This is a genomic window from Bradyrhizobium sp. CCGUVB1N3 (assembly GCF_024199925.1).
GTDB lineage: Bacteria > Pseudomonadota > Alphaproteobacteria > Rhizobiales > Xanthobacteraceae > Bradyrhizobium.
In genome coordinates, this window is the sequence record NZ_JANADR010000001.1 from 4,545,701 (window position 1) to 4,772,500 (window position 226,800).

Below are 226,800 nucleotides of genomic sequence, written 5' to 3' on the forward strand. Positions count from 1 at the left end.
CACGGTCGGCCGGGTTCTGGAACGAGGCAAGGCCCCAGCGGCCGACGATCTCGTCGGCGCGGATCGAGGCCGGCATTTCCGGCCCGGTGCCGGGCTCGGCCTCCGGCGGCGGCGAGGACGACGAGAACGACGGCAGGCTCATGCCGCCGCCACATGCACCCAGCAGCAGCGCCAAGGCTGCGGCGGCGCCCAGATTGGCAACCGTCCGCGCGTGAGCTGAACTGATCATGGCATTCCCCCGAGCAAAGCGCCCCCCAAACACGAGCCTGGCAGCCCCCTCCTGCAGCCAAGCGCAAAACCGCTGTCGGGGCAATGACGTCGTGGACGACGCCAGCGTCCCCAATTCGTTTCGATCGTCAACATCCTATATCCGTCTCACCAATGGCTTAACCACCTTTGCTTGACAGGATCGCGGCCAAGCCATATTTCCGGGCGCACTATTAGCACTCGGTAAGCCCGATTGCTAAGGCGCGCCGTTCGATCCTGACAGAGGTCGGACGGGGGCGCAGGCCCCTCACCTACTTCCGCTGCTTCCGAAGCGAGCTTCCAAAGGGAAACGTCATGGCTAAGTCCAAATTTCGTCCGCTGCATGACCGTGTCGTGGTCAAACGTATCGATGCCGAGGAAAAGACCAAGGGCGGCATCATCATTCCCGACACCGCCAAGGAGAAGCCGTCCCAGGGTGAAATCGTCGCCGTTGGCCCCGGCGGCCGCGACGAGGCGGGCAAGCTGATCCCGATCGACCTCAAGGTCGGCGACCGCGTGCTGTTTGGCAAGTGGTCGGGCACCGAGGTCAAGATCGACAATGAAGATCTCCTGATCATGAAGGAGTCGGACATCATGGGCGTCCTGGCCTAAGGCCGACCGCCTGAACCGCCGCTGAATATCGTGCCCGGATCGAAGATCCGGGCATCGTTCATGATCTCGCGACGGATTGCCGAGCCTTGCCCGGCGATGATCGGCGAGCACATCACCAAACATCAAGGATTGCAGAAATGGCTGCCAAAGACGTCAAGTTTTCCGGAGACGCGCGCGATCGCATGCTGCGCGGCGTCGACATTCTCGCCAACGCCGTCAAGGTGACGCTCGGCCCGAAGGGCCGCAACGTCGTCATCGAGAAGAGCTTCGGCGCGCCCCGCATCACCAAGGACGGCGTCACCGTCGCCAAGGAGATCGAGCTCGAGGACAAGTTCGAGAACATGGGCGCCCAGATGGTCCGTGAGGTCGCCTCCAAGACCAACGACCTCGCCGGCGACGGCACCACCACCGCGACCGTGCTGGCCCAGGCCATCGTGCGCGAAGGCGCCAAGGCAGTTGCCGCCGGCATGAACCCGATGGACCTCAAGCGCGGCATCGACACCGCGGTCCAGGCCGTGATCAAGGACATCGAGAAGCGCGCCAAGCCGGTCGCCGCCTCCTCCGAGGTCGCCCAGGTCGGCACCATCTCTGCCAATGGCGATGCCGCCATCGGCAAGATGATCGCGCAGGCGATGCAGAAGGTCGGCAACGAGGGCGTCATCACCGTCGAGGAGAACAAGTCGCTCGACACCGAAGTCGACATCGTCGAGGGCATGAAGTTCGACCGCGGCTATCTGTCGCCCTATTTCGTCACCAACGCCGAGAAGATGACCGCCGAGCTCGAGGACGCCTACATCCTCCTGCACGAGAAGAAGCTGTCCGGCCTGCAGGCCATGCTGCCGGTGCTGGAAGCCGTGGTGCAGTCCGGCAAGCCGCTCGTCATCGTCGCGGAGGACGTCGAGGGTGAGGCGCTGGCCACCCTGGTCGTCAACCGCCTGCGTGGCGGTCTCAAGGTCGCTGCCGTCAAGGCGCCGGGCTTCGGCGATCGCCGCAAGGCCATGCTCGAGGACCTCGCGATCCTCACCGGCGGTCAGCTCATCTCCGAAGAGCTCGGCATCAAGCTCGAGAACGTCACGGTGAAGATGCTGGGACGTGCCGGCAAGGTCGTGATCGACAAGGAGAACACCACGATCGTCAAGGGCGCCGGCAAGAAGCCGGACATCGAGGCTCGCGTCGGCCAGATCAAGGCCCAGATCGAGGAGACCACCTCAGACTACGACCGTGAGAAGCTCCAGGAGCGTCTGGCCAAGCTCGCCGGCGGCGTCGCGGTGATCCGCGTCGGCGGCGCGACCGAGATCGAGGTCAAGGAGAAGAAGGACCGCGTCGAGGACGCGCTCAACGCCACCCGCGCAGCCGTGCAGGAAGGCATCGTCCCCGGCGGCGGCGTCGCGCTGCTCCGCGCCAAGAAGGCGGTCGGCCGTCTCACCAACGCCAATCCCGACGTCCAGGCCGGCATCAACATCGTGCTGAAGGCGCTGGAAGCTCCGGTCCGCCAGATCTCCGAGAACGCGGGCCTCGAAGGCTCCATCGTCGTCGGCAAGATCCTGGAGAACAAGTCCGAGACCTTCGGCTTCGACGCCCAGACCGAGCAGTATGTCGACATGGTCGAGAAGGGCATCATCGACCCGGCCAAGGTGGTGCGCACCGCGCTTCAGGACGCCTCCTCGGTGGCCGGCCTGCTGGTGACCACCGAAGCCATGGTCGCCGAGCTGCCGAAGAAGGAAGCAGCGCCGGCGATGCCGGCCGGCGGCGGCGGCATGGGCTTCTGAGCCCGCCTGCAACCAGCCAAAATCACGCGAAGGCCGCCTCCGGGCGGCCTTCTTTTTTGCCGACCATGCCCGGCGCTTTCCGATTCAACCGCCGGCCAAAACCCACTACGGTGGCGCCGATTCTGTTCCTCCGAGGATCTCGTCGATGCGCGCGCTTTCGTTCTACTCGATAGGCCTTTTCGCGATTTTGGTTGCGGTTGCGCCTGACGTCGCCTCCGCCCAGATGAAGCTATCGCCAAAGGCCGCAGCGCCCGGCGGAACCGAGACGCGCTATTTCACCTCGATCGACGGGCTGATGGATGGCAATGCCGATGTCATCCTGAAGGAGACCCGCCAGGGCAAGACGGTCACCTCAGCCGTGCTCGACGTCTGCTATCCGGCTGCGAAGAATTCCGACCGCAAGGACCGCTTCGTCGTCAACCTCACGGTCGCCGGCCAGCTGCTGTCGGGCACGACGCAGAGCCTCGGCGACAAGTCGCCGGTCACCGTCAAGCTGACGCGCAAGCCGACCAGCGACACCTTCGAATTCCGCGGCCAGATCTCGATCGGCGGCAACGTGACCGAGGTCGCCTCCCCCGACAATTCCGACCTCAGCGAGAAGGAGTTTCTGGACAACCAGACCTCGGACGACGGCATCACGCCGCAGCCGAAGGATTTCACCGAGGTCTCGCCGGAGGCGATCGCGGTCAAGGTCAAGTTAGAGGCGGCAACCGATTTCCTGAAAAGCCTGAAGGGCCAGGATGTCGAGGTGACGCTGGCAAGTCTGTCGGTCGGCTGCGACGCGCTACGCGCCGGCGAGCAGACCATCAACATGTCGGTCGACCCGGAGCGGGCAGCTGCGCTGCTCGCCAAGTTCAAGGCGATGCCGGGCGTCACCGCGGCGGGCTGGACCGCCGGCATGATGGAGATGGATCGGACCATCCGCTTCTCCGCCGCCGACTGGCGCGACGGCGACAAGATCAGCCGGGACCGGCTCGCCGGCACCGTCGCGAACGTGCTGGCGCGGACGCTGGCGGCGAAAACCGTCTCGCAGAGCTTCAACCCCGTCACCGGCAAGCTCAAGGTCCTCTTGAAGCGGCCGAACCAGGATTTCCCGGCGCTCGAGCTCACCGACACGATCGAGGTCGCTGGCCTCGTCTCGACCGACAAGCCCGGCAGCAGCGACCGTCTCCTGCTCTGGGTCGGCAGCCCCGCCATCACCACGGCCGACGAGAGCACCGGCGCCAAGCTCAATCTGTCGGATGAAGCGAGCACCGATGAAGAGGGCGATCAGACCGACGACAACGGCGCGATCGAGGCACTGACGAAGGAGTTGAAGGGGCAGCGCTGGGACGCCGACAAGTCGGTGTGGAAATAAGCCGCGCGGCCTCAGTGGTTCTCTTGATCGTTAAGATTCGATTCAGTTTGAGCGGCCATCATCGGGTAGCCGAACGTGGGTCGCATCATGCAAGACCACGAGCCGAGTACCCTTGGAAACATCTGGTTGGGGAATGTGGCTGGCGGCCGGTTGCCGAGGCAGCCGGTCAGGCTGCGCGATTTCCTAAGCCATGATCGCGAAGACGTGCTGGTGCTCCGGGACCCCTATGGTGTTCGAGCGCGCAACTTTCTGCTGTTCACGATTGCGCTGACGGCAAGCTTTGGACTGGGATGGGCCGGGGGCCTGAATTGGCCTGAGTTGGCAAGCATGATCAGCCTCAGTCCTATCGCCCAGAAACAAGCAGCTTCATCGCAAACGTCTGAAACGAAATCCGCCGGCAAGGCCGAAGGCGCTCGAAAGGCCGCATCTCACTCGGATCCGCAAACAGCGGCACCCGCCTTTGTCGGCAGCATTCCCAAGCCGTCCGCCACATCGCCCGCCCGCTTGCCTGCTGGCGTGGCCTCTCAGGCGAATACGAGCTTCTCCGGGCCAGCAGTCGCCATGAGGCAGCCTCTGGCGCCGGCCCCGGAGACGAGACCGACAACCATTCCCGGGTGGACCGTTGTCGACGTTCGGGACGGAACTGCCGTTCTCGACGGCCCCGACGGAATTCGGATGGCCGCACGCGGCGACATCATTCCCGGACTTGGGCGAATAGACTCCATCGTGCGCTGGGGCAGCCGCTGGATCGTTGCCACAGCCAACGGGTTGATCGCGACGCCGTAACCGCCAAAAGCACGGAGCCGGTCGCACCGGCTGCCGCGAGGCTCAATTCCCGTTCATCCGGAAGCGCAGCGGCTTCGGGCCGATCAGCGTGAGAAATTCACCCTGGCGCTTCCAGGTCTCGACGCTGGCGAGCGACGCGACGAGGTCGTCATCGGCCTGGGCCTTGGCCGGCGGGCAGGAACGGTCCTGGATCTGGCCGGGGACGAAGATCACGGTGTTGCCGGCGACCGAGAACTGGCCCTTGCCGCCCTTGCACCAGAGCTCCAGCACCACCTCGCCATTGTCTCCGATCTCGATGTTGGGAATGCGCTTCGAGCCGGGCTGCGGCAAGGCTTCGAGCGTCATCTCGGTCCCGAAGGGAAAGCCGTCCTCGGCATGGGCTGCGCCCGCCATCAGCACCACCGCGGCAGCCGCGCGCACCATCTGCTTGACCGAAACCATGTGACCTCTCGACGTCCTTGAACCGCCGCACCTTCTATAAGACCGCGACGACGTTGAGAAGGTTCGCCAGGCACGCAAAATCCCCGCGGGATCGCTCCCGCGGGGATTTTCGTTGCAGTGAGATGCGTCGCGCTACTTCAGCACCAGGGCCGTGAACGGCCAGACATAGGCCTGGAGCGTCACGAGCACGCCGACCAAGCAGGCCAGCACGATCGAGTGCCAGAACACGAAGCGCAGGATCGTGCCCTCATGGCCGTACCACCGCGTGGCGGTGGAGGCGACCACGATCGATTGCGCGTCGATCATCTTGCCCATCACGCCGCCAGAGGAGTTCGCCGCCGCCATCAGGATAGGCGACAGTCCGAGCTGCTGGGACGTGATCTTCTGGAGGTTGCCGAACAGGATGTTCGATGACGTGTCCGATCCCGTCAGCGCCACGCCCAACCAGCCGAGCAAGGTGCCGAAGAAGGGATAGAGCACGCCGGTTGCCGCAAAGGCGAGACCGAGCGTCGCGTCCACACCGGAGAGCCGGGTGAGCGTGCCGATCGCGAGCATCGCCGAGATCGTGATCAGCGAGATCGCGCAGAGCCGGATCGTGCGGCCATATTCGGCCAGCAGCCGGCCCGGCCCGACCCCCATCAGGAAGCCGGAGATGATCGCCGCGATCAGCATACCCGTACCGGTGAACGACAGATAGGTGAAGCCGAACACCGCGCCTTCCGGCGTCGGCTTCGCCGCCACGGGCGGCATCTTGTTGATCATCTGGTGCAGTTCGGGAACGGCGTAGTTCCAGGTGAAGATCGAGTTCGCCCAGCTCTTGAACGCACCGTTGCCCCAGATCAGCATCACGATGCAGACGATGATCCACGGCAACAGCGCGCTCCACAATTCGGCTTGCGTAAGCGGGGTTTTGTCGAGCGGCCTCGTCGCGGCCATGGTGGCAGCCGATTCGTCGCGACCGCGCAGCGCCGGCGACAGCCAGAGCTGCCTCGGCTGCCAGATCCTCAGGAACAGGATCAGGCAGCCCATCGAGACGAGCGAGGCGCCGATGTCGACGATCCACGGATTGATGTAGTTGGAAATGACGAATTGCGGGATCGCGAACGATACGCCGGTGACGAGGATCGCCGGCCAGACGTCCTTCATGCCCTTCCAGCCCGCGAACGCCCACACCACCCAGAAGGGCACGATGAGGGAGAAGAACGGCAATTGCCGTCCGACCATCGCGCCCAGGAGGTAGGGATCAAGCCCAGTGACCGAAGCGAGCCCCTGGATCGGAGTGCCGAGCGCGCCATAGGCGACCGGCGCGGTGTTGGCGATCAGCGACAGGCCGGACGCCGCGAGCGGCGAGAAGCCGAGCCCGATCAGCACCGAGCCCGTGATGGCGACCGGCGTTCCGAAACCGGAGGCGCCTTCGAAGAATGCTCCGAAGGAGAATGCTACCAGAAGCAGTTGCAGGCGCCGGTCCTCGGTGACGCCGCCGACCGCACGTTTCAACAGCTCGAAGCGGCCGGTCACCACCGTGACCTGGTAGAGGAACATGACGTTGAGAACGATCCAGCCGATCGGGAAGAAGCCGGTGACGATGCCGAGCACCGAGGCGCGGATCGACATGTTCGCCGGCATGGTGAAGACGACGATCGTGATCAGGTTGGTGATGATCACCGCGATCACGGCCGCGATGTGCGCCTTGACGCGGCCGCTGGCGATCAGGATCAGCAGCGTGACGACGGGTACCGCCGCAGCGATGGTCGACAGCACCACGTTATTGAGTGGGTCATAGATTTGATTCCACATGCTATTCCTCCCCCACGCGTTGGTGCGGCAGGGCGGCCAGCGTGGACAGCCGAACCTGCTTGACGTGGGTCGCGATAGTCCTTGAGCCTGAAGCGGTCATGTCGCGAAATGCGGCGGTTCCCACCCGCTCACAAGCTCGCGAAGTCCCGGAGGCCCCCCACCCCGCGCCGTTGTGCCCATGCTAGGGTCGCCGGCCCGGACAAGGCAAATCGCCGGATTTGCAACTTTAGTCTAAGCGCGCTTATTTGCGCCATTGCATCAGGCGTTTGCGCCTACCCCGCAGGAGATCCCGATCTGTGAAGAACATCCGCGCCACGCTCGCGACCGTTTGGCGAATCGCCATGCCCTATTTCCGGTCCGAAGACAAATGGGCCGGCCGCGGCCTACTCGCTGTCGTCATAGCGATGGAGCTGGCGCTCGTCGCGATCAATGTCCTCATCAATCAGTGGCAGAACCGGTTCTACAGCGCGCTCCAGGCCTACGATCTGGATGAGTTCGTCAGGGAGGTCTGGATCTTCCTTGGTCTTGCTTTCACCTACGTCGCGCTGGCCGTCTACAAGCTCTACCTGAACCAGTGGCTGCAGATCCGCTGGCGGCAGTGGCTGACGCAGCACTATCTCGGCGAATGGCTCGACGGCGCCGTGCATTATCGCATGCAGCTCAAGGGCGATGCTGCCGACAACCCGGACCAGCGCATCACTGATGACGTCAAGAATTTCGTCGAGCAGACGCTGGGCATCGGCCTGCAGTTACTGTCGTCGATCGTGACGCTGGCCTCGTTCATCGTCATCCTCTGGGGCTTGTCCAACAAGGCGCCGCTGCACATTTACGGCACCGATATCGTCATCCCCGGTTTTCTGGTCTGGTGCGCGGTGGCTTACGCGATCCTGGGCACGGGACTGGCGCACTGGATCGGCGTGCCACTCGTCAACCTCAATTTCGAGCAGCAGCGCTTCGAGGCCGATTTCCGCTTCAACCTCGTCCGCGTTCGCGAGAATTCCGAGCAGATCGCGCTGCTGAAAGGCGAAGGCGCCGAGCGCGGCCACCTTTTGCGCCGCTTCGGTTTCGTCATCGCCAACTGGTACGCGATCATGAGCCGGACCAAGCGTCTCACCATGTTCACGGCGAGCTTTGGGCAGGCCGCGGTGATCTTCCCCTATGTGGTGGTGGCGCCGGCCTTTTTCGCCAAGCGGATCCAGCTCGGCGACATGATGCAGACCGGCTCGGCGTTCGGCAGCGTGCAGGATGCGCTGTCGTTCTTCGTGACGACGTACCGCCAACTCGCCGAATGGCGCGCGGTGGTCGCCCGTCTCGACGGTTTCGAGATGTCGGTCAGCTCGGCCGCCAACCTCCCCGCGCACGAGCCGACCATCGGCGTCACGTCGTCCGCGGGCAGCGAGGCCATCGCGCTCGAGCAGCTGCTGGTGAAGCTTCCCAACGGCAAGCCGCTGGTCGCAGCCAACGCCTTTGCGATCCAGCACCCCGAGCGCGTGCTGGTGACCGGCCCGTCGGGCTCGGGCAAGTCGACGCTGTTCCGCGCCATCGCCGGGATCTGGCCGTTCGGCACCGGCAAGATCGCCATCCCTGGGAAGTCCAGCCTGATGATGCTGCCGCAGCGACCGTATTTCCCGATTGGCCCGCTCGGCGACGCCGTGATCTACCCGGCCGAGCACGGCACGATCGCGCCCGACAAGATCAAGGAGGCGCTGAGAGCGGTCGGCATGCCGAGGCTTGCCGAGCAGCTCGACGAGGAAGCGCACTGGAACAGGACGCTGTCGCTCGGCGAGCAACAGCGCCTAGGGGTGGCGCGGGCGCTGCTGCATGCGCCGGACTATCTGTTCCTCGATGAGGCGACCGCCTCGCTCGACGAGCCGTCCGAGGCCCTGCTCTACCGGCTCATGGAGGAGAAGCTGCCGTCGACCACGATCGTGTCGATTGGCCACCGCTCGACGCTGGATGCCTTCCACACCCGCAATGTCAGGCTGGTCCCGGACGGCGAGATCCACGTACTCGGCGGTGTCGGCGCAGCGGCCCGGGCGGAGCCGAGCGAAGCGCGCTGAATGCTTCCGCGATGGTGTGCGCCCCCTCTCCCGCTTGCGGGGCGGGGCAGGACAGAACATCCGTCATCCCGGGGCGCGCGTCAGCGCGAGCCCGGGACCCATAGCCACAGGGCGCAGCTTGGCGAAGAATCGTAACCACCATCTCGCGCCACAATCTCTCCCTGGGGTCATGGGTCCCGGCCTTCGCCGGGACGACACCGAACTTTGTTGAAGCGGCGATAGCCCGTCTCTCCCAGCGCGTTGGTCTCCCCCCAAAACAAAAGGGCGGCAGGTTGCCCTGCCGCCCCTTCAGTCAGTCTCGGGATGAAACTTACTTCAGGTTCGTCATCGCCGTCAGGTCGAACGACAGCTTGGCGATACCGGCCGCGCCGCACCAGTTGGAGCCGACGCCCGACGGGTTGATCGGGGTCACGAAGGTACCGGAGGAGGCGGTGATGTTGCCGCGGGCCGACCAGTCGCTGGTGAAGGCGTTACAGTCACCCTTGGAGAGGTTGGTGTCGGAGTAGCGCAGGTCCAGCGTGAACACCTTGTAGGTGAAGCCGATACCGACGTTCCAGGTGTTGTAGTCGGCATATTTGATGCCGTTCGGGAATGCAGCCGTGCCGTAGAAGCTGTCGGAGGTGCCAAGCCACTGACGGCCGAACTCACCCGACACGTACATGCCGACGCCGCTCGAGCCGAAGAGCGTGCTGGGCGCGGTATACTTGCCGGTGATCGAGGCGTAGTTGCCCCACGCGCCCGAGTTCAGGTAGCTCGGGGTGTAGTACTCGGTGAAGCCGAACGCCCAGTTGTCGTTCACCGTGTACGTGCCCTTGCCGTAGACTTCGAAGAAGCTCAGGTCCTTCTTGATGACGTTGGCATTGAGCAGCGCCTTCTCGGCGCACTCGGCGCCCTGGAAGTTGCCGGCGAAGTCGATGCCCGGCGCGCCGAAGTAGCAGGTGCCGCCCGGATACAGGTAACCCCAGACGCCGATGTCCAAGGCGAACGCGCCGAAGGTGGGGCGGATACCGCCGTAGATGTCGACTTCAGCCGCGGCGCGGTTCGGGAAGGAGATGCTCTCGGCCGAGACACCAACGTAGAGCTGGAGGTCCTTGGTGACGTTGTAGCGCGGCTCGAAATAGGCCGTGACCGACGGCTTGTGGTTCGACTGCGTGATGCCGCGGAAGATGTAGTCGCTCATGATGCCGCCGCCGAAGGCGATATCCCAGGGGTCAAAGGCGGGCGGCGGAGGCGCTTTCACAGCCTTCACCGGCATATCTGCCGCCAGAGCCGAACCCGTCACCATTGCCAGCGCCGTTGCCAACAAAGCCAGTTTTTTCATTTCGTTCCCCAATTACCCGTTCTTAAGGCCAGTCCGATCCCGGCGCCCCCCGGGGCATGCGAACCCTGACTGAAAAGCTCTTAACCGCTGCAATCTGGAGTGAGGCCCTCATTCAGTGAAGCAAAAAACACATGCATCTGCCGACTTTTTAGGCGTTATGGCAATTCCGCGAAAGGTTGTCGGGACGTGTTGCATCTTGACAACATTATTTGCATTCCGAGGGCACTCCGGCCCCCGGATTGTTACGGACGTGCAGCAAGGCCGAGCGCGGCGACGCGAATCAGCACACAGCCCAAGAAGAGCCAATGAGGGGAAGCCAATGACGCCTGCGCCCTGATGCAATCAGTCGATGCAAAAAGGCCGCAGCGTCGCCGCCGCGGCCTTCCGGATCGCTGATGATCGCGTGGAGGACGAAGTTGGAGCTAGCCCTGCCCTTCGGCCGAAGCCGACGAGCTGTCGCCGCTGGACGGGGTCGCCCAGCTCGCCTCCGGTGCGGGCTCGGGAGCGGGAGCTGCCACGGGGGTCGGCGCCGCCTTCCTCGCGCTCTTCTTGGGAGCCGCCTTCTTCGCGGATTTCTTCGCAGCCTTCTTCGGTGCAGCCTTCTTTGCCGACTTCTTCGCTGCCTTCTTGGCGGATTTCTTCGCCGACTTCTTGGCCGACTTCTTCTTGCCGGCCTTCTTCGCGGTCTTCTTCTTCGCCGCTACGGCTTTCTTGGCCTTTTTGGCCTTCTTGCTTTTCTTCTTCTTCGCTTTCGCCATCGTGATCCTCCTGTTGCCGTCGAACAATGTCGATCGGGCCTTCAGTCGTCCACCTCCGGGCGCGGCGCAGTCGGCTAGCTTGATTCGACTAGTTCAATGCCGGCTGCGCTCCGCCCGTCGCCCAATCGAGAAGCTCAATCGTGTGCACGACCGGCACTGACGTGCCGCTGGCAATCTGCACCATGCAGCCGATATTGCCTGCGGCAATCATGTCCGGCTTGACGCTCGCGATGTTGGCGACCTTGCGATCGCGCAACCTGCCCGCAAGGTCGGGCTGGAGAATGTTGTAGGTCCCCGCCGAACCGCAACACAAATGGCTCTCGGGGATATCTTTCACCACGAATCCGTTCTTGGAAAGCAATTCTTTCGGAAGCCCAGTGATTTTCTGCCCGTGCTGCAGTGAACAAGCCGAATGATAGGCGACGACGATGTCGTCGTGTCGCCTCAACGGCTGCAGCGAGAGGCCCGCGACATACTCCGTGATGTCCTTGGCGAGTGCGGAAACGTTGGCCGCATCGCTCGCGAAGTCGCGGTCCTCGCGCAGGAGATAGCCGTAGTCCTTGATCACCGTGCCGCAGCCGGACGTCGTCACCAGGATGGCATCGAGACCATCCTTTGCCGCCTCGCGACGCCAGGCCGCGACGTTCGCCCGCGCCCGCGCGAGCGCATCGTCGTCACGGCCGAGGTGATGGGTCAGGGCGCCGCAGCATTGCTCGTCCCGGACCAACACGACCTCGATGCCGTGGCGGGTCAAAAGGTTGATGGCGGCCTGGTTGATCCGCGGTGCCAGCACCTGCTGGGCGCAGCCCTGGAGCAGCGCGACCCGCCCCCGCCGCTTGCCGAGCGCCGCAAAGACGCTGCCCGCGGCCGGCCCTGGAGCCGGCAACCGGTCTGGCGCGAGCGCCAGCATCGCCTTGATCCGCTGCGTGAGGCCGGGGGTGGCCGACGGCCGCGGCGTCGGCAGCAAAGCCGCCAGCGGCCGGGCAAGCCGCGCCAGCGACATGCTGATGCGAAAGCGCCGCGGGTCGGGCAGGACGAACGCCAGCACGGTGCGCAGCAACCGCTCGGCAAGCGGCCGCTCGTAACGCTCTTCGATCCGGACCCGGGCCTGGTCGACCAGGTGCATGTAGTTCACCCCGGACGGACACGTGGTCATGCAGGCAAGGCACGACAGGCAGCGGTCGACATGCTTGACGACATCTGATGTCGGCGCCTGGTCCTTCTCCAGCATCTCCTTGATCAGGTAGATGCGGCCGCGCGGGCTATCGAGCTCGTCGCCGAGCAGCACATAGGTCGGACAGGTCGCGGTGCAGAAGCCGCAGTGCACGCAGGCACGCAGGATCTTGTCGGCTTCCGCGATGTCGGGATTAGCGAGCTGGGTGAGCGAAAATTCGGTCTTCATGCCGCGCTCCGCCTCAGCCGCCCGCGATTGAGGATGGTGTTCGGATCGAAGCTGACGCGAACCCGCTCGCTGAGGGCGGCGACACCCGGGGCCTGGGGATGGAACACGTCCACATCCCGCCGCATCTCCTCAGATGCCCGGACCAGCATGGCGTGCCCGCCGACGGCTTCCGCGCGCTGGCGCACGATGGCGGCTTGCGCATCGCCCTTCGGCGGCACGGCCGCCCAGATCAGCCCGCCGCCCCAGTCGTAGATCACGTCGCCGCCGGTTTCCCGCGCGACCTGCCGGCCAACCGCGGCGCCAGAGGCCGGCGGACAGACGATCCGCCACACCGGCCAGGCGCCAAGCGCGCCATCGGCCGCGAACGGCAGCACGTCCCGGATCGCGGTCCACAATGCGGCCGAGGCGGCATCCTCGACGATGGTCGCGGTTCCAAATGGCGCGAGCGCCTCACGCAGCGAGACGGCGCGGTGGGCGGCCGAGGCGGTGATGCCCTCCAGCCGCAGCACGGTGAGCGGCTCGCCTTGAGCGGCGATGTCGCCGAGCCCTTCGGCTCTCTCCCGGAAAGCGGATTTCGGCAGATGCGCCGCGCCCGATACGTCGAAGGGCGAGCCGAGCGCCGCGGTCATGGCCTTGTTGGCGGCTGCATCGTCAAGCCCCCTGAGCAGCAGCGTCCGCTCGCTCTCCGGTTTCGGCATGACCTTCAGCGTCACCTCGGTCATGACCGACAGCGTGCCCCAGGAACCGGCGAGCAGCTTGCAGAGGTCGTAGCCGGTGACGTTCTTCACCACCTTGCCACCGGTCTTGAAACTGTCGCCGAAGCCCGAAACGGCGTGCGCGCCGAGCAGATGGTCGCGCACCGCCCCGACCTTGATGCGACGCGGCCCGGCGAGGCCCGCCGCGATCATGCCGCCGATGGTACCGAGCCCGGGCGTCCCGAGCAGGGGCGCGGTATTCATCGGCTCGAAGGCGAATTGCTGGCTCTTGGCATCGATCAGCGAGAGCACGTCGGCGAGCGGCGCGCCGGCCTGGAGCGTGACGATCAGCTCGTTGGGCTCATAGGAGGTAACCGCGTTCAGCGCGGAGACGTCGAGCACGGCGTTGGTCGCCATCACATGGCCGATGCCGCGCTTGCTGCCATGACCGATGATCTCGAGCGGCTGCTCGTTGGCAATCGCCGCGCGCACCACCTCTTCGACGTCTTTGGCGTCTCTGACCTTGAGCGTATCCACGGGAAGAGGCGGTAGCGAAATTCGCGTCGGAAATCAACGCGGCTGGGGTTTGCCCGCCCCTCATCCTGAGGAGCTTGCGGAGCAAGCGTCTCGAAGGATGAAGGCCGAGTTGCGGCGGCCGGGCCTGCATGGTTCGAGACGACCGCTGCGCGGTCTCCTCACCATGAGGGCTCATTCAGGCCGTATCCGCATGCCACCCAACATCCGAACTTCGACCACCATCGAAACATTATCGTACAAACTTCGCTACTGATCGAACAGTTCTCTCCCCCAAACGGAGTTCCACCATGGACGAACAGGCGATGAACCAACAAGCCATCCATCAGGCGATCAGCGGCAGCGGTCTTCTAGTGGTGGCGCAATGGGAAGCCAGGCTGGAGGAGGCCGACCGCGTTGCCGAGATCCTGCGCGGCTTCCTCCCGCAAGCGCAGAGCGAGCCGGGCGTAAAACTGTTCCTGATCAGCCGCGCCAAGGACAATCCGGCGCAGTTCCTGTTCTACGAGCTGTTCCGCGACGAGGCCGCCTTCACGGCGCATCAGGACAGCGCGCATTTCAAGAGCCATATCGCAGGGCAGGCTCTGCCCTTGCTGGCGAAGCGCGAGCGCACGCAATATGCGCTGATGTAGAAACATGCTCGCACGGCTGCGCGCAACTAGATGATCGCGCGCAGCGGCGATTTTCGCAGGATCAACGCCGAAACGGCGAAGCTGCCGATCGCTGCCAGCGTCGTCAGCAGGATCGCCTTCGTGAGTGCGAAGAGCGGTAGTCCATGCAACAGCATGGCGAAGCCGATCAGGATCGGCGGGTGGATCAGGTAGACACCGAACGCATTGTCAGAGAGCCATTTGGCGACCGGTCCCTGCACGTCGAAATGACGGCGATAGACGGCCAGCATGAGGAGGCCCATGCCCACGCAGACCAGCGCCTCCCACAGGCACTTCCCGGCACTGACGAGATGAAGCCGCCTGAATAGAGCGCCGTCTCGCCCTCGAGGCCGCCGCCAAACAGCACCAGCGCTGCGAACAGCGGAACGGAGAGCGTGAGCGCCAGCGCTCCCCAGCGCAGACAGGAGCGCTCAGCAAGTCCCGCCATCCAGTTACCGCGATAGCCATAGGCTCCGGCCGCGAACATCAGGAGATATTGCGGCAGGTCGCCGGGATGAACATTGAGCACCGAGGTGCCGGCCTGCACGACGATGCGCACGGCAACGGTGGCCCCCGCCATGACCATCACGAAGGCGACGACCATCGGCCAACGCAGAACGACCGTCCGCTCTCGCCGGCCCGACAGGCGGATCAGGCCGTAGGCAAGCGAGAACAGGAGCAGGACGGCACAGAACCACATCGGACCGGTCTCGGACAGCCACTCGCCATCCCCGAGATGGGTTAGCCATTGATGGCCGAAGCCGCCACGCCCCCAGGTCCGTGACAGGAAATACTGCGTGAGCGGGCCGATCGCGAACATGTAGAGCAGGGTCGGCACGCCAAGCCGGACCAGCCGGTCGCGGGCGAAGGTCGCAAATCCCTTCCGGTCGCAGGATGCGGCGGCGAAATAACCGGCGATGAAGAACAGCACCGCCATGAAGAAGGCCTGGAGGAAGCTCTGGTAGATGCCGAAGAACAGCGCCGTGCCAAAGCCGGTCGCCTGCCGGTCGACATAGTACCAATTGCCGAACGGGCTGTAGGTGTCGGCTGCGTGCATGCTCAGCACCAGCAGGATCATCGACCAGCGGATGTTGTCGATGAACAGAAGTCGCGGCGCGCGCGGGCCACCGGTAACAGACTCGGCCGTTGCGCCCGACGCAATGTCGGCCATTTCAACTCCCTCCGCGCTGCACCAATTGCCATCGTCCAAGTGCAGATGCTGGCGGTTTGAGTGTGGTGCCGCATCCGTATCGCAACTAATCGGGGATGGCTCAAGTCAACCCACTCGCCGCCTCTCACGCGCAGCAACTGCGTCGGCCTTGATCCCAGCTCCGTTATAGGCACGTCACCCCGGCGTAGGATGGCCATCGACCCTAAGCTGGAAGAGGAAATATGGAGGTATGCAGGCTCCCCGTCCCTGAGGCGTCCGCGCGCAGATGAAATCGTCGCGGCAGGGCTCGGCCTGGCTACAGGCCTTCAGCGCTGCGGGTCGGACATTGTCGCGCAGGCAACTGGCAAACGGCTTTCGCGCCGCAAGGCACCGATTGAAGCCTTGTAGAATTGCAATGGTGCCGCAGGTCTCTCCTGGCCGCAGATCGGAGCACCCGCCCGAGCACATGCCGGCGGGGAAGCCAACGCTCACGCTTTCGCAAACCGCAGAGGAGCCGCAACCCATTTCTCTCTGGTCGATCAGCTTGTCCTTATGTGGATCGCGATTCCGAACCACGCGCGCCGGCTGGCAGACCGATCCCGCGATCGGCGCCTCGCGTTGGCAAACGCCGGTCCGACGGACCGTGTCATCGAGCGTAACCGCCTCGCAGCGAAAACCGGGACCGCAGGTCCATGACGCAAATGACGGATCGCCGAGCCCGCAATGGGATCCGAAACCGCCCTCGCCCTGATCAGCGTGAACCGATAGCGGGCGCGCGACGGGCGGGCGGGCACCAATTGCGAGCGCGCCCACATAGGCCACCCTCCGCGGCTGGTCGAGCAGGAAATGTGGGGATGCCCCGACAGCGATGGCATTGACGGCGTCGGTCTCGGCGCGATCGCTGCCGACGAAGTGGAACCCTGCTACCGTCCGTCCGGCATGGCAGCCACTGCACGACATATCATTCAACCTCGCCAATAGGCCGTGGGGCGAGCGGACCATGCGCGCATTCCCATAGGGCAGTTCGGTGAGCTCGTCTTCGGAGAAGATCTGGGTGAAAGGCATATTGGCGAGCCGATGTGTACCGTCGAGTGCGACTGACATCGTCTTACGAGCGAGGAACTTCTCAGGAAGCTTTGCGATGCCGTCGTCGATCGCCTGGAAATGGTCCGGCTGCCTGATCCATTCGAGCAGCTGTTCCTTGAGCGACGGGCTCGCCAATAGTCTCTGCACGTCGGGCGTATTCTCAAGCCCGGCCAGCACGAAGCGATCGTCCTCGCGCCGAAACACGCGCAAGAAATATTCGGCATAGCCCCCCATGTCGGGCCTGATCGTCGAGGGCCACCGCACGGCTTGCAGATTGAACTCGACCGACTTCAGGTGCTGCGGGTTCAGGATTCCCTCGCCGAATGCCTTGAGATCGACATTGGTGCTCCATTGGCGCGCAAGCGCGCCACACCGAGCTGAATCGCCCGGCAGGAGGAACACCACATTCGAGGTCATCGGCAAGCGCGAATAGACGTCGCCGCTCGCCTCGACCATTTTATAAGCCAGGCGATAGATCAGGCGAATCTCGCCACAGCTCCCCGGCTCGAAGACATCTCGATCCATGCGATTGATGACACCGACAAGTTCAAACCTCGCGTCAGGCGAACTGAGCCACGCCACATTAAATAACCGGTGCGGGGTCTTGATAGTCACGCCAAGCTGCGGATCAGTCGTCCTCAACTGCTCCAGATCCGCAGTGAGACTGTTGACGATCGAGCGATAGGCGAAGTTCCGATAGAGCGCCGCATTGTCGCCGCCCGCATTCGATCGGCCGAGCACGACTTCGCCGAATGTGAAACCGGCCCGCTCAACCTCCTGTAGTCGCTGTGGCTCCTCGAGGTTAAGACCTGATGCCGCGGCGGCCGAGGACGCATACAGACAAAGCGGAAATAGAGCACGCGCAATGATTGCCATGACCGCCATCAAGTCTCCCCTCAATCTACCGATCGAGATGTCGAGATTGATTGGCGTGATCGGAGCCGTCAACTCGGAGCCTCAAGCTTCAACGTTTGGGTGGTTGTGTCTCGGATTGCTCGGCCTCCATCCCAAGGCGCTAATGACTTGGAACGACCAAATGAGCTTAACGCGTAGTCGAGCACCGAAGCGGAGGTCCCTTCGCGGGCCTGCCGCACACTCGATACAAAGGTTATTCGCCGCAGTATGCTGATGTATTCTAGAACCGCGGGATATCCGGAAACGCCAGCTTGCCGGCATGCACATGCATGCGGCCGAGCTCGGCGCAGCGGTGCAGGGTCGGGAAAACCTTTCCGGGGTTGAGCAGGCCCTGCGAATCGAAGGCGCATTTCAGGCGCTGCTGCTGGTTGAGGTCGATCTCGCTGAACATGTCGCCCATCAGATCGCGCTTCTCGATGCCGACGCCGTGCTCGCCGGTGAGCACGCCGCCGAACTCGACGCAGGCGCGCAGGATGTCCGCGCCGAACGCTTCGGCGCGCTCGATCTCGCCGGGCTTGTTGGCATCGTAGAGAATGAGGGGATGCAGATTGCCGTCGCCGGCGTGGAACACGTTGGCGCAGCCGAGCTGGTATTTCTTCGACAGCTCACGGATGCGCGCCAGCGCCTTCGGCAGTGCGCCGCGCGGAATCGTACCGTCCATGCAGAGATAGTCAGGCGAGATGCGGCCCACGGCAGGGAACGCAGCTTTCCGGCCCGCCCAGAACAGATTGCGCTCGGCTTCCGAAGTCGAGATCTGGCAGGTGGTCGAGCCGCAGCCTTGCGCGATCGCCTCGACGCGCTTGATCAGCTCGTCGACCTCGACGCCGGGACCGTCGAGCTCGATGATCAGGAGCGCCTCCACATCGAGCGGATAGCCGGCATGAACGAAGGCTTCCGCGGCGTGGATCGCGGGCTTGTCCATCATCTCCATGCCGCCGGGAATGATGCCGGCGCCGATGATCCGCGCAACGCATTCGCCGGCCGCCTCGACCTCCGCAAAGCCGACCATCAATGCGCGCGCCGTCTCGGGCTTTTGCAGGATGCGCACCGTGATCTCGGTGATGACGCCGAGCAGGCCTTCGGAGCCCGTGATCACGCCCATCAAATCGTAGCCCGGGTTCTCCGCCGCTTTGCCGCCGATGCGCAGGATCTCGCCGCTCATCAGCACGATCTCGCAGCCGAGCACGTTGTTGGTGGTCATGCCGTATTTCAGGCAGTGCACGCCGCCGGAATTTTCCGCGACATTGCCGCCGATCGAGCAGGCGATCTGCGACGACGGATCGGGTGCGTAGTAGAAGCCGGCATGCGCGACCGCCTGGCTGATCGCGAGGTTGGTGACGCCGGGCTCGGTGACGACGACGCGGTTGTCGAAATCGATCTCGCGGATGCGCTTGAACTTGCCGAGGCCCAAGAGCACGCCGTCTTCCAGCGGCAGCGCGCCGCCCGAGAGCGAGGTGCCGGAGCCGCGCGGCACCACCTTGATGCCGTGTTCGGCACAATATTTCAGGACGAGCGAGACCTGCTCAGTCGTATCCGGCAGCACCACGACCATCGGCGGCTGCCGATAGGCGGTCAGCCCGTCGGACTCATAGACCCGCATCTCGGCGGCGCTGTCGATCACCCCTTCGCCGGGAACGATCGCGCGCAGGGCCGCGACGATTTCGCTGCGACGCGCCAACACGGCCTGGTCGGCTGCGGGCATCATGATGGCCATGTTACGAAACCTTCGTCCGACGGAGGAAATTGTCCCAGCAAATCAATCATGTCTTGCTGTCCTTGGGTAGGGTCCTCCGAAGGTCGCATTGCTTTGTTGCAGCGCAAGTTCTCTCTGGGGCAAGTCTGCTATCGCGAAACCTGTCAAGGTTTCGCGGCTTGTCCACCTATACCGGACCTGCCAAAACCGAGACACTCAATCTGACCCCGGGAAGAGACGAAGAGCATCCTATGACAAAACTGACTTTCGGCGCGCTGGTTGCCCTCGCCATGACTGCCGCAGCATCCACCGCCATATCAAGTGCCATGGCGCAGGACGCCGCAGCCGGCAAGACGTCGTTCAACAAGTGCCTGGCCTGCCACGCGATCGGCGAAGGCGCGAAGAACAAGGTCGGACCGGAGCTCAACGGCCTCGACGGCCGCAAGTCCGGCACCGCGCCGGACTACAATTATTCGGACGCCAACAAGAATTCCGGCATCACCTGGAACGAGGCGCTGTTCAAGGAATACATCAAGGATCCCAAGGCCAAGATCCCCGGCACCAAGATGGCGTTCGCCGGCATCAAGAACGAAAAGGAAGTCAACGATCTCTGGGCCTTCGTCTCCCAGTTCGACAAGGACGGGAAGATCAAGCAGTAACGGACCAAGCGTAGCGCAGCGAGATTTGGCGGCCGCTAATCGGCGGCCGCCTTCTCGGTCATGATCGCGGCGATCAGCGCCTCGATCTCGGACTTCACCAGGTCCGGCACCGTGTTCTGCACCATGTGGCCGAGATCGGGCAGCACGATCAGCTTCGCATTCGGCACTGTCGCGGCGAACGGGCGGGCGTGGATATTGGTGGATACCGTCTTGTCGGGCTCGCCGGCGATGACCACGGTCGGCGCAGAAATCTCGCCATAGCGCGGAGCTTGCGCGGCCACCGACGCCTTCAGCGTCACCAGATCATAGGCATTGGCGATGAACTCGCGCGGGCGCAGCAACAGCGGCGTCGCGGAGTCCTGCACGAAGCCGTCCGGCATCACCTGCGGCAGGAAGACGTTCCGCGCGCCGGGCGTTGCAAGCAGATAGCCGAGCGGCAGCGTGATGGTGTAGGCGAGCAGCGGACCGATCACCGGCGTTGCGATGATCTCATTGTAGCGCCCGACGCCGCCGCGCCAGGGATGGGTGACCGGCGCCAGCATGACCAGACCTGCGACACGATCGGCATGATCGAGCGCAAGCCGCGCACCGAGCGCCCCGCTCCAGGAATGCACCACGAAGACGGCGCGATCGATGCCGAGCTTGGCCAAGGCCTCGTCGACCATCCGCGCTTGCACCTCGGCCGTCGAATCCTTGAGCCGCGCCCGCGTGCTCCAGCCATGGCCGGGGCGATCGATCAGGATCACGCGATGCTTTTCGGCAAGGAGATCGCCGAGCGGACGCCGCATCACCTCCAGATTCGAGCTTGCGCCGTGCAGCATGACGATCGGCAAGGGCGCATCGCGCGGACCGAGATCGACGACGTGCAGCGTTGCACCGGCGACCTCGATCATCTCGCCCTGCGGCGGGAAGGCGCGCTCGACGGCCCAAACGCCGGCCAGCGTGACGACGACAAGCGCAACGAGCGCCGTCACGACGAAAAATACGATCATGGAGATGGTCCGGGCGATCCAGGGCACATGGCAGTTACGATCTCAACGTCCGGCAGTTTCTTTTCGGTGCGCGGGGCCCAGCGCCCCGCCAGTTCTGCCTGTGGATATCAATAGAATTCAACTTGGGAAAATATCAACAAAATCAATGGTCGCCGGAAAGCATGCGGCCAACCGCGCCAGTTCATGCGGCCGTCATCGCCGCGTCCATATAATCGCCACGGTCGGTTCCGCCTCTTAGGCGCGGGTGGGCGCCGATCCTCCACGCAATCCATAGGAACGCGGGAAAGACCGGCAGATTGTTCTGTTTTGGATTGGAGGGTTGTCGATGGGTTTGCGATCAAAAGATACTGCGATCGACGAGATCGTGGCGAGCTGCAGTGGTGATCTGCGCGGCGCGGTACGCGCGCTGCTCCTGATCAACGAGCATCTCGAAGCCGAGCTTGCAAAACTATATGCCGCTGCCGCGGACCGGAGCCTCGTCGAGCGCGGCGACCACATCCTGCACTAGGCGAACCTAGTCCGCGTTGTCGCCGTTCTTGTCTTCGTCGGGATCCGGTCTCGGACAGGCACGGATCGTCGATCGTGCAAGCTTGGCGTCGGCCTTGGACCTGTAGGGACCGTCGCCGAACCAGATGTCGCCGATGATGACGGGATTGCTGGTCACGATCTGGCATTTGCCGGTGGCACGGTTGCCCACCACCCAGAACAGCCCATCGGCGAGACAGGCTGTTGCGGACGCCAGCAACAACGCCCCCGCAAGGATCACGCGTTTCATTGCACGGCTCCCATTTGTGGCAGTCATGCAGCTAACCCCGGAGGCGCGGGAAAAACATCCCCTCGCCGCGAGGCTGCTCGGCGCGTGGTTAATGGCCGCGCTCCGCAGTCGCTCAAAACAACATCGAGTTGGGGGTTAGATATCCCGTCCTTCGACCTTCTCGGTCAGAGACTTGACCTGATCGGGGATCTTGTCGAGGTGCGGGTTGATGGCGAGTGCCTTGCGGTAGGCATCGAGCGCACGCTTCTCGTCGCCGATCTCCTGCATGATCATGCCGAGACCTGCGAGTGCGCCGAAATGGCGCGGCTCCCGGATCAGCACCTCCCGAATGTCGGCGAGCGACCGGCCATAATCGTTCTGCATGTAGTACAGCGTGGCGCGCCGGTTCCAAGCCTCGACATAGTCGGGGCGGAGCTTGATGACGGCATCGAGAAGCTTGATCGCGACCTCGACCTTCTGCGCATCCACGGCCGCCTTGGCCCGTGTCATCAGCAGCGCCGCCGTATCGCTGGGAGTCTGGAGCCAGATCGCCCAGATCCGCGCCTCGACATGCTTGGCGCTGGCGTCATCCGGAGCGGCCTTCAGCGCGCCGAACAGGAAATCGAGATTCTTGGTGCGATCGACCTTGGGCAGTTTGGCCGGCGCCTCGGGAAGCTTCTTCTGCTTCACAGGCGGACCCGGGGGATCATCCTGCGCGAAAGCGGGTGCGACGACCGTCAGCGCAGCCAGCAGGGCGGCCAGACGGAGAGGATGCGCGGACAAGAATCTCACTGCCATGGTGAAAGTGTAAACGCGCAAAGCCGCCCTTGCATAGCAAGGACGGCGTCAAAGTCGTGTGAGACCGTGGTCTTGCGGGGGCGCGCAGGCCCTCGGCAGGGAACTCAGCCCTGACGAGCCTTGAAGCGGCGCTGCACCTTGTTGATCACATAAACCCGGCCCTTGCGGCGGACCAGGCGGTTGGCACGGTGGCGACCGCGCAGCGATTTCAGCGAGTTACGGACCTTCATGGCAGAATCCTGAACGTTCGAAAGGCCGTGTTCGGCACTACCGTTTCGGCACGCGCGAATGTGGCAAAATGAGATCTTTCCCGCTGGCGGACCGACCGCCCGGGACGGGGCGGTTCTTAAGGCATGGCGGGAGGTGATGTCAATGTTAACTGCCCGGTTCCGAACCGGCAAATTCGTGAAAACAACCCCATGCACAGTAGAAACGGCCGGATCGGTCCAATCTGTCCATTCGCGGCCAAGCACAGGAAAGACTTTTGCAGGCTGCGGTTTTGCCTCACGCAACGCCTTGCCAAATTCGTTATATCATATAATCAATTTGGCAACCCGTCGGGAGGAAACCAATGCCGAAGCTGAAGCTGCCGAACATCGACGATGTCGTCGCAATCGACATCCACACCCATGCCGAGGAGCCCTGCGGCTGCCACCCCGACGACGGTTACGACGATTTCCAGGCGCAGATGGCGGAATACTTCAAGTCGCCGAACAAGCATCCGCCGACCGTGCCGGAGACGGCGGCCTACTACCGCTCCAAGAACATTGCCGCCGTGATCTTCCCGGTCGATGCCGAGCGCGAGACCGGCTTCCGCCGCTACAACAATTACGAGATGATCGAGGCCGCCTCCGATCATCTCGACGTCCTCATCCCCTTCGTCTCGATCGATCCGCACAAGGGCAAGCTCGGCGCGCGCGAGGCGCGCAAGCTGATCGAGGAATACGGCGTTCGCGGCTTCAAATTCCACCCGACCATGCAGGGCTTCTATGCCAACGACCGCATGGCCTACCCGCTCTACGAAGAGATCAACAATGGCGGCGCGATCGCGCTGTTCCACACCGGCCAGACCGGCGTCGGCTCGGGCATGCCCGGCGGCATGGGGATGCGGCTGAAATACTCCAACCCGATGTACATGGATGACGTCGCGGCTGACTTCCCAGACCTCAAGATCATCCTCGCCCACCCCTCCTTCCCCTGGCAGGAGGAGGCGCTGTCGGTCGCGACCCACAAGCCGAACGTCTATATCGACCTGTCCGGCTGGTCGCCGAAATATTTCCCGCCGATCCTGGTGCGCTATATCAACTCGATCCTGCAGGATAAGATGCTGTTCGGCTCGGACTGGCCGGTGATCACACCGGACCGATGGCTCGCCGATTTCGCCAAGATCGACATCCGCGACGAGATCCGGCCGAAGGTGCTCAAGGCCAACGCACGCAAGCTGCTGGGAATCTAACGAAGAGGTCAGCGTGACCATCAAAGCCGTCGTCTTCGACGCCTACGGAACGCTCTACGACATCCAGTCGGTCGCTGAGATCACCGAGGATGCGTTCCCGGGCTACGGCGAGATCATCACGCAGGTGTGGCGGATCAAGCAGCTCGAATACACCTGGTTGCGCTCGCTGATGCAGCGCTACCAGGATTTTTCCACCGTCACGCGCGACTCGCTTGCCTATACGCTGCGCGTGCTCGGGCTCGCCTATGAGAGCGACGCGTTCGATCGTGTGATCGAGAAATATCTGCATCTCGATCTCTATCCGGACGCGGCCGACGCGCTTGCAGCGCTGAAGCCGCGCAAGCTCGCCATCCTCTCCAACGGCAGCCCGGACATGCTCGACGCGCTGGTGCACAATTCCGGTCTCGACAAGCTGCTCGATGCCACGATCAGCGTCGATGCGAAGAAGGTCTTCAAGCCGAGCCCGCAGGCCTATGCGTTGATCGGCGAGGTGCTCGGTACCAGGCCTGACGAGGTGCTGTTCATCTCCTCAAACCCGTGGGACGTGGCGGGCGCCAAGGCGTTCGGACTGAACGTCGCCTGGATCGAGCGGGTGACACCGGAAGCCATGGCGCTGGCTTGCGTCGAGAGCGATCTCGTGGCACCGCTGACGATGTTCAAGGCGATCCGGACCCAGATGGACGAGCTGGGCCTTGCGCCGGATCATCGTGTCCACTCACTTTCCGAACTGCCCGAGATTGCCGCCCGCCTATGAGCATTCAATCCGTTCGCGACTTCTTCGCCGAGAAAGCCCCCGACATCACCGTGATCGAATCGTCGATCAGCTCGGCGACGGTGCCGCTTGCGGCCGAGGCCTATGGCGTCGAGCCCGGTCGCATCGCCAAGACGCTGTCCTTGCGGATCGGCGAGCGCGTCATCCTGATCGTCGCGAGCGGCACCTCGCGTATGGACAACAAGAAGGTGAAGGCGCAGTTCGGCGGCAAGCCGAAGATGCTGGGGCTCGAAGAGGTCGCCGACATCACCGGCCACGAGGTCGGCGGCGTCTGCCCGTTCGGGCTGAGGGCGCCGCTGCCGATCTATTGCGATGTGTCGCTGAAGGCATTCGACATCGTGGTGCCGGCCGCGGGCTCGACCCACAGCGCGGTGCGTATCGCACCCGACCGCATGGCCGAGCTGGTCGGCGCCGAATGGGTCGACGTCTGCGAGCACAGACCTTAGGTCGCGTCAGTCGTCGTCATCGTAATAAGGCCGCGGCGGGAGCGGCGCAGGAGGCGGCGGCATATTGTTGTAGCGCGGCGGCGCGGTCCTGCCGCGCGGCGGCGGTTGCGCCTGGTTATTGGTCTCGAACACCGCGCGGCATCCGCTCGAAAGCTGCGGCGTATTCTGCCGCAGGCAGGCAACGATGCGATTCACGTCGGGAATCTGGTCGCTGCACAGGCGCCAGACATCCGGCGTGCAGGCCATCTGTTGTTCCATGGTGCCGCGATATTCCTCGGCAGAGACGGCGCTCGTAGCGACCGTGCCGCCGATCGCAAGCGCCACACCGAGCGCAATCGGCCCTGTTCGCATGTCCCGATCCTTCTCGTTTTCTCTCAAACGCTCCTCAATCAATGAGGCGCGCGAAGGTTCTGGACCAACAACAAAATGTGAAAGCAGGGACGGAACCTATTCCACCCTGCCGATCTTCTTGACCGCCGCGATCAGCCGCGCGCTGTCGGCTGCGACGAACTGCGAAAACTCCGGCGCATCCTGATAGGCGACGAGACTGCCCGAGGCTTCGAACGTCTTGAGGACATCCGGGCTCTTCATCACCTGTCCCATCGCCTCGCGCAAACGGCCGACGATCGGCGCCGGCAGCGCGCTCTGCCCGAACAGGCCGGCCCAGATATACATCTCGACATCCTCGTAGCCGAGCTCCCGCAAGGTCGGGATGTCAGGGAAGCTCGCGATGCGCTGCGCGCCCCAGTTCGCCAGCACGCGCAGCCTGCCGTCGTCGACCTGCGGCTTCAGCGTGCCGGGCGCCGCTGCGATCGCCTGCACGGTGCCGCTGAGGATCGCGGTCAGCGCGGGACCCGCGCCGCGGAACGGCACATGCAGCAGCTTGATGTCGGCGCTGACGGCAAACATCTCCATCGCGACGTGCAGCGTGCCGTACGGACCCGATGAGCCGTAGGTGATCTGCCCGGGACGCTTCTTCGCGTCGTCGACGAACTCCTGCACCGTCTTCCAGGGTGCCGACGCCGGCACTGCAAGCAGCGTTGGATCGGCAAGCACGCGCGCGATCGGCGTGAATTGCGAGACCTCGTAGGCGGCGGGCCGGTTGAACAGCCGGTCGGCTTCCGGCAGCACCGCGAGCGAGGACAATGTCATCAGCAGCGTGTGACCATCCGGCTCGGCGCGCGCGGCCGCCGCATTGCCGACCGATCCACCGGCGCCACCGGCACGATTGTCGACGATGACGGACTTGCCGAGGATGCGCTCCAGCGCCATCGCGACGGGACGCGCGGCGAGATCGGCCTGGCCGCCGGCCGGAAACGGCACGATCATGGTGATGTTGCGCGTGGGATAGCTTTGCGCGAAGGCGGCGCGCATCAGCGCTGCTTGTGCAAGCGGCGCAAGCGCCGCGGCGCGCAAGAGATCGCGTCGGTTCATGGGCACCCCTCCCCGGTCTTTGTTGTTTCCGGCAGAGTAGCGCGACGATGCGGACGAACAAAGGTACCTCGTGCCGCATCTGTGCATTTGGTGCCAAGCGACGGCAACATTTACGAACGGTTATCCCTGCGCCTTGCCGCGCAGGAACGGATCCCGCGACGCGGTGTTGGCCTTCCGGGAGACAACGCGATGAGCGACGTTGGCCGGATCGATGGCGCGCTGGACGAGATGCTGGTGAATCTCGCCGGCATCGTGCTGCGGCTGGCAAAGCCGGATCTGACGCGAACGCCGGAAGCGCGGCGCGCGCTGGTGCTATCAGTCAATCAATACTCAGTCTGTGCCGCGCGCTCGAGCGATCCGCGGGTGCACGAGCTGAAGGTGCAGCTGGAAGAGACGCTGAAGCCGAATCTGCGCGTGATCGTGCGCGACGGAGCCATGTCCAAGGTGCCGTAGGGTGGGCAAAGCGAAGCGTGCCCACCACTTCATTCGCCGAATTGTCCCGCAAAATCCCGCATGTCCCCGCCCCAGTCAGCAGGGAGTACGCCTTGCGCGACGTAGCGATGGAAGCTGCTGGGCAACCAATCGGCTACTCGCGCAACTAATCCATGTTTCACTGGATTGAAGTGGATGTAGTCAATATGCCGTTCCAAGTCCGCGTCGTCTCGAATCGCGTGCTCCCAATAGCGGCGTTGCCAGATGCCCTTTTCTCGCTTGGTCAATTTGCTGACCGAACGGGCTCGCGCCTCCAGACCTCGCGAAAAGCCCCCCTTGATCAGATTCCATCGTGACGAAAAATCAGCGTCAACCTCCGGAAGAGCCCAAATCGCATGCAGATGGTCGGGCAAAATGCAGATTGCCACGGTCTCAAATGGGCGACGCTGCTGGACCGTTTGGTAGATTCGTCTCAAGCGATCAATCTGATCCACGAGCAACGTGCTTGAACGGTCGGCAACCACGACGGTGAAGAAGAACATGCTGCCTTCTGCTCGGCGGGACTGAGGCATTGCAATCTTCTCGGATAAAGTGGTGGGCACGGCGCAAGAGCGCCTTAGCCCACCCTACGAAAATCATTGCTCTCTCGCCAGAGAGCTACTTCTCACCGAAAGTGGTGGGCACGCTTCGCTTTGCCCACCCTACGAAACCTACTTCGCTTTGATACCTTTCTTCTTCGTTTGCCGCTTGCATGTGCCCGGCAATTTCGCCGCGAGAAACTCGGCAAGCACCTCGACGCGCGCCGGGCGCGGGCCGCCGGGCGGGGTGACGAGATGCACGGCGCCTTCGGCCTGCTTCCAGTCCTTCAGGATCACCTCGACCTCGCCGGAGGCGATGGCGTCGCCGACGATGAATTCGGGCAGATCGGCAATGCCGAGCCCCGCGAGCAGCGCCGGCATCACCGCCTCGCCATTGTTGACGCGCAACTGCCCGGCCGGGCGCACGCTCGCCTGCTCGCCTGCCGCATTGGCGTAGTGCCAGATGTTGGGCGTGGAGAGATAGGCGTAGCTGAAGCATTTGTGCTCGGCCAGATGCATCGGATGCGTCGGCCGGCCGTGACGCTTGAGATAGGACGGCGCGGCGACCGTGTAGCGCGGCATGGTGAAGAGCCGCCGCGCGATCAGCGAGGAATCCGGCAGCCGCGCGATGCGCAGCGCGGCATCAAAGCCTTCGCCGATCAGATCGACGGTAGCATCGCTCAAATGCAGATCAACCGAGACCTCCGGATAGGTCTGGAAAAACTCCGGCAGCAAAGGCGCAACCGCTTTCACGCCGAAGGTCATGGGCACAGCGAGCCGCACCAGCCCGCGCGGCGCGACGGATTGCGCGAGCGCCTCGTTCTCCGCCGCCTCGCCATCGGCCAGCAGGCGCGTTGCCCGTTCGGCGAGCTTGTGTCCAGCGTCGGTCAGCGCGAGCCGCCGCGAAGTGCGGTTGAACAGCCGCGCGCCAAGCCGCTCCTCCAGCCGCGTCACCGCCTTGGAGACGGTCGCCTTCGACATCGCAAGCTCGCCGGCGGCGGCCGCAAACGACCGCAATTCCACGACTTTTGCGAAGATCGCGAGCGCCTCGAAATCCGGGAGTTTTGCCATGGGTGCCGCCCCGTAAGTGACGTTTATGGAAACAATATGTTTCGACAGTTTCTATTTCTATACCACAGGCGGAGGCATATCCAGGGGGTCATCAGACATTTAGGGAATGGAGAAATCCAATGACCAAGAAGCTCTCAGGCAAGGTTGCCCTCGTCACCGGCGGCTCGCGCGGCATCGGCGCGGCCTCCGCCCGCGCTCTCGCCGACGAAGGTGCCGACGTCGCCATCAGCTACGTCGCGTCGCCCGACAAGGCCGAAGCCGTCGTCGCCGAACTGAAGACCAGGGGCGTGAAGGCGCGTGCCTTCAAGGCCGACCAGGCCTCGGTCGCTGACGTCGAACAGCTCGTGAAGGACGTCGCCACGGAATTCGGCCGTCTCGACATTCTCGTCAACAATGCCGGCGTCGCCGCCGGCGGCGCCATCGACGATCCCAAGGCCGACACCGCCGCACTGGCGCGCCTCGACGCCGTCAACGTGCATGGCGTGATTGCGGCGATCCGCACCGCTTCGCAGGTCATGGGTGAAGGCGGCCGCATCGTCACCGTCGGCTCGATGCTCGCCGACCGCGCCTCGTTCCCCGGTCTAGCCGACTACGTCGCTACCAAGGCCGCGGTGGTCGGCTACACCAAGGGCGCAGCCCGCGATCTCGGTCCGCGCGGCATCACCGTCAACGTGGTGCAGCCCGGCTCGATCGATACCGACATGAATCCGAAGGATGGCGGCGAGTTCGCCGAGACCCAGCGCAGGCAGCACGCGCTGCAGCGCTTCGGCCGCCCGGAGGAAGTCGCAGCCGGCGTCGTCTTCCTGGCGAGCCCGGAAGCCTCCTTCGTCACCGGCACCGTGCTCAACGTCGACGGCGGCTTTGGCGCCTGATCGCGACGTCAACCATTCAAGCAAGGAACCACGCACATGATCGAACTCAGACCTTTCGCAAAGCTCGGCAGCGCCGACCACGGCTGGCTCAAGGCCAAACATCATTTCTCCTTCGCCAGCCACTACGATCCCGACAACATGGGACACGGCGCCTTGCGCGTCTGGAACGATGACGAGATCGCCCCGAACACCGGCTTTCCCGCCCATCCCCACGCCAACATGGAAATCATCACCTATGTGCGCGAGGGCGCGATCACCCATCAGGACAGCCTCGGCAACAAGGGCCGCACCGAAGCGGGCGACGTGCAGGTGATGAGCGCCGGAAGCGGCATCCGCCACTCCGAGTACAATCTCGAGCCGACGAAGACCAAGATCTTCCAGATCTGGATCGAGCCGGTCGGGCGCGGCGGCCAGCCGACCTGGGGGTCAAAACCGTTTCCGAAGGCAAGCCGCAACGGCAAGCTCGTCACCATCGCGAGCGGCTTTCAGGCCGACAAGGAGGCGCTGCCGATCCGCGCCAATGCGCGCGTGCTCGCGACCACGCTGAAGGCCGGCGAGAGCGCTAAGTATGAACCGCAGGCATCGCGTCACCTCTACCTGGTGCCGGCCGCCGGCGCAGTCGAGGTCAACGGCGTGCGCGTCAATGCCCGCGACGGTGCTGCGATCAGCGACGAGGCCAGCCTGAAGATCACCGCGCTGGAAGATTCCGAGCTGGTGCTGGTCGACGCGGCGTAAGGCAGCCACATCATCCGCCATCATTCCGGTCCGATGCTTCGCATCGCCCCGGAACGACGGAGCAATCACGAACACTCACTGATCCCCAACCGGAGACCACCCATGGCTAAAGTTCTCGTCCTCTATTACTCCGCCTACGGTCACATCGAAGCAATGGCCAACGCCGTCGCCGAAGGCGTGCGCGAGGCCGGCGCGACCGTCGACATCAAGCGCGTGCCGGAGCTCGTGCCGGCCGAAATCGCCAAGGCCTCGTATTACAAGGTCGACCAGGCCGCGCCCGTCGCCAAGATCGAGGAGCTTGCGAATTATGACGCGATCATCGTCGGCACCGGCACCCGCTTCGGCCGCATGTCGTCGCAGATGGCAAACTTCCTCGACCAGGCCGGCGGGCTCTGGATGAAGGGCGCGCTGCACGGCAAGGTCGGCGGCGCCTTCACCTCGACCGCAACCCAGCATGGCGGCCAGGAGACGACGCTGTTCTCGATCATCACCAACCTCCTGCATTTCGGCATGGTGGTTGTCGGCCTGAATTACGGGTTTGCCGGCCAGATGAAGCTGGACGAAGTGACCGGCGGTGCACCCTACGGCGCCACCACGATCACCGGCGGCGACGGCAGCCGCCAGCCCAGCGCCAACGAGCTCGCCGGCGCGCGCTATCAGGGACGCGTGATCGCGGAAACCGCGACCAAGCTGCATGGCTGATGCGTTCGGGGCGGCATTCTCTTTTGCGAGATGCCGCCCCATATCGGCGTGCAGGAACAACGCATGGCTTTCGAAATTCTCCTGATGGCGCAGATGATCCGCAAGCCCGTGCAGGCGCTGGCGCGGCGCTGGTATTGCCGCAGCCTGTTCCGCGCCTCGCGCGGCCGGCTGCATTGCGCCGAATTCACGGGGCAGTGAAGCGCGCGTGACTAGCGGGGCGGCTTGCCCATCGCGCGGTTCGCAAGCGCGGCGAGCCGCGGGTGGCGGCGCAGCCCCTGGGCTGCATGATCGCGCAGTACATGGGGCACGCCGCGCCAGGACAGCGCGACGCTGACGTCGGTCAGCGGGAGCGGCACGGCGCCGAAGCGGCGCTTGTAGTCGTGATTGCCGATGCTGAGGTCGAAGCGGCGTACGCCCTGCTGGTGCAAGGCCGCCATCGTCCGCTCGGTCACGAGCAGACCCGGCGAGCAGGCTGACCACGGCCTGCCGGCGTTGCTGATGCGCAGCAGACAATAGGTCGCGCCGAATCTCAGGCCCAGCGACGTCGCGATGATGCCCTCGTCGCACACCAGCGCAGAGACGATCGCATAGCCTTCTGCAACGCCCTGCCGGACCACCTCGCGATAGAATTTCGCGTGGTTCTCATCGCTGAGGACGAACTTGAGCCCGAGCTGCTTCATGCGCTGCTGCTGCTGGATGTCCATCGCATCGAGCAGCCTCAGCGCGTGGTCGACATCGGTCGCGATCTCGAATCGCGCGCCGGCGTGACGGTTGAAGACGCGCCAGCAGCGTGGCAATTGCATGCGCTTGATCGAGGTGCGGTAGTCCGAATAATCGTCGCCCGTCAGCACCAGATTGCCGTTGAGCGAACAGGATCCGACGCGGCCGAGCGACACCAGCGGGTTCGGCTTGCCGCCCACATAGGCCGGCATCTTCTGCAGGCGCAACAGATCGAAGCGATCCGGCAAGGCGCGCAAGCCATTGACCAGCGCATCGCCGATGGCGCGCGCGCCGGCCGCATCGCATGCGGCATCGGGCGCCAGGATCGGCGCGTTGTTGTCGGACACGCCGAGATCGGCGAACTCGACGATGCGCACGCCGCCCTTGCTGCGGCTGATCATCGGCACTAGCGCGATGCCGCTGCCATTCGCGGCATCCGAGATCACGGCGATCAGCGGCGTCGCGTCGCGGAATGCGTCGTACCAGGCGGCGAGCCAGTCGCCTTGCTGGAATGCCGTGCGATGGCCTGCACCCAGGCGCAACGCGGCCTGCTTCCAGTCGCGCACGAAATCGATCGCGATCCCGGACGCGCTGGTCACCCGACCGTCTAGTTGCTCGACGCTGAGAAACGCCATCCGCCCTGGGCACATAGTTGCTGAACGTTTCCAGATGAATAACGTTTTGTCGCCAACCACAAGTTACGTCGCTGCTTATCGTTAAGCCGATACCGTTGCGCGCCGGCGCAGGATCGCCTGTGTCCCGATCTGAGACGTGCGGAACCTCGCCGTCTGCGACGAGCTGTCGTCGGCTCAGGACTCCGGCCTGTCCACGCATTGGAACCTGGCGAGAAAATGCAGGCCGGCCACCGCGAGCGCAAACATGAACCAGGTCGGATTGATGCGATCGAACAGGAAGGTTTCAGTCGTCCCATAGTACAGACCGAACAGCCAGATCGTGAGGAACAGTTTTGCCAGGGGACGGCTGCGGCTCTCGTCCTGCACCACCTGAAAATTCCTGAGCGGTGCGATGACAAAGATGAAGATGCAGAGCAGAAGGCCGGGCAAGCCGATGGTGACCGCGAGATCGAGGTAACTATTATGACTGTGCGCAGCGGTCACGGCCCACTCGGCACCCTTGGCGGTCTCGCGCTGGCTGACATCGTCCCAGAATGCCGCGTAGCCATGGCCCAGGATGGGCTTTTCCGCCACCGCCGTCAGCGCGAACTCCCAGATGTCGCTGCGGCCGGTAAAGGTCGGATCGACCGGAAGCTGCCTGGTGACAGCCGCAAGCGTGGGGCTCGCGACGCTGCCGATCGTCAGCAGATTCATCACGATGAGCGGCGCAAAGCAGATCACCCGCTTCAGCCAGAGGCTGCGGGTGACATAGACCATCGATGCCAGGAGATAGATGACGAGGCAGAGGGCCGACGAGGTTTTGCCGCCGGTGAAGATCAGGAAGATGCCGGCAAGAACGCCGATCACTGGCCCCATGACGAGCGACCCCACCCCGGCAAGATAGATGCCGAGATAGACCAAAATGGACATCACGGGCGATGCGACGTTCTTGTGCCCGAAACTTCCGCGCCAGTCGCCGGCAAGATGCGGCTCCGCGAAGTCGGCGGCCGTATGCATCGCGAGCTGCGGCGCCAGCAGAACGCCGAGATAGCACAGGGCGAGCAGCACGAGGGCCGCCCCGCCGAGGCACTGGTTGAAGCTCCTCGGCGTCGGCGGCAGCAGCGGGAGCAGGACGGCGAGCGTGGTCGCGCTCGCCGTCAGCACCAGCCGCTGCAGCGACAGATCGCGGTTCTCGGAGAACGCGACGTTGATCAGCATCCAGCCTGCAAAGCAGAGATGGAGCGGCGTCAGCAATGTGCGAAGCGACGGCGCATCGCCGGAAATCGCGAGCAACAGCGCCACCGCGGCCAGCGAGGCAAAGGAGATATAGTACAGCGCCAGCCGTCCCGAGGCCGCACTGGCAAGGCCAGCATCGCGCAGGTCCGGGAACGGCCCCAGGGTCACAAGGACCAGGAGCAGCGCTGCGATCATGACCAGGCAGCGCAGGGCCTGAAGCGCGTTCAGCCCAGTGAGCAGGCCCCCCAAAGCCTGACCGAGCGGCCGGGCCCCCACGCCAGTCATGTCAGCGGCACTGCGATCCATCGGTCACCCTTAGCCGACCCGTGCTAACCTTTCGTCAACCAGCAGGCTTGCCGAACCCGCCGCCGATCGGGTGTTTAACGCTAATATGCGAAAGCCGGCCTCGAGCCGCCTTTGCTGCAAAGCTTTGACCCATATCTGGCTATCATCGGAGGCGACCCAAGCCGCCATCATGCGACTCCGGGCCGGATATGCGGCCTGGTTAACGAACCATTAAAACGCAGCTCCCGACGACGAGGCGTCAATTGACCACTGCCGGCGCCATCCTTGATCCCCCGCTGGGCGAGCCGTCGTCCGCCGAGGAGCGCGCTCATCGGACTGCGCGTTCGGCCAGCTTCGTCTCCATCATCATTCCCGCCAAGAACGCTGCCGCCTATATCCGCGAGACCATCGACAGCGCGCTCGCGCAAGGCGCAGATGTCGGAGAAGTCATCGTCATCGACGACGGCTCGAGCGACGAAACCGTGGCGATCGTCCGGTCCATCGGCGACAGCCGGCTGCACCTGATCGCGAACGAGCTCACGGGCGTCTCGGCGGCGCGAAATCTCGGCGCGCGCAAGGCGCGCGGAGAATGGCTGCTGTTCCTCGACGCCGATGATCGTCTGCGCTCCGGCGCGGTGGCCATGCTGGTCGCGGCTACGAAGGCCACGCCCGCCGCCGTTCTCGTCTATGGCGACTACGATCTGATCGACAGTGACGGACGGCCCATCGGCCGCCGTGGCCTCCTGCAAGGACGCAAGAAGCCGTCTGGCGATGTGCTCGCGCGACTCGCGCGCGGCAACTTCATCGTCAATGGCGGCATCATGCTCGTGCGCACTGACGCGTTCCTGACGGCCGGCGGTTTCGACGAGCGACTGAGCTTGTGCGAAGACTGGCATTGCTGGTGCCGCCTGGCCGCGATCGGCGAATTCCGGTTCGTGCCCGCGCTGCTCCTCGACTATCGCCTCCACACCGCGAACACGATGAATGCAGCCGTGCGCTCGCCGCGCGACTTCTTTCCGGCGGTGGAGCGCGTCTTTGCCGACGAGCTGATCCTCGGCAGGCTTGCGCCGGAGAGCCGGCCCGCCCTGCGGCAGGCCGCCGAGATCCATCTCATCACGTATGCGGCAACCCAGGCAGTCCGCTTCGGCCGCTATGGCGACGCGCTGAGCTATATGCGCATGGTCGGGCAGCGGTCGCTCACGGCACTGCCGCGATCCCTCGCGAAGCTCGTTCTCGCCAGCTTCGGTATCTAAGCTTCAGGAGACGATCTTCGAGGCCTCATATGGCCGCTGCTCGATGCCGAAGGCGGCGAGCGCGCTGCCGAACGCGACCATCACGGGATGCATCGCGACGACGGCTTTGCTCCTGAACGACAAACGCGCCGCGCGGACCAGCGACAGCGGCAATCTTGCCAGCATCGTTGCGAAGACGCGCGCGCGCGCCGCCGCAGTCCTTGCCGCCTTCGACTGCACCCGATAGTTGATCGCTCCGATGCGCAGGCCACGTTTTGCGATCCACCCCAGGCTCGTGCGGCTATGCGGCACCGTCTCGGTGATCACGGCTTCCGCGGTCCAGTGGAACGTCATGCCGGCGTTCCGGCATCGCACGAAGAAATCGCAATCGCCGCCGCCGAGGAAATTGAACCGGAGATCGAAGGCCGGACTGCCGAGCCGGTCGAATACCGAACGCGTGATCAGGCAGTTGCCGCAGCCATAGATCTGCGGCACGGCGCCGCTGTAATCATAGGCCGGACAGAAGGCAGGATGGCGCGCGAGCCAGGGTTTGCTGTCGTCGTCGAAAATCGGCAGCACCGGACCGCCGACCACGTCCGCGCCGGTCGCTTCCGCGGTACGCACCATCAGCTCGAGCCAGTCGGGCGAGGCGATCTCGTCGTCGTCGATCATCAGGAAACGGGTAGCTGCGGGAAACAACGCCTGGGCGGTCTCGAACGCAGCGTTGATCGCCTGACAATTGCCCTGCCGCTTCTCGACCAGGCAGACGCCCTGAAGTTTTCCGGCAGAGAGGTACTCGGCGGCGACCGGCGCGCTCTCGCGCCGCGCGGCGTCGTTCTCCACCATGACCACCGCGAAGGAGCGCGGGGTGCGCTGGCTCGCCAGCGACTCCAGCGTCAGCCGCAGATGCTGCGGCCGGCGAAAGCAGGGAATGCAGACGACGATTCCGACCGACAGGTCGAGCACGTGCGAACTCGCGGCGATCTCCCGGTTGGGGTCGCGCACGGCATCGGTGATGCGGCTCATGGACAGGTCGGTCGGGATCAGCGTCATGATATCGTTGAATGGCCCAGATGTGTTGAAAAAGCCCTGCTCCAGGACGGCACAGCAAGCTTGCTGCGAACCAAAGATGTCCCAATATGGCGCCGTCCCGCGGGACGTTGCCTCATGCCAGAGGACGCCATCACGCGCGGTACGGCTGCGCAAGCCGCTGAATCCAGCCTCCCCTGCAAGCCAGTCGTCATCACCGCTTTCACGCGCTTTACCTTGCGAATTTGCGTCGAAGTGCTCTGCAATTTCCGATCCAACACGCAGCCGCAGGCAAATGCGGACGATGCCGTAGTTAACGGGCCTTCGCATTAACCCAACCGTAAGCACCGCAACCATTGGCGGCCCGGCGGCATCGAATTTGCTCTTCGAGCGTGCGAGAGATTCCCTGTAATTTGAAACGAACCCGCGCGATTGAAGAACATGAATAAACAAGCCACGATCGATTTCGCGACTGCGACCCGCATTGATGCGAACGCCATCACTCCGCCGGCACACACCCAGGCACTGCTTGACCTCGTCTCGGGCGAAGCGCGCGACAGCCTGCTCGCCGTTCACGACGTCCTGCGGCGCGAGCTGCCGCCGGGCGAGCTCGCAATCTACGAGGCCGGCGGCGGCTCCAGCAGCTTCCTGCCGCTGGAAATCCTCAACCGCAGCCACGTCACCGTCGTCGACATCGACGAAGACCAGATCCGCAACAACGACTACGCCCAGGAAGCGATCCTCGGCGACGTCCAGACCTACCGCTTCAAGCCGGAGAGTGTCGATCTCGTCATCTGCTACAACGTGATCGAGCATCTGCCCGACGTCGAGGCCGCGCTGAAGAATTTCTGCGAGGCGTTGAGGCGCGGTGGAATGATCCTGATCGGCGCGCCCAATCCGCGCTCGCTGTCCGGCGTCGTCACCAAATATTCGCCGCACTGGTTCCACGTCTGGTTCTACCGCCAGGTCCGCGGCATCAAGAACGCCGGCGAGCCGGGCGAGCCGCCGTTCCCGACCTTCTTCCATCCGCTGGTGACGCTTTCAAATCTCGAGGCGTTTGCCGCCGCGCACGGCCTCGAAACGATCTACCGCCGCGAGGTCGAGAGCCCGCGCTATCCCGAGATGCGCAAGCGCAAGCCGCTGTTCGCCGCTCTCGTCGATGCCGGCGCCGCGGCGCTGAATTTCATGCTGCCGCGCGGCACCGACATGCGACGGGGCGACTACCACGTCATCCTGCGGAAACGCTGACAACCATGGCGGCGGCGCACCCGGAATTCCGACATGCGGGCCCTGCCCGCGACGCGCCGTCGGACGCGTGCGCGCTGACTCTCGTGCGCGGTAACGAACCGTTAATCCCTGGGGAACTGCGGCGGTTGAAGCGTCACAACGACGCGCCGCGCGCTCGCATGCGCTTAAACGCTTTGTTTGCCATTTCGGTGAATAGTCCCTCAATGAGTATGGTTAATTTTCCCTGGTGCGTTTGTTCAGCGCCTATATCAGGGGCGCAGCGCGTAACCCGAAGAGTAACCCCTCAGCCTGCGGCAGTTGGAGTGAAAGCTGGGGATCATGCTTGACTATGACCAGCCGATAGAGCGATCGAAGCGAGAGGTCAGGCAGCCCGCGCCGTCGGCCGGCTTCAACGTGCTCGAGCTCGTCCATCTGCTCTGGCAGCGCAAGGCCGCGATCGCGGCCGCCGGCCTGATCGGCGCGAGCCTTGCGGTCGCCGTCGGCAAGAGCCTGACGCCGCGCTACACCGCAACCGCTCAGCTCTATGTCGATCCGCGCGAGCTGCAACTCGTCGATCGCGAGCTGACGCCGCGCGCGCAAGACGTTTCCGGCATGTCCATGGTGGTGGAGAGCCAGGCGCGCCTGATCACCTCCAACAGCGTCCTCCTCCAAGTCATCCAGCAGGCCAATCTCGGGAAGGATCCCGAGTTCGGCGGCGGCGACGGCAGGAGCCTGATGTCGTCGCTGCTTGGCCTGATCGGTCTCCAGGGCCGCGCTCCCTCGGCTGCCGACAACAGGGAAGTTCAGCTTGGCGCCCTGGAAGCGCTGAACCGGCGCATCACGATTCGCAAGACCGAGAAGAGCTTCATCGTCGACGTCGAGGTCTGGTCGACCGATCCGGCGAAGGCGGCGATGCTCGCCAACACGCTGACCAACGTCTATCTCGCCGAGTCACGCAACTCGCAGGCTTTGGCGGCGCGGCGCGCCACCAACGACCTGTCCGGCCGGCTGAAGGAACTGCGCGAGCGGCTGCGTACGGCCGAGACCACGCTTGCGACCTACAAGGCGCAGAACAATTTCGTCGGCACTCAGGACACGCTGATCAGCGACCAGCAGCTTTCGGCCAGCAACCAGCGGCTTGCCGCGGCACGCGCCGCGACGCTGGACGCGCAGGCGCGCTACGACCAGATCGAGGCGAGCCGGCGCACCGCGACCGATGCCGGCGCCATTCCGGAAGCCCTGCAATCTCCAACCATCGCGAATTTGCGCGCGCAATATGCCGATGCGCGCAAGAAATACGCGGAGCAGACCGCCGAGCTCGGGCCGCGGCATCCGGCGTTGCGCCAGACCGAGAAGCAGGTCGAGGATCTCAAGCGCACCATCAACGAGGAGATTGACCGCTTCGCCCAGGCCGCCAAGAACGACCTGACGCGCGCTCGGGATTATGAGGCATCGCTCAACCGCGCGCTGGAGACGCAGAAGCGCCAGAGCGTGCAGCTCAGCCAGGCCGCGGTGCGCCTGCGCGAGCTCGAGCGCGAGGCGGAGGCCAGCCGCGACGTCTATCAATCCTTCCTGAAGCGCTCGCGCGAGACGGAGGAGCAGGAAAGCCTGAACACGTCGGCGGCGCGCGTGATCGGCGAGGCCACCGTGCCGCAGCGGCGCTCGTTCCCGCCGGCGATGAGCCTGTTCGCCATGATCGGCTTCTTGTTCGGTTCACTCGCCGCCGCCGGCTGGTTCGTCGCCGTCAGGCAATTGTCCGCCGGCGCAATGGAGCCGGAGCCGTCGCGCCGCGAGCGCACGGCCACCCCGGAGGCTCCCAAGGCATCGGTCGACGATGCCGCGGCGCCACAGGCGCCGCCGCTGACGCTGGTCGAAAAGCCGCTGATCGCACGCCTCCAGGAGGCCGACGTCATGCGTACGCTCGGCGCCATCCTCGCCGTCGACAATACAGTCGACCTCACCCGGCTGGGCTGGCCGACGCTCCGTCCCGGATTCCCGCTGACGACGCTGATCAACGCGATGCGCGATATGCGCGCCGCGGCGACGCGGCATGCGGCAGGCAAAGCCATGCCGGTGATTGCGATCGTCGGCGCCGGTGCCACGGACGGCCGCAGCATCGCCGCGTTGAACTTCGCGCTCGCCGCCGCGCGCGACGGCACGCGCTTGCTGATGATCGACACCGACCACCAGGCCCACCAGCTCTCCAGCAAGATCAACCGCCCCGGCAGGAGCGAGCCGGGCCGCTTCGGCTGGCTCTCGATCGGCAACAAGGCCTCTCGCGAGATCAAGACCGCGAACGGCATTTCGGTGCTGCCCGTCACCGACGGCGATGCCGGCAAGGCCACCGAGGCCATCCGCAAGGCGGTGACGCAGGCGCGTTCCGCGGGCGGCACCGATCTCGTGATTCTCGACGGCCCGGCGATGCCGCTCACCGCCGCCGACCGCAAGCTGCTGGACGCAGCCGACGCGCTGGTGGCCGTGCTGCCCACCCACCTCGACATCAACGAAGCCATGGAAGACATCCTCACCGCGCTCGGCGGTGCCGAGCGCAAGCTCGTCGGCGTCATCCTCAACGAGCTCAATCCCGCGACCCAATCGCGCCAGCGAGGCAAACAATATGCTTGAGCGCCGCGTCAATCTGGTCGGACGTGCCGCGACTGCCGAGGTCCCACGGACCACCGTCGGTGGTCTTCGCATGGCAGCGCTCGACCTGGAAGCGACCGCCGACTTCATGATCGAGGCGACCGACCCACGTCATCGCATCGGCCGGCCGCTTTATCTGACCTCCGCCAATGGTGAAGTGCTGGCGCGCTGCTCGACCGAGCCGCAAACCGAGCGTCTGTTCCGCGCTGCCGACCTGATCAATGCCGACGGCCAGCCGCTGGTCGCGGCCTCCAAGCTGCAATCATGGTTCCCGCTGCCGGAACGTGTCGCGACCACCGACCTCTTCCATGTCGTTGCCCGCAAGGCCGAAGCCGCCGGCCGGACGTTCTACATGCTCGGCGCCAGCGAAGCCGAGAACGCTGCTGCCGTGGCCCGGGTTCAGAAGATGTACCCGAACCTGAAGATCGTCGGACACAGCCATGGCTATCTGCGCGGCGACGCGTTGCGGGCCAAGGTCAACGAGATCAACGCGCTCGCGCCCGATTATCTCTGGGTCGCGCTCGGCGTGCCCTTCGAGCAGGCCTTCGTCGAGGAGTACACGCCACATCTCGCCAATGTCGGCGTCATCAAGACCGCCGGCGGCCTGTTCAATTTCCTGTCCGGCAGCCGGAGCCGCGCGCCGAGATGGATGCAGACGATCGGGCTGGAATGGGCCTGGCGCACCCTGCTCGAGCCGCGGCGCCTGTTGTGGCGCTATCTGACCACCAATCCCCGCGCGCTCTATCTCTTGTTCAGCCGCAAGCGGCCGTTCAATCGCTAGCGTGGCGGCACGGCGAGGCTTCTGCTAAACTCACGTTAGGCATCCGTAGACCCCATGCCTTGCCGGGCGGTAGCCTTGGCGGCTAGAACACACCAACGCGGTCGGCGCCGGCAAAAGCCCCAGTCGCCTGTTACCCGTGCGGCCGACGATGAGGTCGGCCTGAATGGCTCGCCAGGATTTGCGCGAGCGGATTTTCTCACCGCGTCAAGGCCGTCACCGAGTCCTTAACTGATCGGCTTGTTTTCAGGCGCGGGACAGGGAGCACCGAAGCAATGCATCAGGCTCAACGCCTGGAGTTCGAGCGCGTGATGGACGAGTTCGCCCGCTGGCACGCCGTGCCCGAGAACGAGCGCTCGCCGGCGCCGGCGTGGTGGTGGGGGCCCGCCATGGCGGTGTTCGACGATCACGAGCCGATGAGCGGTACGTGGTGTTGCGCGCTTGGCTTGACCGAAAGCGCGAGCTTCGCTGAAGGCGCACGCACGATCCTCGCACTGTTCGTCGAGCAGACGTCGCTGACGGGACCGCAGGATTTTCCGAGCAAATCGGAGGGCGATGATCCCGCAATTCGCGAGTTGCACCCGCTACCGTCAGACGACAGCGCGTTTCAGCCGTGATGCGGTCTCCGCCTCGCTGCCTGCGTCCTGCTCGGGCTGGAGTGGCGGCGCCGTGGGTCGCAGCAGCTCGGCCATCTGCCGCGCCGGCAGCGGCCTGGCAATCAGGTAGCCCTGCATCTCGTCGCAGCCATGGGTACGCAGGAACGTCTCCTGTTCGACATTCTCGACGCCCTCGGCGACCACCGTCATGCCGAGCGCCTTGCCCATGCTGATGATCGCCTGCGCGATCGCCTGGTCCTCGCTGTCATGCGGCAGGTCGCGCACGAACGAGCGGTCGATCTTGATGGTGTCGATCGGGAAATGCTTCATCAGCGACATCGACGAATAGCCGGTGCCGAAGTCGTCGATGGCGAGGCGAATGCCGCGGCTCTGGATGGCGTCGAGCACCTTCAACGCGCGACCGACGTTGCGCATCATCATGCTTTCGGTGACTTCGAGCTGGAGCAGCACCGGCGACATGCCGCTCGCCGCGAGCGCCTCGTCGACATCCTGCAACAGGTGCTCGTCGGCGAACTGCCGCGGCGACAAATTGACCGCCATCGATAGCGGCAAGAGGCCGCGGCGCTGCCAGGCCATGGCCTGCGCGCAGGCCTCCTTCAACACCCAACGGCCGATCGGAACGATCAGGCCGGTCTCCTCGGCGAGCGGAATGAACTGCGCAGGCGATATGCTGCCGAGCTCGGGATGCGTCCAGCGGAGCAGCGCCTCGACGCCGGTGATCTGGCCGGTCGCCATGTCCACCTTGGGCTGGTAGTTCAGCGCGAACTGCTCGCGCTCCAGCGCCCGGCGCAGCGCGCTTTCCAGCGACAGCCGCTCGATCGACTGCGTCTTCACCTCGTTGGAGAAGAAACGGTAGCCGTTCTTGCCGTCCTCCTTGGCGAGATACATCGCCATGTCGGCATTCTTGGTCAGCGTCTGCGCGTCGGCGCCGTTGGCCGGATACATCGCGATGCCGATCGAGGCCGTGGTGTGACACTCGTGACCGGCAAGCTCCATCGGCTGCGCGAGGGCCGTCAGAAGCCCCGTTGCGATGCGCTGGACGTCGTCGATCTCGCCGCACTGGTCGAGGATGACCACGAACTCGTCGCCGCCGAGCCGCGCCATCACGTCGCTCGTCCGCAGCGCGCTGCGCAGCCGATCAGCGACTTCGAGCAGGAGCAGGTCGCCCGCCTCATGGCCGAGCGAATCGTTGATGACCTTGAACCGGTCGAGGTCGATGAACAGCAGGGCAAACCGGTGTTCGTGGCGCTGCGCCGTATCGATCGCCGCGCGCAAGAGTCCGTTGAACATTTCGCGGTTCGGCAGGTTGGTCAGGCTGTCATGGGACGCGAGATATTCGATGCGCTCGTCGGCCTTGTTCTTCTCGTCGGCACGGTCGAAATTCTCCATCGCGAAGGAGACGTTGTCGGCGAGGCGCTGGAGCAGCTCGACGAACTCGCCGGTGAAGGCAGCTTGCTCGGTCGACATGTAAATCATGACGCCGACGGCCTGATCGTGCGCAATCAACGGGAATGCGGCGCCCGACCGTGCCCGGTCGCTGCGAACGATGGCATGGAACGCGGCGACCCGGTTGTCGTTCAGATAGTCGTTACTGATGCAGGGTTGCCGGGTGCGGAACGCCGTTCCGCTCATGCCACGACCTTCGGGGCGCGCAGCGTCGATGGACAGCCTGACGTTCCGTGTCGTCTCCGAGGACGGACCGGCAGTAGCGACAATCTCGAGCTGGTCGCTGTCGGCACTGGCGAGCGCGATGGTGGTCGAGGTGAACTTGCCGCCGAGCACCGCCGCTTGGCAGACCAGCTCGTACAATTCGGCACGGGACTTCGCCCGCATGATCGCCTCGTTGGTCGCGCTCAGCGCCGCGAACATCAGCGTCAGGCGCTCCTTCTGATCCTCGGTACGAGCCTTCTCTTCGGCGCGGTCGAAATTGTCGAGCGCGAAGGAGACGTTTTCCGCGAGGCGCTCCAGCAACTCGACGAGGTCGGGCGTGAAGGTATTTTCCTCGGGCGCGAGGAACAGCAGGATGCCGATCGGCTCGCGACCTGCGCGCAGCAACGGGAAGCTCGCCGCCGCACGGGTGCCGTCCTCGTTCGCCTTGGTGCGCCAATGCTCGGAGCGCGGATCGTTCAGATAATCGTTCATCACGCAGGGCCGGCGGGTCCGTATCGACGCGCCGATCAGGCCGCTGCCTTCGGGATGATCGGCGGAGACGACGCAGGTGCGACCGAGCATCCGCTCGTGTTTGCGGCCCTTGGCCGCGACGACGCGAACGAATTCGCCCTTCGGATCCATGAGGCCGATGGTGGTCGAGGCGAACATCCCGCCGAGAACGGCGGCCTGGCAGGCCACCTCGAACAGCTCCTCGCGCGTCTTGGCGCGCATGATGGCTTCATTGGTCGCGCACAGCGCCTCGAACATGCCGCTCAGCCTGTCGCGCTGCCTGTCGGCCCGAGCCTTCTCCTCCGCGCGGTCGAAGTTCTCCAGCGCAAATGCGACGTTCGCCTGCAACCGCCGGAGCAACTCGACGAACTCCGGAGTAAACGTGTCGCGCTCCACGGCATTGAAGAGGAAGACACCTTCGACCCGACCGCCGTTGAACAGCGGCAAGGCCGCTGAAGAATGTATGCCGGCGCGACGCGCGCTTTCGTGCCACGGCTTGATGCGCTCGTCGGCAAGGATGTCGTTGCTGATATAGGTCTGGCGGGTCCGGAAGGCGGTTCCGGTCAACCCTCGTCCCTCCGGCACTGCGTCGGTGAGGGCGAACCTCTGGTTGCGTAAATCTTCCGCATGCGGCCCATAGCTCGACACGACACGGAGCAGTTCGGCGTCAAGATCGGCCAGAAAGATCGTGGTCGAGGCGAATTTTGCACCTTGTACCGTGGCCTCGCAGACCAGATCGAACAGTTCGGCACGCGATCGCGCGCGCAGAATCGCCTCATTGGTGGCGCCGAGCGCGGCATACATCCGCGCCAGCCGCTCCTCCTCGGCAGCGATCCGTGCCTTGTCCTCGTCGCGCGCGAAGTTGTCGAGGGCGAAGGAGACGTTCTCCGCCATGCGCAGCAGCAGGCCGACGATCTCCTGGTCCTTCGCCCAGGACCGACTGATGAAGAACAGCAGCACGCCGACGCTGTCGCCACACTTGATCAGCGGCGCGGCCACGCAAGCCGCGACGCCGGTATCGACGGTGACCTGCTCCCAGGGCGTTCCCTTGGTGCGGCTGGAGAGATCGTCCTCGACGATCGGTTCCTGCGTCCGGAACACCTGGCCGGAAATGCCGCGGCCGAACGGGTTCTCCGGATCGATCGAATAGCGCGCCTGGGTGACCAGCTCGAGATTCTCGCCCGTTCCGGCCACCGGCTTCAACCAGTGTGAACCCTGCTCGCGGAGCAGGACGATGGTCGCAATCGACTTGGCGCTGTGCACGGAGGCGTCGCAGACGAGCTGGTACAGCTCGAGCTCGGTCTTGGCGCGCAGGATGGCTTCATTGGTCGCGCTGATGGCGCTGAACATGCGGTTCAGCCGCCGCATCGCCTTTTCGCCATTGAGGCGTGCCGTTTCACGCTCGAGATTCTCGAGCGCATAAGAGATGTTGGACGACATGCGCGTGAACAGCGAGACCATCTGCTCGTCGAGCGATCCGGCCTCGGTGCGCGTGGCGAACAGTACGCCGACGCTCTTGCCGTTGCAGATCAGCGGCAGCGCCGCGGCCGCACCGACGCCGGCCTTGATGGCGCCCTCGCGCCACGCCAGCGAACGCGGATCGTTGAGAAAGTCGTTGCTGATGCACAGCCGCTGCTCGCGAAACGCCACGCCGCCGACGCCTGATCCTTCCGGCGTTCCCTCCTCGACGGTGATGTTGATCGACCGCAGCCGGGGGACGTCGTCGCCGCAGCCGGCCGCAAAGCGCAGCCGCTGGCCGTCCGGCTCGACCAGGAACACCGAGACCGCAAAAAAATCCCCGCTCGAAAACCCGGCGTCGCAGACCTTCTGGTACAGCTCGTCCGGCGATTTCGCATACAGGATGGCTTCGTTGATGGCACTCAACGCTGCAAATGTGCGCGCGAGGGTCGTCTGCAAGGTCTCAACTCCCGGGCATTCCTGCCGTTTTTTCCCAGGACTTTATCCGCGACGACCGCCTAAGTGGTCGTTATTGCTCCTTGCAAACCCGCAATCAAAGTGAACGAGCTGCGAACGAACGGTGCAAAACTGTGCGCAAAACTACGGTGGACGCGGCCTCTCACGCCGGCGGGCGGCATCCTCGTACGACTCCTTTACGGATTTGCAGCCCTGATTTGGTTTACGGGAGATTGATATCGCGCCTGCGCTTTGTCGCCCTTCGAGACGACTGCTCCGCGACCTCCTCGGGGTGAGGAGATGGACCGGTGCAAGTGTCCAATCAAAACGGCAGCAATAAGCTTGCGAAGGCGCTCTTGCGCCGTGCCCACCACTTTTCGCAATCGTGGAGAGATGGTGGGCACGGCGCGCCAAAGAGCACGCCTTTGCCCACCCTACGGCAGCACACTCAGAACGGCAGCGCCACGCCGGTCTTGATCTCCTTCAGGATCACGTTGCTGCGGACGTAGCGGATGCCGGGAATCCGGAACATGAACTCGTCGAGGAATTTGTTGTAGGCCGCCATGTCCTGCACCACGACGCGCAAATGATAGTCGGCATCGCCCGTCGTCGCAAAGCACTCCAGCACCTCGCGACGCTTCGTCACCCGCGAGACGAACTCGTCGACGAATTTTGCATCGTGCCGCTCCAGCGACACGTGCAGGACCGCCGACATTGCAAACCCCGCCCGCTCGCGCGCGACCAGCGCCGCATAACCCTGAATGATTCCAGCCTCCTCCAGCGCGCGCACCCGGCGCCAGCATGCCGAGGTCGACATGCCGACCTCATCGGCAAGCTGCTGGTTGGTGGCGCGGCCATCCTTCTGAAGATGTGCGAGAATCCGCGTGTCCTGCTCTTCGATCATGGAGGCACCTCAATTCGGACATTTCTACCATATGATGTTATGTGCTGCAAAATCCTACCGAAATCGAAGCTCCGGACGGGATGAATAGGTAAGACCTACCACCCATCAGGGGCTAACCTTCGCCCATCCGGCAGGGACGCCGCGCGAGGTCCGCCATGGACGCTATTCCATCACTCGATGCTTACGAGCTCTCCGACCGCTACGACCGCGAGGACGGCCGCGTCTTCCTGACGGGCACGCAAGCGATCGTCCGCATCGCGCTCGATCAGGCCCGCCGCGATCGCGCCGCGGGACTGAAGACCGCCGGATTCATCTCCGGCTATCGCGGCTCGCCGCTCGGCGGCGTCGACCTCGAGCTGTGGCGTATCAAGGATCGCCTGACGAGAGATCGCATCGAGTTTCTGCCCGCGGTGAACGAAGATCTCGCCGCGACCGCCGTGCTCGGCTCGCAGCAGGTCGAGACGCAAGCCGACCGCGAGGTGCAGGGCGTGTTCGGGCTCTGGTACGGCAAGGGGCCGGGCGTCGATCGTTCCGGCGACGCGCTGAAGCATGGCAACGCCTACGGCTCCTCCCCGCATGGCGGCGTGCTGGTGGTCGCCGGCGACGACCACGGCTGCGTCTCCTCCTCGATGCCGCACCAGTCCGACGTCGCCTTCATGAGCTGGTTCATGCCGACGCTGCATCCGGCGAGCGTCAGCGAGTATCTGGAGTTCGGCGAATATGGCTACGCACTGAGCCGCTTCTCCGGCATGTGGGTCGGCTTCAAGGCGATCTCGGAGATCGTGGAATCAGGCGCCTCCGTCGCGTTGCGTCCGCCGCGCGACTTCCGCACGCCGGACTTCACGCCGCCGCCGGGCGGCCTGCATTATAGGTGGCCGGATCTGCCCGGGCCGCAGATCGAGGAGCGGCTGGAGGCGAAGAAGCACGCGGTCTACGCCTTCGCAAAGGCCAACCCGATCGACCGGCACATCTACGATATCCCGCACGCGACCTACGGCATCGTCACCACCGGAAAGGCGCATCTCGACCTGATGGAGGCGCTGCGGCTGATGGGCCTCGATGAAGCTGCCTGCCGCAGCATCGGCATCGACCTTTATAAGGTCGGCATGGTCTGGCCGCTGGCGCTGCACGACGCGATGGAGTTCGTGAAGGGCAAGCGGGAGATTCTGGTCGTCGAGGAAAAGCGCGGCATCATCGAGAGCCAGTTCAAGGAGTATTTTTACGACTATCCCGGTGCAAAGCCTGAGCGCATGGTCGGCAAGCACGACGAGCGAGGGGCGCGGCTGATCTCCTGGATTGGCGAATTATCGCCGCGGGCGCTCGCGGGCGTGTTGGCGCGACGGCTCGACCCGATGTTTCCGGGGCTGAACCTCACCGCGCGCGCGGCCGCACTGTCGCCGGAGGCGCAGCGCGTGATCACCGTCAGCGGCGCAACACGCACGCCGTATTTCTGTTCCGGCTGCCCGCACAACACGTCCACAAAAGTCCCCGAAGGCTCCAAGGCGCTGGCCGGCATCGGCTGCCACTTCATGGCGAGCTGGATGGACCGCGAGACCTCGTCGCTGATCCAGATGGGCGGCGAAGGCGTGAACTGGGCAGCCTCGTCAAGGTTCACCGGCCACAAGCACGTGTTCCAGAATCTCGGCGAAGGCACCTACTATCACTCCGGCTCGATGGCGATCCGGCAGGCGATCGCCGCGAAAGCCAACATCACCTACAAGATCCTGTTCAACGATGCGGTTGCGATGACCGGCGGCCAGCCGGTCGATGGCCCCATCAGCGTGCACGCGATCGCGCACAGCGTCCGCGCCGAGGGCGTTTCGCGCATCGCGCTGGTGTCGGACGATCCCGCTCATTTCTCGCCTGCGGATTTGCCCAGCGGCGTGACCATCCATCCGCGCGAGGAGATGGATGCCGTGCAGCGCGAGTTGCGCGAGGTTCCCGGCGTCTCCGTGCTGATCTATCAGCAGACCTGCGCCACCGAGAAGCGCCGCCGGCGCAAGCGCGGCCAGATGGTAGACCCGAAGCGTTTTGCCTACATCAACGACCTCGTCTGCGAAGGTTGCGGCGACTGCTCGGTCGAGTCCAACTGCCTGAGCGTCGAGCCGAAGGAGACGCCGTTCGGCCGCAAGCGCCAGATCAATTTGTCGGCCTGCAACAAGGATTTCTCCTGTCTCAACGGCTTCTGCCCGAGTTTCGTGACCGTCGAAGGGGCCACGCGCCGGAAGAAGACGGCGAGCGACGTCGACGCCGTGGGCCGCACCGCCACGCTCCCCCTGCCCGCGCCCGCGGCGCTCGAGCGGCCCTACGATCTCCTGGTGACCGGCGTCGGCGGCACCGGCGTGATCACCGTCGGCGCGCTGATCGGCATGGCGGCGCATCTCGAACGCCGCGGCGTCTCGGTGCTGGATTTCACCGGCTTTGCGCAGAAATTCGGCCCCGTGCTGAGCTACATCCGTCTCGCAGCAAGCCCGGAGGCGCTGCATCAGGTCCGTATCGATCAGGGCGCCACTGATGCGCTGATCGGCTGCGACCTCGTCGTCAGCTCCTCGCCAAAAGCCTCCGGCACCTACCACCGAGGCACGCGCGCCGCGATCAACACCGCGGAGATGCCGACCGGCGACGTCGTCCGCTTCCGCGACGCCGATCTCGCGTCGCCCGCCCGCCTGCGCGCGATCGGCCAGGTCATCGGCGATGCCAACCTCGACACCATCAATGCGAATGCGCTCGCCGAACGGCTGCTCGGCGACGCCGTCTATGCCAACATCATCATGCTCGGCTTTGCCTGGCAGCAGGGCCTTGTGCCGGTCTCGCTCCAGGCGCTGCTTCGCGCGATCGAGCTAAACGGCGTCTCGGTCGAGCGCAACAAGCAAGCCTTCGCCTGGGGCCGGATCGCCGCGGCCGATCCGGATTCTCTCTCCGAGCCGGAGGGCGCTCCCATCGCCGAGACGCTCGATCAGGTGATCGACCGTCGTGTCGAATTTTTGACTGCATATCAGGACGCGGCCTATGCGGCGCGCTATCGGGCGATGATCGCGAAGATACGCAAGCCTGAGTCCAGCCTTGGCAGCGCGGCGCTGACCGATGCGGTCGCGCGCTCCCTGTTCAAGCTGATGGCCTACAAGGACGAATACGAGGTGGCGCGCCTGCACATGCAGACCGGCTTCCTTGACGCGCTCAAGCGCGAGTTCGACGGCGATTTCAGGGTCAACTACCATCTGGCGCCGCCTTTCCTCACCTCAAGGCGCGACGCGCGCGGCCGGCCGCGCAAGCGCGCCTTCGGGCAGTGGATCCAGATGCCGCTTGCCGTGCTCGCACGGCTGAAGGGGCTGCGCGGCACGCCGTTCGATCCGTTCGGCTACACCGCCGAGCGGCGCGCAGAGCGGGAGCTGATCACCTGGTACGAAGGACTGATCGAGACGATGCTCACCCGCCTCGATGCCGACACGCTGTCGGACATCGTCGCCATCGCCAAGGCCCCGATGGACATCCGCGGTTACGGCCCGGTGAAGGATGCCGCGATCGCAAAGGTCAAGGCCCAGGTGGAGGCCCTGCTGGCAAACCTGTCCGCCTCACCATCGCAAAAAATGCGGAGCTACGGTTGACGCGGCGGCAGCGAGGCTTCAGCTTTCATTCCGCTGATGGGGACCCCTGATCGCGTCCCCGCAATCGGGTAACGCATCATGACGGATTACGACCAGCTCACCTTGACACAGGCCGCGGCCGATATAAGCAGCGGAAGGATCACCAGCCACGCGCTCACCACGGAAGCGCTCGCGCGCGCCAAGGCCAGCGCCGACCTGAATGCCTTCGTCACCCTGGATGAGGTGGGCGCGCTCAAGGCAGCTGCTGCATTCGATGCGCGGGCGAAGAGCGGGGCTGACAAGCCGCTCGGCGGCGTTCCTATCGTCATCAAGGACAATATCGAGGTGGCGGGGCTGCCCTGCACGGCCGGAACGCCTGCGCTCAAGGATTTCGTTCCGCAAGCCGATGCGCTGGTGGTGGCGAGCTTACGCGCAGCGGGTGCGATCATTCTCGGCAAGACCAGCATGCACGAGCTCGCCTTCGGCATCTCCGGCTACAACACCGCGTTCAAGACCGGCGCCGAGCTCGGCGTGCGCAACGCCTATGATCGCTCCCTGATCGCCGGCGGATCCTCATCCGGAACGGGTGCCGCAATCGGCGCGCGGATCGTCGCGGGAGGCCTTGGAACCGACACCGGCGGATCGGTCAGGGTGCCCGGCGCGCTGAACGGCTGCGCCTCGCTGCGTCCGACGGTCGGACGCTATGCGCAAGCCGGCATCGCGCCGATCTCGCATACCCGCGACACTGCAGGCCCGATGGCCGCCACCATGGCTGACGTCGCACTGCTCGACCGCGTCATCACCGGCGGCGACGCGGTTCTGCCGGCCGATCTCAAGCAGGTGCGCATCGGCCTCGTCAGGAGCATGCTGGCCAATCTCGATGCCGATACCGACGCCGCCTTCCGCGCCGCGCTCGAGCAGATCAAGTCGCAAGGCGCGACCGTGGTCGAGATCGAGATGCCGCAAGTCGCCGAACTCAACGGCCAGGTCGGATTTCCCGTCGCGCTGTATGAAGCCTATGACGACATGGTCGCCTATCTCGCGCACACCGGCACCGGCATCACCATCGCGGCGCTCGCGGAAGGAATCGCCAGCCCCGACGTGAAGGGTACTTATGACGGCCTCGTGCTCCCGCGCAAACTCCCCGCGCCCGACGGCACGCTGGTGGACGCCAAGCCGGTCTACGATGCGGCGATCAAGACCGCCCGTCCGGCGCTGCAGGCACTCTACCGCGACACGTTTGCAAGCAACCGGCTCGATGCCATCGCCTTCCCGACCACGCCGCGGGTTGCCATTCCCTCCAACCCTGATTCCAGCAGCCTGGAGAATTTTGGGCTCTTCATCCAGAACACCGATCCCGGCAGCAATGCCGGCATTCCCGGCATCCAGATTCCGATTGCCTTGGGTGCGAGGAGCAAATTGCCGATCGGGCTCGAGCTCGATGGCCCCGCGGGCAGCGACCTGCGGCTGCTCGCCATCGGCATGGCGCTGGATAAGGTATTCGGCCGGCTGCCGGCGCCGAAATAATCGGCGCCTGGACGCTCAGGCGTAGGGATTGATCAGCTTCTGCTGCTCGGCGCTGTGGTGCACGAGCATGTCGATGAAAGTCCTCACCTTCGCCGACAGATGATGGCGATGCGGATAGACGGCGTTCATCGAGAGCTCGACGGGCCGGTATTCCGGCAGCAGGCGAACCAGGCGGCCGGCTTCGAGATCGTCGTGCACCATGAAACCTGCGGCCAGGCAAATGCCGGCACCTTGCAGCGCTGCGGTGCGCAGGGCCTCGCCGCTGTTGGTGAGAAGAGTGCCGGATACGCGGACCGATGCTGGGTTTCCCTTGCGATCGAGGAAGCGCCACTCCTCGAAGGGATAGTTCAGATGGCGCACGCAATTGTGCTCCGCAAGCTCCTCGAGCTGCTGCACGCGCCCGCGCGCCTCGATATAGGCGTGTGAGCAGCACAGTACGTGGCGCCAGGTCGCAAGGCTTCGCACGATCAGGCTGGAATCCGGCGGCGACGTCATGCGCAGCGCCAGATCAAAGCCCTCCTCGATCAGATCGACATTGGCTTCGCCCATGCGCAAGTCGACCTTCGCCTCGGGATAGGCCGACAGGAATTCGGCCACGACCGGCGCGACGAACGGCACCATATGGGTGGCGCTGTGGATGCGCAGCGTGCCGCGCGGCGTCGATTGCAGCGCGCCGGCGATGTCGTCGGCCTGTTCGAGCTCGGCGAGGATCTGCGTCGAGCGGTCGTAATAGGCCTGGCCGATTTCGGTGAGGCTCACTTTCCGCGTCGTGCGGTTGAGGAGGCGCACGCCGAGCCGGTCTTCCAGTGCCTGGACGTGGTTGCTCACCATGGTCGTCGACATGTTGAGGCGGCGGGCGGCGGCGGAAAATCCGCCGTTTTCGACCACCCGGACGAAGGCCGTGAGGCTGGTGAAGCGGTCCATGATCGAGGCTCCGATTATCCGCTCATGCTGGATAATGCTTCCAGTTCTTCGGGGATTATCACAACGGGCGGGACAGCGCATCTTACCGTCACAGGACGGGTCCTTTCGCAAAGGGGCGCCCGGAAATCTCGCGAGGAAGCCATGTCGAACGCCGCTTATGTCACTGAACCCAATACAAAAATCAGTCTTCGCCCGTCCCGGTTGGCGATCAAGCGGGCGGCTGTTGCGCTCGCCCTGGTGCTCGGCGTCGCCGCAGCAGGCGATTTTGGCTACGGCTACATGACGACCGGGCGCTACCTCGAATCCACCGATGACGCCTATGTGAAGGCGGACTCCACCATCATCGCCCCAAAAGTCTCCGGCTACATCGCCCAGGTGCTGGTCGGCGACAATGAGAAGGTCCGGGCGGGCCAAATGCTGGCGCGGATCGACGACCGCGATTTCAGGGCGGCGCTCGACCAGGCCCGCGCCGACGTTGCGGCCGGCGAGGCTTCGGTCCGCAATCTCGATGCGCAGATCGCGCTGCAGCAGCCCATCATCGAACAGAGCACGGCCGACGTCGCTGCAGCAGAGGCCAATTTGAAATTCGCGCAGGAGGAACGCGCGCGCTACGACGACCTGATGAAATCGGGCTCCGGCACGATCCAGCGCGCGCAGCAGACCGATGCCGCGCTCCGTGCCAGCGACGCGCAATTGCAGCACGCGAAGTCAGGCCTTTTGGCCGCGCAGCGCAAGGTCGACGTGCTCACCACCGAACGCGCCAAGGCCGTCGCGCAGCTCGAACGCGCTCGCGCCGTCGCGGCGCAGGCCTCGCTCAATCTCTCCTACACCGAGATCACCGCGCCGGTGGACGGCACGGTCGGCGCCCGCTCGATGCGGGTCGGCCAGCTCGTGCAGGCTGGAACGCAATTGATGGCGGTGGTGCCGCTCGATGCGGTCTATGTCGTCGCCAACTTCAAGGAGACCCAGCTCACCCATGTGCGCGCCGGCCAGCCGGTGGAACTGCATATCGACAGTTTCCGCAATCAGACGCTGCGCGGCCATGTCGACAGCCTGTCGCCGGCGAGCGGGCTCGAATTCGCGCTGCTGCCGCCTGACAACGCCACCGGCAACTTCACCAAGATCGTGCAGCGCGTGCCCGTGAAGATCGTGCTCGACGACCACAGACTGAGCGGCCTGTTGCGGCCCGGCATGTCGGCGGTGCCGACCGTCAACACCAAGGCGGCCGTCACGGCCGAGCGCAACACGGGCAAGCGCGTGGCCGACACCACGAGGCCAGCGAACGGCGGCTGACGCCGCCGTCTCGGCCGGATTGTCAAGTCTTGCCGAACGATCCTTCCAAAACTTCCGCGATTATCGAAACCATCCGCCTAATTCATCCTGTCTCCGTAACCGAGACGAGGCTTCCATGAGCACGCTCCAACCCGCCCTCAACTCCGCTGCCGCCGCAGCCATTCCAGCTCCGGCTGCGACCGCCACGCCCGCGGTTTCCGCAAAAACCTGGATCGCCGTGATCGGCGCGACGCTCGGCGCCTTCATGGCGGTGCTGAACATCCAGATCGTCAACGCCTCGCTCGCCGACATCCAGGGCGCGATCGGTGCCGGCATCGACGATGGCGGCTGGATCTCGACCTCCTACCTGATCGCGGAGATCGTGGTGATCCCGCTTTCGGGATGGCTTGCCCAGGTGTTCTCCATCCGCGTCTATCTCCTCACCAACGCGGTCCTGTTCCTGATCCTGTCGGCGGCCTGCGCGCTGGCGCAGGACCTGCCGCAGATGATCGTGCTGCGCGCCGTCCAAGGCTTTACCGGCGGCGTGCTGATCCCGATGGCCTTCACGCTGATCATCACGCTGCTGCCGCGGACGAAGCAGCCGGTGGGCCTTGCGCTGTTCGCGTTGTCGGCGACCTTTGCCCCCGCGATCGGCCCGACCATCGGCGGCTATCTCACCGAGAATTTGGGCTGGCAATACATCTTCTATGTCAACCTGGTTCCGGGCGCGATCATGCTCGGCATGCTCTGGTACGCGCTGGAACCAAAGCCGATGAAGCTCGCGCTGCTGCGCGACGGCGACTGGGCCGGCATCATCACCATGGCGATCGGCCTCTCCGCGCTTCAGACCGTGCTCGAGGAAGGCAACAAGGACGACTGGTTCGGCTCACCCTTCATCGTCAAGCTGTCCGTGATCGCCGCGGTTGCGCTGATCGCGTTCCTGATCATCGAGCTGACTGTCGAGAAGCCGCTACTCAATCTGCGCCTGCTGGTCCGCCGCAATTTCGGCTTCGGCATGCTCGCGAACTTCCTGCTCGGCGTCGCACTCTACGGTTCCGTGTTCATCCTGCCGCAGTATCTGGCACGCATCCAGGGCTATAATGCCGAACAGATCGGCATGGTGCTGGCCTGGACCGGACTGCCGCAGCTCGTGCTGATACCGCTGGTGCCGCGCCTGATGCAGCGTTTCGATGCGCGGATCATCATCGGCATCGGTTTCGTGCTGTTCGCAGGCTCAAACTTCATGAACATCACCATGACCAGCGACACTGCCGCCGATCAGCTCATGTGGCCCAACATCGTCCGCGCGCTCGGCCAGGCGCTGGTGATGGCGCCGCTGTCGGCAGTCGCAACATCAGGCATCGAGCCGGAGAATGCAGGCTCGGCCTCCGGCCTGTTCAACATGATGCGCAACCTCGGCGGCGCCGTCGGCATTGCGCTATTGCAGACCGTGCTCACCAAGCGAGAGCAGTATCACTCCAACGTGCTGATGCAGTCCGTCTCGGTCTTCGAGCAGTCGACCCGCACGCGGCTGGAACAACTGACCCAGTATTTCGTCAATCACGGCGTCGTCGACCGCACCGATGCGGCGCATCGCGCCTATGTCGCGATCGGCCATGTCGTGCAGAAGCAGGCCTTCATCCTCGCCTTCAGCGACACTTTCTATCTGCTCGGCGCAGCGCTGATCGTCGCCCTGATCGCGTCCCTCTTTCTGAAGAAGCCCAACCAAGTCTCAGCGGGCGGAGCCCACTGACCAACCCAAGGAGAACGACCATGAAGCCGCGCATGAACTTCTACCAGGCCGCCCCCGACACACTCAAAGCCCTGATGGCGCTGGAGGAGCATATCCAGTCGACGGGGCTCGAAAAGTCGCTGATCGAGCTCGTCAAGATCCGGGCGTCGCAGATCAACGGTTGCGCCTTCTGCATCAACATGCACACCGAGGACGCGCGCAAGCGGGGCGAGACTGAGCAGCGCATCTATCTGCTCAATGCATGGCGCGAATCCCCGCTCTATACCGATCGCGAGCGCGCGGCGCTGGCCTGGACCGATTCAGTGACATTGATCTCGGAGACGCACGCGCCCGACGACGTCTACGCGCAGGTCCGCGCGCAATTCTCCGATGAGGAGACGGTCAACCTGACCATGCTGATCGGGGCCATCAATGCGTGGAACAGGATCGCGATCGCGTTCCGGGCGATTCATCCCGTGAAGGTGAAGGCGTCGGTGGCGTGACGGGGCGGGACGCCCCTCGCGGGCAAATCTCGTAGGGTGGGCAAAGCGAAGCGTGCCCACCGTTTTTTTTCAGCAAACCTGAGAGAAGACGTGGGCACGGCGCAAGCGCGCCTTTGCCCACCCTACGATAGCTGAGTATGAGGCCTAAACCCCCGTCGCCTTGGCGAAGTCCACGTAGATCTCACGCAGCCGCGTCGCCATCGGGCCGGGCTTGCCACCGCCGACCTGCTTGCCGTCGATCGCGACCACCGGCTGGACGAACAGCGACGCGGAGGTGATGAAAGCCTCCTTGGCGGCGAGCGCTTCAGCGACCGTGAAGGCGCGCTCCTCGACCCGGAGCTGGCGCTCTTCGGCGAGCGCCACCACGGCCTTGCGGGTGCAGCCGGGCAGAATCGAATTCGAATTCTGCCGGGTCACGATGACGTCGTCCTGGGTCAGGATGAACGCCGACGACGAGCCGCCTTCGGTGACGAAGCCATCTTCGAGCATCCAGGCTTCGCCCGCCCCGGCCTCCGCCGCCGCCTGCTTCGCCAAGACCTGCGCCAGCAGCGCCACGCTCTTGATGTCGCGGCGTTCCCAGCGGATGTCGGGTACCGTGATGACGTTGATGCCGGTTTTTGCCGAGGCCGCGTTGATGATGTCCTTCTCGGAGGTAAACATGACCAGCGTCGGCTTGACGTCGCCCTTGGGGAAAGCGAAGTCGCGGCCCGTGTCGGCGCCGCGCGTCACTTCGAGATAAACCAAACCATTGACGAGCTTGTTGCGCGCGACAAGCTCCTTCTGGATCTCGGTGATGCGCCCGACCGTCTCGGGGAGCTTCAGCTTGATCTCGCCGACCGAGCGTTCGAGCCGCGCCAGATGCGAGGCGTTGTCGACCAGCTTGCCCTCAAGCACGGCCGCGACCTCATAGATGCCGTCCGCGAACAGAAAGCCGCGATCGAGGACCGAGACTTTGGCTTCCGAAAGCGGGACGAATGAGCCGTTGACGTAGGCGATCGAGTCCAAGGGAGGTCTCCTGTCGGGAATTCCGGGAATTGGCGCGCTTATACGCGAATCAGGGGCGCCGATCACCCCTCGTTTCGTCATTCCGGGGCATTCGCGGAGCGAATGAGCCCGGAATCTCGAGATTCCGGGTTCGCCTCTTCGAGGCGCCCCGGAATGACGACGGAGTTAGTGGGAGAGAATCTTCGACAAGAACTTCTGGGCGCGGTCGCTTCTGGGCTTGCCGAAGAAGTCGTCCTTCGGGGCGTCCTCGACGATCTCGCCGCGGTCCATGAAGATCACGCGGTTGGCGACCTTGCGGGCAAAGCCCATTTCGTGGGTGACGACCATCATGGTCATGCCCTCGCGCGCGAGGTCGACCATGACGTCCAGCACCTCGCTCACCATCTCGGGGTCGAGCGCCGAGGTCGGCTCGTCGAACAGCATGACGATGGGGTCCATCGCGAGCGCGCGCGCGATCGCGACGCGCTGCTGCTGGCCGCCGGACAGCTGCGCCGGAAACTTTTGCGCCTGCTCCTTCAACCCGACGCGCTCCAGAAGCTGCATGCTCTTGGCCAGCGCCTTGTCGTGCGAACGGCCGATCACCTTCTCCTGCGCAAGGCAGAGGTTGTCGATGATCTTGAGATGCGGGAACAGCTCGAAGTGCTGGAACACCATGCCGACGCGCGAACGGAGCTTCGGCAGGTTGGTCTTGGGATCATGCACCTTGGTCCCGTCGACGGTGATCTCACCGCTCTGGAACGGCTCGAGCGCGTTGACGCATTTGATCAGCGTCGACTTGCCCGAACCGGAGGGACCGCAGACCACGACCACCTCGCCCTTGGTGACGCTGGTGGTGCAGTCGGTCAGCACCTGGAAGGTCGGGCTGTACCATTTGTTGACGTGACTGATTTCGATCATGAGCAACTAGCCTACCGGATGATGGCGATGCGCGACTGCAGGCGGCGGACGCCGAAGGACGCGATACAGGAGATGGTGAAGTAGACGACTGCGGCGAACAGGTACATCTCGACGAGACGCCCGTCGCGCTGCGCGACCTTGCTGGCGGCGCCGAGGAAGTCCGGGATCGACAGCACATAGACGAGCGAGGTGTCCTGGAACAGCACGATGGTCTGCGTGATCAGCACCGGCAGCATGTTGCGGAACGCCTGCGGCAGCACGACGTAGCGCATGGTCTGCGCATAGGTCAGGCCGAGCGCGCTCGCGGCGGCGGGCTGGCCCCGCGAGATCGACTGGATGCCGGCGCGCATGATCTCGGAGAAATAAGCCGCCTCGAACATGATGAACGTGATGAGCGAGGAGGCGAAGGCACCGACCTTGATCGGGCGCGCCGAGCCGGTCAGCCACTGGCCGATATAGGGCACCAGGAAGTAGAACCAGAAGATGACCAGAACCAGCGGCAGCGAGCGCATGAAGTCGACATAGAGCCCGGCGATGCGGCCGAGCAGCTTGTAGCCCGACAGCCGCATCAGGGCGATCGCCGTGCCGAAAATCAGGCCGCCGAGCGCGGCAAGCGCCGTGAGTGTCAGCGTGAACGTCATGCCCTCGTAGAACAGATAGGGCAGCGCGCGGCGGATGACGTCGAAATCAAAATTGCCGAGCATCGCTATTTCCCCGAGATGTAGCCGGGGATCGCGACCCAGCGCTCGAGGAAGCGCATTGCGGTCACGACGACGGCGTTGACGAGGAGATAGAGGATGGTCGCAGCCGTGAAGGCCTCGAACACCTGGAACGAGAATTCCTGCATCGAGCGCGCCTGCCCAGTCAGCTCGATCAGGCCGATGGTGATCGCGACCGCGGTGTTCTTGATGGTGTTGAGGAACTCGGAGGTCAGCGGCGGCAGGATGATACGGAAGGCCATCGGCAGCAGCACATAGCGGTATCCCTGCACGGTGGTGAGGCCCAATGCAGTGGCCGCCATCTTCTGCCCGCGCGGCAGCGAGGAGATGCCCGCCTGCAATTGCACGGCAACGCGCGCCGACATGAACAGGCCGACGCCGATCGCCGCCGTCCAGAACGGCGCGTTCGGCAATTGCTTCAGCCACAGGCCGGCCGCCTTCGGCAGCAATTCCGGCAGCACGAAGAACCACAGGAAGAGCTGCACCAGCAGCGGCATGTTGCGGAAAAACTCGACCCAGCAAAAGCCGAACCAGTCGGCGGCCTTCGACGGCAGCGTACGCATCACGCCGACGATCGAGCCGAAGATCAGCGCGATGATCCAGGCGAGCAGCGCCGTCTTGATGGTCAGCCACAGTCCCGACAACAGCATGTCGAGATAGGTGCCGGTGCCCATCGGGTTCGGCTCGAAGAAGATCTTCCAGTTCCAGTTGTAGTTCACGTGTCCCCCGCGCGAACATCGCAGCTAACGCCGCATGAAACGACATCGAATAGCAGAGGCGCAGTCGGTGCGCCCCCTCGCCCCGCTTGCGGGGAGAGGGTTGGGGTGAGGGGGAGTCTCCACGAGGGAGTTGCCAGTTGGACTCGTGGAGAGTCCCCCTCACCCGGATCGCATCTTCGATGCGATCCGGCCTCTCCCCGCGTGCGGGGAGAGGCAAAACTTGTGGCGCCACCTATGCAATCATCAGGCCATTGCGCCGGCGGCAGCCGATCGAGGCTTACTTATAGTCGTCCGGATTCGGCGAGTCCGTCGGCTTGGCGAACTCGTTCTTCAATTCGGCCGAGATCGGCGTGTTGAGGTTCAGGCTCTTCGGCGGGACCTTCTCCATGAACCACTTGTTGTAGATCTTCTCGCCTTCACCGCTCGTGTAGAGCGCGGCGGTCGCCGCATCGACCACCTTCTTGAAGGCGGCGTCGTCCTTGCGCAGCATGATGCCATAAGGCTCGGGCTTGGAGAATGCATCCTTGGAGATCACATAGTCGGCCGGCGACTTCGAGCCGGCGACGAGGCTCGCAAGCAGGATGTCGTCCATCACGAAGGCGACGGCGCGATCGGTCTCCACCATCAGGAAGGCTTCGGCGTGGTCCTTGGCCGGAATGATGTTGGCGCCCAGGCTCTTCGCAACGTTGGCCTCGGTGAGCTGCTTGATGTTGGTGGTGCCGGCGGTCGAGACCACCGTCTTGCCCTTCAGGTCATCGATCGACTTGAGGCCGCTCGACTTCTTGAACACGTAGCGGCTGGCGGTCAGGAAGTGGGTGTTGGTGAAGGCGACCTGCTTCTGCCGTTCGGCATTGTTGGTGGTCGAGCCGCATTCGAGATCGATGGTGCCATTGGCCATCAGCGGAATGCGCGTCGCCGAGGTCACCGGGTTGAGCTTGACCTCGAGCTTGTCGAGCTTGAGCTCCTTCTTCACGGCGTCGACGATCTTGTAGCAGATGTCCATCGCGAACCCGACGGGCTTCTGGTTGTCGTCGAGATAGGAGAACGGGATCGAGGAGTCACGGAAGCCGAGCGTGATGGCGCCGGTGTCCTTGATGTTCTTGAGCGTGCCGGTCAGCTCCTCGGCACCGGCCTGGCTCGCGACCAAGCTGGCAGCGAGCACGAGGCCGAAGTTACGGAAATGTTTCACTTTTTTCTCCCTTATGGAATGGCGTCCGGATGCTGGCATAAATCGGGCCGGATTAGAATGTGACTTTCGGAGCCCTTCACCTAGCCGAGCGGACGCGGTAGCTCCCCCAGGTCCCAGAACAGGCCGGCCATGACGGTCAGCGCCTCCTCTGTCAATGGCAGCAGGATGTGCTCGTTTGGCGCGTGCTGGGAGCAGCCGGGATAGGAATGCGGCACCCAGATCGTCGGCAAGCCAAGAATCTCGGAGAACACGTCGTTCGGCAATGAGCCGCCGAAATTCGGCAGGATCGCAGGCGCCTTGCCGGTGGTCGCTTGCACGGAGTCCGCGGCCCATTTGATCCAGGGGCTGTCGAAATCGGTGCGTGAGGCGGCAAAGCTCTGCGCCGCCCGCACCTCGACCATCGGAAAACCCTTTTCGGCGAGATGCGCGCGGATGGCGTCGACGAGGCCGTCGATCCTGGTGCCGACCACGAAACGCAATTGTAGCACCGCGTTAGCATGGCCCGGGATCGCGTTCGCCGGCTTCTCGATATTGCCCGACGACATCGCCAGCACTTCGAGCGTGTTCCAGGCGTAGAGCCGCTCCGCTGCCGACAATCCGTCCTCGCCCCAATTCTCGGCGAGCGCGGGCTCGTCTTCCGTCGGCTCGACTTTAACGTCGGCAAGGAAGCTTCGGATCTGGTTGGTGAGGCGCGGCGGCTTCAGGGCATCGAGTTGGAGGCGGCCGTGGCCGTCAACCAGCGTGGAAATCGCGTTCACCAGGATCGTCGCGGGGTTGGCGAGCACACCGCCCCAATTGCCGGAGTGATTTCCGCCATCGCGCAAGTTGACGTCGAGATGGATGCGGACGCCGCCCCGGCAGCCGAGGAACAGCGTCGGGCGATCCGCAGACAAACGCGGCCCGTCGGAGGCCATGAACAGATCGGCCTTCAACGCCTCGCGGTTGAGATCGCAGACCTTGCCGAGATCGGGCGAGCCGATCTCCTCGCCCATCTCGACGATGAATTTGGCGTTGAAGCCGAGCTTGCCGCCACGCGCGGCGCGCACCGCGCGAAGCGCGGCCATGTTGATGCTGTGCTGGCCCTTGTTGTCGGCGGTGCCGCGGCCGTAGACGCGAATACCTGATGTCGTCGTGCGCCAGGGATCGCGATTGTCGCGCCACTCGCCCTCCATGCCGTCAACGACGTCGCCATGGCCATAGATCAGAACGGTCGGCGCGGACGCGCTCTCGATACGCTCCGCAATCAGGAACGGCGCCTTTCCGCTCGGCGATTCCACCAGCCGGCTCTCGAAGTCGAGCGCGGCAAAGGCAGGCTGCATCTCCTGTTCCAGATAGGCACGCAGCTCGGCGCCGCGCGAGACGTTCTGGCTCTCGGTACGATAGGCGACGCGACGGTCGAGCTCTGCGAGGAACGCCCCAGATGTGAAATCGTCGCGGGCGCGGGTAATGGCGTCGGCTCTGGTCATTTCGTTCTTTTTCAAGCCTGGATTTGGAACAAGCGTAGCGGGATACGCCGTCTTTCGGAAGTGGCGGGCGTTGGCAATCGACTCTTCAATTGACTCTTGCCAACGGCCGGGAGCTTCTTGAATTTGGCCTTGCCAAGGGCAGGCTGGATGCAAGACTTGGCCAACTGCCGGGGACCGATAGCATCGAGATGAGCCCGGGGATAGTGGCGCCGAGGGACAAGCATGGCAAAAGAAATTCGGCTCAACGCATTTGCGATGAATTGCGTCGCGCATCAATCGCCGGGCTTGTGGACCCATCCGCGCGATCGCACCGCCGAATACAATCGCCTGCCCTACTGGATCGATCTGGCGAAGACGCTGGAGCGCGGCCGCTTCGACGGATTGTTCCTGGCCGACGTGCTCGGCGTCTACGACGTCTATGGCAACAGTCCCGATGCAGCATTGCGCAACGCCGCGCAGACGCCGTCGAACGAGCCGCTGCTGTTGCTTTCGGCGATGGCCGCGGTGACGCAGAATCTCGGTTTTGGCGTTACCTCCAACCTCTCCTTCGAGCCGCCCTATCCCTTCGCGCGACGGATGTCGACGCTCGATCATCTCACAGAGGGACGGATCGGCTGGAACGTCGTCACCGGCTATCTCGACAGCGCCGCGCGCGGCGCCGGCAAGGACAGGCAGACCGCGCATGACGACCGCTACGACATCGCCGACGAATATATGGAGGTCGTCTACAAGCTCTGGGAAGGGAGCTGGGAGGACGACGCGGTGCTGCGCGACCGCGCGCGCGGCATCTTCACCGATCCAGCAAAGGTTCATCGCGTCACGCATGAGGGGCAGAATTTCCGGCTCAACAACACAGTTCATCTGAGCGAGCCGTCGCCGCAACGCACGCCCGTGCTGTATCAAGCCGGCACCTCACCGCGCGGGCGGCAGTTCGCGGCCCAGCATGCCGAATGCGTGTTCATGTCCGGGCCATCGGCGAAGGTGATCGCGCCGCGCGTTGCCGCGATCCGTCAGACGGCGGCCGAGTTCGGGCGCAACCCGGCCGAGATCCTGATGTTCTCGATGATGACGCTGATCCTCGGGCGGACCGAGGCGGAAGCGAAGGAGAAATACGCCGACTACCGCCGTCACATCAGCCCCGAAGGCGCGCTCGCTTTGATGTCCGGTTGGACCGGCGTCGATTTCTCCGGCTACGAGCTCGATCAGCAGGTCCGTCACGTTCAGAACGATGCCGGCCGCAGCGCGATGGACAACGTCACCCGTGCCGATCCCGATCGCATCTGGACCGTGCGCGACGTGATCGAGCATGTTGGCATCGGCGGCGCCGGCCCGGTCGTGGTGGGAACGCCCGAGATGGTCGCGGACAAGATCGAGGAATGGTTCGAGGCGACCGACGTCGACGGGCTGAACGTGGCATTTGCGATCTCGCCCGGCGATTTCGAGGATATTTCGGACATGCTCGTGCCGGAGCTGACCCGGCGCGGACGCTACAAGGCGGACTATGCCAAGGGTACGCTGCGGGAAAAGCTGTTCGGTTCCGGCCGCGCCCGGCTCACCGGGCCGCACCCGGCGGCGGGCTATCGGGTGGGGCGGAAGGGATAGACCGGCTACTTTGCATGGGGTTGTTTTTCAGATTTTACCCCACGAGAAGTCTGGCGAAGACAAGGGCAACCAGCATCCTGCCCATTGCAGAGATCGCGCGGTATGGGTCCTGGCTTTCGCCAGGACGACGTTGGGGAAGCGTCGTGCCTCACACTTTCCCGTCTATCATCACCTCGATCAGTTTCGTTCCGGGGCGGTTGAAGGCGGACGACAGCGTCGCCTTCAACTCCTTCGGGTCACTCACCTTGATCGCCTCGCAACCCAGTGACCGCGCGATCCCTGCGAAGTCCACCGGCGGGTCGATGAAATCCATCCCGACATAATTGTCATCGCCGTGGAAGGCGAGCAGGCGCTGCTTGATGATGCGGTAACCGCCATTGTTGGCGATGACGATGGACAGCGGCAGCTTGTGGTGGGCGGCGGTCCAGAGCGACTGGATCGAATACATCGCGCTGCCGTCGCCGGAGAAGCAGACCACCGGCCGCGTTGGGTTGGCCAGGCTGACGCCGACGGAGGCCGGCAGGCCCCAGCCGATGCCGCCGGAGGCGAGGCCATGATAGCCGTAGCGGTCGCGATGCGGGCGCAGGCTCGGGATCTGACGGCCAGAGGTGAGGCCTTCATCGACGAGGATCGCATTGCTCGGCATCGCCTCGACCATTTGCAGCGTCAGCCAGTCCGGATCGATCGGCGTGCGGTCCCTCGCCTTCGTGATCTGCTCGACCAGCGCAGCGCGGCGCGCGCTCCAGTTCTTCGGCGCAAGCTCGGCGAGACGTTCCCTCGCGCGCCGCTCCAGCGCAGCGCCACCCATTTCCTTGAGCATTGGGATCAGCGCGCGCAGCGTTTCCTTCACGTCAGCCTTGAGCGCGATGTCCGCGCCGAAATTCTTGGCGATCTCCCAATCGACGAGGCCAACCTGCACGATGGGGAGTCCATCGGGCAGCGGGTCGACCTCGCTATAGACCGACATTCGTACTGGGTCACCACCCAGCGCGATGAGCAGATCGTAAGGCGCAAGCGTATCGCGCGCCGCCTTCTGGACGCGCGCCAGCGTGCCCATGAAGCTCGGGCTTTCCGACAGGAAGTGCGCGCCATAGGCCGTGGAGGATTGATAGGCGGCCGCGCCCAAGAGCTCCGCGAGCTCGGCGGCTTCCTTCAGCGCATCGCTCTTGACCACTTCGTCCATCGTGACGGTCACGGGACGCTCGGCCTTGAGGAGCCGTGCGGCGAATGCCTTCAGCGCCTCATCAGACGGCCTTGTGCGCGCATCGATGCGGGTGGAACGGCCGAGATCAATGCCGGCCTCGCTATTGAGGATATCGCCCGGCAACGAGATGAACACCGGCCCGGTCGGCGGGGTCGTCGCGACCTTGGCGGCGCGGCGCACGATGCGCGGCAGGTCCTCCAGCCGCGTCACCTCGACCGCCCATTTCACCAACGGCTCGGCCATGCGCACCAGGGGACCATAGAGTACCGGCTCCATCAGGCCGTGGCCCTGCTCCTGCTGGCCCGCGGTCAGGATCATCGGCGTGCCCGTGAACTGCGCGTTGTAGAGCGAGCCCATCGCGTTGCCGAGGCCGGGTGCGACATGGACGTTGCAGGCGACGAGCTTCCCCGATGCACGGCTAAAACCGTCCGCGATCGCGACCACCAGGCTTTCCTGCATCGCCATCACATAGCTGAGATCGCGATGGTCCTTCAGCGCGTGCATGATCGGCAATTCGGTGGTGCCGGGATTGCCGAACAGATGCGTGATGCCCTCATCCTTGAGCAGCGCGAGAAAGGCGGAGCGGCCGGTGATGCGGTTCTTCATGTTTCCTCCTGATCTCACGGACGCTGCCGGAGGTGAACGCATGATGGCCGAAGTCGCGAGCTGGGCGCAAGGAAGCGCAGTCATGGCTGCGTTGCGCCGATGCGCGTAAGCTGGGAACATGCCCGGGCGTGAACCTGCACAGGGGGATACGATGGCCTATGACGAGAACACCGCCGCACGGGTGCGCAAATTGCTGGCGGGCCAGCGCTACGTAGCGGAAAAGAAGATGATGGGCGGCCTCTGCTTCATGGTGAACAACACCATGTGCTGCACCGTGAGCGGGCGCGGCGGGATGCTGATCCGCGTCGGCCCCGAGGCGCATGCGCGCATGCTGCAGGAGCCGCATGCGAGCCCGATGGAAATGCGCGGGCGCATCATGAGCGGCTTCGTGCGCGTCGCGCCGGAGGGCTACCAGACCGATGCCGAGCTGAAGAGATGGGTCAAGCGCGGGCTCGACTTCGTCGCCGCGATGCCGGCGAAGACCGCAGGACGCAAGGCGACGCCGCGGAAGGACGCTTCAGCCAAATCCAAGGTCGCCGCGAAGGCTAAAGCGCCTCCTCGCGGCCGAGCTCAAAAGGATCCTCGCCGCTAGCGCGCTTCTTCTTTTTCGAGCGCTGCCAGACCACGCCGGGGAAACCTTTCAGCGGCACCAGCGGTTCGCCGGTATAGGCCCATTCCTGGAGCTCCTCGATCGCGATGTGATAGAGCGGCTGGCGGCCGGTGCGCTCATTGAAGAGCGCGCGGGGGATGTTGACCATGTGCGGGCCGCGCGGGCGCTCATAGGCGATCGGTGTGCCGCAATGGGAGCAGAAGCTGCGCGCGGTCTTGGTCGCCTTGTCCTCATAGCGGGTCAGCGCGGTCTTGCCGGCCGTGACGCGGAAACGCTTCTTCCAGCTTCCGACGTAGGTCGCATAGGCCGCGCCATGGGCGCGGCGGCTGGATGCGGAGTGGTCATGCCAGGCCCAGCGCGCCGGCACGTCGATCTCGAAAGTGACCTTGCCGCAGAGGCATTGGCCGGTGGCGATTCCTGCGGCGATTGCGGCTTTGGCCATAGGCATTTCCTCCTGTCATTCCGGGGCGCGACGAAGCCACGAGCCCGGAATCCATCGGGCGGCATGTTCAGGCGGAGAAATGGATTCCGGGCTCGACGCTTCGCATCGCCCCGGAATGACGAAGGAGGCTCATGCCGGCGCGAGCTCGTCATACACCGGATAATCCGTATACCCCTTCTCCTCGCCGCCGTAGAACGTTGCGCGATTATACGGCGTGACCGGATAGTCGTGCTCGAGGCGCCGCGGCAGATCGGGGTTGGAGATGAAGATGCGGCCAAAGGCGATAAGGTCGGCTTGGCCATCCGCAATCGCTGCATTCGCGGTCTCGCCGGTGAAGCCGCCGGCGGTCATGAGGACGCCGCCATAGAGCGGGCGGAACAGCAACATGGCCGAGGGCACGTTCTGCCAGTTGACCTCGGCGCGGCCCGAGCCGCTGGAGCGCGGCTCGATCAAGTGCAGATAGGCAAGGCCGTGCTTGTCGAGCCCCCTCACGACATGCGTATAGAGCGGCATCGGGTCCGGCTCGCCGGAATCATTGGCGATGCCGTAGGGCGACAGCCGCACGCCGACGCGGTTCGCACCCCAAACATCGATCGCGGCCTGCGTGACCTCGAGCAGCAGCCGCGCGCGGTTCTCGATCGAACCGCCATATTCATCGGTGCGCCGGTTGCTGTGTGACTGCAAGAACTGCTCGAGCAGATAGCCATTGGCGCCGTGGATCTCGACGCCGTCGAAGCCGGCGGCGAGCGCATTCTTCGCAGCTTGCCGGAACGCCTCGACGATGCCCTTGACCTCTTCGGTTTCGAGCGCGCGCGGCGTCTCGTAATCGGCGATCTTGCCGTCGGCGGTCATCGCCTTCATGCCCTCGGCCCTGATCGGGATAGCGGAGGGGGCAACCGGCAGCTCGCCGCCATGGAAGGAGGAATGCGAGACGCGGCCGACATGCCAAAGCTGAAGGAAGATGATGCCGCCCTTGGCATGCACGGCATCGACGACCTTGCGCCAGCCGGCGACTTGCGCGTCCGAATAGATGCCCGGTGTGGCGGGATTGCCGCGGCCGTGCGAGAGCACCGGCGAGGCTTCGGCGATGATGAGACCGCCGGGCGTCGCGCGCTGGCCGTAATATTCGGCGTTGAGGATACGCGGCGCAAAGCTCTCACGCTCGGCCCGCATGCGCGTCAATGGCGCCATCGCGACACGATGCGCAAGCTTGTACGGACCGACCTGCAACGGTTGAAACAACGCCGGGAATTTCATGCTGGCCCCAAATGGCTATGGAAGGATACGGATCATATAGCGAGGGGCGGCTACCGGAAAAGGTGCCGCCCCTGTAAGGAGAATTTTCCGTCCCACGAGATGCGGGACAGCAATGATCGTTACGCCGTCTTGATCCAGACCGCCTTCACGTTGAGATATTCCTCGACGTGCTGCTTGCCGGACTCGCGGCCATAGCCGCTCATCTTGTAGCCGCCGAAGGGCACCGCCGGATCCATTGCCTGATAGCAATTGACCCACACCGAGCCGGCACGTAGCGACTTGGCAACATGATGCGCCTTGCTGACGTCACGGGTCCACAGGCCCGAGCCGAGGCCGAACATCGTCGCATTCGCGCGCTTGACGAGCTCGTCCATGTCCTTGAAGGCGATCGCGGAGATCACGGGCCCGAAGATCTCCTCCTGCGCGATGCGCATGTTGTCCTGGACGCCTGCGAACACGGTCGGCGAGACGAAGTAGCCTTTTGCAAGCGCGCCCTCAGTGACGCGGCCACCGCCCGCGAGCGCCTTGGCGCCTTCCTTCTGACCGACATCGAGATAGCCGGTGACGCGCTCGAGCTGCTGCTCGGAGACCAGCGGGCCGATCTGGGTGTTGGGATCGAGGCCGTTGCCGACCTGCAACTTCTTGCCGAACTCGGCGACGCGGCCGACGAACTCGTCATAGATCGCCTGTTCGACGAACAGCCGCGTGCCTGCGCTGCAGATCTGCCCCGAATTGGCGAACACCGCCATCGCAGCGCCCGGCACGGCGGCATCAAGATCGGCGTCGGCAAACACGATGTCCGGCGACTTGCCACCGAGCTCGAGCGATACGCGCTTCAGATTGCCGGCCGAGGCGCGGATGATCGACTGACCCGTGACGTGCGAGCCAGTGAAGGCGACCTTGTCAACGTCATGGTGCGAGGCAAGCGCCGCGCCCGCGGTTTCGCCATAGCCAGGCACCACGTTGATGACGCCGGGCGGCACGCCCGCCTCCATTGCAAGCTCGGCGATGCGCAGCGAGGTCAGCGGCGCTTCCTCCGCGGGCTTGAGCACCACGGTGCAGCCGGTTGCGATCGCAGGTCCGATCTTCCAGATCGTCGCGGTGAACGGGCCGTTCCAGGGGATGATGGCGCCGACGACGCCGACCGGCTCCTTCAGCGTGTAGGAGAAGATCTCGCCCGGGAGCGAGTTCTCGATCGTCTCGCCGTGAATGGCCGTCGTCTGTCCCGCATAGTAGCGGAGCATGCCGAGCACGCGCAGCTTGTAGGAGCGGGTGCGGCTAACGGGCGCACCCATGTCGAGCGTGTCGAGCTGCGCCAATTCGTCAAAGTTCTTCTCGATGAGATCGGCGAGCTTCAGCAGCAGGTTCTGCCGCTCGAACGGCTTGACCTTGCTCCAGGGTCCCTCGAAGGCGCGGCGCGCGGCCGCAACCGCACGATCGATGTCTTCCTTGTCGCCCTCGGCGACGGTTGCGAGCAGCTCGCCGGTCGCGGGGTTGCGGGTCTCGAAGCGCTTGCCCGAGGCCGCGTCGACCCATTTGCCGTCGATCAGCATCTGCTTGTAGGACCCGTTGGCGAACGGATGGCGCGTGATCGGAATAGCCTGTGACACAGCCATGGCTGCACTCCCTCTGACTGACTTGATTGGGTTCGATCTGGGCGGGATCGTTAGGTCGGCGAAAATACAGCGGTGTCGAAAGGGCGTAAAGCCGGTGCGGAACGAAGACCTCCCATGCCGACTTGTGCATGGTCGCGAGATTGCCGTGCTATAGGTCGAGCCTGCTATCGCCCCTGCGCGCCGTGATCCGGAGTATCCCCATGCCGCACCCTGCCCTGTCAGCCAATAACGTTGCCGTGATAACGGGTGGCGCGTCCGGCATCGGTCTCGCCGCCGCGGAACAGTTTGCAAGGCTCGGCATGAAGATCTGCATCGCCGACGTCGATTCGGTACGGCTGGCGCAGGCTGAAACAAAACTGTCATCGATCGCGCCCGGCGGCGGCGATCATGTGATGGCTGCCGTTGTGGATGTCGGCCGGCCGGAGAGCCTGACGGAACTGGAAGCCGCTGTGCAGAAACGCTTCGGCGGAACGGACGTGCTGATGAACAATGCCGGCATTCAGCCGGGCAGCACGATGTTCGGCGAGCCCGACAATTGGCAGCGCATCATCGCGGTCAACATGTGGGGCATCATCAACGGAGCACGCATCTTTGCGCCCAACATGATCGCACGCGGCAAGACCGGCCTCATCATCAACACCGGGTCGAAGCAGGGCATCACCACGCCGCCGGGCGATCCCGCCTACAACGTCTCGAAGGCCGGCGTGAAAGCGTTCACCGAGGCGCTCCAGCACGAACTGCGAAACACCAGGGATTGCCGCATCACGGCGCACCTCTTGATCCCCGGCTTCGTCTTCACCGGGCTCACCGCGCGCGGCCGCACCGAAAAGCCCGCCGGCGCCTGGACGCCGGAACAGACGGTCGATTTCATGATGACGCGACTCGAGGCCGGCGACTTCTACATCCTCTGCCCGGACAACGACGTGCCACGCGAACTCGACGAAAAGCGCATGCTTTGGGCCGCCGGCGACATCGTCGAGAACCGGCCGCCGCTGTCGCGCTGGCATCCGGACTATGCGGATGCGTTCAAAAGATTTGTGGAGGGCGGGTAGTCTCGTGGCGCCATGAGGCCCGACCGTGGCCTGCATCCTTCGAGACGCCCGCTCCTCGCGGGCCCCTCAGGATGAGGGTCCAAGCATTGATCTCACTGGATCGACTACAGCGTCTCTTGCTGGTGCCCGCATTGCTTGCAGTCGAACTTGACACGGGTCTGACCCTTGGGAGCCTGAACCCGGTTGGGCGCGCCGCACTTGCCACAGACGGCCTCGATGCGAGTCGTGCCCTGCTTGACGACGAGGTTCTTCTTTTCCATCGTCTCGCGGATCAGGCGCTCGGCCTCCTCGCGCAAGGATTGTTTCGACAAAGCTCATCTCCGCCATGAATGCGGGCGAGCCTTATCGCAGTTGCGTTCAAATCACAATCCGCAAGGCCCGTTTTGACCTCAACAATTACGTATTGTCCTTGAGGTACAACGTCTTCGGAATAGGAACCACGGAACACCTCACCGCGATACGAGCCTGGGAGGTCATGGGGCGTGCGCCACATCGTCCGTCATGATCAGGATCCGCTGCACCAGCGCGATTGCGGTCTCGGTGGCGGGATCGGCGGAGATCACGGGAACGGCCAGTACGAGAATATCGACCGGATCGGACGAGAGCACGACGAGATGCGTCGCGCCGCCGGCCGCCATCAGCGAAACCAGCCGCTCCACGGCCGGATCGGTCGGCGGGTGTCCCCAGGGCGCATCCGATCCCCGCAGCACGCGATGCGTCGCGAGACGGTTACGCAGCAAGAGCGGATCGTAGGCCGCAAGATCCACTTCACGGTAGCGGCGCGCGCTCTCGAACAGGGGATGGCGCAGCAACTCCGTGATGAGCTGATCGCGCGTTGTTGCCGGTGAGATCGCGACCGAGCTCAGCACGCCCGGCGCGCGGGACTCGAGGTAAGCCCGCAGCGTATCGGTCATCAGGCCGATGGTCAGCACGCCCGACACGGCGATGGCGCAGAAGCGCGCGACCTGAGCCGCTTCGACATCGGGGGCAACAAAGGCCGCGGCGAGGCCGAGCAGGGTCGAGCTTGCGAGCCGCAGCACGGTCAGGAGCACGCCGTGCCAGCGCGCTTCGCTGCTCGCGCCGGCGATCAGGACGGCGGTGACCACCAGCAACGCGCCGAGGGCACCGAGCCTGACCGGCATGTTCGGCATCAACGCGTGGAAATCGGTGACGATGAACGGCAGCACGATGACGGCACCGATGGTCATGCGGTCGATGCTGCGGTTTTCCGACGCCATCAGGGAATGACGGTCGCGGGTGGCGAGCAGCGAGGCGCAGGCCGCGAAGCCGCCGAGTTGAAACAGCACCAGCGCAATCGCGTATGGCATGTCGAAATGGCCGAGGCCAAAGGCGCCGCCGAAGCCCAGCACGATGACGCCGGCGATCACGGCGATCTTGATGGCGCGCGGTGCGTGCCGCCGCAGCATGCCTTCGGTCACGATCAGCGCGCCGAACGGAACGGCAGCCGCGGGAATCGCCGAGAGGTCGTCGATCAGGGAGCTTCCGGTGAGCCACGCCGTGGCGCGCATGAGGAACAACAACGCGACGATGCCGAGCGCGACCAGCAGGCGCTGGGTCAGCAGACTGCGCGCATCGCGGCGATGGAGAGCGAGCATAGCGACGACAAGCCCGATCGCGCCGCTGAGATTGACGATCGCATTGGCGATGACCGCCGAGCTCATCGACCACTCCCCTGCCGGGGCCGCAGCATGCCGAAGGCCCTGGTGTCGTCGAGCCAATAGACGACCGGCAGTACCAGCCGTTGCAGGGCGAGAATCAGGGATGCGACAAGCAGACCGGGCAGCGAGCGGTGCGGCACCTGCTCGAACAGAAAACTGCGCGCGGCCGCAAGATCGATACGGCCGATCTGGAGGAAATCATCGCCGCGGTCGTAGTTGAGCTCGCGGGCACAAAACTCGCCATATTGCGCGTCGCGATGTTGCGGCGCTTGTGCAAACGTCTTCTTCAGCGCATCGGAGCCGCCGGTATAGGCATCCGTGATCACGAAGCGGCTTTCGTCGAAGCCGGCATCGTCCCCAACGCCGAACACGCTGCGATGCCGGCGCATGATACCGCGCGCGAGCTGGAGATGGGCAAAGCTTTGCCGCGCCTCCGGGCGCGGCGAGGGATAGATTTCGGAGAAGGTCTCGCAGACCATGCCGACCACCGCCGGCACCTGAGTGACGTTGGAGATCCAGCGCGGACGCAGGCCGTCGCGCAGGAACAGCACGAGCGTCGTCAGGCCGTAGAGTACCCAGGACAGGCCCTGCCCGCGCGCATCGGGATCGACCATCACCAGCCCGAGATGGGTGACGTCGACGGGCGCGCCGTCGAGCTCGACCTGCATCACCGACAGCGCGTTGAACGCGATCGGGCGTCCGCTGCCCTCCTCGGAGATCAGCGTAACGATGGCGCGGGAAAGACGTTCGCGCCCGCCCGAGAAGATGCCGTAGGTCAACTCATTGGCCGGCAGCGTCTTGGCCGCGATGTCGCGGAGCTGCGCGATCAGCTTGTCGAGCTCATCTTGCGGCAACGATAGCCCCGGGCTCTCGACGATCCGGGTCACGTGGCCGGGATGGGTGCGCAGGCTGAGATCGATGCTCGGCTGGGCGAGCACCTTGAACCAGAATGCGACATGGCCGCGCAACCGTCCGGCCGCGCCTCGGAGCCGTCCCGCATCCTTCCCGTTGCCAATAGCTGCCATGCCGCCTGCCCGTGATCGGGACCGTTCTTCGCGCGAGGCTGTTAAGGAGCGATGAGTACAACCTCCTGCGACGGCTGCAGGGTAAAGGAACTATTGCGCGGCTGCGGCAAAACCTGCGCAAGCGGACAAGGCGGCGGATGCCTTGTATCCGCCGCCCAGATCCGGCCGACTTGCACGGCGTGTTACGCCGCCCGCGAGCCGCGCTCGACCTCCATCAGCAGACGCTCGGCCTTGGCGTCCTCGATGCGGTTCACCAGGCGGCCGCTCTCGTGATTGTCGCGCATCGTCTTGGTCATGGTGATGCAGGACTGCACCAGCATCAGGAAGCCCATGGCGAGGTAGCCCTTGATCGCCAGATCGAGCGGCATGAAGAAGATGCCGAGGCCGACCATGAAGGCGGAGGCAGCGAACGAAGCGTAGGTGAAAGTAACCCAGGCGGGGCTGTGGGACGGGGTGGTCGGGTTCATGACGGTCTCCTGTTGCTTGAGGTTGAGGTGAATGATCATCGTTGAGTTCAGTCAGTGGGCGTGCGCTTGGACTTCAACCGCGCCAGGACGTCGTCCGCGGTTGTCTTGAGCCGGGGGCCAAAGCCCTGCTCGGCAAGCTTCTCGGCGGTGGCGAGCGGACCGGTGGCCGCATCCAGCTCGACCAACGCGTCGTCCGCGGCCTGGGCCTCGATCTGCCGTTCGCGAAGGCGCTTCAGCGTGTTCTCCGCCTCCGGCAGCGTGGACTCGTAAGGCCGCGCCACCTCGATGCCGCTGCGGCGAAGCGAACGCACCGCCTCAGAAGCACGAGCGAGACGACGGCCGCGGTCGAGCTCGGTGATGCGAGCCTGCGCGCTGGCCACCTGTCGCTTGAGGCGAGCGATCTCGGCCGCGAACAGCGCGCGAGCGGTCATCGCGGCATCACGATCGGCTTCGAGGCCGGCGATGGCCTCGGCAGCTTCCTTGGCGAGATCCTCGCGGCCGCCATCAAGTGCTGCCGTGGCGCGCGTCTCGAGATCAGCGATGCGGGCGTTGGTGGCCTCCAGCCTCCGGCCCTCCTGCTGGTCCTGGGCGATGGCCAGCGCCAGCGTCCGCTTGCTGCGCTCGACGGCGGCGGCCGCGTCACGCATCTGCTGATCAAGGATCAGCAGCGCCGTCCGGTCTTCCAGCTCCTCGCCGGCAGCGGCCACGCTGCCGCGGAAGAGCGTCACTACGGTCTTGAACATTGGCTACTCCCTGTTATGAGCATTGCTCACAGGTGCTTTGTAGCATATCTTGAGCGTTGCTCAAGATAATTTTGAGCACCGCTCATGAAATTTGGTTAACAATGTCTAAAGCCTTGGAACGACGAGAGAAACTCAGGGAAGCCCTCATCCTGGCGGCAGAACGGATGATCGCCGAGAGGGGATTGGCCGGCTTGAAAACCCGGGATCTCGCCCGCGAGATCGGCTGCGCCAATGGCGCGGTCTACAATCTCGTGGCCGATGTGGACGAGCTGATCCTGCGCGTCGGCTCGCTCACCCTGCACCGGCTCGACGAGGCGCTGACCAGCGCCGAGGACGCGGGTCCCGCCTCGCCACAGGAGACGCTGATCCGCATCGCCATCGCCTATTGCGATTTCGCCGCGGACAATCTCGAGCTCTGGCGCGCGTTGTTCGAGCACCGCATGGAACGCGGCAAGGTCGTGCCCGATTGGGCGGTCAGCGAGCAGATGGAGCTGTTCCGTCACATCTACCGGCCGCTTGCCACGCTGTTTCCCGACCGCAGCCCGGATGAACTCGGCATCACCGCGCGCAGCCTGTTCTCGGCGGTGCATGGCATGGTGGCGCTGGGCCTGGAGCAGAAGCTGGTCGCTGTGCCGTTGCCGGCGTTGCGGAACGAGATCGCAGCGCTGGTGCGCGCCACACTGCTGGGATTGGTGGCACCCGCGCAGTAACCGCGAGTCACCTCCCCCGCTTCCATGAGAGGACGCGCAGCGCCATCGCGGATGCAGCACGAACATCGCCAGCGACTGACTAAAATTTCACCTATCGAAGCCTTGGCCGCGACTCTAAGCTTTGCGCGACGGCGATCGCCGTTCCGTCTTCTTCCCCGGAGTCCCCCCATGCCCCTCCTCATTCGCGGCGGCACTGTCGTCAATCATGATCATTCGCGCCGTGCGGACGTGCTGGTCGACGGAGACACCGTCGTCGCGGTTGGCGCATCGATCGATGCGCCGGCGGGCACCGAAACGATCGACGCCGGCGGCTGCTTCGTGATGCCGGGCGGCATCGATCCGCACACCCATCTCGAAATGCCGTTCATGGGCACGGTCACGGCCGATGATTTCGAATCCGGCACAAAGGCGGCGCTGACCGGCGGAACCACCATGGTGGTGGATTTCTGCCTGCCCGATCCCGGCCAGTCGATGCTCGCGGCCTATCAGGAGTGGCGACACAAATCCGAGAAGGCGGCAAGCGACTACGGGTTCCACATGGCGGTGACGTCATGGTCGAAGCAGATTTTTGACGAAATGGAGACCGTGGTCAAAACCTACGGCATCAACACCTTCAAGCACTTCATGGCCTACAAGGGCGCGTTGATGGTGAACGATGACGAGCTCTACAACTCGTTCGCGCGCTGCGCCCATCTCGGCGCCATGCCGGTGGTGCACGCGGAGAATGGCGACGTCGTCGCACTGATGCAGGAGGCGTTGATCGCGCGCGGCATCACCGGCCCCGAAGGCCATGCCTATTCGCGGCCGCCGGAGGTGGAGGGCGAAGCCACCAACCGCGCCATCATGATCGCCGACATGACGGGAACGCCGGTCTACATCGTGCACACGAGCTGCCGTGAGGCGCACGAGGCTATCGCGCGGGCGCGTGCGGCGGGAAAGCGGGTCTATGGCGAGCCGCTGATCCAGCATCTGCTGCTGGATGCCGGTGAATATGCGAGCAAGGACTGGGACCATTCCGCGCAGCGCGTGATGTCGCCGCCGTTCCGCGACAAGTCGCACCAGGACAGCCTCTGGGCCGGCCTGCAATCCGGCTCGCTCCAGGTGGTCGCGACCGACCACTGCGCCTTCACGACCGAACAGAAGCGGTTCGGCCGCGACGACTTCCGCAAGATCCCCAACGGCACCGGCGGGCTCGAAGACCGCTTGGGCCTGTTGTGGACGGCAGGCGTCACCACGGGACGGTTGACGAAGGAAGAATTCGTTGCGGTGACCTCGGCCAACATCGCCCGCATCCTCAACATCTACCCACGCAAGGGCGCGGTCGCCGTCGGCTCGGATGCCGACCTCGTCGTGTGGGACCCCAAGGCGACCAAGACGATCAGCGCGAAGCGGCAGATGAGCCGCATCGACTACAACGTGTTCGAAGGATTCGAATGCACGGGCGGACCGACGGCGACGATCTCACGCGGCCGGATCGTCTGGAAGGACGGCAACCTGCGTGCCGAGGCCGGCGACGGCCGCTATGTCGAACGGCCCGCGTTCTCGCCGGTGCATGTCGCCAATTCGACCTGGAAGGAGCTGACCGCGCCGCGCGGCGTGGAGCGCGGGGCGGTGACGCCTTAGCCCTCCCCTAAGGTTCAGTCGCCAGGAGAGCGCGCCCGAGCCGTGTCTCACTGGCCCCCAGCGCGGTAACATCCAGACGGCCTTGCCGGGACGCTTCCAGCGCGCAGTCAAAGATCCGATAGAACTGCGCGCCGTCATAGGCGACGAGCAGCAGATCGACGCCGGCGTTCATCGCCTCGAGAACGGCCCTGCAGACGTCGTGCTGGTAAATCGCACCCATGACGAGATCGTCGGTCATCACGATACCCTGGTAATTCCATTTGTCACGGAGGATGCCTTGGACGACGCGCCTTGAATGCGAGGCGGCGCGATCGGGATCGACTGCCGTCAGCGTGACATGACCGACCATGAGCGCCGCGCGCGACCGCGCGAGCACCTCCTTGAACGGCCGCCAATCGGACGCTTCAAGCTCCTCGACCGGCGTGTCGAGATTGGCTGCGAAATGGTGCGTGTCAGTGCGCACGCGGCCGATGCCCGGGAAATGCTTGAGCGTCGCGCCGACGCCGGACTCCTCCAAGCCCTGCACATAGGCGCTCGCGATCTCGCCGACCACGGCGGGATCGCTGGCGATGGCGCGCTGCCCGATCAGAGTATGGAAATCGAGCCGGTTGCGCCGGACCGGAGGTTTCAGGTCGAGCACCGGGGCGAGGTTGAGATTGACACCGAGCGCCGCCAGCTCGCGCCCATGTGTGCGGCCAAACTCCTCCGCCTTTTCCTTGCGTTGCTCCGGCGGAAGCTCGGCAAGCGTGGCCAGCGCCGGCACCTTCGTCAGCGGCGGCGAGAGATGGCCGACGATGCCGCCTTCCTGATCGGCGGTCACGATCAGCGGCGGCAAGCCCGCCGCGCGCCGCTTGTCCTGGAGGGCTGCAATCTCGATCCGGAGTTCGTCGACTGTCCTGCGCCTGATGTTGTGCCGGGTGATGTACATGCCGCCGATCAGGCCCTGCTCGGCGAGGGGCGCGACTTCAGAAAACGACGAATAACCGACGATGAAATGCGGTCCGAGCTGGCGCGCCTCCACGCGGCTTGCGTGCAGGACGTCATGCTTGCGCAGCTCGAACCTCAGATGCGCCGCCGACATCAGGAGCGGCGGCAGGCACCAGAGCACGACGAGCAGCCTGCCCGTGCATCGCCGCCAATGCCCGCGGCGCAAGAGGACGATGGCGATCGCGATGCTCACGGCGACGAGCGTCATGTTTCCCGCGCCACGCAACACAACCAGATAGGGATCGTTCTTGTTCGCGGCAGCGAAGGCCAGAGCGAACGGGGCCAGCCAGAGCAGGATGAGGCCGATACGACGCTTGAATTGCATGGGAGACGACATCTGCGAAGCAAAAGATGCTTCGCACTTATCAAAGCGTCTTGCGCCGCGCGAGTGGTGAAACCGTGCCTGCACGAAAACTGCACGAAACTCCTGAAGACGTGCAGAGCGCGTTCCCGACATCTGCACATCGCCCATTCAAGCTCGTGCCGTCACCATCCATGAGAAGGTCTTCGACATGACAAGCCCGGCATCAGCCGCCGCCGACATCCTCCCGATCCAGCGATCAGCCGTTCCGGCCAGGCTTGCGCTGGCGCTGGCGCTCGTCGCCTTCGCCGACTGGCTGTTTTACGACGAGCGGGTCGGGATCTCGCTCGCCATCTTTGCCGTGGCCATCGCCTGCGGATCCTGGCTCGCCAACCATGCGACGCTGGAGCGGCGGCGCGCGGCGCTCGGCGGCCTCGTCGTGATCGTCGGCCTTGTGCCCGTCATCGAGGAGGTCTCGCTGCTTTCGGTCCTGCTCCTCGTCACTGCATTTGCAATCGGCCTTCTGCTCGCGACCAATCCGGACACCACCGCATTCTCCGACCGCGCCCGCGCGTTGCGAAATTTGTTTCTGTTCGGCCCCTTCAGAATCTTCCGCGACATGCTCCACCTCTTCGATCTCACGGGCTTTACGCGCGGCATCGCAGTCTGGTTCATCCCCGCCGTTCTCGGCATCGTCTTCATCGCACTGTTCGCCGCGGCCAATCCACTGATCGAGCAATGGGTCAACCTGCTCAATCCAAAGCTCATCCTCGACCATCTCAGCGTCGGGCGACTCCTGTTCTGGACGCTGATCCTCGCGCTGGTCTGGCCCTTCATCCATGTGCAGTGGCGGCGCAGGAGTCGCGCTGCGACGGCAGCGGCCGAGCCGGCCGAACAGGAGCCGGCGGCTCCCACCGACCGTGTCGAGCTGCTCGGCGCACCCACGATCCTGCGCGCGCTGATCCTGTTCAATGTGCTGTTCGCGGCACAGTCGGCCCTCGATGCCATCTATCTCTGGGGCCATGCCGCGCTGCCGGGCGGCGTCACCTACGCGGCCTACGCCCATCGCGGTGCCTATCCGCTGATCGTCACCGCGCTGCTCGCAGCCGGCTTCGTGCTCACTGCGATGCGACCCGGAGGGCCAGCCGAGAAATCGACGGTGATCCGGTCGCTGGTCTATCTCTGGGTCGGACAGAACGTGCTTCTGGTCCTCTCCTCCATTCTCCGCCTCGACCTCTATGTCGACATCTATCTCCTGACCTATTGGCGCATCGCGGCCTTCATCTGGATGGGACTGGTGGCGCTCGGCCTCGTCCTGATCCTCGCCCGCATCGTGCTCGATCGTCCCAACCGATGGCTGATCGGCGCCAATCTGATCGCGCTGACGATCGTGCTCTATGTCTGCGCGCTCGTGAACTTCGATGCCATCATCGCCGACTACAATCTGAGCCACAGCCAGGAAATGTCGGGCAAGGGCGTGCAGATCGACACCAACTACCTGCTCACGCTCGGACCGCAGGCGCTGCCTGCGATCGACAGGGTCATCCAAATCCGGAACAGGGCCAACGAGACGTGCCTTGTGTCGCGCCGCGATCGGCTTGTAGAACTGCAACGCCAGGACATCGGGTCCTGGCGTGCCTGGAGCTTCCGGAGCTGGCGGTTGCAGCGCAGGCTGGACGCGCGGACGAAGGGCCAGGCGGCGGGTTGAGGACGCGGAGACATCTTTGGCGCATCGCATTCTCATCGTCGACGACGAAGGCCACATCCGCGAAGTCATCCGCGTGGCGCTGAAGAAGGCCGGCATGGACGTGATCGAGGCACGCGACGGCAAGGAGGCGCTCAGCCGCTTTGCCGCCGACGGGCCCGACCTGATCGTGCTCGACATCGGCATGCCGGAATTCGACGGGCTCGAGGTCTGCCGCGAAGTGCGCAAATCCTCCGACGTGCCGATCCTGTTCCTGTCGGCGCGCGACGAGGAGATCGACCGCGTGCTCGGGCTCGAGATCGGCGGCGATGACTATGTGACGAAGCCGTTCAGCCCGCGCGAGCTGGTTGCGCGTGTCAATGTCATCCTGCGACGACTCGGCCCGCGCAACGGCGACGCCAAGACAGGTTCGGCCGCACTCTCGCAAGGCGGCCTCCTGGTCGATCCCGAGCAGCATGTCGCATCCTTTGCGGGCGTGCCGCTCAAGCTGACCGCGATCGAGTTCGGCATCTTGCGTGCGTTCCTGACGCGGCCGACCTCGGTCTTCAACCGAGAGCAATTGATGCGGGCGGCCTATCAGCTCAACATCCAGGTCTCCGACCGCACCATCGACAGCCACATCCGCAACATCCGCGCCAAGCTCGCGGCGCAGAGCTGCGACAGCGTGATCGAGACCATTCACGGCGTCGGCTTCAAGCTCGGGCGCTGCGAGAAAGAGGCATGAGCGCCGCGCCCGACAAATGGCGGCCCTCGCTCGGGCTCGTGATCTTTGCGGTGCTGGCCACGGTCGCCGTGCTGCCGCTGGTCGGGCTGTTCTTCTTCCGCCTTTACGACAACCAGCTCATCCGCCAGACCCAGGCCGAGCTGATCGCGCAGAGCCGGGTGATCGCGACGATCTACGCGCAGGAGGTTTTGGCACGGCTCGACGACGGCATCGCGCTCGGCCCCGAGGTCGCGCCCGGCGTGCTGCCCGATCCCGGCGACCAGTTCACGCCGATCCGCCCGGCGCTCGACCTGACCGCCAATGATCTGTTGCGGCGGCGACCTGACGCGATGCCTGCGACGCGGCCGGCGGATCAGGCCTATGTCGAGATTGGGGCAAAGCTGATGCCGGTCATCCGCGAAACCCAGAAGGTGACGCTCGCCGGCTTTCGGATCCTCGATCCCAACGGCGTGGTGATTGCGGGCCGCCAGGAGGTCGGGCAGTCGCTCGCCCATATCGAAGAAGTCACAGAGGCGCTGCGCGGGCAATACCGCGCCACGCTGCGCAACCGCGTGCCGGACAAGCCGCCGCCGCCGATCTATTCCTTCAGCCGGGGCCTGGGCGTGCATGTGTTCTCGGCAATGCCGGTCGTCGTCAACAACCATGTCGCCGGTGTGGTCTATGCAACGCGCACGCCGAGCAACATTTTTGACCATCTCTACCAGGAGCGCGGCAAGTTCATCCTGGCGGGGTTCGCCGTCGTCCTCGGCACGATCGCGATCGGCCTCGTGTTCTCCCGGACCATCACGCTGCCGATGCGCGAGCTGATCGACCGCGCGGCCCGGATCGGCCGCGGCGACCGCGAGGCATTCCGACCGCTGAAACATTACGGGACACGCGAATTCGCCCAGCTCTCGCACAGCTTCCTCGGCATGGCCGAGCAGCTCGCGCGGCGATCGGACTACATCGCGACGTTCTCGGCGCACCTGACCCACGAGCTGAAATCACCGCTGACCTCGATCAAGGGCGCGGCCGAGCTGTTGCAGGATTCGCTGCAAGGCAAGCCCGACAGCCTGACGCCGGCAGAGCAGAAGACGTTCGTCGCCAACATCCTCTCCGATGCCGAGCGGCTGGAGGCTATGGCGCAGCGGCTGCGAGAGCTGGCGCGGGCCGAAAGCCTGCCGCAGAACGAGCGCACCGAGCTGGCACCCGTCATCGGCGACCTCAAAAGCCGTTTTCCGGCCGGCACCATCACGGCCAGCGGGAGCCTCGACCGGCCAATCGGGATGTCCGGCGAGAAGGCACTGATCGTGCTGTCGCACCTCGCCGATAATGCGATGCGGCATTGCGCCAGACATATCAGGCTGGAGGCAGTCGACGAGCGCACCACGGTGCGGCTGACGGTGAGCAATGACGGCGAGCCGATCTCGGCGCCGAACCGCGAGAGGATCTTCGATGCCTTCTTCACCACTCGGCGGGAGTCGGGCGGTACCGGAATGGGGCTAGCGATTGCGCGCGCGGTGATGGCGAGCCATGGCGGCTCGATCGAGCTGAAGCCGACCGACGAAGGTGCGGCCTTCGAGCTGCAGTTTCCGGCGGCTTAAGCCGCCTCAGATCGCGAACACCCAGGCGGCGACGATGGTGCCGAGCGTGACCAGGCCCGCGATAGTCCAGCCCGCGGCATATTCCAGCTCAGGATGACCGGTCGCCCGCATGATCTCGTTCGGATCGGCGGTGTGCTTCCAATGCTCTGCCATGACAGCCTCGCACGTTTTTGTGCTTGTCTCATTAAGTCGCGCGAGGGGCGATTTGGTTCCATCACGGAAGTGCGAGGAGCCGCACGCGCACGGTGGCCGCGCGTATCAGGACTGCTTTCCTAGCGTCGGTTGCGTGCTAGACTGCGCAGGCGCATTCCGCGGCAGGAGGGACGCATGGCCGACAACAAGTCCAAACGGGGCGGGGCCGATCGCGCCCTGATCGCGCTCGGCGAGCGCTACGAGGTCGCCTACTGGTCGAAGAAGTTCAAGGTCACGCCGGCCAAGCTGAAATACGCCGTCAAGAAGGTCGGCCACTCCGCCAAGAAGGTCGAGGCCTACATCAAGCTCCAGAAGCACCGCGCCGGCGACAAGATGCGGATCGCGCTCAGCGAGCCCTACGAGGTCCGCTACTGGTCCAAGAAGTTCAAGATCACGCCCGCCAGGCTGAAGGCGGCAGTGGCTGCAGCCGGCCATTCTTCGAAAAAGGTCGAGGCCTATCTCGCCGGCCAGAAAGCCGCGAAGAAGAAGGCGGTCAAGAAAAGAAGAGCTGCGAAGAAGGCGTCCAAGCGCAGGAAGGCGGCCTGAGATGAAGCTTGGGAAGCTGATCCTTGCGGCGTCGCTCGCGTTGGGCGGCGCAACGGTCGCGCAGGCCGCCGATACCGCCTCGACGATCTCGGGCTCGACAGCGCTGGCGCTCGCCGGCGTCGTCGCGCCGCTATCGCCCATCCTGGCCTCCGGCGAGAAGAAGGCGATCGCGATGCTGTTCGCGGCCAACAGCGACATTCCCTACAAGAAGCCGATCGCCGTGACGGCCGACCGGATCGTTTGCCGCACCGGCAACGTCGACATTACCGTGCGCAACTGCGAGGTGACCTTCGGCAAGAAGGTCAAGACCGTGAACGGCTCCACGGCCAACGAGATTTATGCCACCGAGGCGCTCGCCGGCGTGCCGGCGGACGGCGCTGCGGGATCGAACTTCGAGAGCCTGTCGAAGCTGAGCTGCACGATCGATCCGAACGCCATCCGCCAGAAGGACGGCAGCGGCGCGAGTTGCACGTTCCAGCCGGGGAATTAGAGCGCGCCGTCAAATCGCCCCAACGGCAATCAATAAGGCTCCTTGATGGGCCAAGCCGGAACGCGAGCCGGCGCTTGAGCGCTCAGCACGGCACATAACAATGAAAAACTATCTCGCATTCTTCCTTTTGCTGACCATTACGACCGCCTCCGCGCACGGGCTGTTTCCCGCCCGGCCGCAACCGCCGTCCGATCTGATGCGCAAAGGCCTCACCGACACCGATACGTCCGCCGGAGGCACGGCGCGGCTGTGCGATCAGGTCGCGTTCTCGAGGGGCCTGCGCTATGGCGACAGCGCGCAAAACGTCCTTGACGTCGCAGCCAGCGAGACCAAGGCGGCAACGCCGCAGCCGATCCTGCTGTTCGTGGCCGGCGACAGCTTCACTGGCGACAGCGCCGCACCCGGCACGGCGCGCGAGTTCCAGGATGAGGCGATGTGCTTTGCCGCGCGCAACGGCATGATCGGCGTGCGCGTGAACTACCGCCTTGCACCGGCGGCGCCTTGGCCGTCCGGCGCGCGCGACGTCGCGGCCGCCCTGTCCTGGATCCACCAGAACGTCGACCTCTTCAACGGAGATGCCCGCGAGATCGTCGCGGTTGGCTATGCCGCCGGCGCCTTCCACGTCGCGAGCCTGCTGGCGCATCCGGAGCTGCAGGGCACCGACACCGACGTTGCCGGCGTCGTACTGATCTCCGGCATTTATCGTGCGGGCAAGGACGCGAGCGACACCGAGAAGGCCTATTTCGGCTCCGACGCGGCCCAATACGACAAGCGCTCCGCTTTCCCCGGCATCCTCCAGGTCGAGGAACCGATCGTGCTGGCCTGGGCCGCGGCTGATCCCGCAGGGCTGGTGACGCAGGGCGAAGCGCTGAAGCAGGCGCTTTGCGGCGCCGGCCACTGCCCGCGCACGACCATCCTGCACACCCGCGACGGCATTGCCTCCGTGTTCGGACTCGACGGCTCCGCCGACAGCCTCGCCGAGCCGACGCTACTGCTGGTCCGCCAGCTCGAGGCGCGCGGATTGCCGTAGCCGGCCGGCTTTCGACGCGTCAGCACGGCTGCCGCTTGGGTGGACAGCGCACGGGACACAGGAAAGACAAATCCTTGACCTAGATCAAGCGCTCTTGATGCCGATTGCGCCGACCTCCACGAAGCGGTCCAAGATCAAGGTGTCGAACATGCGTGTGACCGGCAGGATGCTGTTCGCGTTGATGGTCGCCGTCGCCTCGCTGGGCGCCATGTCGCAGGAGCGCGCGGAAGACCCGGCGACCGTTTCCGAGATTCGCATCGGCAACGTCATGCCGTATTCGGGGCCGCTCTCGGAATTCGGCGCGATTGGCAAGGCGGAGGCCGCCTATTTCGACATGATCAACGAGCGCGGCGGGATCAACGGCCGCAAGGTCCGCTTCATCACGCGCGACGACAATTCCGATCCTGCGACCGCGCTGGAGCTGACGCGGGGACTGGTCGAGAAGGACGAGGTACTGTTGATGTTCGGCTCGTTCGGCACGCCCGGCAATCTCGCCACGCGCTGGTATCTCAACGAGCGGAAGATCCCCCAGCTCTTCGTCGCATCCGGCGACGAGGAGATGAGCCGGCCGCGGGCGTTTCCCTGGACGATGGGCTGGCAGCCCTCCTACAAGGCGGAAGGGCGCATCTACGCCAACTACATCCAGGCCTATTATCCCAGGCGCAAGATCGTCGTGCTCTGGCAGAACGACCAGTTCGGGCGCGATCTGTTCAAGGGTATCGAGGAAGGCTTGGGCGACCTCAACCGCTTCGTCGTCGTCGATATCGCCTTCGACATTGCCGACGAGCATCTCGACACCCACGTCTCCGTCCTGAAGCAGTCCGGCGCCGAGGTGTTCGTCTTTGCCGGCGTGCCGAGCACCGCGGCCCGGGTGATCAAGATGGCAGCCGGCTTCAACTGGCATCCGGTATTCATCCTGAATGATGCTGCGGCCTCGATCGCCAATGCGCTGATCCCGGCAGGAATCGAAAATTCGGCCGGCGTGATCTCGGCGGCATTCCTGAAGGACCCGAGCGACCCAGCCTGGAAGGACGACCCCGGCATGAAGGACTGGCTCGCCTTCATGGACAAGTACAACCACCCGGAAAGCCAGAACAACAGCGCCGCGCTCTTTGGCTATGCGGCGGCGGAAGCACTCACGCAGGTGCTGAAGCAATGCGGTGACGACCTGTCCCGCGAGAACGTGATGCAGCAGGCCTCCTCGCTCCGGGACTTTCAGCCTTCGGTCGCGCTGCCCGGCATCAAGATGAACACGCGGCCGGACAATTATCTGCCGATCAAGCAGATGCGGCTCGAGCAGTTCGACGGCCGCACCTGGCAGTCGTTCGGCGACGTGATCGAGACCGCGTTCACCGAAGGCCGGAAACGCTGACCGGCCTCACGCGGGCTTGAGTGAAGCCAGCGCGTTCTCCAGGAGCGAGCGCACCCGCGCGGCATCGCCCGATTTCACGACCGACGGATCGAGATAGAGCTCCAGGCCCGGAACGCGCTCGGTGATGATCCCGCTCTTTGCTGCTCCCCCGTCGCTCAGCGCATCGACCGAATAGGGAATGACCTCGCGGCTGATGCCCTTCATGGTGATCGCCGGCAGCGCATGCGCGGTGACGACGTCGCTGACCAATGCGAAGGTCTCGTAGCTCAGCACGATGCCACCGGGCTCGGCGATCGATTGCAGGCGCGCGGCGAGGTTCGCCTCGGCGCCGATGATCGTGTAGTCCATGCGGTCGCTGCTGCCGAAATTGCCGACGTTGCAATAGCCGGAATTGATGCCCATGCGCGACTTGAAGGGCTGCTCGATGCCGGAGGCGCGCCATTTGGAATTGAGCTCGGCGAGGCGCTGCTGCATGCGCCAGGCCATCCGCAGGCAAGCTTGTGCGTCGGCGCGGTCGCCCTTGGTCTCGGGATCGCCGAAGAAGATCAGCATGGCATCGCCGATGAACTTGTCGATGGTGCCGCCATGTTCATGCGCAATCGCCGACATCTCGGTGAAATATTCGTTGAGGAGCTGGGTCAGAAGTTCCGGCTGGAGCCGCTCGGCGGTCGCGGTGAAATTCTGGATGTCGGAAAAGAAGATGGTGAGCTTCTTGCGCTCGGTGTGGATGGTGACGTCCTTCTGCCCGCTGAAGATGCTCTTGTAGACCTGCGGCGGGATGTAGCGCGAGATCTTCATCGAGAGCGAGGCGAGGAAGTCGTTGGCGGATTCGAGCTCCTTGTTCATCGACTTGATGCGGTTGGCCTGACGGCGCTGCATTGAAAGGAAGGAGAGCCCGCTGCCCGCCGCGATGAAGAGATAGGCGAGCAGGAATTTGAACGAGAAGATGTTCGCGGCGATCGGCTGCGCGATGATCACCTCCTGGATGCCCCTGACGTCGCCAACCTTCCAGTCCTTCTTCGGGCTTTCGGGATGGCTGTTGTGGCAGCTCACGCAGGCCGGCCCCATCGTCACCGGCGCGACCAGACGGACCTTGTCGTTGAAAAGCGAGGTTTCGGTCTCGACGATCTTCTTCTCGGGGTCGGCGCGCAGGGCCTCCAGCGCATCCTTCTCGAACTTGTCGAGCTGGTGCGGGGCGCGATTCTGGAACGGGAAGTCGGAGACGAAGCGGTAGGTGATGTTCTCCTGCTGGGCGCCGATCACGCGCCCGAGCTCGAGCGACAATGTCGCGGGGATCGGGATCGCACCCGGCACGGATTCGTAATTGTGCACCACTTTGGTGCTGCCGTTGGGATTGGCGAGGATCCGCCCGACCACGTTGGTGGCGTAGTAGCTGCGCACGCTCGTGATCACCGAATTGAGGTCGGCAGCCTGCCGGCGCAGCGCCGCCTTGCTGAGCTCGGTCAGGTCGAGCCACACCGCGAGCGGCAGCGCAAGCAAGAGGAAGGCGATCACCACGCCGGTCAAGATACCGTTCTTGCGTTGCTCTTCGGAGATCGCTTGTTTCACTCTATGGCTCCGTTGTGTGCGTTCTTGTCGCGATATCCGCCTCCGCGACGCAAGATGCGGCGGCACAGAGCCCGTAAACGCAGGCCGGCGCAACCCCATTTTATGGTGGTCGCGGCAGGCGCCTTTTCGTTTCATGACGAATGTTTAAGATCGGCATCAACCTGCATTGATTGATCCGGAGCCAGTGCCCATGACCGAGACCATCCGTATCAAGCGCCTGGTCGCGCGCCCCGTGATCGTGCCGATGAACCTGCCGCTCCAGACCTCGACTGGCGCAGTCGCCAGAGCGCCCCTGGTGCTGATCGACTGCGAGACCGACCAGGGCGCGCGGGGCCACGCCTATCTGTTCTCGATCACGCCGGCCGCCTTGAAGCCACTGACGGCGATGGTCACGGAAATGTCAGACCTGCTCGCAGGCGACGAGCTGCTGCCGTTCGAGATCGAGCGCAAGCTGACCCAGCGCTTCACGCTGCTCGGGCTCGCCGGCTTGCAACGCCTGGCGCAATCCGGCATCGACATGGCGGCGTGGGACGCGCTGGCGCGCGCCAAGGGCCTGCCGCTCGCGCGCCTGCTCGGCGGCGCACCAAAGCCGTTGCGCGCCTACAATTCCAAGGGACTCGGCATCATGCCGGTGGGTGCGGCCGTGGACGAGGCGCAAAAACTGCTCGCCGAAGGCTTTCACGCCGCAAAGATCCGCGTCGGTCGCCCCAATGCGCGGGAGGATCTCAACGTCGTGCGCGCGGTGCGCAAGGCGGTCGGCGACCAGGTGACGCTGATGTGCGACTACAACCAGGCGCTCACGGTGGCGGAAGCGATCCGTCGCGGCGAAATGCTCGACGACGAAGGCTTGCTCTGGATCGAGGAGCCGATCCGCCATGACGACTATGCCGGCTGTGCCCGCATTGCGGACGCGCTCCGCACCCCGGTCCAGATCGGCGAGAATTTCGATAGCGCCTTTTCGATGCAATCCGCACTTTCCGCCGAAGCCTGCGACTTCGTGATGCCCGACGTGCAGCGGATCGGCGGCGTCACCGGCTGGCTGCGCGCCGCCTCGCTTGCGCATGCCGCCGGCATCGAGATGTCGACACACCTGTTCTCTGAGGTGAGCGCACATCTTCTCTGCGTCACGCCGACGGCGCATTGGCTGGAATATGTCGACTGGGCCGACGCCGTGCTGGCGACGCGGCTAACCATCAAGGACGGCTTTGCGCTGCCGAGCGAGGAGCCCGGCAACGGCATTCAATGGGATGAGGCGGCGGTTGCCAGATATCTCGTCAGCTAGTCGTTGTAGGGTAAACGTCCCGGCGGCTCTGCTGCCCTCTTCAAGCCGCAATTTACCAATGCTGTGCTCTGACTTGCGCCTGCGAAATCGGCTATCGCTGCCAATCGAGGTCCAACATGGGCGATCCAATCTTTCGCAGAAGCGATGGTGTCTGGCTGAATGAGCCGGAACGATGGACTGCGCAGGGCGACAGCCTCCAGATCGTCACTGACAACGCTACCGATTTCTGGCGGCAAACCCACTACGGCTTCAACCGCGACAGCGGGCATTTCCTGGGCTTCCCCACCGGCGAGGCGTTCACTGCCGAGTTGCGTGTGCGGGGCGACTTCCAGGCACTCTACGATCAGGCGGGCATCATGGTGCGCATCGACGCGGAGCATTGGATCAAGGCCGGCATCGAGTTTTCAGACGGACGCGCAATGCTTGCGAGCGTGCTGACCGACGGCCGATCCGATTGGGCGACAGCGCCCTATGAGCAGGATGCCCGTGACTTTCGCCTGCGCGCAACCGTCGTGAACGGCGTCCTTCGCCTCCAGGTTTCGGCCGATGGCAAGCTTTGGCCACTGATGCGCCTGGCGCCATTTCCCAGGGCCAACTCCTACCTGGTGGGACCGATGGCCTGCACGCCCGAGCGGGCCGGGATGGAGGTCGCTTTCTTGGCCTTCCAGCTGATACCGCCGCTCGGCAAGGATCTCCACGATCTCAGCTGAGGGCCGGCCCATCGTGCCGGGAGCAGGATTTCAAAGTATGACCACAGCCCGCTGCGTACTCCTGGATCTCGACGGAACGCTGGTCGATTCGCAGCCAGGCATTTTCGCAAGCTGCGTGGCTACTCTGCGAGCGCTCGGACACGACCCCGGCGAAGCGCTCGACATCAAGCGCGCCATCGGGCCTCCGCTCGAAGAGATGTTGCAGGCTTTGCTCAGGGCGCGCGGAGACGACCGGATCGATGAAGCCGTGGCGGCCTATCGTCAGCACTACGGCGAAAGCGGTCTGCTCGGAAGCGAGCCTTACCCCGGTATCTGCGGCGCGCTCCAAGACATACGGCAAGCCGGATTGCGGCTCTACCTCGCTACATCGAAGCGCGAAGTCTTTGCCCGGCGCATCCTGGAGAACCTGAAACTGGTAATGTATTTCGACGCCATCTACGGCTCGGTGCCCGGCGGCACGCTGGATCATAAGCCTCAACTGCTCGCCCATATCCTGTCTGAACAGGATATCCATGCTTCGCACAGTCTGATGGTCGGGGATCGCCGGCATGACATCGTCGGGGCTCGCGCGGTCGATATGCGCTGTCTTGGCGTGCTTTGGGGATATGGCAGCCGAGACGAGCTTGAAGCGGCTGGCGCCGACCAGTTGGTGGAGCGGACCTCTGATCTCGCGCGCATGGTCTTGTCGATGCTGAACGGATAGCTCGGTTCGCAGCGCCGCCGGAAGCAGGCATCATAGCCAAGCGCTACCGCGTATCCGCCCCCGTGATTCCCTTGCGGGCCGCCATTCGCTCGATCCACATGCAGCGGCGAGCGGCTCGGCCTGAGCGCGCAACGCCCGACGTCCCCTCGCCGGCCAGCAGCAGCGGCGCGATGTTCTCGCGCAGCGCGCGGCAGCGCCCAAGCTCGGCCTGCCAGTCGATGATCCGCGCCTCGGCGCCCGACGCGATCAGCGCCAGCATCGCCATCGCAACACATGTCGTCTTCATTGATCGCTCGCCGACGCGCATCGTCGAAACAATGACAAGTGCAGTTTGTGCCAGACCGTCGCCCACTGACGGAACACCCTGTGTCATCGGACGAACACCCCGCGCAACTACATCAGGTGCATTCCATATCACCTTCTACCATAATGTGTACGGGCGAGTCGGGGGAGCAGTCATGAGCGGGATTGGGGACGATGCCGAGCTGGAAGAAGTCGTGGAACGAGGAAGACATCAAGAAACTTAAGTCGCTCGCTGGCACCATGCCGGTGACGATGATTGCAAAGGAGCTTGGCCGCACGACCGGCACTGTACTCGCAAAAGCTGTGGAGCAGAACATCCCGATCAGGCACCGGACGGACGAGGTGACGTCGGCCAGCTAGTCCGCTACCCGCGCGTTCGCCGGTAGCGGAAGTCGCAATGACCGGCGCCCTGCATGATGGTCTGCGTGCGCGTGAGGCTGATGTCGGGGCCGAACCCTTCCGCGGTCGCAAAGTCGGCAGTGCAGACGATGAGGAAGCCGAGCTCGGGCTCACCGAGCGCCTGGTAGAACTCCGCATAGGCGCATCGCGTCACGTCGAAGGCGAACGCATCGTGTGACTGCTCGATGATTTCGAGCTCGAGCGCATCGTCGCGGGCGTAGGCCCCAAAGGCGGACGACACGGCCTTGCCGAGGTCCGGCTCGTTCTTCGCCCGCCAGAACTGCTCGCCGTAGCGGCGGTAGAGATCGCCGAGCGTCTGGCGCACCAGCGCGTTCGCACGCGCCTCGCCCAGTTCCGCCTGGAGCGCCCTCACGAGGGGGATCAGAACCTGAGCCTGGATTTTCGCCTGCTCAATGACGGAAACGCTCATGGCGGCCTCGCGTCCGTTGGCTTGCCTGCGCGACGCCAAGCCGCTACGGCGAAGACATAATGGCTTGCCGCTGTAGCTCGCGGACAAAAGCCCGCCGGCGCCCTTTGGGCTTCGGCGCGGCATCCTTCTCTCGCTTCGCGAGCGAAGGATGGTGGGCACGACAGGGATCGAACCTGTGACCCCTACCATGTCAAGGTAGTGCTCTCCCGCTGAGCTACGTGCCCTAGAGGTCCAAAGAAAATCGGGTGCGGTCCCTATAACGGCTCAGGAGAGCCCGCGCAAGGACGGAAGGCGCGCCTTCTTAGGCCGCCAGCATCTTGTTCACTTCGCTCACCAATTCCCGCAAATGGACCGGTTTGGACAGGACCTTGGCGTTCTTGGGGGCCTCAGAATCCGAGTTCAGGGCCACGGCGGCGAAGCCGGTGATGAACATGATCTTGATGTCGGGGTCGAGTTCCGAGGCCCGGCGGGCGAGCTCAATGCCGTCCATCTCCGGCATCACGATGTCGGTCAGCAGCATCTCGAACGGCTCTTCCCGCAGCCGCTGATAGGCCGACATGCCGTTGTCGTGGGAGGAGACCTGAAAGCCGGCGTTTTCCAGCGCCTTGACCAGGAAGCGGCGCATGTCGTTGTCGTCTTCGGCGAGCAGGATTTTTGGCATGGCAGGAAACGTCGAATCCCCGGGAGCTACGGTAGTGTTCACTAAGCCCGACAGAGGGTAAATTTCGGGTGAAAGATGCACCCTCGCCCCCCGTGCGGCGCACCTTTTGTGAACCGGAATGCGGCACGAATCAATCGAGCCCTGCATCCGCGATGCCTGCACGGTTAAGACACGTTCCAGCGACGCACCCGTACTTTTCACTTGGCAGAATGGTTGCGATTCCTGACAATGACCGCACATAAGAGCCTCGCTTTGCCGGCCTGTTCGAGTCCAATCCGGATTGTCGCGGACATAGAGGGACGAAACTGACCAAGATGACCCGGTTTGACGGCGACTTGTCGCCACCGTTCGAGATCATCGAGCCCACCGAGTGGCGGGCGCCGATCATCTTCAACTCGCCCCATTCCGGCTCGGTCTATCCGGACGATTTTTTGGCAGCCTCACGCATCGACCTGTCGACGCTCCGCCGCTCGGAAGATTCCTTCATGGACGAGCTGATCGGGCATTTGAGCACGCGCGGCTTTCCGGTCGTGCGCGTCAATTTCCCGCGCTCCTATGTCGATGTGAACAGAGAGCCTTACGAGCTCGACCCGCGGATGTTCTCCGGCCGGCTGCCGAGCTTTGCCAATACCCGCTCGATGCGCGTTGCGGGCGGGCTCGGCACCATCCCGCGCGTCGTCGGCGACGGCCAGGAGATCTATCGCGACCGGATCGCGGTCGACGACGCGCTGGCGCGAATCGAGACGCTCTACAAGCCGTATCACCGCGCGCTGAGGCGGCTGATCAACAAGGTGCACCAGATGTTCGGCACCGTGATGGTGGTCGACTGCCACTCCATGCCCTCGGTCGGCGTCTCCCGTGACGAGCCGCGCCGGCCCGACGTCGTGATCGGCGACCGCTACGGCACGAGCTGCACGCCGTTGCTTCCCGACCGTGTCGAGGAGACCTTGAGCGGGCTCGGCTATTCGGTCGGGCGCAACAAGCCGTATGCCGGCGGCTTCATCACCGAACACTACGGCAATCCGGCGAGCGGCCTGCACGCGGTTCAGCTCGAGCTCAACCGCGCGATCTACATGGACGAGCGGCGGCGCGAGCGCGGCCCGCGCTTCGACCAGGTCGCAGCGGATTTCGCTATACTGTCGGACGTGCTCGCCACGACCATTCCGTTCGGCGATCTCGGCCCGTTCCAGGCTGCGGCCGAATAAGCGGAAACATTTTTCGCGCCTATCGCAGGTCGCGACGACGGCCGCATCAACACGCGATCCGATTTTCGCTTCGCGCTGATGCGCGCATCGAAATGAAAGCGATCGACGCAGAATGCAGGCAAGAAAAAAGGGCCGCTTGTTATGAGCAAGCGGCCCAAGTCTAGGGAGGAAACGCCCAAGGAGGGCAGCGGTAACGCGAGGCGCTACCGCACCGCAACAATATGCGACTGCGCTGCACAAAGTGCAAGGGCTTTTGAGCCGTTTCCCATGCAAAAAACACAGAGCTCCAATGCCCCCGCAGAAACCCGGATTCAGTTTCTTTGATAAGGAATTTCAATGGGTTGATCATCGTTTGCATACCAACGAGGCATGCCCGGAACTAAGCTCTCAAACCCATGATCGATATTTGGTCAGCGGATGGCTCGGCGGGGCGGCACTGGGGACTGCATCCAAAATACCAGGGTGCAATTCAAGAGAGCGCTGCCCGAGCCTCTCGATTTGAGCTAGGCAATAGCCCAACATTCGTTTGGCTTTCGGGTTCAAGGGACAGGCCTGTGACGGTGATCGATTTCTCAGCCTTCATCGGACGGCTTGCCACCGCCTCCGGCGAAACCATTTTGCCGTTCTTCCGCACCTCGCTGTCCATCGACGACAAGAGCAAGACCAAGGATTTCGACCCCGTCACCGAGGCCGACCGCGCCGCTGAGGCCGTGATGCGGCGGCTGATCAAGGCCAACTTCCCCCAGCACGGCATCGTCGGCGAGGAATTCGGCAACGAGCGGGAGGACGCCGACTATGTCTGGGTGCTCGACCCAATCGACGGCACGAAATCCTTCATCGGCGGCTTTCCGATCTGGGGCACGCTGATCGCCCTGTTGCACAGAGGCACGCCGGTGTTCGGCATGATGCACCAGCCCTTCATCGGCGAACGGTTTTCCGGCGACAACGGCTCGGCCAATTATAAGGGCCCCTCCGGCGAGCGCCGCCTGCAGGTCCGCCGTTGCGCCTCGCTTGCCGAAGCGACGACCTACACCACGAGCCCGCTTCTGATGAACGAGCGCGACCGCGCCATCTTCGGCCGCATCGAGAAGGGCGCGCGGCTGTCGCGCTATGGCGGCGACTGCTACTCCTACTGCATGCTGGCCGCCGGTCACGTCGACCTCGTGGTCGAGACCGAGCTGAAACCCTACGACATCGCGGCGCTGATCCCGATCGTCACCGGCGCCGGCGGCATCGTCACGACCTGGGAAGGCAAGCCGGCGCAAGGCGGCGGCCGCATCATCGCCGCCGGTGATCCCCGCGTGCACGAAGAAGCGCTAAAACTCCTCAACCAATAACAAAGCGAGCGGAGGACTTGCATGACCGTCTCACGCAGGCTTCTCTCTCAATTGCTATTGGGATTGCTGCTGCTCCTGCCGTCACTGGCGGTGGCTGAGGATTTTCCCGCCAAGCCGATCAAGCTGATCGTGCCGTTCCCGGCCGGCGGCCCCAACGACATCATCGCCCGGGTGATCGGCCAGCGCATGTCCGAGATCACCGGCCAGCCCGTCCTGATCGACAATCGCGGCGGCCAGGGCGGCGTGCTCGGCACCGACGCGGTCGCAAAGGCAGCTCCCGACGGCTACACCATCGCGATCTCCAGCGCGGGCGCGCTCGCGATCAGCCCGAGCATGGAGAAGGTCGCCTATGACACGCTCACCGACCTGACGCCTGTCACGCTGGTCGCAACCGTGCCGGAGATGCTGGTGGTCGCCACCAACGTGCCGGCGCAGAACATGACTGAGCTGGTCGCGCTCGCGAAGGCTCAAGCCGGCAAGCTCAACTTCGCCTCCTCCGGCCCCGGCAGCCTGCCGCATCTTGCCGGCGAATTGTTCAAGCTGACGGCGAAAATCGACATCGTGCACGTCCCCTATCGCGGAGCGGCGCCCGCGGTGAACGATCTCCTGGGCCAGCAGGTGCAGATGACCTTCCTCGATCTCCCCGTGCTGCTGCCGCAGATCAAGGCAGGCGCCTTGAAACCCATCGCCGTCGGCTCGCCCGACCGCGCGCCCACCGCGCCCGAGGTGCCGACCACGGCCGAAGCAGGTTTTCCGGACCTTCGGATCGAGAACTGGTACGGCATGGTGGCGCCGAAAGGCACGCCGAAAGAGATCGTCGACAAGCTACACCGCCTCGCGACGCAAGCGATGACTGATGCGGCGGTGAAGGAGAAGCTCGCCGCGCAAGGCGCGACGCTGATCGGCGATAGCCCCGAGCATTTTCGCACATTCATCGCGGACGAGACCGCAAAGTGGGCGAAGGTGATCAAGGACGCTGGAGTCGAGACGGCGAAGTAACCAGCGACTCGACGATTGGAGCGCCACGAGGCAGATGCGTTCCCTCCCCCTTGTGAAGAGGGAGCGCAGCGGAGTGTGCGGCTATCGTGGCCCTTACATCGCAGCGGCGCGCAGGTGCTCCACCAGCATCTTCGCCGGCCTTGCCAGCGTCTTGAAACTCCGCGCGCAGATCACGAGCTTGCGGTTGGCCCAGGGGTCGCGCAGGCGGACCATGGCGATCGGCATCGTTTTCGCGCAGCGCCGGGCGGCCGCTTCCGGTACCAGCGCGACGCCGACATCTGCGGCGACCATCTGGCAAATCGCATCGAAATCACGCAAGCGCGCGCGGAAATGCGGGCGCATGCCGAGCCGCGCGGCGTGTTTCGAGATATGGACCTGAAGCGCGGTAGCGCTTGTCAGGCCGACGAAGTCGCAATGGCCCGCCTCCTGAAAATCGATCTGGCGGCGGCCGGCGAACGGGCCGCGCCGCGACGTCACCAGCGTCAGGCGATCCTCGCTGAAGGGGAAGCGCTCGATGTGATCGGGCAGCGCGTGCTCGGCGGCAAAGCCGAGATCGGCGGCGCCCGCGGTGATCGCGGCGGCGATGTCCGTGCTCTCGCGCTCCTCGATGTCGACGGCGACGTCACGATGCTCGCGCAGGAAGCCCGCAAGCGCCTTCGGCAGATGCTCCGACAGTCCCGAGGTGTTGGCGAGGAAGTGCACGCTCGCCCGGACCCCGCTGGCAAAACCCGCGAGATCGCCGCGCATCGCCTCGACCTGGTGGATGACGAGCCGCGCATGATCGAGCAGGCTCTCGCCCGCGGCGGTCAACTCCACGCCGCGCCGCCCGCGCTTGAGAAGCGCAACGCCGAGCGCGTCCTCCAGGCCCTTGATCCGTGCGCTTGCGGAGGCCAGCGCCAGATGCGAGCGCTCGGCGCCGCGGGTGATGCTGCGCTGGTCCGCCACCGCGATGAAGAGCTGGAGGTCGACGAGGTCGAATCGCACGGGATAATCTCCTTCAGCCTTCGTCACAGACGAAGGCTAGCTCCGTAACCTCCAGATTGTGCCTTCCCCGCCGATCGGTCAATGTGGCCGGCATGATCGACCCGCTCATCATTCTGATTGCCGCCGTCTTCCTGCTCGCCGGATTCGTCAAGGGCGTGATCGGGCTCGGCCTGCCGACCGTGTCGATGGGCCTGCTCGCGGTGACCATGGCGCCGGGCCGGGCGATCGCCATCGTCATCGTGCCGGCGATCATCACCAACATCTGGCAGACCTTCGTCGGCCCTTATTTGCTCGACATCCTCAGGCGGTTGTGGCCGTTGATGCTCGGCACCGTGATCGGAAGCTGGCTCAATGCCGGCGCGCTGACCGGCCCCCATGCACGCTACGGCACGGTGGTGCTCGGTCTCCTGCTGGTGATCTACGCCATCGTCGGGCTGAACAAGTTCCAATTTCGCGTCGCGCCGCGGAACGAGAAATGGGTCGGCGGCGCCGTCGGCGTCGTTACCGGCGTGATCTCGGCCTCAACCGGCGTGCAGGTGATTCCGTCGATGCCGTTCATGCAGGCGATCGGCATGGAGAAGGACGAGCTGGTGCAGGCACTCGGCGTGTTCTTCACGGTCGCAACGCTGGCGCTCGCCTTCAACCTCACCGCGGGCGGGCTACTGACGCCAGCCAACGCCGTGCCGGGCATCGTCGCCATGGCCTGCGCCTTTGCCGGCATGTTCATCGGCCAGTCGCTGCGCTCGAAGATGCCGGCCGAAACATTTCGCCGCTGGTTCTTGATCGCGATGATCCTGCTCGGCCTCTACCTGGTCGGCAGCGCGCTTGCAAAGGAGCTTGTTTAGCGCGCTTCGAGCATCGCGACGCGGAAGCCGAGATAGACGAAGAGCCCGCCGAGCGCGCGGTTGATCCAGGCGATGATTCCGTCGGACCGCCGGAGCCGCAGCGCAGCCTTCGCGGCAAACGCCGCCAGGAACAGGCACCACAGCGTGCCCGTGCAGATAAAGATAAGGCCGAGCGTCAGGAAGGCGAGCGGCTTGTGCGGGGCATCGGCTGCGACGAATTGCGGCAGGAAGGCCAGGAAGAACAGCGCGACCTTGGGATTGAGCGCGTTGGTGAAGACCCCCTGGAGGAAAACCCGCCGCAGCGGCGTGCGCTTATCCTCGCCCGTCAGGGAACCCGCGAGCACGGGCCGCGACCACAGCATCTGCAAGCCGGTCAGCACCAGATAGGCCGCGCCCACCAGCTTTACGACCGAGAACGCGGTGGACGAGGCCATCAAGAGCGCCGAGAGACCGATTGCCGCGCCCGTGACGTGGAATAAGCAGCCGCAACTGATTCCGAACGTCGCCGCGGCCCCGCCGCGCCAGCCCAACTGCATGCTGCGGCCAATAACATAGACCGTATCCGGTCCCGGCGTGATGTTGAGGGCCACGCCCGACAGGACGAAGAGCCAAAGTTCGTGAATGCCGAGCATGTCGCGCATCCCTGAAGGCCACTCAAACGACCAGCTTAGTTGGTTCGGCGAGCTGCGTCCACCACCGGATTTGCGTTGGATTTGCAACGAAATTGCAATGCGGATCACACTTCCGCTTGCCTGTGCGTGCTCTATAAGGACTAGGTTCTGGAAATGCACGGATTCGCGGAAGACCGACACGCCGGTGGCCGGTGCCCGATCCCTTGGAGCCTGCGAGGATATGGAGAGACGCCTGGCCGCCATCGTCTGCGCCGACGTCGCCGGCTATTCGCGTATGATGGGCACTGACGAGGCCGGCACCCATGCCGTCTTCAAGGCCCATCGCAGCGCGATCCATCCCATTATCCTCAATCATGGCGGCCGCGTCGTGAAGAATACCGGTGACGGCTTCCTGCTGGAATTCCCCAGCATCGTCGGCGCCACCGAAGCCGCGATCGCGATGCAGATGCTGATGGCGGAGCGCAACGACCACTTGCCCGCCGACCGCGCGATGCAGTTCCGGCTCGGGATCCACATGGGCGACATCATCGTCGACGAGGACGAGGTGTTCGGCGATGACGTCAACATCGCCGTCCGCCTCGAATCGGTGGCGAGCCCCGGCGGGTTCGCGATCTCGGCCAAGGCCTATGGCGAGGCCGGCAAGCATCTCAACATGCCCCTGGCCGATGCCGGCGCGCACCGCTTCAAGAACATCAAGGAGCCGGTCGGCGTCTTCACCTGGACGCCGGAGGGCACGTCCGCGCAGGTGGCGCAGACCAAAGAGGTCTCGGCGCTGCCGCAGCAATATCGCACCGCGATCGTGGGCGTGCTGCCCTTTGCCAATTTGAGCGACGCCGGCGACGAATATTTCTCCGACGGCCTCACCGAGGACCTGATCCACGCGCTGGCCCTGCAATCGTTCTATCGCGTGCTCAGCCGCAACTCGACCTTCGCCTTCAAGGGCAGGAATCTCTCGACGCGGCTGATCGCGCGCGAGATCGACGCGACCTACCTGATCCAGGGTTCGGTGCGGCGCGCCGGCAGCAAGATCCGCGTCACGGCCGAGCTGATCGCGCCGGAGACCGGCGAGCAGCTCTGGACCGGCCGCTACGACCGCGACATCGGCGACCTCTTCGCCATGCAGGACGAGATCACGACCAACCTGTCGGCTGCGATCGCGACCGAAATCTTCCGCGCCGAAGCCTCCGCGCCGGCGCGCCAGACCAACGACGTCACCGCCTGGGACCGCTTCCTGAAGGGGCTGTCACACTACTACCGGCAGACCGAGGAAGACTTCGACACCGCCATCGCGCTGTTCAAGGAGGCGATCTCGCTCGATGCCAAACTATCGATCGCGCATGCCTACCTCGCGACGATTCAGCTCCAGAGCATCCAGTTCGGCTGGGTCAAGGGCTCGCGCGAGATGTGGGTCGCGGCGATGCATCTGGCCGAGACCAGCGTCCGGCTCGACCCGCGCTCCTCCTTCGCATTCTCGATCCTGTCCTGGGTTCATGCGCAGGATGGGCATTACGAGGCCGCGATGGACGCCGCCAAGCGCGCGGTCGCCCTCAACCCCTACGACATGGGCGCGCGCGGCGTGCTCGGCATCTGCCACTTCGTCATCGGCGAGCATCGCCAGGCGATCGAGCTGTTCTCGATGGCGGCGCAGCGCGGCAACAGCGATCCGCGCTACCAATGGGCGGCGCTGAACGCGTTCAGCCATTATATGCTGGGCCAATATGACGCGACGTTGTCGTGGGCCCGGGAGCAGCTCTACATCAATCCAAACCACATGCAGGCGCTGGCGATCCGCGCCGCGGCACTGGCGCAGCTCGGACGCGCCGACGAAGCCGCTGAGGCTGCCGACGTGCTGATGAGCAACTACCCGAGCCTGACGGTCGAGCGGCACTTGAGGAATTTTCACTGGAAGCAGGCTTCGGACCTCGCCCATTACCGCGAAGGGCTCCTGAAAGCGGGCGTCCCACTCGTCAAGCTCAGCCTCGTCCAGAGCGACGTCAAGCGCGCCGCCGATTCCTAAAGAGGGCAGGCTGCGCTCCCTCTGCAGTTCGTTGGCGACCTCCCGCCTGCTCTTGTTGACACGACAGTGAATTCAGCCACACTTCGTCACACGCTGAAGTAGTATAGCGTGCTGTCGGTTTGTTAGGACTTTGCGCGCTCTATCGGCGCGTCTGCTTTTCACGATTCGCTGTTTTCAGGATTTTGGGCCATGCATGACTCCGCTTCGAAGCCCCCCTTCGACCCTTCGATCCAGGTCTCGCCGAACAATCCCTGCCCATTCCTGCGCGGCCTCGTCGGCGAAGGCTTTGTCGACGGCGGGACCGTCCCGCTGATCAAGCTGTCGCAAACCATTGCGAATGCGAGCGGCGAAGCAGGACTGAAGAAGGTCTCGGCGCGCATCCAGGTCCGCGGCGTGGCGCTGATCGCCAACGGCTTCGGTCACATCTTGAAAAGCATCTGGTCGGGCGCGCAGCTCGACGCGCTGCGTGGCGGCCCTCTGGACAAGCTCGGCGCGGGCTCGCGCATCCTCAGCGTGGACGGCAAGGTCAACGAGGACGAGGTCAGCCGGCTTGCGAGCTTCGGCCGCACCTACACCGATCCGGACGGCGGCAACACCGAGCCAGGTCTGAACGCATCGGAAATCCAGACCTTCATGCGCGACAACCTCAAGCGCGCGGGCAGCGCCGCACGCTGGTACTACCCCCTACTGATGAAGTTCGAATGGCCCGTCCTCCTGAAGATCATGGGCAGGGGCAAGGGTGAGGACCGCTATCTCAGCGTCGCCGACGTGCGCACGCTGTTCAACGAGCGCAAATTCCCCGACCGCATCAACCAGCGGATCCTGTCGCAGCCGGTGCTGTCGGCCTGCCAGCTCAGGTTTCGCTGGGCGTTCGCGTTCGGAGCACTCCTCATCGGCCTCGGTCTTGCCGCTCTCGTAGCGGTCGCCGAATTCCCCAACCAGGTCCGCGCCATGCTGCCGCAGAAGGGAATACTCGCGCAGCTGCTGCCGCCGCCCTTGCCCACGCTCCCGGAGACGACGGCAGCCTATTGGCTCGAGCAAAACTGGTCGCTGAAGGACCGGCACTGGTTCCATCACGCCAGCCAGGGCACCGCGACTTTTCCGGTGCCTTATACCTGGTTCACGGCACTGGAGCAGCCACGCCTACATCTGTTCTCGCGGCCGGGCATGATGAAGGACAGCGCCTATCTCGAGCGCTTCGGCTTCATCCCGAGTCCGCAGTCGATCCAGACCGACGCGACGACGCTGCGCCGCTTCGGTTACGCCAATGTCTATGAGACGGCGCAGGTGCCGGACTTGTCGACCAGGTGGACGCCGGCCGAGAACGTCGACGGTCTGCCGGTCGGCTTCGCACGGATGACCGGTGCTGTCGATCCCGCGACCGGCCGTCGCGAAGAGGACAAGATCGGGCTGACCTGCGCGGCCTGCCATACGGGCCAGATCCACTACAAGGGCGTGGACGTGCGCTTCGACGGCGGTCCGGCCATGACCGACCTGAAGAAGCTCGAGCTCTCCACCGGCCTGTCGATTGCCTACACCCTGTACGTCCCGTTCCGCTTCCAGCGCTTTGCCGATCGCGTGCTCGGCCCCGAAGCCAGCAAGGCGGACCGCGACGCGCTCAAGCAGAAGCTCAGCGCAATCGGCAAGTTCCTGATCGACTGGCAGAACAAGTACAACGATACGATCGAGCACAAGCAGACCTGGGACAAGAAGAAGCAGCAGGACACCGAGGAAGGGTTCGGCCGCCTCGACGCCCTCAATCGCATCGGCAACCAGGTCTTTTCCCAGGATCTCGCCTTGAGCGGGGTCAGTGGCTTCGAGAAGAACCTGCACGCCCAGGACGCGCCGGTCAGCTATCCCGCGATCTGGACCGTGCCGTGGTTCAAATTCGCCCAATACGACGCCTCGATCGAGCAGCCGCTGATCCGCAACGCCGGCGAAGCCCTCGGCGTGACGGCGCTGCTCAACCTATCCGACGCCTATCCGGAGGACAGGCTTTGGCGGTCCTCGGTTCACATCAAGACACTCGGCTGGATCGAGGACATGCTGAGAGGCCCCGATCCGTTCAAGCCAGCCGATCCCCCTGCCGGTCCGAAATTCGGCGGCCTGCTGGCGCCGCAATGGCCCTCGCAGATTCTCGACGACGCGTGGAAGCTGAAGACCGATCGCGTCGAACGGGGCCGCGCGATCTACACCGAGATGTGCTCCGGATGCCACCTGCCGGCCGTCAACACCCCGGCCTTCTGGTCCTCGGGACATTGGGAGGCAAGCGGCGACAGCAAGGTGCTGAACGCGGTGACGATCCCCCTCGAAGAAATCAAGACGGATCCCGAACAATCCCTTGTGCTCACCAACAGGACGGTCGATGTGCCTGGCTTCCTGAAGGTGAACACGGCCGACCTCAAGACCTGGTGGCAATGCGACAGTTCGACCGCGAGCTCACCGACCGAGATGATATACGCACTCGGCCTCATGACGGTGGTCGATCTCGTCGCCCGCAAGTGGATGGACGACGACAAGACCCCGGAAGCCGAGCGGGCGAAATTGTGGAATCTCGCGCGCAAGAACTGTCTCAATCCGGCGCCCGGGCCGCGCTATCGCGCGCGGCCGCTCAACGGCATCTGGGCTACGGCGCCTTATCTGCACAACGGTTCGGTGCCTTCGCTGTATTGGCTGCTGAAGCCGCAAAACGAGCGCCCGACGAATTTCTGCATGGGTCGCCGCGACTATGATCCCGTGACCGTCGGCTTTGCGGTCACCGCCGGCGAGCGCTGCAAGACGGGCGAAACGCAATTCTCGGCAGGGTCGGAGAAGGATCCGATCCAGGGCAACAGCGTGCACGGCCATTCCTTCGAGCGCAAGGAAGGCGAACCGAAACGCCCTGGCGTGATCGGCCGCATGTTCAGGGATGACGACGAGCGCTACGATCTGATCGAATATCTGAAGACGCTGTAGAGCCCCGCCCCTCACCCGAACAACGGCGTGCCGGGCACGAAGGCATCGAAGGCTGCCCAGAACTGGGCGCGGTAGCGGTCCTGCTCCTGGAGGATCTCATGCTTGGCGCCGGCGATCACGAGATGGGAGCCGGCGCGCAAGTGATAGGCGAACTCCTCGATCGCGGCGGTAGAAACGATGGTGTCGTTGGAGGCCGCCAGCATCAGGATCGGCTGGCGGATCTCGGACGGATAGGACATGCCCTTGAAGGTGTGCATCGCGCGGCACGCGGTGTCGGCCCAGGCGATCGTCGGTGAGGCAAGGCCCAGCGTCGGATCCTCCTCGAGGATGGCGGAATTGCGCGCATAGCGCACGGGATCGCTGGTCAGGGGATTGTTGATGAAGGGATCCATACCGGTGATGCGGTCGTTGCCGCCGGGAATGTAGCTGCCGCCCTGCCCGAGCAGACGCAGGGTCCTGAGCAACGCCCGCGACGGGAACGAGGTGGCGCGGCCCGGCAGATCGATCATCGGCGCCGACAGCACCATGCGGTCGAACCAGCGCTTGCCCGAATGCGCAACCCTGAGCATCACGGCGCCGCCCATGGAATGGGCGAGCGCGAAGAAGGGCGGCGGACAATCCGGCAGCACCACCTGCTGCACGAAGGTCTCGACGTCGATCTCGAAGTCGGAGAAGGACCGCACATAGCCCTTGCGCGGATCGCGCAGGCGGCGCGAGGAATGGCCCTGCCCGCGCCAGTCGATCATCGCCACCGCAAAGCCGCGATCGCGCAGATCCCGCACCGTCTCGAAATATTTTTCGATCTGTTCACTACGGCCGGTGAAGACGCAGACCGTGCCCTTGCGGCCCGCAGGCGGCGCCCAGCGCGCAAAGCGCAGCTCGGCGCCGTCGGGCGTCTTGATGGTGCCGCTGACGACGTTTTCGGGAACGGGATTGGCGGGAATCGAGACCAGCGTCATGGGCGGGAAATGCCGGGAATCAAGGTGCGGGAGCGCCGAAAAGGCGCTGCTATCGCCCTCTTGAACGCTGTTTCACCCCACCCATATCATTTTCGTGCAGGCCGCTACCAGTGCTTCGGGAACCCGAGCATCAGGCTGCACACAGACTAAAGCCCGGCCCGATTGGCGGGCGGGTTACCAGATCAGTCGCTCAATGGAGGACTCACCATGCGTACCTACGACCTCACCCCCTTCTACCGTTCCACCGTCGGCTTCGACCGTCTCTTCAATCTGCTCGACCAGACGACTTCGGACGGCAGCCCCGGCTATCCCCCCTACAATATCGAGCGCACAGGCGAGAACGCCTACCGCATCACCGTTGCGGTCTCCGGCTTCTCCAAGGACGAGCTCTCCATCGTCGCGAAGGAAAACACGCTGACGATCAAGGGCGAGAAAGTCGCCAATGAGAACAGCAAGTCCGAAGTGCTCTATCGCGGCATCGCCGCACGCGCCTTCGAGCGCGCCTTCCAGCTTGCCGATTTCGTGCAGGTGAGGGACGCCTCGCTCGAGAACGGCCTGCTCCATGTCGACCTCGTGCGCGAAATCCCTGAGGCCAAGAAGCCGCGCCAGATCGCGATCAACACCAGTGCGCAGGCCGCGCAGGTGATCGAGGGCGAGAAGGCCGCCGCCTGAGGCGTCCATCACATTCGACTTTCAAGTTGCGAAAACGCCCCGGTGCCCCGGGGCGTTTTTGTTTGTCTTGTTTGCACTGCATCACAGAGCGGTGAAGAGGCGTAACGAGGCCGCGGCGCGATCCGTCTTTCCTGGCATCGGACCAAGACAGACGGAGAATGACCATGAGAGTTTGGCGCACCCTGTTACTCGCAGCGAGCCTGCTGGCCGCGCCCATCACCCTCGCCCACGCGCAGTCCACCCCACCGGTGAAGGCAAAGAATGTCGTGCTGGTGCATGGCGCCTGGGCTGATGGGTCGAGCTGGTCCGAGGTCATCCCGATCCTGCAGGCGGCAGGCTTGCACGTCACGGCCGTGCAGAACCCGCTTACGTCGCTCTCCGAATCCGTCGAGGCCACCAAGCATGCGCTGTCCGAACAGGATGGCCCAACCGTGCTGGTCGCGCATTCCTGGGGCGGCACCGTCATCAGCCAGGTCGGCACCGATCCGAAGGTCACCGGTCTCGTCTACATCGCCGCGCGTGCACCCGATGCGAACGAGGATTTCGTGGCGCTGTCGAAGCAATTCCCGACCGGCCCGGTGCGCGCCGGCATTGTCGAGCGCGACGGCTTCACGAAACTCTCCGAGGACGCGTTCCTGAAATATTTCGCCAATGGCGTCGCGCCGGAGAAGGCCAAGGAGCTCTACGCCGTGCAATGGCCAACGGCCGCCTCGATCTTCGCCGGCCGCACCACCGACGCCGCGTGGCATGCGAAGCCCAGCTGGTATGCGGTGTCGAAGAACGACGACACCATCAACCCCGACCTGCAACGTTTCCTTGCGAAGCGCATGCACGCGACCACCGTCGAGCTCGATGCCGGCCACCTGTCGCTGGTATCGCGTCCGAAGGAGGTGGCGAATCTGATCCTGCAGGCGGCGGGCTACGGGCCGAGCTGAGCGGAGATTCGGCCGATGCAAAAGGCGCCCGGAGCGATCTGGGCGCCTTTGCTTTGCTCGGCTTCAAACGCCCCGCATCCGCGGGCTTTTACTCCAGCCCCTGTGCAGCCGGCATGTCCTGGGTCGGCAGGATCGTCGGTGCAGGCTTGGCCTGGCCGACGCTTGGAGCGGCGGCTTGCGGCGCTGCCTCGGCGGGCTTGGGCTGTACGGCAGCTGCCTGCTGCGAGGGCTGAGCCTGCGCGGGTTGGGCCTGCGGCGCTTGCGCCTGCTGCGGCTCCGGCGAAGCCGGCTTGGCGGCGGCCGCCGGCGTCTCGCCGCGCGGCGGGGCCGCCTTCGGAACCGGGATGGAGCGGCTTGCGACATGCGGGATTGGAGCCGGCGGCCGCGGCGCGGCACTGCGGATCACGGTCGGCGGCGGCAGCGCGCCTTGCGGCCCGTAAGGGGCTACCGCACCTTCGTCATAGGCCGGACCCATGCCGAAGCCGGGGCCGAAAGCCGGCACGAAGCGCAGGATCCGTCCGTCACGAGCATCGATCACGAGCCGGCCGTCGTCGCCGCGGCGGTCGATCACCGCGATGGTGTAGACAAGGCCACGCAGACGCGGGATGCCGAGCGGCGAGAAGCCGTTTTCGCGCAGCACGGCGTAGACCTCGGTTGCCGGCAACAGCGCCGGCGTGGGCGCACGCTCGTAGCCATAACCGTAACCGTAGGGACGTGGCGGCGGGGCTTCCGGCGGACCATAGGGTCGTCCGTCGAAATCCGAGACGGCCGTGGCGGGCCCGCGCAGAGCTCCGTTCGCCAGCACCTGCGCGTCGGCAGCAGATACCGCCAGCGCACATGCGGCGGCAGCCACCCATCCTGTGAACAACTTCATGGTCGAAACGCTCCTGTCAGGCCCCCGGACGGCATGCGCTCTTTCGCTTGCTACGGCACGGCGCGCCTTTCGAAGGGCTGATCCGAAGCTTCCCTCGGGATTCCGACGGCCTCAGGGCCGGATCGCGGCGCGTTTGCCTCAAATCCGGGGCGGACCGGATGCGGGAAAGCGCGTGATTGACACCTTGGGAATCGGGACTTTTGCGTGCTTGTGTGCTAGACAAAATTTTGGCAAGGTGATGGTTAGGACAGGAAAGCTGTCTCAATTTTGCTTGTGATCCCGGCACAGGGATTGCAACGAAAAACGGCGCTCTCGAGCGCCAAGAAGCTGCAGGCTAAAGCCGTTCTCGGGGACGTGGAACGCCCAGGCCTGAATTTAAGAAAATGCGGCTCGCAACGGACGAGCGGTGGCCCAAAGAGCGGGTGCCGTGGAACGCCCAAGGTGCGCCGAAGATGGCGGTGAGGCAGCTTGCCGCATGGAGAGGACAGGAACAATGAACGGGTCGCAATTCGAGCGCGCAAACATCGTGGCAGAAGAACTGTCGGCGACGGTCGCCTCGAAAACGACCGATCGCGAGCACACGTTCCGTCCACCCGCCGAAGGTCTGTACGACCTCAGCATGGAAAAGGATTCCTGCGGCGTCGGCTTCATCGCTAACATCAAGGGCAAGAAGTCGCACGAGATCGTCTCGGACGCGCTCAACATCCTCTGCAACCTCGAGCATCGCGGCGCGGTCGGCGCCGACCCGCGCGCCGGTGACGGCGCCGGCATTCTGGTGCAGATCCCGCACGCCTTCTTCGCCCGCAAGGCCAAGGGGCTCGGCTTTGCGCTGCCCGCGCCGGGGGAATACGCCATCGGCGCGCTGTTCATGCCGCGCGACACCGCCTGGCGCAACGTCATCAAGAGCATCATCGCCGATCAGATCAAGGCCGAGGGCCTGAAGCTGCTCGGCTGGCGCGACGTGCCGACCGACAATTCTTCGCTAGGCGAGACCGTCAAGCCGACCGAACCGGCCTGCATGCAGGTGTTCATCGGCCGCAACGGCACCGCCAAGACCGAGGACGAATTCGAGCGCAAGCTCTACATCCTGCGCAAGTCGATCTCGCAGGCGATCTACCAGCGCCGCGACCGCGGGCTCGCCGGTTATTACCCCTGCTCGATGTCCTGCCGCACCGTGATCTACAAGGGCATGTTCCTCGCCGACCAGGTCGGCAAGTACTATCCCGATCTTCAGGAGCCGGACTTCGAGAGTGCGCTGGCGCTGGTGCACCAGCGCTTCTCGACCAACACCTTCCCGACCTGGTCGCTGGCGCATCCCTACCGGATGATCGCGCATAACGGCGAGATCAACACGCTGCGCGGCAACGTCAACTGGATGGCGGCGCGTCAGGCTTCCGTGAGCTCGGAGCTCTACGGCAAGGATATCAGCCGGCTCTGGCCGATCTCCTATGAAGGGCAGAGCGACACCGCCTGCTTCGACAACGCGCTCGAATTCCTGGTGCAGGGCGGTTACTCGCTGCCGCACGCCGTCATGATGATGATTCCGGAGGCGTGGGCCGGCAATCCCCTGATGGATGAGAAGCGCCGTGCCTTCTACGAATATCATGCCGCGCTGATGGAGCCGTGGGACGGCCCCGCTGCGATCGCGTTCACCGACGGCCGCCAGATCGGCGCCACGCTCGACCGCAATGGCCTGCGGCCCGCGCGCTATCTCGTGACCAAGGACGACCGCATCGTGATGGCGTCCGAAATGGGCGTGCTCAAGATCCCCGAGGACCAGATCGTCACCAAGTGGCGTTTGCAGCCCGGCAAGATGCTGCTGGTCGACCTCGAGCAGGGCCGCCTGATCCCCGACGACGAGATCAAGGCTGAGCTTGCCAAGAGCCATCCCTACAAGGAGTGGCTCGACCGCACCCAGATCGTGCTGGAGGAGCTGCCGAAGGCGCCGACCACCGGCGTGCGCTCGAACCTGTCGCTGCTCGATCGGCAGCAGGCGTTCGGCTACAGCCAGGAAGACATCACCATCCTGATGACGCCGATGGCCTCCACCGGTGAGGAAGCCACGGGATCGATGGGCAACGACACGCCGGTCTCGGCGCTGTCCGCCAAGCCCAAGCCGCTGTTCACCTACTTCAAGCAGAACTTTGCGCAGGTCACCAACCCGCCAATCGACCCGATCCGCGAGGAGCTGGTGATGAGCCTTGTCTCCATCATCGGACCGCGGCCGAACCTGTTCGACCTGCAAGGCCTTGCCACCACCAAGCGCCTCGAAGTGCGCCAGCCGATCCTGACCGACGCGGATCTCGAAAAGATCCGCTCGATCGCCGATCTCGGCGATACTCACTTCAAGTCGCGCACGCTCGACACCACCTTCCACGCCGGCCTCGGTGCGGCCGGCATGGACCAGGTGCTCGACGAGCTCTGCGCGCGTGCGGAAGCCGCGGTGCGCGAAGGCGTCAACATCATCATCCTGTCCGACCGCATGGTCGGCACCGACCGCGTGCCGATCCCCTCGCTGCTCGCCTGCGCGGCCGTGCATCATCACCTGATCCGCACCGGCCTGCGCACCTCGGTGGGCCTCGTCGTCGAATCCGGCGAGCCGCGCGAAGTGCATCACTTCGCCTGCCTTGCCGGCTACGGCGCGGAAGCGATCAATCCCTATCTCGCGTTCGAGACCATCATCGCAATGAAGGACCGCCTGCCTGCGGCGCTCGATGACTACGAGATCGTCAAGCGCTACATCAAGTCGATCGGCAAGGGCCTTCTGAAGGTGATGTCCAAGATGGGCATCTCGACCTACCAGTCCTATTGCGGCGCGCAGATCTTTGACGCGGTCGGCCTGAAGGCGGACTTCGTGTCCAAATTCTTCGCCGGCACGCACACCCGCATCGAGGGCGTTGGTCTCGCCGAGATCGCGGAAGAAGCCGTGCGCCGGCATGCCGACGCGTTCGGCGATGCGCTGGTCTACAAGACTGCGCTCGATGTCGGCGGCGAATATGCCTACCGCACCCGCGGCGAGGACCATGCCTGGACCGCCGAATCGGTATCGCTGCTCCAGCACGCCGCGCGCGGCAATTCGCAGGAGCGCTATCGCGCGTTCGCGAAGATCCTCAACGAGCAGTCCGAGCGTCTGTTGACGCTGCGCGGCCTGTTCCGGATCAAGAGCGCGGAGGAAGAGAAGCGCAAGCCCGTGCCGCTCGACCAGGTCGAGCCGGCCAAGGACATCGTCAGGCGTTTCGCCACCGGCGCGATGAGCTTCGGCTCGATCTCGCGCGAGGCGCACACGACGCTTGCGATCGCCATGAACCGGATCGGCGGCAAGTCGAACACCGGCGAAGGCGGCGAGGAAGCTGACCGCTTCAAGCCGCTGCCGAACGGCGATTCCATGCGCTCGGCGATCAAGCAGGTCGCCTCGGGCCGTTTCGGCGTGACGACGGAATATCTCGTCAACTCCGACATGATGCAGATCAAGATGGCGCAGGGTGCCAAGCCCGGCGAAGGCGGTCAGTTGCCCGGCCACAAGGTCGACGCGACGATCGCCAAGGTCCGGCATTCGACGCCGGGCGTCGGCCTGATCTCGCCACCGCCGCACCATGACATCTACTCGATCGAGGACCTGGCTCAGCTCATCTACGACCTCAAGAACGTCAACCCGACGGGCGACGTCTCGGTCAAGCTCGTCTCCGAGATCGGCGTCGGCACGGTCGCGGCCGGTGTCGCCAAGGCGCGCGCCGACCATGTCACCATCGCGGGCTTCGAGGGCGGCACTGGCGCTTCGCCGCTGACCTCGATCAAGCATGCAGGCTCGCCCTGGGAGATTGGCCTCGCTGAAACCCACCAGACGCTGGTGCGCGAGCGGCTGCGCAGCCGCATCGCGGTCCAGGTCGACGGTGGCTTCCGCACCGGACGTGACGTGGTGATCGGCGCACTGCTCGGCGCGGACGAGTTCGGCTTTGCGACCGCACCGCTGATCGCGGCGGGCTGCATCATGATGCGCAAGTGCCACCTCAACACCTGCCCGGTCGGCGTTGCCACGCAAGACCCCGTCCTGCGCAAGCGCTTCACCGGCCAGCCCGAGCACGTGATCAACTACTTCTTCTTCGTCGCCGAAGAGGTTCGCGAGATCATGGCAAGCCTCGGCTTCCGCAGCTTCAGCGAGATGGTCGGCCAGACGCAGATGCTCGACCAGACCCGTCTGGTTGCACATTGGAAGGCCAAGGGCCTCGATTTCTCGAAGCTGTTCGTCAAGCAGAAGGAAGAGAAGGGCCAGAAGATCTATCACTCGGAGCGCCAGAACCATCATCTGGAGGCCGTGCTCGACCGCAAGCTGATCGAGAAGGCGACGCCCGCGCTCGACCGCGGCGCGCCGGTGAAGGTCGAGGCCGAGATCAACAACACCGATCGTTCCGCCGGCGCGATGCTGTCGGGCGCGGTGGCCAAGATCTACGGCCATGCGGGGCTGCCGCATGACACGATCCATGTCAGCCTCAAGGGCACCGCCGGCCAGGCCTTCGGCGCGTGGCTCGCCCACGGCGTCACCTTCGAGCTCGAGGGTGAAGGCAACGACTATGTCGGCAAGGGCCTTTCTGGCGGCAAGATCATCGTCAAGCCGCCGCGCAACGGCGGCATCGTGCCGGAAGAGAGCATCATCGTCGGCAACACCGTGATGTACGGCGCGATCGAGGGCGAGTGCTACTTCCGCGGCATCGCCGGCGAACGTTTTGCCGTGCGCAATTCCGGAGCCGTGGCGGTTGTCGAGGGCGCGGGCGATCATTGCTGCGAATACATGACCGGCGGCATCGTGGTCGTGCTCGGCAAGACCGGGCGCAACTTCGCGGCCGGCATGTCCGGCGGCATCGCCTATGTGCTCGACGAGACCGGCGATTTCGACAAGCTGTGCAATCTCTCGATGGTCGAGCTCGAGCCGGTGCTGTCGGAAGAGCTGATCAACGCCGGCACCTACAACCACTCCGGTGACCTCGAGGCCCATGGCCGGGTCGACGTGTTCGAGAACCTGCTCGATTCCGACGTCGAGCGCCTGCACGTCCTGATCACGCGCCATGAAAAGGCGACCGGCTCCAGGCGCGCGATCGAGATCCTCGCGAACTGGAAGGAATGGCTGCCCAAATTCCGCAAGGTGATGCCGGTCGAGTACCGGCGTGCATTGCGCGAAATGCAGGCCAACGCGGACGCCGAGCCGAAAATCGCGATCGGCGCGTAAGTCTCATCAGGCGTCATTCCGGGGCGCGCGCCGCGCGAACCCGGAATCTCGCAAACCAACCTCGGGGTTCCGGGTCCGCGCGTTGCGCGCGCATCCCGGAACGACGAAAAATGAAAAACCAAGCGGCAGGGACTACGGGTTTAATGGGCAAGGTCACGGGTTTTCTCGAAATCGAACGGCACGATCGCAAGTACACCCCGGTCGCCGAGCGCTTGAAGCACTTCAAGGAGTTCGTCGTTCCGCTCTCCGAGAAGGACACGCGCGATCAGGCCGCGCGCTGCATGAATTGCGGCATTCCCTATTGCCACGGCACCGGTTCGGTCGCGCCGGGCACCGCGGGCTGCCCGGTCAACAACCAGATCCCGGACTTCAACGACCTCGTCTATCAGGGCAACTGGGAAGAGGCTTCGCGCAACCTGCACTCGACCAACAATTTCCCGGAGTTCACCGGCCGCATCTGCCCTGCGCCGTGCGAAGCCTCCTGTACGCTCAACATCGACGACAACCCGGTCACCATCAAGACCATCGAATGCGCGATCGTCGACCGCGCCTGGGAGAACGGCTGGCTGACGCCGGAGGTCAATACCGAGAAGACCGGCAAGAAGGTCGCGGTGATCGGCTCGGGTCCGGCCGGCATGGCCTGCGCGCAGCAGCTCGCACGCGCCGGTCATGACGTGCATGTCTACGAGAAGTTCGCCAAGGCCGGCGGCCTGCTCCGCTACGGCATCCCCGACTTCAAGATGGAAAAGGACATCATCGACCGCCGCGTCGCGCAGATGGAGGCGGAGGGCGTTACCTTCCACTACAACAGCCATGTCGGTGCCGCCGGCAACGTCGATCCGCGCGAGATGCTCAACGAGTACGACGCCATCGCGCTGACGGGCGGTGCGGAAGCGCCGCGCGACCTGCCGATCCCCGGCCGCGACCTCGACGGCATCCATTACGCGATGGACTTCCTGCCGCAACAGAACCGTCGCAACTCCGAGGAGCCTCTGAACGGCGTCACCGAGATCCTCGCCGGCGACAAGCACGTCGTCGTCATCGGCGGCGGCGATACCGGGAGCGACTGCATCGGCACCTCGCTGCGCCAGGGCGCCAAGACCGTGACCCAGCTCGAGATCATGCCGGCGCCGCCCGAGCGCGAGAACAAGGGCCTGACCTGGCCGAACTGGCCGCTCAAGATGCGCACGTCCTCCAGCCAGGCCGAAGGCGCGATCCGCGAATACGCCGTGCTGACGCAAAAGTTCTCCGGCGAGAACGGCAAGGTCAAGAAGCTGCACTGCGTGCGTGTCGACGACAAGTTCAAGCCGATGGCCGGCACCGAGTTCGAGCTCGACGCCGAGCTCGTGCTGCTCGCGATGGGTTTCGTGCACCCCGTGCACGAGGGCCTCTTGAAGCTGCTCTCGGTCGACCTCGACCCGCGCGGCAACGTCAGGGCCAACACGCTCGACTACCAGACCTCGCGCCCCAACGTCTTCTCCGCCGGCGACATGCGCCGCGGCCAGTCGCTGGTGGTGTGGGCGATCCGCGAGGGGCGGCTCTGCGCACGGTCGATCGACACGTTCCTGATGGGGAAGACGGACCTGCCGCGGTAATCCGCTGTCGTCCTGGCGAAAGCCAGGACCCATACCGCGGAATCTATCGATGGCAGACGGTGTTAATCCCGAACGACCAGTCGTCGCCAAACTACTCCCTGGGGCAATGAGTCCTGGCTTTCGCCAGGACGACACCTAAGGGCTTGACTTCGTAAGGCCGTCACGCGGGGGGCCCTCAATTCTGCAGCCTCACCCCCAGCATCACCACCGTCGCCTGCGAGCTCGACAACGGGACATTCGAAACCAGGATGTCGTGGCGGAGCGTGCCTTTGACCCAGAGGTTGCGGTTGAGCTTGTAGATGAGATCGCCTTCGATCGAGTACGTTTTGTCGTGGCGCACATTTTCTTGGTAATCGTACGTGCCGTAGGTGAACTTGCCGATGCCGGTCAGCCAGCGGCGAAAATCGTGATCGACTTCAGCCGTGTAAGTGCGCACCAGGATGCCTGGGGAGCCCACAAGCGTCGTCTCGGCGATCTGCGTATCGGTAAAGAATTTGACGGTGGTGAGTCCGCTCGCATTCCAGACCAGCGAGCCCGTGGTCAGGAAGCCGCTGAGCTGGCTGAGCCTGGGGTCGACATAGTTGCGCGCGGCGTAGCCGATCGAGATTTCGCCGGTGAGGATGCGCGAAAACTCGAGGGACGTGCCGACCTTGGCATAGCCGCCGTTTGAATCGCGCAAATAGCCGTTGCGGTCGGCGGCCTGGTCATGCACGCGGGTGTCGCCCTCGATCTCCACGAACGGCTTCAGGCCCGGCTTGAGATCGTAGGAGAAACGGCCGATGCCGCCATACTGGTTGAAATTGCGGTCGTCGTTGCTGAAGGTCTCGCCGTCGGTGAGCTTGGAGTCGGTGTAGGCCGTGCGATCGACCGTTGCGCCGGCGGCGATTTCGAAACGATTGAAGGTCTGGTCGACGCCGAGCGTCGTCCCAAAGGTGGCATAGATCGGATATTTCTGCAGTCCCGCCTGGATGTTCGGGCTGCCGGGATTGTCGGTGGCGAGCCGCAAGCGGAGCTGCGAGGTCAGCCTGAGATCGCGGTCGACGTCGAGGCGGCCATCGACATGGCCGGTGAAATCGGGACGATCGATATTGACCGGCGCCGGCGAGGCGACGCCGTCGATCGTCGCAGGCAACTGGTTGCCATAACCGGTGAAGGATCCGCGCAGGTCCGCGACCAGCGCGTGGCGCTCCCAGTCGGACATCACGACGAGCTCGGGCGCGACGACATAGAGCGGCGAGCCGATCGGCTTGTTGAGGCGCGCCGGGTTGGTGTCATAGCCGCCCGAGAGCTCGAGTGCGCCCTTGATCAGGAAGCTGCCGGCGTAATCGCCGACGGGGCCAAAGGGATCGTCGTCGAGCTTGAGGCGCCGGCGCAGCGGCTGGCCGGGCACGGTGCCGGCCATCGCCGCCGGCATCGGCGTCTTGTTGGCGGTCTCCGATGGCGGCGGCGCGATGCGCGGCTGGCCGATGCCAGGTGCTGACGTCACGGTCGGGGCCGGGGTGCCGGGGCCGGGCGCGCGCTTCGGCTTCGGCTGTCCGGGATAGAGCTTGGGCTGCTGCCGCTTGCGATTGAGCGAGTCATAGCCCGAGGCACCAGAGCCATTGGCGGCGGGCAGGCCATAGGTCGGCACCTGACCGATCCGCGAGGGCGCCGGCGTGTCCTTGCTCTTGCGCGGATCGGCGCTGGGATCGGGCAACGCCGGCAGGGCGTCCGACGGCGGCTGCGCAAATGTGGTCGTGGCCGTGCGGCGCGTCGGCAGCGTGTCAGGCGAGATGAAGCCGCCGCGGTTCGGATTGAAGAGGTCCGGCGTGAGGCTCTGGGCGGCGGCTGGCGCATTCTCCAGCACGGTCAGCACAAGGCATGGCAAGACGACGCGCACGACGTGCGCGCGTTTGCTCCGGCCCCTGCCTGGAGACGACCCCACGATTTAGAAAACTCCAACGACTTCAGACACTTCAGCAATGGCTTCCGCGGAGGACGCGGGTACCATCGTTAAAGGAGTTAAAACAATTATGGTTAATGAGCCGTTGAGGGCGGACGATCGGGCTGTCGTTTCTTCGAAACGCCATCCCGCTCTATCTCTTTGTTTGAGCATGATCTTTCCGAAAAAGCCGGTCTCCACTTTTCCGGATCATGCTCTCGCGTCGCCTCCCCGCCGCGGTCGTGCTAAGCAGGCGGCCACGGGCAAACTGGGTTTGCCGATGTCTCCCCTGGATCACAACATGCCGAGTTCGAAACCGCTGATGACCCCATCATCCGGCCCCGCCTCCCCCGACATCGAATCCGCGCTGCGCACGCTGGAGACGGAGAGCGGCGGCATCGGCGCGCTCGCAACTGCGCTGAAGGGGCCCCTCGGTGCGAGCTTCACGGCGGCGATCGAGATGATCCGCAAGGCCAAGGGGCGCGTCGTCGTCACCGGGCTCGGCAAGTCCGGCCACATGGCGCGCAAGATCGCAGCGACCCTGGCCTCGACCGGCACGCCCGCCTTCTTCGTCCACGCTGCCGAAGCCGGCCATGGCGACCTCGGCATGATCACCACCGACGACGTCATCATGGCGCTGTCCTGGTCCGGCGAGCAGCCGGAGATGAAGAACCTCGTGAATTATTCGGCGCGCTTTGCGATTCCCATGATCGCGGTGACGTCGAATGCAGGCTCTGCGCTCGGACAGGCCGCCGATACCGTGATCGAGCTGCCCAAGGCGCGCGAGGCCTGCCCGCACAATCTGGCGCCGACCACCTCGACCCTGATGCAGGCCGCGATCGGCGATGCCATCGCGATCGCGCTGCTCGAGGGTCGCGGCTTCACGGCGCTGGAGTTCGCGCATTTCCACCCCGGCGGAAAACTCGGCGCGATGCTGAAATTCGTCCGCGACTACATGCGCACCGGCGCGGAGATCCCCGTCAAGCCGCTCGGCACGAAGATGTCGGAGGCGGTGGTCGAGATGTCGGCCAAGGGCCTCGGCTGTGTCTGCATCGTCAGCGGCACGGGCGAGATCGCCGGCATCATCACCGACGGCGATTTGCGCCGGCACATGCGGCCCGATCTCCTGACCGCGACCGTCGACGACATCATGACGAAGCAGCCGAAGACCGTGCCGCCTTCCATGCTCGCGACCGAGATGATCGAGGTGCTGAACACGGGGAAGATCACGACGCTGATCGTGGCCGAAGCGAGCAAGGTCGTCGGCATCGTGCACCTGCACGATCTCTTGCGGGCGGGCGTGGCTTAACGTTTCTCCGTCATCCCGGCGCATCGCGCAGCGATGAGCCCGGGATCCATTCACCCGCATCACCCGTTGCGAACTGGATTCCAGGCTCGCGACTTCGCCGCGCCCCGGAATGACGGTCAGTGCGTGGGAAACCGCGCGGCCTTCTCCTCCAGCGGCAATCTCAGCCCGTTCGCCACATACGACACCGTGCGATAGACCCCGCACAGCATCATGATCTCCAAAATCTGCGCGTTGTCGTAGTGCGCTGCGAGCGCCGCGAACTCCGCGTCGTCAAGCGTGGCGCGGTGATGCAAGGCATCGGCGGCCGCGATCAGCGCCTGCTCGGCCTGAGACCAGCAGGCTGAAGTCGCGTCGCCATCAGCAGTGGCGCGGACCTGTTCATCCGTGAGGCCCGCAGCTCCCGCGAAGATCGCGACGTGCACGCCCCATTCATATTCGCATCTGTTCAGCGCGCAGGTGCGGTCGATGACGATCTCTCGCGCGCGCAAGGACAGCGGCCCCGGGTCCAGGAGGCTGCCGGCGCGAAACTTGTCCCAGGCGCGCTTGTGTCCCGCCATCACCCGGAACAGCATCAAGGGCGGCGCACCGCGCATGATGCGGTTGAACTGCTCATCGATCTCGGGCGGATAAGGCGGATCCAGCGGCGCGATGCGCGACGTCATCTGTGACATGACCGATCTCTCATGCTACAATAATCGTAGCATGAGACGCTACACTATCTGTAGCAGCGCGCAAGAGGCAGATATGGCGAGACCGGCAGGGCAGCGCAGCGTACGCGGTTCACGAACAGGCCGGCCGATCATGGCCCTGCTCGATCTCTTGGGGAAACGCTGGAGCCTGCGGATCCTCTGGGAATTGCGCGGCGCCCCCCTCACCTCGCGCGCGCTGCGCAGCGCCTGCGACGAGGCATCCCCAACGGTGCTGCAAGCGCGATTGACCGAATTGCGCGAGGCCGGGTTCGTCGAGCTGGGTGAGAGCGGCGGCTACAGCTTGACACCGCTTGGGCGGGAGCTGTGCGAGACGTTCATGCCGCTGCACCGGTTCGCGGAGCGGTGGCGGAAGTAGAATTCGAAGAAGCAGCCGCGCACTCCGATCTCCCTTCTCCCCTTGTTGTGGGAGAAGGTGGCATAGGCGGCCTTCGGCCGCCGTTCTTAAGAACGCCGATGCTTCGCATCGGCTATGGCGCCGGATGAGGGGTCTCTTTCCGCGAGTTCACTGCGGCAGTTTCAGTCGCGGAGAGAGACCCCTCACCCGTCTCGCCGCTACGCGGCGATCCACCCTCCCCCACAAGGGGGGAGGGTAAGAGGAGCTACGCCGCCGCCACCGTCAGGTTGGCACCGTCGACCTGCACTACCTTCACCCGCGTGCCGGCCGGCGTATCGGGGCCGGCGACGCGCCAGACGGTGTCGCCGATGCGCACGGTGCCGCTTCCATCGATGATTGGCTTCTCCAGCGTGAACTCGCGGCCCAACAGCGCCTCCGTGCGCTTGTTCAGATGCGGGCTCGCGCTCGTATCGATCCTGCCGCGTGCCAGGCGCCGCCACAGCGGCACGGCGGCGGCGGCGAACAGCGCGAACATCACGAGCTGCGCCTGCCAGGCGGGATGGGCGACGAACGAGACCAACCCGACCAGCAGCGCGGCGAGCCCGAGCCAGAACAGGAACACGCCCGGCGCGAATACCTCCAGCGCCATCAGGATGAAGCCGAAGATCAGCCAGTTCCAGGTGCCGAGGGTGACGAACATGTCGGTCATGACACGACCTCTGGGTTACCTTATTGCTGCGGCGGCACTACCGGCGGCGTCGATCCTGCCGGCGGCACCGAGCCGCGGCGGGCGGCGGCGGTTGCGGACGCCGCGCTCTCGCCGAACGTCGCCTTGGCGATCTCGCCGATGCCGGCCAGCGAACCGAGCAGACTCACGGCTTCCATCGGCAGCATGATCACCTTCTGGTTCGGCGCATCCGCGAACTCTCCGAACGCCTTGATATATTTGTCGGCAATAAAATAGTTCAATGCGGCGACGTCGCCCTTGGCGATCGCATCCGACACCATCAACGTCGCCTTGGCCTCCGCCTCCGCCAGACGCTCGCGCGCTTCGGCGTCGCGGAACGCGGCTTCCCGGCGGCCTTCGGCCTGAAGGATCTGGCCCTGCTTGGCGCCCTCGGCACGCAGGATCTCGGACTGGCGCTGGCCTTCGGCGGACAGAATGTCGGCGCGCTTGACGCGCTCGGCCTTCATCTGCCGGCCCATGGCCTCGACGAGATCGGCCGGCGGCACGATGTCCTTGATCTCGATGCGGTTGACCTTGACGCCCCAGGGCGAGACCGCGGCGTCGACGACGCGCAGGAGGCGCTCGTTGATCTCGTCGCGATGCGACAGCACCTGGTCGAGATCCATCGAGCCCATCACCGAGCGGATGTTGGTCATGGTCAGCACGGTGATCGCATTGTTCAGATTGGCGACCTCGTAGCTCGCCTTCGCAGCGTCAAACACCTGGAAGAAGGCGACGCCGTCCACGGTCACCGTGGCGTTGTCCTTGGTAATCACCTCCTGCTCGGGGATGTCGATCACCTGCTCCATCATGTTGATCTTACGTCCGACGCGATCGAAATACGGCACGATCAGGTTGAGCCCCGGCGACAGCGTCTGGGTGTATTTGCCGAACCGCTCGATGGTCCAGTCGTAGCCCTGCGGCACCGTCTTCACGCCGGCGAGCAGCGTGACGATGACCAGAAACACCAGTGCAATTGCAAAAATATCGAAACCGCTCATAGCTCCTCCAAGGCGGGAAAAGGCTTTTCCCGCGCCGTTCATTGGTCGGAATCCAGTCCCGACCGGTTCAGCGGCACGCTTTACGTCGGCCTCTCGCGATCATTTCACAAGACGCACGAAGCCGGAACGACGGCCATTAAGTATTGGCGGGAAGGCCCTTGAAAGGCCGTGGCGCTCACCTAGCGGGGATACGCCTCATTCGATGACCTCATCGGCGATGGCAAGCAGCGCCGGCGGGATGGTGACGCCGAGCGTTCCTGCTGTCCGCAGGTTGATCGCAAGCTCGAATTTGGTGGGGTTTTGCACCGGAAGATCGGCCGGCCTTGCGCCCTTCAGGATGCGGTCGATATAGGCGGCGGCGCGCCGCACCTGCTCTGCACTGTCGGTGCTGTAGGACATCAGGCCCCCCTCGTCGACGAAGGTGCGGCTCCAATAGACCGCAGGAACGCGTGCCTCGGCGACCGCCGCCTGGAGGCGAGCGCGGTTCGCCAGCGTGAAGAAATCAGGCAGCACTAGCAGGCCTTCGCCCTTGCGGGCCGCGAGCGCCGCGATCGAGGCCTCGTCATGGATCGGCGCCGGCTCGACCGGCACGCCGAGCGCGTGCGCCGCGTGTTCGATCGCGTGCAGCATGAGGCCGGCGAACGGCGCCGTGGCGGGATTGTAGACCACGGCAATGCGGGAGACCTTCGGCGTGATCTGCGTCAGCATCTCCAGCCATTTGCCGGCCATCGGCCCGTCATAGTCGGTGAAGCCTGTGATATTGCCGCCCGGATGCGAAAGGGCTTTGACAAAACCCTGGCCGACCGGATCGGTGACGACGGCGAACACGATCGGCGTTGCCGCGGCGCGGTTGCGCAATTCCTCGACCGACGGCGTGCCGATGGCGAGCAGGATGTCGGGACCAAGCTCAACAAGCTCGCCGGCCTGCCGTGCGATCAGCGCCCGATCGCCGCCGCCATGGCGCCAGTCGATTCGCAAATTGTCCTGCTCCTTCCAGCCGAGAGTTGCGAGCGCATCGGCCAGGATCGTCGCGCGCATCTGCCCGATCGCGTCATCGGCCGCCGTCACCGTGAGCACGCCGAGCCGGCGCATCGCGGCCGGCGCCGGTTGCGCGACCGCCGGCAGCGGCAGCAGCGCGGCGCCGCCGAGAAGTGCCAGAACCTCGCGCCGCTTCATGGGGCCCCTCAGATCCAGCCTTGCAGCTCGCGCAGCACCAGGGTGCGGATCACGTCCATGCCCGGCTCGCTGTCGTTGAGGCAGGGGATCGCGGCAAACGCCTCGCCGCCATTGTGCCGGAATATCTCGGCATTCTCCTGCGCGATCTCCTCCAGCGTCTCCAGGCAGTCGGCGGCGAAGCCCGGCGTCACCACCGCGATGCGGCGCACACCGTCCTGCGCCAGGCGCTTCATGGTCGCGTCCGTATAGGGCTGGAGCCATTCGTCATTGCCGAAGCGCGACTGGAAAGTGAGCAGCAGCTTTGAGGCGTCCATGCCGAGCCGGCGACGCAGCGCCTCGGTCGTCGCCACGCAGTGGCTCTGGTAAGGATCGCCCTTGTCGACATAGGATTTCGGCATGCCGTGGAAGGAGGCGACGATCAGCTCCGGCTTGAACGGCAGGCTCGCCAGGCTCGCCTCGATCGAGGCCGCGAGCGCCTCGATATAGGCCTCGTCCTCGTAGTAGGGCGGCGTCACCCGCAGCGTCGGCTGTGCGCGCAGGCGGGCGAGCACGCGAAACACCTCGTCGCAGACGGTCGCCGAGGTCGAGGCCGAATATTGCGGATAGAGCGGCACCGCCAGGATCCGGTCGCAGCCTTGCGCGATCAGCGCATCGATGCCGGACTTGATCGATGGATTGCCGTAGCGCATCGCCCAGTCCACCACGACATGCGCGCGGTCGGCGAGCGCGGCGGCGAGCTTGTCGGCCTGCGAGCGGGTAATGGTCTTCAGCGGCGATTCGTTCTTCTCGGTGTTCCAGATCTTCCGATAGTCGAGCGCCTTGGTGCGCGGGCGCTTTCGCAGGATGATGCCGTTCAGAACGAACTGCCAGACCAGGCCCTGGTCCTCGATGACGCGGGGATCGCTCAGGAACTCCTTGAGGTAGACGCGCACGCCCGGGGCATCCGCGGTGTCAGGCGTCCCGAGATTGACCAGCAGCACGCCGACACGCGAGGCGGCCGGAGCTGCACTGGCCTTCGATGTGTCGATCGGGAGAACGCGCGTCATGGCCCAACGGGTTCGCGCGTTGGGCCGAACTTGTCAAGATTGGGCCAACTTCGCTAGGGTTACGACCCGAGCGCGATGGGTCTCCATCGCGCTCGCCTTTTAGGGGAGCATGGTCCTTCTCGGAAAACCGGTACCCAGTTTTCCGGACTATGCTCAGGGGGAAGGAACCATGACGCTCGCGGAATGGTGCGTATTTGGAGCGCTGCTGCTCTATCTCGCGACGATCGCCTCGATCAAATGGATCAGGTTCGGTCGTTTCGACAATTCGAAGCCGCGCGACCCGGCCTTCTATGAGGATGCCATCTCGCAGCGCGCGCTGGGCGCGCACCAGAACGGCATCGAGGCCTTCCCGTTCTTCGCGATTGCCGTGCTGCTCGCCGAATTCCGCGATTCCCCGCAGCGCCTGATCGACGAGCTCGCCGCGCTCTTCCTGATCGTACGGATCGCCTACGTCTTCACCTATCTCGGCAACCGCCCGACTCTGCGCTCCATCCTCTGGAGCATCGGCTTTGCGATCAACGTAGCGATCTTCTTCATGCCCGCCTTGAAGCGGTTTCTGCCGGTGTGAGGGTTTGCACCGCTCCCGTGTCCCGGACGCGCTGCAACGCTTTTTGCGTTGCTGCGCAGAGCCGGGACCCAGTCGCCGCGCGCAGCCGAACGGAGGGATAGGCCCCGGCTCTGCAGCGCATCGTCGAAGAGACGCTGCGCTGCGTCCGGGGCACGAGAGTTTGACTCAAAAACACGTCGTGCGTTCGGCGGCGAGGTAGCCGAACAGCAGGCCGGTGCCGAACAGGAGCACGAGGCCGGCGGCCGCGAATTCGATGCCGCGCATGAAGAGCGCGCCGCCGCCGTCGCGGCCGGCGCTCAGGCGCTGCGCCACGTCCTTGGCGGAGACGGCGATCACCGCGATGGTCGCGACCGTGATCGCGGTGCCGAGTCCCATCAGGAAAGTCGCGGCGATGCCGGCCCAGAACAGCCCCTGGGCAAGCGCGAACACCAGCACCAGGATCGCGCCCGAACAGGGGCGGATGCCGACGGTGAGGATCGCCGCCAGCCCGCGCCGCCAGCCGCCGGGGCCGGCAAGCTCGCTCGGCGTGGGGCCGTGGGAGTGGCCGCAATGCTCGTCATGGACATGGTCGTGCGCATGGGCATGCGCGTGGCCGTGGTGGTGATGGTCATGGTCGTCGTGACCATGATCATGCGCGCCATGATGATGGTGATGGTGGCCGTGATCGTGATGATGCGGCACGCCGGCGATCGCGGGCACTGGCTGGGAGGCCTGGAGCGCGTGGATGAAGGCGCCGCCCTTGACCCAGACGAGGCGGAGTCCAAACGCCGCGATCAGGCCGTAGCTGGCGATCTCGATCACCTTCTCGGCGCTGCACATGGTCTTGGCCGTCGCGTTCAGCGCCCAGGCGGCGATGCCGACGATGAGGACCGCGACCAGCGACTGCATCAGCGCCGAGGCAAAGGACAACACGATGCCGCGCCGTGCCGTTTCCTGGTTGGCGACGAGGTAGGAGGAGATCACCGCCTTGCCGTGGCCGGGGCCGGCGGCATGGAAGATGCCGTAGGCAAAGGAGATGGCAAGCAGCGTCCACACCGCCGAGCCGTCGGATTTCGCGGCGCGGATCGTCGCTGACATCTCGCGGTAAAATTCCGATTGCTTGGCCAGCAGCCAGCCGACGATACCGCCGGCCTCCGGCTCGGGCGCAGGGCGCGGCCCGCCGAAGGGGTTTTGCGCCAGGAGATCATGAAGCGCCGCATCGACGGCCCAAACGGCGACAAGGATGGCCGCGCCGGTGCCGAGAGCACGTACAAGCGGAGAACGAAGGAGAGAGGTCACGGGCAATCCACGGTGATCTTGTTGGCGAACATCATGCCGAAGTTCGAGTTCTCGCCATTCATGAAGGTCTGTTCGTTGAGCTTCTGGGCGCTGGCGGTGCCGTCATTCGGCCGCTCCAGCTTCATCTGGCAGCCGGCGGGCGCGCCGACCAGCTTGACCGGGTTGTCCTTGGCCATCTGGAAGTCGATGAAGAAGGAGCGGTCGAACACCTCCAGCACGAGCTGCTTCGGCTTCAGCGGCGTCTTCAGCGGCAGCGTGAAGTGCAGGGTCAGCACTTGGTCCTTGTAGTCGAGGAAATAGTCGGCCGGCTCGTTGAAGCGCTCCTTCTTGCCGTCGGCCTTGGCGAAGGTGAAGTAGGCATATTCCTTCAGCGACTCGACGTTGGTCTGGGCGAGCGGGGCCAGTTCCTCGCGCGTGTAGCTGCCCTTGGTCTTGCCCTCGAGCCCCTGGGTCGCATAGGCCGAGAACATGTCGTCGAAGGTCCAGGCGTGGCGGACGCCGGTGATCGAGCCGTCGGGCGCATAGATCAGCTCGCTGGTTGCGGTGATCCAGACATGCGGATGTGCCTCAGCCGTACCCGCCGCAAGCGACAGGCTGGCGGCGAGCAGCCATCCGAACAGGGCGCGCATGCCCATCAGGCCGCCTTCGCGGCGTCGAGCAGGCCGCGGCGGCGCAAGAGCGCATCCGGCTCCGGCGGCCGGCCGCGGAAGGCCTCGTAGGCGGCTTCCGGATCGACCGATCCGCCCGTGGAGTAGATGTCGTCGTGGAGGCGCTTTGCCACCGCCGGATCGAAGATGTTGCCGGCTTCCTCGAAGGCGCCAAAGGCGTCGGCATCCATCACCTCCGACCACATGTAGCTGTAGTAGCCCGCGGCATAGTGGTCGCCGGAGAAGATATGGCCGAATTGCGTGGGCCGGTGCCGCATCGCGATCTCCTCGGGCATGCCGATCTTCTCCAGCTCTTGTCGCTCGAAGGCCCGCACGTCGCTCGCGGCCGCGGCCGGCTGGGTATGGAATTCGAGGTCGAGAAGCGCCGAGGAGACGAACTCGACGGTGGCAAAGCCCTGGTTGAACTTGCGCGCCGCGAGGAAGCGCTGGAGCAGGTCGTCGGGCAGCGGCTCGCCGGTCTGATAGTGGCGGGCGAACTGCTGCAGCACCTCGGGCCGCTCCTGCCAATGTTCATAGAGCTGGGAGGGCAGTTCGACGAAGTCGGTGAACACGGAGGTGCCCGACAGCGACGGATAGGTCACGTTGGAGAGCATGCCGTGCAGGCCGTGGCCGAACTCGTGGAACAGGGTGCGGGCATCGTCGGGCGACAGCAGCGAGGGCTCGCCGCCGGCGCCCTTGGCGAAGTTGCAGACATTGATGACGAGCGGCGCGGTCTCGCCGTCGAGCTTCTGCTGGTCGCGCAGCGAGGTCATCCAGGCGCCGGAGCGCTTTGATGGCCGGGCATAGTAGTCGCCGTAGAACAGCGCCTTGTGCTTGCCGTCCGGACCCTTCACCTCCCAAACCCGGACGTCCGGATGCCAGGCCGGAACGTCCTTGCGCTCCTCGAAGGTGATGCCGAACAGCCGCGTGGCGCAGTCGAACGCCGCCGCGATCATGTGATCGAGCGTCAAAAATGGCTTGATGGCGGCGTCGTCGAAATTGGCGCGCTCAAGGCGCAGCTTTTCGGCGTAGTAGCGCCAGTCCCAGGGCGCGAGCTGGAAATTGCCGCCTTCGGTCGTGATCAGCGCCTGCATCTCGTCGCGGTCAGCGAGTGCGCGGGCGCGGGCCGGCTTCCAGACACGCTCCAGGAGGCCCCGCACCGCATCCGGCGTCTTGGCCATGGAGTCCTCGAGCCGGTAGGCGGCGAAGGTCGGGTAGCCCAGGAGCTTGGCGCTCTCCTCGCGCAGTTTCAGGATCTCGACGATGGTCTCGTTGTTGTCGTTGGTGTTGCCGTTGTCGCCCCGCGCGGTGAACGCCTTATAGACCTTCTCGCGCAGGTCACGCCTCGCCGAGCCCTTCAGGAACGGCTCGACCGAGGAACGCGACAGGGTGACGATGGCCTTGCCGGCCATGCCGCGATCTTCTGCCGCAGCCTTGGCGGACGCAACGAAGCTCTCCGGCAGGCCCTGGCGGTCGTGCTCGCCGAGCTCCATGAACCATTCCTGCTCGTCGCCGAGCAGATGATGGCTGAAGGTGGTGCCGAGCTGGGCGAGCCTCTCGTTGATCTCGGCCATCCGCGCCTTGGCCTCCTCGGAGAGGCCGGCGCCGGCGCGGTGGAAGCGGGTGTAGGTGCGTTCGAGCAGGCGAAGCTGCTCCGGCGTCAGCTTCAGCGCGACACGGTTCTCATGGAGCTGGGCGATGCGGCCGAACAGCACGGCGTTCATCATGATCGGATTCCAGTGCCGCGCCATCCGCAAGGAGACCTCCTTGTCGATCTCGAGGATCGCCGGATTGGAGTGCGCGGAGACGAGGTCGTAGAACACCGCCGAGACCTTGTTGAGCAGCTTGCCGGAGCGCTCCAGCGCCGTGACGGTGTTGGCGAAGTCGGCGGCTGCCGGATCATGGACGATCGCTGCGATCTCGGCGGAGTGGTCGGCGAAGGCCTGCTCGAAGGCCGGGAGGAAGTGCTCCGGGCTGATCTCGTCGAACGGCGGGGTCGCGAACGGCGTCACCCAGGCCTTCAGGAGCGGGTTGGTCTCGGCCGGCGCGGCGCCGGTATCTTCGCGGGGTTCTGACATCACTTGTCCCGTTTTTTGAGCTGGTTTGTTGTAGCCAGCTATAGCACGCGATGGGGCTTTTTTGCGCCATTTGGCCTTGCTCCCGGGCCCCTTTTCGGGGAGATTGCGGCCCTCGAGACCACGGACCTAGAGCTCATGAACGCACCTGCCTCCTCCTCCCGCCGGATCGTCTGGCCGAGCGTCATCACCGTCATCAGCGCCGCCATCCTGATTGGCGCCGAGGTGTTCGGCGCGGCGTTTGCCGGCGGCTGGGCACTCGCGATTCTGTTCGGGCTCGACGACACCGGCGCGCACATCGTGCAGGCCGTGCTGTTCGGACTCGGCGTCCTCGTCATGACCGCGTTCATCCGCGCGGCTCAACGCGTCGAGCCGTTCACGAAGCGCGCGTGAAGCGACGCGTGCGAGCAAGAGGCGCGCGCGAGCTCGCACAAACTTAACAGCCGTTCATCTTCAGCGTCGCTCGCGCAGCACAGCGCAAGCAGTCGTTAGGCAATTCTGCTCTCAGCCTAAAAAATTTCTTGCGAAGCAGAGTCAAAACGCTTATGTGCGTTCTTGCCCAATTTCGCACGTGCCTGTGGTCGTGTGTCAGTCGGTAGGTATCCGGACAAGAGGCCGGACAGCCGCCAAGGGGTGAAGAAGCCGAGGGGCTCTTCGGAAGAAGCGGAAGCCGCAAGACGGCAGATGCGGAAAGACCGAAGCGTCCAGCATCTCTCTCAAAGAGATGCCTTGTCGAAGGTGACTTCGCTCTTTGCAACCGTGACTGGCAGCCGGAGGCGAACCGGCGCACCCCGCTCTCAACGGGGGACGCGACTTAAAGCAACGACGGATCGGGCTTTTTTGGTCTCTACCGGCATTCCAACGCCGGCGCGGGCTACTGAAAAGGCTTGTCCTTCATTGCCAGGTGAGCGGGCGGGAAAATTCCCAACCAATCCACGGCAGCACAATTCGGTCTAGGGTTCTTGGCCCTGTCGCGTCTCCATCGTGCGGCAGCGGCAAAGCACCCTCGTCCGAGAACATTTTGAACGGGGCCTTGTCGCAAAGGGCCGTTTGGAGGGTGCTATGACCGATCGCATCAGGGAATTTCTGCGCAACCGCCGCAGCGAAGGTCTCGATACCGAGCCGTGCCTCGTCGTCGACCTCGACGTCGTGCGCGACAACTACCAGAGCTTTGCCAAGGCGCTGCCCGACAGCCGCGTGTTCTATGCCGTCAAGGCGAACCCGGCGCCGGAAGTGCTGGCGCTGCTTGCCTCCATGGGCTCCTGCTTCGACACCGCAACCGTCGCCGAGATCGAGATGGCCTTGGCCGCCGGTGCGACGCCCGACCGCATCTCCTTCGGCAACACGATCAAGAAGGAGCGCGACATCGCGCGCGCGTTTGCGCTCGGCATTCGGCTGTTCGCGGTCGATTGCGCCGCCGAGGTGGAGAAGGTCGCCCGTGCCGCGCCGGCTGCGAAGGTGTTCTGCCGCATCCTCTATGACTGCGCCGGCGCCGAGTGGCCGCTGTCGCGCAAGTTCGGCTGCGACCCGGAGATGGCGGTCGAGGTGCTCGACCTCGCCAAGCGCCTGGGCCTGGAGCCGTGCGGCATCTCCTTCCATGTCGGCTCGCAGCAGCGCAAGGTGAAGGCGTGGGACCGTGCGCTGGCGATGGCCTCGCAGGTGTTCCGCGACTGCGCCGAGCGCGGCATCAACCTCTCGATGGTCAACATGGGCGGGGGCTTCCCGACCAAGTACCTGAAGGACGTGCCGCCGGTGGTGACGTACGGCCGGTCGATCTTCCGTGCGCTGCGCAAGCACTTCGGCAACCAGATCCCCGAGACCATCATCGAGCCGGGCCGCGGCATGGTGGGCAACGCCGGGGTGATCGAATCCGAGGTCGTGCTGATCTCGAAGAAGAGCGACGAGGACGAGGTGCGCTGGGTGTATCTGGACATCGGCAAGTTCGGCGGTCTCGCCGAGACCATGGACGAGTCGATCCGCTACGCCATCCGCACCCCGCATGACGGGGCGGACATGACGCCGTGCGTGCTCGCTGGACCCACCTGCGATTCCGCCGACGTGCTGTACGAGAAGAGCCCGTATCCGCTCCCGGTGACGCTCGAGATCGGCGACAAGGTGCTGATCGAAGGGACCGGGGCCTATACGTCGACCTACTCGTCGGTGGCCTTCAACGGCATCCCGCCGCTGAAGACATATCACATCTGATCCGCCTCGCCGTCGAGGCCTGATGAACCGGGAGCCGGCTTGCCGGCTCCCTCCCTGACATTTCGATTTCTGACGACGCTTGTGCTCGCGGATGCATGTCCGCGGCTCCAAGCGAGGACTGACGTGTCATGACTGCTCTTCGGAAGCCACAGGTCGCCCTCACTTCAAAAGCCGCTCCGTTCGTGATCCGTGCGGAGCGTGCTGCCGACGTCGCGACGCGTGAAGCGCTGCTCGATGCCTGCTTTGGCGAGAACCGCCATGGCCGCACCTGCCAGCGCCTGCGCGACGGACGCGCCCCTGCAGCCGGCCTTGCGCTGGCTGCAGTGCGCGAGGGGAAGCTCGTGGGAACCGTGCAGCTGTGGCACGTCAGCGCCGGAGGCAGGCCCGCTCTGGTCCTCGGACCGCTCGCGGTCGATCCTGCCTGCCGCGAGCTCGGGATCGGCGCCGCGCTGATGCATCAAGCGCTGGCCGCCGCCCGGGCGCGCGGGCATGCCGCCGTGATCCTGCTCGGCGACGCACCCTACTACGCCCGCTTCGGCTTCTCGGCGGAGAAGACCGGCGAGCTGGCACTGCCCGGCCCGTTCGAGCGCGAGCGGCTGCTCGGCCTCGAATTCGAGGCGGGCGCGCTGGACGGCGCCGCCGGGATGATCGTCGCGACCGGCGCCGCGCTGCCCAAACGGCGGGCAGCGCGTCCACACGCGCGCGCGGCCTGACGGGGAACGTCCATCATGGCGAAGACCCCGGCCGCATCCCGCGGCGATGCCCGCCCGCGCCTGCGCAGCCTGATCACATCGGTGCTGTTCGTCCTGATCGCGATCATGATCGTCAGGGACATCCTGGTGCGGCGGTGGAGCGGCTCGCCGCCGCCGTCGCAAGATACGACGCAGCAATCCATCTGAACTCCCTTCACCTCGGGGGTTGCGCAGGGCCACGAAAGGCCCTTTAACCCCCGCGAAACACCCTTTCAGTCGAGGTCGAACAGATGTCCCGTCGCCTGATTTCCACCGGCTCGCCGTTCGAGAAGACCGCCGGCTACAGCCGCGCCGTGATTGACGGCGACTTCGCCTTCGTCGCCGGCACCACCGGCTACGACTACTCGACCATGACGATGCCGGCAGATGTCACGAGCCAGTCACGAAACTGCTTCAAGACCATCGAGGCCGCCCTGAAGGAGGGCGGATTCGAGATGGCCGACATCGTCCGCGCGACCTACTACCTCACCGACCCCAGCGAGGCCGATGCGCATTTCGCCGTCTGCGGTGAGGTCCTCGGCGAGATCCGCCCGGCAGCGACGCTTCTGATCGTCAGCGGGCTCTACAAGCCCGAGATGAAGGTCGAGATCGAAGTGACTGCGAAGCGCCGCAGCGCCTGATCCACCCCCTCACCCTTTGTCCGCCAGTACTTTCCGGAGAAACCATCCCATGAGCCCCGCCTCGCCGATCTACGCGAAGATTACCGGCCCGATCGTCATGGTCGGCTTCGGCTCCATCGGCAAAGGCACGTTGCCGATGATCGAGCGGCATCTCGACTACGACAAGTCGCGCGTCACCGTGATCGATCCCAAGGACGAGGGCCGCAAGGCGCATTGCGAGAAGCAGAATGTCCGCTTCATCCAGAAGGCCGTGACCAAGGACAATTATCGCGACTTGCTGACCCCGCTGCTCACCGAAGGCGGCGGCCAGGGTTTTTGCGTCAATCTCTCGGTCGATACCGGCTCTACCGACATCATGGAACTCTGCAACGAACTCGGCGCTCTTTATGTCGACACCGTCAACGAGCCCTGGCTCGGCTTCTATTTCGATTCGTCGAAGGGCCCGGAAGCGCGCTCCAACTACGCCCTTCGCGAGGTGACGCTGGCTGCCAAGAAGGCGCGCCCGGCGGGCTCGACGACGGCCGTCTCCTGCTGCGGCGCCAATCCCGGCATGGTCTCCTTTTTCGTCAAGCAGGCGCTGCTCAATGTCGCCGCCGATCTGAAGCTCAACGCCCCCAAGCCGAAGACCAAAGCCGAATGGGCGGACCTGATGCGGCAGGCCGGTATCAAGGGCATCCACATCGCCGAACGCGACACCCAGCGCTCCAAGTCGCCGAAAGAGCCTGATGTCTTCGTCAACACCTGGTCGGTGGAAGGTTTCCTGTCGGAAGGCGTGCAGCCGTCCGAACTCGGTTGGGGCACCCATGAAAAATGGATGCCCGAGAATGCGCGCACCCACGAAGCTGGCTGCGGCGCCGCCATCTATCTGATGCAGCCCGGCGCCAACACGCGCGTGCGCACCTGGTGCCCGACCCGCGGCGCGCAGTATGGCTTCCTCGTCACCCACAACGAGTCGATTTCGATCTCCGATTACTTCACGGTGCGTGACGCATCGGGCACGGCGATCTATCGGCCGACCTGCCACTATGCCTATCATCCGGCTGACGATGCCGTGCTGTCGCTGCACGAAATGTTCGGCCGTGCCGCGAAGATGCAGGAAAAGCACCACATCCTCGATGAGAACGAAATCGTCGATGGCATCGACGAACTCGGCGTACTGCTGTTCGGCCACGACAACAATGCTTACTGGTACGGCTCGCAGCTCTCCATCGAAGAGACCCGCAAACTCGCGCCCTACCAGAACGCCACCGGCCTGCAAGTGACCTCCGCCGTGCTTGGCGGCATGGTGTGGGCGCTGGAAAACCCGAACGAAGGCATCGTCGAAGCCGACGAGATGGATTTCGATCGCCTGCTGGAAATCCAGATGCCGTATCTCGGCCCGGTGAAGGGGTTCTACACCGACTGGACGCCGCTGACGGACCGTCCGGGACTGTTTCCGGAAGACATCGATACGAGCGATCCCTGGCAGTTCCGGAACATCCTGGTGCGCTGAAGGCGCGTCAGCGTGATGCCTGCCAAGGCGGGCATCAAAAATGTCGAAAACAACCCCATGCAAAGTAGCCGGCGACGGCCGGCGCGGGGCGTTCCAACTCACGCGCGCCGTCATGCCCCGCCACCGGGCCTCGCCTCCGGCGAGCCCGATGACAGGCTCCGGCGGGGCATCCAGTACGCCGCGGCCTCTCCGTATCCACGCGCGGTCTCTGGAATACTGGGTCACCCGCCTTCGCGGGTGACGACACCGCATATGGGGAAGCCGCTACTGCTTCTCCTTGATCGGCGGGGCGATCTTCTCGGCTGGCGCTTGTGGCAGCGCCGGCTTGGCGGCGCCTTGCGTCTGCGGGTCAGGCCGCGCGGGCTCAGGTGCCGGCGTGGTGGGGCGGTCGCCGCCGGGCTTTGATTGCGCGGGTATCTTGCTCTGATCATCCGGCGCCGGCGTGCCTTGCAGCGGCTGCGTGGCTTGAGCCATGTGCTGCTGGCTCTCGGCCCGGATCTGCGCCAACGACAGGCCGGAGATCAGGACGCCCGCCCCGAACAGGAAGCAGGCGATCAAGAGATCGCGTTGAAATCTGAGCTTGTCTTGCTTGCCGGCCATCTCGGGCTACCCGCGAATTCATCCGCAGTAGCAACGAAATGGCCGGACAGCAGTTCCGCGCGATGGCCTTCGGGAACCCCGCGGGAACGCTGCGTTCAGTCCGTCGTGCTGACTTCCCAGGTGGCGTGGCGGACGCCGGACTGGCGCTGCATATCGACCGCCACGGCGTTCAGCTCATTCGGATCGACGGCGGTCGCGACCAGCTTTGCAACGATTTCGAGGATGTCATCGCCGATCTCGACGACCTCGACATCCGCCACGGGATATTTCGCGCTCTCGAGCTTGTCGACGATGCGGTCGCGCATGTCGGGCAAGGCTTCCGTCGTGACCGCGACCTTGAAGTAATAGGTCGCCTCCAGTGCCTTCTCGTTCAGCGGGATGCGGTTGATTGCGTTCACCAGCGGCCGCAGCAGCGTGTTGCCGGCGATCACGAACACGGTGAGCGCGACGGCCTGCGCGACCATGTCGGCACCGGCGCAGGAACCGACGGCGGCCGAGGCCCACAGTGTCGCCGCGGTATTCAGCCCGCGAACGTCCATGCCCTGCTTCATGATGACGCCGGCACCGAGGAAGCCGATGCCGGAGACGACGTAGGAGATCACCCGCACCGCGCCATCGGCGCCGGTCAGATGCATGGCGAGATCGACGAAGGCGGCGGCGCCGACCGCGACCAGCACATTGGTGCGCAGGCCCGCGGTGCGCTGGCGATATTGCCGCTCAGCGCCGATCAGCGTTCCCAGCACGAAGGCCGTGAACAGGCTGATCAGCGTGTCGAGGAAGTCAGCAAGCTGGAAGGTCGTCAGAAACCGCATGTGTTCGCGCCGCCGTTTGAGAGATGCGGTAGGGTGGGCAAAGGCGCGCTCTTCGCGCGACGTGCCCACCACTTTGTTTCGCGGAGAGATGGTGGGCACGGCGCAAATGCGCCTTTGCCCCACCCTACGGTCGGAACGATGACGAATTAAAGCTCCAGAAGGCCGCCGTCCCCATTTTCGTCGGCGAATGCAAGCAGCGTCCCCTTGGCGTTCCAGGCGAGTGCCGCGACCGGCGCGGTGCCGTTGCGGCGGACCAGGATCTCCGCGCCGTCCTCCAGCCGCACCATCAGCACGGTGCCGTCGCTATAGCCGGCGGCGAAGATGTCGTTCTTGGGATGGCAGGCGACCACCGACACGCGCGCCTGCAAGGGCGCGAGCATCGCGGGCTCCTTGCCCATCGGGCCGTCCTTGCTCGCGAACGGCCACAGGATCACGGTGTCGGCGCCCGAGGTCGCGAGCGCCTTGCCGCCCGCGCTCCAGGACATCGAGCGGACGCGGCCGGGATAGCCGGTCATGCGCATGTGCTTATTGTCGGCGAGCCGCCAGCCATGCAGCGCCGGCTCGTGCATCGCGGTGACCAGAAACTTGTTGTCCGGGCTGAAGCTGACGGCGAGATGCGAGCCGGCCCAGGGCAGGAATTCGGCTGATCCCGCCATGTTCGGAAACCACAGCGTCGCGCCGTTGTAATGCGCGATCGCAAGCCGCAGGCCCTTCGGCGCAAATGCGAGGCCGCCGACGGTCGAGGGCACCTCGATCGACTTCTCTTCGGTCTTACCGCTCTTGACGAAGGCAAGCTTGCCGGCCGACCAGGCGAAGGCGCCGTCGGGATGCAGCGCCACCGCATCGATCCAGCGCCGCTTGGGATCGGTCGCGAGCAGCGTCACCTCGCCCTTGGCGTCGAGCGAGACGACCTTGCCGTCGTCCCCGCCCATCACGAGGCGCTTGCCGTCGCTGGCCGTGGAGAGAATGCCGCCGCTGTGGACAGCAATCTTGCTGACCTCACCGCTCACAGTAGCAAGCGCGACATTCTCCTCGCCGCCGACGAAGGCGGCGTGTGGCCCGAGGAAATGCACCGACGTCACGGCCATGCCGAGCGCGACCGGCTTGACGCGATCGGTGACGGAGACGATCGAGGGTGAATCGGGAGCTGGCGTAAACTCTTTCATCACGAGACGATGCAGCTCTCAAAGCCATCGCGGATGGCCTGTTCCGGCAATTCGCGACCGATGAAGACGAGACGGCTCTCGCGCGGCTCACCCTCCTTCCACTTCCGCTGGTGGTTGCCCTCCAGCATCATGTGCACGCCCTGGAAGACGTAGCGGTCGTCATCATTGTGGAAGGCGAGGATGCCCTTGGAGCGCAGGATCTTCTGGCCCTCGACCTGCACGAGGTTCTGGAGCCAGGGCATGAACACATTGGGATCGAGCGGCTTGTCGGTCTTGAGCGAGAGCGACTGCATCTCCTCGTCGTGATAGTGCTTCAGGCCGTGGCCGTGATCATGATGGTGATGATGGTCATGACCGTGATGGTGGTGATGATCATGGTCGTGATCATGATCATCGGCCTCCAGGAAGTCCGGCTCGATGTCGAGGATGCGGTCGAGGTCGAAGGCGCCGCGGTCGAGCACGTCAGCCAATGCCACCGAGCAGCGCTCGGTGCGGTGCAGCTTCGCATAGGGGTTGATGCCGCGGATGCGGGCTTCGACTTCGGCGAGCTCTCCCTTGGAGACGAGGTCGGTCTTGTTCAGCACGATCACGTCGGCAAAGGCGATCTGGTTCTTGGCCTCGGGCGCGTCCTTCAGACGGTCGGACAGCCATTTGGCATCCGCAACCGTCACGACCGCATCGAGCCGCGCGTTCTTCTGCACGTCCTCGTCGACGAAGAAGGTCTGGGCGACAGGCGCGGGATCGGCGAGGCCCGTGGTCTCGACGATGATGGCGTCGAACTTGCCCTTGCGCTTCATCAGGCCGTCCATGATGCGCACGAGGTCGCCGCGCACCGTGCAGCAGATGCAGCCATTGTTCATCTCGAACACTTCCTCATCGGCACCGATGATGAGGTCGTTGTCGATGCCGATCTCGCCGAATTCGTTGACGATGACGGCGTATTTCTTGCCGTGGTTTTCCGACAAAATGCGGTTGAGCAGCGTGGTCTTGCCGGCTCCGAGATAGCCGGTCAGCACGGTCACGGGAATCTTCTGCGGGGTCACTTCAGACATAACTACTCCGACATCGGGCTTTTTCGCGCGACGCGAGGCGGGGTGGCCCCTGCCCTAATGGTCAAGCGCGCTGGTCAGGGCCTTTATATTGTGCCTGACCATGTCAATGTAAGTGGGGGCAGGCCCCTTTTCGGCCGTCAAACCGTCCGAAATCAGGGTCCCGCCGACCTTTGAGCCGGTCTCCGCGGCGATCCGCCGGATCAGCCGGTCGTCGCTGATATTTTCGAGGAAAACGGCCGGGATTTTCGCGGCCCGGATCTGGCTGATGATGCCGGCGATATCGCGGGCGCTGGGCTCGGTTTCGGTGGAAACACCGAGCGGAGCGATGAACTGGATACCGTATTCGGCGGCGAAATAGCCGAAGGCATCGTGGGTGGAGATCACCTTGCGCCGCTCGGGTGGGATTTTTGCGATGGCCTCGCGCACCTCGCGATCGAGCGTTTCGAGCTTTTCCAGATAGGCCTTGGCCTGGCCACGGAAAACTTCCGCATCGTCAGGCGCAGCCGCAGCCAGTGCGCCCGCGATGTTGGTCACGTAGGTCTTGGCGTTGGGGATCGATTGCCAGGCATGCGGATCGGACTCCGAGCCGAGCTTGAGCGGCGCGATGCCGGCACTCGCGGTCACGACGGTCGCCTTGCTGCCTGAGGACTGCACGAGCCGCGGCAGCCAGCCCTCCAGACCGAGGCCATTGACGACGACGAGCTTCGCATCCGCGATCCGCTTCGCATCACCCGGCGCCGGCGTGTAGACGTGGACGTCGCCGTCGGCACCGACCAGCGTGGTGAGGTTGATGCGATCGCCGCCGATATTGCGGACGAAATCGGCGAGGATCGAGAAGCTCGCGACCACGTTGAGCCGCTCCGCTGCTTGAAGCGGCGAGGCGATCAGCAAGGACGCAACGACGAGGAGCAGGAGGCGGTGCATCGCGAGACTCACGCTTCCAGATGCCGGCCGGGAAACATCTGCCGGACCAGCCCGCCGACGCTGCCAAAGAGCACGGAGACGACATAGAACGCGGTCGCGACCAGAATGATCGCCGGCCCTGAGGGAATCCGGGTCTGGAACGACAGCACGAGCCCGGCATAGCCGGACACTGCAGCGGCGATGACGGCGATAGAGATCATCGCGGTGAGATCGCGCGACCAGAACCGCGCGATGCCGGCGGGCATGATCATCAGGCCGACCGCAAGCAGGGTGCCGAGCGCCTGAAAGCCGTTGACGAGATTGATGACGACGAGGGCGAGGAAGGCGAGATGCGCAACTCCTCCGGCGCGGCTCACCGTGCGCAGGAACAGCGGGTCGACGCTCTCGATCACCAGCGGACGGTAGATCACCGCAAGCACGAGAAGCGTGATCGTGGCGTTGAAGGCGACCACCAGCAGCGTCTGGTTGTCCATGGCGAGGATGTTGCCGAACAGCACGTGCAGCAGGTCGATATTGGTGCCCTTGATCGAGACGATGGTGACGCCCAGCGCCAGCGAAGCGAGATAAAAGGTCGCGAGCGAGGCGTCCTCCTTCAGGCCCGTCGAGCGCGCGACGACACCGGCGAGGATGGCCACCGCAAAGCCCGCGATCAGGCCGCCGGCGGTCATTGCAAACAGATTGAGGCCGGAGAGCAGGAAGCCGATCGCGGCACCGGGGAGGATCGCATGCGCCATGGCGTCACCGACGAGGCTCATCCGCCGCAGCATCAGGAACACGCCGATCGGCGCGCCGGCGAGCGACAGCGCGATCACGGCGGCGAGCGCGCGCCGCATGAACTCGAATTCGGTGAAGGGGCCGATCAGCGCGTCATACAGCATCTTGCAACATCTTGCGTCACGCCGCCTGCGAGCGGTCGTCATCGTCGGCACAGGCCGCCGCGCTGTCGTCGAATGCTTCGCACATCCGCATCGCGACCATGAGGTTCTCCGCCGTCAGCACCTCGGCGGTCGCACCCCAGGCCACCGGGCCACGCGCGAGCAGCAGCGTTTGCGGGAAGTGCGCCCGCACCATCTCCATGTCGTGGAGCGCTGCGAGCACGGTGCGGCCCTCGCCATGCCAGCGCGTCACCAGCGCGAGCAGATCGGCCGTGGTCTTGCTGTCGATGGCGTTGAAGGGCTCATCCAGCACGATCAGACGCGCATCCTGGAGCAGCACGCGCGCGAACAGCACGCGCTGCATCTGCCCGCCGGAGAGCGTGCCGATCGGGCGGTTCTCGAAACCGTTCAGCCCGACGGCGGCGATCGCGCCCAGGATCTTGGCGCGCGCGGCTTTGCCGATGCCGCCGAACAGGCCGATCCCACGCCACAGGCCCGTGCCGACGAAATCGAACACCGAGATCGGGAAGCTGCGGTCGATATCGGCGGTCTGCGGCAGGTAGGCGATATCGCGCGGATCGAGCCCGCCGAGGTGGATGCTGCCTGCGAGCGGCTTGAGGATGCCGACGATGCCGCGGAGCAGCGTCGACTTGCCGGCGCCGTTCGGCCCGATCACCGCGACCAGCGCCCCACGCGCGATCTCACCCTTGAGGTGGTGCACCGCCGGGTGCCGGTCATAGCCGAGGGTGACATTGTGGAAACCGAGCGCCGCCATGCCTCACCTCATCGCCAGAAAGACCATGCCCCAGAGCACCGCGCAGACGGCCAGTGCCGCAGCCAGGCGGCCCGCCAGGGTCATGCGCAGGATCGACCAGGGCGCGGCCTGGGCCGGGTGCGGCGCCAAGGGATCGTGGACATGGGCGTGCGTGTGGTCGTGCCCATGGGAATGGGCGTCGTCATGGGAATGGTCGTGATGGTGGGCGTGGGACGCGGCAGGAACCATCTGGAAACGTTATATTATAACATTACCCCTGTCCACGCCCCCTCCGTCATTCCGGGGCGGCTCGAAGAGCCGAACCCGGAATGACGTCCCAAAACGCTCTCACGGCTTGCCAATCACCATGGCGATGGCTGCGGCCACGAACGGAAATGGCACCGAGACGGCGCAGCGGAACCAGACGAAACGAGCCGGCATGAAGGGGATTTCCCACAGGATCACCCGCTGGAAGGCGAACAGCGCCCAGGCGACGACATAGGCGACCACCTGAGGGACGCCGCCGCCGGACTTCAACGCCACCGTGCCGATGGAGAAGCCGATCACGGGGCCGCCGGGCGTGGCAGCGCCGGCAACCACAGCGGTCGCCACCCCAAGCCAGCCGCTATCAGGCCCGAGCCAGCCAGTGATCACCTCCTGCGGGATGATCGCGGCGATGTAGCCGGAGCCGATTACACCCAGCGCGATCCGCGGCACGATGTTGATGAAATCCATCGACCCTTCGCGCAGCGAGGCCTTGAACACCGGCTTGCCCCGGCGAAAAGCGATCAGGCCGACGCCGAGCACCGAGCCCCACAACAGGATGTCGATGAGAAGCGCAGCGCTCACGTCTCGTCGTCCTTTGCATCGCGCTTCGGATAGAGCCGGACATAGACGAAGCGGCCGAGCGCGCCGGCGAGCACCGGCAGCGGCAGCGAGATCACGATCCGCCACAGCGTGAAATCCGTGCCCATGATCGGGATTTCCCAGGCGACCGCCCGGCCGTAGCCGATCAGGGTCCAGCTCACGACCATGGCGATGGTGGCGCCGAAATCGGCGCCGACCGCGAGCAGCGCGCTCGCCACCGGATAGGCGGTGAAGGGCCCGCCCGGCAGGATCGCGCCGAAGGCGGTACCGATCAAAAGGCCCGTCAGGCCGGAGTTCGGCCCGAGCGAGCGCGACACCTTCTCGTGCGGCAGGATCTCCGAGATGAAGGCCCCGAGCAGGCAGCCGGCGAGCACGCGCGGCAGGATGCCGGAGAACAGCGAGAGGTCGTGGGTGAGAATGTCGAGGACGCCGTCGGTGCCGTCACGCCGCCAGACCAGCGCCGCGCTCACCGCCACCAACGCTGCGATGATGATGGTCGACCAGCCGACCGGCTTGCGGATGCGCCCCGGCCGCGGCTCGGACTCCGCGTCCTCGGCAGGCGCCGGATTGTTCGGGGAAGGTTCTGACAACGGGCTCGGGTCGGATCGAGGGGATGCCCGTTCTGCTTAAGGGCGCCGCCGACGCGATGCAAACACAGTGATGGCGGGGGCGATGCGCGCCTCGCGCAGGGCTATGCGAGGAGCGAGGCAAATTCCGCGCAGCAAAAAAGGCGGCCGCAAGACGCGACCACCTTTTTTGTTCTGTCATTCCGGGGCGATGCGCAGCATCGAACTATGGTGCGCAATTGCGCACCTGAGAATCTCGAGATTCCGGGTCTGGTGCTGACGCACCATCCCGGAATGACGGAGTGAAGCCTCACGCCTTGTCGAACAGCGACTCCACGTATTCCCAGTTCACGAGGTTCTCGACGAACGCCTTCAGATAGTCCGGACGGCGGTTGCGGTAGTCGATGTAGTAGGAGTGCTCCCAGACGTCGCAGCCGAGGATCGGGGTGGCGCCGTGCACCAGCGGATTCTCGCCGTTCGCCGTCTTGGAGATCTCGAGCTTGCCGTTCTTCACGGACAGCCAAGCCCAGCCGGAGCCGAACTGGCCGACGCCGGCCGCCTGGAAGTCCGTCTTGAACTTCTCGAAGCCGCCGAGGTCCTCGTTGATCTTCTTCTCGAGCTTGCCCGGCAGCTTGGTGCCGCCGCCATTGGGCTTCATCCAGCTCCAGAAGTGGATGTGGTTGTAGTGCTGGCCGGCATTGTTGAAGACCGCCGGGTTCTTCCCGAAGGAGCCCTTCACGATCTCCTCAAGGGACTTGCCTTCCCATTCGGTCCCCTTGAGCGCGTTGTTGCCGTTGGTGACGTAGGCCTGATGATGCTTGTCGTGGTGATATTCCAGCGTTTCCTTCGACATGTATTGGCCGAGGGCGTCATAGGCGTAAGGGAGTGGGGGGAGCGTAAAGGTCATGGGTTCTTGTCCGCAACTGGGTGGGGAACGTGTTCTAACGGTCACCCCTTATAGAAGGTTCCTGCGCTGTTAAATACCTCAGAATTTGCGAAAACGCCTGATGCGACGGCATGGCCTCACTGCGCACCGTACAAGATCAGGCCCGCAACCAGGCGCGCCGAAGGGGCGTAAAATATCATTGCCTTTGAAGCGTTTAAGAGAGAACGAATGCATCCTCGCGCGGAGTTAGCAAAGGCGGACCCATGAGCATCGAGATCGACATCTTGAACGGCGACGCCTCATGGCCGATCGCCGAGCCGCTGTTCAAGGCGGTCTGGCCGCGCGATGCCGTAGAGAAGCGGCCCTGGGGCCACATCAAATGGGCCAATACCGAGCTTCGCGTGCTGATTGAGGCGCCCGAGGGCGGACTTGCCTGTCATGTGGGCATCTACTTCCGCACCATCACCTGGAACGGCCGCAAGGTCCATATTGGCGGCATCGGCGGCGTCTGCACGCGCGAGGACTGCCGTGGTCGCGGCTACGCGACGCTCGCAATCGATGCCGCTATTCACACCATGCGCGCCAACGAGGCGGTCCGCTTCGCGCTCCTGTTCTGCGAGCCGCATAATTTCGCGTTCTACCAGGCTCGTAACTGGCATCCTTTCACCGGCGATGTCTATTGCGAGCAGCCGGAGGGACGGATCCGCTTCGACTGTACGGCGCCGTTCGTCTTCGACATCGTCCGCGCGCCGCGCCTGGGCACCATCGACCTATGCGGCCTGCCGTGGTGAGCCCTGCGTGAACGGACGGCTGGCGCTCATCACACCTGCCTTATAATACGTCAACCATCATCCAATTCCGCCGGTGACGCATGACGATCGACGCCCCCATAGACGCCGCACCGTCGCGTGCCCCGACCGCCTCGCGTGCCCAGGCCGCCTCGCGTGCCCCGGTGAACTCTCCCATCGCCAGTCTTTTGACCGCGCCGATCCTGCCGACGCTGCTCAGGCTCGCGATCCCCAACATGATCGCGATGGTCGGCAGCACGCTGGTCGCGATCGCCGAGACCTCTTATATCGGCCGGCTCGGCACCATTCCGCTGGCCGCGATAGCGCTGGTATTTCCCTTCGCAATGCTGACGCAGATGATGAGCGCGGGCGCGATGGGCGGCGGCGTATCGTCCGCGATCAGCCGCGCGCTCGGCGCGGGCGACCGGGATCGCGCCGCGACGCTGGCGCTGCATGCCGCAATCATCGGCATTTGCGGCGGACTGTTCTTCACCGTGATGATGCTGCTCTTCGGCCGCAACTTCTTCACGCTGCTCGGCGGCCACGGCAACGTTCTCGAAGAAGCCTGCAATTATTCGCAGGTGCTGTTCTCCGGCGCGATCGCGATCTGGCTGGTCAACACGCTCGCATCCGTGATCCGCGGCACCGGCGACATGCGCCTGCCCTCGATGACGCTGATCGGCGCGAGCCTGGTGCAGGTCGCGGTCGGCGGCACGCTGGGGCTTGGCCTGTTCGGCGTGCCGCAACTCGGCATGCGTGGCGTCGCCTCCGGCCAGCTCATCGCCTTCACGTGTGCTGCAGTCTTCTTCGTCTGGTATCTGCTCGCGGGCCGCAGCCGCCTGCCGCTGAATTTCGGCACGTTCCGGTTCGAGCGCGGCATGTTCCTCGACATCCTCAAGGTCGGCGCGGTCGCCTGCCTGTCGCCGCTGCAAACCGTGCTCACCATCCTGATCTTCACGAAGATTCTCGCAAGCTTCGGCACCGAGACGCTCGCCGGCTATGGCATCGGCTCGCGGCTGGAATTTCTGCTGATCCCGATCACCTTCGCCTTTGGCATCGCCTCGGTGCCGATGGTCGGCATGGCGATCGGCGCCGGACAGTTGCAGCGCGCGCGGCGCGTCGCCTGGACGGCGGCTGCGGCGGCCGGCGTCACCGTCGGCCTGATCGGCCTCGTCGTCGCGCTCAATCCGGCGCTGTGGGTCTCGCTCTTCACCCGCGATGCCGGCGTCACGGCCGCGGCGCACAGCTATTTTCACTGGGCGGGGCCGGCCTTCGTCTTCTTTGGCGTCGGCGTGTCGCTGTATTTCTCCTCGCAAGGCGCCGCGCGCGTCGGTGGCCCGGTGCTTGCGTCCACAGCGCGGCTCCTGATCGTTGCCGTCGGCGGCGTCGCGCTCACGACTGCTCAGGCACCGGCCTGGACCCTGTTCGCCCTGGTCGGCGGCGCCATGACGGTATTCGGGTTGTCCACCGCAACCTCCGTTGCCCTGGTGCGCTGGGGCAAATGAACGCGGGAATGTGATGCAGCCGCGCGTTGCATGATGGCGATTTGCTGCTATGGAGACGCCTCCATTTTCGGGGCTCTCCATGATCCGCAGATTCGCTGTTCTCGTCGCCTGCCTCGCTGCGCTGTTCGGCGCGCCCTCAGCACGCGCGCAGAGCGCGGATGCGAGCGGGACCTGGCTGACCCAGGCAGGTGATGCACGCGTCAAGGTCAGCAAATGCGGCGGCGGCATCTGCGGCGTCATCGTCTGGCTGAAGGAGCCCTACGACACCGCGAGCGGCCAGCCCGCCAGCGACAGCAAGAATCCAAATCCTGCCCTCGCCAGGCGCCCACTGATCGGATTGCCGTTGTTCAGCGGGATGCAGCCCTCAGGCCCGAACAAATGGTCGGGCCAGATCTACAACGCCGATGACGGCAATGCCTATGCGAGCCACATCTCCGTCACCGGCACCGATACGCTACGCGTCGAAGGCTGCGTCGGCGCGCTCTGCGGCGGCGAGACCTGGACGCGGGTCGGCCGCTGATTTGGTCACTCTCATGTCCCGGACGCGCTGCAGCGTGCAACGCTGCTGCGCAGAGCCGGGACCCACACGGTTATAGGCCCCGGCTCTGCAGCGCATCACTTACGTGCTGCGCTGCGTCCGGGGCACGAGAATGGTTTCACGCCGTCGCCTTCAGCGCGGTTGCCGCCGACGCATAGCCGCCCCGGGCGCCATCGATGAAGTGGACGTGGTCGCTACGCAGCGCCGAGGGCGTGAAGCAGGTCATCATCGCCGCATCCTGCCGGTGCAGGCCGTAGCGCACGATGCCGCTCTTCGCGGCTGAGGCGAGACGATCGCTCAGGTCACGCTCGAGCTCCGGCGTGCAGTCGAGGATCATGCGCAGGCCATCGTCATATTTCCGGAAGTCCGAGTTCTCGACGACCTGCCGCGTATAGGTCTTCGGCACGAAGCCGCCGACCTTGATGTCGAAGCGCACGATCATGTAGGCGAACAGCGTATAAGCTAAAACGCTGACGCGGCGCTTGAGGAGCGAGCCGCCGCGCCTGGCGCGCGCCTCATAGTCGAGCCCCTGCGGCGGCCATTTCAGCGGCGGGCCCTGCGGCGGCACGGGACGGCCCGCATCCGGACTGCGCTCGACCAGATGGATCACATCCTCGATCACCTTGCGGAAGGCAGGCGGATCGGCGCCGCGCGCCGGCACCACCAGCACGGACAGGATGAGCCCGCGCGAGGCCGGAATCTCCTCGAAGCGGCAGGACAGGCCGGAGAGATCAGGCAGCGTGCCGTCGGGCGCCTCGAGAACCGCGAATTCGCCGCGCTTCATCGCGGCCTCGGCCCACCCCAAACCCCCGCCGGAGAACATCGCATAGGACAGGTTGGCCGATGGCCCGAAGCGCGCGACGCGCACGTCTAGCCCCTGTGCGCGGATCGCGCTGACCGGCACCAGAGCGACGCGCATTTTCAGATCGAGATCCTGCCTGACCCAGGTCGCGGTCGCGGCCAGCGCGTCGCGGGCGCGACCGAGATCGCCGGGCGCGACCGCAAAGCTCGCGCCGTCGCCGCCGAACACGAAGGGGAATTCCCTGCCCTCCAGCGCGTTGGTGACGGCTGCGATCACCGCAGCACCGGCCATGTTGACCGCCTTGTAGCGCTGCGCCGCAATCGCCTTGGTGGAATCGACGATGTCGGCCACCCCGATGGTCCAGTCATCCGGCAGCGGCGAATAGAGGGAGGGATCCATCAGGCTGGTGAAGCCGCGGAAGACGGGGATGCTGCCGTAGAAGGAGACGCCTGGTGTCATCGCCTGGGACCGATGTGTATCGCACAATCAAGATACGGGGCAGGAATCGATTGGGTTCGCCGGTCGGCTCACCCAGGAGGGATTTGCAATAATTGGCGGAAACAGGTCCGGACAACAAGAGCACCGTCGCGTCGAGCCAGTGGATTCCGCACGCGATCGGCAAACAAAACGGATTGGGTCTTTGCGCGATGTGGTGGAAGCAGCGCTAGTGCAGCTTCTCCTTCTCCGCTGCCGAGGGCGCGTGCACATCATGGCAGCCGACGAGCCGGACGAATTGCTGCGGATACATTTCGTAGCCGTGATCGCCGGAATTCTGATGCGACATCGGCTGGTTCTTGGACTGGTTGATAGACTGATTCTTGGGCTTGCAGTTGGTGATGCTCTCGCTTGCCTGCGATGACTGCGCTGACGCGCGGGAAAGGTTCGAAGCGGTCATGCACTGCTCCCTGTCGATTAGGGCAGATCGATTGACGTAACCCAACCGATTGCGGGGCATCTTAGAGCCAAACGCGCGGAAATGAAATTGAGCCCGATCAATTCAAATTACGGCGCCAGAAGTTCCTTAAACTGCGCTAGGCGGTATTTCCCGCATCGATCGTGAACACCGTTCCCGTGATGTTACGCCCACCTTCGCCAAGCAGATACTCGACCATCCGCGCGACGTCCTCGGTCTCCGGCAAGCGGCGCAGTGCGCTGCGCCCGGCGATGCGCTTGCGGCCCTCGTCGGAAAGATTATGCGTCAGCTCGGTGTCGATGAAGCCGGGCGCGATCGCATTCACCGTGATGCCGAGCTTGCCGACCTCGCGCGCCAGCGAGCGCGTGAAGCCGGTCGCGGCTGCCTTGGTCGCGCCATAGACCGACAGGCCGTTATAGCCGGTCGTGGCGATGATCGAGGAGATGTTGATGATGCGACCTGCGCCATCGGCCATCATGTGCCGCGCGATGTATTTGGTGAGGATGATCGGCGACAGCACGTTGAGCTGCACCAGCGCCTCGATCTCGGAATTGTGCATGGTCGCGAGCAGGCCCTCGGTGCCAAGGCCGGCATTGTTGACGAGTCCATAGATCGCGCCGAACTCGTCGCGCACCAATTTTGCGAAGGCCGGGATCGCGTCGATCACCCCGAGGTCGCAGGCGCGGAAATGCAGGCGCTTCTCCGACGCGCGCACCGCGGCCGCGAGCTCCTCGGTCTCGCGCCGCGCCACCGCGATCACGTTGTAACCGGCGCCCACGAGCCGCGTCGCGATCGCAAGGCCGATGCCGCGGCTGCCGCCGGTGATGAGGACGTTATGCATCGGTGCGCGCCAGCTTTCCGGCCGGGGTGACGTCGAGCGTCTCGACGAAGCGGATCACCGCCGGCACCTTGTGTGAGGCAAGCTGCGCCCGGCACTGGTCCAGGATCTGCTCGCGGATCTCGTTCCCCCGTGCCGGATCGGTGCCGTCGGCAAGGATCACGTCGGCCACGACGATGCCGCCGGTGATCGGGCTCTTCCGCGATTTCGCGCGCGACATCCGCACGTCCGGATGACGGTTGATGACCGCCTCGATCTCCTCGGGATGAACCTTCAGGCCGCCGATATTGATGATGCCGCCGCGGCGGCCGACGAAATGATAGCGGTCGCCGCGCAGCTCTATCATGTCACCGGTATCGACGAAGCCGTCGTCCTCGGCAAGCTTGCCGGCATTGCGGCCGATATAGGCGTGCGCAGTGCGCTTGGAGCGAATCCGCAGCGAGCCGTCGACGATCTTCATCTCGACGCCACTGGGGTTCACGCCGATATAGGCGGCGGGGAAACCTTCGAGCCCGTCATTGACGGCAAAGCCGACGCCGGCTTCCGTCGAGGCATAGGCATGGCCGATCGAGGCGTCGGGGAATGCCGCCTTCAGGCCGTCGAGCACGGCCTGGTCGGCGATCTCGCCGGAGAGGCGGACATAGCGCGGCGCAAATTGCGCGGCCGAACCGCTCATCATGAGCTTGCGCCAATGCGAGGGCGTGCCGGAAATGTGCGAGACACCGCGCGCATTCAGCCGCACGACATGGTCCGCGAGAACCTCATGCGGATCCGACAGCACCATCGAGCCGCCGGAGAGGATCGCGCGCAGGAAAATCTGGAGCCCGCCATAGCGGCGGATGTCGTAGAAGGTCGCCCAGACCGGCGCGGGGCCGGGCGCGGGCGCCTCAGCCCGGATCGCGCCGGTCAGCGCTTCCAGCGTATGCGCTGCGATCTTCGGCACGCCTGACGTGCCCGAGGTCAGCATCAGCCATTCGGTGGCGCGCTCGGATTTGGCAGGCGCGGCCTGCGTGAGCGGCAGTTGCGCAATCGCGACGAGCGGGATCACGCTGTCTCGCCAGAACTCCGGCTCGTCGGTGACGACGGCGTCGATCTCCGCATCCGCAATCAGCGCATCGAGGTGAGCGGGATTGAGATCCGGCGGGCACAACAGCATGCGACGGGCGATGCCGTCGAGCTCGATCATGGTAAGGCCGGATTTGAGCTGGTCCGAGAGTTTCAGCAGCACCGATCGGCCGGACAACTCGCCGAGACGGCCGCCCAGGACCGTCTGCGACAGCACGTCGGTCAGCGACACCAGATGGTGCGCATCCGACAGCGTCCGTCCCTTCAGCTCCGCGCCGAGATAGTCGCGGAGTGCAAAGACCTCACGCGGGGACATTTTCGTAGGCCCGCACGAAATCGCCGACGGTCGCGGGGAAGGCAGCGTCCTCGGAAATCGTGAAGGGATCGACGCCGATCTCGTCCTCGAGGCGCGCGACCAGGATTGCGAAGGCGAGCGAGTCGAAACCCGTCTCATGCAGCGACAGATCGTCCGTCAGCTCCGGCAGCGTGACGTGCTGCTCCTTGGCAATCTGCTTGATCGCTTCAGTGACCTTTAACCTTACCGACATGGCTGCGCTCGCTTCGTGTTTGTTGTTGTTTGATCGTCTTCGGCGGAGTGCCCGTCTCCCATTGCTCCGTGGTTTACCGGATAGAAGTAAATGGCTTCTTGGACAATTCAGATAAAATTGGACCTATCTCTGTTTTTCTGCCTGCTAGAGCCTGACAGAACCATCGACAATCTGCGCATATGTCTCCCGGACCAGCGCGACATAAGTCCCCGACTTCGGTTCCATCAGGTATAGCGGGTCGGCGATCGCGCCGGGATCAAACCCCTCGTACGCGAGCTGGTTCTTTTTCTGCTTGAAAGTCTCGGTCGCATCGAGCTCATTCGAAATGCGGATGAAGACGGGACGGGCATAGGGAGGTAGGCGCGCGGCGAGATGTCCGGCGAGCGCGGCGAGATCAAAACCCTCATTGACCACGATCGCGCTCATGCCGGCGCGCCCGTCGGTGCCGGGAATGCCGACGCCGTAAGTCGTTGCGTCGACCACGCCTGTGCAATCACGTACGGCGTCGTTGACCTCTGAGGTCGCGACGTTTTCGCCCTTCCAGCGAAACGTGTCGCCGATGCGGTCGACGAAATGGAAGAAGGCCTTGTCATCGAGCTGCATCAGGTCGCCGGTACGGAACCAGGCATCGCCGTGAGCGAAGACATTGCGCAAAATCTTCTTCTCTGTCTCGCCGGCGTCGGTATAGCCCTCGAAACGGCCTCCGCCTTCATCGGCGGTGCCGATGCGGCCGATGGCTTCGCCCGCCTCGCCGCGGGCGCAGGCAATGCAAAGGCCGTCAGCATTGCGCAGGGGCACGCCAGCATCAGGATCGAGCTTGACGATCGCCGCCGGGAAGCGATGCGCAAGCAGCGGCGGGATGCGGCCGATCGCGCCCGGCCTGCCCTCGACGTTGAACAGCGAGAAGTTGCCTTCGGTCGCCGCGTAGAATTCGAGGATACGGGGGAGCGCAAAGCGCGCCTGGAAATCCTCCCAGATATCGCCGCGCAGGCCGTTGCCGCAGACGAGCCGCAGGCGGTGGCGGTTTTCGTACTCCGACGGCGGCGCCTTCAGGAGGTAGCGGCAGAGCTCGCCGATATACTGGAACAGCGTGCAGTCGTGGCGGACGATGTCGGGCCAGAAATTCGTTGCCGAGAATTTCTCCGCGATCACCACCGAGCCGCCGGCGGCGAGCATGCTGCAGGGCGCGACGATGCCGCCGACGGAATGAAACAGCGGCAGGCAGTCGTAGAGCCGGTCCTGCGGCGTCGCACCAGTCAGCCCTGCGAACCAAAAACCCCAGTTGAGGATGCGGCGATGGCTGATGCTGGCGGCCTTCGGCAGACCCGTGGTGCCCGAGGTGTAGATCAGCAGCGCGCGGCCATTGATGGAGACCTCGCCGTGCTCGTCCTGCGAGAGCGGGCCGTCGTCGAGCGCGGCCAGCGCCACGTCGATCGAGCGCTCGCTGCGCGCATCGCCATGGGTCCAGATCTTTGCCGCCGAGCTCAGGTGCGGCGCGGCATCCGCCAGCGCCTCGGTGAGATCATACGCGACGATGAGGTGGGACGGTTTTGCGACATCGATGCAATGCGCGAGCGACTGCCCGACCAGCCTGGTGTTGATCAGGGCGACGACGGCGCCGATACGGCTGATGCCGAGCCACGCGGCGACATAGTCGACACCATTCGGCATGATCATACCGACGGTGTCGCCCTTCGCGAGGCCAACCGAGCGCGCCCAGCGCGCGTAACGGTTGATGCGCCGTGCGAGCTGATCGTAGCTGATCGTTTCGCTATCGGTGACGAGCGCCGCGCGGTCCGGCTGGCGTCTCGCCCAGTCCTCGACGACATCGGCGAACAGCCGGCCCGGCAGCGTCTCGATGCGCGCGGTGAGCTCGATCGCCTTCAGCCAGATTTTCGAGGCCGAGGGCGCGCGCGAAGGTTTCGCCTGCTCGATGACGCCGGTGTTCATGTTGTTGATGTCTTTCGGCTGATCACTCGTCTGTCACGGTAGCTATAGACCGCGAGCCCCTGACCAGGCGTTAAGAGCAAAGGTAAAAACACGGTTAGTGCGCGATTAACTCTGGTCATCCTTTACCAAGCCGACGGGAACGGCGTGCGGGTCGGCGCGATTCTTGCGATATCTCCCTCGCGCAGGCTTCCCTTCTCCTCTTGTGGGAGAAGGTGGCGCGAAGCCACCCTCTCCCACAAGGGGAGAGGGTCTTCGTGCGTGCGGATGTAGAGATCGCTAACGAAACACCCTCGCATTGAGGCAATAATAATGATCACCAGACGCAACTTTCTCCGCACGGCCGCCGCTGTTGCCACGCCCCTCGCGGCCCCTCGCGTCTTTGCCATGGGCAACCCCTCCTATCCCTCGCGCAGCGTGAAATGGGTGGTGCCTTACGCGCCCGGCGGCGCCACCGACGTGCTGTCGCGGCTGCTCTGCCAGCGCCTGCCGGAGCGGCTCGGCCAAACCTTCGTGGTCGAGAACAAGCCCGGCGCCGGCAGCAATATCGGCACGCAGGCGGTGATTGCCTCGGCACCGGACGGCTACACGCTGCTGCTCACCTCGACCGCGAACGCGATCAACGCGTCCTTCGATCCAGAACTACCCTATGATTTCGCCAAGACCATCGCGCCGGTCGCGGGCGTGGCGCGCATTCCGCTGGTGCTGGCCGTCAATAACGATCTGCCGGTGCGGACCGTTTCGGATTTCATCCTCTACGCCAGGGCAAATCCCGGCACGCTCTCGATCGCCTCCTCCGGCATCGGCACCTCGCTGCATCTGTCCGGCGAGCTGTTCAAGGCGCTTGCCCGCGTGCAGTTCACGCACGTGCCCTATCGCGGCTCAGCGCCCGGATTGACCGACGTGATGACCGGCCAGGTGCACGGCATGTTCGACAACGTCACCTCGTCCTTCGAGCTGGTGCGTGCCGGCAAGTTGCGCGCACTCGGCGTCACGACACGCGAACGGTCCGACATCCTGCCCGACGTGCCGCCGATCGCGGACACGCTGCCGGGTTACGAGACGTCGTCCTTCTACGGCGTCGGAGCACCGCAGGATACGCCGCGCGAGATTATCGATCTCTTGAACCGCGAGATCGACGCCGCGCTGTCCGACAGCGAGATCAGGAGCCGCATCGCCGCGCTCGGCGCCGTAGTGCTGCACGGCAGTGCCGGTGAATTCGGCAGCATGCTGACGGAGGAGACCGCGCGCTGGCGGAAAGTGGTGCAGCTGTCGGGGGTGAAGAAGGAGTAGCGGCACTTGAAGGTGCTCATCGACGAAACGCGATGACCGAGCCGCAATCGCGGCGCGTTCCCTCCCCCCTTGCGGGGAGCTGGAGCGCGACATGCGCTGCCGGCATTGCTCGGAGCTGTCAGGATTTCCCTACAAGCGCAGCCATCTCGTGGCGGCGCGCACCACGAAGATCTCAGTCCGCGATCCGCCCTCGGAATGGTGGCCGGGCGAGCGCTGACGCCGCGCCGCACACATTGCGGCGCTCGGACGCGCTGACGATGCTGCTAGTACGCCTGTTTATAACGCCGGCGGGGCTGCGGCTGGTCGTAACCGTAGTAGGGATTGACATCGCAGGTCAGGCCACGGCCCGAGGCCGAGGCGCGGCACTGCTCCAGCGACGTGAACGAACAGTCGAACCAGTCGCTGCCGCCGCCGCCGCGGAGGCCTCCGGTGTAGACGTGCATGCATACCGGATAGCGCGGGTCGTAGCGCTGGGCGCTGGCAGGCGCCGCAGCCTGCAACGTGGCAATCGCGATGATGGTCAGGAGCGGTATGCGCATTGGAAATTCCTCGAATCGGCGGCGACGGCGGGCATCGCGGCGGTCCGATATGGCATAACCCGGCGGCGAAGGCGACCGTTCTGCAACATACCTCTCCCGCTTGTGACGCACGTGCGAAAGAGCAGACGAGCTGACCTCCTTTGACCTGCAGAAAGCGCATATCTGCGGGCCGCAACTGTTCGACAAAGGTCGCAATCAGCTCGCGCAGGATTCCGTTCGCAAGCCGGCGCGAAGGGACTAGTCTCGCTGGCACAACGCCGGCCCCGAACCGCCGATGGCTCGGAGCGATGAACAAGCATATGGGCTAAAGGAAACGCACATTCGCGCTCGGGCTCTCGGGTGCGGCTCCGCTTTCGCGAGGAGAAGATGCGCTGGCCAGTCGATGGTTTCAGGGCATGCAAGAGAGCTTCTCGTCTCTGTTCATCCGCTACCCGATCGGCACCTCGCTGCTGATGGCGGGCATCCTGTTCGTCGGCCTTGTGGCCTATCCGCTACTGCCGGTTGCGCCACTGCCGCAGGTCGACTTTCCGACCATCCAGCTTTCCGCTTCGCTCCCCGGCGGCAGCCCGGAGACGATGGCCTCCTCGGTGGCGCAGCCGCTCGAGCGCCAGCTCGCGCAGATCCCCGGCATCGCGCAGATGACATCGACGAGCTCGCTCGGCTCGGCCTCGATCACCATCCAGTTCGATCTCAACCGCCAGATCGATGCCGCCGCCAACGACGTCCAGGCCGCGATCAACGCGGCGAGCGGCCAATTACCGAAGAACCTGCCCTCGCCCCCGACCTATCGCAAGGTCAATCCGGCGGACTCGCCGATCATGATCCTGTCGGCGACGTCGGACACGCTGCCGCTGACCACCGTCAGCGACCGCACCGACGCCCAGCTCGCCCAGCAGATCAGCCAGATCTCCGGGGTCGCGCAGGTCTTCGTCGGCGGACAGCAGAAGCCGTCGGTGCGCGTCCAGATCGACCCGGCAAAGCTCGTCGCCAAGGGCCTGTCGCTGGAGGACGTGCGCGGCCAGATCGCGATCACCACCACCGACAGTCCGAAGGGAAACATCGACGGCACGCGGCGCGCCTACACCATCTACGCCAACGACCAGCTGCTCGAAGCCGCGGCCTGGCAGGACGTGATCATCGCCTATCGCAACGGCGCTCCCTTGCGGATCCGCGACATCGGCGAGGCTGTCGCCGGCCCCGAGGACATGAAGACCGCGGCGTGGGCCGACGGCAAGCGGGGCGTGTTCCTCGTCATCTTCAAGCAGCCCGGCGCCAACGTCATCGACACCGTCGACCGCATCAAGGCGCAACTGCCGCGGCTTGTGGCCGCGATCCCGCCGGCGATCGCCATCAAGATCATCAGCGACCGCACCATCACCATCCGCGCCGCGGTCGAGGACGTGCAGATCACGCTCCTGATCACGATCGCGCTGGTGGTGATGGTGATCTTCATCTTCCTGCGCAGCTTCTGGGCCACGATCATCCCGACCGTGACTGTGCCGCTAGCGCTGCTGGGGGCCTGCTCGCTGATGTGGGTGTTCGGCTATTCGCTGGACAATCTCTCCCTGATGGCGCTGACCATCGCGGTCGGTTTCGTGGTGGATGACGCGATCGTGATGCTCGAGAACATCACCCGCTACGTCGAGCAGGGCGAGCGACCACTGGCCGCAGCCTACAAGGGTGCGGCCGAGATCGGCTTCACCATCGTCTCGATCAGCATCTCGCTGATCGCCGTGCTGATCCCCCTGCTGCTCATGGGCGGCATCATCGGCCGGCTGTTCCGCGAGTTCGCGGTGACGCTGGCGATGGCGATCTTCGTCTCGCTGGTGGTGTCCCTGACCCTGACGCCAATGATGGCCTCGCGCTTCCTGCGCGCCGATCACGAGGCGCGGCACGGCCGGGTCTATCAGTGGAGCGAGCGGATGTTCGAGCGCCTGCTCGGCGCCTATGAGCGCGGGCTCGACGTCGCGCTCAAGCACAGCTTCATCACGCTCTGCATCTTCTTCGCGACGGTCGCGCTGTCGGTCTATCTCTTCATCCTGATCCCAAAGGGATTCTTCCCGCAGCAGGACAACGGCTTCCTGACCGCCGTCTCCGAGATGCCGCAGGACATCTCGTTTACGGAGATGAAGCGGCGCCAGGAGGAGCTCAACGCGATCGTGCAGGCCGATCCCGCCGTCGAGTCGATCGCGATGTTCATCGGCGGCGGCGGCACCGCGCTGAATTCCGGACGCATGTACGTCACGTTGAAGCCGCGGGAGGAACGTGATGCCGGCGCGCAGCAGATCATCGCGCGGCTGCGGCCGAAGCTCGCTGCGGTCGAGGGTGCCCGCCTCTATATGCAGGCCTCGCAGGACGTGCGTCTCGGTGGCCGCGCGACGCGCACCCAGTTCGAGTTCACGCTCCAGGACGCCAATCTCGCCGAGCTGAACGCATGGGCGCCAAAGATCCTGGAGGCGATGAAGACGCTGCCGCAGCTTCGCGACGTCGCGACCGACCAGCAGACCGAGGGCACGACGCTTCAGCTCACCATCAACCGCGACACCGCCGCGCGCTATGGCATTCAGCCGCAGCTGATCGACGATACGCTCTATGACGCATTCGGCCAGCGCCAGGTCGCGCAGTATTTCACCCAGACCAACAGCTATCACGTGATCCTCGAGATCACGCCGGAACTGCAGGGCAAGCTGGATACGCTCGACAAGCTCTACATCAGGTCGCCGCTGACGGGCGAGCAGGTGCCGCTTTCGGTCTTCTGCAGCTGGACCAACGTGCCGGTGCGGCCGCTCGCGATCGCGCACCAGGGCCAGTTTCCGGCGGTAACGATCAGCTTCAACCTCGCCGAAGACGTGGCGCTCGGGCAGGCGACCGACGCGGTCTCGCAAGCCGTCAGCGAGATGCGCGCGCCGCCGACGCTGGCGACGAGCTTCCAGGGCACCGCGCAGGCGTTCCAGCAATCGCTCGGCACCGTGCCGCTGCTGATCCTGGCCGCGCTCGTCGTGGTCTACCTGATCCTGGGCGTGCTCTATGAGAGCTACATCCACCCCCTGACCATTCTCTCCACGCTGCCCTCGGCCGGCGTCGGCGCGATCGCCATCCTGATGATCTTTGGCTTCGACTTCAGCCTGATCGCCTTGATCGGAATCATCCTCCTGATCGGCATCGTCAAGAAGAACGGCATCATGATGGTGGATTTCGCGATCGCCGCCGAACGCGAGCAGCGTTTGACGCCGGAGCAGTCGATCCGCCAGGCCGCGCTGCTGCGCTTCCGCCCGATCATGATGACGACGATGGCGGCGCTGCTCGGCGGCGTGCCCTTGATGCTCGGAACCGGCACCGGCGCAGAGATCCGTCAGCCGCTCGGCTATGCCATGGTCGGCGGCCTCCTGGTCAGCCAGGCGCTCACGCTGTTCACGACGCCGGTCGTCTATCTCTATCTCGACCGCTTCTCCAATTTGCTCTCACGCTGGATGGCGAAGAAGCCGAAGCCGCGGGCGGAGGCTGCGGTGGACGAGCAAAAGGATGCGGCGGAGTGAGCTGAGACTATCCTCGCGGCCGATGCGAGAGAGATGCGAGATGCGTTCCCTCCCCTCTTGCGGGGGAGGGCAATCGCATATGGGTTGGTGGACGTGCTCGGCCTCATGGTTCGAGACGCGCCGCAAGCGGCGCTCCTCACCATGAGGGTCTAAGATTTTGCCGCGAAACTAGACCTCATCCTGAGGAGCCCGCCAAAGGCGGGCGTCTCGAAGGATGGCCGCAAAGAGACCTCTCACCCAGTTCTTTTGCATATGCGATTGCCTGCCCGCAAGGGGGGAGGGAACGCAGCGGAGAACGTGGCGCGTGTTCGAACTACCCGCCCAGCGCCTGCAGCACGAGCCGGTTCAATCTTGCCGCAAACGCGGACGGGTCTTCCGGCAATTCGCCGTCGAGGATCTGGGCCTGCTCCAGCAGCAGCAGGCAGAGATCATCGGTCACCGTCGAGCCGGCCGGCGCCCTGGTGATCGCTGACACCAGCGGATGGCGCAGATTGACCTCGAGGATCGGCCTGGAGCGCTCGCCCCGGTTCTGCTGCGCCAGGATACGCTCGAGCTCGCGGCTCGGACCATGGCTGTCGGCGACCAGGCACGAGGCGGAGCTGGTGAGACGCGTCGACGCCTTCACGTCGCTGACGCGCTCGTTCAGGGAGGCCTTGATCAGCGCAATGGTCGCGGCTTCGTCAGCCGCCGGCTCGTCCTTCTGCGCGTCATCGACGCGCGGGATCAGGTCGAGGTTGAGATCGCCCTGGCCCAGCGACTTCAGCGGCTTGCCGTCGAACGACATCGGCATCGAGGTCCAGAAGGCATCGACGGGATCGGTGAGCAGCAGCACCTCGATGCCGCGCGCAGCCGCCGCCTCCAGGCGCGGGCTGGACTTCAGCCGCTCGATGCTGTCGCCGACGAGATAATAGATCTCGGTCTGATTCGGCTTGAAGTCGGCGACAACGTCCTTCAGCGAGCGCTTCTCGCCCGAGGTCGTCGTGAAGCGCGACAGCGTCAGCAGCTTTTCGCGACGCTCGAAGTCCTCGTAGATACCCTCCTTCAGCACAGCGCCGAAGGCCTCCCAGATCTTCGCAAAGTTCTCCGCGTCCTTTTCGGCGAGGCTTTCGAGCTCCGAGACGACGCGGGTGGCGACCGCCTTGCGGATCTGCGCGAGCTGCGGGTTGTTTTGCAGCATCTCGCGGGAGATGTTGAGCGGCAGGTCCTCGCTGTCGACGACGCCGCGGATGAAGCGCAGATAGCCCGGCAACAGATCGGCCTCGTCTGTAATGAAGACGCGCCGGACATAAAGCTTGACCCGGCCCTTGCGCGACGGCTCGAACAGGTCGAACGGTTTCGTCGACGGCGCAAACAGGAGCACGGCGTAGGAATAGCGGCCTTCGGCGCGATAATGCAGCGTCATCGCGGGATCGTCGAAGGCGGTGGCGATCTGCTGATAGGCCTTCTTGTAGTCGTCGGTCGAGAGTTCCGATTTCGAGCGCTGCCACAGCGCGCTCGCCGAATTGATCTGGCGCGGCTCGCCTTCTGCCGGCACGAGCTCGATGGGAAAGAGGATGTTGTCGGAATAGGCAGAGACGATGCGCTGAATCTCGTAGTCTTCCAGATATTTCTTCGCATCCTCCTTCAGGTGCAGCACGATCTCGGTGCCTCGCGTCACGCGTGCTGCATCTGCTTCGCCCGCGCGCGCGATCTCGAAACCGGAGCCGCCCGACGAGGTCCAGGTCCAGACGTCGCTCTCACCGGCCCTGCGGCTGATGACGAGGATCCTGTCCGCAACCATGAAGGCGGAGTAGAAGCCGACACCGAACTGGCCAATCAAACCGAGCCCGTCCTTGGCCTCCTTCAGCTTCGCCACGAAAGCCTTGGTGCCCGAGCGGGCGATGGTGCCGAGATGGTCGATCAGTTCCTGCCGCTCCATGCCAATGCCGTTGTCGGCGATGGTCAGCGTGCCGGCCTGCTTGTCGGGGATGATGCGGATCTTGGGGGCGTCGCCCTCGCCGAGCAGCGCCGGGGTCTCGATCGCCTCGTAGCGGAGCTTGTCGCAGGCATCCGACGCATTGGAAATGAGCTCGCGCAGGAAGATGTCGGTCTCGGAGTAGACGGAGTGCACCATCAGGTGCAGGAGCTCGGACACCTCGGCCTGGAAGGGCTGCGAATGCACAGCCGTATCTGACGTCGTCATGCGTTTACCCGGATCGAAACTGGATGAGGAAACCCGGGATATAGCGCACGGACGCGGTAGATCAAGAGGTTGTGATGGGGCATTCTCGACAAACCCCTCACCTGCCTCGTTTCACGAGGCACCCCACAAGGAGGGAGGGTAAAGATTGCGCCCGTTCACGGAATCGCTACTCGGATCGTGCAATGCTAGCCGTTACAAGCGTCGCCCCTGATTCCAACTGATAATTTTTGATGAAACCGTCCGTCAAGGCGGCCCTCGCCGCACATAGCCACGATGCCAGGCTTTATCTCACGCTCGGGATTGCCAACTGGTCGATCTTCCTCGACCACGTTCCGAACAATGTTGCCAATCTGCTCACCTTGCGCAATTTCGGCTTCAGCGGCGCCGCCGACCTGTTCGTGTTCGTGGTGGGCTATGGCGTCACGATCATCCACGGCAAGATGGCGCTGGAGCGCGGCTTCGTCGTCGCGGCAACCCGCGTCTTCCGCAGAGTCTGGCGGCTCTATGCGGCCTACGTCGTGCTGTTCGTGATCTATATCGACGCCATCGCCTACGTCGCCTCGCAATCGACCGCGCCGGAGATCATCCACGAGTACAATATCTCCGGCATTCTCGAACATCCCCTGCGCATCCTGGTGCGCGGGCTGGTGCTTCAGGAAGAGCCGCTCAACCTCGACCTGCTGCAATTGATGATTCCGCTGATGGCGTTCTTTCCGCTGGCGCTGTGGGGCCTGCTCCGCCGCCCGCACCTGACGCTGCTCGCCTCGATCGCGGTGTACTTCGCGGCGAGGTATTTCGGCTGGACGTTCCGGATCTCTCCGGACGGCGAATGGACCTTCAATCCGTTCTGCTGGCAGATGCTGATGGTGCTGGGCGGCTGGTTCGCGGTGACCGGCGCGCCTGCCCGTGCGCTGCACGGCATGTCGTGGCTGCGCGCACTCGCGGGCGCCTATCTGGTGTTCGCGATGGCGATCACGCTGGCGCGGCATTCGCCGGCGCTGTCCGCCTATCTGCCAGATGCCGTGCTCAATATCTTCACGCCGAACGACAAGGAAAACCTCGCGCCGCATCGCGTGCTGCATTTCCTCGCGCTCGCTTTCCTCGCCACGTATCTGGTGCCGGCCGATCATCCGGCCTTGCTGTGGAAATCGCTGCAACCGGTGATCCGGAGCGGTGAGGAATGGCTCGCGGTGTTCTGCGTCAGCGTGTTCCTGTCCTTCGCCGCGCATCTCATCCTGATCACGGGGCCCAATCTCGTCGCGATGCAGATCCTTGTCAGCCTCGTTGGGCTCGCGGCCATCGCGGCCGTGGCCTACTACATCTCCTGGTCCAGGCGGCAGGACCTGCCCGCGGCCTTGCGGCAACGGGCGTAGGCGTCAGGCGATCGCGGCGAGGTAGCGCGCGACGGACGCGTCGAAGGCTGCCTTGGCACCACCGGCGATATTGCGGCCCCACCATGCACCGTAGATGCGGTCGAAGGCGAACGGCGCGACGGCCTCCGCAATCCGCCGCACCGCGGCTGCATTCAGCGGCGTGTAGTTCGGATAGGAATACATGAAGCTGACGAAGCGGCGGTCCATCGTCACCTGCGCGATGTCCCCGGTGAGCAGCGCGCCACGGCCGTCCGCACCGCGCGTCCAGTGCAGCATGGTGGCACCGGCAAAATGGCCACCGCTGCGCAACAGGGTGATGCCGTCCGAGAGCCGGTGACTGTCGCCGGTCCAGTGTTCGATTGCGCGATGCGGCCGCGTCACCCATTGGCGATCGTCGGCGTGGAGATAAACGGGCGCGCTGAAGGCTTCGCTCCAGTCGGCGAGCCCGCCATAATAATGCGGATGCGAGATCGCGATCGCCTTCAGCCCGCCGAGCGATCTGACATGCTCGATCGCCTCGCGGGTCGCCAGCGGAACGCAGTCCCACATCACGAAAGCACCGCCGTCGGGAACGAGCAGCGCCCGCTGGCCAATGGCAAAAGCCGGCTCGAGCGCAAGACCGGTCAGGCCGAGATCGTCCCGCCACACCACGCGGCAGCGCTCGGTGAGAGTCTCGCGGGACAGAAAGGTCTGCCCCTTCCAGCTCACGAATTGCCGTTCGTCCTCGCAGATCGGACAGGATGCCGGCGGCTGTTCGCTCGAGGGAAATTGCGCGCCGCAGGTTTCGCAGGTCCAGAGTGGCATGGCGTCACGCTTCCTCACTTCCCGAAATTCTTCTGGATCGCCTTGTCGAGCGTGTCGCCGCCGACGAAGCGCTGGCGCAGCTCCCGCTTGAGCAGCTTGCCGCTCGGATTCTTCGGCAGGCTGTCGACGAACACCACTCGCTTCGGCACCTTGAAATGCGCCATCTGCCCGGCGCAATGCTTGATCACCGTCTCCTCGTCCAGCGCCTCGCCGGTCTTGATCACAATGATCGCTGTGACGGCCTCGATCCAGCGCGGATCGGGCAGCCCGACCACCGCGACCTCCGACACCGCGGGAATCCGGTACACCATCTCCTCGACCTCGCGGCTCGCGACATTCTCGCCGCCGGTCTTGATCATGTCCTTCACGCGGTCGACGACGGTGATGTAGCCCTCGGCATCGACGATGGCGAGATCGCCGGAATGAAACCAGCCGCCGGAAAATGCCGCCGCGGTCTTCACGGGATCGTTGTAATAGCCGGACAGAAGATGCGGCGAGCGGTGCACGATCTCGCCGACTTCGCCAACCCCGACATCCTCCATCATCGTGTTGACCACGCGCGTCTCGACATTGATCGTCGGCTTGCCGGCCGAGCCGGCCTTGCGCAGCTGGTCCTCGGGCTGAAGCACCGTGGCGAGCGGCGCGATCTCGGTCTGGCCGTAGAAATTCCAGAATCTGACGTTCGGCAGGCGGCGCTGCAATTCGAGCAGCACCTCCACCGGCATGATCGAGGCGCCGTAATAGCCCTTTTGCAGGCTGGACAGATCGGTCTTGTCGAAATTGGGCGAGCGCAGCATCGCGATCCAGATCGTCGGCGGCGCGAAGAAGGCGGTGATCCCATGAGCCGCGATCAGCGCCAGGATGTTGTCGGCGGTCGGCTTGCCCGTGATCACGCCGGAGGCGCCGAGATAAACTTGCGGGCCCAGGAAGACGTCGAGCTGGGCGCAATGATAGAGCGGCAGTGCGTGCAGCACATTGTCATGAGCGCTCATGCCGCCATCGATGATGCAGCTCACATACTGCCACATGACGGCTTCGTGGGTCAGCATCGCGCCCTTGGGCAGCGATTCCGTACCGCTGGTGTAGATGATCTGGGCGAGATCGCGGCTGTCGACGGAGGCCTCGAAGAACGAACCGTCGGAATGCAAGAGACCGTCGAAATTGGTGAGCCCCGCGGGCGGCGACGCCGGATCCTCGCCCGGCAGCCAGATCAGCTTCTCCACCGCACAGTCCGTGGCGCTGGCAGCGCGCGCGGGCTCGACGAAATCGGGACCGGTCGCAAGCAGCTTTGCGCCCGAATTCTTCAGGATGAAATTGATCTCGTCCGGATTGAGCATGAAGTTGATCGGCACCAGCACCGCGCCGATCCGCGCCACGGCGAAGCGCAGCGCGGCAAAAGCGTGCGAATTGCGCGACAGCACCGCGAGACGATCGCCCTTCCGGACGCCGAGGCCATCGAGCCCGCGCGCCAGGCGGTTGCAGACCGCGTCGAGCTCGGCAAAGGTCCACCTCACGCTGCCGCAGGAAAGAGCAGGCTTGTTCGGTTCACGGGCCGCCGAGCGGCGCAGGAGATCCCCGATGGAATGCTCGCGGGCCTTGGAGATTGTCGCTGCGATTTCGCCGGTCATGCTGGCTTCCCCCGTCGTTCTCTGTTCGCTTAGTGTTGAGGGAAGCTATAATTTCAACGGCGTTTCCGGTCAATTTCGCGCGGACGGGCGCGCATCGCGCATTGCGGGCCATCCTGACGCCTTAACGCAAGTCGTTCTCGCGCGATTGCCTCCACGGCAGGCTCAGAGCTTGTGCCCCTTCTGGCGCAACGCCTCGGTCAGGCGCTGCTTCAGTTCGTCGGCGGCCCTGCGGGTGACGTCCTGGCCGATCTGCGCGCTCGCCTGTGCAAGCGCATCCGATTTCTCAAGCAGCTTCCGCCCCGCCGGCTGGGCGTAGAAGGCCTCGATCTGGCGCAGCTCGTCCACCGTGAAGGTGGCGGCATAGACGGCGGAGATCTGCTCGATCATCTGGTCGACGAACGGCGCGTAGATGTCCGAGCTCGCCGCCGTCATGGCGTCGAAGTCGCGCTCGATTTCGGGCCGATCCTGGGCCAGGACGGGGCGCAGCTTGAGCAGAAGCTGCGGCAGCAGCGCGCGATATTGCTCCGCCGCCCTCATGGTGGTGACGAGTTTGCGCGCCGCGGTCATCGCCTCGGGCGACGGCGCCTGCGCGGCGGCGGTGCAGGTGAGGAACAGCAAGGTGCCCGCGATCGTCAACCAGCCTCTCGACATGAACCTCTCCATGAAAACCGTCATGAGAACTCGTCACGAGAATTCGTCAAAGCGCGCCGCGATTGCCTCTCAACTGCCCGCACTCGCCCCGGCAACGGCGGCTGTCTTGTCGCGATCGAGCTCCGGCTCGGGCTCCTCGTCTTCTTGCACGTCCACGAACAGGTCGGGAATCTGTTTCGCCCGGTCGAACAGCCACGCGACGACGATCATGACCGCGATGCCGGCGAAGGAGACGGCGAGTTGCTCCCACGTACCCTTGGTATATTGGGTCAGGATCCAGTGTGCGGAGAACGACAGGAACACGCCGAGACAGAAGATCGGCAGCGAGTGCTGCCCGCACAGGATGACCGGGCGCAGCCATTTGGTGTGAAGCGCCTTCCAGTGGCGCGGCACGAGCTGGGTGACCCAGACCGCCAGCGCGAGAAAATGCGTGAAGCGCAGCATGTCGAGGTCGGTCTTGTCGATCGGGTAGATCGCCTTGATCATCCACTTCGGGATCATCGCCTCGAGCGCGTGAACGTGCCAGGTCATCACGATCAGGAGCGCGAACGCGATCCAGGCGGCTGCAAGTCCCATCACGGGCTTCGACCACACCCATTTCGCGATCTGGTCGATCTGGCCGGAACCGCACCAGGCCGCGAACACGAACATCAGCTGCCAGCAGAACGGATTGAAATACCAGGTCGTGCCGGGCGGATAGGACGCGAGATTCCAGTCGAACCAGCGCGACAGCACGTAGAGCACCACGGATGCCAGCAGCGTGAGGTTCGGACGCCGCACCAGGCACCACACGATGAAGGGCGAGGCGAACACCAGCGTGATGTAGAGCGGCAGCACGTCGAGATTGACCGGCTTGTATTTCAACAGGATCGCCTGGCCGATCAGCTCGTCCGGATGCGCCAGGAAATTGAACACGTTGAACTCGTGCTCGTACATCGGGTTGTCGAACCGTCGCGCGGTGCGTGCGATCTGGGCGGTGAACAGCAGGAACAGCATGATATGAGCGACATACAGTTCGGCCGTGCGCCTCCACAGCCGCTTCAGCGCCGCGAGGAAGAAACCGCCCCGCACGATCGGTGCGTAGATCCAGCCGATGAGATAGCCGGAGATGAAGACGAAGAACTCGGCGGCGTCGCTGAAGCCGTAATTGCGCAAGGTCAGCCACGCCACGACGTCGTGCGGGATGTGATCGAGGAAGATCATCCACAGGCCGATGCCGCGGAAGAGATCGAGCCGCAGGTCACGCTCGATCGGAGACAAGAGAGCTGCCGAATCCCGGTTGATCATGGCTCCGCCCCGTTTTCCAAGGACAGTCTTAAGAACAGTCTCGCGGCAGATAGGCCGCCCAAATCAATCAATGCTGAAATTGACGCGGCTAGGCCACCTGACCCGGTGGCTAGCGGCCAAGAATACCAGCCAAGAATGCTCGCCAAGGGTAGCGGACATCGGCGCCGTGGAAAAGAAGAAGCTTTGTCGCGCCGACGGGCGCTCGGATCGGCCGGCCGGGCTTTCCTGCGGCGTCGCAATCTGATCTTCTTCCGCCTCGTTTTTGGGGGACCACGCAATGAACGTCGCCATCATCTGTACCGCCCTGCTCGGCCTGCTGCTGTTCGGCCTGGGGTTTTATGTCTCGATCCTGCGCGGCAGGTTCAGGCGGAGCATCGGCCATGATTTCGGCCCCACCGACCCGATTCACCGCGCGGTGCGGGCGCACGCCAACACGGCCGAATACGCGCCGTTCTTCGCGGCGATGTTTCTCTGGTTCGCAATGCGCCCAGTGCCGGCCTGGATCATCGTGACGATCGTGGTAGCGACGATCGCGCGCTTTTCCCTTGCCGCCGGGCTGTTGTGGGGCAAGTCGCTCAACCGGCCCAACCCGGCACGCTTTGCCGGCGCATTGTTCACCTATCTCTGCGGATTGGTGCTGGCGGTCGGACTGGTGGTGATTTGAGCTCCCCTCGCCTCATGGACGTTTTGCGGCGCACAGCGGTCTCTGGGACAATCGCGCTCGTCGTGCTGATGCAGGCGCTGGAGGCTCGCGCCGACCCCGCCTTCGACGCTTGGCGCGCGCAACTCTGGCTGGAGGCCAAGGCGCGCGGCGTGAAGCAGCCGGTGTTCGACCGCGCGACCGACGTCCAGCTCGACCTTGGCCTGCCGGATCTCGTCATCCCCGGCCGCCCCGTGAAGGAGCAGGCCGAATTCGCACGACTGCCGGCGGACTACCTGCCCCGGCAACAGCTCACCGGGCTTGCGAGGACCGGCGCGCGGTATTTCCAGACCTACCGCGACCTGCTCGCGCGCATCGAGGCCGATTACGGCGTCCCCGGCAACGTCGTCATTGCGATCTGGGGCCGCGAAACCGATTACGGCGGCGAGGTGCAGCGCCATCCCGTGTTCCAGGCGCTGGTGACGCAAGCCTATCTCGGCCGCCGCAAGGACCTGTTCCGGAGCGAGCTGCTGATCGCGCTCGACCTGGTCCAGCAGGGAACCATCAGCATGGACGCGAAGGGCTCCTATACGGGGGCGATGGGCCACACCCAGTTCGAGCCCTCGGACTTCCTCAAGTTCGCGGCCGATGGCGACGGCGACGGCAAGATCGATCTCGAGCGCTCCATCCCCGACGCGCTCGCCTCGGGCGCCAAGCAGCTTCGCGACTATGGCTGGCAGCGTGGCAAGCGATGGGGGCTAGAGGTACGTCTGCCGGCAGAGGTCAGCTGCGTGGAGAGCTCGCCCGACATCAAGCGGCCGCTCTCTGCCTGGCTCAAGCTCGGCGTCACGCCGGTGGGCGATGCCGGCACTGCCACCGGCATGCTGCAGGACCAGGCGCAGCTGGTCATGCCTGCCGGCGTTTATGGTCCGGCCTTCCTCGTCTTCGCCAACTTCCAGGCGATCCGCAGCTACAACCAGTCCGACGTCTATGCGCTGTTCGTCGGCCATCTCGCCGACCTCATCGCGGGCGGCGCCCCGTTCGAAAAGCCCTGGGCCAAGCTGAAGCCGCTGCGCAACAGCGACGTCGCGACGATCCAGACGCAGCTCGCTAGAGGCGGCTATTATTCCGATGCGATCGATGGCCGGCTCGGGACGGTCACTAGGCGAGCGATCGGACAGTACCAACAGCGCGCGGGCCTGACCGTCGATTGCTGGCCGTCGCAAGACCTGCTCGCCAGCCTGCGCGGCGCGAGACCGGCTCCCAACTAAAATGTCGAAAACAACCCCATGCAAAGTAGAACGGCCGGCGGCGGGAGGAATTGCTGATTTTACGAAATTAACTTGACGCGTCGGGCAAATCAGGGGTATTGTTCTATCATCGCCGGCAATTGAGTGCGTGGAAGTGTCGACTCGACGGCGACCTGAAATCTGACTCGCGCCTATGTCTTCTCAAACCGGCTGGCTTGGTTGCGGGGACCCGCAACAGCCGCCCCCACAAAGTTGAGCCGATAGCAATTACTTGAGCCTGCAAGGCCTTAGAACCTGCCGATCGCTTCGGAGATTGTTCCCTTATCGGAGATGCCCGGAAGTGCCCGCCACGCTCTTGAGCGACGCGAATGACCCTTGGCAGGCCGCCCGTAGCCTATTTACTTCCCTGCCACCCTGATCCTCCTTGTCCTTTTTGCGCGCGACAGCGCTTCATAATCCTGCTCTGTCTGTCGGGCGTAACTCGCCGCAAACTTCGCTAACGCATCATCGAGGGCATCGCTCTTGCCGCAATAGCCCGCGATCATCGCGACGTCCCCAGACTTCGCGTGCGCGAGCGCCAACGCCCAGCCACACAGCCGGCAATAGTCCGGGAGCGTTTCGAGGTTGTCTACCTTGACCCCACCCTTCATGTCCGCCAGCTGACGAATATAGAACTGCTTTCCTTCAACCTCGCCCCAACCCAGAAAGATATCCGGCGAACCCTGGGTCAGACGCTGACCGAATACCACCCTTTGACCGTGATGCCGGAATGGCAGCTTGAGGTCGACGTATGGCGCCAGAACGGATGCGTTAGCCTCCTTGATCTGCAGGAAGAGGGGATCGCTCTCGCTTGCTCCCTCGAGCATGAGCATCCAGCATTCGGTGCCAACGCTGCCAACGCCCACCACTTTGCGGGCGACGTCTGTGATGTGATAGCGCGAAAGCAGGAGCTTGCGGTCGTAACCGAGCGAGCGAATGTACGAGTGCAGGAAGCGGTCAAGCGCGACTTTAACGGAGGTTCCTTTCTCGGTGTGGGTCTCGCGTACGATCAGCGGAACGTCTTCGATGAATCGATGATGCCCCTTCACGGGCTCGGTCAATTTGTCGAACGTGGTGATGTGTCCTCGTGCTTTCGCCCGATCCATGACATTTCTGGCGAGGCGGCGCGATTCAGGCGACAGGCTGCCCAGTATGGCGCGCTCGTCGATCCGCTGATACCAGACGCTCAGGTATCCCATCTCAGCGTAGCAATCGATATGCTTTCTGTAGGAGCGAACGCATTCACGGGCGGCCTCTTCGGATTGCGCCTGGTCGCCGCCGAGAAAGTTGGCAGCGACAGTGGCGCTGGCTGCAAGTCGCTTGAGATCCCACTCCCAGGGACCAACATGGATTTCATCGAAATCGTTGATCGAGAAAACCAGATTTCTCTCGGCCGTGGCGTAAACACCAAAATTGCTGATATGCATATCTCCACATGCTGCAACGCGAATGCCTGATACGGGTGATGTCGACAAGTCGCTTGCCATGACCGCAGCTGATCCGCGCAGGAAGGCAAACGGGTTCGCGAGCATGCGGCTGTAGCGAACCGGCACTAGCTTCTGGACTCGCGTTGCGTTTTGTCGCTCGAGAATATCAATGGGATCAGCACGGTGACTGGACCGGTCATAGATCGCATGCGACGCGCGTGGCACTTGCTTGCGCAAGGCCTTTCCGGCCTCCATTCGCTGGTTGAAGGAAGGCTTTCTGATCGTGAAACTTTCAAGCAGAGCGCCTTCTTTGGTCGACCCGAGCATCCGGTAAAAACTGGGGTCTACATTGGACTGCAATCGAACCATGCTCGTGCTGTCCTCCAATAGCTTGCGGATCTCTCGCAATGGCGACTTGGGTCGATAGGGTCTCAGAACTCGGGAAGCCCAACCCGCTTCAGATCTCGCTGCCTAGACTACCAGACCAGGATTGGAGATGCCGGGACAAAAGCGGACATCGCGGGCAAGTTGCCTCTTGGCCCCTCGCGTCATTTGCTGCGTCTCCTCAATGCGAGCGCTCTCGGGACCGAAGCGGACATCGATTGGTCGCAAGCACTGCCTGGCTCAGTCGCGAATGACCAGTTGCGGACATATCGAAATCAAAAAAGACCGAAAAGGCCGAGACGAGAAGCGCTTCGGCTCAACTACGGAAGTCCTTTTGTCATCGTAAAGGGATTGAACCCACGTTCCGCGAGGGCAGCCCACGAAGCTGCGCCAAGATGTGACAATCGGAAATAGAGTCGCGGCTTGGTCGGGTCGGTGTCCAACACGAACCCAGTCGGTAACTCGCGGACAGTCGTGGCATAGAACCCACCATCGGGCGACCTCTGGGATTCGATTACAGCGATCAACGACTCTGCCCTCTCAGTCCTGCCGAGCAATTTCGTCAAGAGAGCCATTTGGCCCGTCCCTTCGGTCCACACACCGTCCCGGTCTTCACCGTAAGAAAAGCCCCCGCCGACACTCATTCGCTGTTCGGCGGTCGTCATTGCCGATGCAAATTTCCCGGCCGCTCCGTGAAGCGCTGTTAAAGGCCAGATCTGAGCATCCAGAGCCAAAATCGGATTGTGCGTGACGCCGTCTTCAGCTGTCCCTGCGGCGAAACAGGCGCATGCCGGATCCCACATCGTATTTATGAAGTGCTCGGCAGCCGTTGCCTTATCACGCCAGCGCGAATCGCCTGTACGGATCGCAAGAAGGCCAAACGCGGCGGCGAGGTCAGTATTATGTTCAGTCGATTTCCACGTCCGCACCTCCGGCGTCGGTTCGTGCCCAAACGTACCGCCCGTGAAACCGCCAGCACCGCGCGTATCGGCCCATTGCGCGACCCAGGCGCCAAGCCGTGCTGCACCATCGCGGAACCGAGAGCCGGTGTTCACATCATCAATCGACAGCAACGCCAACATGGCCCATGCCATGTTACCATTATCGCTGCCCACCTGATATCGATCCTCTAACCATTTGTTCTGAGTATTGTCCCACCACCCCGGAAGTTTGACGGGGCCATTCGCCACCACACCCGCGGCGTAAGCGTTCCGGAGCCGTCCATCATGCCAGATGCGGTCGTTATCGATGGCCCAGAGAATCGCCGAGCCAATCCGAAACGCTTTGTCCTGCTCACCGCAACCGACCAATGCGATGGCGGCTACCGCATTGTCATAGAGATAGGCGGCGGCATGGAGAGGCCCCGATTCGACGGTCGGATAGCTGGGTAGGAACAACGGTCCCGATGGCGGTGCCTTATCAATTAGACCAGCGAGGTATCCGCACGCTGACGCTTTTGGTGCTACTGAAGCCTGTAGCGGAGCGGCGGCCATCATGATTGTGAAAGTCGTGACAATCGAGGTGTGAAGGCAGAGCCCGCGATAACGGTAAAAACAGTAAGTAAATGGTTCCGGTAGCATTTCGCTGCCTCTCGTGTCTTTTCAACCAAGTCAGACTTTGGGACATCGGGAAGAAAGCAGGTCAGGATCGAGTAAACAATCGTGCCTTCATCTTCAATGGCAGTTTATGGCCCATCGCGGCAGTTGCTGCGATTGCACAAAGGCGGACGGTATCGGAGCGAAGCGGACATCGCGAACGGTTTATGAGTACGCGTCCTAGTTCGGCAGCCAAGTATTACCGTCCCAACTGCGACCGCTACAACCTCCTGTTGGCACCGGTCTGGTGATCATCGACGCGGGCCTGGACGATCTTGTTGCCGAAATAGTTGGCGGCAAGGCCGATGCCGAGCGCGGCGAGGCTGCCGCCAAAGCCGGGAATCATCGACGATGCAGCCACGGCCGCGCCCTTCGCCAGGAATTGCAAGGCGGTGCCGGTGAAGAAGCTGGGCAGCGTGTCAAACACCGTCTGCAATTGCGGCCTGGCCTGGCGCGCGATATCGGCGAGCTGGAGGACCTTGGAGAGGTCGGGGTTCTTCGTCAGCACCATCCGGCGGAATCAGCGCCTTCAGCTGCTGCAGCACATTGGCGTTTTCCGCGGTGATCAGGGTGCCGGCTTCACTCTGCCCGCCGCACCGTTCGGCGAATGTCCGACGGCGTGGCGTTGTAGACGCGCTTGAAGGTCCGGTTGAAGTAGGACAGGTCGCTGAACCCACAGTCGAAGGCGATCGTGCTGATCGTACTATCCAGAAGGCGAGCGTCGCGCAGCATCCTGTAGGCGTGCGCCAGCCGGAGCGTCAGGACGAACTCGGAAAACGTGGTGCCATCAAGTTCAAACAGCCGGTGGATGTAGCGCGGCGTCACGCGGTGACGGGCGGCTACGGCCGCAACCGATAGCTTGCGATCGACAGGTTGCGCGCGAATGTCAGCCTTGACGGCATAAAGCCTCGCGGCCGCGACACTGCGCCGGGCGATTTCCGGCCCGTCCCGGGTCGCGCCGATTGCCAGCGCGGCGAGGTCGTGAATATGCGTGACGACCGCACTGCCGAGCTCCGACGTGAAGGGCGCTTCCTCGTCGTTCAGGATGCGGCAGTATCCGAGCAACAAGCGCAAGGCCGGGGTATCCGCGCCGATCGGCCGCGCCAGGGCCGCGCTGAAATCGGAAAGCCGGGGTTCGAGCAAACTGCGCGACAGCCGCAAATTCAGATAATCGCACGCTGCCGGGTTCGCGCCCCAAATTTCACCACGCACGCCGTTGGCCGTCAGCGTCGCCTGCCCGTCGTGGATCTCGGTTTCCTGGTTCCCCTGCAACACGCTGCACCCACCTGTCCAGCTCACCACCAGCACGAAGTCGTCGTTGTCCGTCTGGGCAGCCAGATGACGGCAATGGATCGGCGACAGCTGGCCTGTCGAGAGGCTGAGCCCCGGCAGTGCACGGAATGACATGGTCGCGGCGAGCGGCTGCTCGTGCAGCGGACTGACGTCCAGCTTGAGCAGCGAACGGGCGATGATCTCGCAAAAGGCCTCCTGTCGGTCGCGCTCCGGGAACGCATCGGTCGAGAAGTGCGTGGTCGAGAGATCGTAGGGATCGCAGTTCTGCATGTGGGTTTCGATGTTGAAAGAATACCGAGGACCGCTCGCAGCGGATGTCCGCCCCGATTATCCTGCACAGCGATCAGTCGCGGTTATGTTGCGGCCCGTTCGAAATTGCCATCGAAATCAGCGCGCGACGCAGGTTTGTTCGCGCTTGCCGCTGCGAAGGAGACGGCGAGTAGCGTTTGGTCCAGATCGAGTATCGTTGAGTCCCAGCCTCTCGCGCCACGCTGGTGCCTGTGCGCAGCGCACAACCGCGATGGTCGAATCGATCACCATAGCATTTGAACATGATGGCATTTGAACATGCTCCGGCTTTCGTGCGACAAGAGTGGGCCGGTATTCGCGTAACCTGGAGGCCGTCTTGGCCAGCGCCGCCGAAATCGACCAGATCACCATCTCCAGCCGCTCATTTGCGGACCGCGAACGCACCGAAGCATTTTGCGAGCTGTTTGGCCGCAACGTCCTGAAGCTGGAGATGGACCCGCTCAAGGAGGTGCCGTTCGACGTGGAGATGAACTTGCGCGCCTTACCGGGGCTCTCGATCACAACGGCGCAGATGTCTGCGATGACCTGCCGCCATACCGCGAGCATGATCGACAACGACGATCCGGTGCTCGTGTTCGTCCAAAGCGGCGTCGCCACCTATCGGCAGAACGGTCACGAGACCACGCTGCGAGCGGGAGAAGCTGCGCTGACGTCGAACGGGGTCGCCGGGAACGCGACCGGCTACACCACGACCGGTATCGTCCACTTGCGGATCAACCGATCCCTGATCGCACCGTTGGTTCCGAATCTCGACGACGCCGTCGGCAAACCGATCGATCGAGCAAGCCCTCAGCTGAGATTGTTTCTCGGCTACGCCGGGATCCTCAAGGAAGACATCGCGCTTGCATCTCCGGAGGCGCGCCGCTCGGTCGGACTCCACCTGATCGATCTCAGCGCGCTCATGCTGGGCATCGGAACGGAAGGCGCGGAGGTGGCACAGAAGCGCGGAGTGGCGGCCGCGCGGTTGCGAAGCATCAAGCAGCGGATCGTCGCCGACATCGGCCGGCGCGATTTGACACTGAGCACGGTGGCGGCGGACACCGGCATCTCCGCCGTCTATGTTCGCAAGCTGTTCGAGGCCGAGGGAACGACATTCACTGAATTCGTCCTCGGCCATCGGCTCATGACGGCGTATCGGATGCTGACCGATCGCCGCTTCATCGATCGCTCGGTCAGCAGCATTGCCCACGATACCGGCTTCAACGATCTGTCCTACTTCAACCGAACCTTCCGTCGCGCCTACGGCGCGTCCCCATCGGAAATTCGGGGTGAGACGCGGCGCAACCAAGGGGCCCGGTGAGGGTGTTGCCTCCGTAGCTGAGATTGACGGCTAGCGTTGTATCCCTGACGTCCCATTCACTCAGTGTCATTCCGGGGCGACGCGAAGCGGCGACGCTCCCCTCACCAGCTCACTTTCAGCGAGCCCATGCCGGCATAGCTCTGGCCGCCCCTGGAGAACTCGCCAGTGAAACGTCCCGACAATTCCGTCGCGCGGTTCAAGGCCAGGCGCGAGCCGACTTCGACCCGCCCTGCATCGGATGCAGCGCGCGCGCCTTCGACAGTGAAGGCCGGGGTTTGCATCGTGACCAGCGACGCCGTGACGTCGCGGGTCGGGTTGAATTCATGCACCCAGGCGACGTTGGCGAACGGCATCCACATCATGCCGTTGCCGACCTCGACTCGCCCGTCGAACTTGGTGCCGAGGAACACCGGCAGCGAGGACACGGTGTGCGCGGCGTAGCTCAGGCCCAGCACGCCCGGCCCGGCGGCAGTGACGCTGGTTTCGGTGTAGGCAGCCTGCCAAAGTTGCGCGGCCTGGATCGCCGCGTAGGGCGTTACCGAGACCCCTACGAAGCCGTAGGTACGCCCCACCTCGAGCCGCCCGGCGAGCTGGTTGCTGCCGAACGAGCCCTTGGCGGTCTCGTCGGTGCCGATGCCGGTGATGGTGCGCGTCGTGGAGTTGTTGAAGTGGCTGTAGGCGAGTTGCGCCGAAACGTAAGACGCGCCGAAGCGCTGCATCGCATAGGCGCCGACATGCGCGCCGTCGACCCGGCCGGAGGTGGCGCGATCGTCGACGTTGAACGTCGCGCTGGAGCCACCGGCGGCGATGCCGACCAGCAGGTCGGGGTTGAGGAGATGATCGACGCCAGCCGCACCGCCCGCGATGCGATCGCTGAAGCCCGCGCTGCCAACCGTCGTGTCGCCCGAGAGCGACTGGCCGGCGCCGAAGCCGGACGCCCAGACATTCCATTGCGGCTGCACGAGCGGCGGTGCCTTCAGCGCGTTGAAGGCCGAGGTCGTCGGTTGTTCCGCGGCGTAGCCGAGCGCCCCCGCGCCCGTGACCTCGCCGCGGTGACCGGTGCGCCACGCGTCCATCTGGCCGTCCATGCTCTGGCCGAACATGCTGCCGGCGGCAAAGGCGGTGTTTTGCGTGCCGCTCGTGCCCTCACCCGAGAGCTGGTCGAGCACGCGCACTGAGCCGGCCGCCAGGAGCTGCGAGTAGAACGTCGCGGCCGCGCCCGTGAGCGACGGCGAATAGCCGGCCTCCAGCGCGTTGCCGACCGCACGCTGGTTGGCCGTCTCGCCCGCAACCGCGCCGAAGCTCTGGCGCGTCAACGTCACGTCGACGGCGTTAGTGCTATATGTCGCCGCTGCTGTGAAGAAGGCCGACGACGACGTGACGCTGGCGAACTGGCCCGCGACCGAGGTGCCGCTCTGCAGCACATTGGTGTAGGTCGTCGACGATCCGTACAGCCCGGGCTGCAGCACGGCGCGCAAGGTGCCGTTAAGGGTAACCTGACCTGTGACAGTCAGGCCATCATAAAGGCCGGTATTGTCGACGCGCAGCGCCAGCGTGCCCTGCGCGGTTTGGGTGAACGTGCCACCGAAGGTCAGATTGTTCGCCGCAAGCGTTGTCCCCGGATTGGTGATGGTGATCAGCCCGGTATTGGTCAGGCTGTTGCCTGAACCGGAAACGGACATTTTCCCGTCCAGCGTGCCGTTGTTGGTGATGGTGTTGCCGTTGGTGCCGAAGGAACCCAGCGAAGAGCCGTTGGGGCCGCCCACGATCGTGCCGTTGTTGACGATGGTACTGTTCGCGCCGTTGAACCAGACGCCGATTCCAAGGCGGCCGCTCGCGCCGATCAGGCCATTGTTGATCACGGTGCTGCCGTCATCCATGTGGACACCCTCGCCACCATCGGCGGCTGCCATGATCGTGCCCGTGTTGGTGAGTTTGCCGTTGTACCCCAATTCGACGGCGTCGCCGCCGAAGACGCCGGAGGAGACCTTGATGGTGCCGGAATTGATAATGGTGGTACCAACGGCTTCGTCTTCGATGCCGAAAGACGCCGCCCCGGTCAGGATGATGTTGCCGGAATTGGTCAGGGTGTTGCCGGTGCCGTTGCGCAACGTAATGCCGGAGACAAGGGTCGCCGTCGAGCTGATTGTCCCGGCATTGCTGAGAATGTTGTTGTCGCCTTTCACATACATGCCGGTGGAGTTGGCGCCGAGCGTGATGGTGCCAGCATTGGTGAAGACGTTGTTGTTGAACCCCCGAATGCCGGTACCTCCGGTACCTCCGCCGACGGCGATGGCGCCGTTGTTGGTCACGACATTGCCGTCAGCAAGATCGATGGGATATGTAGCCGTGATCGAGGCACCGGGCTGAACCGTCAGGGTCAGGTTGTTTTCGGTACCCGTGCCGAACCCGGTGCTGCTGGCGCCGTCACAGGTGACGGTGCTGCCGGACTGCACACAGGCGGCCGCGACTGGCGCCGTCGAGATTGTGACCGCGGCGGCCACGGTGAGAGAAAAAGAAGCGGCTAGCGTCAAAGATCGTCCAGCCCACGGCCCGGAGTTCGACTTCGCCAGGTACACCTTCTTGATCTGCATCGCGTCGTCTCTCGTTGTCATCAGTCAATCCCAAGTCTTGCATTTCCAAGTCTTGCGGCCGAAGCAGCCGCCGGTTGGCACATTGGCCGGAGCGCGCACGGTCGTCCCCGGAGCAAATTCGTCGTTTGGATTGGTGGAGGCCGCATCACCGGCGGTTGCCCTCGCCGATCGTCATCAGAACCTCACCGTGAGAAATTCGAGCTCTCGTTCAGTGGGAAAAACACGACCACCCCCATCGCTGCAGCTACGTTCCCGTTTCACCATTCTCACCAGCTCACCTTGAGCGCGCCCATGCCGGCGTAGCTCTGGCTGCCCTTGGCAAATTCGCCGGTGAAGCGGGTGGACAGTTCCGACCAGTGGTTGAGGGCGAGGCGCGAGCCGACTTCGACCCGGCCGGCATCGGATGCCGCATGCGCGCCTTCGACGGTGAACGCCGGGGCCTGCAGGGTGATCAGCGACGCCGTGACGTCGCGGGTCGGCGAGAACTCGTGCACCCAGGCCACGTTTGCGAACGGCATCCACATCATGCCGTTGCCGACATCGAAGCGGGCGTCGAACTTGGTGCCGAGGAAGACCGGCAGCGAGGACACGGTGTGCGAGGTGTAGCTCAAGCCCATCACGCCCGTTCCGGTCCCGGCCGTGCTGGTTTCGGTGTAGGCAGCCTGCCAAAGTTGCGCAGCCTGAATCGCCGCGTAGGGCGTTACCGAGACACGGGCGAAATCGTAGGTACGGCCCACCTCGAGCCGCCCGCCGAGCTGGTCGCTGCCGAACGAACCCTTGGCAATCTCGTCGGTGCCGATGCCGGTGATGGTGCGCGTCGTGGAGTTGTTGAAGTGGCTGTAGGCGAGCTGCGCAGAGACATAGCTCGCGCCGAAGCGCTGCATCGCATAGGCGCCGACATGCGCGCCGTCGAGCCTACCCGAGGTGGCGCGATCATCGACGCTGAAGCTTGCGCTGGAGCCGCCGACGGCGATACCGACCAGGAGGTCGGGATTGAGGAGATGATCCACGCCAGCCGCACCGCCCGCGATGCGATCACTGAAGGTGGCGCTGCCAACCGTCGCATTGCCCGACAGCGACTGGCCGGCGCCGAAGCCCGACGCCCAGGCATTCCATTGCGGCTGCACGAGCGGCGGTGCCTTCAGCGCGTTGAAGGCCGAGGTCGTCGGTTGTTCCGCGGCGTAGCCGAGCGCGCCCGCGCCCGTAACCTCGCCGCGATGACCGGTGCGCCACGCGTCCATCTGGCCGTCCATGCTCTGCCCGAACATGCTGCCGGCGGTAAACGCGGCGTTCTGGGTGCCGCTGGTGCCCTCGCCCGAGAGCTGGTCGAGCACGCGCACCGAGCCCGACTGCAACAGGTTGGAGTAGAACGTTGCCGTGCTGCCTGTCAGCGCGGTCGAATAGCCGGCCTCGAGCGCGTTGCCGACCGCACGCTGGTTGGCCGTCTCGCCCGCAACCGCGCCAAACCCCTGACGCGTCAGGGTCAGGTCGACGGAGCTGGCATTGTAGGTCGCAGCCGCCGTGAAGAAGGCCGATGACGAGGTGACGTTGGCGAACTGGCCACCGACAGAGCTGCCTTGAACGACATTGGTGTAGGTGGTCGTCTGTTGATACAGCCCAGATTGCAGCACGGCGCGCAAGGTGCCATCGAGCTTGATTTGTCCGGCCGACAGGCCGTCGTGGAGGCCCGTGCTGTCGACGCGCAGCGCGAGCGTGCCCTGCGCCGTCTGCGTGACCGTGCCGTTGAAGCTGAAGTTGTCCGGCGCAAGCGCGGTTGCCGGGTCGGTGATGGTGATGAGCCCGTTATTGGTCAGCGTGCCGCCGTTGCCCAAGAGGGACACGGCGCCATCGAGCGTGCCGTTGTTGGCGATGGTGTCGCCGGTGGAGCCGAGGGAAACCAGCGAGTAGCCGCCGACCCCGCCCTTGATCATGCCGTTGTTGATGAGCTTATTGCCGCTACCCCCGAGGAACACCCCAGAGCCGGCGGCGCCGGTCGCAACGATGGTGCCGCCATTGATTACGATGTTGCCATTGTCGACGATGCCCAGGCCGCCATCGCCAGCGGCCTTGATTGTGCCGCTGTTGGTAAAATTGTTGCTCTTCCACAGGTAGACGCCCACGCTACTGGAGCTACTACTGCTGCCGACCGTGATGGTGCCGGAATTCTGGACGGTGTTGCCGGTGCCGTCGACTTCGATACCGGTCGCATAGACGGTCCCGGTCAGGGTGATGGTGCCGGAATTTATGACCAGGTTGCCGTCGCCTCCGACCTTGAGGCCGCCGACGTAGCTCCCTGTCGAGCCGATCGCGCCCGAGTTCGTCACGGTGTTGTTGTTGGCGGTCATGAGTATCGCCGTGGCCTGGTCGCCAACCGTGATCGTGCCGGCATTGGTGAAGGTGTTGTTGTTGCCGCCCTGCATGCCCACGCTCTGGTTGCCGGCCGTGATGCTGCCGTTGTTGATCGCGGTGTTGCCGTTGTTGAGATTGATGCCGATCCCGCCGTTCGAAGGCACCGTGATCGAGGCGTTCGACTGGACCGTCAGGGTCAGGTTGTTTTCGGTGCCGGTGCCAAAGCCGGTAGTGCTCGCGCCGTCACAGCTCACGGTGCTGCCCGACTGCACGCAGGCGGCGACCGCCGGCCTTGCCGGGATCGCGACCATTGCGGCCGCCGACAACAGGAACGGAGCGGCGAACGTCGGGACGAGCCCGAATCGTACCCTGGCGGCGAATACCGGCAAATTCACAGTCTTCATCGGTGCCACACCATTTCTCGATTTCATCAATTGCTCCCAACTCAATTCTTTGCCGCCGAAGCGGCCGTCGCCGGTAAATTGTCACGATGACATCGTCGCCGATCGTCATCAGAACCTGACTGCAAACGTGCCCTTCACGCTCTGGTCGGTCGCACTCCTCGCGAACTGGCCGCCATAGGCGACGCCGAACGTCGCATTCGGGGTGATAGCGAGATCGAGCCCGGCTTCGACGAGCGCCGCATCGCGCGCGATCGGCACGCCTGCGATGGTGAAGGCGGAGCCGCCCGAGAAGGCGAGGGTCGACAGCGGCGTGGTGTCGCCGAACGCGTGACGCCAGCCGAGCGTGCCGCGCGCGGTCATGCCCATGCCACTGAGCGTCGCGACCTGCGACGCGCCGCGCAGCCCCAACGTGGTGAAGGTGACGCCGATCTTGTCGGCCTGGCTGGTGAGCGCCGCCGCATTGCCCTGCTCGACGAAGCCGTCGGTCGAGAGGTTGACATAGGCGAGATTGGCGAACGGCTCGAACGAGAGCTTGCCGAGAGCGGTGCGCCCGGCGTCGATGCGATAGCCGAACTCGCCGAACGCCTGCGCCGTGCGCGCGCCGTAGCTGCTCTTGAGCGTATCCATGAAGCCCGGGAACGCCACCGTGCGGCCCATGCTGAGCTCATGCCAGGTGTAGATGCCGCCGGTGCGGAAGGCGAGGTTGCCCCATTGCGTGCCGCCATAAAGGCCGAGGCTGTAGTCGTCGCTGCTGCCGGACGACCGACGATCGCCGACCCGGACGTTGGAATGGCCGTAGCCACCGAGCAGACCGACGCGCCAGGTTTCGGCGACGCGGCCGTCGGTGCCGACCACGATCCCGCCGGTGCTGCGGCTGAGCGACGCCGCATTGCCGTCGCCGCGGGTCGAGCCCCAGGAGCCGAAGCCGCGGGCCCACACGGCATACCGATCCGTGTCGGCGGACGCCTTCACCGGTCCGACCGCGGCATAGGCCATCGACGGCGCGCCGACGCTGTCGAAAGCCGCACGGAGCCGATCCAGCGCGGCGTCGCGCGTGAAGCGGCTGTCGTCGATCAGGACACCCTTGGCCGAGGCGTGGATCTCGCCGGACAATTGGTCGAAAGCATTTTGAGATTGCTGCGCCGAGAGATTGAGCATCGCGCCAACGAGAGCGTTGCCCAAACCGAGGCTGTCGAGGCCGCCGCCGGTCGCGACCTGGTTCGGCGTGACGCCGACGGAGGCGAAACTGACGCTGTTGCGGGTCAGCGTCAGATACACGTCGTTGGCATCGTAGCTGAGCGACGGCGTGAGATAGGCGAGGTTCGAGGTGACGCTGTCGAAGGTGCCACTGACGCCGTGCGCGGCCGTGATAATGGTGTAATTGGTGCTCGCTGCGTAATTGCCGGCGCCGGCCAGCACCTGCACCGTGCTGCCATTGATGATCGCAATGTTGCCGGAAACGATCTTGTCGCTCTGTCCTGCGGCATTGACCTCGACCTGGTAAATTGAACCGGTTGAGAAGTTGACGTTGCCGAGGGTGGTCAGCGTACCGATCGAATTGCCCGGGGCGATGATGCCGCCGACCGTACCGGTGCCGCCGAGGATGCCGCCGTGCGCCACCGTCACGAGCCCGCCCAGCGAACCGTTCACCGCGAGCCGGCCGCCGCTCACGTCGGTCGCGCCGGTGAAGCCGCTGGAGTCGGCGGTCAGGATGGTCTCGCCCGCAAGCTGGTTGATCGTGCCCGCGCCGCTAATGGCGGCCGCGAACACGTAACCCGAACCGGTGTGGTTGAAGTTGATGGTGCCGGTGCCGAAACCGAACTGCACGCTCGCCGCATTCAGCGTGCCGGGCGCCACCGGTGTCGCGCCCGGCGCCGCGCCGATGTTGAGTGTGCCGGAACCCGACAGGTCCGCGATCGCAACGGGATTAGCGCCGGGCGCCGACACGACGCCTCCGTTGCTGATGGTCAGCGTGGCGCTGCCGAGGCTCCCGATGATGAGCTGGCCATTGGCTGTCCATGTCGAATTGGCACCATCAACCAAAACGGAACCGCTGGCGCTGGCGGCGTTGCCGATGACGCTGGCGGTGGCGACCGTGACGGAGCCGCCATTTGTGACGTTCAAATAACCCGTGCCGCCGACCCCGACGTAGAGCCGGTTGGCAGTGATAGAGGAACCCGCACCATCGACGGTCACGCTGCCGGTCGCACCCGGCATCGCCCCCAGGCCGACCTGGGTGCCCGTGACGGCACCTCCGGCGAGGACCGATAACAATCCAGCGCCGCTCACTCCGACCGAAATCGGGCCGGCAGAGGACAATGTCGAGCCTGCCCCGGTTACGGTGAGGCCGCCGGTCGAACCGAGAAGCCCCGCAATGTCGACGCCTTGAACGCTCAGCGTTCCGCCGTTCTGGACTGTTAGAAATCCCGAGCCAAGCAAACCGACGGTGAGCGTCTGGGCGCTTGCACTTCCACCACTGATGATCGTCGCGTTCGGCGTCAAGGTGTCGACGGTGACCGTATCCGCCGATGTCGGCACGTTCGTGCTCCAGTTTCCAGGGTCGTACCAGTTGGTCGAGTTCGCACCGGTCCAATCCGAAGACCCCGCCTCGGCCGGCGACATGCAGCCCACGGCCACCAGCGCGGTCGAGCCGAGCAAAAGGGCGGCAAGCGGCACGCCCCGGCGCCGCCGCGTCGCACCGCGGGAGCCGTCGGATCGAACGCGTTTGGCGCAGGCGAAGCAGATCATCTTGGGCACTTTCGAGACGTAAACGCGCGGCGAATCCAGTGAACTGCCGATCCGCCGGAACGTTAGTTGGCGCACTCCGCGAAGGCTTGGACAGGATCGAACAACGACTAGGCTTGCGCGCTACACATCGCCGGGTTCGCGGCGTGTGTTGCGGAACGACCACACGGACTGGGGCGTCAGGGCACGAAGCCGTTGCGCGCCGGCCGCGTTCGGATGTCCGACGGTGTCGCGCCGTAGTAGCGGCGAAAGGACCGGTTGAAATAGGACAGGTCGCCGAAGCCGCATTCGAAGGCGATGACGCTGATCTGCCGATTGGCGAAGGTGGGATCGACCAGCATGCGATAGGCACGGCTCAGCCGTTGCATCAGAACAAAATGGCTGAGGCTGGTGCCGTCATTGTCAAACAGCTTGCGGATGTAGGCCGGCGAAATGCCATGCCGCAGAGCGAGCGCTTCCGCGGAAAGGTCGTGCCCCATGATATTCGAAGTGATATCCGCCTTGAGCGCCTTAAGGCGCGCCGCGCGAACGCCGCGTCCGTTGGCAATATCCACCGCCTCGCGCGTCACGCCCACCGCCAGCCCAATCAGATCCTGCAAATGAGTTGCGCACGCCACCCTGAGGTCCGTTGTCGAGGCCTCAAGGTGCCCTTTCTGGAGAAGCGCGAGATAGTTGCGGAGAAGACGCATCGGCGCCAGATCCGCCGGCAACAGGCGCATCAAGGCGTCGTCGACGTCGGCAACGGGAATCACCGCGCGCGGAACGACGAGCGCCACGAAATCGATCGGCATCCCGTAGTCGCAGCTTCCAACCGAAGCATTGGACCAGAGCACGGCTTCGCCTTTGCGAAAAACCACCTCGCGCCCGCGCTGATTGATCGTCGCCTCGCCCTCGGTCATCATGGCAAAGACGAAATCGTCGCTACCGTCCGCAACCAGGTTCGGCGTGCGCATCACCCGATTGGCGGAGCTGCTGATCGAGGCCATGGTGACACCGGGCAGGGCATGAATTTGCGCTTCGCTGCGGAAGGGCTCGCCCCGCGCCGGGTCCATCTCCATCTTGACGACCGAGCGGCCGAAAACCTCGCGCCAAGCCTCGATCTTGTCGTTGTCGGCGAAGGCATCAGTCGAAAACCTAAGATGCGACAAACGCTCTCCTCGCGCTCTCAATGCGAGGCACCATAGGATCGAGTGAACGGCCTGGCTCGGACTCGACGGAACTCCGGTGCGGACTACCGAGGCAAAATCGTCTCCGGAGAGCGTGTTGCTGCGGTGTCACGTCGAAGCTGCCTGGATACGGCACGACAAGCGACGGAACGATGCGAAGTCTCACGCAGTCCTGATGATTGCGCGACCGACGCGACCGCTACAACCTCCTGTTGGCGCCGGTCTGGTGATCATCGACGCGGGCCTGGATGATCTTGTTGCCGAAATAGTTGGCGGCAAGGCCGATGCCGAGCGCGGCGAGGCTGCCGCCAAAGCCGGGAATCATCGACGATGCAGCTACGGCCGCGCCCTTCGCCAGGACCTGCAAGGCGGTGCCGTCCGTGAAGAAGCTGGGCAGTGTGTCAAACACCGTCTGCAATTGCGGCCTGGCCTGGCGCGCGATATCGGCGAGCTGGAGGACCTTGCCGAGGTCGGGGTTCTTCGTGAGCACATCCGGCGGAATCAGCGCCTTCAGCTGCTGCAGCACATTGGCGTTTTCCGGGGTGATCAGGCTCTTCAGGTCGATGCCTTGCAGCTGGCGGAGACCTTCCTTGATCGGCTCCAGCTTGTCGGCCGGCGCTCCCGACGACAGGAAGATCTGGAGGTCGTTGAGAAACTTGAACAACCCCTGCGGCAATTGTCCGCTTGGCGCTGATACCACCGGCGCGCCCGCCGAATTCGCCATCTCGACGATGCCGCTGTTGCCGATGCCCAGCACACCGAGGATCGACGCGATCCAGCCGGCAGTCTTGGTGTGATCCGCCTGTATGACGGTCTGAGAGCCCATCTTGCGCAAATCGTTGGCCGTCGCCCGCACGCGATCGGGATCGAGCGCACGCGGGCGCGCGGTCGCGAATGCAGCAGCGGTCGCAGCATCCGCGACCCCCGTCAGCGGCAGATTGTTGTCGGCCTGGAACGCGAGCAGCGCCGCGCGCGTCAGCGGCCCGTACTCGCCATCGATCGCACCCGGCGGGTAGTCGAGACGCTGGAGCTGCTGCTGCACGAACGTCGCGCTGATGGATGGCAGGGGCGCGTAATTGCCCGCCACGCCGATGTTTGCGAGCGCAGGCGCGCCCGTCGTGAGATTGTTGAACGCCCCGAACTGCGGCCTTTGCGGATTGGGATCATTCGGGTCGACGCTCAGGCCGTAGAGCGTCGAAGGCAGGCGCTGATGCAAATTCCATTGCCCGGAGCGCAGGAAGGCGGCAGTGCCGTTGAAACCGCCGGATTGGGAGACCCAGGTGTAGGACACCAGTCCGGCCCCGAGCAGCGCCTGGCACACCGCGCCGCTGCCATAGACCCCGACCTGATAGGAGGCGGCGCCCGCCTCGCCCTTCAGGGCCTGCCGAACCGCGGTAAAATACGGAACGATGCGCGTGCGGATGTCCGCATCCGAGGCATCATAATCGACGGCGAAGTAGATCGCTGAACCCGAGGGTTGACCGATGACGTCCGCCGCATAGTCGCGCGCGTGGGCGCCGTCCCTCGCACCCGCATCCTGCGAGAACGATGCCGCGGAATCGCCGGCGCCCTGGTAGACGATTGCAAGCCTCAGCCCCGCGCGAATGATGGCTGCGGCCTCGTCCGCCGTCAGCCGTTTTTCCGCCTGCCGCGTGTTGCGGCAATAATAGCGGATGATGGTATCGACGCCGTTCTGCCTGAGGGAGGTGAGATGCGGCGTCGTCCGCATGTTGGTGTCAATGATCATGGCTCGCCCCCGAGTTGGACGGATTGGCCGTGTCGGCCGACATGATTGCCTGGGTGGGTGTCGTTCATGGTCATCGGCTCGTGTTGGCGCCAGTGACGTGATCGCGCGTGCGGGCCTCAATGACGCGATTGCTGAAATAATTCGCCGCAAGGCCAATCGCGAGCGTCGCGAGCGATCCGCCGAAGCCCGGGATCACGCTGCCCGCCACCGCCGACAATCCCTTCGACAGCAGCTGAAGCGTCGAGTCGTTGGCGAACATCCCGGGCAAGGCGTCGAAGATGGTATGGAACTGGGTGAGCCCGCGCGCGCCGTCGACGATCTGGAAGAAATTGGAGAGTGCCGGATTCGAGCTGATGACATTGGCGGGGATCAGCCCGCGGATATTGTCGAGGATCTGGATATTTTCCGGCGACACCAGCTGCTTGACGTTGAAATTCTGCAGCTGCTTGGCGGCATCGAGCACCTGCTGGGTGTTCGCCGGATCGGCACGCAGCTGCGGTGAGGTCAATAGCTTCTGCACCTCTCCCAGGAATTGGGACAGATTGGGCGGCGCGGGCGTGGCAACGTTGTTGTTGATCACCTGGACCGCGGCGCTGTTGCCGATGCCGAGCGCGCCGAGGATCGAGGAGATCCAGCCGGCGATCTTGGTATTGTCCGCGGCCTTGATGGTCTGCGAGCCGCTCGCCCTGAGATCGTCCGATGTCGCGGACAGGCGATCGCGCGACAGCGGTCGCGGCTGCGGCCGGGCGAACGCGGCCTGGGTCGCTGCATCGAGAGTGCCCGTCGGGGGAACGTTGTTGTCGGCCTGGAACGCCAGCAGCGCCTCGCGCGTCAGCGTGCCGAACTGGCCGTCGATCTCGCCCAGCGAATAGCCAAGCTCGGTCAGCTTCCGCTGCAGGCCCTCGACCAGCGCGCCCTTGTCGCCGAACCTGAGTTCGATCGCCTGGACGGGGGTCGTTTGCAGCTCCCGCGGCGCGATGTCCGGGCTACTGATCTCTGGTGCTTCCGCCCATCCGAGCGCCGTCTGACGGATTTCGGCGAGCCGGTTGAGCCAGCCGCGGCCGAACGTGTCGAAGATGGGAAGGCCGCGCAGATAGGATTCGTAAGCCGAGCAGTAGTCCTCGACCAGCATCTTCTGATCGGCGGCAAGGCAGGCGTCGATGGTGGACGAACCCATGCGTCCGTCCACAGTGAGCCCGTTCTGCCCACGGCCCAAGACCTGCTGCAACAAACGGATGCCGCGCGTCGTCCCGCTCAGGACGGCCGTGTTGTAGACGACCTGGGCGGCCGGCAGCGGAATCTCGTCGCCATGCACCGGCGTCCAGTAATTGGCGCGGAAGATCTGCAGCGCCTCGTCCCGCGTGAGGTTTCGCACGTCATCGGCGGTGACAGGCGCGTGCCGCCAGGCCGACAGATCCTTCAGCGTGATGCCCATGTTGGTCGGGCCGCCGGGATCGCGCGGATGATTGGTGTAGCCGCCCTCCCATTTCTCGATGAGGGCGTGCACCTTCTCGAAATTTCCGAGCGCGATGTCGCCTTGCAGGGGCGACCCGCCGCCGCGCGTTTCCATCAGCCGGCTTGGCACCGGCCGGCCGTTCTGGATGCCCCTCACGGAGCTCCAGTCGATACCCGTCTCGAGATCGTCGGGTTTGACGTCGATCTCGAAATGCATGGTGTCCTTGACACTGTTCCAGTTGCCGCCCCACTCGAACACCCGCTTCTTGTTGACCGTCCTGATCGCAAGCGCGTCGTCGATCATGGCTTGCGTCATGTCGGTGTCGGCAAGGGCACGCTTGACGTCCTGGGCGCGCAGATCCTGCGTTGGCTGGTCGGAAAAGCGGACCTTGCGCTGGTCCGGGGTCTCCTTGTACGGGTTCGTATTCCAGTTGATGTCGAGTGCGATGCCGTAGGCGTGCAGGCTCTTCTCGGTACCGCCGGTGATGGCGCGGCAGTTATAGCTGTCGGTGTCGGCCGTCCTGATGTTGTAGCCGTGCGCTCCCAGCACCATCGCCAGCGCCTGCCAGGCGTCAGCCGTCGGCGGAGCGACGAGGATCTCGTCGGGACCAAACGCGATGCGGACCATCGCATGCTCGGCGCACTCGAACGACTTCCAGTTTACGCGCTGTTGGGCGGTCGATTCACTCATGCAGCCCCCTCCATCGCCTGCCCGTCAGCCACGGCACGGACCCGAGACAGGGATACGCCCTCTAAAAAAATCTGCGTGCCGCGTGGGCAATCCGGCCCTTGAAATCAAAACGGCCGTCTTCGAAATGGGTCGCCTTCCAAATGCAACCTTAGGCTACAACAGGGACCGTCACACCGCGTGTGAACTGGATCACTTGCGGCAAATCGTCCATGCGACCTCACGCGGGGCCGCACGCGTTCGCCGCACGGGGCGGCGCAGGGCGCCGCAACTTTGCAGGTGGCAGGCAAGCCATCCCGCGATCACCGCCGGGACCGACGGCCGCAACACCGGCGTTCAATCTAAAATATCGAAAACAATCCCATGCCAGGTCGAACGGCGGCCGGTGCGAGGCATTGCGGATTTTACCGACGCGTCGGGCAAATCAGGCCGCCGTTCCATCATTGGCGACGATCGAGCATGTGGAGGGCTCGGTGTCTCCGAGGGACGATCTCAGTTGCTGACCCGGTCCAGCTCGACGGACACTTCGGAGGCCCAGGCCCCCGGCGATTCCAATGCAAACGATTGATGATTGGCTTTGGTGCGGATGGTCACGAAAGCGGCGACGGTGTTGCCTTCAATCCTTGCTTCGACAAGTCCGTCCGAACTCGTCCCGGTGATCTTGCCGCCCTGGCGATACTCGCTCTCAAACCAGTTACCTGAAATTGTGGAGCCGTCCTGCTCGATCTCTGCGGATAGCAGCATCTTGTAGGCATCGCTCGCGCATTTCAGCTCGAAGCTCATGGACTTTTCGGGCTTCTTGACCACGTAGCTTGCCTTGCAACGAATTCGTTCGCGGCCTCCCTCCGACAGCTTCATGGAACCATTCCCGGACCACGCCCCGGCAAGACCGTCGATCGCTGCGCTCGCATGCGACGACGCGAGCAGCAGACAGCCAAGGACGGCCGCTCCAATCTGCCGCTTGTAACAACCAATTCTGACCAACGCTCTCTACTCCCTGAACGCCAAAAGCCTTCGATTCGGCTATTACTCCGGAATAAGTGTCCGAAAGATGTTCGTGAGTTTGCTGCTGTTGGCGAGCGGGACGCGAGCAACATTCCGCAACAAGAAAACGCGGGCGCGCGGAAGACGCGAAAATCGCTCAAGCAAAACGATCAGGCCGAAAGGCGTCGAGATTCGGAGCGTCATTCCGCTTTTCGATGAGGCTTGCAACGATGCGGCTCGTGACGCCAGCCAAGGTCATGCCGAGATGTCCATGGCCAAAAGCGTGGATCAGGTTCGGATAGCGTCGGCTGGGTCCAATGACCGGCAGGGAATCGGGAAGAGAGGGCCGAAAGCCGAGCCATCGCGATTGAACGGGTCCGAGATCCGGAAACAGCTTGCGGACGCCTCGCTCCAGAAGGGCAACCTGGTTCGGATTGAGCGGCGCGGACAGGCCGCCGAGCTCGACCGTTCCCGCGACCCGCAAACGGCCGGCCATGGGCGTGACATAGAAGCCGAGATCGACCGGGCTGACGGGCCGCTTGATCGGACAGGCGTCCATCGCGAATTCGATGTGGTAGCCGCGCTCCGTGTCGAGGGGAATATTCTCGCCGGCTTGTTCGGCCAGCGACCGCGACCAGGCGCCGGCGGCAAGGACAACCGTACGCGCTTCGATCGTGCGATCGCGGCATACCAGGCGGATCCGTGCTCCGTCCTGCGGTTCGAGCCGATCAACACGCGCGCGCTCGAACGAGGCGCCTCTTGCCGCGGCCGCGGCCGCAAGCCGGCTGGTCAGCGCGGCTGGATCGACGGTGTGAGCCGCATCGGGAAAGAAAATGCCGCCGGCTGCGCGAGGTAGTGCAGGCTCCAGCCTTGCGACCTCTTCCGACGTCAAGCGCTCCTGTCGGACGCCGAGTTCGCCTCGCAGCCGGGCCCCCCACTCGCCGTCTTCCTGCGGCATTTTTCCCCGATAGAGATAGAGGCAGCCCTCATATCGCAGAAGGTCCGACAATCGAGCCTGCTCGGCGAGCTCTCGCCAAACCGGCATCGCGTCCTTCAGCAAATCCGCCAGCGCATGTCCGTTGCGGCGCGCGCGGACAGGCATGGATTGCCAAACGAAACGCGACAGCCAGGGAACGAGTGCGGGCACGCCGGCCAGCCTGACGGCGAGAGGACTGTCGGGGTTGACGAGCAGGTTCGGCAGATTCCGCAAGACGTCGGGGTTGCCGACCGGTGCACAGGCGTAGGGAGCCAGTGTCCCGGCATTGCCGTAGGAGGCGCCCGAACCCGGCTCGTTCGGGTCGACGACGACAACCTCACGGCCGTTCTCGGCCAGCCGAAATGCAATCGCAAGGCCGATGATGCCGGCCCCGACGATCGCGACGTCCGTTTTGATCAATTCCGCCACAACGGCTCAGACCGCGCCCGAGATTTCGAAATGACCTGCATTCAACAGGTCGGTCATGATCGAGAGCGCCTGCCGCAATTCGCCGGATGACGGCGCGGCGCCCACATTGATGCGCACGGCATGGGCGAGAGTCTCGCGTCCCACGGCGAACGCATCCGCAGGCAGCACGCCCACGCCGCGCTGACGGCAGGCGCGGGCGAAAGCTGCGCCGCGCCAGGGCTCGGGCAAATGCAACCAGGCGTGAGGCGACGTCTCCTGGGTCTGAACATCGAATGCCGAGAGCGCATCGCGCAAAATGGCCTGCCGCCGACGCAGCTCCTCGCGCTGGACGTCGATGATCCGCTTCGCGGTCCCCTCTTCCAGCAGAATGGTGGCAATCAGCGCCGTGAGCGGGCTGATGCTCCAGCAATCGATCCGCAGGGCGGCTGCGACATTGCCCAGCACCGCGCGCGGCGCGACCACGAATCCATAGCGCAGGCCGGGTGCGATGCATTTCGACAGGCCGCTGATGTGGACGGTGAGTTCGGGTTCCAGGGCGGCAAAAGATGGAACGACGCGGTCGAGCAGCGGACGGTAAACATCGTCCTCGATGATCAGCACGTTGTGCCGCCGCGCGATCGCGGCGAGCGCGCGGCGGCGCTCCTCGCTCAATGTGACCGTCGTCGGATTGTGCAAGCTGGGCACGACGAAAACCGCGCGGGGGCGCAAGGTCGAGCAAGCCAGCTCGAATGCGTCCGGCCGCATGCCCTCCCGGTCAATCGACACGCCACGCAGGTCGACGCCCTGCGACCGGCAAAGGGCGCTGATGCCCTGATAGGTGATGGAGTCGGCGAGGACGACATCGTCGATTTGTGTCAAAGCCCGCAACACGCAGGCGAGGCCATGCTGGGCGCCATCGGTCAGAACGATGCGACCGGCGTCACCATCGCCCGCCACGCCATTGAGCCAATCCGCCACCGCTGCGCGCGCCCATAGCGGACCTTCAGGGGGATGATAGTCTTGCAAGGCGCCAAATCGGCGATCCCTGGCGATGTGCGGCAGAAGAAGCGACAGCGCTTCACGATAGGCCGAAGTCGCCGGTCGGTTGACGGACAGGTCGATCAGACCGGCCTCGTCGCTGGGAGCGGACTTGAACCCGCCCTCCTCCGTCTCCTTGGCGGCGACAAGCGTTCCACGACCAGGACGCGCCTCAACCAGGCCGCGCTGTTGCAAGGCCGAGAAGGCGCGGGTGACGGTCGTGACGTTGATGCCGAGCAGGCGCGCAATTTCCCGATGCGGCGGCAGCCTGTCGCCTTCAGCCAGTTCGCCACGGGCAATTCGCTCACCGATGGCATCCGCCAAACGCTGATAAATTGGCCGATCGCTGTTCGGCAATTCCAAATTCTCGAGCATTGCTGCCTGGCGCCCCGAGCGCTCTTGTCCTGACCAAGGCTTTCTTAACATGGAGGAAAGCGTCACACAATCTAACTTGTATGCATGTCATGGAGTATCAACAGCCCAATTATATGGCATGATAACTGCCGCAAATTGCACCACAAGTCAGACTTGACGCTATAATTCTCGCATTGTACGGTCACCCAATCCTCAATTGTATGACCACATAATTGAGGCGGGACATCCCTGGGAGGTGGAGCGATGGTTTCGACCGGACAAAGTTCGTCGCTTCGTGAGGCCCTGGCGGACGCACGCCCCGCAACAGGCCCGTTGGGAGCTTCGGCTGCGATGACGAGCAAGCCCATAGGCGGTCGCGAAAGGGAGCGACAAGGCGACGCCAAATTTGTCGAATTCATCGACGTCGAGAAAACCTACGGTCATTTTCATGCCGTCCGCCGGTTGAATTTGAGCATCGGCCGCGGCGAGTTTCTGACGTTCCTCGGACCGTCAGGCTCCGGCAAGACCACGACCCTGAACATGCTGGCGGGCTTCGAACGTCCGAGCCAGGGCGTGATCACACTCGACGGCAAATCGGTCGACCGCCTGCCGCCCTATGAGCGAAACATCGGCATGGTGTTCCAGAACTACGCGCTGTTTCCGCACATGAGCGTGGCGGACAACGTCGCCTTCCCGCTTTCGGTGCGAAAGGTACCCAAGGCCGAGATCGGGCCACGCGTCACCCGCGCCCTCGAAATGGTGAGGCTGGAACGCTTCAGGGATCGCAAACCGACGCAACTCTCCGGCGGTCAGCAGCAGCGCGTCGCACTCGCCCGTGCGCTCGTCTTCCAGCCAACCCTCGTTCTGATGGACGAACCCCTCGGCGCGCTCGACAAGAAGCTGCGCGAGCATATGCAGATCGAGTTGAAGCAGATCCACGAAATGCTCGGCGTCACCATCGTCTATGTGACGCACGACCAGAGCGAAGCGCTGACGATGTCGGATCGCGTCGCCATCTTCGAGAACGGCGCCATCGTTCAGATCGGAACGCCGGACGGGCTTTACAACGAGCCGGCGACCGCATTCGTCGCCAGCTTCATCGGTGAAAACAACGCGCTGGATGGCATCGTCGAACGCGTCGATGGCGATCAATGCCTTGTCACGCTGCCCACGGGATTGAGGACGACCGCCATGGCGATCGGAGACATTCGTCCCGGCGCACCAGTCCAGTTGGCGGTCCGGCCCGAACGGATCGCCGGCGCCGGCGACCATTCTGACAATCGCTTTCAGGCGACGGTCGACGGCCGGATCTATCACGGCGACCATCAACGCCTGCTCGCGCGTCTGCCGAGCGGGCAGGTCCTGACAGTCAAGATCGGCCCCGACGCAACAATGGCGACGGGCGAAGCGATCGATCTTGGCTGGCGCACGGCCGATTGCCGGGCTTTTCCGGCAGGCGTCGCCCCGGACGGCATTACCGCGAACACAGGGAGCGTTTCATGAAGCTGACCTACAGGACGACCTTGCTTGCCTTGGCAAGCGCTGCGATCATTTCGCAGATTCAGCCCGCCAGCGCCGCAGAACTCACCGTGATGGCGACCGGCGGCGAATGGCAGACGGCGCTACGGAAGGCCTGGTTCGAGCCGTTCGCCAAGAAGATGGGCGTCCAGTTCAACGAGCAGGAATACACGGGCGAACTCGGCAAGATCAAAGCGATGGTCGAGACCGGCAACGTACCGATCGACCTCGTGACCGTTGAGACCTCGACCGTCCTTCAAGGCTGCGACGCCGGCGTGCTGATCCGCCTCGACTATTCGAAGGTGGCCGATCGCTCGCGGTTCCTGCCCGGTACCGCTTTGGACTGCGGCGTCGGCATCGACGTCTATGGTGATGTGCTGGCTTACGACACCACCGTGCTGAAAGAGCCGCCGACGTCAGTGCTCGATATCTTCGACACCAAGAAATTCCCCGGCAAGCGCGCCATGCGCAAGGCGCCGGCGCAAAATCTCGAATGGGCGCTGATGGCCGACGGCGTGCCGATCGCCGACGTCTACAAGGTGCTGGGAACGCCTGCCGGGGTCGACCGCGCTTTCAAGAAGCTCGATACAATCAAGAAAGATATCGTCTGGTGGGAAGCCGGCGCACAGCCGCCGCAATTGCTCGCGTCCAAGGAAGTGGTGATGACGACCGCCTGGAACGGGCGCATTCAAAACGCGATCGACAAGGACAAGCGTCCGTTCGCCATCGTCTGGGACAATCAGATCGTCGAATACGACATGATTGCCATTCCGAAGGGCGCAAAGAATCTCGACCTCGCCTACAAATATCTCGCCTATGCGGCCGAGCCCGAGGTGAGCGCGCAACTCGGCAGCCATATCCCCTATGGTCCGGTGATGGCGGATGCGACGCCGTTCGTTCCCAAGGATGTGCTGCCGAAACTGCCGACGGCACCGGACCACATGAAGGCCTATCTGGTCGGTGACGTGGAATTCTGGGGCGATCATGGCGAGGATCTGGTGAAGCGCTTCAACGCCTGGCTCGCCCAATAGGACGGCGCCGACAACAACGGATCGGGCACCCCTGCCCGATCCCAGCGACCACGCCAGGAGACGTCGATGTCGTCGATCGCCATGCCTAGCATCAAGACACGGACCAGCGCGACGGATCGCAGCGACAGCCTGCGCCCACTGGCGCTCGCGGCGCCGCTGCTGCTCCTGCTGGCCTTCAGCTTCGGCGCGCCGATCGTGGCGTTGCTATCGCGCGCCGTGTACGAGCCGACCATCGCCAATGCGCTTCCACGCACCATCGCGGCCTTGCGGGTAGACGGCGCCACAGGCGTGCCGGCCGAACCGGTCTTCAGCGCCTTCGCGGCTGACCTGAAAGAGGCGCAGGCGGCAGGCGTGATCTATGAATTCGCCAAAACCCTCAACACCCGCCTGCCCGGCGCGCGCAGCCAGGTGTTGCGCGTGGCGCGCCTCGCCGGTCAGGACCAGACGGCGACCAAGGAGGCGATGATCAAGGCCGCGCCGCTTCTGGGCGAAGAACAAGGCTGGGCGGCGATCCGGGCAGGTACGAACCGGTTCACCTCGTTCTTTCTCCTCAGCGCTTTCGATCTGCGCTGGACCGACCAGGGAACGATCGGCGCGGTACCGGCGGATCAGGCCGTCTTCACCCGGGTCTTCGGCCGGACCTTCCTGATCGCGACGCTGGTTACGCTGGCGACGCTGGCGCTCGCTTTTCCGCTCGCCTACGTCATGACCAACGTGCGGCCCGTGATTGCCGGCATCGTGCTTGTCCTGGTGTTGCTGCCATTCTGGACGTCGATCCTCGTGCGCACGGCGGCATGGACCGTGATCCTTCAGAAGTACGGCCTTCTCAACGACCTGTTGCTCTGGCTCGGCGTGACGTCGGACCGCCTCGAGCTGATGTACAGCCGGACAGGTCTCATCATTGCGATGACGCACATCCAGTTGCCGTTCACGCTTCTGCCGATCTATAGCGTGATGCGCGCCGTGCAGCCGTCGCAACTCAGGGCGGCCCAATCGCTCGGCGGCCGGCCTTTCACCGTGTTTCGGCGGGTCTATCTGCCCCAGGTCATGCCGGGCGTATTGGCCGGCTGCCTGCTCACCTTCATCCTGTGCCTCGGCTATTACATCACGCCGGTCCTGATCGGCGGCGCCAGCGACCAGTTGATCAGCAATTTCATCGCCAACTACGTCAACGTCGAGCTGAACTGGGAAATGGCGGCGGCACTCAGCTTCGTGCTGCTCGCATCTACGCTCGGCCTGTACGTCGTGATGACACGCTATCTCGGTCTCGACCTCTTCAAGATGGGATGAAGCGCCATGCTGTTGTCGCCATACCCGACCACCAGTGAACGGATCCGCGTCGCCGCGCTTTGGATCTGGTGCGTCCTGGTGCTGATCTTCCTCGTCGTGCCAATTTTCGTGCCCGTGCCGCTTTCTTTCAACAGCGGATCTTTCTTCACCTTCCCGCTGGCAGGCATTTCGACACGTTGGTACGAAGTCGTGCTCGGGACGCCGCGCTGGCGCGCCGCAATCGGCAACAGCCTGCTGATCGGCGCGGGCGCGACCGTCCTTGCGACATTTCTGGGAACGTTGACCGCGATCGGCTTGTCGGACCCGAAATTCCCGGCCCGGCGGTTCGTCGTGCCGTTGCTGATTTCGCCCCTGATCGTCCCGGTCGTCGTGACGGCGGTCGGGACCTATCTCTTCTATGCCCGCATCGGGCTCGCCAACACCTATGTCGGCATCATCCTCGCCCACACCGTGCTGGCGAGCCCCTTCGTCGTGGTGACCGTCGGCGCGAGTCTCACGGGGTTCGACCGCAATCTGATGCGGGCGACGTCCAGCCTCGGAGCGAAACCGCTGACCGGATTCCGTCGGGTCATGCTGCCGCTGATCCTGCCCGGCGTATTGTCTGGCGCCGCCTTCGCCTTTGTGACCTCCTTCGACGAGGTCGTCGTCGCACAGTTTCTCGCCAACGCCCAGCAGCGCACCCTGCCGCTCGAGATGTTCACGGGCCTGCGCGAGCAATTGAGCCCGGCGATCACGGCGGCCGCTACGTTGATGATGGGCCTGTCGATCCTGCTGCTGATCGTCGCCAATCTGCTCGCCCGCCGGTCGCGCCAAGGCGCCAGTGCCCTGGCCGAGTGAGGCCTTGTCACATGTCTTATCACACGACGATCAGCGGCACGCGCTGGGCCTTTCACGACCTCAAGACGCTGCTTGCCAAGGCTTCGCCGGCCCGCTCCGGCGATGCTCTGGCCGGCGTCGCGGCGCAGAGCGCGATCGAGCGTGTCGCCGCCCAGACGGTGCTGGCCGATCTCCCTCTCAAGACCTTCCTGAATGTCGATCTCGTACCGTATGAGGACGACGAGGTTTCCCGTCTGATCCTCGATAGCCATGACCTGACGGCATTCGGACCGGTGTCGCATCTGACCGTCGGCGGGTTTCGCGAATGGCTGCTCGACACGCGGACCACGACGAGCCATCTGACGGCGCTGGCCCCGGGCCTGACCCCGGAAATGGCCGCCGCAGTGTCCAAGATCATGCGTGCGCAGGACCTCATAGCGGTCGCCGCCAAGTGCAGCGTTGTGACGGCTTTCCGCAACACGATCGGCTCACCCGGCCGCCTCTCCACGCGCCTGCAACCGAACCATCCGACCGACGATTCCCGTGGAATTGCAGCGAGCCTGCTTGACGGACTCCTGTTCGGAGTCGGCGATGCGGTGATCGGCGTCAATCCCGCAACCGATAGCCTGCAGGACTATGTGCGGATCGTCAGCCTGCTCGACGATGTCCGGGAGCGCCTCGGCGTCCCCACACAGACCTGCTGTCTCGGTCATGTCACGACCGCGATCCAGGCCATCAATCTCGGCGCCCCGGTCGATCTCGTCTTTCAATCCATAGCCGGCTCGGAAAAGGCCAATCGAGGATTCGGGATCAGCCTGTCCGTCCTCGCGGAGGCCCATGAGGCCGCAGTTTCGCTGGCGCGCGGCACGGTCGGCCGGAACGTCATGTATTTTGAAACTGGACAAGGGAGCGCATTGTCCGCCGACGCAAATTTTGGAGTGGACCAACAGACGATGGAAGCGCGCGCCTACGCGATCGCGCGGCGGTTCACGCCGCTGCTCGTCAACACGGTCGTCGGCTTCATCGGTCCCGAATATCTCTACAACGGCAAGGAAATCACGCGGGCGGGGCTCGAGGACCATTTTTGCGGCAAACTGCTCGGCGTGCCGATGGGATGCGACGTCTGCTACACCAATCACGCCGAAGCCGATCAGGACGACATGGATGCGCTGCTGACGCTGCTGAGCGCCGCAGGCGTCACCTTCGTCATCGCAGTCCCCGGCGCCGACGACGTCATGCTGAATTATCAGAGCCTGGCGTTTCACGACATCCTCTACGCCCGCCAGACTCTCGGCCGGCGATGCGCCCCGGAGTTCGAGGATTGGCTGCTGCGGATGGGCCTCACCGACACGGACGGTCGTCTGCTCGAGCAGGCGTCCGGAGCGATCGGTCCGGCCATTGCTCTGATCGAGACGATGAAGGCCTGATGATGCGCGACGACCCGCCAGATCAGAGCGATCAGTTCGCAGTGACCGACAAGCTGGCGCGCCTGCGACGCTTCACGCCGGCGCGCATCGCGCTCGGGCGGGCCGGATCCGGCCAACGGACTGCCACCAGCCTGCGGTTCCTGCTCGATCATGCGCGCGCCCGTGACGCCGTTCATGCCACGCTTGATTTCGATTCGATCGGGCAATCGCTGCGCGAGCAGGACTGGAGCGTCGTTGCGGTCCGGAGCGCTGCTGCCGATCGGACCGAATATCTGCGTCGCCCGGATCTGGGGCGCCGCCTTTCGCCCGCGGGACGTCTTGCGATCGACGGCCAGCAACGCGGCAACAATGTCGCAATCGTCGCCGCAGACGGCCTCTCAGCATTGGCTATCGAGGTCAACCTTCCGCCGTTGCTCGATCATCTGCGGCGGCTCCTGTTGGCTCAAGGCCTCACAATCGGACCACTCGTTCTCGTCGAGCAGGGACGCGTCGCGATCGGTGACGAGATTGGTGGTCTGCTTGGCGCCAGGCTGGTCGTCGTCCTGATCGGCGAACGCCCGGGCCTGTCGGCGGCTGACTCGCTCGGTGCCTATATCACGTGGCAGCCCCAGATCGGCATGATGGATTCGAGCCGAAATTGCATCTCCAACATTCGCCCCGCAGGACTGTCGCCGGAAGACGCGGCCACGCAGATCGTCGGCGTGATCGCGCTGGCGTTCAAGCATGCCGTGACGGGCGTCCAACTGAACGATTTGCGGGGTGCTGAAGCAATCCCTGTGGTCGGGCCTCGAGAATAGGCCAACCAGATCTGCCGCCTAGCCCATTTGTGGCGGCGGCCCTGTGCGTGCACCCCAAAACAAAAACGGCCCGCACGTGGCGGGACATTTTCTCATCGGATCCGGCAAAATCCGAACTTGGCTGCGGGGAGGCGCAACAACCGATACCGACATTCGGTCCTGGTTGCTATTTGAGGAGGATTGCCGTCTTCGCACGCCCAGCGCCCAGCGCGGTGAGCGCCCTGACGGATCAAGGTGCCAGGCGCCCACGCGCGAACGCCGCCGCCTCTTCGATCGAGGCCATGCCTTCGTCGAGCATCGGCGCGAACAGCTGCCAGGAATGGCACATGCCGTCCCAGATCTTCAGCTCGGCGGAACCGCCTGCCTGTCGCAGCCGCCCGGCGAGCTGCACGCTGTCGTCGCGCAACAGTTCCCACGAGCCGACATGGATCAAGGTCGCGGGCAGTTGCGACAGGTCGCCATTCAGCGGCGCGAGATAGGGCGACGCCGGCAGGCTGGCGCCGAAATAGACCTGCTTGAACAGCTCCGTCAGTTGCGGGGTGAGCAGCGGGGCATCGGCAATGGTGCGGAACGACTCGCTCTGGCCCGTAAAGTCGAGCGCCGGCGACATCACGACCAACGCGCCCGGCATGGGCAAGCCCTCGTCGCGGGCCCGCATCGCCGTCGCTATCGTGAGGTTGCCGCCCGCCGAATCGCCCGACAGGCAGACCGCGGATGGCGCAAATCCCTGCTCCAGCGCCCATCGATAGACGGCAAGGGCATCGTCATGCGCGGCGGGTGCCGGGTGTTCCGGCGCAAGCCGGTAGTCGGCGGCGAGAACGCTGAAGCCGGACGCACGCGCCAGATTGGCCGCGACGACACGATGCGAGCGCGACGAGCCGAAGAAGAAGCCGCCGCCGTGGAAATAGACGATCAGGCGCTTGCCGTCCGAATTGGGGTAGCGGATCAGATCGCCGCCGACGGGGCCCGACGATACCCGCTCGATCATGGCGCCGTCCGGGATCGGCGTCTGCGCGTTGATCGCCTCGAACCAGGCGCGCATGTCCGCCGGACTGCCGTTGGCCGGCGGCGGGAATTGCGCGCTCATCTGCAAGATCGCGTCGAGTTGCTGCCTGGACATGTTTCCTCCGTTTGCGCTCAGTGCATCCGCACGATCGGCTTGATCGCAGCGCCGGTCTCGGAATCGTGGATCGCCGCGTTGATCTCATCGAAATTGTAGAACCTGACGAGCTTGTCGAACGGAAAGCGGCCCCGCCGGTAGAGATCGATCAGCGTCGGGATGAAGACATCGGGGTTGGCATCGCCCTCGACGATGCCGATCAGGCGGCGGCCGGCGCTCATGAAATGCGTCTCGTTGAGCACGATCTCCGCATCCGGTCCGGACGCGCCGAGAATGCCACAGGCGCCGCGCGGACCGAGGCTCTCCACGGCGTTGCGGATCACCGCGGGCAGGCCGGTGGTGTCGAGCGCGAAATTCACCCCCGTGCCGGTGATCCGCATGATCTCTTCGACCGCGTTGGCCTGGCGCGGATCGACCACATGGGTCGCGCCGAGCGATTTCGCGATCTCGAGCCTTGCCGGATTGGTGTCGACCGCGATGATGGTGGTGGCGCCGACCACATGCGCCGCCATCAGCGCGGAGAGCCCGACCGATCCGGATCCGAACACAGCGAAGGATTTTCCGGCCGAGACCTTCAGCGCGTTCATCACAGCGCCGGCGCCGGTCTGCACGCCGCAGGCGAGCGGACCGAGCAGCTCGAGCGGAACGTCGGTCGCGACCTTCACCACATTGACCTCGTGGCAAATCGCGTGGGTCGCAAACGACGACTGGCCGAAGAAATTGCCGTTGATCCGCGCGCCATCCGCCGATAGCGCGCTCGATCCATCGGCGCGTGCGGCGAAGAAATTGCGTGGGAAGAATTCATGGCAGTAGCTGGCGGCATGGTCCTGACAGCTCAGGCAGCCGCCACAGGAATTGAACGTCATCACCACGTGATCGCCGGGTTTCACCTTGGTGATCCCCGCCCCGACCGCCTCGACGACGCCAGCGCCTTCGTGCCCGAGCACGACCGGCAGCGGCGTCGGCAGCATGCCGTCGCGGACGACGAGATCGGTATGACAGACGCCCGTGGCCTTCACCTTGACGAGGATCTCGTCGGGACGCGGGGCTTCGAGGTCGATGGTCTCAAGCTTCAGCTGCGCGCCCTTTTCGCGGGCGACGGCGGCACGGATCTTCATCCTGGTCTCCAGAGGTCAGAGGTTTTGAAATGGAAGGCTCCCGGCACGCGAGGCGCCGGAAGCCGTGCGGAATTGCGGAACGGTTCAGAACGGATACGGCGTCGCTTGCGGCTTCTCCGAGGTCCACACCCACTGCGTGAACTCCTCCCAGATCGCGGGCCCACTGATGCGGCTGCCGTTGCCGGAACGGCCGCGCCCGCCGAATGGCGCGAACGGCCCGCCATTGACGGTCTGGTCGTTGATGTGGAGCTGGCCGACCGCAAGGCGATCGCCGACGGCGCGCGCCCGCGCGATCGAGCCGGAAATCACGCCGGCGGCGAGGCCATAGTCGGAGCGATTGGCAAGCTCGACCGCTTCATCGTCGCTGGTGAAGCTGACGAGGCAGGCAACGGGTCCGAAAATTTCCTCCTCGAACGCGCGCATGCCGGGCTTCACGCCGGCGAGCACGGTCGCCTGGTAATAGCGTCCGTCATGGTTGCCGCCGGCCAGCAGCCGCGCACCCTTCGCTACCGCATCGTCGACGATCGCCTGGATCTTCGCGACCTGCGCATCGCTGATGATGGGACCGAGCGCAACCTGCCCTGACGACGGATCGCCCGCGGGCAGATGCCGCGCCTTGTCGGCGACCTTCGTCGCCAGCGCTTCCGCAATATTCGCATGCGCGAGCACGAGTCCGGTCGACATGCAGATCTGCCCCTGATGCAGGAACGCCCCCCAGGCGGCATTGGACGCCGCCACATCGACATCGGCATCGTCGAGCACGATCAGCGAATTCTTGCCGCCGAGCTCGAGCTGCACCTTCTTGAGATGGCGGCCGGCGACCTCGCCGACCTTGCTGCCGCCTTCCGCGGAGCCCGTGAAGGAGATCATCGCGATGTTGGGATCGGCACACATCGCTTCCCCCGCCGCAGCGCCGCCCGGCACGACCTGCAGCACGCCCTTCGGCAGGCCGGCATCCTCGAAGATGCGCGCGATGATGATGCCGCCGGACACCGCCGTACGGGGATCGGGTTTGTGGACCACGGCGTTACCCACCGCAAGCGCCGCGGCGATCGCGCGGATCGACAGCACCAGCGGGAAGTTGAACGGCGAGATCACGCCGACCACGCCATGGGGTACGCGCTTCGCGGTGTTGGATCGCCCCGGCTCCATCGACGGCAGGAGGATCCCGTTGGGCTCCATGGCAATCGCCGCCGCGTGGCGCACGAAGCCAGCGCCATGCTCGATCTCGATCGCCGCCTTGGGCTGGATCGAGCCGCTCTCGCGCATGATCCAGCCGATCAGCTCTTCGCCGTTCTGCTCGAGCAGATCGGCCGCCTTGTTCAGGATTGCCGCGCGCTCCTGCGGCAGCCTCAGAGCCCATGCCGGCTGGGCCTGGCGCGCCTCGCGCGCGGCCCTGGCGATGTCCTTTGGATCGGCGATGCCGACCGAACCGAGCACCGCGCGCGTTGCCGGATCACTGATGTCCATCACGCCGCCATCGGTGGCGCTCCATTCGCCCAGGAATGCCTTGCCGCGCCAGCGGTCGACGGCAATGAAATCGCGCGCCTGCATGTTCATCGAAATATCCTCCCGCTCCGCCCGATGCGGATTGATTGACGGCACGGTCGTTGCGACCGCGGCCTGCTTGCCGGGGAGAAAGAGAGGCAAGACAATTGCCCCGCGCACGGCGACCTGATGGCACGCCGCACTCCTGGTTCGAGACCGTGAACCGGTCCTCTTGCCTCGCTTCCTCCCGCGAATGGCTCAGTGGTGAGCAAGGCCGATGCCAGTCAATCGGAGCGGCTCCGCCCGAATCGCAAATTCACCAAATTCCCGAATTTAGGCAGATACTTATGGCCAACCTCGCCGTGCGCTGGCCCTGGCCGGACGAGGGCTTCCGTTCTCAACGATTTATGAGATAATGAAATCCTTATCGATCACTTTTCACTATTTCATGAATACGAGGCGCCCCCGTGACGGAGCGTGAAACCCGGATCTCACTGGCGGAAGCATCTCGCCGCGCCGCCCGGATTCTCACCCGCGGTGCCAGCAGCGAACTTGAGACCGGCGCTGCGCCGACCTTCAACGATCTCGCCGAGTCGCTGCACTTCGCGCTCGGCGATGGCCGCATCTGGCTCAACGACCAGCGCATGGTGCTGATGCAGTCGCAGGTGCTCGGGCGCCTGCGAAGCGAGATCATCGACGCCTTCGGGGTCGAGACCGCCCGCGCGCTGTTCACCCGCGTCGGTTACATGCAGGGCATGCGTGACGCGGAGTTGATCCAGAAGCGCTTCCCGAACGAGGACCTCACCCACGCGCTCGCGGCCGGGCCGCGCGTCCATACGCTGGAAGGCTTCGTCAAGGTGACGACGCGGCATTTCGAATTCGACCGCGACAAGTGCACGTATTTCGGCGAGTTCCTGTGGGAGGATTCCTCGGAAGCCGCCGAGCACCTCGCAAGCTACGGCCTCGCCAGCGAACCGGTCTGCTGGCTACAGGTCGGCTATCCCTCCGGCTACACCAGCAAACTGTGCGGCTGGCCGGTGATCTTCCGCGAGGTCGAATGCGCCGGCATGGGCGCGCCGCGCTGCGTGGTGGTCGGCCAGCACGCCGATGCATGGGGCGAGGACGCACCCGAGCGCAACTATTTCGGGCTGGAATGGAAGAGCCGCCCGGCGCACGCCGTCGGCAAGACCGTGGTCGCAGCGGACCAAAGCGCACCGCCCTCAGGCGACGACAGCACCGTCGCGGTCGGCGTCTCTGCCGCGTTCGTCCGCACCCGCCGCCAGCTCGAACGCGTTGCCGCGACGGATGCCACCGTGCTGTTCATCGGCGAATCCGGGGTCGGCAAGGAGCTGTTCTCCAGCCAGCTTCACGCCATGAGTCGGCGCAACAGCGGTCCGTTCGTGGCGATCAACTGCGCGGCTATCCCGGAGCAGCTCGTCGAATCCGAATTGTTCGGCGTGGAGAAAGGCGCCTATACCGGCGCCATCGCCTCGCGCGCCGGCTATTTCGAACGCGCCTCCGGCGGCACGTTGTTTCTCGACGAGATCGCGTCATTGACCTATTCGGCGCAGGGCAAGGTGCTGCGTGCGCTGCAGGAACGCAAGATCGAGCGCGTCGGCGGCAGCAAGACCATCTCGCTCGACGTCCGCGTGGTGGCAGCGTCCAATGTCGACCTGACCGCCGAGGTCGCGGCCGGCCGGTTCCGGCAGGATCTGTATTTCCGGCTCTGCGTGTTTCCGATCGCCATCCCGCCGCTGCGCGAACGCCGCGACGACATCCCGCTCTTGATGGCACATTTCCTCGGGATTTATTGTGCGCGGCACGATCGGCACCTCACGGGCTTCAGCCGACGCGCCACCGACGCGCTGCTGAAGTATGATTATCCCGGCAACATCCGTGAACTGCAAAACCTGATCGAGCGCGGCGTCGTCTATGCCGACGACGGCGGCATCATCGACATCAGCCATCTCTTCAGCGGCTCGGAGCTGCTGCCGCCCTTCTCGATACAGCTCACCAGCGACGGACGGTTGGGCCGCACGCCGCTGCTCGGTCTCGATCCATCGTCGACGGAAGAAAGAGACACCGCCGCGTTCAACAGCGGCGCGTCGTTCGCGGAAGGGTCGTTTGCAGAGATGGAGGTCGCCGCCTATCGCTCCGCGCTGACCCAAACGGACGGCAACGTGTCAGCCGCCGCGCGCCTGTTGAAGATCAGCAGACCAAAGCTGGACTATCGACTGCGCCGTCTCGGCCTGAGGCCATAGCGACGCGAGGTCGCTTCCGCGCTGTGCAATCCGACGGCCTCGACCTATGCCCCGCGCACCTCGATGAGCGGCTGAAATGAAGTGTCCGAGTTGCGCTGCGTTCGACTTCGGAAAACTCTGGCGCTTCCCAACCGAAGCATGATGCTTTTGGTTGCGGGGTGATTTGAACCGAAGAACAGTTGCCGGCGTCGATTTCGCAAAAAATAACCCCAGCAATCCATTTCAGACTGCTGGGGTTTCTCACCAATTTGGTTGCGGGGATATGCATCCATCTCAAATTGCTATTCGAGGCAGCGGCCTGAAACGCCATACCTAACGACCGCTTGGGCCGCGATCATCGACAGAGCCAAAGCTGGAGCGCGATCGCCGCGCCAAGCGCGCTACGGCGCAACAAGCGCTTTCGATGATCGTAGACGGGCGTGGAAAAGGAAAGATCGGGAACTAATACTTGAGGCCTTCTCGATCACTCAGCTCGCTACGAGCCGTGTCCGGCCGTGTCAGCCAACTGCCAAGTACGCACTGTGAAGGATGTCCGGATTTTTCTCTAACTCCTCCGGCTTGCCGGAGAATCGGATATTGCCTCGTTCCATAACGTAGACCTGACGGGACACTCGCAGCGCGATATGCGTGAACTGTTCGATGAGCAGGACTCCGACGCCGCTCTCGGCGAGTTGAATGATCACCGGAACCAGCCGGGCTACAATCACCGGAGCAAGCCCAAACGACAATTCGTCCGCGAGGATATAGCGCGGGCGATCGACGATGGCCTGGGCAAGTACGACCATCTGCTGCTGACCGCCGGAGAGCGATCCGGCGCGCGCGCCGAGCTTCTGGCGTAGCTCCGGAAACGTATCGAGCGCATCCTCAATGCCGTCCTCGCGCTTGCGGCCTGGCAGATGATGACCGGCGACCCGAAGATTATCGATGACCGATAGCTCACCAAGCACGTGGTGCCCTTCGGGAACGGCAGCAACTCCGAGGCGGCGGACCTGCTCGGGCCTAAGGCCCACAATTGATTTGCCGTCAATCAACACGGAGCCGGACGAGACGGGTAATGCGCCTGCTGCAGCTAGAACCAGCGAACTCTTGCCCGCACCATTTGCGCCAAGCAAGGCCGTAACCTGCCCCGGAGGAATCTCGAGATCGACGCCATGCACAACCTGCTTGCCGCCCCGTGCAATTGTCAGACGCTCGATCCGGATGCAATTAGTCATGCGGATTCTCCGAGATAGGCGGCACGCACCTTAGGATCTTTCAAGGTCTCACCCACCGGGCCGTAGGCGATCATGGTACCGAAATCGAGCACCAACGTCTTCGCACAGGTCGCCGAGATCAAGTCGACGTCATGATCGACGAGAAGAACCTGGGCGCCGCAGAATTTCGGGATGCCGACGATGGTCTGACGCATAAAATCAGATTCCGACTCGCTCAGACCCGCCCCGGGCTCGTCCATCATGATGATCTTCGGCGCGCCGACGATGCATCTTGCAATCTCGACCATGCGGCGGTCGCTCATCGCAAGGGCGCCACCCATCTGGTGAGCTCGATCCGAGAGTCCCGCATAGCGTAGAGCATCGGCGATGACGTCGTTACGGCTGCGCATTCCGTACGGAACATGATCGAGCATCCCGGCGACATTGTCCCAGACCGAGAGATTGAGTACCACTTGTTCGGTCTGGAACGTGCGGCGGATACCGAATGCCGAACGCCGATGCGTCGCCAGGCGAGCGATATCGTGATCGTCGATTGTTACGCGTCCGGCGGTAGGGGTAATGAAGCCGCTCAGTACGTTGAGCAACGTCGTCTTGCCCGCACCGTTCGGACCGATCAAGCCAGTTATGGGCGCATCGATCGACGCGCTCAGCGCGTTCAACGCCCTGACGCCGCCGAACCTCACATCGAGAGCATCGATCTCGATCATGCTGCCCTCCCCCGCCCCACTTCCCCGGCGAATGTCCTGATCCGCGCTACGGTATCGAGTATCTGACCCGCAATTCCGCGCGGTGCCGTGATCAAGGCATGGAGCAGACCCGCTCCGAATATGATCGTCGCGACATTTCCGTCGATGTGCCAATCGTTGAGGAGGCCGGGAACAGCCCGCAGCAACAGGCCCGCCAAAATCGGACCCAGCCAGCTATAGGCGCCACCGATAACCGTCACCGCGAAAAGCAAAATGGATTCGCTCGCCGGAAACGAGGTTAGGTCGAGCGTGCCGATCAGACCCGCAAGCAGCCCGCCGCATATGCCTGCAAGGAAGCCGGCAAGCACGAAGGCCCAAATCTTGTAGGCGACGATGTTGACGCTGGCAGATAGTGCGCATGCTTCGCTCCGACGCATCATCGCCCAGGCACGCCCGACTCGCGAGCGCTGATGCCCTACGACGATGAGATAGGCAGCGACGAGCGTAGCGAGGCAATAGCGAAAATAGCCGGCATCTGTCGTCGCGAACTGGGGACGGCCCATATAAAGACGCGGCCCGTTGTAGACCTTGCCGATGAAACCCACGCCGCCGTCGGGGAAATCAATGGCGGTAATCACCACCTGGAATCCGCCGGCGATCATCAAGGTCGCCAACGCGAGGTAGAGACCACGCATGCGGAGTGCTGGCAATCCAAAGATCAGGCCGAACAGCGCCGCCCCGATGCCGCCGCACAGGAGCGACAGCTCGAACGGCCAGTGAATCGCGTGCCAAGTGCGCAGCGCCACCCAACCGCCGACGCCCACCAGTGCGAACTGGCACAGCGAAACCATACCCAATTGCGCATAGAGAATCCCGGTGGCGAGCGAGCCGAGCGCCAGGATCAAGGAGGCCGTCAGCACCCGCAGCCAATAAGAGCTCGCGAGCTCGGGTGTCGCGAGGGCCACCACAAGGGCTATGATCACCCCGGCGACGATCCCCACAAGCGTCCCAAGGCGCGAATTCCCCCGAACGCTGACGGAGCGTATATCGTCGGCGCCCAACCCTATTCCACCAGCGATCAGCGGCTGTCCGTGACGCTGCAAGAAGATCAAGGCGACAACAGCGAAGACGAACGGCGCCAACGTTCGATAGGACGCAATAGCGGGAATGGGAGTGCCGATCGCTTCTATCGCGCCGATTGCCAAGCCTCCAATGACCGCGACACCGAGCGACTGGACGCGACCGGCGATCGCGGCGGCGATTGCCGGAATGACCATGAAGGTCAGAAACAGAGGTTGCATTCGTGCGAGATTGGCGAGCAGGATGCCGCTGACGCCGGCAATCAGCCCCGACATGACCCAGGCCCAGGAATCGACCTTCAAGACCGGCACGCCGAGCAGCGCGCTGATTTCCCGTCGATTGGCGAGCGCCCGCATCGCAAGCCCCATGCGAGTCCAACCAAGGAAGAGGATGGTGCCGACCGTTACCACGCAGGTCAGTCCGACGGCGATCAGGCGGGTATAGGTTACCCGCACATCCATGATTCGGATCCCGAGACTGTCGGTCGGCAGGCGCAGAACGCGGCCATACTCTCCCCAGAAGAAATCCATCAAGCCGAGCAACACCAGCGCAAGCCCAAGTGTGGCCACTGCACGTACCACCGGGTCGCTATGGGCCACTCTCGGGGCGAGGAGACGACCGTAACCCAGTGAAACCGCGATCGCGGCAGCGATGCCCGCAATCCACCCGATCCACGGCGGACTGCCTGAATTCCCGATTTGCCAGGCGATGATTGCCGAAAGTGCGCCTATCGCACCCTGCGCAAGATTGACCACGCCGGAGGCGCGAAAGAGAACTACGATTCCAACTGCCGATAGCGCATACACCGCGCCGGTAGCGAGCCCGGAAACGACGAAAGGACCGAGATTTGGCACTATGACATACTCAATTGATCTGACTTCCCGGCCTCTCGGCGGATTGAAACCGGTGAAAAAGGGCTGCAGGCGCTGATGGACCGAAGGTGAATTTCGTCACCTTCGGCCCGATTTGATCCAGCACTTACTTGCGAATACCGATTTCCTTTTCCGTCGCGAGAACATCGACGAGGTCGGGGTCTTCGACCTCGAAACATGATTGTTGGGTCACCCATTTTTCGCCCGACACCACGGCCACCGAACCGGCATGGTTGGGATTGTGCCGATTTCCCGGCCCGAAATACCAGGGGCCACAGGCGATGTCCGACAGATAGCCCGATTTCATTCCGCGGAGAGCGGCCGTAACGGATGAACGATCGATTTTCGTCGGGTCCATCTGCATCATGATCTCGACGATCCAGCGGGCCGAGAGATAGCCGGCTTGATTGAAGGTATCGCGCTGAATGTCCTTGCGTGCGTACTTGTCGAGAACCGCATACCAGTTCAGCATGTCGGGCGAAGCCTTATCGAAGGGTTCGAGCTCTAGCTGGGCATAGACCTTGTTGTCCCAGTAGGGACCGATGGTCTTTGGAAACTCCAGATTATAGACCGAGGTTGGCGCTGCGAACTTCACCTTGGATCCGAGATCCTGGTCTTCGGCGGCCTTGAGCAAGGCGATCACGCCGTCGCGCGGCAGGCTCGCCTCGATGAGATCGGGCTTGAACGACATCGCCTGGAGAACGATGGAAGTCATGTCGATCGCTGCGGGGTCGATCAGAATGACGCTGACTACGGCCCCCTTTGTGGCGCCCCAGGCCTTGACGCCGTCACAGGAAAATTCGCCGACGCCTGGAATGTTGGGCGCAATGCAGACGATGTTTTTGACGCCGAATTTCTGGTGCATGTATTGCACCGCTCCAAGGTTGCTCAGGCGAGGTCCCGCGTTCGTCGACGAATAGTTCTTGCCAAAGAAGCAATCGCGGGGAATGCCGACGGCTCCGACGACGAGCACATCATTCTTTTCGTATGTCGCTTCGTTGGCGGCACATTCGACGAAGCTGTTGCTACCCACTAGCGCAACCACCTTCTTGTCGATAACCAACTTGGCGGCCGCTTGCGCAGCTTGCTCGGGCTTCCAGGCGTCGTCCTCGAGCGTGTATTCGATCGGACGGCCGTTGATGCCGCCATTTTCATTGACGCACTTGAAATACGCGGCGGCCGCATCGCCGGAAGAGCTGAAGTCGGCCGGACCTGTTCTGCCGACGATACCTCCGATCGGAATTGGCGATCCGGTTGCGGGCTTCCCAGAGTTCAATCCGCACTTCGGCGCCGGCGCGGCTTCCGCCGGGTGACCGAAAATGAGCGCCGCAAGCATCGATGCGATGGCCAGTGCGCCCCTTTTTGCAGATGATGTCATCGTACTCCTCCCTCGTTGGTGTTTGCTGTTTCGGGTCTGCGAGATGTCGCCGCCGTCGATCGCAACGCACTGGCAGTGCTCGTCGCCACGAGATCGGACGCTGGAGCGAGCAGCGCCTTTCCCGCGATGAGGTCCGCCGCACGCTCGGCGATCATGATCGTCGGCCCGTTGGTATTGCCGCCGGGCACGGTCGGCATGACCGAGGCGTCAACCACCCTCAGCCCCTGCAATCCATGGACGCGGAGTTGCGGATCGACCACGGCCGCCGTTCCTTCTCCCATCGCGCAGGTGCCGACCGGATGGTGGCCGACCTCCACCGTTCGCCGGATGAATGCATCAAGATCTGCGTCGGATGAGACCTCGGCGCCCGGCGACGTCTCGCGCTCGATCAACTCGCCGAGCGGCGGCGTGTGGTAGATGCGTTGCACTAACCGAATGCATTCGCGCGCCGTCGCGCGGTCATTCTCCGTTCCCAGGAAGTTGAGCCATATCCGGGGTGGGTCGGATGGATTGGCAGAGCGAAGCCGGAGTTCGCCGCGACTTTCCGGATAGTTCATCGAAGGATAGCCTTCCAGCATGTGCTGTTGCGCCGGCGTGATACCGGGAAACCACACCTTGGCGTCCATGCGCGTCGAATTGAAAAACAGTTGAATGTCCGGGCGCTCGATATCGGGGCGGCTGCGGATGAAGGCGAGTGCCGTCAACGCCTGGGTCGCAAAATCTCCGGTGCGAAAAAGTGCCCATTGCAGAACCGACAGCGCAACGCGATCGGCGCGCAATCGACTCAGGAACGTAATCGGCTCTTTCATCGCAAACTGAATATGGAACACCGCGTGCTCGGATAGATTCTTGCCGACGGCTGGCAGATCATGCACGGGAGTTATTCCGTGCTCGGCGATTTCGTCGGCCGGCCCCACGCCGGACAGCAAAAGAAGCTGGGGTGAATTGTAGCTTCCTCCGGCGAGGATCACCTCACGCCGGGCGCGCGCAAAGGCTCGCACGCCCTTCGAGACATAGGTCACGCCCGTCGCTCTACCCTTTTCGATCGAAACCCGCTCCGTCAGAGCCATAGTCTTGACGGTGAGATTGGTCCGCTTCAGTGCCGGGCGAAGGTAAGCGGCCGATGCGCTGCTACGCACACCGTTCTTGATCGTCAGGTCGACGATGCCAAATCCCTCCGGCTGCTCTCCGGAGAAATCCTCGGTCATCGGAATCCCGGCAGCCGCGACCGTATCGCGGATCAATTCGAAATTGAGATTGGAAATATCGGTGGCGCTGACGCCGAGCGGTCCCGCCCCGCCGTGATAGTCGCCTTCGCCACGCCAATTGCCCTCGGCGCGCTTGAAGTAGGGAAGCACATCGGCATAGCTCCAACCTTCACACCCCGCCTGCCGCCACAAATCGTAGTCACGCGGATGCCCCCGTACGTAAAGCATGCCGTTGATCGAAGACGAACCGCCTAGGACCTTGCCTCTTGGAAGCGACAGGCGTCGTCCATCAAGAAATGGTTCCGGCTCGGTCGTATAATTCCAGTTGAACTTTGGGCCGCGCCAGACCTGACGCCACGCCAAGGGCATCTTCAGGAAAACGTGGTTGTCCCTACCACCGGCCTCGACGACAAGAACGCTGACGCTCGGATCCTCGCTGAGGCGGCTCGCCAGCACACATCCCGCCGAGCCGGCCCCCACGATGATGTAGTCATACTCGTCCACGCATCTCTCCCCTGCGACAAACCGTGAATTCATTGTTCTCTGGAACGTTCGACGCATCTTCGTGATGGCCGTCGTGAGACGATCGGGACAAGGCTCTCCGGACGAGGCGCACGTCAGATGAACTTGGCCTTGTCGATCTCGAGGCCATTGGCCTCGCAGTATCGCGTGTAGTGTTCGATGAACCAGAACACGTCGGCGGTGAAGTCGTGCTTGCCGTCGTCGTCGTAGAATTCGATCGACCCGTTGATCCAGAAGACGGCCTTCATGCCATTCGGATCGTCGGAGTAAAGCGTGTGCGCGGCACCGGGGAGTTCGTAAACGAAGTCGCCCGCACGAGCCGTCCAGTCATACTCGTAATAGGCCCACGACCCTTCGAGCGTGACCGCCGATACGAAGCCGCGGTGCTTGTGCGTGCCGATGCGCCCGCCACCCTTGACCCAGAGGATATTGGCGACGGAATTGGCACGCACGTCGAAACAGAAATGCTTGATCGCCGCGGCTTCGCCAAACGGCACCCAAGGATTTGTCTTGTCGTCTCCGGAGATGTGAGCACCATCGCAAGCGAATTTGCGAATGGCGGCCTCGTAGGATTCTTCCGGAAGCTTGACGATCCCCGGTCGCGTATTCATTGCGGCGTCCCCCCGGACATGGCTGTTTGTCGGGACGCTAGAGTTCCAGAAAAAATGGTGTCAAACGTTTTTGGCCTGGCGCGACTTTTGGGGATACCTGACAACATCCTATCTAATTGATAATATACTAGTTTTTATGAAATTACATTCTCGTCGGCCGTAACCAGCTCCGATCATCGACGTTACAAAAATTGACAATTTGATCGATCTGGATTGATGATTTGATCAACAATCAACCGACCAGATCGGGCCGGACTCGGAGGATGCCTTGCAGATCAATGCCGGCCAAGAGCCACTGCTCGACCGCGGTGGCCGCCCAACTCTCCGAGAACTGCTGCGCGATCTTGTGTTCAGCCCCGGCAGCGGAAGTATCCGTCTCAACAAGGAAAGGCTGGTCCTGCAACGCGCCAGCCAGATGAGCCGGCTACGCAATCAACTGGTGGAACGATACGGTCGCGACGAGGCATTCGTGATGATGACGCGTCTTGGCTTCGTTGCGGGCCGCGAAGACGCCGACTTCGTCCGGAGGTCCTGGCCGGGGCTCGATCCGGGCGATGCCTTCACGGCAGGAACCCGCCTGCACATGCTTTGTGGCTGCGTCAATCTGAAAACCATTCACAACGACTTCGATATCCGAAGGGGCCGGTTCTCGGGAGAGTTTCTCTGGCGCAGTAGCGCCGAGGCGATGGACTATTCGCGCGACCACGGCAATTCCGCCGAGCCGGTGTGCTGGTCGCAGGTCGGATATGCCTCGGGTTACGCTACGCACTGCCTTGGCAAACTTATCGTCTACAAGGAGCTCGAATGTCTCGGCATGGGCCAGGGCCATTGCCGCGTCATGGGAAAGCCGGCGGAGGTCTGGGGCGAGAGTGACGAACTCGTCCGGCTCTATCGCAACGAGATCTTGAAGGCGGAGCCGGCGACGCCTGGGCTTAAGCGAACCGTCTCGCGGCAAAGCGACGATGATCCTGTCTCAAGTCTCATGCTCGCTCCTATTCGCGAACGAATCGAAAAGGTGGCGCGCTTTGATGTTCCTGTCCTGATCCTGGGCGAACCTGGCACAGGTAAGCGTACCGCCGCGCGGGCATGGAGCGAAGCGCGCTTCGGGGCGGACGGCGTGCTGGACATCGCGGCAGCGGACACGCTTGACGGCGACTCTCTCGATGCGCTGTTCGACCGCTCCGTTCTGCCGACCCGTGGGCGCCGCCCGCGCCGGTCGCAAAGACGCGTTGTCCTTACCGACATCGAACTCCTCGCCCCTGCACTGCAACGTCGGCTGGCGCGGCGCCTCGATGAAGGCGACTCCCGCGTCGCCGCGACAACGCGCCGAAGCCTGACGGAGCTGCGCGAAACGGCGCATTTCGATGACGGTCTACTCCATCGCCTTGCGGTGGCGCCGCTCGTGATGCCACCGCTGCGTACGCGCCATCGCGACATCCCAATGCTCGCAAAGGCGCTGCTGCAACGAGCCGCCCGGCGCCATGGCGCAAATGAGCCGATCCTCACCTCCGAAGCGGTCGCACTTCTCACTGCGCTGGAGTTGCGTGGCAACGTCACCGAGCTGGAAACGATAGTCACAGCCGCGCTTATCACGGTCGCTTCGGGCGACGGCACGTTCCGGATTGAGCGCCCCTGTGTCGAGGTCATCCTAGACGAACTTCAGCGAAAGGCGCAAAGTTCCGGTCGTTCCGGCCTGGAGCAGGATTGTGCCGAAGATCCCATTACGCTGGAAAGCCTCAACCAGCGAATGTATGACGAAGCCATGGGGCGATGTAATGGCAACGTAGCTGCTGCGGCACGCCTGCTAGGTCTATCGCGCGCTCAGCTCGCGTACCGGCTTCGACTGAGACGGACCCCGAGCGCATATCCCAAATAGATCGGTTGCAGTTGGATGATCGCCGCCGACAGTCCACGGGCAGCGCCACACACTGCCTTTATCCGGCGATGAAGTTCTCACCACTCCGCGTCCTCATCCGCGGGCAACAGGACGACTGAATTCTCATACACGCCGACCGACTTGATTGCGTCGCAAGCGTTAGCCGGCGTGAAGAGGGGCACCGAACTCATCCACGAAACGAAGGATCGGAGCCAAGGTAGTGCGAACCAAACCATCGCCGCCATCTGCAGCGCTAGGTTGAGACCGAACGCGACTTGATAGGCCATGATGGGTCTGTGGCCATCGTTCATGGACCATTGGTCCAGCCATGGCGACGCCCACAATCCCTGCAGAGATCAAGCCGACCCAACGCAAATCGCCGACAACGGGGCAATGCGCCAGAAACGCTTATCGTTGAAAACGGAGCTAAGGGTGGCGGGCATTGACGATGTCGATGGGACAATGACCCGTTCGGGAACCACGACATAGATGAGAATGGCTGTGGCAGCGGTCGCAGCCGCCAGGATCTCGAAGAGCTGCCTCCAGTCCATCCAGGCGAGTAGGTGCTCAGCGGGAGCCGTAGCGGTTGCCGCCCCCGGTGACCCAGCATGATCGGTCGGCGTCGATCGAGGCAGCTCGCTCCAAGATCAAACGGATAGAGCGCAAACTCGATACTCTGCTGAACTTGATCCTCAAAGGTGGCGCTGCCGATAAGATCAACACGAAGATGGTTCAGCTTGAGAGCCGCAGGGCCGAACTCGAGCAAGCATCGGTTGACGCGGAAGAACCACGACCCCTGCTGCACCCCGAGATGGCGAGTTTCTATCGAGAACAGGTCAGCGCTCTGCATGGGGCGCTGAAGGCTGATACTGAGGCAACCCGGCTGAAAGCTGGAGAGGTCCTGCGTTCTCTCGTGAAGGAGATCGTCCTCACACCCGGTGGCGGGGAACTGAAGATCGACGTCCGAGGTGACTGGCCGGAATCCTGGCGGTCGCTCTCAAAACGAAAACCCCAGCCACGAGGGCTGGGGTTTCGCAATTTGAGTTGGTTGCGGGGATAGGATTTGAACCTATGACCTTCAGGTTATGAGCCTGACGAGCTACCGGGCTGCTCCACCCCGCGTTAAGCTTTTGCAACGCCCCCGAAGACGACTTGAGACGGTGAATGCGGACCAGCGCGGGTGCGTGGCTTGCTTTCGCGTCCCAAAGACTTCCTTGGAAGGCAACCCCGGGGCAAAGCCCGTCGGGTGCGAGGGCTATGTATCAACCGCGAGGCGCTTTGGAAAGGCCCGGAAGGACGTTTTTTTCGACTTTATGACAGGCAAAACGAGCTGGTAACGGGCCGAAAAAGCCAGCACTTGCCATAAGTTCCGCAAAGCGCCAGCCTGCGGCAACAAACATGACGGGGAAACGCCATGTCAACCAGCCGATCGGCGGCGCTGGCGCCTATCGCGGCGAATCGGGCTTTAGGACCTTCAGCAAGCTGATGTCGGCACCGTCATTCCCAGGCGACTCGGAGAAGCGAGCCCGGAATCCATCTCGCCACCAATGATGCGGATGAATGGATTGCGGGCCCGCGCTACGCGCGCCCCGGAATGACGAGAAGAAAGAAAACTGCAGGGGGAAACAACGGTGACTGAGACATTCGACTTCGTGGTGATCGGCGCGGGCTCGGGCGGCTGCGCGGTGGCGGGACGGCTGTCGGAGGATGCGCAAACCTCGGTCGCGCTGCTCGATGCCGGCGGCAGGTGCGACAATTGGGTCGTCACCACGCCGGGCGCGCTGGTGCTGATGGTGGCGGGCACCGTCAACAACTGGGCCTTCAACACCGTGCCACAGAAAGGACTCAACGGCCGCATCGGCTATCAACCGCGCGGCAAGGGCCTCGGCGGCTCCTCCGCGATCAACGCCATGGTCTATATCCGCGGCCATCGCTGGGATTACGACCACTGGGCCTCGCTCGGCAACGCGGGCTGGGCGTATGCCGACGTGCTGCCCTACTTCAAGCGCTCGGAAGACAACGCCGATTTCGGCGACGAGTATCACGGCAAGGGCGGCCCGCTCGCGGTCAACCGGTTGCGCTCCGGCAATCCGGTCCAGCAGACCTTCTTGCAGGCCGCGCAGGAAGCACAATTCCGCATCCGCGAGGATTTCAACGCCGAGGACCATGAAGGCCTCGGCATCTACCAGGTGACGCAGAAGAACGGCGAGCGCTGGAGCGCCGCGCGCGCCTACGTCCATCCGCACATGAACAGGCGCGCGAATTTGCGCGTCGAGACACAGGCGCATGCCACACGGATCCTGTTCGAAGGCAAGCGCGCGGTCGGTGTCGAATACCGGCAAGGCAAGGAGTTGAAACAGCTCCGCGCACGACGCGAGGTGATCTTGGCCGCCGGCGCCTTCCAGTCGCCGCACCTGCTCATGCTGTCAGGCGTCGGCGATGCAGCGAGCCTAAGCAAGCACGGCATCGCGAACGTGCATCATTTGCCGAGCGTCGGCCAAAACCTTCAGGATCATCCTGACTTCATCTTCGGCTACACGTCCGACAACCCGAATTTTGCCGGCATCTCGCTGAAGGGCATGCCGCGCCTGATCCGCGCCATCCTGCAATACCGGAAAGAGCGACGCGGCCCCCTCACCTCCAACTTCGCCGAATGCGGCGGCTTCCTGAAGACACGGCCCGATCTCGACATTCCCGACATCCAGCTGCATTTCGGCATGGCCATGGTCGACGACCACGGCCGCAAGCGCCATGCTGGCACCGGCTTCTCCTGCCATGTCTGCCTGCTCAGGCCGAAGAGCCGCGGCAGCGTGACGCTCGCAAGCAGCGATGCGATGCAGGCGCCGCTGATCGATCCGAATTTTCTCGGCGAAGAGGAGGATCTCGAGGCCATGGTCGCGGGCTTCAAGACCACGCGGCGGCTGATGGAGGCGCCGGCGCTGCGCGCGCTTCAGCAGAAAGACGTCTTCACCGCCGACGTGCGCACCGACGACGACATCCGCAACATTTTGCGCGCTCGCGTCGATACGGTCTATCACCCCGTCGGGACCTGCAAGATGGGCATAGATGCGCTCGCCGTGGTCGATCCGAAGCTCAGGGTGCATGGCCTCGAAGCCCTGCGCGTCGTCGACGCCTCGATCATGCCGACCCTGATCGGCGGCAACACCAACGCGCCGACCATCATGATCGGCGAGAAGGCCGCGGATATGATCAAGGGGGAGATGAGGGCGAGTTAAAGCGACGCGACCGCAAATTCCGTGTCGTCCCGGGGCGCGCGAAGCGCGAGCCCGGGACCCATAACCACAGGGAGTATTTGTGGCGCGAGATGGTGGTTACCAGTCTTCGCCAAACAAGATCCTGTGGTTAGATCCCGGATCTGCGCTCCGCTTGTCCGGGACGACGAGATGGATCAACTCAGCAAGAACCCGCCATCAACCGTCACCACGCTGCCCGTCATGTAGCGCGACGCGTTTGATGCCAGCAGCAGGATCGCGCCGTCGAGATCGGACTCGGCGCCGATGCGGCGCTGCGGGATACGTTTTGTCAATCGTTCCCCCGCAGGCGTCGACCAGAAATCGTGGTTCATCTCGGTGTCGATATAGCCGGGCGCCAGCGCGTTGACGCGGATGTCGTTGCCCGCAAGCTCCAGCGCCATCGCCCTCGTCGCCTGGATCATGCCGGCCTTGGAAATCGCGTAAGGCGAGACCGCCTTCAACACGCCGGTGCCGAGCACGGAGGCGATGTTGACGATGTTGCCTGACTGCTTGCGTGCGATCATTCGTCGCGCCAGCTCGGTTGCGAGGAAATAGGCGCCCTTGAGATTGGCGCCGACCACGGCGTCCCAGTCCGCTTCGGTCTGCTCGGTCGCGAGCTTCTCGATCGCAATCCCCGCATTGTTGATCAGCACGGTGATGGGACCGAGCGCCGCCTCCGCGGCATCGACCGAGTTCACGATCGACGCAGTATCGGTAACGTCGAGCGCGATCGCCGCGGCGCGGCCTCCCCTGCCGCGAATCTCGTCCTCGAGGGCCTTGAGCTTGTTCGTCTGGCGCGCGGCGAGCGCGATGGCGGCGCCGTGCGCGGCGAGCACGCGCGCAAACTGGCGCCCCAGGCCCTGGCTCGCGCCGGTAATGAGGATGGTTTCTTTACTGACGTCGAATACGTCTGACATGGCGAAGGTCCCAGGGTGTGCCCCCCGCATAGATACAGACGATTTTAGCGATCTGAAACCGGAATGATGGGTTCGCCGTTCACTCGTTCCATGCAGGCAGGGCGCAGCTCATGAACAGTTTCGATCTCGCAGTCTATGCAGCGCTGGCCGTGGCGATAGGCTTCGGCTTCAGGACCGGCTTGCTGCGCAGCGCGATGACCATCCTCGCCTATCTTCTGGCTGCACCTATCTCCGTCTGGCTGATGTCGCTGATCGCACCCCACGTGGTCAGTGAGACCACCTCGCCTTTGCTTCAGGGCTGGGTGTTGTTCTTCGGCGTTTTCGTCGTAACCGGCATGGCGCTTGGACATCTCGGCCGCGCCGCGCTGGACGATGCGGTCGGCGAAGCCGGGCTCGGAGACCGCATAGGCGGCGCAGCGCTCGGAGCCGTGCGGGTCGGCCTCGTCGCGACAACGCTGGTCCTGGTCTTCGATCAATTGGTGCCCGCCAACCGACAGCCTCCGTTCCTCGTCGGGTCGCAATTGCGCCCGCTGTTCTCCGCTGCCGGACAGATGGGATTCAAGTCCCTGCCGCCTGAAGCCGCGGCCGCCATCGATCGTATCAAGAGGGAGCGGCCGATCTGACACAGCGTGACCTTCTTGCGCGGGCGCGCCATGCATTTTGGCAACAGCCCGTCTCTTATCAACGGGAGTGAGGTTGGCTACAGTGGCGCCTCCAAACCTGCCTGACATTACGGAGTGAAACAGTGGATCTTGGGATCAAAGGTCGCCGCGCCATCGTCTGCGCATCCAGCAAGGGCCTGGGGCGCGCCTGCGCCATGGCGCTCGCCAATGAGGGCGTGCATGTCACGCTGACCGCGCGCGGCGCGGACGCGCTGAAGACGACGGCCGAGGAGATCCGGAAGGCCCATCCGGACGTGACGGTCACCGAGATCGTCGGCGACATCACGACGCCGGCAGGGCGCGAGGCCGTGCTGAAGGCCTGCCCCGATCCGGACATCCTGATCAACAATGCCGGCGGCCCGCCGCCCGGCGATTTCCGCAACTGGACCCGCGACGACTGGATCAAGGCGATCGATGCCAACATGCTGACGCCGATCGAGCTGATCAAGGCGACGGTCGACGGCATGATGGCGCGCAAGTTCGGCCGCATCGTCAACATCACCTCGGCCGCCGTGAAGGCGCCGATCGACATCCTGGGCCTCTCCAACGGTGCGCGCGCCGGCCTCACCGGCTTCGTCGCCGGCCTCTCGCGCAAGACGGTAATCAACAACGTCACCATCAACGCGCTGCTGCCGGGACCATTCGAGACCGACCGTCTGACCGGCACGGCGAAGGCGGAAGCCGACAAGCGCGGCACCACGCCGGATCAGATTCTGGCCGAGCGCGCAAAACTCAATCCCGCCGGCCGCTTCGGCCAGCCCGACGAGTTCGGCTACGCCTGCGCCTTCCTGTGCGGCGCCAAGGCCGGCTTCATCACCGGGCAGAACATCTTGCTCGATGGCGGCGCGTTCCCGGGGACGCTGTAAGCTCCTCTTCTCTCTCCCTGTTCTTACGGGGAGAGAGCTTCAATCATCACAGTGGCTCCCTCCCAGGGTCCCCCGATAACGCCGCATCGCACCGGATGATGCATTGCGACGGCTGGGGGAAACACGCAATGTCCGCCGCAACCAGAACAAGAGGACGCGGGAGATGCAGTGGACGGTAGGCCAGGTGCGGATCACCAAATTCGTGGAAATGGAGACGGTCGGCTCGACACGCTTCATCCTGCCGCTGGCAAGCACTGAGGAAATCCGGAAGCTGCCCTGGCTGATCCCGCATTTCGCCACCGAGGAGGGCCGGCTGAAAATGTCGATCCATTCGCTGGTGGTGGAGGCGCCGTCGCGCCGCATCGTCGTCGACACCGGCCTCGGCAACGACAAGCAGGGCCGCAACGTCCCGACCTGGAACAATCGCAACACACCGTTCCTGGAGACCATGACCGCGGCGGGCTTTGCGCCCGACAGCATCGACACCGTGCTGTGCACGCATCTCCATGTCGATCATGTCGGCTGGAACACGAAGCTCGTTGGCGAGAAGTGGGTGCCGAGTTTCCCGAACGCCCGCTATTTGTTCGGCAGAACAGAATACGAGTATTGGCGCGACCACGCGACCGAACCGGACAAGGCGGCCGTGTTCACCGATTCCGTGAAACCCGTCGTGGACGCCGGCCTCGCGGACCTGATCCCGAGCGACCACCGGCTGTGCGAGGAAATCAGCATGATCCCGACGCCCGGCCACAGCCCCGGCCATATGAGCGTCCTGATCCGCTCCGGTGGCGAGCAGGCACTGCTCGCGGGCGATGCCGCACACCACCCCTGCCAGATGGCGCATCTCGACTGGTGCTCGACGGTGGATTCCGACCCGCAACAATCAGCGAGGACGCGAGGTGAGCTGTTCTCGCGCTTTGCCGACACCCCGACGCTCGTGATCGGCGGGCATTTTTCCGGCGGATATATCAAGCGGGATGGAGATGCGTTCAAATTCGTGACGCTGGGGTGAGCTCTTGTCCCGGACGCGCTGCAGCGTGAAACGCTGCTGCGCAGAGCCGGCAACTGTTATGTCGGCGCGGTCTGCAGGTAGGGCTTCCTGTCGCGCATCATGGCGTTGAGGACGGTTAGGAGCTTCCTGGCGACGGCAATGAGAGCGAGCTTGGCTGGTTTGCCGGCCTGTCGCAGTCGTGCGTAGAAGGCCTTGAACGGATCGGCCCGGCGAACCGCGTTGAGGGCAGCCATGTAGAGGGCGTCACGAACGCGCTTTCGACCGCCGGCGATCTTGCGTTTGCCACGGAAGGCGCCGCTGTCGACGTTGAAGGGGGCAAGGCCCGCGAGTGCCGCGATCTGTTTTGCACCAACACGTCCGAGTTCCGGCATCTTCGCGATGAGCTGCATGCAAGCCACGGGACCCACACCCGGCAGCGAGCGCATCAACTTTGCATCGTCCGCGATCTCCGGCTCGGCCTTGGTCAGCGCCTTGATGTCGGCTTCGATCTCGGCAACCTCGTCGTCGAGAACCTCGATAAGGCGGCTGATCCGTTCGGCCATGGCGCGGTCGTCAGCCTCGCTGCGCCGGTTCTTCTCCTGTGCGCGCATGAGAACCAGCTGATCCCGCCGTTTTGCAAGCCTCGACAAGGCGTTGCGGGCGGGATTGGCGGCCTGCTCAGTTGCCGGCTGCATGACCCGGCCAAAGGCCGCCAGCATCCGTGCATCGATCGGGTCGGTTTTGGCAAGTTGGCCGCTGGCCCGCGCAAAATCGCGAGCTCGAGCCGGATTGATCCGGGCGAAGCGGACACCGGCCTGATCCAGGGCCTCGCGAAGCGCGAGGTCATAGGTACCCGTGGCCTCGAAGACGATCAGCGCATCGCATCGCCAACGCGTCACCTGCTGTGTGATGGCCTGTGCCGCGTTGGCGATGCGCCTGGGCACACCGTCAGCTTCATCAAAGATATCGAGATGTTTTTTGGAGACGTCGATTCCGACGTAACGAAGGGGTATGATCACGGTGCCTGTCCCTGTGATGCGAGGTCTGTTGCCGCAGCCTCGTGCAACTGTTCAGGTTGGTAATGGAACGGGCGGGAGGCCGAGCCGGCTCACGGCGTCAAGCGCCAAGGACCCAACGGCTTCCCGCCCAACCCATCCTGACAGACTTCAAAGACACAGGGACCCAGAATGCCACGACGTGGGCCCCGGCTCAGCAGCGCATCACTTCGTGCTGCGCAGCGTCCGGGGCAAGAGACCTTGGCGAACCCAGCGAATTGAGAGGGCTGCAATGCACCGGCCCATAGGCGGTTGAAATTCCCGCCGCCCTGTTCCATGAAGCTGTTTAACCGGCCAGTCCATCCAGGGAGAGACGAGAATGAAGCTTGTTCGTTATGGTGAAAAAGGTGCAGAAAAGCCCGGTCTGATCGACAAATCCGGCCAGCTGCGCGACCTCTCGGCCCATGTGAAGGACCTGACCGGCGAGGCCTATTCGCCGGAGTCCCTAAAGAAGCTCGCAGCGCTCGATCCGGCCTCACTGCCGGCGGTCTCGGGCAAGCCCCGGTTCGGCTCCCCCGTCACCGGAATCTCGAAATTCGTGGCGATCGGCCTCAACTACAGCGACCACGCCAAGGAGACCGGCGCGGCGATCCCGACCGAGCCGATCATCTTCATGAAGGCCAACACCGCCCTGTCCGGTCCGAACGATCAGGTCGAGAAGCCGCGCGGCTCCACCAAGCTCGACTGGGAGGTCGAGATTGCCGCCATCATCGGCACCCGCGCCAAATACGTCTCTGAGGCCGACGCGCTGAACTACGTTGCCGGCTACTGCGTCTGCAACGACGTCTCCGAGCGCAACTTCCAGACCGAGCGCCTGGGTCAGTGGACCAAGGGCAAGTCGCATGACACGTTCGGTCCGCTCGGACCGTGGCTCGCGACCAAGGACGAGATCAAGGACGTGCAGAACCTGTCGATGTGGCTCGACGTCAACGGCCAGCGCCGTCAGACCGGTTCGACCGCGACCATGATCTTCACCATGGCCCAGTGCGTCTCCTACGTCTCGCAGTTCATGACGCTGCTGCCCGGCGACATCATCACGACGGGTACACCGCCCGGCGTCGGCATGGGCATGAAGCCGCCGACCTATCTCAATGTCGGCGACGTCGTCGCGCTCGGCATCGAAGGTCTCGGCGAGCAGCGCCAGGAGATCGTCGCGGCGTAGGCTCTCTGTCCTCATCCTGAGGAGCGCGCAGAGCGCGCGTCTCGAAGGATGAGCCAGGAACACGGTCATCCGACGTTTTGCGCCGGGTGACGCGAGAGCATCTCTCGTTGCCTATCCTTCGAGACGCGCGCCCATGGGCGCGCTCCTCAGGATGAGGACTGTATTTTTGGACAGAGGTTATTCCAAATGAAGCTCACCTTCTCCCCCGCCTCGCCCTTCGCGCGCAAGGTGCGCATTGCCGCGATCGAGCTTGGGCTCGTCGACAAAATCGAATTCGTGCCCGCAACCGTCGCGCCGGGGCAGGCGAACGAGGACTATTCGCGCATCACGCCGCTGAAGAAGCTGCCGGTGCTCATCACCGACAATGGCGAGGTGATCCTCGATTCCTACGTCATCTTCGAATATCTCAACGAGCTCGCCGGCGGCAATCTGATCCCGGATTACGGTCCGCGCCGCTGGTCGGCCAAGACCGATCATTCGCTGCTCAACGGCATGCTCGATTCCATGCTGCTGTGCCGCTACGAGAGGATGGTACGGCCGCAGGGGCTGCAATGGCAGGCCTGGGCCGACGACCACTGGAACCGGGCATGGACCGGCATGGCGCGGTTCGAGAACCGCCCCGAAGTCCTGAACGGTCCGTTCGACATCTCGCAGATCGGCCTCGTTTGCGTGCTCGGCTATGCCGACTTCCGCTTCGCCGATTGCGGTTGGCGCAAGGCCTATCCGAAGCTCGACGCTTTCCATCAGAAGATGCTGGAGCGTCCCTCCGTGAAAATCTCGGTGCCGCCGCCGGCGTAGCGCAGGACCTTTGGGGAGAATGACGATGTGCGACCGTTTTCCCCGCCTCACAATTCTCGGCGCGAGCCTTGTGCTCGCGTTGATCGTCTCTGCTCATGTGCGAGCTGACGGCATGACGCCTGGACAACAAAACCTCGCCTGCGGTTCGCCATCATCGATCGGCGACGACTGGGCGACAGCGTCTCCAGATAGCGTCGGCATGGACGGCGCACTCGCTCGCAGACGGCAAGGAAATCAAGTGGGTCGGCGCGCTTGGCTGGGGCGGCCAACGCATCTTCATCGTGCCCGACCTTGATCTCGTCATGATGACCACTGCTGCGCAGTACGGCCAGCCGAAGGAAGGCCTGGCTGCCATCGACATCCTTTCCAATATCGTCATTCCATCCGTGCGCGACGCGCATTGATACCAGGAGAAGTTAGCATGAGCCTCACATTCTCGATCGGCGATCTCACCATCCATCGCGTCATCGAACAGGAAACCTCGTTCGTGCCGGCGCTGGAAATGCTGCCCGGACTCACGCCCGAGGTACTGGCCGAGAACCGCGCCTGGATGAAGCAGGCGAAAGCGCTCGACGACAACGATGTGCTGATGCTGTGCTTCCAGTCCTATGTGGTGAAGACGCCGCATCACACCATCCTGATCGATAGCTGCATCGGCAACGACAAACCGCGGCCCAATCGGGCGAAATGGAATATGAAGACCGACGACACGTACCTGCGCGCGCTGGGCGCCGCCGGTGTCTCGCCTGGCGACATCGACTTCGTGATGTGCACGCATCTGCATGTCGATCACGTCGGCTGGAATACGCGATTGGAGAACGGCCGCTGGGTGCCGACCTTCCCCAAGGCGCGTTATCTGTTCGCCAAGCAGGAGTTCGACTACTGGTCCGAGCAGAACGCGAAGGCAGAGGTGCCGCCTTTCGTCGACAGCGTGCTGCCGGTGGTCGAAGCCAAGCGCCATGAGCTGGTCGGCAATGATCACCAGATCGGCGATCACGTCCGCATCCTGCCGACGCCGGGCCACACGCCCGGGCACGTCGCCTTCACCTTCGGCCGCGGCAAGGACGACGCGGTGTTCTCGGGCGATCTCATGCACTCGCCGCTGCAGACGCTCTATCCGGAGCTGTCGATCAAGTTCGACGTCAACCAGGCGCAAGCTGCGAAAACCCGCCGCAGCTTCCTCGAGCGCTATTGCGACACCGATACGCTGTGCTGCACGGCGCATTTCCCCTCGCCGTCCAGCGGCAAGATCCGGCGCAAGGGCAACGCCTTCGTCTGCGCGGCGGTGTGAGCGCTTACCCTCCCCTGGAGGGGGAGGGTCGATCGCGCGAAGCGCGAGCGGGGTGGGGTGACCTCTCAACCCGGGCAGCGTTCGACGCGGAGGGACCCTCACCCCACCCCGCTACGCATTCCGCTTCGCTCCATGCATAGCGACCCTCCCCCTCCAGGGGAGGGTAAGAGACCTCAATCAAACAAACTCGGCGTGTGGTTGACGAGCGCGCCTTCGATCTCGAGCATTTTCAGCTTCGTCACCACGCCGCCATTGGCGGAGAAGCCGCCGGGCTTGTTGCCGGCAGCCAGCACGCGATGGCAGGGCACGACGATCGGGCACGGGTTGCGGCCGAGCGCCTGGCCGACATCGCGCGACAATTCGACACCGCCGAGGCGCTTTGCGATATCGCCGTAGGTCATGGTCTTGCCGGGCGGGATGGTGCGGGCGATCTCGTAGACGCCGCGATTGAAGTCGGGAACTCCGTCGAGATCGAGCGGAATGTCGGTGAGATCATCAGGCTCGCCAGCGAGCAGCTTGACGATGCGGTCGATCGCCTGCTGCACCTCAGCGGTCGGCGGCGCCTCGCTGGCGTCGGCATGACGCTGCTGGATGCGGGTGCGGATCTTGTCCTCGCCGCCCATCGGCAGTTGCACGCCGTTGATGCCGCGCGGGCCCCAGGCGATGGCACACAGGCCGATTTTGGTCTCGAACAGGACGAAATGCTGGTCGGTCATGACTCGGTTCCTGGGCTCTTCCTCGTCGCAGGCCCCCGCTTGTGATCTTCCTGCGCAATCTAGGCTTGGAAATAGTTGCGATCCACCCGGTTTCCGGGAATCTTGCACAGGAGTTCCTGCCCCCTTTCGAGAGCCTCCATGCAGAGCCTTCACGTCAACGGATATGACATGCCCTATCTCGACGTGGGCGAAGCGAAGGCAGGACCGCCCCTGGTCTGCGTGCACGGCTCGCTCAACGATTTCCGGGTCTGGGGCTGCGTGCACGGACCGCTGTCGCAGCGCCACCGGCTGATCTGTGTCAGCCTGCGGCACTTCTTCCCGGCGCAGTGGGATGGCGTCGGCGACACCTATTCCATTGCGCAGCATGTCGATGACGTTATCGCCTTCATCCGGTCGATCTGATGGGCCATTCCCGCGGCGGGCATATCTGCTTTCGCGTCGCGCAGGCGCGGCCGGATTTGTTGCGCCGGCTGATCCTCGCCGAGCCCGGCGGCGAGTTGGATAGCAGCCTTGATCCGGACTACAGAGGCGGCCCCTCGCCGCTGCTGGCACGTTTCACGGCCTCTGCGGAGAAGATCGCCGCCGGCGACGTCGACGGCGGCCTTGCCGTTTTCGTGGACACGCTGGAGGGAGCGGGCACATGGCCGCGGCTGCCGGCGATGGTGAAGCAGAATTTGCGCGACAACGCCTATACGCTGATCGGGCAGGTCAGGGACAACCGCCCGCCGTTCTCGAAGGCCGATGCGGAATCGATTCTGATGCCAACGCTGTTCATTCTCGGCGCCCGAACAAAAGGCCTGCTGCCGAAAGTTCTGCGTGCGCTCGCGGCTCACGTGCCCTACTCCAGGACGGCGGTCATCGAGAACACGACGCATCCGATGTTCGAGCAGGCGCCGCGAAAATATTCCGACGTCGTCCTGGATTTTCTGGCGGGCTGATCATGCAGACTGTTCACGTCAACGGATACGACATGGCCTATCTCGAGGTCGGAGAAGGCCCACCGCTGGTCTGCGTGCACGGCACGCTCGGCGATTTCCGGACCTGGTATTCGGTGCTCGGCCCGCTCTCGAAAAAGCATCGCGTCATCGCGGTCAGCCTGCGGCATTTCTTTCCCGAGCACTGGGACGGTGCCGGCGAGGACTACAAGATGGCCCAGCATGTCGCCGACGTCATCGGCTTCATCGAGAGAAGTGGGCGCGCGCCGGTCGACCTGATGGGACATTCGCGCGGCGGTCACATCGCGTTTCGCGTGGCGCAGGCGCGGCCTGACCTGTTGCGCAAGCTGGTGCTCGCCGAGCCCGGCGGCGATCTCGACGCCAGCCTGCCGGTCGCGGCAGGTACGCCCGCGCATCCACCGCTCGCAGCGCGCACGGCGCGCTCGGTCGAGATGATCCATGCCGGCGACGTCGAAGGCGCGCTGCAGAATTTCTATGAGGGCATTGAGGGCGACGGCACCTGGCGGCGCGTGCCGGCCGCCGCAAAACAGCAATTGCGCGACAACGTCGTCACCTTCCTCGGCCAGCTCAACGAGCAGCGCAAGCCCTACACGCTGGCCGACGCGCAGGCCATCAGGACGCCGACACTGCTGATCGGCGGCGGCGCGACGACAGGGGGCCTGTCGGCAATCTGGCGCGTGCTGGCCGAGCACATCGCCGGCGCGAAGACGGCTGTGATTGCGAATGCCGGCCACTGGATGTTCGAACAGGCACCGCAGGAATACGCCAACGTGGTCACGGAGTTTTTGGAGGGATAGCTTCGTTCCCTCCCCCTTTGCAGCAGTGCTAGGCTCACGCGCAATCGCGCGCGGTGCCGGCGCTCAAGACGCGAAAGGACAGCTTGATGAAATCCCGCCTCGTTCCCCTCCTCGCCCTTTCCCTGCTTGGCCTTGTGTGCGCCAGCGCCACAGCGCATGCGGCCGCCGACGAGAAGCTGAAGTCCGCAGCCGAGCAGGAGAAGGCGCCGCTGATCGAGACGCTGCACGACATGGTGATGATCGAGAGCGGCAGCAGCGATGTCGAGGGGCTCGCGAAGATGGCGGACTTCACCGAAGCGCGCCTGAAGGCGCTGGGCGCCACGACGCGGCGGCAGAAGACTACGGCAGGCGCCGGCGCCGATATTGTCGTCGGCACCTTCGAGGGCACGGGTACGCGCAAGCTGTTGCTGATCGGGCATATGGACACGGTCTATCAGCGCGGCATTCTCGCGACCGAGCCGTACCATGTCGACGGCACCAAGATCTTCGGGCCCGGCATTGCCGACGACAAGGGCGGCATCGCCGTGATCCTGCACGCGCTCAAAATCCTGAAGGACACAGGCTGGCACGACTACGCCACGTTGACGGTCTCCCTCAATCCGGACGAGGAGGTCGGCTCGATCGGCTCGGGCGAATTCATCTCACAGCTTGCCGACCAGCACGACGTGGTGCTGTCCTGCGAGCCGACGGCCTCCTCGCCGCCGGCGCGGAACGATTCCCTGCTGCTGGGTGCGAGCGGCACCGCGACCGGAACAATGAAGGTGAAGGGACGCGCGTCGCATGCCGGTGCGGCGCCGGACCACGGCCGCAACGCGCTGATCGAGCTTTCGCACCAGTTGCTGCAAACCCAGGATGTCGCGAAGTCCATCCCGGGCACGCAGCTTAACTGGACGACGTCGAAGGCCGGTACCGTGCGCAACCAGATTCCGGAGGATGCCGAGGCCGGCGCCGATATCCGCCTCACCGTTTCCGACGGCGTTGCCGAGCTCCAGGCCGCGCTCGACGAGAAGGTCAAGAACAAGCTCGTGCCCGACACCGAGACGACGGTGACGATCGTGCCGGGGCGTCCGCCCTTCGTTGCCGGCAAGCGCGGCCGCGCGCTCGCACAGGAGGGACAGACGATCTACGCGGAGCTCGGCCGCAAGCTCGACATCGCCGAGATGACGGGCGGCGCGACCGACGCCGGCTACGCCAACCGCAGTGGCAAGGCCGTCGTCGTCGAAAGCTTCGGTCTTGCCGGCTTCGGCTATCACGCCCGCGACGAGTTCATCGACACCAACTCGATCGTGCCGCGGCTCTACCTGATGACGCGCATGCTGATCGAGCAGGGGAGGCGGAAGTAGGCGAGCGGTCTTCTGGATGAGGCACGCCGTCTCCACACCGTCATGCCCGGGGCTGGTCCCGGGGTATCCGCGCATTGGCGTGTAGAAGATCGTGGATGGCCGGGACATGCCCGGCCATGACAGAATCGACGTAATTTCAAATGGTTACATGGCCACCAGTCGAAAGGCTGCTACGCCTTGACTCTCCTGCCCTCCGGCAATAGTTTCGCATACAGAATTCCGTATTCTGTAAGGAGCCGCCGGCGTGATCCCGCTCGACCCGCTGCCCAATCTGATCGACCAGGTCTATGCCCGCATCCTGGAGGCGATCACCGATCGCACCTTGCAGCCCGGTCAGCGCATCCGACAGAACGAGCTCGCCGACAGGCTCGGCGTGTCGCGCCAGCCGGTGTCGCACGCGCTGCATCTGTTGCATCGGCAGGGACTGGTTGCCGAGAGCGGCCGGCGCGGATTCGAAGTCACGCAGCTCGATCCCGCACGCATTCGCCAGCTCTACGAGGTGCGCAGCGCCATCGATGCGCTGGCGGCGCGGCTTGCGGCCGAACGGATCGCGAGCGATGCCGCGGGACGCGAGCGGCTTGCGGCCGCGCTGCGGGCCGGCCGCGCCATCAATCGCAAGACGTCGTTGAACGAGCTGATCGCGCTCGACGTCGAGTTTCATCGCGCGATCTATCATCTCGCCGGCAATCCCGTGATCGAGGAGACGATCGCGCCGCAATGGCCACATATGCGTCGCTCGATGGCGACCGTGCTGTCCGAGCTCGACTATCGCGACAGCGCCTGGGCCGAGCATGCGACGATTGCCGGACACATTCTCGCAGGCGAAGCCAAAGCGGCCGAACGCGCCGCGCTGGCGCATGCGCAGACGGCCGGACGAATGACCGAGGAGAGATTGAGGGCGACGGAAGAGGCGGCGTAGCAATTTGCGCCGTCATTCCGGGATGGTCATAAGGACCAGACCCGGAATCTCGAGATTCCACAATGCGCAATTGCGCATTGGGGTTCACGCTTCGCGTGCCCCGGAATGACAACAACGATAAACAACGGAGGATGCGACCCATGAAACTGACCCAGGAGCAATTGGAGTTCTTCCACCGCGAGGGCTGGCTGTTCCTCCCCGAGCTGTTCAGCCAGGACGAGGTCGATTTCCTCGCGCGCGAAGCGGTCGGCATCTACGACGGTGAGCGGCCCGAGGTCTGGCGCGAAAAGAGCGGCGCGCCGCGCACGGCCTTTGCCGCGCATCTCTACAACGAAGCCTTCGGCGTGCTGGGCAGGCATCCGCGCATGATCGAGCCGGTCGAGCAGGTGTTCGGCGAGCCCGTCTACATGCATCAGTTCAAGATCAACGCGAAATCGGCCTTCACCGGCGACGTCTGGCAGTGGCACCAGGACTACGGCACCTGGAAGCGCGACGACGGCATGCCCGAGCCGCGCGCGATGAACATCGCGATCTTCCTCGACGAGGTGATGCCGATCAACGGTCCGCTGATGCTGGTGCCGCGCAGCCAGAACGCCGGCGATCTCGCGGCCTCGCACGACCTTGCGACCACATCCTATCCGCTGTGGACGCTGGACGAGGAGACGGTGACGCGCCTCGTCAAGCAGGGTGGCATCGTCGCGCCGACCGGCAAGGGTGGCGGCATGCTGATGTTCCACGGCAATCTCGTGCACGGATCGAGCGGCAACATCACGCCCTACCCGCGCAAGATCGTGTACCTGACGCTGAACGCGGTCTCGAACTATATTCGCACGCCGACGCGGCCGGAGTACATCGCGCACCGCGACTTTGCGCCGATCAAGACCGTCGACGACGACGCGCTGCTGCGGTTGGCGCGTGCGCCGCGGCAGGCGGCGGAGTAAACAGGTCTCGTGCCCCGGACGCAGCGCAGCGCCAGAAGCGCGTTTACGCGCGTCTTCGACGCGCTATGGCGGCGCGCTGCTGAGCCGGGGCCCACGCCGCTTGGGCTGCTCCCTCACTGGGTCCCGGCTCTGCGGAGCAGCGTTACACGCTGCACCGCGTCCGGGACACGATAGTCGCACTGGATATTCCCCCATGAACCTCTTCCACCTCCTCCAAGCCCGCGCCGCCACCGGCAAGCCGGTGCGCGTGGCGCTGATCGGCGCCGGCAAGTTCGGCTCGATGTTCCTGTCGCAGGTGCCACATGTGCCGGGACTGGAGGTGCCTGTCATCGTCGATCTCGACCGCGACCGTGCGCGCGAGGCGTGCCGCACCGTCGGTTGGGATACGGAGCGCATCGCCGCCACCAGCTTCACCGACGACGGCGTGCGCGCCATCAATGGCCCGATCGACGTCGTGGTCGAGGCGACCGGCAATCCCGCCGTCGGCATCCGCCACGCGCGTGCGGCGATCGCGGCCGGCAAGCACATCGTGATGGTCAATGTCGAAGCCGATGTGCTGGCGGGCCCACTGCTCGCGCAGGAAGCGCGCAAGGCCGGAGTCGTCTACTCGCTCGCCTATGGCGACCAGCCGGCATTGACAGCCGAGATGGTCGACTGGGCGCGCGCGACCGGCTTTCGCGTGGTCGCGGCCGGCAAGGGCACGAAATATCTGCCGGCCTATCACGACGTGACGCCGGATGGCGTCTGGCAGCATTATGGCCTCACCGCAGGCGAGGCGCAGTCTGCGGGGATGAATCCGCAGATGTTCAATTCCTTCCTCGACGGCACCAAGTCGGCAATCGAGATGGCGGCGATCGCCAATGCCTGCACGCTGGATGTGCCTGCGGATGGTTTGTTGTTTCCGCCCTGCGGCGTCGACGATCTGCCGCACATCATGCGGCCGCGCGACAAAGGCGGCGTGCTGGAGAGATCCGGCGTGGTGGAAGTGGTGTCCTCGCTCGAGCGCGACGGCCGGCCGGTGTTTCGTGACCTGCGCTGGGGTGTCTATGTCGTTCTGGAGGCGCCGAACGATTACGCCGCCGACTGCTTCAGGCAATACGGCCTGAAGACCGACGCGAGCGGCCGGTATGCTGCGATGTACAAGCCCTATCATCTGATCGGGCTGGAGCTGAACATCTCGGTGCTGTCAGCGGCGCTGCGGGGCGAACCCACGGGCCAGGCGACAGGCTTCCGCGGCGATGTCGCCGCGGTCGCCAAGCGCAATCTACGCGCAGGCGAGATGCTTGACGGGGAAGGCGGTTACACGGTGTGGGGCAAGCTGATGCCGGCAGCGAGCAGTTTGAAGATCGGCGCGC

Annotated in this window: 199 protein-coding genes, 2 tRNA genes and 1 pseudogene (2 of these 202 only partly in view); 93 read left to right on the forward strand and 109 right to left on the reverse strand. The window is 64.3% G+C overall.

The genetic code is table 11. The features are described 5' to 3' along the window. Positions 1–229, reverse strand: partial view of a hypothetical protein gene (locus NLM33_RS21755; RefSeq protein WP_254098553.1) — the 5' portion only. 293 nt of this gene lie to the left of the window's left edge; only the first 229 of its 522 coding nucleotides appear in the window; its start codon is at positions 227–229; its stop codon lies off the left edge, out of view. A gap of 332 nt (positions 230–561) precedes the next feature. On the opposite strand from NLM33_RS21755, the gene groES reads away from it, so the two are divergent. The 4 genes from groES (at position 562) to NLM33_RS21775 (ending at position 4,770) form a co-directional block, all read left to right on the forward strand. Next, complete coding sequence (gene groES, locus NLM33_RS21760) at positions 562–858, forward strand: co-chaperone GroES (RefSeq protein ID WP_027525027.1); 297 nt, start codon at positions 562–564, stop codon at positions 856–858. A 137-nt stretch (positions 859–995) separates the two neighbouring features. Continuing rightward, positions 996–2,627 (forward strand): chaperonin GroEL, encoded by a 1,632-nt coding sequence (groL, locus tag NLM33_RS21765; protein ID WP_254098555.1) that lies wholly within the window; start codon positions 996–998, stop codon positions 2,625–2,627. A gap of 145 nt (positions 2,628–2,772) precedes the next feature. Continuing rightward, the gene (locus NLM33_RS21770) at positions 2,773–3,984 is read left to right on the forward strand and encodes a hypothetical protein (protein ID WP_254098557.1); all 1,212 of its coding nucleotides are present in this window, start codon (positions 2,773–2,775) and stop codon (positions 3,982–3,984) included. An 87-nt stretch (positions 3,985–4,071) separates the two neighbouring features. Beyond that, positions 4,072–4,770, forward strand: a complete 699-nt coding sequence (locus NLM33_RS21775) for a hypothetical protein (protein WP_254098559.1) — start codon at positions 4,072–4,074, stop codon at positions 4,768–4,770. 42 nt (positions 4,771–4,812) lie between these two features. Here the strand turns inward: NLM33_RS21775 and NLM33_RS21780 are convergent, their stop codons facing one another. Together NLM33_RS21780 and NLM33_RS21785 are read right to left on the reverse strand one after the other, a co-directional pair. Continuing rightward, the gene (locus tag NLM33_RS21780; RefSeq protein WP_254098561.1) at positions 4,813–5,211 is read right to left on the reverse strand and encodes an META domain-containing protein; all 399 of its coding nucleotides are present in this window, start codon (positions 5,209–5,211) and stop codon (positions 4,813–4,815) included. Between the two features lie 132 nt (positions 5,212–5,343). Continuing rightward, positions 5,344–7,008: an L-lactate permease gene (locus tag NLM33_RS21785; protein ID WP_254098563.1), complete on the reverse strand. Its 1,665-nt coding sequence runs from the start codon at positions 7,006–7,008 to the stop codon at positions 5,344–5,346. Positions 7,009–7,304: 296 nt separating this feature from the next. Between NLM33_RS21785 and NLM33_RS21790 the strand changes: the two genes are divergently transcribed. Continuing rightward, positions 7,305–9,068 carry an ABC transporter ATP-binding protein/permease gene (locus NLM33_RS21790; RefSeq protein ID WP_254098565.1) on the forward strand — a complete coding sequence of 588 codons (1,764 nt, stop codon included), beginning with the start codon at positions 7,305–7,307 and terminating at the stop codon, positions 9,066–9,068. A gap of 310 nt (positions 9,069–9,378) precedes the next feature. On the opposite strand, the gene NLM33_RS21795 is transcribed toward NLM33_RS21790, so the two are convergent. The 4 genes from NLM33_RS21795 to NLM33_RS21810 form a co-directional block, all read right to left on the reverse strand. Next, a complete protein-coding gene (locus NLM33_RS21795; protein ID WP_254098567.1) occupies positions 9,379–10,389 on the reverse strand; it encodes a TorF family putative porin in 1,011 nt (336 codons plus the stop codon). Positions 10,390–10,811: 422 nt separating this feature from the next. After that, entirely contained in the window at positions 10,812–11,147 is a 336-nt protein-coding gene (locus NLM33_RS21800; RefSeq protein ID WP_254098569.1) for a hypothetical protein, read from the reverse strand. Between the two features lie 88 nt (positions 11,148–11,235). Then, entirely contained in the window at positions 11,236–12,549 is a 1,314-nt protein-coding gene (gene glcF, locus NLM33_RS21805) for a glycolate oxidase subunit GlcF (protein WP_254098571.1), read from the reverse strand. Further along, entirely contained in the window at positions 12,546–13,781 is a 1,236-nt protein-coding gene (locus NLM33_RS21810; protein WP_254098573.1) for an FAD-binding protein, read from the reverse strand. The genes glcF and NLM33_RS21810 overlap by 4 nt, the downstream gene beginning before the upstream one ends. Positions 13,782–14,068: 287 nt before the next feature. Here NLM33_RS21810 and NLM33_RS21815 point away from each other — a divergent pair, with 287 nt between their 5' ends. Beyond that, a complete protein-coding gene (locus tag NLM33_RS21815) occupies positions 14,069–14,407 on the forward strand; it encodes a putative quinol monooxygenase (RefSeq protein WP_254098575.1) in 339 nt (112 codons plus the stop codon). 26 nt (positions 14,408–14,433) lie between these two features. Here the strand turns inward: NLM33_RS21815 and NLM33_RS21820 are convergent, their stop codons facing one another. The 4 genes from NLM33_RS21820 to NLM33_RS21835 form a co-directional block, all read right to left on the reverse strand. Next, entirely contained in the window at positions 14,434–14,646 is a 213-nt protein-coding gene (locus tag NLM33_RS21820; RefSeq protein WP_254098577.1) for an acyltransferase family protein, read from the reverse strand. Further along, positions 14,592–15,596, reverse strand: coding sequence for an acyltransferase family protein (locus NLM33_RS21825; RefSeq protein ID WP_254098578.1), 1,005 nt, complete (start codon positions 15,594–15,596; stop codon positions 14,592–14,594). The genes NLM33_RS21820 and NLM33_RS21825 overlap by 55 nt, the downstream gene beginning before the upstream one ends. A 174-nt stretch (positions 15,597–15,770) precedes the next feature. Then, positions 15,771–17,546, reverse strand: a complete 1,776-nt coding sequence (locus NLM33_RS21830; RefSeq protein WP_254098579.1) for a hypothetical protein — start codon at positions 17,544–17,546, stop codon at positions 15,771–15,773. A 250-nt stretch (positions 17,547–17,796) separates the two neighbouring features. Further along, positions 17,797–19,290, reverse strand: coding sequence for an FAD-linked oxidase C-terminal domain-containing protein (locus NLM33_RS21835; RefSeq protein ID WP_254098580.1), 1,494 nt, complete (start codon positions 19,288–19,290; stop codon positions 17,797–17,799). Positions 19,291–19,520: 230 nt separating this feature from the next. On the opposite strand from NLM33_RS21835, the gene cycA reads away from it, so the two are divergent. Next, complete coding sequence (gene cycA / locus NLM33_RS21840) at positions 19,521–19,928, forward strand: cytochrome c-550 CycA (RefSeq protein ID WP_254098581.1); 408 nt, start codon at positions 19,521–19,523, stop codon at positions 19,926–19,928. A gap of 35 nt (positions 19,929–19,963) precedes the next feature. Here cycA and NLM33_RS21845 read toward each other — a convergent pair whose 3' ends face one another. Continuing rightward, positions 19,964–20,920 (reverse strand): alpha/beta fold hydrolase, encoded by a 957-nt coding sequence (locus NLM33_RS21845; protein ID WP_254098582.1) that lies wholly within the window; start codon positions 20,918–20,920, stop codon positions 19,964–19,966. A 325-nt stretch (positions 20,921–21,245) separates the two neighbouring features. Between NLM33_RS21845 and NLM33_RS21850 the strand changes: the two genes are divergently transcribed. Then, entirely contained in the window at positions 21,246–21,428 is a 183-nt protein-coding gene (locus tag NLM33_RS21850; protein WP_254098584.1) for a hypothetical protein, read from the forward strand. A gap of 6 nt (positions 21,429–21,434) precedes the next feature. Here the strand turns inward: NLM33_RS21850 and NLM33_RS21855 are convergent, their stop codons facing one another. The 3 genes from NLM33_RS21855 to ykgO all read right to left on the reverse strand — a co-directional run bounded on the left by NLM33_RS21855 (position 21,435) and on the right by ykgO (position 22,702). Next, a complete protein-coding gene (locus NLM33_RS21855; RefSeq protein ID WP_254098586.1) occupies positions 21,435–21,695 on the reverse strand; it encodes a hypothetical protein in 261 nt (86 codons plus the stop codon). A gap of 135 nt (positions 21,696–21,830) precedes the next feature. Beyond that, positions 21,831–22,472, reverse strand: a complete 642-nt coding sequence (locus NLM33_RS21860) for a tetratricopeptide repeat protein (protein ID WP_254098588.1) — start codon at positions 22,470–22,472, stop codon at positions 21,831–21,833. A gap of 104 nt (positions 22,473–22,576) precedes the next feature. After that, on the reverse strand, positions 22,577–22,702 hold the full coding sequence (gene ykgO / locus NLM33_RS21865) for a type B 50S ribosomal protein L36 (RefSeq protein WP_006611362.1): 126 nt from the start codon (positions 22,700–22,702) through the stop codon (positions 22,577–22,579). Positions 22,703–23,043: 341 nt separating this feature from the next. Between ykgO and NLM33_RS21870 the strand changes: the two genes are divergently transcribed. The 3 genes from NLM33_RS21870 to NLM33_RS21880 are packed head-to-tail and all read left to right on the forward strand — an operon-like array spanning position 23,044 to position 25,146. Then, positions 23,044–23,928 (forward strand): amidohydrolase family protein, encoded by an 885-nt coding sequence (locus NLM33_RS21870; RefSeq protein ID WP_254098590.1) that lies wholly within the window; start codon positions 23,044–23,046, stop codon positions 23,926–23,928. A 13-nt stretch (positions 23,929–23,941) separates the two neighbouring features. After that, the gene (locus NLM33_RS21875; protein WP_254098592.1) at positions 23,942–24,682 is read left to right on the forward strand and encodes a haloacid dehalogenase type II; all 741 of its coding nucleotides are present in this window, start codon (positions 23,942–23,944) and stop codon (positions 24,680–24,682) included. Continuing rightward, complete coding sequence (locus NLM33_RS21880) at positions 24,679–25,146, forward strand: YbaK/EbsC family protein (protein WP_254098594.1); 468 nt, start codon at positions 24,679–24,681, stop codon at positions 25,144–25,146. Before NLM33_RS21875 ends, NLM33_RS21880 begins: the two co-directional genes overlap by 4 nt. A 6-nt stretch (positions 25,147–25,152) precedes the next feature. On the opposite strand, the gene NLM33_RS21885 is transcribed toward NLM33_RS21880, so the two are convergent. Together NLM33_RS21885 and NLM33_RS21890 are read right to left on the reverse strand one after the other, a co-directional pair. Further along, positions 25,153–25,497: a hypothetical protein gene (locus NLM33_RS21885; protein ID WP_254098596.1), complete on the reverse strand. Its 345-nt coding sequence runs from the start codon at positions 25,495–25,497 to the stop codon at positions 25,153–25,155. 96 nt (positions 25,498–25,593) lie between these two features. Further along, the gene (locus NLM33_RS21890) at positions 25,594–26,580 is read right to left on the reverse strand and encodes a tripartite tricarboxylate transporter substrate binding protein (protein ID WP_254098599.1); all 987 of its coding nucleotides are present in this window, start codon (positions 26,578–26,580) and stop codon (positions 25,594–25,596) included. Between the two features lie 189 nt (positions 26,581–26,769). Between NLM33_RS21890 and NLM33_RS21895 the strand changes: the two genes are divergently transcribed. Further along, positions 26,770–27,033 carry a hypothetical protein gene (locus tag NLM33_RS21895; RefSeq protein WP_254098601.1) on the forward strand — a complete coding sequence of 88 codons (264 nt, stop codon included), beginning with the start codon at positions 26,770–26,772 and terminating at the stop codon, positions 27,031–27,033. 29 nt (positions 27,034–27,062) lie between these two features. Here the strand turns inward: NLM33_RS21895 and NLM33_RS21900 are convergent, their stop codons facing one another. Together NLM33_RS21900 and NLM33_RS21905 are read right to left on the reverse strand one after the other, a co-directional pair. Beyond that, entirely contained in the window at positions 27,063–27,554 is a 492-nt protein-coding gene (locus tag NLM33_RS21900) for a transposase (RefSeq protein ID WP_305880492.1), read from the reverse strand. Between the two features lie 168 nt (positions 27,555–27,722). Continuing rightward, positions 27,723–28,661, reverse strand: coding sequence for a LysR family transcriptional regulator (locus tag NLM33_RS21905; protein ID WP_254098605.1), 939 nt, complete (start codon positions 28,659–28,661; stop codon positions 27,723–27,725). A gap of 119 nt (positions 28,662–28,780) precedes the next feature. Here NLM33_RS21905 and NLM33_RS21910 point away from each other — a divergent pair, with 119 nt between their 5' ends. The 4 genes from NLM33_RS21910 (at position 28,781) to NLM33_RS49295 (ending at position 31,168) form a co-directional block, all read left to right on the forward strand. Further along, positions 28,781–29,533 (forward strand): SDR family NAD(P)-dependent oxidoreductase, encoded by a 753-nt coding sequence (locus NLM33_RS21910; protein WP_254098607.1) that lies wholly within the window; start codon positions 28,781–28,783, stop codon positions 29,531–29,533. Positions 29,534–29,569: 36 nt separating this feature from the next. Next, a complete protein-coding gene (locus NLM33_RS21915) occupies positions 29,570–30,268 on the forward strand; it encodes a pirin family protein (RefSeq protein ID WP_254098609.1) in 699 nt (232 codons plus the stop codon). Between the two features lie 102 nt (positions 30,269–30,370). After that, complete coding sequence (gene wrbA, locus NLM33_RS21920; protein ID WP_254098611.1) at positions 30,371–30,970, forward strand: NAD(P)H:quinone oxidoreductase; 600 nt, start codon at positions 30,371–30,373, stop codon at positions 30,968–30,970. Positions 30,971–31,033: 63 nt separating this feature from the next. Continuing rightward, positions 31,034–31,168 (forward strand): hypothetical protein, encoded by a 135-nt coding sequence (locus tag NLM33_RS49295; RefSeq protein ID WP_256570540.1) that lies wholly within the window; start codon positions 31,034–31,036, stop codon positions 31,166–31,168. Between the two features lie 11 nt (positions 31,169–31,179). Here NLM33_RS49295 and NLM33_RS21925 read toward each other — a convergent pair whose 3' ends face one another. Continuing rightward, positions 31,180–32,325 (reverse strand): GNAT family N-acetyltransferase, encoded by a 1,146-nt coding sequence (locus NLM33_RS21925; protein ID WP_254098613.1) that lies wholly within the window; start codon positions 32,323–32,325, stop codon positions 31,180–31,182. A 174-nt stretch (positions 32,326–32,499) separates the two neighbouring features. Continuing rightward, the gene (locus NLM33_RS21930) at positions 32,500–33,846 is read right to left on the reverse strand and encodes an O-antigen ligase (RefSeq protein ID WP_254098615.1); all 1,347 of its coding nucleotides are present in this window, start codon (positions 33,844–33,846) and stop codon (positions 32,500–32,502) included. A gap of 242 nt (positions 33,847–34,088) precedes the next feature. Between NLM33_RS21930 and NLM33_RS21935 the strand changes: the two genes are divergently transcribed. After that, positions 34,089–35,078: a glycosyltransferase gene (locus tag NLM33_RS21935; protein WP_371929976.1), complete on the forward strand. Its 990-nt coding sequence runs from the start codon at positions 34,089–34,091 to the stop codon at positions 35,076–35,078. 3 nt (positions 35,079–35,081) lie between these two features. Here the strand turns inward: NLM33_RS21935 and NLM33_RS21940 are convergent, their stop codons facing one another. Continuing rightward, positions 35,082–36,110, reverse strand: a complete 1,029-nt coding sequence (locus NLM33_RS21940; protein WP_254105852.1) for a glycosyltransferase family 2 protein — start codon at positions 36,108–36,110, stop codon at positions 35,082–35,084. A 417-nt stretch (positions 36,111–36,527) separates the two neighbouring features. Between NLM33_RS21940 and NLM33_RS21945 the strand changes: the two genes are divergently transcribed. The 4 genes from NLM33_RS21945 (at position 36,528) to NLM33_RS21960 (ending at position 41,351) form a co-directional block, all read left to right on the forward strand. Continuing rightward, complete coding sequence (locus NLM33_RS21945) at positions 36,528–37,334, forward strand: bifunctional 2-polyprenyl-6-hydroxyphenol methylase/3-demethylubiquinol 3-O-methyltransferase UbiG (RefSeq protein ID WP_254098617.1); 807 nt, start codon at positions 36,528–36,530, stop codon at positions 37,332–37,334. 318 nt (positions 37,335–37,652) lie between these two features. After that, on the forward strand, positions 37,653–39,938 hold the full coding sequence (locus NLM33_RS21950; protein WP_254098619.1) for an exopolysaccharide transport family protein: 2,286 nt from the start codon (positions 37,653–37,655) through the stop codon (positions 39,936–39,938). Continuing rightward, on the forward strand, positions 39,931–40,737 hold the full coding sequence (locus tag NLM33_RS21955) for a WecB/TagA/CpsF family glycosyltransferase (RefSeq protein WP_254098621.1): 807 nt from the start codon (positions 39,931–39,933) through the stop codon (positions 40,735–40,737). Before NLM33_RS21950 ends, NLM33_RS21955 begins: the two co-directional genes overlap by 8 nt. Positions 40,738–41,009: 272 nt before the next feature. Further along, positions 41,010–41,351 (forward strand): hypothetical protein, encoded by a 342-nt coding sequence (locus NLM33_RS21960; RefSeq protein ID WP_254098623.1) that lies wholly within the window; start codon positions 41,010–41,012, stop codon positions 41,349–41,351. On the opposite strand, the gene NLM33_RS21965 is transcribed toward NLM33_RS21960, so the two are convergent. Together NLM33_RS21965 and NLM33_RS21970 are read right to left on the reverse strand one after the other, a co-directional pair. Beyond that, entirely contained in the window at positions 41,325–45,428 is a 4,104-nt protein-coding gene (locus tag NLM33_RS21965; RefSeq protein WP_254098625.1) for a GAF domain-containing protein, read from the reverse strand. The two genes, NLM33_RS21960 and NLM33_RS21965, sit on opposite strands and share 27 nt — an antisense overlap. A gap of 445 nt (positions 45,429–45,873) precedes the next feature. Beyond that, entirely contained in the window at positions 45,874–46,329 is a 456-nt protein-coding gene (locus tag NLM33_RS21970) for an Lrp/AsnC family transcriptional regulator (RefSeq protein ID WP_254098627.1), read from the reverse strand. Between the two features lie 155 nt (positions 46,330–46,484). On the opposite strand from NLM33_RS21970, the gene NLM33_RS21975 reads away from it, so the two are divergent. After that, positions 46,485–49,934 (forward strand): indolepyruvate ferredoxin oxidoreductase family protein, encoded by a 3,450-nt coding sequence (locus NLM33_RS21975; protein ID WP_254098629.1) that lies wholly within the window; start codon positions 46,485–46,487, stop codon positions 49,932–49,934. Positions 49,935–50,012: 78 nt separating this feature from the next. Beyond that, a complete protein-coding gene (gene iaaH, locus NLM33_RS21980; RefSeq protein WP_254098631.1) occupies positions 50,013–51,440 on the forward strand; it encodes an indoleacetamide hydrolase in 1,428 nt (475 codons plus the stop codon). 15 nt (positions 51,441–51,455) lie between these two features. Here the strand turns inward: iaaH and NLM33_RS21985 are convergent, their stop codons facing one another. Next, positions 51,456–52,364, reverse strand: coding sequence for a LysR family transcriptional regulator (locus NLM33_RS21985; RefSeq protein WP_254098633.1), 909 nt, complete (start codon positions 52,362–52,364; stop codon positions 51,456–51,458). 141 nt (positions 52,365–52,505) lie between these two features. Here NLM33_RS21985 and NLM33_RS21990 point away from each other — a divergent pair, with 141 nt between their 5' ends. The 3 genes from NLM33_RS21990 to NLM33_RS22000 all read left to right on the forward strand — a co-directional run bounded on the left by NLM33_RS21990 (position 52,506) and on the right by NLM33_RS22000 (position 55,871). Continuing rightward, entirely contained in the window at positions 52,506–53,657 is a 1,152-nt protein-coding gene (locus NLM33_RS21990; RefSeq protein WP_254098635.1) for an HlyD family secretion protein, read from the forward strand. A gap of 115 nt (positions 53,658–53,772) precedes the next feature. Next, the gene (locus NLM33_RS21995; protein ID WP_254098637.1) at positions 53,773–55,389 is read left to right on the forward strand and encodes a DHA2 family efflux MFS transporter permease subunit; all 1,617 of its coding nucleotides are present in this window, start codon (positions 53,773–53,775) and stop codon (positions 55,387–55,389) included. A gap of 20 nt (positions 55,390–55,409) precedes the next feature. Beyond that, positions 55,410–55,871 carry a carboxymuconolactone decarboxylase family protein gene (locus NLM33_RS22000; RefSeq protein ID WP_254098639.1) on the forward strand — a complete coding sequence of 154 codons (462 nt, stop codon included), beginning with the start codon at positions 55,410–55,412 and terminating at the stop codon, positions 55,869–55,871. A gap of 144 nt (positions 55,872–56,015) precedes the next feature. On the opposite strand, the gene NLM33_RS22005 is transcribed toward NLM33_RS22000, so the two are convergent. From NLM33_RS22005 to NLM33_RS22030, 6 genes are all read right to left on the reverse strand, one after another. Further along, on the reverse strand, positions 56,016–56,876 hold the full coding sequence (locus NLM33_RS22005; RefSeq protein WP_254098641.1) for a D-amino-acid transaminase: 861 nt from the start codon (positions 56,874–56,876) through the stop codon (positions 56,016–56,018). A gap of 165 nt (positions 56,877–57,041) precedes the next feature. Next, the gene (locus NLM33_RS22010; protein ID WP_254098643.1) at positions 57,042–57,773 is read right to left on the reverse strand and encodes an amino acid ABC transporter ATP-binding protein; all 732 of its coding nucleotides are present in this window, start codon (positions 57,771–57,773) and stop codon (positions 57,042–57,044) included. Between the two features lie 11 nt (positions 57,774–57,784). After that, positions 57,785–58,477: an amino acid ABC transporter permease gene (locus NLM33_RS22015; protein ID WP_254098644.1), complete on the reverse strand. Its 693-nt coding sequence runs from the start codon at positions 58,475–58,477 to the stop codon at positions 57,785–57,787. A gap of 2 nt (positions 58,478–58,479) precedes the next feature. Continuing rightward, a complete protein-coding gene (locus NLM33_RS22020) occupies positions 58,480–59,211 on the reverse strand; it encodes an amino acid ABC transporter permease (protein WP_254098646.1) in 732 nt (243 codons plus the stop codon). Positions 59,212–59,488: 277 nt separating this feature from the next. Continuing rightward, positions 59,489–60,400, reverse strand: coding sequence for an amino acid ABC transporter substrate-binding protein (locus NLM33_RS22025; protein ID WP_254098648.1), 912 nt, complete (start codon positions 60,398–60,400; stop codon positions 59,489–59,491). An 80-nt stretch (positions 60,401–60,480) separates the two neighbouring features. Beyond that, on the reverse strand, positions 60,481–61,866 hold the full coding sequence (locus NLM33_RS22030; protein ID WP_254098650.1) for a M20 family metallopeptidase: 1,386 nt from the start codon (positions 61,864–61,866) through the stop codon (positions 60,481–60,483). Between the two features lie 222 nt (positions 61,867–62,088). Between NLM33_RS22030 and NLM33_RS22035 the strand changes: the two genes are divergently transcribed. Next, complete coding sequence (locus NLM33_RS22035) at positions 62,089–63,468, forward strand: LLM class flavin-dependent oxidoreductase (protein WP_254098652.1); 1,380 nt, start codon at positions 62,089–62,091, stop codon at positions 63,466–63,468. A gap of 148 nt (positions 63,469–63,616) precedes the next feature. Here NLM33_RS22035 and NLM33_RS22040 read toward each other — a convergent pair whose 3' ends face one another. Continuing rightward, positions 63,617–65,278, reverse strand: a complete 1,662-nt coding sequence (locus tag NLM33_RS22040) for a thiamine pyrophosphate-binding protein (protein WP_254098654.1) — start codon at positions 65,276–65,278, stop codon at positions 63,617–63,619. A 151-nt stretch (positions 65,279–65,429) separates the two neighbouring features. Here NLM33_RS22040 and NLM33_RS22045 point away from each other — a divergent pair, with 151 nt between their 5' ends. Next, positions 65,430–65,870, forward strand: a complete 441-nt coding sequence (locus NLM33_RS22045) for a TfoX/Sxy family protein (RefSeq protein WP_254098656.1) — start codon at positions 65,430–65,432, stop codon at positions 65,868–65,870. Here the strand turns inward: NLM33_RS22045 and NLM33_RS22050 are convergent. From NLM33_RS22050 to NLM33_RS22060, 3 genes are all read right to left on the reverse strand, one after another. Further along, entirely contained in the window at positions 65,824–66,330 is a 507-nt protein-coding gene (locus NLM33_RS22050; protein ID WP_254098658.1) for a GFA family protein, read from the reverse strand. The two genes, NLM33_RS22045 and NLM33_RS22050, sit on opposite strands and share 47 nt — an antisense overlap. A 129-nt stretch (positions 66,331–66,459) precedes the next feature. After that, positions 66,460–67,587 carry an alkene reductase gene (locus NLM33_RS22055; RefSeq protein WP_254098660.1) on the reverse strand — a complete coding sequence of 376 codons (1,128 nt, stop codon included), beginning with the start codon at positions 67,585–67,587 and terminating at the stop codon, positions 66,460–66,462. Positions 67,588–67,706: 119 nt separating this feature from the next. Beyond that, a complete protein-coding gene (locus tag NLM33_RS22060) occupies positions 67,707–69,203 on the reverse strand; it encodes an aldehyde dehydrogenase family protein (protein WP_254098662.1) in 1,497 nt (498 codons plus the stop codon). Between the two features lie 200 nt (positions 69,204–69,403). Here NLM33_RS22060 and NLM33_RS22065 point away from each other — a divergent pair, with 200 nt between their 5' ends. After that, the gene (locus NLM33_RS22065; protein WP_254098664.1) at positions 69,404–70,255 is read left to right on the forward strand and encodes an SDR family NAD(P)-dependent oxidoreductase; all 852 of its coding nucleotides are present in this window, start codon (positions 69,404–69,406) and stop codon (positions 70,253–70,255) included. 104 nt (positions 70,256–70,359) lie between these two features. Here NLM33_RS22065 and NLM33_RS22070 read toward each other — a convergent pair whose 3' ends face one another. The 5 genes from NLM33_RS22070 to NLM33_RS22090 form a co-directional block, all read right to left on the reverse strand. Next, on the reverse strand, positions 70,360–70,566 hold the full coding sequence (locus NLM33_RS22070; protein WP_254098666.1) for a hypothetical protein: 207 nt from the start codon (positions 70,564–70,566) through the stop codon (positions 70,360–70,362). Between the two features lie 162 nt (positions 70,567–70,728). Beyond that, the gene (locus NLM33_RS22075) at positions 70,729–71,937 is read right to left on the reverse strand and encodes a hypothetical protein (protein WP_254098668.1); all 1,209 of its coding nucleotides are present in this window, start codon (positions 71,935–71,937) and stop codon (positions 70,729–70,731) included. Then, positions 71,934–72,959: a hypothetical protein gene (locus tag NLM33_RS22080; RefSeq protein ID WP_254098670.1), complete on the reverse strand. Its 1,026-nt coding sequence runs from the start codon at positions 72,957–72,959 to the stop codon at positions 71,934–71,936. The genes NLM33_RS22075 and NLM33_RS22080 overlap by 4 nt, the downstream gene beginning before the upstream one ends. Positions 72,960–73,141: 182 nt before the next feature. After that, positions 73,142–73,426, reverse strand: coding sequence for a YiaA/YiaB family inner membrane protein (locus NLM33_RS22085; protein ID WP_254098672.1), 285 nt, complete (start codon positions 73,424–73,426; stop codon positions 73,142–73,144). Positions 73,427–73,473: 47 nt separating this feature from the next. Beyond that, complete coding sequence (locus NLM33_RS22090; RefSeq protein ID WP_254098674.1) at positions 73,474–74,169, reverse strand: PspA/IM30 family protein; 696 nt, start codon at positions 74,167–74,169, stop codon at positions 73,474–73,476. A 101-nt stretch (positions 74,170–74,270) separates the two neighbouring features. On the opposite strand from NLM33_RS22090, the gene NLM33_RS22095 reads away from it, so the two are divergent. Then, positions 74,271–74,879 carry a TetR/AcrR family transcriptional regulator gene (locus NLM33_RS22095; RefSeq protein ID WP_254098676.1) on the forward strand — a complete coding sequence of 203 codons (609 nt, stop codon included), beginning with the start codon at positions 74,271–74,273 and terminating at the stop codon, positions 74,877–74,879. Between the two features lie 168 nt (positions 74,880–75,047). After that, positions 75,048–76,502, forward strand: coding sequence for a dihydropyrimidinase (hydA, locus tag NLM33_RS22100; protein ID WP_254098678.1), 1,455 nt, complete (start codon positions 75,048–75,050; stop codon positions 76,500–76,502). 7 nt (positions 76,503–76,509) lie between these two features. On the opposite strand, the gene NLM33_RS22105 is transcribed toward hydA, so the two are convergent. Next, a complete protein-coding gene (locus NLM33_RS22105; RefSeq protein ID WP_254098680.1) occupies positions 76,510–77,814 on the reverse strand; it encodes a glycoside hydrolase family 3 N-terminal domain-containing protein in 1,305 nt (434 codons plus the stop codon). Between the two features lie 187 nt (positions 77,815–78,001). On the opposite strand from NLM33_RS22105, the gene NLM33_RS22110 reads away from it, so the two are divergent. Genes NLM33_RS22110 through NLM33_RS22120 form a run of 3 tightly spaced genes read left to right on the forward strand, consistent with a single transcriptional unit; the run spans position 78,002 to position 81,802 of the window. Then, a complete protein-coding gene (locus NLM33_RS22110; RefSeq protein ID WP_254098682.1) occupies positions 78,002–79,498 on the forward strand; it encodes a DUF4173 domain-containing protein in 1,497 nt (498 codons plus the stop codon). Between the two features lie 16 nt (positions 79,499–79,514). After that, positions 79,515–80,219, forward strand: a complete 705-nt coding sequence (locus tag NLM33_RS22115; RefSeq protein WP_254098684.1) for a response regulator transcription factor — start codon at positions 79,515–79,517, stop codon at positions 80,217–80,219. Further along, positions 80,216–81,802, forward strand: coding sequence for an ATP-binding protein (locus NLM33_RS22120; protein WP_254098686.1), 1,587 nt, complete (start codon positions 80,216–80,218; stop codon positions 81,800–81,802). The genes NLM33_RS22115 and NLM33_RS22120 overlap by 4 nt, the downstream gene beginning before the upstream one ends. Before the next feature lie 6 nt (positions 81,803–81,808). Here the strand turns inward: NLM33_RS22120 and NLM33_RS22125 are convergent, their stop codons facing one another. After that, positions 81,809–81,955: a hypothetical protein gene (locus NLM33_RS22125; protein WP_254098688.1), complete on the reverse strand. Its 147-nt coding sequence runs from the start codon at positions 81,953–81,955 to the stop codon at positions 81,809–81,811. A 174-nt stretch (positions 81,956–82,129) separates the two neighbouring features. Between NLM33_RS22125 and NLM33_RS22130 the strand changes: the two genes are divergently transcribed. The 4 genes from NLM33_RS22130 (at position 82,130) to NLM33_RS22145 (ending at position 85,432) form a co-directional block, all read left to right on the forward strand. After that, a complete protein-coding gene (locus tag NLM33_RS22130; RefSeq protein WP_254098690.1) occupies positions 82,130–82,540 on the forward strand; it encodes a DUF3606 domain-containing protein in 411 nt (136 codons plus the stop codon). Between the two features lies 1 nt (position 82,541). Continuing rightward, positions 82,542–83,030, forward strand: coding sequence for a hypothetical protein (locus tag NLM33_RS22135; protein ID WP_254098692.1), 489 nt, complete (start codon positions 82,542–82,544; stop codon positions 83,028–83,030). Positions 83,031–83,130: 100 nt separating this feature from the next. Next, positions 83,131–84,060: an alpha/beta hydrolase gene (locus tag NLM33_RS22140; protein ID WP_254098694.1), complete on the forward strand. Its 930-nt coding sequence runs from the start codon at positions 83,131–83,133 to the stop codon at positions 84,058–84,060. Between the two features lie 148 nt (positions 84,061–84,208). Beyond that, the gene (locus NLM33_RS22145; protein WP_254105853.1) at positions 84,209–85,432 is read left to right on the forward strand and encodes an ABC transporter substrate-binding protein; all 1,224 of its coding nucleotides are present in this window, start codon (positions 84,209–84,211) and stop codon (positions 85,430–85,432) included. Positions 85,433–85,438: 6 nt separating this feature from the next. Here NLM33_RS22145 and NLM33_RS22150 read toward each other — a convergent pair whose 3' ends face one another. Then, complete coding sequence (locus tag NLM33_RS22150; protein ID WP_254098696.1) at positions 85,439–87,001, reverse strand: adenylate/guanylate cyclase domain-containing protein; 1,563 nt, start codon at positions 86,999–87,001, stop codon at positions 85,439–85,441. Positions 87,002–87,191: 190 nt separating this feature from the next. Here NLM33_RS22150 and NLM33_RS22155 point away from each other — a divergent pair, with 190 nt between their 5' ends. From NLM33_RS22155 to NLM33_RS22165, 3 genes are all read left to right on the forward strand, one after another. Then, positions 87,192–88,283 (forward strand): enolase C-terminal domain-like protein, encoded by a 1,092-nt coding sequence (locus NLM33_RS22155; protein WP_254098698.1) that lies wholly within the window; start codon positions 87,192–87,194, stop codon positions 88,281–88,283. A 116-nt stretch (positions 88,284–88,399) separates the two neighbouring features. Beyond that, complete coding sequence (locus tag NLM33_RS22160; protein WP_254098700.1) at positions 88,400–88,993, forward strand: DUF1349 domain-containing protein; 594 nt, start codon at positions 88,400–88,402, stop codon at positions 88,991–88,993. A 37-nt stretch (positions 88,994–89,030) separates the two neighbouring features. Then, positions 89,031–89,696: an HAD hydrolase-like protein gene (locus NLM33_RS22165; protein WP_254098702.1), complete on the forward strand. Its 666-nt coding sequence runs from the start codon at positions 89,031–89,033 to the stop codon at positions 89,694–89,696. 43 nt (positions 89,697–89,739) lie between these two features. Here NLM33_RS22165 and NLM33_RS22170 read toward each other — a convergent pair whose 3' ends face one another. Beyond that, on the reverse strand, positions 89,740–89,982 hold the full coding sequence (locus NLM33_RS22170) for a hypothetical protein (RefSeq protein WP_254098704.1): 243 nt from the start codon (positions 89,980–89,982) through the stop codon (positions 89,740–89,742). A gap of 191 nt (positions 89,983–90,173) precedes the next feature. On the opposite strand from NLM33_RS22170, the gene NLM33_RS22175 reads away from it, so the two are divergent. Further along, entirely contained in the window at positions 90,174–90,359 is a 186-nt protein-coding gene (locus tag NLM33_RS22175; RefSeq protein ID WP_254098706.1) for a hypothetical protein, read from the forward strand. 4 nt (positions 90,360–90,363) lie between these two features. On the opposite strand, the gene NLM33_RS22180 is transcribed toward NLM33_RS22175, so the two are convergent. The 3 genes from NLM33_RS22180 to cpdR all read right to left on the reverse strand — a co-directional run bounded on the left by NLM33_RS22180 (position 90,364) and on the right by cpdR (position 91,489). Next, positions 90,364–90,828, reverse strand: a complete 465-nt coding sequence (locus tag NLM33_RS22180) for an L-2-amino-thiazoline-4-carboxylic acid hydrolase (protein ID WP_254098708.1) — start codon at positions 90,826–90,828, stop codon at positions 90,364–90,366. 149 nt (positions 90,829–90,977) lie between these two features. Further along, positions 90,978–91,052 (reverse strand) — tRNA-Val (locus tag NLM33_RS22185). Positions 91,053–91,129: 77 nt separating this feature from the next. Further along, positions 91,130–91,489 carry a cell cycle two-component system response regulator CpdR gene (gene cpdR / locus NLM33_RS22190; RefSeq protein WP_254105854.1) on the reverse strand — a complete coding sequence of 120 codons (360 nt, stop codon included), beginning with the start codon at positions 91,487–91,489 and terminating at the stop codon, positions 91,130–91,132. A 314-nt stretch (positions 91,490–91,803) separates the two neighbouring features. Here cpdR and NLM33_RS22195 point away from each other — a divergent pair, with 314 nt between their 5' ends. The 3 genes from NLM33_RS22195 to NLM33_RS22205 all read left to right on the forward strand — a co-directional run bounded on the left by NLM33_RS22195 (position 91,804) and on the right by NLM33_RS22205 (position 95,030). Continuing rightward, the gene (locus tag NLM33_RS22195) at positions 91,804–92,694 is read left to right on the forward strand and encodes an N-formylglutamate amidohydrolase (RefSeq protein WP_254098710.1); all 891 of its coding nucleotides are present in this window, start codon (positions 91,804–91,806) and stop codon (positions 92,692–92,694) included. Between the two features lie 554 nt (positions 92,695–93,248). Further along, positions 93,249–94,031 (forward strand): histidinol-phosphatase, encoded by a 783-nt coding sequence (hisN, locus tag NLM33_RS22200; RefSeq protein ID WP_254098712.1) that lies wholly within the window; start codon positions 93,249–93,251, stop codon positions 94,029–94,031. A 21-nt stretch (positions 94,032–94,052) separates the two neighbouring features. Further along, on the forward strand, positions 94,053–95,030 hold the full coding sequence (locus NLM33_RS22205) for a tripartite tricarboxylate transporter substrate binding protein (protein WP_254098714.1): 978 nt from the start codon (positions 94,053–94,055) through the stop codon (positions 95,028–95,030). Positions 95,031–95,123: 93 nt separating this feature from the next. Here NLM33_RS22205 and NLM33_RS22210 read toward each other — a convergent pair whose 3' ends face one another. Then, positions 95,124–96,014 carry a LysR substrate-binding domain-containing protein gene (locus tag NLM33_RS22210; protein ID WP_254098716.1) on the reverse strand — a complete coding sequence of 297 codons (891 nt, stop codon included), beginning with the start codon at positions 96,012–96,014 and terminating at the stop codon, positions 95,124–95,126. A gap of 92 nt (positions 96,015–96,106) precedes the next feature. Here NLM33_RS22210 and NLM33_RS22215 point away from each other — a divergent pair, with 92 nt between their 5' ends. Continuing rightward, positions 96,107–96,859 (forward strand): sulfite exporter TauE/SafE family protein, encoded by a 753-nt coding sequence (locus NLM33_RS22215; RefSeq protein ID WP_254098718.1) that lies wholly within the window; start codon positions 96,107–96,109, stop codon positions 96,857–96,859. Here NLM33_RS22215 and NLM33_RS22220 read toward each other — a convergent pair. Further along, positions 96,856–97,491 carry a LysE family translocator gene (locus NLM33_RS22220; RefSeq protein ID WP_254098720.1) on the reverse strand — a complete coding sequence of 212 codons (636 nt, stop codon included), beginning with the start codon at positions 97,489–97,491 and terminating at the stop codon, positions 96,856–96,858. The genes NLM33_RS22215 and NLM33_RS22220 overlap by 4 nt on opposite strands. A gap of 220 nt (positions 97,492–97,711) precedes the next feature. Here NLM33_RS22220 and NLM33_RS22225 point away from each other — a divergent pair, with 220 nt between their 5' ends. Together NLM33_RS22225 and NLM33_RS22230 are read left to right on the forward strand one after the other, a co-directional pair. Next, positions 97,712–99,508, forward strand: a complete 1,797-nt coding sequence (locus NLM33_RS22225; protein WP_254098722.1) for a tetratricopeptide repeat protein — start codon at positions 97,712–97,714, stop codon at positions 99,506–99,508. Between the two features lie 189 nt (positions 99,509–99,697). Further along, the gene (locus tag NLM33_RS22230; protein WP_254098724.1) at positions 99,698–102,463 is read left to right on the forward strand and encodes a di-heme-cytochrome C peroxidase; all 2,766 of its coding nucleotides are present in this window, start codon (positions 99,698–99,700) and stop codon (positions 102,461–102,463) included. An 11-nt stretch (positions 102,464–102,474) separates the two neighbouring features. On the opposite strand, the gene NLM33_RS22235 is transcribed toward NLM33_RS22230, so the two are convergent. Then, positions 102,475–103,422 carry an alpha/beta hydrolase gene (locus tag NLM33_RS22235; RefSeq protein ID WP_254098726.1) on the reverse strand — a complete coding sequence of 316 codons (948 nt, stop codon included), beginning with the start codon at positions 103,420–103,422 and terminating at the stop codon, positions 102,475–102,477. A gap of 207 nt (positions 103,423–103,629) precedes the next feature. Between NLM33_RS22235 and NLM33_RS22240 the strand changes: the two genes are divergently transcribed. Both NLM33_RS22240 and NLM33_RS22245 read left to right on the forward strand, forming a co-directional pair. Then, positions 103,630–104,094 (forward strand): Hsp20 family protein, encoded by a 465-nt coding sequence (locus tag NLM33_RS22240; RefSeq protein WP_254098728.1) that lies wholly within the window; start codon positions 103,630–103,632, stop codon positions 104,092–104,094. A 164-nt stretch (positions 104,095–104,258) separates the two neighbouring features. Then, entirely contained in the window at positions 104,259–105,029 is a 771-nt protein-coding gene (locus tag NLM33_RS22245; RefSeq protein ID WP_254098730.1) for an alpha/beta fold hydrolase, read from the forward strand. Positions 105,030–105,117: 88 nt separating this feature from the next. Here the strand turns inward: NLM33_RS22245 and NLM33_RS22250 are convergent, their stop codons facing one another. After that, on the reverse strand, positions 105,118–105,903 hold the full coding sequence (locus tag NLM33_RS22250; RefSeq protein WP_254098732.1) for a hypothetical protein: 786 nt from the start codon (positions 105,901–105,903) through the stop codon (positions 105,118–105,120). A gap of 493 nt (positions 105,904–106,396) precedes the next feature. On the opposite strand from NLM33_RS22250, the gene gltB reads away from it, so the two are divergent. Next, the gene (gene gltB, locus NLM33_RS22255; RefSeq protein WP_254098734.1) at positions 106,397–111,124 is read left to right on the forward strand and encodes a glutamate synthase large subunit; all 4,728 of its coding nucleotides are present in this window, start codon (positions 106,397–106,399) and stop codon (positions 111,122–111,124) included. Positions 111,125–111,267: 143 nt separating this feature from the next. Beyond that, entirely contained in the window at positions 111,268–112,719 is a 1,452-nt protein-coding gene (locus NLM33_RS22260) for a glutamate synthase subunit beta (protein ID WP_254098737.1), read from the forward strand. Positions 112,720–112,894: 175 nt separating this feature from the next. On the opposite strand, the gene NLM33_RS22265 is transcribed toward NLM33_RS22260, so the two are convergent. Beyond that, positions 112,895–114,643, reverse strand: a complete 1,749-nt coding sequence (locus tag NLM33_RS22265; RefSeq protein ID WP_254098739.1) for an outer membrane beta-barrel protein — start codon at positions 114,641–114,643, stop codon at positions 112,895–112,897. 298 nt (positions 114,644–114,941) lie between these two features. On the opposite strand from NLM33_RS22265, the gene NLM33_RS22270 reads away from it, so the two are divergent. Further along, on the forward strand, positions 114,942–115,949 hold the full coding sequence (locus NLM33_RS22270) for an SIS domain-containing protein (protein ID WP_254098741.1): 1,008 nt from the start codon (positions 114,942–114,944) through the stop codon (positions 115,947–115,949). 116 nt (positions 115,950–116,065) lie between these two features. Here the strand turns inward: NLM33_RS22270 and NLM33_RS22275 are convergent, their stop codons facing one another. Continuing rightward, the gene (locus NLM33_RS22275) at positions 116,066–116,620 is read right to left on the reverse strand and encodes a carboxymuconolactone decarboxylase family protein (protein WP_254098743.1); all 555 of its coding nucleotides are present in this window, start codon (positions 116,618–116,620) and stop codon (positions 116,066–116,068) included. A gap of 73 nt (positions 116,621–116,693) precedes the next feature. On the opposite strand from NLM33_RS22275, the gene NLM33_RS22280 reads away from it, so the two are divergent. Then, positions 116,694–117,014: a helix-turn-helix domain-containing protein gene (locus tag NLM33_RS22280; RefSeq protein ID WP_254098745.1), complete on the forward strand. Its 321-nt coding sequence runs from the start codon at positions 116,694–116,696 to the stop codon at positions 117,012–117,014. Positions 117,015–117,258: 244 nt separating this feature from the next. Here NLM33_RS22280 and NLM33_RS22285 read toward each other — a convergent pair whose 3' ends face one another. The 4 genes from NLM33_RS22285 to hemH form a co-directional block, all read right to left on the reverse strand. Then, entirely contained in the window at positions 117,259–117,702 is a 444-nt protein-coding gene (locus NLM33_RS22285) for an NfeD family protein (protein ID WP_027522251.1), read from the reverse strand. A 20-nt stretch (positions 117,703–117,722) separates the two neighbouring features. Then, positions 117,723–118,721, reverse strand: coding sequence for an SPFH domain-containing protein (locus NLM33_RS22290; protein ID WP_254098747.1), 999 nt, complete (start codon positions 118,719–118,721; stop codon positions 117,723–117,725). Between the two features lie 195 nt (positions 118,722–118,916). Continuing rightward, entirely contained in the window at positions 118,917–119,897 is a 981-nt protein-coding gene (locus NLM33_RS22295) for an ABC transporter substrate-binding protein (protein ID WP_254098749.1), read from the reverse strand. Between the two features lie 8 nt (positions 119,898–119,905). Beyond that, positions 119,906–120,943, reverse strand: coding sequence for a ferrochelatase (gene hemH / locus NLM33_RS22300; RefSeq protein WP_254098751.1), 1,038 nt, complete (start codon positions 120,941–120,943; stop codon positions 119,906–119,908). A 169-nt stretch (positions 120,944–121,112) separates the two neighbouring features. Here hemH and NLM33_RS22305 point away from each other — a divergent pair, with 169 nt between their 5' ends. Next, a complete protein-coding gene (locus NLM33_RS22305; RefSeq protein ID WP_254098753.1) occupies positions 121,113–121,511 on the forward strand; it encodes an MAPEG family protein in 399 nt (132 codons plus the stop codon). Between the two features lie 165 nt (positions 121,512–121,676). Here the strand turns inward: NLM33_RS22305 and NLM33_RS22310 are convergent, their stop codons facing one another. From NLM33_RS22310 to NLM33_RS22320, 3 genes are read right to left on the reverse strand one after another with little or no spacing between them, the layout of a single operon-like run. Continuing rightward, entirely contained in the window at positions 121,677–122,795 is a 1,119-nt protein-coding gene (locus NLM33_RS22310) for a nickel/cobalt transporter (protein WP_254098755.1), read from the reverse strand. Continuing rightward, entirely contained in the window at positions 122,786–123,424 is a 639-nt protein-coding gene (locus NLM33_RS22315) for a DUF1007 family protein (protein ID WP_254098757.1), read from the reverse strand. The genes NLM33_RS22310 and NLM33_RS22315 overlap by 10 nt, the downstream gene beginning before the upstream one ends. Further along, on the reverse strand, positions 123,424–125,514 hold the full coding sequence (locus tag NLM33_RS22320) for a M3 family metallopeptidase (RefSeq protein ID WP_254098759.1): 2,091 nt from the start codon (positions 125,512–125,514) through the stop codon (positions 123,424–123,426). Before NLM33_RS22320 ends, NLM33_RS22315 begins: the two co-directional genes overlap by 1 nt. Before the next feature lie 135 nt (positions 125,515–125,649). Between NLM33_RS22320 and NLM33_RS22325 the strand changes: the two genes are divergently transcribed. The 6 genes from NLM33_RS22325 to NLM33_RS22350 all read left to right on the forward strand — a co-directional run bounded on the left by NLM33_RS22325 (position 125,650) and on the right by NLM33_RS22350 (position 130,580). After that, on the forward strand, positions 125,650–125,904 hold the full coding sequence (locus tag NLM33_RS22325) for a hypothetical protein (protein ID WP_254098761.1): 255 nt from the start codon (positions 125,650–125,652) through the stop codon (positions 125,902–125,904). A 669-nt stretch (positions 125,905–126,573) separates the two neighbouring features. Next, positions 126,574–127,716 (forward strand): type III PLP-dependent enzyme, encoded by a 1,143-nt coding sequence (locus NLM33_RS22330; RefSeq protein WP_254098763.1) that lies wholly within the window; start codon positions 126,574–126,576, stop codon positions 127,714–127,716. A gap of 128 nt (positions 127,717–127,844) precedes the next feature. Beyond that, entirely contained in the window at positions 127,845–128,429 is a 585-nt protein-coding gene (locus tag NLM33_RS22335) for a GNAT family N-acetyltransferase (RefSeq protein WP_254098765.1), read from the forward strand. 15 nt (positions 128,430–128,444) lie between these two features. Next, positions 128,445–128,615 carry a hypothetical protein gene (locus tag NLM33_RS22340; RefSeq protein ID WP_254098767.1) on the forward strand — a complete coding sequence of 57 codons (171 nt, stop codon included), beginning with the start codon at positions 128,445–128,447 and terminating at the stop codon, positions 128,613–128,615. 83 nt (positions 128,616–128,698) lie between these two features. Then, positions 128,699–129,088, forward strand: a complete 390-nt coding sequence (locus tag NLM33_RS22345) for a RidA family protein (protein ID WP_254098769.1) — start codon at positions 128,699–128,701, stop codon at positions 129,086–129,088. Positions 129,089–129,137: 49 nt separating this feature from the next. Beyond that, the gene (locus NLM33_RS22350; protein ID WP_254098771.1) at positions 129,138–130,580 is read left to right on the forward strand and encodes a homospermidine synthase; all 1,443 of its coding nucleotides are present in this window, start codon (positions 129,138–129,140) and stop codon (positions 130,578–130,580) included. Positions 130,581–130,844: 264 nt separating this feature from the next. Here NLM33_RS22350 and NLM33_RS22355 read toward each other — a convergent pair whose 3' ends face one another. From NLM33_RS22355 to NLM33_RS22405, 11 genes are all read right to left on the reverse strand, one after another. Continuing rightward, on the reverse strand, positions 130,845–131,180 hold the full coding sequence (locus tag NLM33_RS22355; RefSeq protein WP_254098773.1) for a hypothetical protein: 336 nt from the start codon (positions 131,178–131,180) through the stop codon (positions 130,845–130,847). Positions 131,181–131,275: 95 nt separating this feature from the next. Beyond that, entirely contained in the window at positions 131,276–131,992 is a 717-nt protein-coding gene (locus tag NLM33_RS22360; RefSeq protein ID WP_254098775.1) for an MgtC/SapB family protein, read from the reverse strand. A gap of 146 nt (positions 131,993–132,138) precedes the next feature. Then, complete coding sequence (locus NLM33_RS22365) at positions 132,139–133,158, reverse strand: WD40 repeat domain-containing protein (RefSeq protein WP_254098777.1); 1,020 nt, start codon at positions 133,156–133,158, stop codon at positions 132,139–132,141. After that, the gene (locus NLM33_RS22370; protein WP_254098779.1) at positions 133,158–134,210 is read right to left on the reverse strand and encodes a GTP-binding protein; all 1,053 of its coding nucleotides are present in this window, start codon (positions 134,208–134,210) and stop codon (positions 133,158–133,160) included. The genes NLM33_RS22365 and NLM33_RS22370 overlap by 1 nt, the downstream gene beginning before the upstream one ends. Before the next feature lie 54 nt (positions 134,211–134,264). After that, complete coding sequence (locus NLM33_RS22375) at positions 134,265–135,134, reverse strand: metal ABC transporter solute-binding protein, Zn/Mn family (RefSeq protein ID WP_254098781.1); 870 nt, start codon at positions 135,132–135,134, stop codon at positions 134,265–134,267. An 8-nt stretch (positions 135,135–135,142) separates the two neighbouring features. After that, positions 135,143–136,012, reverse strand: a complete 870-nt coding sequence (locus NLM33_RS22380) for a metal ABC transporter permease (RefSeq protein ID WP_254098783.1) — start codon at positions 136,010–136,012, stop codon at positions 135,143–135,145. Positions 136,013–136,028: 16 nt separating this feature from the next. Beyond that, positions 136,029–136,784: a metal ABC transporter ATP-binding protein gene (locus NLM33_RS22385; RefSeq protein WP_254098785.1), complete on the reverse strand. Its 756-nt coding sequence runs from the start codon at positions 136,782–136,784 to the stop codon at positions 136,029–136,031. A gap of 3 nt (positions 136,785–136,787) precedes the next feature. Beyond that, on the reverse strand, positions 136,788–137,012 hold the full coding sequence (locus NLM33_RS22390; RefSeq protein WP_254098787.1) for a hypothetical protein: 225 nt from the start codon (positions 137,010–137,012) through the stop codon (positions 136,788–136,790). A gap of 99 nt (positions 137,013–137,111) precedes the next feature. Next, entirely contained in the window at positions 137,112–137,612 is a 501-nt protein-coding gene (locus tag NLM33_RS22395; RefSeq protein WP_254098789.1) for a hypothetical protein, read from the reverse strand. Next, positions 137,609–138,220 carry a permease gene (locus tag NLM33_RS22400; protein ID WP_254098791.1) on the reverse strand — a complete coding sequence of 204 codons (612 nt, stop codon included), beginning with the start codon at positions 138,218–138,220 and terminating at the stop codon, positions 137,609–137,611. The genes NLM33_RS22395 and NLM33_RS22400 overlap by 4 nt, the downstream gene beginning before the upstream one ends. Positions 138,221–138,506: 286 nt before the next feature. Beyond that, positions 138,507–139,103: a superoxide dismutase gene (locus NLM33_RS22405; protein WP_254098793.1), complete on the reverse strand. Its 597-nt coding sequence runs from the start codon at positions 139,101–139,103 to the stop codon at positions 138,507–138,509. 242 nt (positions 139,104–139,345) lie between these two features. Here NLM33_RS22405 and NLM33_RS22410 point away from each other — a divergent pair, with 242 nt between their 5' ends. The 3 genes from NLM33_RS22410 (at position 139,346) to NLM33_RS22420 (ending at position 141,895) form a co-directional block, all read left to right on the forward strand. Next, positions 139,346–139,873 (forward strand): GNAT family N-acetyltransferase, encoded by a 528-nt coding sequence (locus tag NLM33_RS22410; protein ID WP_254098796.1) that lies wholly within the window; start codon positions 139,346–139,348, stop codon positions 139,871–139,873. Between the two features lie 80 nt (positions 139,874–139,953). Further along, on the forward strand, positions 139,954–141,375 hold the full coding sequence (locus NLM33_RS22415; protein WP_254098798.1) for an MATE family efflux transporter: 1,422 nt from the start codon (positions 139,954–139,956) through the stop codon (positions 141,373–141,375). Between the two features lie 79 nt (positions 141,376–141,454). Then, positions 141,455–141,895 (forward strand): DUF2147 domain-containing protein, encoded by a 441-nt coding sequence (locus NLM33_RS22420; RefSeq protein ID WP_254098800.1) that lies wholly within the window; start codon positions 141,455–141,457, stop codon positions 141,893–141,895. A gap of 136 nt (positions 141,896–142,031) precedes the next feature. Here NLM33_RS22420 and NLM33_RS22425 read toward each other — a convergent pair whose 3' ends face one another. The 6 genes from NLM33_RS22425 to NLM33_RS22450 all read right to left on the reverse strand — a co-directional run bounded on the left by NLM33_RS22425 (position 142,032) and on the right by NLM33_RS22450 (position 148,038). Continuing rightward, positions 142,032–143,174, reverse strand: coding sequence for a DUF3095 domain-containing protein (locus tag NLM33_RS22425; RefSeq protein WP_254098802.1), 1,143 nt, complete (start codon positions 143,172–143,174; stop codon positions 142,032–142,034). Between the two features lie 205 nt (positions 143,175–143,379). Further along, a complete protein-coding gene (locus NLM33_RS22430) occupies positions 143,380–143,610 on the reverse strand; it encodes a hypothetical protein (RefSeq protein ID WP_254098804.1) in 231 nt (76 codons plus the stop codon). 136 nt (positions 143,611–143,746) lie between these two features. Further along, entirely contained in the window at positions 143,747–144,469 is a 723-nt protein-coding gene (locus NLM33_RS22435; protein ID WP_254098806.1) for an SDR family NAD(P)-dependent oxidoreductase, read from the reverse strand. Beyond that, the gene (locus NLM33_RS22440) at positions 144,462–145,847 is read right to left on the reverse strand and encodes a class I adenylate-forming enzyme family protein (protein ID WP_254098808.1); all 1,386 of its coding nucleotides are present in this window, start codon (positions 145,845–145,847) and stop codon (positions 144,462–144,464) included. The genes NLM33_RS22435 and NLM33_RS22440 overlap by 8 nt, the downstream gene beginning before the upstream one ends. After that, on the reverse strand, positions 145,834–146,079 hold the full coding sequence (locus NLM33_RS22445; RefSeq protein ID WP_254098810.1) for an acyl carrier protein: 246 nt from the start codon (positions 146,077–146,079) through the stop codon (positions 145,834–145,836). The genes NLM33_RS22440 and NLM33_RS22445 overlap by 14 nt, the downstream gene beginning before the upstream one ends. Positions 146,080–146,223: 144 nt before the next feature. Next, positions 146,224–148,038, reverse strand: a complete 1,815-nt coding sequence (locus tag NLM33_RS22450) for a long-chain-acyl-CoA synthetase (protein WP_254105855.1) — start codon at positions 148,036–148,038, stop codon at positions 146,224–146,226. A gap of 300 nt (positions 148,039–148,338) precedes the next feature. Here NLM33_RS22450 and NLM33_RS22455 point away from each other — a divergent pair, with 300 nt between their 5' ends. Then, a complete protein-coding gene (locus NLM33_RS22455) occupies positions 148,339–149,319 on the forward strand; it encodes a tripartite tricarboxylate transporter substrate binding protein (RefSeq protein WP_254098812.1) in 981 nt (326 codons plus the stop codon). A 91-nt stretch (positions 149,320–149,410) separates the two neighbouring features. Continuing rightward, on the forward strand, positions 149,411–149,536 hold the full coding sequence (locus NLM33_RS49300) for a hypothetical protein (RefSeq protein ID WP_256570542.1): 126 nt from the start codon (positions 149,411–149,413) through the stop codon (positions 149,534–149,536). Positions 149,537–149,582: 46 nt separating this feature from the next. On the opposite strand, the gene NLM33_RS22460 is transcribed toward NLM33_RS49300, so the two are convergent. Further along, positions 149,583–149,858 (reverse strand): DUF3551 domain-containing protein, encoded by a 276-nt coding sequence (locus NLM33_RS22460; protein ID WP_254098814.1) that lies wholly within the window; start codon positions 149,856–149,858, stop codon positions 149,583–149,585. Between the two features lie 395 nt (positions 149,859–150,253). Here NLM33_RS22460 and NLM33_RS22465 point away from each other — a divergent pair, with 395 nt between their 5' ends. Further along, positions 150,254–153,394 carry a multidrug efflux RND transporter permease subunit gene (locus NLM33_RS22465; RefSeq protein WP_254098816.1) on the forward strand — a complete coding sequence of 1,047 codons (3,141 nt, stop codon included), beginning with the start codon at positions 150,254–150,256 and terminating at the stop codon, positions 153,392–153,394. A 313-nt stretch (positions 153,395–153,707) separates the two neighbouring features. Here the strand turns inward: NLM33_RS22465 and htpG are convergent, their stop codons facing one another. After that, entirely contained in the window at positions 153,708–155,576 is a 1,869-nt protein-coding gene (htpG, locus tag NLM33_RS22470) for a molecular chaperone HtpG (RefSeq protein WP_254098818.1), read from the reverse strand. A gap of 230 nt (positions 155,577–155,806) precedes the next feature. Here htpG and NLM33_RS22475 point away from each other — a divergent pair, with 230 nt between their 5' ends. Then, a complete protein-coding gene (locus tag NLM33_RS22475) occupies positions 155,807–156,949 on the forward strand; it encodes an OpgC domain-containing protein (protein WP_254098820.1) in 1,143 nt (380 codons plus the stop codon). 3 nt (positions 156,950–156,952) lie between these two features. Here the strand turns inward: NLM33_RS22475 and NLM33_RS22480 are convergent, their stop codons facing one another. The 4 genes from NLM33_RS22480 to NLM33_RS22495 form a co-directional block, all read right to left on the reverse strand. After that, positions 156,953–157,753: an MBL fold metallo-hydrolase gene (locus NLM33_RS22480; protein WP_254098822.1), complete on the reverse strand. Its 801-nt coding sequence runs from the start codon at positions 157,751–157,753 to the stop codon at positions 156,953–156,955. A 14-nt stretch (positions 157,754–157,767) separates the two neighbouring features. Then, a complete protein-coding gene (locus NLM33_RS22485) occupies positions 157,768–159,381 on the reverse strand; it encodes an acyl-CoA synthetase (protein WP_254098824.1) in 1,614 nt (537 codons plus the stop codon). A gap of 162 nt (positions 159,382–159,543) precedes the next feature. Continuing rightward, the gene (locus NLM33_RS22490) at positions 159,544–160,032 is read right to left on the reverse strand and encodes a DUF2059 domain-containing protein (protein ID WP_254098826.1); all 489 of its coding nucleotides are present in this window, start codon (positions 160,030–160,032) and stop codon (positions 159,544–159,546) included. A 69-nt stretch (positions 160,033–160,101) separates the two neighbouring features. After that, entirely contained in the window at positions 160,102–161,319 is a 1,218-nt protein-coding gene (locus tag NLM33_RS22495) for an OpgC domain-containing protein (RefSeq protein ID WP_254098828.1), read from the reverse strand. Positions 161,320–161,596: 277 nt separating this feature from the next. On the opposite strand from NLM33_RS22495, the gene NLM33_RS22500 reads away from it, so the two are divergent. Together NLM33_RS22500 and NLM33_RS22505 are read left to right on the forward strand one after the other, a co-directional pair. Beyond that, the gene (locus NLM33_RS22500; RefSeq protein ID WP_254098830.1) at positions 161,597–161,983 is read left to right on the forward strand and encodes an MAPEG family protein; all 387 of its coding nucleotides are present in this window, start codon (positions 161,597–161,599) and stop codon (positions 161,981–161,983) included. A 14-nt stretch (positions 161,984–161,997) separates the two neighbouring features. After that, positions 161,998–163,230, forward strand: coding sequence for a lytic murein transglycosylase (locus NLM33_RS22505; RefSeq protein WP_254098832.1), 1,233 nt, complete (start codon positions 161,998–162,000; stop codon positions 163,228–163,230). Between the two features lie 377 nt (positions 163,231–163,607). Here NLM33_RS22505 and NLM33_RS22510 read toward each other — a convergent pair whose 3' ends face one another. The 4 genes from NLM33_RS22510 to NLM33_RS22525 form a co-directional block, all read right to left on the reverse strand. Further along, positions 163,608–165,044 (reverse strand): DUF2252 domain-containing protein, encoded by a 1,437-nt coding sequence (locus NLM33_RS22510; RefSeq protein WP_254098834.1) that lies wholly within the window; start codon positions 165,042–165,044, stop codon positions 163,608–163,610. 335 nt (positions 165,045–165,379) lie between these two features. After that, positions 165,380–166,639: a hypothetical protein gene (locus tag NLM33_RS22515; protein ID WP_254098836.1), complete on the reverse strand. Its 1,260-nt coding sequence runs from the start codon at positions 166,637–166,639 to the stop codon at positions 165,380–165,382. 235 nt (positions 166,640–166,874) lie between these two features. Further along, positions 166,875–167,165, reverse strand: a complete 291-nt coding sequence (locus tag NLM33_RS22520) for a hypothetical protein (protein WP_254098838.1) — start codon at positions 167,163–167,165, stop codon at positions 166,875–166,877. A gap of 68 nt (positions 167,166–167,233) precedes the next feature. Further along, positions 167,234–168,217, reverse strand: a complete 984-nt coding sequence (locus NLM33_RS22525; protein WP_254098840.1) for an AraC family transcriptional regulator — start codon at positions 168,215–168,217, stop codon at positions 167,234–167,236. A gap of 355 nt (positions 168,218–168,572) precedes the next feature. On the opposite strand from NLM33_RS22525, the gene NLM33_RS22530 reads away from it, so the two are divergent. Beyond that, positions 168,573–169,556, forward strand: coding sequence for an AraC family transcriptional regulator (locus tag NLM33_RS22530; RefSeq protein ID WP_254098842.1), 984 nt, complete (start codon positions 168,573–168,575; stop codon positions 169,554–169,556). Positions 169,557–169,657: 101 nt separating this feature from the next. Here the strand turns inward: NLM33_RS22530 and NLM33_RS22535 are convergent, their stop codons facing one another. The 9 genes from NLM33_RS22535 to NLM33_RS22575 all read right to left on the reverse strand — a co-directional run bounded on the left by NLM33_RS22535 (position 169,658) and on the right by NLM33_RS22575 (position 186,485). Next, complete coding sequence (locus tag NLM33_RS22535) at positions 169,658–172,171, reverse strand: autotransporter domain-containing protein (RefSeq protein WP_254098844.1); 2,514 nt, start codon at positions 172,169–172,171, stop codon at positions 169,658–169,660. Between the two features lie 245 nt (positions 172,172–172,416). Next, positions 172,417–174,930: an autotransporter domain-containing protein gene (locus NLM33_RS22540; RefSeq protein ID WP_254098846.1), complete on the reverse strand. Its 2,514-nt coding sequence runs from the start codon at positions 174,928–174,930 to the stop codon at positions 172,417–172,419. 81 nt (positions 174,931–175,011) lie between these two features. Next, positions 175,012–177,579 (reverse strand): autotransporter domain-containing protein, encoded by a 2,568-nt coding sequence (locus NLM33_RS22545; protein ID WP_254098848.1) that lies wholly within the window; start codon positions 177,577–177,579, stop codon positions 175,012–175,014. A 248-nt stretch (positions 177,580–177,827) separates the two neighbouring features. Then, a complete protein-coding gene (locus tag NLM33_RS22550; protein ID WP_254098850.1) occupies positions 177,828–178,796 on the reverse strand; it encodes an AraC family transcriptional regulator in 969 nt (322 codons plus the stop codon). 217 nt (positions 178,797–179,013) lie between these two features. Next, complete coding sequence (locus tag NLM33_RS22555; RefSeq protein WP_254098853.1) at positions 179,014–180,561, reverse strand: glycoside hydrolase domain-containing protein; 1,548 nt, start codon at positions 180,559–180,561, stop codon at positions 179,014–179,016. 70 nt (positions 180,562–180,631) lie between these two features. After that, positions 180,632–182,707, reverse strand: coding sequence for a glycosyl hydrolase 108 family protein (locus tag NLM33_RS22560; protein ID WP_254098855.1), 2,076 nt, complete (start codon positions 182,705–182,707; stop codon positions 180,632–180,634). A gap of 489 nt (positions 182,708–183,196) precedes the next feature. Next, on the reverse strand, positions 183,197–183,562 hold the full coding sequence (locus tag NLM33_RS22565) for a hypothetical protein (protein WP_254098857.1): 366 nt from the start codon (positions 183,560–183,562) through the stop codon (positions 183,197–183,199). Positions 183,563–183,845: 283 nt separating this feature from the next. Next, positions 183,846–185,093, reverse strand: coding sequence for an FAD-binding oxidoreductase (locus NLM33_RS22570; RefSeq protein ID WP_254098859.1), 1,248 nt, complete (start codon positions 185,091–185,093; stop codon positions 183,846–183,848). A gap of 6 nt (positions 185,094–185,099) precedes the next feature. After that, on the reverse strand, positions 185,100–186,485 hold the full coding sequence (locus NLM33_RS22575; protein ID WP_254098861.1) for a PLP-dependent aminotransferase family protein: 1,386 nt from the start codon (positions 186,483–186,485) through the stop codon (positions 185,100–185,102). A gap of 330 nt (positions 186,486–186,815) precedes the next feature. On the opposite strand from NLM33_RS22575, the gene NLM33_RS22580 reads away from it, so the two are divergent. The 6 genes from NLM33_RS22580 to eutC all read left to right on the forward strand — a co-directional run bounded on the left by NLM33_RS22580 (position 186,816) and on the right by eutC (position 193,343). Beyond that, the gene (locus NLM33_RS22580) at positions 186,816–187,967 is read left to right on the forward strand and encodes an ABC transporter ATP-binding protein (RefSeq protein WP_254098863.1); all 1,152 of its coding nucleotides are present in this window, start codon (positions 186,816–186,818) and stop codon (positions 187,965–187,967) included. After that, positions 187,964–189,013 (forward strand): ABC transporter substrate-binding protein, encoded by a 1,050-nt coding sequence (locus NLM33_RS22585; protein ID WP_254098865.1) that lies wholly within the window; start codon positions 187,964–187,966, stop codon positions 189,011–189,013. Before NLM33_RS22580 ends, NLM33_RS22585 begins: the two co-directional genes overlap by 4 nt. 66 nt (positions 189,014–189,079) lie before the next feature. Next, positions 189,080–190,303 carry an ABC transporter permease gene (locus NLM33_RS22590; protein WP_254098867.1) on the forward strand — a complete coding sequence of 408 codons (1,224 nt, stop codon included), beginning with the start codon at positions 189,080–189,082 and terminating at the stop codon, positions 190,301–190,303. Between the two features lie 6 nt (positions 190,304–190,309). Beyond that, a complete protein-coding gene (locus NLM33_RS22595) occupies positions 190,310–191,140 on the forward strand; it encodes an ABC transporter permease (protein ID WP_254098869.1) in 831 nt (276 codons plus the stop codon). An 11-nt stretch (positions 191,141–191,151) separates the two neighbouring features. Then, complete coding sequence (locus tag NLM33_RS22600) at positions 191,152–192,546, forward strand: ethanolamine ammonia-lyase subunit EutB (protein WP_254098871.1); 1,395 nt, start codon at positions 191,152–191,154, stop codon at positions 192,544–192,546. Continuing rightward, positions 192,546–193,343, forward strand: coding sequence for an ethanolamine ammonia-lyase subunit EutC (gene eutC, locus NLM33_RS22605; RefSeq protein WP_254098873.1), 798 nt, complete (start codon positions 192,546–192,548; stop codon positions 193,341–193,343). Before NLM33_RS22600 ends, eutC begins: the two co-directional genes overlap by 1 nt. 229 nt (positions 193,344–193,572) lie before the next feature. Here eutC and NLM33_RS22610 read toward each other — a convergent pair whose 3' ends face one another. From NLM33_RS22610 to NLM33_RS22620, 3 genes are all read right to left on the reverse strand, one after another. After that, on the reverse strand, positions 193,573–194,463 hold the full coding sequence (locus tag NLM33_RS22610; RefSeq protein WP_254098875.1) for an alpha/beta hydrolase: 891 nt from the start codon (positions 194,461–194,463) through the stop codon (positions 193,573–193,575). A 17-nt stretch (positions 194,464–194,480) separates the two neighbouring features. Continuing rightward, positions 194,481–195,581, reverse strand: a complete 1,101-nt coding sequence (locus tag NLM33_RS22615) for an NAD(P)-dependent alcohol dehydrogenase (protein WP_254098877.1) — start codon at positions 195,579–195,581, stop codon at positions 194,481–194,483. An 84-nt stretch (positions 195,582–195,665) separates the two neighbouring features. Then, complete coding sequence (locus NLM33_RS22620) at positions 195,666–197,231, reverse strand: benzaldehyde dehydrogenase (RefSeq protein ID WP_254098879.1); 1,566 nt, start codon at positions 197,229–197,231, stop codon at positions 195,666–195,668. A gap of 305 nt (positions 197,232–197,536) precedes the next feature. Between NLM33_RS22620 and NLM33_RS22625 the strand changes: the two genes are divergently transcribed. After that, positions 197,537–199,330 carry a sigma-54-dependent Fis family transcriptional regulator gene (locus NLM33_RS22625; RefSeq protein ID WP_254098881.1) on the forward strand — a complete coding sequence of 598 codons (1,794 nt, stop codon included), beginning with the start codon at positions 197,537–197,539 and terminating at the stop codon, positions 199,328–199,330. Positions 199,331–199,827: 497 nt separating this feature from the next. Here NLM33_RS22625 and NLM33_RS22630 read toward each other — a convergent pair whose 3' ends face one another. From NLM33_RS22630 to NLM33_RS22655, 6 genes are all read right to left on the reverse strand, one after another. After that, entirely contained in the window at positions 199,828–200,544 is a 717-nt protein-coding gene (locus NLM33_RS22630; RefSeq protein ID WP_254098883.1) for an ABC transporter ATP-binding protein, read from the reverse strand. After that, complete coding sequence (locus NLM33_RS22635) at positions 200,541–201,203, reverse strand: ABC transporter ATP-binding protein (protein WP_254098885.1); 663 nt, start codon at positions 201,201–201,203, stop codon at positions 200,541–200,543. The genes NLM33_RS22630 and NLM33_RS22635 overlap by 4 nt, the downstream gene beginning before the upstream one ends. Before the next feature lie 44 nt (positions 201,204–201,247). Next, positions 201,248–203,164 carry an ABC transporter permease gene (locus tag NLM33_RS22640; RefSeq protein WP_254098887.1) on the reverse strand — a complete coding sequence of 639 codons (1,917 nt, stop codon included), beginning with the start codon at positions 203,162–203,164 and terminating at the stop codon, positions 201,248–201,250. A gap of 124 nt (positions 203,165–203,288) precedes the next feature. Continuing rightward, a complete protein-coding gene (locus NLM33_RS22645; RefSeq protein ID WP_254098889.1) occupies positions 203,289–204,560 on the reverse strand; it encodes an ABC transporter substrate-binding protein in 1,272 nt (423 codons plus the stop codon). Then, positions 204,557–206,272: a GMC family oxidoreductase gene (locus NLM33_RS22650; RefSeq protein WP_254098891.1), complete on the reverse strand. Its 1,716-nt coding sequence runs from the start codon at positions 206,270–206,272 to the stop codon at positions 204,557–204,559. The genes NLM33_RS22645 and NLM33_RS22650 overlap by 4 nt, the downstream gene beginning before the upstream one ends. A 113-nt stretch (positions 206,273–206,385) precedes the next feature. Then, a complete protein-coding gene (locus NLM33_RS22655) occupies positions 206,386–206,901 on the reverse strand; it encodes a 2,4'-dihydroxyacetophenone dioxygenase family protein (protein ID WP_254098893.1) in 516 nt (171 codons plus the stop codon). 268 nt (positions 206,902–207,169) lie between these two features. Here NLM33_RS22655 and NLM33_RS22660 point away from each other — a divergent pair, with 268 nt between their 5' ends. Both NLM33_RS22660 and NLM33_RS22670 read left to right on the forward strand, forming a co-directional pair. Beyond that, positions 207,170–208,777: a XylR N-terminal domain-containing protein gene (locus tag NLM33_RS22660; RefSeq protein ID WP_254098895.1), complete on the forward strand. Its 1,608-nt coding sequence runs from the start codon at positions 207,170–207,172 to the stop codon at positions 208,775–208,777. 598 nt (positions 208,778–209,375) lie between these two features. Continuing rightward, a complete protein-coding gene (locus tag NLM33_RS22670; RefSeq protein ID WP_254098897.1) occupies positions 209,376–209,837 on the forward strand; it encodes a hypothetical protein in 462 nt (153 codons plus the stop codon). Here NLM33_RS22670 and NLM33_RS22675 read toward each other — a convergent pair. After that, positions 209,823–209,899 (reverse strand) — tRNA-Met (locus NLM33_RS22675). The genes NLM33_RS22670 and NLM33_RS22675 overlap by 15 nt on opposite strands. Before the next feature lie 509 nt (positions 209,900–210,408). Here NLM33_RS22675 and NLM33_RS22680 point away from each other — a divergent pair. Then, a complete protein-coding gene (locus tag NLM33_RS22680) occupies positions 210,409–212,013 on the forward strand; it encodes a GMC family oxidoreductase (protein WP_254098899.1) in 1,605 nt (534 codons plus the stop codon). Between the two features lie 173 nt (positions 212,014–212,186). On the opposite strand, the gene NLM33_RS22685 is transcribed toward NLM33_RS22680, so the two are convergent. Then, positions 212,187–212,948 (reverse strand): SDR family NAD(P)-dependent oxidoreductase, encoded by a 762-nt coding sequence (locus NLM33_RS22685; protein WP_254098901.1) that lies wholly within the window; start codon positions 212,946–212,948, stop codon positions 212,187–212,189. A 110-nt stretch (positions 212,949–213,058) separates the two neighbouring features. Here NLM33_RS22685 and NLM33_RS22690 point away from each other — a divergent pair, with 110 nt between their 5' ends. The 3 genes from NLM33_RS22690 to NLM33_RS22700 all read left to right on the forward strand — a co-directional run bounded on the left by NLM33_RS22690 (position 213,059) and on the right by NLM33_RS22700 (position 215,488). Next, positions 213,059–213,571 carry a CvpA family protein gene (locus NLM33_RS22690; protein WP_254098903.1) on the forward strand — a complete coding sequence of 171 codons (513 nt, stop codon included), beginning with the start codon at positions 213,059–213,061 and terminating at the stop codon, positions 213,569–213,571. 122 nt (positions 213,572–213,693) lie between these two features. Continuing rightward, positions 213,694–214,476 carry an SDR family oxidoreductase gene (locus tag NLM33_RS22695; protein ID WP_254098905.1) on the forward strand — a complete coding sequence of 261 codons (783 nt, stop codon included), beginning with the start codon at positions 213,694–213,696 and terminating at the stop codon, positions 214,474–214,476. Between the two features lie 163 nt (positions 214,477–214,639). Then, positions 214,640–215,488 carry an MBL fold metallo-hydrolase gene (locus NLM33_RS22700; protein WP_254098907.1) on the forward strand — a complete coding sequence of 283 codons (849 nt, stop codon included), beginning with the start codon at positions 214,640–214,642 and terminating at the stop codon, positions 215,486–215,488. Between the two features lie 56 nt (positions 215,489–215,544). Here NLM33_RS22700 and NLM33_RS22705 read toward each other — a convergent pair whose 3' ends face one another. Further along, a complete protein-coding gene (locus NLM33_RS22705) occupies positions 215,545–216,486 on the reverse strand; it encodes a transposase (protein ID WP_254098909.1) in 942 nt (313 codons plus the stop codon). Between the two features lie 355 nt (positions 216,487–216,841). Between NLM33_RS22705 and NLM33_RS22710 the strand changes: the two genes are divergently transcribed. The 3 genes from NLM33_RS22710 to NLM33_RS22720 all read left to right on the forward strand — a co-directional run bounded on the left by NLM33_RS22710 (position 216,842) and on the right by NLM33_RS22720 (position 219,773). Then, entirely contained in the window at positions 216,842–217,684 is an 843-nt protein-coding gene (locus tag NLM33_RS22710; protein WP_254098911.1) for a fumarylacetoacetate hydrolase family protein, read from the forward strand. A 186-nt stretch (positions 217,685–217,870) separates the two neighbouring features. Next, positions 217,871–218,482, forward strand: a complete 612-nt coding sequence (locus tag NLM33_RS22715) for a glutathione S-transferase family protein (protein ID WP_254098913.1) — start codon at positions 217,871–217,873, stop codon at positions 218,480–218,482. 421 nt (positions 218,483–218,903) lie between these two features. After that, the gene (locus tag NLM33_RS22720; RefSeq protein ID WP_254098915.1) at positions 218,904–219,773 is read left to right on the forward strand and encodes an MBL fold metallo-hydrolase; all 870 of its coding nucleotides are present in this window, start codon (positions 218,904–218,906) and stop codon (positions 219,771–219,773) included. Positions 219,774–219,946: 173 nt separating this feature from the next. On the opposite strand, the gene NLM33_RS22725 is transcribed toward NLM33_RS22720, so the two are convergent. Continuing rightward, positions 219,947–220,489: a methylated-DNA--[protein]-cysteine S-methyltransferase gene (locus tag NLM33_RS22725; protein ID WP_254098917.1), complete on the reverse strand. Its 543-nt coding sequence runs from the start codon at positions 220,487–220,489 to the stop codon at positions 219,947–219,949. A gap of 138 nt (positions 220,490–220,627) precedes the next feature. On the opposite strand from NLM33_RS22725, the pseudogene NLM33_RS22730 reads away from it, so the two are divergent. From NLM33_RS22730 to NLM33_RS22755, 6 genes and pseudogenes are all read left to right on the forward strand, one after another. Then, a pseudogene (locus NLM33_RS22730) lies at positions 220,628–221,427 on the forward strand (alpha/beta fold hydrolase). A gap of 2 nt (positions 221,428–221,429) precedes the next feature. Then, positions 221,430–222,242 carry an alpha/beta fold hydrolase gene (locus NLM33_RS22735; RefSeq protein WP_254098919.1) on the forward strand — a complete coding sequence of 271 codons (813 nt, stop codon included), beginning with the start codon at positions 221,430–221,432 and terminating at the stop codon, positions 222,240–222,242. A gap of 86 nt (positions 222,243–222,328) precedes the next feature. Beyond that, complete coding sequence (locus tag NLM33_RS22740) at positions 222,329–223,585, forward strand: M20/M25/M40 family metallo-hydrolase (protein WP_254098921.1); 1,257 nt, start codon at positions 222,329–222,331, stop codon at positions 223,583–223,585. Positions 223,586–223,829: 244 nt separating this feature from the next. Then, positions 223,830–224,504 carry a GntR family transcriptional regulator gene (locus tag NLM33_RS22745; RefSeq protein ID WP_254098923.1) on the forward strand — a complete coding sequence of 225 codons (675 nt, stop codon included), beginning with the start codon at positions 223,830–223,832 and terminating at the stop codon, positions 224,502–224,504. Positions 224,505–224,644: 140 nt separating this feature from the next. Then, positions 224,645–225,445 (forward strand): phytanoyl-CoA dioxygenase family protein, encoded by an 801-nt coding sequence (locus NLM33_RS22750; RefSeq protein ID WP_254098925.1) that lies wholly within the window; start codon positions 224,645–224,647, stop codon positions 225,443–225,445. A 193-nt stretch (positions 225,446–225,638) separates the two neighbouring features. Continuing rightward, on the forward strand, positions 225,639–226,800 hold the 5' portion of the coding sequence (locus NLM33_RS22755) for an NAD(P)H-dependent oxidoreductase (RefSeq protein WP_254098927.1). The gene runs 149 nt beyond the window's last position; 1,162 of the gene's 1,311 nt are visible here — the first part of the coding sequence; the start codon lies at positions 225,639–225,641; its stop codon lies beyond the right edge, outside the window.

Coding starts and splice junctions, on each gene's coding strand:
- groES (WP_027525027.1), top strand. CDS start 562: ATGGCTAAGTCCAAATTTCGTCCGCTGCATGACCGTGTCGTGGTCAAA.
- groL (WP_254098555.1), top strand. CDS start 996: ATGGCTGCCAAAGACGTCAAGTTTTCCGGAGACGCGCGCGATCGCATG.
- NLM33_RS21770 (WP_254098557.1), top strand. CDS start 2,773: ATGCGCGCGCTTTCGTTCTACTCGATAGGCCTTTTCGCGATTTTGGTT.
- NLM33_RS21775 (WP_254098559.1), top strand. CDS start 4,072: ATGCAAGACCACGAGCCGAGTACCCTTGGAAACATCTGGTTGGGGAAT.
- NLM33_RS21780 (WP_254098561.1), bottom strand. CDS start 5,211: ATGGTTTCGGTCAAGCAGATGGTGCGCGCGGCTGCCGCGGTGGTGCTG.
- NLM33_RS21785 (WP_254098563.1), bottom strand. CDS start 7,008: ATGTGGAATCAAATCTATGACCCACTCAATAACGTGGTGCTGTCGACC.
- NLM33_RS21795 (WP_254098567.1), bottom strand. CDS start 10,389: ATGAAAAAACTGGCTTTGTTGGCAACGGCGCTGGCAATGGTGACGGGT.
- NLM33_RS21800 (WP_254098569.1), bottom strand. CDS start 11,147: ATGGCGAAAGCGAAGAAGAAGAAAAGCAAGAAGGCCAAAAAGGCCAAG.
- glcF (WP_254098571.1), bottom strand. CDS start 12,549: ATGAAGACCGAATTTTCGCTCACCCAGCTCGCTAATCCCGACATCGCG.
- NLM33_RS21815 (WP_254098575.1), top strand. CDS start 14,069: ATGGACGAACAGGCGATGAACCAACAAGCCATCCATCAGGCGATCAGC.
- NLM33_RS21825 (WP_254098578.1), bottom strand. CDS start 15,596: ATGGCCGACATTGCGTCGGGCGCAACGGCCGAGTCTGTTACCGGTGGC.
- NLM33_RS21830 (WP_254098579.1), bottom strand. CDS start 17,546: ATGGCGGTCATGGCAATCATTGCGCGTGCTCTATTTCCGCTTTGTCTG.
- NLM33_RS21835 (WP_254098580.1), bottom strand. CDS start 19,290: ATGGCCATCATGATGCCCGCAGCCGACCAGGCCGTGTTGGCGCGTCGC.
- cycA (WP_254098581.1), top strand. CDS start 19,521: ATGACAAAACTGACTTTCGGCGCGCTGGTTGCCCTCGCCATGACTGCC.
- NLM33_RS21845 (WP_254098582.1), bottom strand. CDS start 20,920: ATGATCGTATTTTTCGTCGTGACGGCGCTCGTTGCGCTTGTCGTCGTC.
- NLM33_RS21850 (WP_254098584.1), top strand. CDS start 21,246: ATGGGTTTGCGATCAAAAGATACTGCGATCGACGAGATCGTGGCGAGC.
- NLM33_RS21855 (WP_254098586.1), bottom strand. CDS start 21,695: ATGAAACGCGTGATCCTTGCGGGGGCGTTGTTGCTGGCGTCCGCAACA.
- NLM33_RS21860 (WP_254098588.1), bottom strand. CDS start 22,472: ATGGCAGTGAGATTCTTGTCCGCGCATCCTCTCCGTCTGGCCGCCCTG.
- ykgO (WP_006611362.1), bottom strand. CDS start 22,702: ATGAAGGTCCGTAACTCGCTGAAATCGCTGCGCGGTCGCCACCGTGCC.
- NLM33_RS21870 (WP_254098590.1), top strand. CDS start 23,044: ATGCCGAAGCTGAAGCTGCCGAACATCGACGATGTCGTCGCAATCGAC.
- NLM33_RS21880 (WP_254098594.1), top strand. CDS start 24,679: ATGAGCATTCAATCCGTTCGCGACTTCTTCGCCGAGAAAGCCCCCGAC.
- NLM33_RS21885 (WP_254098596.1), bottom strand. CDS start 25,497: ATGCGAACAGGGCCGATTGCGCTCGGTGTGGCGCTTGCGATCGGCGGC.
- NLM33_RS21890 (WP_254098599.1), bottom strand. CDS start 26,580: ATGAACCGACGCGATCTCTTGCGCGCCGCGGCGCTTGCGCCGCTTGCA.
- NLM33_RS21895 (WP_254098601.1), top strand. CDS start 26,770: ATGAGCGACGTTGGCCGGATCGATGGCGCGCTGGACGAGATGCTGGTG.
- NLM33_RS21900 (WP_305880492.1), bottom strand. CDS start 27,554: ATGTTCTTCTTCACCGTCGTGGTTGCCGACCGTTCAAGCACGTTGCTC.
- NLM33_RS21905 (WP_254098605.1), bottom strand. CDS start 28,661: ATGGCAAAACTCCCGGATTTCGAGGCGCTCGCGATCTTCGCAAAAGTC.
- NLM33_RS21910 (WP_254098607.1), top strand. CDS start 28,781: ATGACCAAGAAGCTCTCAGGCAAGGTTGCCCTCGTCACCGGCGGCTCG.
- NLM33_RS21915 (WP_254098609.1), top strand. CDS start 29,570: ATGATCGAACTCAGACCTTTCGCAAAGCTCGGCAGCGCCGACCACGGC.
- wrbA (WP_254098611.1), top strand. CDS start 30,371: ATGGCTAAAGTTCTCGTCCTCTATTACTCCGCCTACGGTCACATCGAA.
- NLM33_RS49295 (WP_256570540.1), top strand. CDS start 31,034: ATGGCTTTCGAAATTCTCCTGATGGCGCAGATGATCCGCAAGCCCGTG.
- NLM33_RS21925 (WP_254098613.1), bottom strand. CDS start 32,325: ATGGCGTTTCTCAGCGTCGAGCAACTAGACGGTCGGGTGACCAGCGCG.
- NLM33_RS21930 (WP_254098615.1), bottom strand. CDS start 33,846: ATGGATCGCAGTGCCGCTGACATGACTGGCGTGGGGGCCCGGCCGCTC.
- NLM33_RS21940 (WP_254105852.1), bottom strand. CDS start 36,110: ATGACGCTGATCCCGACCGACCTGTCCATGAGCCGCATCACCGATGCC.
- NLM33_RS21945 (WP_254098617.1), top strand. CDS start 36,528: ATGAATAAACAAGCCACGATCGATTTCGCGACTGCGACCCGCATTGAT.
- NLM33_RS21950 (WP_254098619.1), top strand. CDS start 37,653: ATGCTTGACTATGACCAGCCGATAGAGCGATCGAAGCGAGAGGTCAGG.
- NLM33_RS21955 (WP_254098621.1), top strand. CDS start 39,931: ATGCTTGAGCGCCGCGTCAATCTGGTCGGACGTGCCGCGACTGCCGAG.
- NLM33_RS21960 (WP_254098623.1), top strand. CDS start 41,010: ATGCATCAGGCTCAACGCCTGGAGTTCGAGCGCGTGATGGACGAGTTC.
- NLM33_RS21970 (WP_254098627.1), bottom strand. CDS start 46,329: ATGATCGAAGAGCAGGACACGCGGATTCTCGCACATCTTCAGAAGGAT.
- NLM33_RS21975 (WP_254098629.1), top strand. CDS start 46,485: ATGGACGCTATTCCATCACTCGATGCTTACGAGCTCTCCGACCGCTAC.
- iaaH (WP_254098631.1), top strand. CDS start 50,013: ATGACGGATTACGACCAGCTCACCTTGACACAGGCCGCGGCCGATATA.
- NLM33_RS21985 (WP_254098633.1), bottom strand. CDS start 52,364: ATGGACCGCTTCACCAGCCTCACGGCCTTCGTCCGGGTGGTCGAAAAC.
- NLM33_RS21990 (WP_254098635.1), top strand. CDS start 52,506: ATGTCGAACGCCGCTTATGTCACTGAACCCAATACAAAAATCAGTCTT.
- NLM33_RS21995 (WP_254098637.1), top strand. CDS start 53,773: ATGAGCACGCTCCAACCCGCCCTCAACTCCGCTGCCGCCGCAGCCATT.
- NLM33_RS22000 (WP_254098639.1), top strand. CDS start 55,410: ATGAAGCCGCGCATGAACTTCTACCAGGCCGCCCCCGACACACTCAAA.
- NLM33_RS22010 (WP_254098643.1), bottom strand. CDS start 57,773: ATGATCGAAATCAGTCACGTCAACAAATGGTACAGCCCGACCTTCCAG.
- NLM33_RS22015 (WP_254098644.1), bottom strand. CDS start 58,477: ATGCTCGGCAATTTTGATTTCGACGTCATCCGCCGCGCGCTGCCCTAT.
- NLM33_RS22030 (WP_254098650.1), bottom strand. CDS start 61,866: ATGACCAGAGCCGACGCCATTACCCGCGCCCGCGACGATTTCACATCT.
- NLM33_RS22035 (WP_254098652.1), top strand. CDS start 62,089: ATGGCAAAAGAAATTCGGCTCAACGCATTTGCGATGAATTGCGTCGCG.
- NLM33_RS22040 (WP_254098654.1), bottom strand. CDS start 65,278: ATGAAGAACCGCATCACCGGCCGCTCCGCCTTTCTCGCGCTGCTCAAG.
- NLM33_RS22045 (WP_254098656.1), top strand. CDS start 65,430: ATGGCCTATGACGAGAACACCGCCGCACGGGTGCGCAAATTGCTGGCG.
- NLM33_RS22050 (WP_254098658.1), bottom strand. CDS start 66,330: ATGGCCAAAGCCGCAATCGCCGCAGGAATCGCCACCGGCCAATGCCTC.
- NLM33_RS22055 (WP_254098660.1), bottom strand. CDS start 67,587: ATGAAATTCCCGGCGTTGTTTCAACCGTTGCAGGTCGGTCCGTACAAG.
- NLM33_RS22060 (WP_254098662.1), bottom strand. CDS start 69,203: ATGGCTGTGTCACAGGCTATTCCGATCACGCGCCATCCGTTCGCCAAC.
- NLM33_RS22065 (WP_254098664.1), top strand. CDS start 69,404: ATGCCGCACCCTGCCCTGTCAGCCAATAACGTTGCCGTGATAACGGGT.
- NLM33_RS22075 (WP_254098668.1), bottom strand. CDS start 71,937: ATGAGCTCGGCGGTCATCGCCAATGCGATCGTCAATCTCAGCGGCGCG.
- NLM33_RS22080 (WP_254098670.1), bottom strand. CDS start 72,959: ATGGCAGCTATTGGCAACGGGAAGGATGCGGGACGGCTCCGAGGCGCG.
- NLM33_RS22085 (WP_254098672.1), bottom strand. CDS start 73,426: ATGAACCCGACCACCCCGTCCCACAGCCCCGCCTGGGTTACTTTCACC.
- NLM33_RS22090 (WP_254098674.1), bottom strand. CDS start 74,169: ATGTTCAAGACCGTAGTGACGCTCTTCCGCGGCAGCGTGGCCGCTGCC.
- NLM33_RS22095 (WP_254098676.1), top strand. CDS start 74,271: ATGTCTAAAGCCTTGGAACGACGAGAGAAACTCAGGGAAGCCCTCATC.
- hydA (WP_254098678.1), top strand. CDS start 75,048: ATGCCCCTCCTCATTCGCGGCGGCACTGTCGTCAATCATGATCATTCG.
- NLM33_RS22105 (WP_254098680.1), bottom strand. CDS start 77,814: ATGCAATTCAAGCGTCGTATCGGCCTCATCCTGCTCTGGCTGGCCCCG.
- NLM33_RS22110 (WP_254098682.1), top strand. CDS start 78,002: ATGACAAGCCCGGCATCAGCCGCCGCCGACATCCTCCCGATCCAGCGA.
- NLM33_RS22120 (WP_254098686.1), top strand. CDS start 80,216: ATGAGCGCCGCGCCCGACAAATGGCGGCCCTCGCTCGGGCTCGTGATC.
- NLM33_RS22125 (WP_254098688.1), bottom strand. CDS start 81,955: ATGGCAGAGCATTGGAAGCACACCGCCGATCCGAACGAGATCATGCGG.
- NLM33_RS22130 (WP_254098690.1), top strand. CDS start 82,130: ATGGCCGACAACAAGTCCAAACGGGGCGGGGCCGATCGCGCCCTGATC.
- NLM33_RS22135 (WP_254098692.1), top strand. CDS start 82,542: ATGAAGCTTGGGAAGCTGATCCTTGCGGCGTCGCTCGCGTTGGGCGGC.
- NLM33_RS22140 (WP_254098694.1), top strand. CDS start 83,131: ATGAAAAACTATCTCGCATTCTTCCTTTTGCTGACCATTACGACCGCC.
- NLM33_RS22145 (WP_254105853.1), top strand. CDS start 84,209: ATGCGTGTGACCGGCAGGATGCTGTTCGCGTTGATGGTCGCCGTCGCC.
- NLM33_RS22155 (WP_254098698.1), top strand. CDS start 87,192: ATGACCGAGACCATCCGTATCAAGCGCCTGGTCGCGCGCCCCGTGATC.
- NLM33_RS22160 (WP_254098700.1), top strand. CDS start 88,400: ATGGGCGATCCAATCTTTCGCAGAAGCGATGGTGTCTGGCTGAATGAG.
- NLM33_RS22165 (WP_254098702.1), top strand. CDS start 89,031: ATGACCACAGCCCGCTGCGTACTCCTGGATCTCGACGGAACGCTGGTC.
- NLM33_RS22170 (WP_254098704.1), bottom strand. CDS start 89,982: ATGAAGACGACATGTGTTGCGATGGCGATGCTGGCGCTGATCGCGTCG.
- NLM33_RS22175 (WP_254098706.1), top strand. CDS start 90,174: ATGCCGAGCTGGAAGAAGTCGTGGAACGAGGAAGACATCAAGAAACTT.
- NLM33_RS22180 (WP_254098708.1), bottom strand. CDS start 90,828: ATGAGCGTTTCCGTCATTGAGCAGGCGAAAATCCAGGCTCAGGTTCTG.
- cpdR (WP_254105854.1), bottom strand. CDS start 91,489: ATGCCAAAAATCCTGCTCGCCGAAGACGACAACGACATGCGCCGCTTC.
- NLM33_RS22195 (WP_254098710.1), top strand. CDS start 91,804: ATGACCCGGTTTGACGGCGACTTGTCGCCACCGTTCGAGATCATCGAG.
- NLM33_RS22205 (WP_254098714.1), top strand. CDS start 94,053: ATGACCGTCTCACGCAGGCTTCTCTCTCAATTGCTATTGGGATTGCTG.
- NLM33_RS22215 (WP_254098718.1), top strand. CDS start 96,107: ATGATCGACCCGCTCATCATTCTGATTGCCGCCGTCTTCCTGCTCGCC.
- NLM33_RS22220 (WP_254098720.1), bottom strand. CDS start 97,491: ATGCTCGGCATTCACGAACTTTGGCTCTTCGTCCTGTCGGGCGTGGCC.
- NLM33_RS22225 (WP_254098722.1), top strand. CDS start 97,712: ATGGAGAGACGCCTGGCCGCCATCGTCTGCGCCGACGTCGCCGGCTAT.
- NLM33_RS22230 (WP_254098724.1), top strand. CDS start 99,698: ATGCATGACTCCGCTTCGAAGCCCCCCTTCGACCCTTCGATCCAGGTC.
- NLM33_RS22235 (WP_254098726.1), bottom strand. CDS start 103,422: ATGACGCTGGTCTCGATTCCCGCCAATCCCGTTCCCGAAAACGTCGTC.
- NLM33_RS22240 (WP_254098728.1), top strand. CDS start 103,630: ATGCGTACCTACGACCTCACCCCCTTCTACCGTTCCACCGTCGGCTTC.
- NLM33_RS22245 (WP_254098730.1), top strand. CDS start 104,259: ATGAGAGTTTGGCGCACCCTGTTACTCGCAGCGAGCCTGCTGGCCGCG.
- NLM33_RS22250 (WP_254098732.1), bottom strand. CDS start 105,903: ATGAAGTTGTTCACAGGATGGGTGGCTGCCGCCGCATGTGCGCTGGCG.
- gltB (WP_254098734.1), top strand. CDS start 106,397: ATGAACGGGTCGCAATTCGAGCGCGCAAACATCGTGGCAGAAGAACTG.
- NLM33_RS22260 (WP_254098737.1), top strand. CDS start 111,268: ATGGGCAAGGTCACGGGTTTTCTCGAAATCGAACGGCACGATCGCAAG.
- NLM33_RS22270 (WP_254098741.1), top strand. CDS start 114,942: ATGCCGAGTTCGAAACCGCTGATGACCCCATCATCCGGCCCCGCCTCC.
- NLM33_RS22275 (WP_254098743.1), bottom strand. CDS start 116,620: ATGTCACAGATGACGTCGCGCATCGCGCCGCTGGATCCGCCTTATCCG.
- NLM33_RS22280 (WP_254098745.1), top strand. CDS start 116,694: ATGGCGAGACCGGCAGGGCAGCGCAGCGTACGCGGTTCACGAACAGGC.
- NLM33_RS22285 (WP_027522251.1), bottom strand. CDS start 117,702: ATGACCGACATGTTCGTCACCCTCGGCACCTGGAACTGGCTGATCTTC.
- NLM33_RS22290 (WP_254098747.1), bottom strand. CDS start 118,721: ATGAGCGGTTTCGATATTTTTGCAATTGCACTGGTGTTTCTGGTCATC.
- NLM33_RS22295 (WP_254098749.1), bottom strand. CDS start 119,897: ATGAAGCGGCGCGAGGTTCTGGCACTTCTCGGCGGCGCCGCGCTGCTG.
- hemH (WP_254098751.1), bottom strand. CDS start 120,943: ATGACGCGCGTTCTCCCGATCGACACATCGAAGGCCAGTGCAGCTCCG.
- NLM33_RS22305 (WP_254098753.1), top strand. CDS start 121,113: ATGACGCTCGCGGAATGGTGCGTATTTGGAGCGCTGCTGCTCTATCTC.
- NLM33_RS22315 (WP_254098757.1), bottom strand. CDS start 123,424: ATGGGCATGCGCGCCCTGTTCGGATGGCTGCTCGCCGCCAGCCTGTCG.
- NLM33_RS22320 (WP_254098759.1), bottom strand. CDS start 125,514: ATGTCAGAACCCCGCGAAGATACCGGCGCCGCGCCGGCCGAGACCAAC.
- NLM33_RS22325 (WP_254098761.1), top strand. CDS start 125,650: ATGAACGCACCTGCCTCCTCCTCCCGCCGGATCGTCTGGCCGAGCGTC.
- NLM33_RS22330 (WP_254098763.1), top strand. CDS start 126,574: ATGACCGATCGCATCAGGGAATTTCTGCGCAACCGCCGCAGCGAAGGT.
- NLM33_RS22335 (WP_254098765.1), top strand. CDS start 127,845: ATGACTGCTCTTCGGAAGCCACAGGTCGCCCTCACTTCAAAAGCCGCT.
- NLM33_RS22340 (WP_254098767.1), top strand. CDS start 128,445: ATGGCGAAGACCCCGGCCGCATCCCGCGGCGATGCCCGCCCGCGCCTG.
- NLM33_RS22345 (WP_254098769.1), top strand. CDS start 128,699: ATGTCCCGTCGCCTGATTTCCACCGGCTCGCCGTTCGAGAAGACCGCC.
- NLM33_RS22350 (WP_254098771.1), top strand. CDS start 129,138: ATGAGCCCCGCCTCGCCGATCTACGCGAAGATTACCGGCCCGATCGTC.
- NLM33_RS22355 (WP_254098773.1), bottom strand. CDS start 131,180: ATGGCCGGCAAGCAAGACAAGCTCAGATTTCAACGCGATCTCTTGATC.
- NLM33_RS22360 (WP_254098775.1), bottom strand. CDS start 131,992: ATGCGGTTTCTGACGACCTTCCAGCTTGCTGACTTCCTCGACACGCTG.
- NLM33_RS22365 (WP_254098777.1), bottom strand. CDS start 133,158: ATGAAAGAGTTTACGCCAGCTCCCGATTCACCCTCGATCGTCTCCGTC.
- NLM33_RS22370 (WP_254098779.1), bottom strand. CDS start 134,210: ATGTCTGAAGTGACCCCGCAGAAGATTCCCGTGACCGTGCTGACCGGC.
- NLM33_RS22375 (WP_254098781.1), bottom strand. CDS start 135,134: ATGCACCGCCTCCTGCTCCTCGTCGTTGCGTCCTTGCTGATCGCCTCG.
- NLM33_RS22380 (WP_254098783.1), bottom strand. CDS start 136,012: ATGCTGTATGACGCGCTGATCGGCCCCTTCACCGAATTCGAGTTCATG.
- NLM33_RS22385 (WP_254098785.1), bottom strand. CDS start 136,784: ATGGCGGCGCTCGGTTTCCACAATGTCACCCTCGGCTATGACCGGCAC.
- NLM33_RS22390 (WP_254098787.1), bottom strand. CDS start 137,012: ATGGTTCCTGCCGCGTCCCACGCCCACCATCACGACCATTCCCATGAC.
- NLM33_RS22405 (WP_254098793.1), bottom strand. CDS start 139,103: ATGACCTTTACGCTCCCCCCACTCCCTTACGCCTATGACGCCCTCGGC.
- NLM33_RS22410 (WP_254098796.1), top strand. CDS start 139,346: ATGAGCATCGAGATCGACATCTTGAACGGCGACGCCTCATGGCCGATC.
- NLM33_RS22415 (WP_254098798.1), top strand. CDS start 139,954: ATGACGATCGACGCCCCCATAGACGCCGCACCGTCGCGTGCCCCGACC.
- NLM33_RS22420 (WP_254098800.1), top strand. CDS start 141,455: ATGATCCGCAGATTCGCTGTTCTCGTCGCCTGCCTCGCTGCGCTGTTC.
- NLM33_RS22425 (WP_254098802.1), bottom strand. CDS start 143,174: ATGACACCAGGCGTCTCCTTCTACGGCAGCATCCCCGTCTTCCGCGGC.
- NLM33_RS22430 (WP_254098804.1), bottom strand. CDS start 143,610: ATGACCGCTTCGAACCTTTCCCGCGCGTCAGCGCAGTCATCGCAGGCA.
- NLM33_RS22435 (WP_254098806.1), bottom strand. CDS start 144,469: ATGCATAACGTCCTCATCACCGGCGGCAGCCGCGGCATCGGCCTTGCG.
- NLM33_RS22440 (WP_254098808.1), bottom strand. CDS start 145,847: ATGTCCCCGCGTGAGGTCTTTGCACTCCGCGACTATCTCGGCGCGGAG.
- NLM33_RS22445 (WP_254098810.1), bottom strand. CDS start 146,079: ATGTCGGTAAGGTTAAAGGTCACTGAAGCGATCAAGCAGATTGCCAAG.
- NLM33_RS22455 (WP_254098812.1), top strand. CDS start 148,339: ATGATCACCAGACGCAACTTTCTCCGCACGGCCGCCGCTGTTGCCACG.
- NLM33_RS49300 (WP_256570542.1), top strand. CDS start 149,411: ATGCGCTGCCGGCATTGCTCGGAGCTGTCAGGATTTCCCTACAAGCGC.
- NLM33_RS22460 (WP_254098814.1), bottom strand. CDS start 149,858: ATGCGCATACCGCTCCTGACCATCATCGCGATTGCCACGTTGCAGGCT.
- NLM33_RS22465 (WP_254098816.1), top strand. CDS start 150,254: ATGCAAGAGAGCTTCTCGTCTCTGTTCATCCGCTACCCGATCGGCACC.
- htpG (WP_254098818.1), bottom strand. CDS start 155,576: ATGACGACGTCAGATACGGCTGTGCATTCGCAGCCCTTCCAGGCCGAG.
- NLM33_RS22475 (WP_254098820.1), top strand. CDS start 155,807: ATGAAACCGTCCGTCAAGGCGGCCCTCGCCGCACATAGCCACGATGCC.
- NLM33_RS22480 (WP_254098822.1), bottom strand. CDS start 157,753: ATGCCACTCTGGACCTGCGAAACCTGCGGCGCGCAATTTCCCTCGAGC.
- NLM33_RS22485 (WP_254098824.1), bottom strand. CDS start 159,381: ATGACCGGCGAAATCGCAGCGACAATCTCCAAGGCCCGCGAGCATTCC.
- NLM33_RS22490 (WP_254098826.1), bottom strand. CDS start 160,032: ATGTCGAGAGGCTGGTTGACGATCGCGGGCACCTTGCTGTTCCTCACC.
- NLM33_RS22495 (WP_254098828.1), bottom strand. CDS start 161,319: ATGATCAACCGGGATTCGGCAGCTCTCTTGTCTCCGATCGAGCGTGAC.
- NLM33_RS22500 (WP_254098830.1), top strand. CDS start 161,597: ATGAACGTCGCCATCATCTGTACCGCCCTGCTCGGCCTGCTGCTGTTC.
- NLM33_RS22505 (WP_254098832.1), top strand. CDS start 161,998: ATGGACGTTTTGCGGCGCACAGCGGTCTCTGGGACAATCGCGCTCGTC.
- NLM33_RS22510 (WP_254098834.1), bottom strand. CDS start 165,044: ATGGTTCGATTGCAGTCCAATGTAGACCCCAGTTTTTACCGGATGCTC.
- NLM33_RS22515 (WP_254098836.1), bottom strand. CDS start 166,639: ATGCTACCGGAACCATTTACTTACTGTTTTTACCGTTATCGCGGGCTC.
- NLM33_RS22520 (WP_254098838.1), bottom strand. CDS start 167,165: ATGGTGCTGACGAAGAACCCCGACCTCTCCAAGGTCCTCCAGCTCGCC.
- NLM33_RS22525 (WP_254098840.1), bottom strand. CDS start 168,217: ATGCAGAACTGCGATCCCTACGATCTCTCGACCACGCACTTCTCGACC.
- NLM33_RS22535 (WP_254098844.1), bottom strand. CDS start 172,171: ATGACAACGAGAGACGACGCGATGCAGATCAAGAAGGTGTACCTGGCG.
- NLM33_RS22540 (WP_254098846.1), bottom strand. CDS start 174,930: ATGAAATCGAGAAATGGTGTGGCACCGATGAAGACTGTGAATTTGCCG.
- NLM33_RS22555 (WP_254098853.1), bottom strand. CDS start 180,561: ATGATCATTGACACCAACATGCGGACGACGCCGCATCTCACCTCCCTC.
- NLM33_RS22560 (WP_254098855.1), bottom strand. CDS start 182,707: ATGAGTGAATCGACCGCCCAACAGCGCGTAAACTGGAAGTCGTTCGAG.
- NLM33_RS22565 (WP_254098857.1), bottom strand. CDS start 183,562: ATGAAGCTGTCGGAGGGAGGCCGCGAACGAATTCGTTGCAAGGCAAGC.
- NLM33_RS22575 (WP_254098861.1), bottom strand. CDS start 186,485: ATGCTCGAGAATTTGGAATTGCCGAACAGCGATCGGCCAATTTATCAG.
- NLM33_RS22580 (WP_254098863.1), top strand. CDS start 186,816: ATGACGAGCAAGCCCATAGGCGGTCGCGAAAGGGAGCGACAAGGCGAC.
- NLM33_RS22585 (WP_254098865.1), top strand. CDS start 187,964: ATGAAGCTGACCTACAGGACGACCTTGCTTGCCTTGGCAAGCGCTGCG.
- NLM33_RS22590 (WP_254098867.1), top strand. CDS start 189,080: ATGTCGTCGATCGCCATGCCTAGCATCAAGACACGGACCAGCGCGACG.
- NLM33_RS22595 (WP_254098869.1), top strand. CDS start 190,310: ATGCTGTTGTCGCCATACCCGACCACCAGTGAACGGATCCGCGTCGCC.
- NLM33_RS22600 (WP_254098871.1), top strand. CDS start 191,152: ATGTCTTATCACACGACGATCAGCGGCACGCGCTGGGCCTTTCACGAC.
- eutC (WP_254098873.1), top strand. CDS start 192,546: ATGATGCGCGACGACCCGCCAGATCAGAGCGATCAGTTCGCAGTGACC.
- NLM33_RS22610 (WP_254098875.1), bottom strand. CDS start 194,463: ATGTCCAGGCAGCAACTCGACGCGATCTTGCAGATGAGCGCGCAATTC.
- NLM33_RS22615 (WP_254098877.1), bottom strand. CDS start 195,581: ATGAAGATCCGTGCCGCCGTCGCCCGCGAAAAGGGCGCGCAGCTGAAG.
- NLM33_RS22630 (WP_254098883.1), bottom strand. CDS start 200,544: ATGACTAATTGCATCCGGATCGAGCGTCTGACAATTGCACGGGGCGGC.
- NLM33_RS22645 (WP_254098889.1), bottom strand. CDS start 204,560: ATGACATCATCTGCAAAAAGGGGCGCACTGGCCATCGCATCGATGCTT.
- NLM33_RS22655 (WP_254098893.1), bottom strand. CDS start 206,901: ATGAATACGCGACCGGGGATCGTCAAGCTTCCGGAAGAATCCTACGAG.
- NLM33_RS22685 (WP_254098901.1), bottom strand. CDS start 212,948: ATGTCAGACGTATTCGACGTCAGTAAAGAAACCATCCTCATTACCGGC.
- NLM33_RS22690 (WP_254098903.1), top strand. CDS start 213,059: ATGAACAGTTTCGATCTCGCAGTCTATGCAGCGCTGGCCGTGGCGATA.
- NLM33_RS22700 (WP_254098907.1), top strand. CDS start 214,640: ATGCAGTGGACGGTAGGCCAGGTGCGGATCACCAAATTCGTGGAAATG.
- NLM33_RS22710 (WP_254098911.1), top strand. CDS start 216,842: ATGAAGCTTGTTCGTTATGGTGAAAAAGGTGCAGAAAAGCCCGGTCTG.
- NLM33_RS22715 (WP_254098913.1), top strand. CDS start 217,871: ATGAAGCTCACCTTCTCCCCCGCCTCGCCCTTCGCGCGCAAGGTGCGC.
- NLM33_RS22720 (WP_254098915.1), top strand. CDS start 218,904: ATGAGCCTCACATTCTCGATCGGCGATCTCACCATCCATCGCGTCATC.
- NLM33_RS22725 (WP_254098917.1), bottom strand. CDS start 220,489: ATGACCGACCAGCATTTCGTCCTGTTCGAGACCAAAATCGGCCTGTGT.
- NLM33_RS22735 (WP_254098919.1), top strand. CDS start 221,430: ATGCAGACTGTTCACGTCAACGGATACGACATGGCCTATCTCGAGGTC.
- NLM33_RS22740 (WP_254098921.1), top strand. CDS start 222,329: ATGAAATCCCGCCTCGTTCCCCTCCTCGCCCTTTCCCTGCTTGGCCTT.
- NLM33_RS22750 (WP_254098925.1), top strand. CDS start 224,645: ATGAAACTGACCCAGGAGCAATTGGAGTTCTTCCACCGCGAGGGCTGG.